Origin of the sequence: Bradyrhizobium monzae, from assembly GCF_021458635.1 — a bacterium.
GTDB lineage: Bacteria > Pseudomonadota > Alphaproteobacteria > Rhizobiales > Xanthobacteraceae > Bradyrhizobium.
In genome coordinates this window covers 55,410-284,120 of record NZ_JAIRDQ010000002.1, presented here as the reverse complement: position 1 = coordinate 284,120, position 228,711 = coordinate 55,410, and the positions used below count along the sequence as shown (strand labels likewise).

The window sequence follows — 228,711 nt, the reverse complement described above, 5'->3', positions numbered from 1 at the left end:
CGAAGACATCAGGCATGGAGCACATGGCGCTGCGCGCGCGCAGCCAGCAGGCGCTGGAGCGCCGCGTCACCGCGCTGAAGGGCTCGGGCTTCGACATCGGCTGGATCGACGGCGACATGGGGCAGGGGCCGACCTTCCGCTGCAGGGATCCCGATGGCCACATCGTCGAGCTCTATTACGAGACCGAATGGTATCAAGCGCCGCCGGAGCTCAAGCCTGCACTCAAGAACCAGGCACAGCGTTTTCCCGCGCGCGGCGTCAATGTCCGCCGTCTCGACCATCTCAACTGTCTCGCCGTCGACATCAAGGCCAACCGCGAGTTCTTCGAGAATTACCTCGGCTGTCGCCTCACCGAGCAGATCGTGCTCAATGACGGTCGGGAAGCCGCGATGTGGCTGACCATGTCGAACAAGAGCTACGACTTCGCCTATTCGCTCGACCACTCCGGCACGCCCGGCCGCTTCCACCACGTCACCTACGCGCTCGACAGCCGCGAGGAGATTCTTCGCGCTGCAGATATCTTCCTGGAGAACGGGGTGCACATCGAGACCGGTCCGCACAAGCATGCGATCCAGCAGACCTTCTTCCTCTATGTCTACGAGCCCGGCGGCAACCGCGTCGAGGTCGCCAACGCCGGCGCCCGCCTCATCCTCGCGCCCGATTGGAAGCCGATCGTGTGGACTGAGGAGGAGCGCAAGAAGGGCCAGGCCTGGGGCTTGAAGACGATCGAGTCCTTCCACACGCACGGCACGCCGCCGGTTGAGATGAAGAAGCACGCGTGATCAGCGCCGCTCTCCGTTCCCTCCCCCCTTGTGGGTCCCACAAGGGGGGAGGGAACGCACCTTTGTCGCGGCGCGCTTCAGTGCACAGACGCCCGCACCCGCGCGATCGTCTCGCGCACTCCGGTCCAGGCCGGCTTCTCCGGCGCAAACTGCCCGCGCAGGAAGGTGACGAGTGCTTCGACCTGCGCGTCGCTCATGCTGTTCCTGAAGGCGGGCATGTAGCCGAGATCGCTGGAGACCGGCTCGGCGATGCCGTGCAGGATGACCTGCACGAGATTGTCCGACGTCGCACTGTGCAGATTGCTGTTGAGCGCGAGCGAGGGACGGCTGCCGAACAGCGGCAGACCACCGATTTCGTGACAGACGGCGCAGGCGCCCTGATAGAGCCGCGCGCCGGTGGACGAGGCGAGCGTGACCTGTGTCGCGCTCTCCAGCCTCGCTGCCAGTGCAGGCGCGTCGGCCGTGGTGTTGTTGAACGAGCCGAGATAGACCGCCATCGCGCGGATGTCGGGGTCGGGCAGGGCTTTCAGATCCTTGACGATCGGTGCCATCGGGCCGGCGGCGACGCCGTGGTAGCGCGAATGGCCGGTGCGCAAATAGGCGAACAGCTCATCCTCGCTCCACGGGATCGGTGCGTGTGAGAGCGACGTCAGCGGCGGCGCTTCCCACCCCTCGGCAAAGCCGCCGGCGAGATAGGCCTGACGCTGCTCGGCGCCGAGCGCATTGCGCGGCGAATGGCAGGCGCTGCAATGGCCAAGGCTCTCGACGAGGTAGGCGCCGCGATTCCACTGCTTGGATCTCGCGGGATCGGGCTTGAACTCCCTCGTCTGGTGAAACAGCGCGTTCCAGCCCGCAAGCAGCGGGCGAACGTTGAACGGGAAGGCCAGCTTGTTCGCCGGTGGCGTCGCGCGCACCGCGGGCCGGGCCATCAGATAGGCGTAGAGCGCCTGCATGTCGGCATCGTCAGTCTTCGAAAAGTGCGTGTAGGGGAAGGCGGGGTAGAGCTGCCGTCCGTCGCGATGCAACCCGTCGCGCATCGCGCGCTCGAAGGCGGGATAGGACCAGGCGCCGATTCCGGTCTCGATATCGGGCGTGATGTTGGTCGAATAGATCGTGCCGAACGGCGTCTCCAACGCACGACCGCCGGCGTTGTTCGCTCCGCCGATATTGGTGTGGCACTCCGCGCAATTGCCGAGGGCCGCAAGCTGCTCCCCCCGCGCGATCGTCGCGGCGGAATAGACGGAGGCATCGGGCCGCGCGATCGGCGCGATGGCGCGCCCGGGCAGAAGCGCCGCGCCAATGCCGATCGCGGCGGTGCAGGCGGCCGCAATCGTCGCAAATAGGCCGGCGCGCCTGGCAAAGGGATTTTCCCAGATGCGAGACGGCGGCGGCGCGGCGGGCGCGGGCAGGGCCTGCGGCGTGGGTGCTGTGTCGCCGTGCAATCCCCTCAGGATGCGCTCCGGCGTGAACGGCGGCTCGCGAAAGCGCACGCCGGTGGCATCGAAAATCGCATTCGCAATCGCCGCTGCGCTCGGCACCGACGCGGACTCGCCGACCCCGAGTGGCGGCTGGTCCGGCCGCGGCAGCATCAAGACGTCGATCTTGGGTACGTCGGGGAACGCGATGATCGGATAGGCGCCCCATTCCCGCGCCGCCACCGCGCCGCGCTCGAACGAGACCTCCTCCATCAGCGCGCGGCTGGTGGATTGGATGACGTTGCCGTGGATCTGGTGGCGCACGCCGTCCGGGTTGATCATCAGGCCGGAATCCTGCCCGGCGACGACGCGGGTGACGCTGACGTCGCCGGTGGCCTTGTTCACCGCGACGTCGGCGACCCAGGCTGACCATGCGGCGCCATAACCGGGAAACTTGCTGTGGACATAGAGCGCGTAGGCAAAGCCGCGTCCGTGCACGACCTCGCCAGCTTTCTCTTCGCGGACCCGCCGCGGCGTCCAGCCTGCGCGCTCGGCGACCGCATTGACGAGGTCGGCCGCGCGCTGGTCTTTCAGGTAGCGCAGGCGATATTCGATGGGATCGATTCCGGCCTCGGTCGCGGCCTCGTCGATGTAGGATTCATGCGCAAAGGTGTTCGGCAGCGCCGAGACGCCGCGAAACCAGGACGCGCGCACGATCGGCGCCATGTCATGCGCGACGACGCGCATGTTGTCGTAATCATAGGGCGGGATCGCGGTGCGGTCGCCCATCTGGAGCACGGCAGGTTCGGGCGAGATACGGCCGGTCAGCAGCAGCGCCAGCGTCGGCGCGGCATTCGACGGATAGCGCGTGGCGAGATCGTAACCGGCGATGCCGCCATCGGCATTGAGGCCGCCATTGACGTCGATGAGCTGCGCGGTGCCCTTCGGCTCCCAGGCGTGCTCCTGCTCGCGCGTCAGCTGCACGCGAACGGGCCGGCCGACCGCGCGCGACAGCAGTAGCGCATCCGCAGTGACGTCATCGGCGCAGTTGCGGCCGTAGCAGCCGGCGGCCTCGAGCCGGATCACCTCGACCTCGCTCTCGGGACGCTCGATCAGCAGCGCGAGATCGCTGCGCAGGACGTGCGGGTTCTGCGTGCCGGACCAGACGCGGACATTGCCCTCCCTAAAATCGGCGACCGCGCAGGACGGGCCGATCGAGGCGTGCATCTGGTACGGCCAGACGTAAGTGCGCTGCATCGGCTTGGCCGCGCCTGAGATCGCCGCATCGACGTCGCCCTTGTCGATCAGCGTGCGCGGTGTCGACGGATGGGCGCGCAGCGCGGTCTCGACATCGGCGAGATTGGCGAGCTCAGGCGTCGGCTTCCAGCTCACGGCGAGCTGCTCCGCCGCGCGAACTGCATTCTCCTCGCGCTCGGCGACCACGCCGACGAAATCGCCGATGCTGACGACGGCCACGAGGCCGGGAATGTCGCGCACCGAGGACTCGTCGACCGCGATCAGGCTGGTGCCGACGAAGGGGCCGGCATCGACGCCGGAGTAGGGCGGACGCACCACGCGGCCGTGCAGCATGCCTGATAGCCGGATGTCGTGCACGAAGGTGAGCTCGCCCGTGGCCTTGGCCGGAAGATCGACGCGCGGCATAGACTGGCCGACGATGGCGTAGTCGCCGACGGCCTTGACCTGAACATCATCGGCAAGCTCGAGGCGAATGGTCTCGCCGCCGATCAATTCGCCATAGCTGACGCTGCGATTGTGCCCTCGGACAAGCCCGTCTTCGATCATCAGCCCTTCGGCCGGCATCTCCAGCCGCTCTGCCGCGCGCGCGATCAAAAAGTGGCGCGCCTGGGCTGCGGCCTTGCGCAGGGGGACAGCGGTGATCTGGATGGTCTCGCTCGCTATCGTCGCGCCCTGGTTCGGCACGATGGCGGTGTCGCCGAGCACCACGACGACGCGGGCAAAGGAGACGTCGAGCTCTTCGGCGACGATCTGGCCGAGCGCGGTGCGGATGCCGGTACCGAGATCGACATGGCCGTTATAGGCCGCGACCGATCCATCCGCGGTGATGCGGACGAAGGTTTCGGACGTAAGTTCGTCCACGGTGCGGACGACGACGAGCGAGCCGCGCTCTGCTCCGTTCGGATGCGGAGAGGCCATCAATCACGGACCCCGGCGAGCTGGCCCGATGCGCGCATCACGGCGCGCAGGATTTCGACATGCGTGCCGCAGCGGCAGAGATTGTAGCGCAACGCCGCGAGCGCTTCCTGCTCGGTTGGTTGCGGGTTGATCGCAAGCAGCGCCCTGGTGGTCATGATCATGCCGTTGAGGCAGTAGCCGCATTGCGCGGCCTGCTCGTCAATGAAGGCCTGCTGCACCACATCAGGCCTGTCGCTTGTGCCGAGGCCTTCGAGCGTCGCGATGTCGCGTCCGGCGCAGCCGCTGATTGGAATCACGCAAGAGCGTGCGGCGGTGCCGTCGATCAGGACAGTGCAGGTGCCGCATTCACCCAAGCCGCAACCGTATTTCGGGCCGTTGAGTCCGAGATCATTGCGCAGCACATAAAGCAGCGGCGTCTGGCGCTCTGCCGTGACGTCGTGGATCCTGCCGTTCACGGTCAGGCGGATCGGTGCCTGCGTCATCCTCGTTCCCAAACCCTGCGATCGCAAAATTCCAGATCACTTGAAATCTACGACGCGACGATACCGTTTGTACACAAACGTGCAAGCGGTCATGCCGCAGTGCAGCGCAACTGCCCGCTTTGTGGACAAAGCCGGGAGGCAAATGAGGTTTTATTCGGCAGGCGCGCCTTTTCGCGCGCGGCGCCGCTTGACAGCTATCGGGACCGCGCGCACCATCGTTCGTATACGAATGATAACCGCAATGTCTGCTGGCTTTGACATGGTGATGGAAACGACGAGCGCTGCCATCGACAAGATCCGCTGCGATGCCTGTCCGGTGATGTGCTACATCAAGCCGGGCGCGGCGGGCGCTTGCGATCGTTACGCGAACCACGACGGCAAGCTCGTCCGCGTCGATCCGCACATCATTCTCGAACGCACGGTGTCGCAGGGTGGCAAGCTCGTGCCGTTCAGCCGAACCGAAGACTGGGACGGCAAGATCGTCCACGAGCCCTCGACCTTCGTCACCGCGATCGGTGCGGGTACGACTTATCCGGATTACAAGCCGGCGCCGTTCATCGTCTCCTCCGAGGTCGATGGCGTCGACATGGTGACCGTGGTCACCGAAGGCATCTTCTCCTACTGCGGCATCAAGGTGAAGATCGACACCGACCGCTATCTCGGCCCGGAAACCGCGACCGTGCGCGCGCAGGGCGAGGCGGTTGGCCACGTCACCACCAGCGAATACGGCTCGCAGATGCTGTCGCTCGGCGGCGTGCATCATCTGACCGGCGGCTCCAAGAAGGAGGGCCGCGTCACCTGCGACACGCTGATGGATCTCGCCAATTGTAAGGCGGTGGAGCTCACCATCGACGGCGGCGCGAGTGTGGTGGTGCAGGCCGGCCAGCCCCCGATCGTCAATGGCGTGAAAGAAGAGCGCATGCGCGTCGGCTGCGGCTCGGCGACGATCGGCATGTTCGCCAAGCAATGGCACGGCAAGGTCGACGAGGTCGTCGTGGTCGACGACCACATCACCGGCGTGCTCAGCGAGCACCAGGCCGGCAAACTGCTCGACATCGCCGACACCGGCATCAAGATGAAGGGTCGGCGCTCGACGCCAGGCCGCTATTTCCAGGTCGCCGATCCCGGCACGGGGTGGGGTGGCACTGACATCTCCGATCCGCTGGCCATCCTCGGGCCGTTCGATACCAAGGAGGCCAGGCCCGGCCTCTCGATGCTGATGGTCTCCACCACCGGCGAGCATTCGTCCTATTACGTGCTCGACGAGGCCTTGAAGCCGGTCGAGACCGAAATGCCGGCCGACCTGAAATTCTCGGTCGAGCGCATCCAGGAAAATTGCGAGCCGGCACTGTGCACGGTGCTGTTCATGGCCGGCGCAGGCGGTTCGTTGCGTGCGGGCGTTACCGACAATCCGGTGCGGCTGACGCGTTCGGTGAAGGATGCGCTGACGCGCGTCACCAGCGGCGGCGCTGCCGTCTATGTCTGGCCGGGCGGCGGCATCACCTACATGGTGGACGTGACGCAGATGCCTGCCGGTGCGTTCGGCTATGTGCCGACGCCGGCGCTGGTGGCGCCGATCGAATTCACGATGAGACTCACTGACTATGCCGCGCTCGGCGGACATATGGACTATGTGAAGCCGCTGTCCGAGGTCAGGGGCGGCGATGATATCCGTCAGTTGCCCTGGCAGAACTCGATCCCGGGACCGCGGCAATGACACGGCTCCCGCAAATCGCATTGCTGTCTGATGGCCGGCGGCTGCATTTGCAGGATGGACCGATTGACCTGATCATTGAGGCGAGGGGACGCGAGCATGAGGTGCGCGCGGCCTATGAGGCCGCAGCGCGCCGATTCACCGGGCTGCTCGACGAGCTCTGTGCGGAACTTGGGGAATTGCGGACGGCCGCCGAGAAGCTGACTTCGATGAAGGGCGCGGTCGCGCGCCGGATGCACGCCGCTGTGGCGCCTTATGCCGCCGCTGGTTTCATCACGCCAATGGCCGCCGTCGCCGGCAGCGTGGCGGAGGAGATTCTCGGCGCGATGCTGAATGCTGCGTCGCTCGATCGGGTCTACGTCAACAATGGCGGCGATATCGCGCTGCATCTCGGACGGGGCGAGCATTTTTCGGTGGGGCTGATGGATCGGCCGGACCGCGACGGCGTGATGCACGCCATGCGGGTCAATGCTGATGATCCCGTGCGCGGCATCGCGACCAGCGGACGCCATGGCCGCAGCTTTTCGCTCGGCATTGCGGATGCGGTGACCGTGCTGGCTGCGACGGCATCGCAGGCCGACGCGGCGGCGACGATCATCGCTAATGCCGTCGATCTGCCCGGGCATCCCGCCATCATCCGGCAACCCGCAAACGAGCTGCAGCCCGACAGCGATCTCGGTGCGCGTCTCGTCACCCGCGCGGTCGGTGAATTGTCGCAGAATGAGATCGCCAATGCGCTGGAATCTGGCGCGGAATGTGCACGGCAATTACTTGATCGCCGACTGATCGAGGGTGCCGTGCTGCGGCTTTGTGGTGATATGCTTGTCATCGGAACCAGGGATATAGAAGAGCAACGACCGCGCCCGCTTGTGCTGGAGAATGCGGTTCATGCCTGAACAGGGAAGCGAAACATGAGCGCGATCATCCGCAAGATCGTCACCGTCGTCGAAGAGACGCAGATGGAGATGGGCCGCCAGGTCTCGCCGCCAACCCGGCGCGCTGCCGCGATCGCCGTGATCGAAAATCCTTTTGCCGGAAAATATGTCGAGGACCTGTCGCCGCTGATCGCGATCGGCGAGGAACTCGGTGAACTCCTGTCGAAGCGCGCGGTCGCCGCACTCGGCATCGATGGTGCGAAGGCGCAGAGCTACGGCAAGGCCGCGGCCGTCGGCGAGAATGGCGAGCTGGAGCACGCCGCCGCGATTCTCCATCCCAAGATGGGCGCGCCGGTGCGCAAAGTCCTGACCAAGGGCGCGGCGCTGATTCCGTCGTCGAAGAAGCGCAGCGGCCCCGGCACGACGCTCGACATTCCGCTCGGCCACAAGGATGCGGCCTTCGTGCGCAGTCATTTCGACGGCATGGAAGTGCAGATCAACGACGCGCCGCGCGCCAACGAGATCATGGTCGCGGTCGCCGTCACCGACAGCGGCCGTCCGCTGCCGCGCGTCGGCGGGCTGACGGTTGCGGAGATCAAGGGCGAAGACGGTTTGAAATAAGGGACGGTTCGGAGAGGCGGGCACAGCTTCTCCGGCATGATCGTGGTCGAGAGACAGAGTTCAAAACTGGAGGTTGGGATGCGAGCAAGAAGCTATTTTGTCGGCGCGGCCTTTGCGCTTCTGGCGGGCGGCATCGGCCATTCGGCCGTGGCTGAGGACATCAAGATCGGCGAGATCAACAGCTACTCGCTGCTGCCGTCCTTCACCGAGCCCTATCGCAAGGGCTGGCAGCTCGCGGTCGAAGAGATCAACGCGGCCGGCGGTATCAACGGCAAGAAGCTCGTCGTCATCTCCAAGGACGACGGCGGCAAGCCGGCGGATGCGCAGACGGCAGCCAACGAGCTCGTCTCCAGCGAGGGCGTCGCGATGCTGACGGGCACGTTCCTGTCCAACATCGGCCTCGCCGTCAGCGACTTCGCCAACCAGAAGAAGGTGTTCTTCCTCGCGGCCGAGCCGCTGACGGACGCGGTGACCTGGGCAAAGGGCAACAAGTACACCTTCCGCCTGCGTCCCTCCAACTACATGCAGGCCGCAATGCTGGTGGAAGCCGCCAGCAAGCTGCCGGCCAAGCGCTGGGCGACAATTGCGCCGAATTATGAATACGGCCAGTCGGCGGTCGCGGTGTTCAAGAAGCTGATGTCGGAGAAGCGCCCCGACATCCAGTGGGTCGACGAGCAGTGGCCGCCGCAGGGCAAGATCGATGCGGGCCCGGTGGTGCAGGCGGTGGCGCAGGCCAATCCGGAAGCCATCCTCAACGTCACCTTCGGCCCCGACCTCGTCAAGCTCGTGCGCGAAGGCAATACCCGCGGCCTGTTCAAGGGACGCGAGGTCGTGTCGTTCCTGACCGGCGAGCCCGAATATCTCGATCCGCTCAAGGACGAGACGCCCGAAGGCTGGATCGTCACCGGCTATCCCTGGTATTCGCTCAAGACGCCCGAGCATGACGCGTTCCTGAAGGCCTATCAGGCCAAGTACAACGACTATCCGCGCCTCGGCTCGATCGTCGGCTACCAGACCATCAAGGCGGCTGCCGCCATCCTGGCCAAGGCCGGCTCGACCGATACCGACAAGATGATCGCAGCCGCTGAAGGTCTCTCGATGCCGTCTCCGTTTGGCGAGATCACGTTCCGCAAGATCGACCACCAGTCGACCCTCGGTGCCTTCGTCGGCAAGACCGCGCAGAAGGACGGCAAGGGCGTGATGGTCGACTTCGCCTACAAGAAGGGCTCGGACTATCTGCCGAGCGATGCCGAAGTCGAGAAGCTGCGGCCGAAAGACTGATGTAAGAGACCCGGGCCTTCATGGTTCGAGACGCGCGGCGTCGCCGCGCTCCTCACCATGAGGGTCCAGACCTCATCCTGAGGAGGCGCGCAGCGCCGTCTCGAAGGATGACGCCAAGGATTGAGACTTAACTAACCCGGACCGCCGATGGCCTTTTACGTCGTACAGTTTCTGACCGGTCTCGCCAGCGCAGCGTCGCTGTTCCTGGTGGCCTCGGGCCTGTCGATCATCTTTGGCGTGACGCGGATCGTGAATTTCGCGCACGGCGCCTTCTACATGATCGGCGCCTACATCGCCTTCACGCTGACGGAGCGATTCTCCGGCGCGTTCGGCTTCTGGGGCGGCGTCGTTGTCGCCGCGCTTGCGGTGGCGCTGATCGGCGTGCTTGTCGAGATGGTGCTGCTCCGGCGCATCTATCACGCGCCCGAACTGTTCCAGCTGCTCGGTACCTTTGGCTTGACCCTGATGGTCGAGGATCTTGTGGTGCTGATCTGGGGACCCGACGATCTCGTCGGCCGCCGCGCGCCGGGCTTCAAGGGCGCGGTCGATTTCTTCGGCCAGAACATCCCGAGCTATGATCTGTTCCTGATCGCGCTGGGCCCGGTCGTGCTCGGCATACTCTGGCTGCTGTTCCAGCGCACGCGCTGGGGCGTGCTGGTGCGCGCGGCGACGCAGGATCGCGACATGGTCGCAGCGCTCGGCGTCAATCAGAAATGGCTGTTCACCTCCGTATTCGCGGTCGGCGTCTTCCTCGCGGCGCTTGGCGGCGCGCTCCAGATCCCGCGCGATGCCGTGCATCACGCGATGGATTTACGCATCATCGTCGAGGTCTTCGTCGTGGTCGTGATCGGCGGCCTTGGCAGCATCGTCGGCGCGTTCGTCGCGGCCGTGCTGGTGTCCGAGCTGAATGCCTTCGGCATCCTTATCTTCCCGAAGATCTCGATCATCCTGGTCTTCCTGGTGATGGCGGTGGTGCTGATCGTCCGTCCGTGGGGCCTGTTCGGCAAGCCGGAGGCGGCCGCGCGCAAGACGCCGGGCCTCACCGTCAATCCCTGGCGGCCGCTGACATCGAACGAACGCTTGGCGGCGCTCGCAGCCCTCGTCATCGCGGCGATGCTGCCGCTGTTCGCCGGCAATTACGCGCTGACCGTCGGCTCGGAGATCGCGATCTTCGTGATCTTCGCCGTCAGCCTGCACTTCCTGATGTCGGTCGGCGGGCTCGCGTCGTTCGGTCATGCCGCTTATTTCGGCCTCGGCGCCTATGGCGTTGCCTTCCTCGCCAAGATGGCGGGGCTGCCGATGATCGTCTGCCTTTTGCTCGGACCGCTGCTCGGCTGCATGGGGGCCGCCGTGTTCGGCTTCTTCGCCGTGCAGCTCTCCGGCGTCTACTTCGCGATGCTGACGCTCGCCTTCGCGCAGATCGTGTGGTCGATCGCGTTTCAGTGGGTGAGCGTCACCGGCGGCGACAACGGAGTCCTGGGCGTCTGGCCCGCGAGCTGGGCGGCGAGCCCGTCGCATTTCTACTGGCTGGCACTCGGTGTTGCGGCGCTCGTGACGGTCGCGCTGCGGGTCATGGTGTTCTCGCCATTCGGCTACGCGCTCCGTGCCACCCGAGACTCGCTGCTGCGCAGCGAGGCGGTGGGCATCAACGCCAAGCGGATCCAGTGGACCGCCTTCGTGATCGCGGGAACGACGGCCGGCATTGGCGGCGCGCTGTTCGCTTACCTCAAGGGCAGCGTCTTCCCGGATAATCTCGGCATCTCGCTCTCGGTCGATGCACTGGTCATGGTGCTGCTCGGTGGCGTCGAGACGGTGTCGGGCGGGGTGATCGGCGCGATCGTCTACAAGGCGCTGAACATCTGGCTGGTGAGCCAGACCGATCTGTCAAAGCTCGTGCTCGGCGGCTTCATCGTGCTGATCGTCGTCGTCTTCCCCAAGGGCATCGTCGGCATGCTGGAGATGCTGGCGCAGCGCCACAGGAAGTCTTCGCCGCCGGGATCTTCCCTGCTGGCCAAGCCGATCGAGTCTGCCGAATGAGCGTCGCACCCCCACTTCTCGCGGTCGAAGGCCTGACCAAATCCTACGGTGGCATCCACGCCGTGCGCGGCGTCTCGTTCTCGCTGCGCGCCGGCGAGATTTTGGCGCTGATCGGTCCGAATGGCGCCGGCAAGAGCACCTGCTTTGACATGCTTAACGGCCAGAACAAGCCTGATACCGGCCATGTTCGCCTGCTTGGCGAGGAGACCACCGGCAAGAAGCCGCGCGAGATATGGCGGCTCGGCGTCGGACGCACCTTCCAGATCACCGCGACCTTCGCCACCATGACCGTGCGCGAGAACGTCCAGGTCGCGCTGATCTCGCACGGCAAGCAATTGTTCAATCTCTGGGGCTCGGCGCCGAATGTCGACCGCGGCGAGGCAGGCCGGCTGCTCGAGCTCGTCGGCATGGGCGGCTACGCCGATCGCCCCTGCGGCGAGCTTGCCTATGGTGACCTCAAGCGGCTCGAGCTTGCCGTCGCGCTCGCCAATGATCCGAAGCTTCTGCTGATGGACGAGCCGACCGCCGGCATGGCGCCGCGCGAGCGCGTTGAGCTGATGCGGCTCACCGCGCAAATCGCACGAGAGAAGTCGATTGGCGTGCTTTTCACCGAGCACGATATGGACGTCGTGTTCGAGCATGCCGACCGCATCATCGTGTTGAATCGGGGAGCGCTGATCGCCGAGGGCTCGCCGGCCGAGGTCCGCGGCAATCCGCAGGTGCAGGCGATCTATCTCGGTGAAGGCCTGCTTTACGAGGCCGGGCATCGCGAGGGAACCTCGGCATGAAGCTCACGGTGCAGGACCTCAACAGCCATTACGGCCCGGCGCATATCCTGTTCGACATCGGCTTCGAGGTCGGCGAGGGCGAGGTGGTGGCGCTGCTCGGGCGCAACGGCGCCGGCAAGTCGACGACATTTCGCTCGATCGTCGGCCTCGTCGCGCAACGGACCGGCCGCATCATGTTCGAGGGCAAGGACGTCTCCGCACGCCCGACGCATGAGATCGTACGCGAGGGCCTCGGCTATGTGCCGGAAGAGCGGCGCATCTTCACCGATCTGACGGTGGAAGAGAATCTCGAAGTCGGCCGCCAGCCGAAGCGTCCGAACGCGCCATACTGGACCCGCGAAAAGTTGTTCTCGCTGTTTCCGAATCTCGGCGAGATGAAGGGGCGTCCGGGCGGCCGCATGAGCGGCGGCGAGCAGCAGATGCTGACGATCGCGCGCACGCTGATGGGCAACCCGTCACTGGTGCTGCTGGACGAGCCCTCGGAAGGCCTGTCGCCCAAAATCGTGGAGCAGATGGTCGATGCCATCCTGACCATGAAGAAGGAGGGCGTCAGTATCGTCGTCTCCGAGCAGAATTTGCACTTTGCGCGGCTGATTTCCGATCGCGCCTACATCATCGAGCGTGGCCGCATCTGCTTCGGCGGGACCATGGCCGAGCTCGACGCGCGTCCGGATATCCGCGACGCGCATCTGTCGTTGTGAGAGCAAAGAGAAGGGCAGCGAGCGGATGGCGAGAAGTGTCACGGCGAAGAAGAGCGTGAAGCAGGGCAAGCCGCCTTACGTGCTCGACGAGCAGGTCGGCTTCATCCTGCGTCAGGTCTGGCAGCGCCACAGCTCGATCTTCTCGCGCGATATCGGCACCAATCTGACGCCGACGCAGTGGGCGGCGGTCTCGAAGCTCGCCGAGACCGGGCCCTGCTCGCAGAACCAGCTCGGACGTCTCACGGCAATGGATGTCGCGACCATCAAGGGCGTGATCGACCGCCTGACGGCACGTGGCTTGACCGAGACCAGCCAGGATCCCGAGGACGGACGGCGCCTCTTGGTGAGCCTGACGCGTGCCGGTCAGCAGCTTGCGGAAAAGCTCGCGCCGAATGCGATTGCGATCACCCGCGAGACGCTGGCGCCGCTCGACGCGAAAGAGCGCGAGCTGCTGATGGCGTTGTTGAACAAGCTGCGGTGAACTACAATCCATCACCGTCACCCTGAGGTGGCCGCCTCTTCAGCGGCCCTCGAAGGGCGACGGCCCGGCTGCATCTCGGCCGTGCATCCTTCGAGGCTCGCCTTGCTTCGCAAGACGAGCACCTCAGGATGACGGGTTTGGCTCTTGCGCCGGCGACTACTTCGCCACTACTTCCGGCACCCGGCCGGCCGGCGGCGTGTTGCGGCTGCGCTGGGTGCGCACGATGCCGTCGATGATGGTCATGCCGATGCCGGGGAGGTCGCCGAGCTGGACGCTCTCCAGGATGGTCTTGCCGGGCGAATGCTGCGCCTTGTCCATGATGACGAAATCGGCGGAGCGGCCGAGCTCGATCAGGCCGCAGTCGAGCTGACGCATCCGCGCGGTGTTGCCGGTGGCCAGGCAGAACGCGATCTCGGCCGGCAGATCGCCGAGCGAGGATAGCATCGAGACCATGCGCAGAATGCCGAGCGGCTGCACGCCGGAGCCGGCGGGAGCGTCGGTGCCGAGGATGACGCGATGCAGGTCGCCCATCTCGCGCGCGATGCGCAGCGTGAACAGGGCCGAGCGCTCATTGCCGTTGTGCACGAGCTCGAGGCCGCGCTTGCAGCCCTCGCAGATGCAACGGATCTGATCGTCCGGGAGCGCGGTGTGGCCGCCGTTGATATGGCCGACCACATCGGTGTCGGCCTCCAGCACCACGTCCTTGTCGATCAGGCCGGAGCCGGGGATCGAGGGGCCGCCGGTGTGGATGGTGCTCTGGATGCCGTATTTGCGGGCCCAGCCGACCATCTTGCGGGCTGTCGGGCCGTCCTTGACGCCGCCAAGACCGACTTCGCCGAGCAGCTTGACGCCGGCCGCGGCCAGCTCCTTGAAATCCTCCTCGACCATCTCGCATTCGATCACGGGCGCACCGGCGTGAACCTTCACGCCGCCGGGACGCAAATTCCAGAAGGCGCGCTGGGCGAAGATGGCCATCGCTTTCAGCCCGACGACATCGCGCGGGCGGCCGGGCATGTGAACCTCGCCGGCGGAAATCATCGTGGTGACGCCGCCATGGAGGTTGCTGTCGATCCAGCCGATCTGGTTCTGCCGCGGCGTCCAGTCGCCGGCCACAGGGTGGACGTGGCTGTCGATCAGGCCCGGCGCCACCGTGGTGCCGTTGGCTTCGACGATCGTGGTGGCATCTTCCGTGTTGACGTCCTTGAAGCGGCCGATCGCGGTGATCTTGCCGTTCTCGGCGACGATGGTGTCTCCGTCCAGGATCGGCTTTTCCATCGCGCCGGACAGGATCAGGCCAATATTGCGGATCACGAGCTTCGAGGGTCCGGCGGCCTGGGGTGCGTCATGCGCCATGGAAGGGGTCCTTATTCCTAACTGCAACGCTTTCGATCTTGGGCAGCCTTGACCGCGGGATCAAGCAGGATTATTCATTAGTATACGAATGATCGTGTACAAACGACGCATAGCTGCCCGCCTCGAGACCGCATAGACGCGACACGGATAGGTGAGATGAGCAATTTCAATCAGGAAAGCGTTTTGAGCGTCCACCACTGGACCGACACGCTGTTCTCCTTCAAGACCACCCGCAGCCCGACCTTCCGTTTTCGCAACGGCGAGTTCACCATGATCGGGCTCAAGGTCGGCGAGAAGCCGCTGCTGCGGGCCTACAGCGTCGCGAGCGCCAATTACGAGGACACCCTCGAATTCTTCTCGATCAAGGTGCCGGACGGCCCGCTGACCTCGCGGCTCCAGCATCTGAAGCAAGGCGACGAGATCATCGTCAGCCGCAAGGCTACCGGCACACTCGTCATCGACAATCTGGAAGACGGCCGCAACCTCTACCTCATCGGCACCGGCACGGGGCTGGCGCCGTTCCTGAGCGTGATCAAGGACCCCGAGACCTACGAGCGGTTCGAGAAGGTCGTGCTGCTGCACGGCTGCCGGCATGTGAAGGAACTCGCCTATGGCGAGATGATCACCGAGCACCTGCCGAAGGACGAGATGCTCGGCGAGTACATCCAGAACCAGCTGATCTACTACCCGACCGTGACCCGCGATCCCTTCCGCAACCGCGGCCGCATCACCGACCTCATCACCTCGGGCAAGCTGTTCGCGGATATCGGTCTGCCGGCGATCGAGGCGGCCCATGACCGTGTCATGATCTGCGGCAGCCCGGCGCTGGTAGCTGATACCCGCGTGCTCCTGGGCGAGCGCGGTTTTGTCGAAGGCAACCACGGCGAACCGGCCCAGTTCGTAGTCGAAAAGGCGTTTGCCGAGCGCTAAGCCGGGAATACCCGCACAATAACACCGTATTTTCGCCTTCGGCCGGGCGTTGCCCTGCCGATTCGGCGCTTGATACACTGTGGGAACGAATCAGCGGAGTTCCCACATGGTTGCGGACAGCGACAGCAACATCGCCTGGCACCGGGTTCAGTTGAAGAAGAACCGCGCCGAGTTGAAGGCGCTCGAGACCGCGCGCTTCACGATGGGCGAGATCGCGTCCTCGAAGCGCGAGGGCCAGACCCAGAAGACGATTGCGGACCTCAAGCGCAAGATCTTGCAGTCCGAGCGTGCGATCGCCGACCACGACAAGCGCACGCGCCGTCCGCTCGGCACCGATGTGCAAAGCCTGAGCAATGGCAGCTGGAGCCATTGGGATGCCTATACCAACCAGCAGCAGCGCAAGGCCGGTCCGCGCTCGCCGGGGCGTGGTTAGCCCCGTTGCGTGAAGCCTGGTTCCAGCCCTTGCGCCCACGGCGCCGCACACCATCTGGTTGAGGCGCCACCAACCAGTTCGGTGATCCGATGGCACCGCGGCTCGATTTCACCAGCGAGGCCTTCTTTCGCGATCCGCCTAAGGCCATCGAGGCCTTGCGGGCGTCCGGCCCTGTCGTCGCGACGCGCTTTCCGCTTGTCGGCGACGTCTGGATCACCACAACCCACGATGCGACCGCGCAGGTTCTGAAGGACAGCACGATCTTCACGCTGCGCAAGGAAGACGGCGAAGTTGCCGGTCTGCGCTGGTGGATGCCGAGGCTGGTCAGGACCATCGCCAACAACATGCTGACGATGGACGAGCCGGATCACACCAGGCTGCGCAGCATCGTGGACGAAGCCTTTCGCCGCCGCGCCATCGTCGCGATGGAGCCGCGCGTCCATGCCATTGCGGATGGTCTGGCCGACGAGCTGTTTGCGAAGGGCAGCCCGGCCGATCTCGTCCAGAGCTATGCGCGCATCCTGCCGCTCTCGGTGATCTCCGAGCTTCTTGGCCTGCCCTTGGCCGATCGGCCGCGCTTCATCGCCTGGGCCAATGCGATGTCCTCGCTGACGAACGTCGTCAGCTTCTTTCGTCTGTTGCTCGCGTTCCGCAAGATGCGCTCTTATCTCGAACAGCAATTGCAGATCGCGCGCGAGCGGGGCGGCGAGGGCCTGATTGCCGAGCTGGTCCAGGTCGAGCGCGAGCGCGGTGAAATCACGCCGGACGAAATGGTCTCGATGGTGTTCCTGCTGCTTGCGGCGGGCTCGGAGACCACCACGCATCTCATAAGCGGCTCGGTTTACGAACTGCTCAGGAATCCGGAACTGCGTGACTGGTTGGAAGAGGACTGGAGCCGTGCCGGGCTGGCGGTGGAAGAGTTTTTGCGCTTCGTCTCTCCGGTGCAGTTCTCGAAGCCGCGTTACTTGCGGCGCGATGTCGATCTCGATGGCGTGCGCCTCAAGAAGGGCGACCGCGTCATGGTCATGCTCGCGGCGGCGAACATGGACCCGGCGGTGCATGACGAGCCCGAGCGGCTCGATCTCGAACGCAAGCCGAACCGCCACATCTCCTTCGGCACGGGAATCCATTTCTGCCTCGGACATCAACTGGCGCGGATCGAAGGCGCGTGCGCGCTCCAGGCGCTGTTTACCCGCTGGCCGCGGCTCGGTCTCGCGGTCGATCCGTCGCAGATTCATTGGCGCAAGCGGCCGGGTATCCGCGCGATTGCGACACTGCCGGTGATCGCGTCCGATCGTCAGCCCGTCGATTTGCGCGATGCGACGACATCGCGTTCCCAGCCGAACACGGAGCGGCCGTCGAGGTCAGGAGAGGCTGCACGTTCGCCCGCGATGTAGGTCTCGACCGACGGCCCGCTTGCGGTTCGTTCCAGTCGCCGCGCCTGGTCGTCGAGGCGCCTGATCGCCTGCATCTCTTCTTCGCGCCCGAGCTTTGCGTTCTGGATCGCGCCCTTCAGCACGCGGATGGTCTCGTCATAGACCTTGATCGGGACAGGGTAGGGATGCCGATCCTTGCCGCCATGGGCGAGCGAGAAGCGCGCCGGGTCGTTGAAGCGATAAGGTGCGCCGTGTACGACTTCGGCAACCATCGCGAGCGACCGCACGGTGCGCGCACCGACGCCCGGGGTCAGCAAGAGCTCGGGGAAGTCGACCGGGCCGCGCTCGGCGGCGGCCGCGAGCGTACCGTGCAGGCGGCGAGCGAACACGTCCTTCGGTCGGACATCGTGATGCGCGGGCATGATCAGATGCGGCAGCATCGCCTGCGCGGGCTCGGGCGGAGTCCCGCTGAGCCGCTCGAATTCGGTGAGGATGCGATCGGGGCCGAGGTCGGTCAGCAGTTCGAGCTGCGCATTGCGCGAAACGTCGGCGCGATGGTCGGTGAGATTGACGATCTCGCCTTGCTGCGGACCGTCGATCGCGCTGTGGGGCGCGTCGACAAAACTCTTCAGCGCTTCCGAGTGCCAGTGATACCGGCGAGCCTGGCGCTTGTCGCCGTTCATGCCCTGCTGCACGACCGTCCACTTCGCATCGGCGGTGACGAAGAAGCCGTGCAGATAGAGATCAAAGCCGTCCTGGACGGCGGCGCTGTCGACCTTCGCCACCAGCCGGCTGGCGCGCGTGAGACCCGCGCCGTCGAAGCCGACGCGGTCGCCGAGCTGCAGCAACTCGTCCGGTGTCCTGCGCGAATGCTGGCCGCGGCCGCCGCAGACATAGATGCCGAGCTCGTCCTGAAGCGGGCCAAGCCCACGCTTCAGCGCGCCGATCACGGAGGTCGTTATCCCTGAGGAGTGCCAGTCCATCCCCATCACGGCGCCGAACGACTGGAACCAGAAGGGATGCGACAGACGCTGCATGAACGCATCGCGGCCGTAATGATGCACGATCGCCTGCGTGACGATTGCGCCCAGCGAGGCCATGCGGTTCGCCAGCCAAGGCGGAACCCGTCCGGTGTGGAGAGGAAGATCGGCGCTGCCGGTTCGTCTGGTCATGATGAATTGATAGCCCAACCCGGCGTCGATTACATCGCTATCCGTCGAATTGCGCTACGCGAAGCGCGGCGCAGGAGAATCTACTCCCGCGTCGCCTTGGTCGCGCCGCGCAGGCCCGCCTGCTGCTGGATCGTGTCCAGCGCACCGGACGACTGCTCCTCTGTGACGAAGCTGTTGAGCAGAGGAAGCGCGGCCTCGCGTCCCCTGGGGATTGCGATGGCCATGTGCTCGGCGCCCCAATTGCTGTCGAGGATTTTCGCGCCCGGCAGCTGGTCGGACATTTCGAACAGTGTCGGCTTGTTGGTGGCGTAGAGATCGATCTCGCCACGGCCGAACATGGCGATGGCAACCTTGACGCTCTCGGCGGGCACGATGGTCGCGTTCTTGAATTTTGCCGGCAGCGTACGCTCGGAGGTCGAGCCTTTGGTCACGCCAATCTTCACGCCGGGTTTGTCGATATCCTCGATCCCGGAGATCGGCGAGTTCGCGGGAACGAGAAAGCCGAGCTCGATCGCCAGCACAGGCTGGCTGAAGCTGACCTCATTGGCGCGGGCCGGGGTGGCGTTGGTCACGGTGAAGTCGACCTGGCCGTCGTGGATCGCGGTGACGATGTCGGCGACACGCTGAAACCGGACATAGTCGACTGCGACGCCGAGTCGTTTGGCCAGCTCGCCGCCGAGATCGTAGGCGAGGCCGTGCGGTTTGCCGGCTGCATCCGTGACCATCGAGGTCGGGCTGCCCGGATAGATGCCGACGCGCAAGGCGCCGCTCGGCGCCAGCAGCTTTGCTTCTCCGTCGGCGTGCGCGGGCGGGCCGACCAGGCTGACGACGGCGAAGGCGAGCAGGGCCGTATGCGCAACATGCTCAAATGTGGTCCTCATGTGAAGGGCCTCACTGCGCGCGGATGTCGGCAGCCTTCAGCACCGGCTCCCATTTGGTCGCCTCGGCGTGCATGTAGGCGTCAAAGTCCTTGGCCGAGGAGCCGACCGGGGCCGCGCCGATCTTGCCGAGCGTGGAGAGCACGTTCGCATCCTGCAACGCCGCCTTCAGGTCGGTCTCGAGTTTTGCGACGATCTCCGGCGGCATTTTTGCAGGTCCAAGCACGCCCCACCAGACCGAGACGTCGTAGCCGGGGACGCCGGACTCGGCGATGGTCGGGACATCGGGCAGCGCCTTGGAACGTTCGGCCGAGGTCACCGCGAGCGCGCGCACCGGGCCGCCTTCGAGCTGGCCAATGGCTTCCGCGAGCGGATTGATGCTGAGCGGGATTTCGCCCGCGATCACGGCGGTGAGCGCCGGCGCGCCGCCCTTGTAGGGGATCGCGACGATCTTGGTGCCGGACATGTGTTTCAGAAGCTCGCCGGCGAGATGCGCCGAGGTGCCGTTGCCGGACATGCCATAGGAGAGCTTGTCAGGCTCCTTCTTTGCCGCGGCCAGGAGATCGCCGAGCGTCTTGTAGGGACTGTCCTTCGCCACGACGATCGCGAGCGGCGAGGACGCGACTTCACTGATCGCGGTAAAATCCTTGAACGTGTCGTAGGGCACGCTCGGATAGATGAACTGGTTCAGCGGATGGCCGCTGGCCACCAGGATCAGCGTGTAGCCATCGGGCGCCGCCTGCGTCAGCGCCTGCGAGGCGACAATGCCGCCGGCGCCTGGCCGGTTCTCGACCACGGGCTGCTGGCCCCAGGTTTTTGCGAGCGCCTGGCCGAGCGTCCGCGCCAGCACGTCGACCGCGCCGCCGGCCGCATAGGGCACGAGGATGTGGACCGGCTTGCTCGGATAATTGTCGGCGGCCTGCGCGATGTTGCCCGCGAGCAGCAGGCCGGCGCCGAGCATCAAGGCGCCGATCTTCGTGTTCAAACCCAGCATACTTCAGCACTCCTTGGGGCATTCGCGCCGCGCGGTCGTCTTCCGAGCCGCTTTCGGACGTTGCCCGTGGTTTTTGTTGACGAGACCTGATCTTTTGTACGATAGTACAAATCACATGGTACGCAAGCCCACCAGCAAGGAAACGGCCCGCAAGCCGAACATGCGCGAGGCGATCCTCGCCGCGGCCGAGGAGCTGTTCGCCACCAACGGCTTCAATGCCGTCTCGGTGCGCGACATCGCGCAGGCCGCAGGGGCCAATCCCGGCAGCGTGACCTATCATTTCAAGACCAAGGACGGCCTGCTGCTGGAGATCTACCGGCGCCATTGCGGGCCGATGAACTTGCGCCGCTCGGAGTTGCTCGCCGCCGCCAAGCGCGTGCGCGATCTGCAGGACCGGCTCGAAGCGGTGGTGCGGGCCTATGTGGTGCCGGCCTTCACCTCGGGCAGCGATCTCGCGGGCGGCGGGGCACGCTTCACGCGGCTTCGCGCCGTGATGTCGGCCGAGGGCAACGAGGTCGCGCGAAAAATCATTGCGCAGACGTTTGACGACACCAGCCACGCCTTCATCGACGCGATCCACGACAGCCTGCCGCACATTCCGCGCACCGACATCGTCTGGCGCAGCCACTTCCTGCTCGGCGCACTCTATTACTCGCTGGTGACGCCGGACCGCGTCTCGCGCCTGTCGCGCGGCGAGACCGACGGCGGCGATCCCGCCAATGCCATTGAGCAATTGGTGCAGGCCACTGTTGCGGCGTTCCAGGCGCCGGCCCTGGATCAGGCCGCGCCGGCGCGGCGTCGGACTGTTGCAAGCAGCAAGACTTGAAAGAAACCGCCCGAGGGGGGCGCGTAGTGGCGCTTCCGCTCGCAAGCGGACATGTGATGGGGTGTTGAAGGACATGAACAGGCGGGAGTGCTTGCATCTCTTGACCGGATTGGCCGGCGCCGCGCTCGCGAGCGAAACGCGCGCGCAAGGGGCCGAACCAAAGACGATGCCGACGATCACGCCGCCGGACCCGAATCCCAAGACGCCGTCGTTCAAGCTGCCAGCAAAATCCTGCGACAGCCACACCCACGTCTTCGGGCCCGCGTCGCGCTATCCTTTCTCGGAAAAGCGGCCCTACAACACCGCTGATGCGCCGCTGGAGATGTTCCGCAGCGTTCATGAGAAGATCGGCGTCGAGCGCTGTGTGATCGTCAATGCGACCGTGCACGGCACCGACAACCGCATCGTCACCGATGCGATCGCGCAGAGCGAAGGTGCCTACAAGGGCATCGCCAATATCAGCGACGAGATGACCGAACAGGAGCTGGCGGCGCTCGACAAGGGCGGCATCTGCGGCTGCCGTTTCGCCTTCCTCAAGCGTCTCGGCGGCGTCGGCGACATGACCAAGTTCCAGCGGATCGTGCATCGCGTCGCCGCGCTCGGCTGGCACATCGACGTGTATTTCGAGCCCGGCACGATCGCCGAATTCGCGCCGATCCTCACCGCACTGCCGACGCCTTATGTGATCGACCACATGGGGACGGTTCAGGCTGCCAAGGGCCTCGACGATGCCGGCTTCACAGCGCTGCTCGATCTTCAGAAGAAGGACGATAAGTGCTGGGTCAAGATCACCGGCCTCGAACGCGCGTCGGCCGCCGGCAAGCCGTTCCATGACGCGGTGCCGTTCGCCAAGGCGCTGATCGACAATGCACCCGAGCGTGTCATCTGGGGGACCGACTGGCCACACCCCAACGTCAAGATCATGCCGAATGACGGCGATCTCGTTGATCTCATTCCCCTCTATGCGCCCGATGACAAGGTCCGGCAAAAGCTGCTCGTCGACAATCCCGCGCGCCTTTTCAAGTTCAGCTGATGAATATGATGTACACGCCGACCATTCCGCCGCCGGATCCGAACACGCGCACGCCGAAATTCAGGCTGCCGAAGCTGTCCTGCGATGCGCATTGCCACATCTTCGGGCCCGGCGCGAAATACCCTTACGCGCCTGACCGATCCTACACGCCGCCGGATGCGCCGCTTGAGGACTTCAAGGTCTTGCACGCCAAACTCGGCGTCGAGCGCGCGGTCATCGTCAATGCCAGCGTGCACGGTACCGACAACACGGTTGCGCTCGACGCCATCGCGCAGAGCAATGGCGCCTATCGCGCGGTTGCCAATATCGACGACAGCATTACCGATCGTGAGCTTCGTGTGCTGCACGAAGGCGGCTTCCGCGGCTGCCGGTTCAATTTCGTCCGCCATCTCGGCGGCGTCCCCGACAAGCGCGTGTTCAACCGCATCGTCGCCATGGTCGCGCCACTCGGCTGGCACATCGATCTGCATTTCGATGCGATCGACCTGCCTGAATATGCCGACATGCTGACAAGGCTGCCGCTGAGCTACACCATCGACCATATGGGCCGGGTGAAGGCGTCGGAAGGGCTCGACCAGTTGCCGTTCCGGATCCTGATCGAGCTGATGCAGCGCGACGAAAAGTGCTGGGTCAAGATCTGCGGTTCGGAACGAGTCTCCTCGGCCGGTCCGCCCTTCACGGACGCGGTGCCGTTCGCGCGAAAGATCGTCGAGACCGCGCCCGATCGCATCATCTGGGGCACCGATTGGCCGCATCCGAACGTCAAGGTGATGCCGAATGACGGCGACCTCGTCGATCTGATCCCGCTGTTCGCGCCGGAGCCGGCGTTTCAGCAGAAGATTCTGGTCGACAATCCCGCGCGCCTGTTTGGATTCGACGAATGACCGCGATGGCGATCGACAAGCCGCGCGGGCGGGTCTGGTGGAAGGAGCTCTGGATCCAGGTGCTCATTGCCATGGCGGCCGGCATCGCGCTTGGGATCGTCAGTCCCGAGGCGGGCGCAAAGATGCAGCCGCTCGGGGATGCCTTCATCAAGGCGATCCGGATGCTGATCGCGCCGATCATCTTCTGCACCGTCGTCCACGGCATCGCCCATATGGCCGACATGGCGCGGGTCGGACGCGTCGCGGTGAAGGCGATCGTCTATTTCGAGGTCATGACCACGATCGCGCTGATCATCGGTCTCATTGCGGTCAATGTGCTCAAGCCCGGCGCCGGCATGAACATCGATCCGGGCAGCATCAATGCCAGCGCGGTCGAGCCTTACGTCAAGCAGACCGCCGTGATCGGCTTCGTGCCGTTCCTGATGAACATCGTGCCCGCGACGTTCATCGGCGCGTTTGCCGAGGGCAATATCCTCCAGGTCCTGTTCATTTCGGTGCTGTGCGGCTTTGCGCTGGTGCAGCTCGGTGAGCGCGCCGCGCCGCTGGTCAATCTGATCGACATCGCCGCGAAGATGGTGTTCGCCGTGGTCGGCTTCGTGATGTGGGCAGCGCCAATCGGGGCGTTTGGTGCCATCGCGTTCACGGTCGGCAAGTTCGGCGTCGGCTCGCTGGCCTCGCTCGGCAAGTTGCTGGGTGGGTTCTATCTCACCTGCGTCATCTTCATTATCGTGGCGCTCGGCCCGGTGGCGAGGCTCTGCGGCTTCTCGCTGCTGAAGCTGATCCGTTACATCTGGGAAGAGCTGCTGATCTGCATCGCCACCACATCGTCCGAGACGGTGCTGCCGCGGATGCTGACCAAGCTGGAGAAGGCGGGTTGCGAGAAGAGCGTGGTCGGCCTCGTGATCCCGACCGGCTATTCCTTCAATCTCGACGGCACCTGTCTCTACCTCGCCGCCGCTTCAGTGTTCCTGGCGCAAGCCACCAACACACCGTTCGGGCTCACCGAGCAGATCGAGCTGCTGCTGATCCTGCTCGTGACCTCAAAGGGCGCGGCCGGCATCGCGGGCGCGGCCTTTGTCGTGCTGGCGGCGACGCTGTCCGCCACCGGCTCCATTCCGGTGACGAGCGTCGCGCTGGTGCTCGGCATCCATCGCCTGATGTCGCAGGGGCTGACGCCGACCAATCTGATCGGGAACGCGGTCGCGACCATCGCGATTGCCAAATGGGAAGGCGCGCTCGATCAGGAGCGCTTGAAGCGCGTCCTCGACGGCGAGGAACCCGTGGCCGCCGCGGCTTGATGATTTTGCTGCCGGCATGACGCTGGCAGCCTATGATGCTGACGAACGAAAGAGGGGAGTTCTCCCATGAAAACAGGTCTCGTGGTCACCGCCCATCCCGGCGATTTCGTCTGGCGTGCCGGTGGCGCCATCGCGCTGCATGCGAAGAAGGGCTATCGCATGAAGATCGTGTGCATGTCCTTTGGCGAGCGCGGCGAGAGCCAGTTCGCCTGGAAGGAAAAGGGCGCGACACTGGAATCGGTCAAGGCCGGCCGCAAGGATGAGGCAGAGCGGGCGGCAAAGCTGCTGGGTGCCGAGATCGAGTTCTTCGATTGCGGCGATTATCCTCTGAAGCTGACCGAGGCGCATTTCGACCGCATGGTCGATATCTACCGCGAGCTCAATCCGAGCTTCGTGCTAACCCACGCGCTGGAAGACCCCTACAATTTCGACCATCCGAACGCGGCGCATTTCGCGCAGGAGACCCGCGTGGTCGCGCAGGCCATGGGCCACAAGCCCGGCGCACAGTACCAATATTCGGCGCCGCCGGTGTTCCTGTTCGAGCCGCACCAGCCCGAACAGTGCAATTACAAGCCGGACGTGCTGCTCAAGATCGACGAAGTCTGGAAGGAGAAGTACGAGGCGTTCCAGATCCTCGCCGCGCAAAAGCATCTTTGGGGCTATTACGAACGCGTCGCGCTCAACCGCGGCATCCAGGGCAGTCGCAATACCGGCATTCCGATGACCTACGGCGAGGCCTATCAGCGCCTGTTCCCGACCGTTGCGGAGGTGCTGGCATGAAGCCCGTCGTCGTTCGCAACATCAAGCGTGCCGATCCCGCGGGGATGGCGGAATACGGCGTCTCGACCGTGCACGAGGCCTATGGTCGCCTCGGCCTGATGAAGCCGTACTTGCGGCCCGTCTGGGCCGGCGCATCGATCGCAGGTCCCGCCGTCACCGTACTGGCGCAGCCAGGCGACAACTGGATGATCCATGTCGCGGTCGAACAGTGCAGGAAGGGCGACATCCTCGTCGTCGGCTGCACCACCGACAATACCGATGGCATGTTCGGCGAGCTGCTGGCGACCTCGCTGCAAGCGCGTGGCGTGCAGGGGCTGATTATCGATGCCGGCTGCCGCGACGTCAAAGCGCTGCACGAGATGAATTTTCCGGTGTGGTCGCGCGCGGTCTCGGCCAAGGGCACGGTCAAGGCCACGCTCGGCTCGGTCAACGTCCCCGTGGTCTGCGCCGGCGTCAACGTCGATCCCGGCGACATCATCGTCGCAGATGACGACGGCGTCGTCGTGGTGCCGAAACGCTATGCCGCCGGGGTCGCCGAGAAGGCGAAGAAGCGCAACGCCGACGAAGGTGGCAAGCGCCAGCGCCTCGGCTCGGGCGAACTGGGCCTCGACATGTACAGCATGCGCGAGGCGCTGGCGAAGGCGGGGCTGGTCTACGTCGACAATCCCGAAGACGTCTGATCGGCGAGAGAGAAGCGGAGCGCGCAAATGGATCGTCTCAAGCTGAAGGCGGTGCTCGGCAGTCACCCCCATGTCAAGGCGGTGAAGAGCGGCGAGCTTCGCTCCGACCTCTTCGACCTCGACTTCATCGAGTACACGCCGACCAACGCGGCGTTCAAGCCGATGGTGCGCGAGCAGGCGTTCGACGTCTGCGAGATGGCGATCGTCACCTATCTGATGGCAAAGGCGCACGGCAAGCAGCTGGTGCTGCTGCCGGCGACCATGATGGGCCGCTTCCAGCATACCCATGCGTTGTATAATCCGGCGCAGGGAACGCTCGGGCCGTCCGATCTCGAAGGCAAGCGCGTCGGCATCCGCTCGTTCACGACGACAACGGGCGCCTGGATCAGGGGCATTCTCGCCAACGACTACGACGTCAATCTCGACAAGATCCGCTGGGTGACGTTCGAGGATCCGCATGTCGCCGAGTATGTCGACACCACCGAGCGCGCGCCGAAGGACAAGAAGGTCCTGCAGATGCTGCTCGACGGCGAGGTCGACGCCGTTCTCGGCGAGATCTCCGATAATCCCAAGCTGAAGTCGCTCTTCCCCGATCCGGCGGCTGAGGCCGCCAAATGGTATGCCCGCCGCGGCGTGGTGCCGGTCAATCATCTCGTGGTCGTGACCGAGCAGCTTGCAGAATCGCGCCCCGATGTGGTCGCGGGCGTCTATGATCTGCTCAAGCGGAACAAGGAACAGGCTGGACCTGCGGCGACGCCCGACTTCGTGCCGTTCGGGGTCGAGGCGAACCGAAAACCGCTGGAGCTGATCGTCGACTATGCATTCCAGCAGGCGCTGATCCCGCGCCGCTATGCGGTCGAGGAGCTGTTCGACGTGACGACGCGAGGGCTGAACTGATGGCAGATCCGAAGCGGTGGCAGATCGGGCTGGTTGGCTATGGCGAGGTCGGCCGGATCCTGGCCGAGGATTTGCGCGAGCAGGACAGCAAGGTCGCCGCTTATGACATCAAGCTCGGCGGCGAGCAGGGCGCGCCGCTGAAGAAGCATGCGGCGAAGTTCGGCGTGACGCTCGCGGCGTCTCACGCGGAGCTGACCGCAAAATCCGATTTCATCATCTCAGCCGTTACCGCGAGCCAGGCCGTCCCGGTCGCAAAGGCCTGCGCGTCGGCCATCAACCAGGGCACCTGGTTTCTCGACTTCAACTCGGCCTCGCCCGGCGCCAAGCGGCGCGCGGCGGCGCTGGTCGATGGCGCGGCCGGGCGCTATGTCGAGGGCGCCGTGATGACCTCGGTGCCGCCTTATCGGATCAAGGTGCCGCTGCTGCTCGGCGGTCCCGGCGCGAAGGAGCTCGAGCCGCTGCTGAACGCGATCGGCTTTGCAGCGAAAGTTGCGAGCGACAAGCTCGGTGTGTCCTCGGCCGTGAAGATGTGCCGGAGCATCATGATCAAGGGTCTCGAGGCCATGGTCATCGAGAGTTTTACGACCGCGCGCGCCTATGGCGTCGAGGATGCGGTGCTGGCGTCGCTCACGGAGACGTTTCCGGCGATCAATTGGGAGAAGCAGGGCGCTTATTGCTTCCAGCGCGTGATCGAGCACGGCCGCCGCCGCGCCGAGGAGGTGCGCGAGGTCGCCGAGACCGTGCGCGAGGCGGGGCTGACGCCGTGGTCGGCGCAGGGCACGGCCGAGCGTCAGGCCTGGGTCGCCGATCTCGCCGATGAAGGCCTGTTCGGCACGAAGGGTACGAAAGAGTTCGCGCGGAGCGCCGATTGGCGCACGGAAGCGGATCGCATTCTCGCCAAGGTCAAGCGCTAGCGCTGACCGCGAGCGTTCAGCTCAGGATCCTAACGCTGTCGCGATAGCCGGAGATTTCGTCGCGTGCAGCCTCAATCAAATCGATCAGGCTCTTGGCGTTGCGGGCAACGTCCTTGGTGCGCTCGGTCCTGAACTCGGTCAGGATCATGCGAATGCACTTGCCGGCTGTATCGAGCGTCCACAGCGCGTGGGCCATGTCGCCCTGCGAATGGATTGCCGAGATGTCGAGGCCCGACAAGACTTCGCCGATGCCGCTCAATCGCTTGACGGCCGTCTCGGCGGGCGTGCTGGCCCGGATGGACTGATAATCAATGCTGCTGAATGCGCTGAACATATCCATAACTTCCCCCACGAACGCAGACGGTCAGTGCGCGTCCCAGTATGGTTAGCGCTGCCTTTCTCGCAATGCGTTGGGCTACGGTCCGGGATTCTACCGGGCTCGGATTTGGCGGTAAGATCGTGTCGGAAAGGTACGATGATCAGCGAGTTTTCCCGACAATCGTACCGTTAGACGCGACGAGCATACCTGCCTTGTAGACGGCGCGGCCCTGCGGCACCGCGACGACGGCCTCTGGAACATGTTCTACGTCCAGCGTCACGAAATCCGCCTTGGCGCCGACGCGCAGGCCGTAGCCCTCGAGCCGCAGTGCCTTGGCGCCGGCCTCGGTGACGACATCGAATGCGACACGCAATTCCTCGTCGGTGTTGAAGCTCGAGCGATAGCCGAGCGTCGTCGCACGGCGCAGCATGTCGCCGTCGCCATAGGGCCACCAGGAGTCGCGGATGTTGTCATTGCCGCTGAACACGGTGACGCCGGCATTGCGTAGCGCCAGGATCGGCGGGAAGGCGCGAGCGCCCGGCGCATTCGTCATGATCGCGACGCCGGAGCGGGCGAGGGTGTCGGCGACTGTCTTGACCTGATCTGCGGAAATATCGCCAAGCCCGTAAGCGTGGCTGATGGCGACATGGCCCCCCATGCCCAGCGCCCGCGTGCGCGCTGCGATCTGCTCGATCTCGAAAGCGCCGAGCGTGCCCATGTCGTGCAGGTGAATGTCGACGTCGACGCCGTGCTTGTTGGCGACGCCAAACACCACGTCGAGATGCTTCTCGACATCGCGGTCGAAACTCGCGGGATCGAGTCCGCCGACGAGGTTCGCACCGAGCCCGATGGCTTCGTCGAGCAATTGCGGTGTGCCCGGGCGTGCCAAAATGCCGCTCTGAGGGAAAGCGACGAGCTGGATGTCGATCAGGCCGCGATAGTCCTCGCGCACGCGCAAAACCGTCTCCAGCGACTTCAGGCCGACCGAGCCGTCGACCATGACGTGGCTGCGCATCTGAGTGCTGCCGTGGCCGATGCAGAGATCGAGCTGGTTGCGCGCCCGCACGTCCATCGGCGCTGCCGCAGCCATGTTCTGGGCCTGGAAGGCCACGCGTTCGTGCACGTTGAATCCGTTGGTGCATGGCTTGTGCGGACGCCAGGCGTCACCATAGAAGCTGGTGTCGAGATGGATGTGGCCTTCGACGAAGCCGGGAACGACGAGGACGTTGCCGAGGTCGACCGTCTCCGCGCCGCCTGTAGGCGCGTCAGCCGGCAGCAGCGCGGCGATGCGCCCGTCCTTGACCGCGATGTGATGGCGAGCCCCGCCGTCGAGGCGGGCGTTCAGGAAGATCTTGTCGAAGGCCATCCGGTTGCTCCGTTGGTCGATTTTGGAATAGCGCGAGCGGTTCGGTTTCACGGCTTGCGCAGCGTCGCGCGCGGCCGCTCAAAGGTTTGCCGCCCGTTCTTGAAGCCCATCAAGATATCCGGCAACTCGGCGATGGCAAAGCGGCTGTCCTGGGTGTCGAGCACGACGAGATCGGCGGGCTTGCCGACCGCGATCCCGTAATCCCTGAGGTTCATCAGCCGCGCGGGCAATTCGGTGACGAGATCGAGGCAGGTGTCGAAGTCGCCGACGGCCGCGTGGGCGACATTGGCGTAAAAGTTCGCCATCCGCAGCAGCGAGGCATCGCCGAACGGCGTGAAGGGATTGAGCACGTTGTTGGTCGCGACGGAGCAGACGACGCCCTCGCCGGCGAGCTTGTGCGCGAGCGTCAGTCCGCGCGGCGCGTTGTGGGTAGCGTCGCGGCCCATCAGATAGAGATCGGTCGCCGGCAGCACGGTGACAGCGATGCCGGCGTTCGCCAATTGCGCGGTGGCCGTCTTCAGCCGTTCCGGCGGCAGGGCCGAGAGTTTCGTGGCATGGCCGACCGCGACGCGACCACCGTAGCGGCGCTGTTCGGTCTGCCGGCAGACCTCGTCGAGATGCGACCAGGAGGGATCGAGATCGAAGTCGAGATGGAGGTCAACGTCGAGGTCGAACTCCTGGGCGAGGTCGAAGATGCGCGCGAGATGCGCGTTCGGATCGGTGTCGGTATAGGGGCAGCCGCCGATCGACTCGGCGCCGTCGCGCAAAGCCTCGACCAGCAGTTCCTCAGTTCCGGGATCGTTGGTCAGGCCCTCCTGCGGGAAGACGCAAAGCGACAGATCAATCGCCCAGGCGTAGTCGCGCTTGAGCCGGTTGATCGCCTCGAAGCTGCGCAAGCCGATGCGCGGATCGATTTCAACATGGGTGCGCATCCGCGTCGTGCCTTGGACGATGGCGCGCTCGAGCACTTTTGCGCCGCGTGCATAGACATCGTCAGCGCTAAAATCCTGCTTCATGGCCGAGACGGCTCGGATGGCATCACCGAGCGTGCCGTGGATGTGCCCGCAGCGTTCGAGCAGGCAAGCCTTGTCGAGATGGATGTGAGTATCGACGAAGCCGGGCAGAGCCAGTCGTCCCCCGACCTCGACCTCGACCGCCTCGCAGGCCAGCCTGGATTCGATTGCGGCGATCCGTCCGCTCTTCACGCCGATATCGACGGGCCTAGGGGACGATCGCAACAGGGCGTTGCGGAAGATCAGGTCGAAAGCGGTCTGGGTGGTCATGGCGGGGAATCTGGCTGGAGAGCTGGCGGTCGGCACCGTTGCAGGTGGCTGGCAATGTAGCGGAGACGAAGGGCCAGCCGCCATATCGAATGCTGTGATAGCTGATAGACGCAGGCTGGTCTGGCGGCGGGCCGGCGCCTGGGCTATCAACCGTTCGATTGCGCCCGGCATGGAGGCGCAGCCCTGCTTTCAGGAGCCCCCGATGCGTCTACCCGCCGTTCTCTTGGCCGTCACTTGTCTCGCTGGCGCTGCGTCCGCCGAAGATCTGTCGGGCACGCTTCAGAAGGTCAAGGAGACCAGGAAGATCACGCTGGGCTATCAGGAAGCCTCCGTACCCTTCAGCTATCTCGATGGCAACCAGAAGCCGGTCGGATTTGCCATGGATATCTGCCTCAAGATCGTCGACGCCGTGAAGAAGCAGCTCGGCATGCCCGACATTGCCGTCGACTATGTCGCCGTGACCTCGTCGAACCGCATCCCCTTGATGGTGAACGGCACGCTCGACCTGCACTGCTCGGCGACCACCAACAACGCGGATCGCCAGAAGCAGGTGGCCTTCACCAACACGCACTTCCTCAGCGCGACGCGATTTGCCGCCAAGAAGGCCGCCAAGATCAACACCATCGACGATCTCAAGGGCAAGGCGGTGACCGCGGTGGCAGGCTCGGTCAATTTGAACCAGCTCGCCAAGGTCAATACCGAGCGCAACCTCGGCATCAAGATCATGCCGGCCGTGGATCAGGCCGAAGCGTTCCTGCTGCTCGAGACCGACCGTGCGCAGGCCTACGCGCTCGACGATGTTCAGCTCGCGGTCGCCATTGCGCGCTCGAAGGAGCCCGGCCTGTTCATGATCAGCGAGGAAACGTTTGCGAAGGCCGAGCCCTTCGGGATCATGCTGCGGCGGGAGGACGCGCCGTTCAAGGCGCTGGCCGATCGCGCCACGGCCGAGCTCTATGCCAGCCCGGAGATCGAGGTGCTCTACAAGAGGTGGCTGGAATCGCCGACGCCGCCGAATGGCATCAACTACAACGTCCCGATCTCGGCAGCCTTGCGAAATGCCTTCAAGAATCCGAGCTCGAGCGCCGATCCGGACGTGTATCTCGTGAAGTGAGGCGAGGGCGCTAGCGAGCGCGCGGTGTGTCGAGCAGCTGGCCGGCCAGCGCGGCGCCCACCGCCGCAATCGCGGCCATCGCAAGTGCCCACGGGACGAACAGCCGGTGACCAATCAGCGCGCCGCTCAGCAGCGGTGCGCTGATATTCGCGCCCGACATCAGCGACTGATTGAGGCCCATGATCATGCCCTGGCGGTTGATCGCGGTCGAGCGCGACAATTCCGCCGTCAGCGTGCTGCGGGCGAACATGGTGCCGACGATGATCAGCGTCAGATAGACCGCGAGCAGGCCGATATTGCTGCCGGCGGCGAGGCCGGCAAATCCAAGGCCCATGCAGGCGAACGCGGCCATCACGATGCTGCGGTCGGAGGCGGCGAGATTCGCCCGGGTGATCAGCAAACCCTGGACCACCATGTTGATGAATCCGGCATAGGCAAACATCCAGCCGAGCTCGCGTGCGCCGAAGGGCTGTCCATCCCAGGAGAACCGCGCCGAGAGGAACAGGCCGATCTGCGACAGGAACATCGAGTTGACGAAGAAGAACACGATCAGCAGGCCGAGCAGGCGCCAGGCGTAGCGCATGCCGAACAGGCTGCGCACCAGCGTCGGCTCGGGCACGCGATGCTGGTAGAGCGGTTCGGACGCGGGATGATCCGGCGGAAGCAGGGCGATCGTTGCGAGAATACTGATGAGCGAGAGCGCGGCCGCGGCCCACACCGGCGCGGTCTGGCCGTAATGGACGAGGAAACTTGACAGCGCGGGTCCCAGCAGCAGCCCGGTTCCGATCGCGCCGCTGGTCATGCCGAGCGCCTGCTTGCGGGTCGCCGGCGCGCTGTGCTCGGCGGCATAGGCATGCGCGACCGAGATGTTGCCCGATGTCAGGCCATCGATGATGCGCGCCAGGAACACCAGCGTCAGATTGCCGGCCAGCGCGAGCAGGACAAATCCGACGAGTGTCCCGATCTGGCTGACGATCAGCACTTTGCGCCGTCCGTAGCGATCGGAAAGGATGCCGACCACGGGACCGGCAATGAGCTGGCAGACGGCATAGACCGAGATCAAGGCACCGATCAGGAACGGCGTCGCGCCGAGCCGCTGCGAATAGAACGGCAGCAGCGGCAGGATGATGCCCATCCCCGTGGCGTCCACGGCGACGACGACAAAGGTCGGGACCAGCGACAGGGTGCTCTCATCCGCCATCGCCTGCCGTGCCTCCAAGGTGGAACCCGGGCCCATATCGCGTTGTCCTCGTTCGCTTTTGCGTGATCGATCCGAATATGCGGGGCTATATAGTTGTAGACTAATAGTTCGTGTCCTATCTAATTTGCATGGCACCCTCGCAAGGCTTCATCCACGGCGAAATCGGCCGGCTCATCAGCCGCCTGGCCCGCATCTGGCGGCGCGAGTCGGATCAGGCGCTGTCCGATCACGGCCTGTCCTATGCGACCGCGATCCCGCTGCTGGTGCTGTCGCGGCAGGGCGAGAACGTCCGTCAGGGCGTGCTTGCCGACGAGCTCGGCATCGAGGGGCCATCGCTGGTGCGGCTGATCGACCTGCTCCAGGCCGAGGGCCTGGTGGAGCGCCGCGAGGATCCGACCGACCGGCGTGCCAAAACGCTCCACCTGACGAAGGCGGGCGAAGCCAAGGTCGAGGAGACCAACCGGATCTTGCGGCGCGTCCGGGCGGGCCTGCTCAAGGATATCGCGCCAGAGGAACTTGCGATAACTTTCGAGACGCTCCAGCGCATCGAGCGGCGGGCCAGCCGCCTGCTCGAAGCAAAGGCGCTTCCAGAGGCGAAATAGTCATGCGCGCGGAAGAGCCGTTCCTGGTCCGCCATGCGGATCTCATTTTCGCTTTGAAGACGTTTGCCGCGTCGATGCTGGCGCTGGTCATTGCGCTCGCGATGGACCTGCCGCGGCCCTATTGGGCGATGGCAACCGTCTACATCACCTCGCAGCCGCTTGCCGGCGCGACCAGCTCGAAGGCCTTCTTCCGCGTCATGGGCACGCTGGTCGGTGCAACCATGACGGTGGCGCTGGTGCCGAATCTGATCAACGCCCCCGAATTGTTGTGCCTCGCCATCGCGCTCTGGGTCGGGCTGTGCCTGTATCTGTCGCTGCTCGACGGCACCCCGCGCAGCTACGTCTTCATGCTGGCCGGATACACCGTCGCGCTGATCGGCTTTCCCTCGGTGTCCGAGCCCGGTGCGATCTTCGACACCGCGGTGGCAAGGCTGGAGGAAATCTCGCTGGGCATCATCTGCGCCAGCCTGGTCTCCACCATCGTGTTTCCCCGCAGCGTCGCGCCGGCGGTCGCCGGCCGTGTCGGCAGCTGGCTCCTGGATGCGCGTCGTCTCAGTCAGGCCGTCCTGCTGCGTGAGGGTACCAACGAAACCCGCCGCGGCAAGCGCCTCAAGCTCGCGACCGATATCGTCGAGATCGACACGCTCTCCGCCCATCTCGCCTATGACCGGCTGACCGATCGCAATGCGGTGACCGGCCTCGGTGAGATCCGGCTGCGCATGCTGATGCTGCTGCCCGTGATCGCCTCCCTGGAGGACCGGCTGTCTGCGCTGGGGGAGGAGGCTCTGCGCCGGCAGCCGGAGCTGAAGCGATTGCTGGAGGATCTCGCGCAGTGGATCGTCAGCGACGTCGGCGCACGACAACCGGCCGAGCGGATTCGCGCGATGATTGCGGAACGGCAGGCGGTGCTCGATGACGGCGCATCCTGGGAGCGGATCATTGTCACGAGCCTGCTGTCGCGACTGCGCGAGCTCGTCGATCTCTCGCGCGACTGTCGCGAGCTGACCCAGGCGATCGCCGAGAACCACAATGTCTCGAGCCTCGATCTGGCCTTCCATTCCGAAGCCGGCGCCGCGCCCGTGCGCCACCGGGATCGCGGGCTCGCGCTGTGGTCGGCGGCCGGTGCGGCCGTGGCGATCCTGATCTGCTGCGCGTTCTGGATCGGCACGGGTTGGCCCGATGGCTCCTCGGCGCCGATGATGGCGGCGGTGGCCTGCTCGTTCTTCGCGGCCCAGGACGAACCCGCGCGCTTCATCCGCAGTTTTGGCCTGTGGTCGCTGGTCGCGATCGTGGTCGTTGCGATCTATCTGTTCGCGCTGGTTCCTGCGATCTCCCATATCGAGGTTCTGGTCGTCGCGCTGGCACCGACTTTCCTGCTCTATGGTTTCCTGATCGCGCGGCCGGCAACGGCGGGCACCGGCATGGCGCTCGCGGCCAACACCGCGACGCTGCTTGCGCTGCAATCGACCTACATCGCGGATTTCGCCTCCTACGCCAATTCCGCCGTCGCCTTCTTCGTCGGCGTCCTCATCGCCGAGGTGGTGACGCGGATCGCGCGCGGGGTGGGCGCGGAGTGGATCGCCAATCGCCTGGTGCTGTCGAGCTGGATCACGATCGCGGTTGCCGCCGAACGGCGGGGCAAGCGCGACCGCGCGGAGTTTGCCGGCCTCATGCTGCACCGTCTCGGGCTTCTGGTGCAGCGCATCGCCTTCCTGTCGGAGAGCGACCGGCGCGACGCCGACAGTCTCGTGCAGCTCCGCATCGGGATCAACATCATCGATCTGCGCCGTGCGCGCTATGGGCTTGCGGCGATGACCATCTCCGTGATCGACGACATGCTCGACCAGCTCGCCATCGCCTGCCGCAACTATGCGGGCGGCGGAATGCCGCGCGAACTCCTGACCAGCGTCGATCGGGCTTTGGCGCAGGCGGTGAAGGATCCCAACGACAGCGCGCGCGAAGATGCGCTGATCGGCCTGGTCGGCATCCGCCGCGGCCTGTTCCCGGACGCGCCGGCCTATCGGCCGCGCGCAGATGCGAGTGTGGCGGCATGAGATATGTGGTCGACATCTATGGTGTGCTCGTGCCGGCGCTTCTGCTCTGGGTCATCGTCGCCTATGTGCTGAGCGCGCTTCTGCGCCGGCTGATGCAGCGCTTCGACCTCTACCGACTGGTCTGGCACCGCGCATTGTTCGATTTCGCGATTTTCGTCTGCCTTCTCGGCGGCGTCGTCTATCTCTCGGAGTGTCTCTCATGAAAGGGAATTTTGCCTGGATCGGCCGGCTGGTGGTCACGGTCATCGTGGTCATCGCGGCGCTCGGCGTGGGTCGCGAATTGTGGGTCTATTACATGGAGTCGCCTTGGACTCGTGACGGCCGCGTGCGCGCCGACGTGGTGCAGGTCGCGCCGGACGTCTCCGGCTTCGTCACCGACGTGCTGGTCAAGGACAACCAGAAGGTCCATCGCGGCGATGTGCTGTTCAAGATCGATCGTGAGCGGTTCGCGCTGGCGTTGCGGCAGGCTGATGCGTCGGTGGCGGGTCATCAGGCCACGCTGGATCAGGCCAATGCCGATCTGAAGCGCTACAGCACGTTGACCACCGATGCCGTTTCGCAACAGAAGCAGGAGCAGGTGCTCGCGACCCAGCTCCAGGCCAAGGCGGCCTTCGATCAGGCAGTTGCCGACCGCGCAGTCGCCCAGCTCAATCTCGATCGCAGCGAGGTCCATGCCTCCGTGAACGGTGTGATCACCAACATGGATCTGCGACCCGGCGCCTACGTCACCGCCGGGAAGGGCGTGATGGCGCTGGTCGACAGCGACACGCTGCATGTGGAAGGCTATTTCGAGGAGACGAAACTCGCGCGTATCCGCATCGGCGACAAGGTGCAGGTTCGCCTGATGGGCGAGAAGGGCACGCTGTCGGGCCATGTCGAGAGTATCGCCGCCGGCATCGAGGACCGCGACCGCGCCGAGGGCGCAAACCTGCTCGCCAACGTCAACCCGACCTTCAGCTGGGTGCGGCTCGCCCAGCGCGTGCCCGTGCGCATCGCGCTGGATCCTGTGCCCGACGGAATGTCGCTGGTCGCCGGCCGCTCGGCGACGGTGGAGGTGTTGAACTAGTCGTCTCTACGCGTTCGAATATTTCTTCAGCTCGAACCGCGCGATCTGGTTTCGGTGCACCTCGTCCGGCCCGTCGGCGAGGCGAAGCAGGCGTGCGGTGGCGTAGGCCTGCGTCAGGCCAAAATCGTTCGAGGTGCCGCCGCCGCCATGGGCCTGGATCGCCCAGTCGATGACCTGGCAGGCCATGTTGGGAACGGCGACCTTGATCATCGCGATCTCGGCTTTCGCGACCTTGTTGCCGACGGTGTCCATCGCGTAGGCGGCGTTCAGCGTCAATAGCCGGGCCTGCTCGATCATGATGCGGGCTTCGGCAATGCGCTCCTGGGTCACCGTCTGCTCCGAGACCGGCTTGCCGAAGGCGACGCGGCTGCGAACGCGCCGGCACATCTTTTCCAGCGTGCGTTCGGCAAGTCCGATCAGCCGCATGCAATGATGGATGCGGCCGGGGCCGAGGCGGCCCTGTGCGATCTCGAAACCACGGCCTTCGCCGAGCAGCATGTTCCCCTTCGGGACCCGCACATTGGTGAAGATCACCTCCGAGGCGCGGTCGGGCACGCCGTAGAAGCCGAACACGGGCAGGGGCCGCTTGACCTCGATGCCGGGCGTGTCCATCGGCACGAGGATCATGGATTGCTGCTTGTGGCGGTCGGCATTGTCAGGATCGGTCTTGCCCATGAAGATGCAGATTTTGCAGCGCGGGTCGGTCGCGTTGGTCGTGTACCATTTGCGGCCGTTGACGACGTAATGGTCGCCGTCGCGTACGATCGAGCTCTCGATGTTGGTCGCGTCGGATGAGGCGACCGCAGGCTCGGTCATGGCGAAGCAGGAACGGATTTCGCCTGCGAGCAGCGGCTTCAGCCAGCGCTCCTTGTCCTCTTTCGTGCCGTAGCGCTCCAGCACCTCCATGTTGCCGGTGTCGGGCGCCGAGCAGTTGAACACCTCCGGCGCCAAGTGCGAGCGGCCCATCACCTCGCAGAGCGGAGCATATTCGAGATTGGTGAGGCCCGCGCCGTGGCTCGATTCCGGCAGGAACAGATTCCACAGGCCCTCCGCGCGTGCGAGCGGCTTCAGCTCCTCGACGACAGGATAGACCTTCCACGGACCAAGCTCTTCCGCCTCGCGATAAAATCGCTCCTCGTTGGGGTAGATGTGCCGGTCCATGAAGCTCTCGAGCTTGTGCTTGAGCTCGACGACCTTTGGCGACATCGGGTAGAGCATGGTGGACCTCCTCAGGCGTCGGGCTAGTCGATCTCGAGATATTCCGGGTCGGCCAGTTTGGGGAACGGCGCGGCCGGCAGCGTCTGGTACCAGAACGCCACGGACGCGATGTCGTCCTGTAGCGGGAGATATTTCGCCTCCTTGAGTCCCGTTCGCCAGCCCAAAGCCTGGATGGTGACGCGGAGGTCGCTCTGGAAGCGGATGGGGTCCGGGATGTGCCAGCGATACATGCCGAAGCGCTGCTGCGATTTGTAGACGCCGTCGGGACGGATCACCTGCGGCAGGCCGGCATAGGGCGTGGTGAATTCCTGGTAGCGCGATTGCTGCACGGCGCCGCGGCCGGAATGCGCCACATAGGGATCGAAATTGTACGCGCCGCAGAAATAATCCTCGGTGCCGGTGCCGCAGATGGTCGGGAATTCACCATCGCCGTCGATGAAGAACTTGATCTCGCCTTCGCCCCACCAGCCATTGTTGTTGACGCCCCAGGCCATGTAGGTGCCGATATACTGGCCGCGCCCGCTGACACTGTCGAGGATGGTGTAGACCTCCTTGTAGGGGAGCGGATTGGTGCGGCGAAACTGCGCATGAAAATACGCGCAGTCCTCGGGCACTTCGGTCAGGGTATAGTTGATCTGGTAGTAGACGGTGAGCGCTTCCTCGCTGCGGTTCTCCATCGTGAAGCGCGCGTGCTTGCGGAACGGCATTTCCCAATAGCAGTTGAAGGCGCGGCCCGGATTGACGCAAACTGCGAGCGACGACACTTGTGCAAACTCCTCCCATCCGCAGGCGAAGAAGTCGCCGGCCGGGCATTCCACGCTCGGATGCTCCTGGCCGTCCCAGTAGACCCGCAGGATCGAATGGCGCAGACGCCCGCGCGCCAGCGTCATCCAGATCTGCTGGATGGCGCCCTGGCCCTCAATGTCGGCGAGCGTGAACGTCGCGCCGGGCTCGATCACGACAAACGGCGAAACCTTCCAGCCTTGCCCAAGATCGCGGGCCTGAGGTGCCGCGGGCCCGTCGACGGACATGCCGCCCTTGCCCTTTTCGCCGGTGAAATTCTCAGGACTGATCGAACGCGTTTGCGCGTTCGACAAGCGCGACAGATTGCCGAGATGCAGACCCAATCCGGAAAACGCCATGACGACCTCGATCAGGGGTTAGCGATGCCTCGGATATATCGCCCCCGAATCTACCAAAAGATGAAGATGATCGCGTACCGAGAGGGCTGAGATTACCCGACGCGATACCCTCTGAACTTCTCGCGCAATGCCGATTTGAGCACCTTGCCGGTGCCCGTCATCGGGAATTCGTCGAGGAATTCGACCGCATCCGGCATCCACCAGCTCGCGATCCTGGGACGCATGTGGTTGAGCAGGGTCTTGCCGTCGATGGTCGCGCCCTTTTTGCGGACGACCAGGAGCAGGGGGCGCTCCTGCCATTTTTCGTGCGCGATGGCGACCACGGCGGCCTGCAGCACGTCGGGGTGGGACAGCGCGATGTCCTCGAGCTGGATCGAGGAGATCCATTCGCCGCCCGACTTGATGACGTCCTTGGAACGGTCGGTGAGCGTCACATGGCCGTGTTGGTCGATCACAGCCATGTCGCCCGTGATCAGCCAGCCGTCGCGATCGAGGCCTTCCTCCAATTTCATGTAGCCGGAGGCGACCCAGGGGCCGCGGGCGCGCAGATGGCCGACGGTCGTGCCGTCGCGCGGCAGCTCGCTGCCGCCGTCGTCGACGATGCGCAAGGTCGTGCCGAAGCAGGCCCGGCCCGAGACCTGGCGTCGGTCGAACTTTTCGGTTTCGCTGAGATGCTCCGAGCCGGGCCGCAACCCCGGCATGGAGCAGCCCAGCGCCTCCGTCATGCCCCAGGCCTGGATGTAGTCGACGTCGTAGTCGCGCTTGAGCTTCTCGACCATGGCGCGGGGCGGCGCAGAGCCCGACGACAGCGTCGCGCGCAGCGTCGAGAATGTCTTGCCGGTGCGGCCTAGCCAGTCGAGCAGGATCAGCCAGAAGCTCGGCACGCCCGCCGACAGCGTCACCTTCTCGCCCTCCAGCAGCTCATAGAGCTTGTCGGGCTCGTAATTGCGGCCGGGCAGCACCAGCTTCGAGCCGGTATACGGTGCGGTGAACGGCATGTTCCAGCCGTTGCCGTGAAACAGCGGCGCCATCGGCATCATCACCTCGCGCACCCCTTCGAGATGCCCGGGAATGAAGTCGAAGTTGCAGCACGTCATGGTCTGGAGGATCGCGGCCCGGTGCGAATAGATCACGCCTTTGGGATTCCCCGTCGTGCCCGATGTGTAGCAGATGGTGGAGGCGGATTTCTCGTCGAACTCTGGCCAGGCGAAGCCGGCGTCGCTCTCCTTGTCCAGCAGCTCCTCGTAGCAATGCACGTTCGCAAGCGTCGTCTCCGGCATGCGCTCGCGCGACGACATGATCACATAGGATTCGACCGTCGTCAGTTGCGGTGCGATGGCCTCGACAATCGGCAGCGTCGCGCGGTCGACGAAGAGGACGCGATCTTCGGCGTGGTTGATGATGTAGACGAGTTGTTCGGGGAACAGCCGCGGATTGACGGTGTGCAGCACATAGCCCATGCCGGGCGCCGCATAGAACATCTCGAAATGGCGATGTGTATTCCAGGCCAGGGTCCCGACGCGATCGCCTTGCTTCATGCCGAGCCGCTTGAGCGCCAGCGCCATGCGCTTGATGCGCGGGTGAGCCTCGGCATAGGTGTAGCGATGAATGTCGCCCTCGATCTCGCGCGCGACGATCTCCGCCTCGCCGTGATAGTCGGCAGCATACTGGATCAGGCCACTGATCAGCAGCGGCATGTCCATCATCAATCCCTGCATTGTCCCCTCCGAAAAAGCCACGTCGCTGCATGACGTCTCTGCGCTTGTATTCAAAGTAGCGGAAGGCCGTGCGGCGCACACGCAAAAAGCGGCCGGTGCGATTGCGTGTGTCACTTTTTCAGGGCTAACTGGCGCGCGCTGCAGGCCGAAGCCGCGCCCGCCGTGGAGGAGATCGATGTCAGCGGAAAGACACAAGACCGGCGCAGCCGGCGCACCTACGATCGATATTCAGGCTTTGCGTGCGCGTTATCGTGACGAGCGCGACCTCCGTCTGCGTTCCGAGGGCAAGGCGCAGTATGTCGAGATGGCCGCAGGCTTTGCCCGCTATCTCGACGATCCCTGGGCCGATGCAGGATTTGCGCGCGAGCCCGTCACCGAGGAGACCGAGGTCGTCATCGTCGGTGGCGGCTTCGGCGGCTTGCTGTGTGGTGCGCGTCTGAGCGCGGCCGGCATCACTGATTTCCGCATCGTGGAAAAGGCTGCCGATTTCGGCGGCACCTGGTACTGGAATCGCTATCCCGGTGCGGCCTGCGACACCGAAAGCTACATCTATCTGCCGCTGCTGGAAGAGACCGGCTACATGCCGGTGCGCAAATATGCACGCGCGCCGGAGATCTACGAACACTCGCGCCGCATCGGTCGTCACTTCGGCCTCTACGAACGCGCGCTGTTTCAGACCGTCATCTCGCGCATGGCGTGGCAGGAGAGCGAGGGACGCTGGCTCGTCGAGACCGACCGCGGCGATCGCATCCGCGCGCGCTTTGTGATCCTGGCCGGAGGTCCGTTGAGCCGGCCGAAGCTGCCTGGCATTCCCGGCATCGAAAGCTTCAAAGGCCACAGTTTCCATACCAGCCGGTGGGACTATTCCTACACCGGCGGCAGCGCCGAGGGCGATCTCGACGGTCTTGTCGACAAGCGGGTCGGCATCATCGGCACTGGTGCCACCGCCGTGCAATGCGTGCCACATCTCGGCCGCTCGGCGAAGGAGCTCTACGTGTTCCAGCGCACGCCCTCGGCGATCGGCGTGCGCGGCGATCGGCCGACGGATCAGTCCTGGGCTGATGGCCTGAAGCCCGGCTGGCAGCGCGAGCGGATGGACAATTTCACCGCTGTGATTTCGGGCGAGCCGTTCGAGCAGGATCTGGTGCAGGACGGCTGGACCGGCCTGCTCGGCGAGATTTTGCTGGCGCCGCGTCGTCAGCCACAGCCGGTGACCTCGATGGAAGAGGCGCTGAAGGTGATCGAGCAGGCCGACTATCGCAAGATGGAGGAGATCCGGGCCCGCGTCGACGCCGTGGTGAAGGACGAAGCGGCCGCAGCGGCGCTAAAGCCCTGGTACAAGGCGTTCTGCAAGCGGCCGTGCTTCCACGACGAATATCTCGATACGTTCAATCGCCCTAACGTTCATCTCGTCGACACCGGGGGCAGGGGCGTCGAGCGCCTCACCGAAAATGCGGTCGTCGTCGATGGCAAGGCCTACGAGCTCGACTGTCTGATCTATGCCAGCGGTTTCGAGGTCGGCACCGACTATGCGCGCCGCATGGGTTTTGAGGTCTATGGCCGCGACGGCGTCAGCCTGTCCGAGCGTTGGCGCGATGGCGTCAAGACGATGCACGGCTTCTACAGCCGCGGCTTTCCCAATTGCTTCCTGATCGTGACCGTGCAGGCCGGCCAGAGCGCCAACTTTCCGCACATCATCGACGAGCAATCGCGGCACATTGCTTATGTCATCGATCAGGCGCGCAAGCGCGGTGCAAGGACATTGGAGCCGACGGTCGCTGCCGAGAATGCCTGGGTCGACGAGGTCGTGAAGGCCGCGGTTGGCCGCCAGACCTATCTCGCCGAATGCACGCCCGGCTACTACAACAATGAAGGCGTGTTCGATCCGATCGCGGCGCGCAACAGCCAGTACTGGCGCGGGCCGATGGCGTTCCTCCGGCTGCTCGCCAAATGGCGGAAGGAGGGCAGTCTGGACGGATTGGAGTTGACCTCCGAGGTGTCGCCTTGAGCGGCATGATCCCGGCGCCGTCAGGTGCGACGCGGCTCTACGTCATCGTCGGCGATCCCATCGCCCAGGTACGTTCGCCTGCGGGGGTATCTGCTGAGTTCGCAGCGCGCGGCCATGACGGCATTCTCGTTCCGGTACAGGTTGCCACCGCCGATCTGCCGGACTTTCTCTCGGTGGCGAGCCGGTTGAAGAACCTCGACGGTATCGTGGTGACCATTCCGCACAAATTCGCCTGCTACCAGGCCTGCGCCAGCGCGACGGAACGTGCGCACTTCCTCCGTACCGTCAATTTGATGCGCCGGCGCGCCGATGGTTCGTGGCACGGCGACATGGTGGACGGTCTCGGCTTCGTCGGCGCCGCGCGGGCGAAGGGGATCGATCCCCGCGGCATGCGGGCGCTGCTGGTCGGCGCGGGTGGTGCCGGCTCGGCCATCGCGCTGGCATTGGTCGAGGCCCGTGTCAGGGAGCTCGCCGTTCACGACAGCGAGGCGGAGCGCCGTGACGCGCTGATCGGTCGGCTCAACGGGCTCGGCAAGGCGCCCGTGCGGGCAGGTACCATCGACCCCTCAGGTTTCGACTTCGTCGCCAATGCCACGCCGGCCGGAATGAAGGACGGCGATCCGCTGCCGGTCGATGTCACGCGGCTGGCGCCGTCGGCCTATTGCGGCTGCGTGATCACCAAGCCCGAAATCTCGCCGTTCATCGTCGAAGCCCGCACGCTCGGCTGCGTTACCGCGACCGGCACCGACATGTACCGGCAGCACCAAGGCATCACGTGGATTTCCTGCTCGGGACCGATGGCGGACGCTAAGCGTTTGATTCATGTCAAGCGCATTGCCTGCATTGATAGCGTCGGTCGGGGCTTGAGCGAGCGCGGCTGACGTAGGATTATGCGCCCGCGCGAGCCTGTCGCGCAAAAATCGAGAGAAGGGAACGCAGGAATGACCAAGGGCAGGACCGTTGCGACGGCCATGATTGGCGCGACTGCGCTGCTGCTTTCCCTGATGCCTACGGCCCGTGCCGCGCAATGCGGCAACGGACCCGGCGGCTTCGAGGCCTGGAAGCGTGAATTCAGCGCGGAGGCGCAGGGCAAGGGCATCGGTCAGGCCGCGATCTCGGCGTTGATGCAGACCAATTATGCCAGCGCGACCATTGGGGCCGACCGCAGCCAGCACAGCTTTTCGCTCTCGCTCGACCAGTTCCTGGCCAAGCGCGGCGCCACCACCATCGTGGCGCGCGGCCGGTCGCTGAAGCAGTCGCAGGCCGCGATGTTCGCCTCGATCGAGCAGCGCTACGGCGTGCCGCCGGGGCCGTTGATCGCGATCTGGGGCATGGAGACCGGTTTTGGCAGCCAGCGCGGCAACCAGAACATGCTCTCGTCGATCGCGACGCTGGCCTATGACTGCCGCCGTCCCGAATTCTTCACCGAGCAGCTCTATGCGGCGCTGAAGCTGGTCGACCGCGGCACGCTGTCGGGATCCACCCGCGGCTCCATGCATGGCGAGGTCGGCCAGACCCAGTTCATGCCCAAGAATATCCTGGCCTACGGCACCGGCAATCTCGAGGTCGCCGCCAACGCGTTGAGCTCGACCGCTAACTTCCTGAAAGCCAATGGCTGGCGTGCGGGAGCCGGTTACCAGCCGGGCGAGCCGAATTTCGCCGCCATCCAGGCCTGGAATGCGGCAGGCGTCTACCAGAAGGCCATCGCGCTGATGGGCCGGCAGATCGACGGGGGTAGCGGGACGGCGGCGCGCTGAGGTACTCCAGAAGGCGTGACCTGTTTGTCAGAGAAAGTTGTTGCTTTCAGGAACCGACGGCACGAGGTTTGCTTAGATCAAGTTCGGGGCTGGCATGAGGAGAACTCAACATGGCTACCCAGATCGTGATGGACCAGACCGGCGATACACGCCACGAGTTTGATCCTGAAAATGCCGAAGCTTTGGCGCGGGCCGAACAACGCTTTCGGGAGCTGACCGGCGCGGGCTTTACCGCCGCGTACCGGACCGGGCCCGGCGAAGTCACCCGTATCAAATCGTTCGACCCGACCGCGCACGAAACGCTGTTCTATCCCCGCCTGGTCGGCGGTTGATCTGAACGGCCCATGATCGCGGTCTTCAGGCTTCGCGCGCCCGCGCGAGCGCGTCTGCACGCGCTCCGCGAGCTCTACCGGCGCTTTTTCGGCGAGAACACGCCCGAGGCGCGCGGTCGCCGGCTTTTGTCCGAATGGCTGTCTGCAGAGCAGCGTGCGCAATTCGAGCAGCACCGGCATTTCGACGTCATCGGTTGCGACAGCGGCAAGCGCTATCGCATTCACTACGGCACCGCGGCCAACGTCCACGAAGTCGACGACGCGGGAAATGCAACGATGGGGTGGTGTTTCGTCCCGTCGGGCTTCCTGGTGCCGGGCGACGTGATGCTGGCGCAGAAGATCGCGCTCGAGACGGACGAGAAGGGCGCGCTGGCGCTCGCCAACCGATTTCCACCGGCAACGCATTCCGAGCATTTCTACCGGCGGCCGTTCTAGCGGCGCGGGCGCCGGTCAGTCGTGCGTGGTGCGATAAGCATCCACCGCATGGGCAGCGAAGACGCCGATGGCGCAAAGGGCAAGCAGGGCTGAGATCAGCTCGATCATCGCTCGTCCTCCCGAAGCGGCTGGGCGACGAGATGCTGGCAGCAGGCATATTCGCTGATCAGGTCGAGGAAGAATTGCATGACGCACGTCCCTGTACGATTTTGACAAGCAGTTAACCGGCCCTCTGTTTCAGGCGTGTTTCGTCGATTTGGGAAAGGGGTTTCGCGGGGAACCCCGGGGCTGGCCTGTGAGCGGGCAAATCGCTACATGCCACTACCGATCCATCCTTTTGGTCGTGCGTATCGCGCGCGTCGCATCACATTTCGAGGCAAATTCATGGCACAGGTCGCCTGGTTCGACGATCTCACCGTCGGCATGCGTTTCAAATCCCCGGAGGTCGAGGTCACCGAGGCCGACATCAAGCGGTTTGCTGCCGAGTTCGACCCGCAGCCGATGCATCTCGACCACGAGGCCGCCAAGGCGACCCTGTTCAACGGTCTGGCTGCGTCGGGATGGCACACCGCGGCGATCGCCATGAACCTCGCGATCCAGGCCCGTCCCTTCGGCCCGCATCCGCTGATTGGCGCGGGCGTCGACGGACTGCGCTGGACGATCCCGGTGCGGCCGAATGACCGCCTGCATCTGGTCGGCGAGGTCATGAGCCTGACGCCGTCGAAGTCGAAGCCGCAAGGCATCGCGCTGGTGAAATGGACGATGTTCAACCAGAACGGAGAGGAGGTTTACACCTTCACCCCGATCGCGATCGTGCCGCGCCGCGCCTAGGGCAGCCCGGTCGAGCTGAAGCTCTTGCGGCCTGGCGGGAGAGGTGGTCAGCTTGAGCCGGGGAAAATGCTGGAGGCTGACATGAAACGATTTTGTCTTGCCGCTGCGCTGCTGGCCGGCGCCTTGAGTGCCGGGCCTGCGGTCGCGCAACAGTCCAAGGTGGGTGACTGGACCATCGAGAAGCGCACCCAGGACACCCACTGCAACGCCAGCCGCGGCTACAAGGACAAGGATGACGAGAATCGCGACTACGTCATCGTCATCACCTATTCCGACAAGGCCATCGTGATCGTGATGATCTATGATGGCTGGGAGTGGGACAAGGTCGGAGAGATCCTGAAAGCCGACGTCGGCACCGACGACGCCGACATCATGTCGAAGGCGAAATGGGAAGTCATGGACAAGACCACCGTGCGCGGCATCTTCGAATACGATCAGTCCATCATGGAACGGCTGTCGAAAGCCAAGCGCCTCACGCTCGATTTCGAGGACGATGACGACGACAGCATCGAGATGCAGATCCCGCGCGCCGGCGAGGCGCTCGCCGCGCTGAAGTTCTGCGAGGAGAACCGGAAATAAAATGCCGCGCGCCTCAGGTGCGGGCGATTGAGCAAGCAGCGAGTGGGCGCGTGATGCACGGCACACAGCCCGTCCGCTGTTCGCATTTATCCTAGTCTTTGGCGAAAACGTCCAAGCCGCACCCTGCGGTTGACGTTACGCAGGGACGATGTTCGAGATTCCAGCATTTTTCTCCGACGTTTTCTCGCCGTCGACCACGACGATCGGCCGGTCTGTCCTCATCGTCAGCCTCCAGACCGCATTCCCCCGCCGATGACAATCCTCGAGGCGAACAGGTTCTCTTCGCTCGTCGGCGAGATCTACGATGCGGCGGTCGATCCCGCTCAGCGAAGCGCCGCGCTGGAGCAGGTCGCGGGTTTTGTCGGCGGCTCGGCCGTGACCATTCTCTCGCGCGACGCAGCCAGGCTCTCGATCGAAATCCACCAGCACTATGGAACGGAGTCCCGCTTCCGCGAGCTCTATCGGGATCGATATGTCGAGCTGGATCCATTGCTCGATCGCCACCTGGATCTGCCCGTTGAGCAGATCATCGGCGTGGCCGACGTCATGCCCTATTCGGACTTCGTGGCCACGAGCTTCTATCGCGAGTGGGTGGAACCGCAGGGCGCCGTCGACCTCGCGACCGTCACGCTCGAGCAATCGAATGCGCGCACGACGATTCTGCAGGTCATGCGCGGGCGGTCACGCGGAACCGTCGACGATTCGATGCGCGAGCGCATGCGGTTGCTCGCGCCTCATATCCAGCGCTCACGCATCATGGGCCGGCAGATCAGGGCGCGCTCCCACACCGTGGCCGACCTCGCGGAGGTCCTCGACGCCCTGAGCACGGCGATCTGCCTGTTCGACGCGGACGGGCGGGTCGTTCACGCCAACGCGTCGTGTCGGCAAATGCTCGCCGACGGCGATCTGCTTGCGATCGTCGGCGATCGCATTGTGGCGCGTAACACCCAGGCCGACAAAATATTCCGCCGCCTGTTCGATGTCGTTGCCGATGTCGGAACCAGTTCGGTCGTTCGGCGCAGGATCGAGCTGATGACGTCGGCCGACGGCCAGCACTATCTGGCCCACGCGTTTTCGCTGACGCGCCAACGCAGCCTGCAACGCGATGCCGCAGCCACGGTGATGTTCCTGCAAAAAGCCGCGATGGTGCCTCAGCTTGCAACGGACGCGATCGCCGCGGCATTCAGGCTGACGCCGTCTGAAATGCGCGTGCTGCTGGCCATCGTCGAGCTTGGTGGAGTTCCCGACATCGCGGCAAAGCTTGGAATTGCCGAGACGACGGTGAAGACCCATCTCGGCCGCCTGTTCGAGAAGACCGGCGCCGGCAGACAGGCCGACCTCGTGAAGATCGCGGCGGGCTTTGCTGCTCCGTTCGTGCAGGCGACCGGCCCAGACGACGCCGTGTGATCCAATTCACATCGTGTGCGACGAGATTGCGCGATTTCAATCCATTGTGAAGGCCAGACCGCATTCGTCCTCCAAACGTATGACGCTTGTCATTTGGTACTTTCGTATAGGCATTTTCTGACATGGGAGAGGCAATGCGCGGCAGCAGGACAATGCGCGGCATCGGATACAAGTATGGGGAAACAACAGCGCGTGGCCAGGCCTGCTCGTCGGTTGGAGGGATTGCAGTGACCGGCAAGGACGATGTTTCCATTCTGAAGATTTCGTCGAGCGACATTCCGGAAAGCGAGCGCGTTACCATGCTGCGCGACTTCTACTGCCGCGGCGTGCTCAAGGCCGAGCTCGACGTTCGGGATGGCGAGCCCATCGTGGCAAGCCTCACCGCGCATTCGCTGCCGGATGCACAATTGCTGCTCGGCACGCTGTTCGGCGCCAGGGTCGTTCGCTCCCGGCAGCTCGTCGTCGACGGCGACGACAGCCTTGCGCTGGTCTTCAACCGGTCCGGAACCGTCGGGGTCACGGGGCGGGGACGAGACCTGCTGCTCGGTCCCGGAGACGCCGTGCTGACCAGCGCGGAGGACGCCACGACCTTCGAACGGTTCGTGGCCGGAGATTGCTTCTCGCTGCGCGTACCGCGGCGGGTTCTCGCGCCGATCATCATGGACGTCGACGATTCGGTGATGCGCGTCATCCGGGACCGCCAGACCGAGATCAGGGTGCTCGTCGACTACGCAACGTCGCTGGTGCGGGAGAACGCGCTGGCAACGCCGGCGTTGCGTGAGCTCGGCGTCGGGCATTTGCACGATCTCCTGGCGCTCGTGCTCGGTCCAACCGATGAGGTCAGGGAGGGGGCCGGCCGGCGCGGCGCGAAGGCCGCCCGCTTGCGCAAGGCCAAATTCCTGATCGTCAACAATTGCTGGCGCCAGGACCTGTCAGTCGCCGGCGTTGCGCAGGAGCTCGGCGTCACGCCGCGCTATCTCCAGCGTCTGTTCGAGGCCGAAGGCAAGACATTTTCCTCGTTCCTGATCGAGCAACGCCTGAAACGCGCCCATCGCATGCTGCGGGAACCGGAATTCGCCGAACGTCCGGTCTCCTCGATCGCCTACGACGTCGGTTTCGGCGATCTCTCCTATTTCAACCGCTCTTTCCGGCGGGCCTATGGCGCCACGCCAAGCGACGTCCGGAGCGGCGCGGCGGAGTGATCGCATCCGACGAATTTGAGCGCGCGATCGATTTCGATCCCGAGCAGGGAATTTTTCACGTGATCCTTGATCGTGAAGTCATGACTGTCGCCAGCTTATTGAGCCGAAGTGCCGTTGTTGCGAGCGTGCTCTCAGGCGCGTCGGTGTTGGCGGGCACACCGGACGAGATCAGGGTTCCCGGAGAGATTCCGGGCACGGTGCTCCATGCCGAAGGCGCGCAGATCTACGAATGCCGGCGTGACGCTGCAAATCAGCTCATTTGGCAGGCGCGCGAGCCGACGGCGACGCTGATCGACCGCGGCAATTCCGTCGGGCGCCACTCCGCTGCGCTGCGTTGGGACACCGTCGATGCCGGCACGCTGATGTGGGAGCACAAGGACGGCAGCTCCGTGGTGGCAAAGATCGTTGCCCAAGCGGCGGCCCGGAGCGCCGACGATTTGCCGTGGCTCAAATTCGGCGTGATCACCCGGAGCGGCGACGGCCTGTTCTACGGCGTCAACCATGTCCAGCGGGTCAATACCCAAGGCGGCATGACCCGCGGCGCGTGCCAGCAGGCCGGCGCCTATCGCGGCGTGCCGTATTCGGCCGACTACGTGTTCTGGCGCGTGGAGTAGGCATGCGGCGTTTCTTCTTCGACCTCCTGGTCGGCAATGTCGTGAAGATCGATCCGGGCGGCATGGTGTTCGAGCATGCGAGCGCGACATTCGTGGTCGCCGACGAGATGGCCAAGCACCTCTTCGTCTGGCGCGATGATCTGCGCGATCGCGATGCCTGGATCCGCGTCAGGGACGCTGGCGGGCGCGAGATCTATCGCGCTGCGGTCTGGGCCGAGAGTGTCGAGAAGGCAGGCTGGGACCAGGCGTGACGGGTGGGGTAGTGTCGCAATTCTGCACCACTGCGGGTGAAAGGCTATCAGTTCGCTCTGAGCCGGCACCATCCTCCGATCGGAGGATGAGGGCGTACCCCGGTTGTGGTATTGTGCCCGGCATTGTTCATCCGAAGCCATTCAACACCATGCCGAGAGCGCGAAAGCTGCCTGATCTGGTCGAGTCCATCTACGATGCCGGTCTCGACCCCTCGCTCTGGAACGACGTCGTCGTGGGTATCCGCGATTTCGTCGGTGGCCAGGCCTGCGGGCTGTTTTCCAAGGATTCGATCAGCAAGTTCGGCGTCACGCACTATTATTGCGGGGCCGATCCGCACTACATCCAACTCTATTCGGAGACCCATTCCAAGTTTGATCCGCTGACGATCCTGCCGCCTCACGGCCAGATCGCAAGCATCCCCGATCTCGTCAATTTCGACGAATATCGCCGCGGGCGCTTCTATCAGGAATGGATGCGGCCGCAGGGCGCCAGCGATGCCGCCAATGTCGTGCTCGAGAAATCGAACGCGCACTGCCCGGTGATGATGACGGTGCTGTCGGGCCGGCGCATGGTTGACGCCGGGATGAAGCACCGGATGTCGCTGATCGTGCCGCACGCCAGCCGCGCGCTGCTCGTCAACCGCGCCATCAGCTCGAAGCTGACCTTGGCCACGGCGCTCGCAGATGTCCTCGACAATCTGTCATCCGGTATCTTCCTGCTCGATTCCTTCTGCCACGTGGTGCATGCCAATGCGAGCGGGTACGCGCTGCTCGAGGCTGACGACGTGGTCCGCGTCGTTGCCGGCCAGCTCGTGACCAGCGGCACCGAGGCCAATCAGACGTTGCGCGATGCCTTTGCGGCCCGCGGCGATGCTGCCTCGCTTCTCGCAGGCGGGCACGCGATTCCGCTACTTTCGCTCGAGGGCGAACGTTACGTGGCGCATATCCTGCCGCTGTCGTCGGTGCTGCGGAACGGCAGCGAACGGTCGTCCGACGCCGTTGGCGCGCTGCTGCTGCGTAAGGTCACGCTCGGCGGGCAGTCCTACGGCGAGCTGATTGCGCGGACCTTCGATCTGACGCCGGCGGAACTGCGCGTGTTCCTGTCGATCGTCGAGGTCGGCGGCGTTCCTGAGACGTCCATCGCGCTCGGAATCGCGGAGACGACGGTGAAGACGCATTTGCATCGCGTGTTCGCCAAGACGGGCGTCTCGCGCCAGGCGGACCTCGTCAAGCTCGCGGCTGGATTTTCCAATCCGCTTGTCAACTAATTGGTTAGTTGTCGCCGGAACCGTTGAACCTTTCGGTCGATTGGGAGACTCCATAGAAAAGCCTCAGGGCATCAACGTCTCAAATCCGCGCCGGACTATTGGCTCTTTCAATGCAGCTGACCGCAGAACGCTCCGAGTTGATCGAGAGCATCTATGATGCCGGGCTCAATCCCGAGTTGTGGTCGGATGTCGTCGTCATGCTCAACGGATTCTTCGGCAGCCGGGCCTGCGGCCTGATCTCAAAGAACAAGATCAGCAAGTCCGGATCGACGCATTATTATTGTGGGGTCGATCCGCACTTCATACGGCTCTATGCCGACGAATACGCCCAGCATGACCCGCTCGCCAGGCTGCCGCGCTACGGCGAGGTCCGCAACATTCCGGACCTCGTGAATTTCGACGAATATCGCCGCGGGCGCTTCTATCAGGAATGGCTGCGTCCCCAGGGATGTGCCGATGTCGCGAATGTGGTGCTGGAACAGGCGAGTTCGTCCTGCCCGATGCTGATGACCGTCATCCCGGGCAGAGAGATGCTGGACGCGAAGATGCGTGCGCGCATGCAGCTCGTCGTCCCCCATGCAAGCCGAGCGTTGATGATCAACCGGACCATCGAACGGAAGCAGCAGAAGGCAATCGCGCTTGCCGATGTCGTGGATCAATTGAGTGCCGGCGTGATCCTGCTCGATGCCGCCTGCAACATCGTCCACAGCAATCCGGCGGCCGAGGCGATCCTGGACGGGGGCGACGTCTTGAGGTCCGTCAATGGTCGCCTGCTGGCGAGATCGCCTGACGCGAACGCAGCGCTGCGCAACGTCTTTCGTGACGAAGCGGAGGTGGTCGCAGCTGCGGCCGCGGATCGCAACATTTTGCTGACATCAAGCGACGGGTCGTATCACGTCGCCCATGTGATCGCGCTGCCCTCGCTGCTGCGGGAGGGGAGTGCAGGGCGCGCCTGTGGCGCCATCGGCGCCCTGTTCGTCTGGAAGGCGAAGCTCGATGCGCGCTCTTGTGCCGGGCTGATCGACCGCACGTTCGAGCTGACGCCCGCGGAGCTCAGGGTTCTGCAGTCCATCGTCGAAATCGGCGGCGTGCCCGAGACGGCCGCCGCGCTAGGAATCGCAGAGACGACGGTGAAGACGCATCTGCATCGTGTGTTCGCCAAGACCGGTACGAGCCGCCAGGCCGACCTCGTCAAGCTCGCGGCAGGATTTTCCAACCCGCTGGTTCACTGAGGCATCGTCAGCGCCGCGCCCGCATTTCATCATCGGAATATTATCGCGCGTCATTCGTTTGGGTGACGCGAGTTGCTGCGTTCTCTCCTACGAGAACCCATACGACTTGTTGTTCGTCGCGTTCGAGTCTTGTGTGAAGCAACTCATAGCGACTGGAGGTGAGTTCAATCAATCTCGCTTTCAGGTTGAGAGGAGATCATCGTGCGAACAAGGGCACGGAGCCTGGTCGGGAAGTTCCACGACGTCGTCGATCGCATGGTCGCGACGCTGCATCAGCAGCGTGCGATCGAGGCGCGGCGCGTATTGCAACGCTATCGTGACCTGCTGGAAGAGCAGCACGACACGTTGCTTTTGAATGAAATCATTTCTGTCTGCAGTGACAGTGAAGAGGAACTTTGGAAAAATGCCGATCAACCCGATGCGTGCGAGCACGGAGCCAGCCACCCCAGTCTCGCGCGCGCGTAACGGCAACATTGTCGCGATAGCGCTTACCGCCGCGCTCGTCACCCTTCAGTTGGCGGGGCTCATCATGCTGGAACGATCGCACGCGCATGCGATGCAGGTGTCGTTTCCGCGCGAGCCTGCGAGTTGCGTAGAAAGCGCCGCCGCACCGGTCTCGCAGATTCCCTATGATTGAGTAGAGGGAAAACTGTGCCTGACATCACGACACTGCTGCTTCTCAGCGCCGCCGTATTCGCCGGGGCCTTCGTCTCGGGGCTCTCGGGCTTCGCATTTTCCGCCGTGGCGGGTGCGATCCTGCTGCGCGTGTTCCAGCCGCTGGAGGCCGTGCCGCTGATGATGGCGTGCAGCATCGGCGTGCAGGCGACCAATCTGTGGGCGCTCCGGCGCAGCATCCGCTGGGAGGGAAGCCTGTTCCTGATCATCGGTGGTTTGATCGGCGTTCCCATTGCAGTCTCGCTGTTGCAGAGCACGGACACGCATCTGCTTCGGCGCGGCTTTGGTGTCGTCGTTGCGCTCTATGCCGCCTATATGCTGCTGCGGCCGACGCTGGTGACTGCCGGTGAGGCCGTCGGCCGTCACTGGGTTGCGCTGATCGGATTCGGAGGAGGGCTCGTCGGCGGGCTCACCGCCATGCCCGGCGCGATTCCGACGATCTGGTGCGACATGCGCGGCATGCCCAAGAGCGAGCAGCGCGGCCTCGTGCAGCCATTCATTGCCGCGATGCAGGTCTTTGCGATTGCCCTGCTGCTCGGACATCAGGATCTGTCGCCAAGGGTCTTTGTCGACCTTGCGGTCAGCCTGCCGGCGCTGTTCGCGGGATCGGCGCTCGGTGTGATCGCCTTTCACCGGGTCAACGAGACGGTCTTTCGCAAGACCGTGCTCGTTCTGTTGCTGCTATCGGGGCTCTCGCTGTACTAGTGCCCGGCCCCCTGAACCGGTGCTGCGCTGACGTCGCTGCCGTGATGCACCAGGGGCTTCATGCCGGTGACGGTCCGCAGCAGCACATAGAACACCGGCGTCAGGAACAGGCCGAACACGGTGACGCCGATCATGCCGGAGAACACGGCGACGCCCATGGCCCGCCGCATCTCCGAGCCGGCGCCAGTCGAGAGCACCAGAGGCAGCACGCCCATGATGAAGGCCATCGACGTCATCAGGATCGGGCGTAGCCGCAGCCGGCTCGCCTCGATCGCGGCCCGGATCGGCGTGCGACCGGCGAATTCGAGCTCGCGCGCGAATTCGACGATCAGGATCGCATTCTTGGCGGAGAGGCCGACGAGCACGATCAGGCCGATCTGGGTGAAGACGTTATTGTCGCCCTTGGAGATCCAGACGCCGAACATCGCCGCCAGCAGACCCATCGGCACGATCATGATGATCGAGAGCGGCAAGGTCAGGCTCTCGTAAAGCGCCGCCAGCACCAGGAACACCAGCAGGATCGCCAGCGGGAACACCCAGAGGCCGGAATTGCCGGCGATGAACTCCTGGTAGGTCAGGTCGGTCCATTCGAAAGCAAAGCCCGGCGGCAACGTCTCCGCCGCGATCCGCGTCGCGACCTCCTGCGCCTGGCCCGAGGAAAAGCCGGGGGCAGCGGCCGCGTTGATGTCGGATGACAGGAAACCGTTGTAGCGAATTGCCCGCTCAGGCCCCGCGCTTTGGCGGATCGTCAGCAGCGCCGACAACGGCACCATGTCGCCCGAGGACGAACGCACCTTCAACTGCCGGATGTCGTCGGCACGCGCGCGGAACGGCGCGTCGGCCTGGACATAGACGGAGTAGGTGCGGCCAAACTTGTTGAAGTCGTTGACGTAGTAGGAGCCCAGGTAGATCTGGAGCGTGTTGAACACCTCGGTCACGGGCACGCCGAGCTGCAGCGCCTTGGTGCGATCGATATCGGCGAACAGCTGGGGCACGTTGACCTGGAAGCTCGAGAACACGCCGGCAATCTCCGGTGCCTTCTGCATGGCCGCCATGAAGGCCTTGGTCGCGTCGTTCAGCGCCTCGTAGCCGAGACCGGCACGGTCCTCGATCTGCAGCTTGAAGCCGCCGATAGTGCCGAGACCGTTGACCGGTGGTGGCGGGAACATGGCGATGAAGGCTTCCTGGATGCCCGCGTATTTCTTGTTGAGATCGGCCGCGATGGCATTGCCGCTCAGTGCCGGGCCCTTGCGCTCGTCAAAAGGCTTTAGCGTCGAGAACACGATGCCGGCGTTGGACGAGTTGGTGAAACCCGAGATCGACAGGCCGGGGAAGGCGACCGAGCTTTCGACGCCAGGCTGGGTCAGCGCGACGTCGCTCATCTTGCGGATCACCTCTTCGGTACGGTCGAGGGTGGCCCCGTCGGGCAGCCGCGAGAAGCCGACCAGATATTGCTTGTCCTGGCCCGGCACGAAGCCGCTCGGTACCTGCTGGAACAGTAAGGCGGTGATGCCGACCAGCACCACATAGAGGCCCATCACCGCGGCCTTGCCCGAGATCACCTTGGTGACAGTGCCGCTGTAGTTCTCCGAGGAGCGCGTAAACGCCTTGTTGAAGCCGCGGAAGAACCAGCCGAGCGCCTTTTCGAGGATCAGCGTCAGCCGGTCCTTCGGCTCGTTGTGGCCCTTGAGCAGCAGGGCCGACAGGGCCGGTGACAGCGTCAGCGAGTTGACGGCCGAGATCACGGTCGAAATCGCGATCGTCAGCGCGAACTGCTTGTAGAATTGCCCGGTGAGCCCGGAGATGAAGGCCAGCGGCACGAACACCGCGATCAGCACCATCGCGATCGCGATGATCGGGCCGGAGACTTCGCGCATGGCCTGATAGGTGGCATCGCGCGGCGACAGCCCGCCCTCGATGTTGCGCTCGACGTTCTCGACCACGACGATGGCGTCGTCAACGACGATGCCGATCGCGAGCACCAGGCCGAACAGGCTGAGCGCGTTGATGGAGAAGCCGAACACGTGCATGACCGCAAACGTGCCGACGATCGAGACCGGCACCGCGAGCAGCGGGATGATCGAGGCGCGCCAGGTCTGCAGGAACAGGATCACGACCAGCACGACCAGCGCGATCGCCTCCAGTAGCGTGTGGATCACCGCCTCGATCGAGGAGCGCACGAACTGAGTGGGGTCGTAGACGATCTGGTAGGACACGCCCTCCGGCATGTTCTTCTTGATTTCGGCCATGGTGGCGCGGACGTGATCGGAAATCTCCAGCGCGTTCGACCCCGGCGCCTGGAAGATCGGGATTGCAACCGCCTGCTTGTTGTCGAGCAGCGAACGCAGGCCGTATTCCGAAGCGCCCAATTCGATGCGGGCGACGTCGCGCAAGCGCACGACTTCGCCACGCGTGCCGGTCTTGACCACGATGTCGCCGAATTGTTCTTCGTTGGCGAGCCGCCCCTCCGCATTGACGGAGAGCTGCAGGTCGATGCCCTTGACGTTGGGGGAGGAGCCGACCACGCCGGCGGCGGCCTCGACGTTCTGCGCCTGGATCGCCTTGACGATGTCGCTCGCGGTCAGGCCGTGCTCGGCCGCCTTCTGCGGATCGACCCAGACTCGCATCGAATAATCGCCGGCGCCATAGAGCTGGACGTCGCCGACACCGTCGATTCGCGCCAGACGGTCCTTGACGTTGAGGACCGCGTAGTTGCGCAAATACGTCATGTCGTAGCGGTTGTTCGGCGACAACAGATGCACGACCATGGTGAGGTCGGGCGACGACTTCTTGGTGATGATGCCGAGCTGGCGCACCACGGCCGGCAGGCGTGGTTCGGCCTGCTGTACGCGGTTCTGCACCAGCTGCGTCGCCTTGTCGGGATCGGTGCCGAGCCGGAACGTCACCGTCAGCGTCATCGCGCCGTCGGTGGTGGCCTGGCTCGACATGTACAGCATGCCTTCGACGCCGTTGATCTGCTCCTCGATCGGCGTTGCCACCGTTTCCGCGATCACCTTGGGATTGGCGCCGGGATAGGTCGCGCGCACCAGCACCGATGGCGGCACGACGTCCGGATATTCCGAGATCGGCATCGCGAACAACGAGATCAGGCCTGCGAGGAAAATCAGGACCGACAGCACGCCGGCGAAAATCGGACGATCAATGAAGAACTTCGAGAGATTCATGGCTTTGCCCCTGCGCGAGAGACAGCTCTCCCGTACTCCGGGACGCGGGCGAACACCCACGAAGGCCGGAATCGAGATGCGATGTCTTGGTCGTTATGACGTCGTCATTCCGGGCGCGCGGCTCCGCCTACGCTCTTGGAGCTTCGGCGCGACACGCCGCGCGTCCCGGACATGTAACTAGCGTTGCACCACGTCCTGGTTGCTGTGGTTGGAGGCCTGCTGCCCGCGCGCACCCATCGCTGCCACCTCGGTCTTGAGGAGAGCGCCGGGACGCACGCGCTGCAGGCCGTTGACGACGATGCGATCACCGGTTTTCAGGCCCGCTGTCACGATGCGCAGTCCGTCGACCGAGCCGCCGAGCGTGATCGGCCGGTAGACGGCACGGCTGTCGTCGCCGACTGCCATCACGAACTTCTTGTCCTGGTCGGTGCCGATCGCACGCTCGTCGATCATCACCAGCGTCTGCTGCTTCGGCTGGCCCATGCGCACGCGGGCGAACTGGCCGGGGATGAGACGCCCGTCCTCATTCTGGAAAACCGCGCGGACACGGATGGTGCCGCTCTGTCCATTGACCTGGTTGTCGATGAGCTGGATGTGGCCCTTGGCCGAGAGGCCGCCGGAAGTCGCCATCTCCACGGGGATCTGATCGAGATTGCCACGCTTGCCTGAGGCATCCGCGATCGAGTTCAACGCGCGCAGCACGACCTCTTCATCCGCATCGAACGAGGCGTAGATCGGATTGACCGAGACCAGCGATGTCAGGACCGGCGAGGCGGTGCCGGCGGCGACGAGGTTACCGACAGTAATCTCGAACTTGCCGACGCGGCCGTCCACGGGCGCACGCACCTCGGTGTAGTCGAGATTGAGCTTTGCGGTCTGGAGCGTCGCTTCCGCCGCCTTCACGTTGGCAATGGCCTCGCGATTGGCGTTGTCGCGCTGGTCGTAGTCACGCCGCGTGACGACGGCATTGCCGACAAGCTGCGCCCCGCGTTCGAGCTCGCTCTGGGTGAACACCACGCGCGCCTTCGCAGCCTCGAGCTGTGCGTTGGCTTTGTCGACCTCGGCCTCGTAAGGCGCCGGATCGATCTTGAACAGGACATCACCGGCCTTCACCAGTGCGCCTTCGGTAAAATTGGTCGACAGGATCGCGCCTGCCACGCGCGGGCGAAGCTCGACGCGGTTGATGGCCTCGAGCCGGCCCGAGAAATCGTCCCACAGCACGGTCTGCTTTGGCTCGATCATCGCGACCGTCACGGAGACGGCTTGCTCAGCCGCGGCCGCCGTTGCGGTCGCTTGCGCGGCACGGAAATAGTGGCCGGTCGCGATCGAGCCAGTTACGGCGAGGGCGCCCACAACAGCAACACCGCCGAGAAGGCGACGGATACGGCCGGGACGAGAGGGATTTTGGGACGGGGGCATTTGCGCGCTCCAGAAATGTAGTGTTCACTACAGATGTGGAGCTGGATATCGCAGCGCAAGATACTTATGTACCGTTCGCTAAGAAAATTGTAGCCGCTTACCGCAAGAATGGGAAGGCGGAATAGAAAAGAAAGACAGAACAAATAGATAGGATCAGGCGTTAGTCCGAGGGGCGACGCTGATTCCTGAGGAGACAGGCATATGGGCATGGGACGCCCCCGCGAATTCGACGCCGAAGTGGCGTTGGATCAGGCGATGGAAGTGTTTTGGCGCCATGGCTATGAGGGCGCCACAATTGCCCAGCTCACCGAGGCCATGGGTATCAACCCGCCGAGCCTCTATGCCTGCTTCGGCAACAAGGAAGGCCTGCTCAAGGCCGCGCTCGATCGCTACAGTAAATTGCGCGGCGCCTGGATGGACGTGGTGGTCGCCGCACCGACCGCCCGCGATGTCGCCGAGCGGATGCTGATCGGCATCGCCGAAAAGCAGACCGATCCGGCCAATCCGCCCGGCTGCCTGCTCGTCCAAGGCGGTATCGCCTGCGGCACCGGCTCCGAGAATGTCCCCTTCGAGCTCGCCGCCCGCCGCGCGCAAAACGAAGACCAGCTGCGCGACCGTTTTGTGCGCGCCAAGGCCGACGGTGATCTCAAGCCGACGTCGGATCCTGCGGCCCTCGCGCGTTATGTGTCGGCCGTCTCGGTCGGCATGGGCGTGATGGCATCTTCCGGCTCCGACCGCGAAGCACTGCGGCAAGTCGCGACCGTGGCGGTGCAGGCGGTCGAGGCGCAGTCGGCCGATCGAACGTAACAGCTCGGTTAGCTCGCGGACTGATTTGCAGACAGCACCGGCGGCAGCACAAAGCCGCCGAATTCGCGTTCGATCAGCCCGGCCAGCGCAATCGTCGTGCGGTCCTCCAGATACGGCCCGATGATCTGGACGCCGATGGGCTGAGGAGGCGGCGCGACGGGAACCATATCTGCCTGCGTGTGGGGGCGCGGGCGGTCCGCGCTCGGCTATAAGGGCGGATCAGCCCTTTCGACCTTGCACAAGAGTCAACAATGTTCGCCCTGACATTTCTTGGGACCTCGGCCAGCGTTCCATCCGCAGAGCGCAACCATCCCGCGCTTCTTCTGGAGGTCGCGGGCCAGCGCATGCTGATCGATTGCGGCGAGGGCACGCAGCGCCAGCTGCTGCGAAGCGGCGCCGGCTTTCGGCGGCTCGATCGCATTCTTCTGACGCACGGGCATCTCGACCACGTGCTCGGCATCCCCGGCCTGTTCTCGACATTGGGGCTGCGGCAGACCTCCGATGTCATGACGATCCATGGCGGGCCACGCACGCTCGATATCGTCATCCGCATGCTTACGGGCCTGTGGGGCGAGGGGCGGGCGCCGATTGCGGTGCAATTCGCCCCCCTTTCTGAAGAGCAGGTCGCCGACGCCGGCGACTTCGTCGTCGGCTGTTTTCCGGTCCGTCATCGTGACACCGACAGCTTTGGCTTCTCGTTCCAAAGCCCCGCGCGCCGCCATCTCTTGTCCGATCGTCTCTCTGCCCTCGGTGTGCCCGATGGTCCCATGCGCGGCGAGCTTGCCGCAGGTCGGCCGGTCACGATTGACGGTGGCCGGACGATCGATCCGGAGGATGTCCTGGGTCCGCCGAGCGGGGCCAAGAAGCTGGTCGTGATCGGCGACACCGAGACCACCGATGGGTTATCGAAACATGTTGCGGATGCGGACCTGCTGGTGATCGAGGCGACGTTCCTGGATCGGGATGCGCCGACCGCGCGGGATTACGGTCATCTCACCGCGGCCGAGGCGGCTCAGTTCGCGGCCACGAATAACGTCCGGCAGCTCGTGCTGACCCATCTGTCGGGTCGCTATGAGGAGGGAGAGATCCTGGCCGAGGCGGCAAAGATCTTTCCGGACGTCCGGATCGCCGCAGACTTCGATCGCATCACTGTTTAGGCAGTGCGTTGCACGGCCATTAATCTTATCTGTCAAGGTTTACGCGACTTCATTCCCGCAGCCGCGCGCCGGCGCGATATTTTCGCGAGATTAGAAATCAGATTGTATCGAGAGTATCATGTCGCGTTCCGTTGAATTGATCGTTGAGGGTTATGTGCGGCTGAACGATCGCGATGCCCTGGAAGATATTTTGGCGCATCGCCAGGACCTGCTGCGGCAGCTGGTGGCCGTGACCGGCGTCGACCCGCAGCACTCCATCGCGCAGGTGAGCGAGGAAATCACCATTATCGAAGCCGGACTTGCGACACTCGTCCCGGAATAGCCGTCTTGGGAGATCGCGCTTCCGCCAACGGCGCGCTCAGCTCAACAGGCCCGACTTGATCGTGAGCCGGTCAGCCGCATCAGCTTCGGCAGCGCCTGATCGCGAAAGGTCGGCATGCCCATGCGCATCGCATCCACGGTGACGCTCAGTCCGGCGATCACACAACCTTGCGCGTCCAGGATCGGCATCGCCAGTGTGCGCAGGCCGTAGGCGTTCTCGCCGCCGGAGACGGCGTGGCCCTTCTTCTTCACCTGATCGAGCCGGGCGAGCAGGGCGTCGAGACCGGTCAGCGTGCGCTCAGACAGCTTGACGCGGGGCCGTGATTCCAGCCGCTCGATCTGCTCGTTGCGCGCAAGATGCGCCAGCATGGCATGGCCGAGTGCGGCGCTGTAGGCGGGGATGCGCGTGCCGGGCCGGCGATCCATCTTGTAGCGGTCGAGGCCCGCGCTGGCGCGCGCGAGATAGAACACATCGCCGCCATCGAGGATGCCGAGCGACCTTGACGCCACGGCAGCCCGATCCTACCAACGGATCAGGTTGGAACAAATGTTCGCATTCCGAACAACATCGATCGGTTAATCGGAGGAAGCTTTGTCGACATCATCGCTACACCCCCAGTCCTTGCACCCACATGGCGTGTTCTCCGCCGCGTTGACGCCGCTCGACGGCGAGCTTGCCCCGGATCATGCGCGCTTTGTCGCGCATTGCCGCTATTTGCTGAATGAAGGCTGTGATGCCATTGCGATGCTTGGCACGACGGGGGAGGCGAACTCATTCTCGGTCTCCGAGCGTACCGCGCTGCTGGAGGCCGTGATCGCCGGAGGCATCAAGCCGAACCAATTGCTGCCGGGCACCGGCGTCGCCGCGTTCACCGACACCATCGCGTTGACGCGCCATGCGCTGTCGGTTGGCGTCGATACCGTGGTGATGCTGCCGCCGTTCTACTACAAGAATGTCAGCGACGACGGCGTCTATGCCGCCTATAGCGAGATCATCCAGCGCATCGGCGACAAGCGCCTCAAGATCGTGCTCTATCATATCCCGCAAATGTCGATGCAGCCGATCTCGCACGCGCTGATCGAGCGGTTGCGCGCGGCCTATCCGTCGACCATCGTCGGCATCAAGGATTCCTCGGGCGACTTCGCCAACATGACCGCGATGGTCGAGCGGTTCCCGGGCTTTTCGGTGCTGACCGGCGCCGACCCGCTGCTGCTGCCGCTGCTGCGCAAGGGCGGCGCGGGCTGCATCACCGCGACTTCGAACCTCGTCGCGCGCGATCTCGCCTATGTCTTCAAGCATTTCCGGGACAGCGACGACGACGCAAACCTCGCAGCTGCGCAGGCGCGCATCGTCAAGGCGCGCGAACTGGTGTCGCGCTTCGCGCAGATGCCCTCCCTGAAGGCGCTGATGGCCGAGCGCACCGGTCATGCCGAGTGGCAGCGCCTGCGGCCGCCGCTGGAGACCTTGCCGGCTGCTCAATTGAAAGAGCTGCTCGCGAATGCGGCGGCATTCGCGAAAGCCGCTTAGGGCTGAAGCGGGAGCCGCATCACGATGACGCGCGTTCGCCTGCTTGCTGACGATCTTACCGGTGCACTCGACACCGCGGCGGAGTTTGTCGGCCTGTGCGGACCGTTCGACGTCATCTGGGCGGACACGCCCGCGGGGTCAGGCTTCCCAAGTCTGGCGATCGACAGCGGCACCCGCGAGCGTTCAAAGGCCGAAAGCGTCGCGATCGCCGGGCGGCTGGCGCCGCTGCTGTGCGATGGGACGATCGCCTACAAGAAGGTGGACAGCCTGCTACGTGGCGCTTGGGCGGCCGAGCTCGGCGCCTGCATGAGCACCGGCCACTGGGCGTCATGCGTGGTCGCGCCTGCCTTCGACTATCAGGGACGCCGCACCGTCGATGCCCAACAATATGCGCGCAACGTGGAAGGCGACTGGCATCGCGTCGGCGACAATCTGCTGGACCAGTTGAGACGGGATGGCGTCGAGGCGCAGCGCGGCAGCGCCGACACGCTGGCGCAAGGCGGCGTTCAGGTCTTCGATGCCGAGAGCGACCTCGATCTCGATCGCGTTGTCGAGATGGCGCGGCGGATGCCGGGGCCGGTGCTGTGGTGCGGCAGCGGCGGTTTGGCCGGCGCACTTGCGCGTGGCCACCGCGCAGATGCGCCTTCGAAATTGAAGCGCCCGGTGCTCGGCCTGTTTGGCTCGGACCAGGCCGCCACCGCCTCGCAGCTGGATGCGTGTGGCGACGCCACTCTTGCGCTCGCCGAGGGTGAGGGCAGCGCGGTCGTTCAACGCAAGCTGGCCGACGACGGCGTGGCGCTGGTGAAGTTCTCGCTTGCCGAAGGACTGTCGCGCACTGATGCCGCGCAACGGATCGCGCGCGAGCTGATGGCGCTGATCGCGGCGCTCGATCCGCCGGGAACCCTGATCGTTGCTGGCGGAGAGACGCTGAAGGCCGTATGCCTTGCACTCGGCGCGCACGCGCTGCAGGTGACGGGGCGTATCGTGCCGGGCCTGCCGCGCTCGACGCTGCAAGGCGGCCGCTGGGCCGGCGTCGATGTCATCTCGAAATCCGGAGCGTTCGGCGCGCGCGATCTCTGGCGCGATCTGCTTCGGGACAATCATTTGCTCAATCTGGGGAGTTCGACATGACCTCGCGTCATCTTGCCATCACCATGGGCGATCCCGCCGGGATCGGACCCGAGATCATCGTCAAGGCCTGCGTCGGATTGAAGGAGCGGATCGCGAGTGGCGATCTGCGCCTGCTGATCATCGGCAGCGGCGCTGCGCTGGACGGCGCGAAGGCCGCGCTCGGCAGCGACGTTGCGATCCCGCAAGTCAAGGCCGACGATCGCGAATGGCCCAACCTCTGCTACCTGCAAGCCGACGTCGAGGGCGACCCGATCAAGCCCGGCGTGCTCAGCGCCGACGGCGGCCGCTTTGCCTACAAGGCGATCGAGCAGGGCGTGCGACTGACGCAGGCCGGCCGAACCGGAGCCATCGTCACGGCGCCCCTGAACAAGGAAGCTCTCAACAAGGCCGGTTATCACTTTCCCGGGCACACCGAGATGCTGGCGCATCTCACTGGCGTGCGCGGCTCGGTGATGCTGCTTGCCCACGGCAACATGCGCGTCAGTCATGTCTCGACCCACGTCGCGCTGGAGGACGTGCCAAAACGCCTGACGCCCGAGCGGCTGCGCATGGTGATCGATCTCACCAACGATGCGCTGCTGCGGCTCGGCATCGCCAAGCCGAAGATCGCGATCGCGGCGCTCAACCCGCATGCGGGCGAGGGCGGTCTGTTCGGCCGGCAGGATATCGACGTCTCCGCGCCGACGATCGCGAAGGCGGTCGCCGACGGGCTCGACGTCGTCGGTCCCGTGCCCGGCGACACCATCTTCGTCAAGCTGCGCGCCGGCCAGTATGATGCCGCGGTCGCGATGTATCACGACCAGGGGCACATCCCCGTCAAGCTGCTTGGCTTCCAGGTCGATCCCGCCACCGGCCGCTGGCAGGAGCTCTCCGGCGTCAACATCACGCTGGGCCTGCCGATCACCCGCACCTCCGTCGATCACGGCACTGCCTTCGACATCGCCGGCAAGGGCATCGCCAACGAGCACAGCCTGATCGAGGCCATCGACTATGCCGAGCGGCTGTCCACAGGCAGCACCGCGTCCAAGTCCTGAGATCGAGTCCACGATGACCAACGACTTCACGCCCATCGAAATCCTCCGTCCCACCATCCTGGAGTTCGGCGTCGACCCTGATCTCACCATGACTGTGCCGAAGGAAATCACGGCCGCCACCGGCGTCGAGGAAACATCGATGAGATCGATGTGGCTTGGCGTTGCGTCGGCAATCCTGCCGGCGAACGCGCAGGATGAGAGTACGCCGAAGTAGGTGACGGTGATTGTGCCCTTCGCCGGCGCACCTTGATCCGTCCACCGCAACGCTTGCCAGCCCATAGCCGAGCAGGTAGAAGGCTTCACGCCTGAGCCGTGATTTGCGCCAAACGCGCTTCCGGCCACAGCCGGACAGATCAGTAAGATATTGAATTTGTTCGGCTATTCCGTTGGGGAATGGTGTAACGGTAGCACAACAGACTCTGACTCTGTTTGTCTAGGTTCGAATCCTAGTTCCCCAGCCATATCGATATTTCGTCAATGAAATCAGACACTTAGGCGGATATCGGTGACCTAAAAACGGTGCCACTCGTAACCGCTTTTCGGCACCGCAGAGCGTAACCGCGACTCACTTCCGCCACAATTGGCGCGCATCATATTCTTGCGTCATCGGATTAGTTTCCGAAACAAAATTGCACACAGAGAACCCGTTCTTCGCTCGCCTGACCAGCGGGCCAACGTCTCTTGTGTGCCCTTTTGTCGATCGCTTCCCGCTTCAAATCCCTTCTCGGTATCGAGACCAAGGCCAGCCTCGCTGAGCCCGACGACTTTCTGCTGTCCCTGTTCGGTGCCGCCCAGACCATCGCTGGCGCCTCCGTAACCCCGGCCAGCGCCATGTCGTGCGCGCCGGTTGCGTGCGCCGTCCGTTCGATCTCCGAGGCGGTCGGCCAGCTTCCCTTGCGCGTCTACAAGCGGCTGCCCGACGGCGGCAAAGAGCCCGCTACCGACCATCCCCTGTTCTCGCTTCTCGGTGATGCACCGAATGCTTGGACGCCGGCCTCGGTGTTCCGTTCCCAGGTCACCGCCGACGCGCTGTTGCAGCCCTACGGTGGGTTCGCCCAGATCGTGCGCGTGGACGGCAAGCCGTATGAACTGATCCGGCTCGACCCGCAGCTTTCCTCGATCGTCGTCGACTACTCGAATTTTGAGCCGGCCTACGCAATCAAAGCGGACGGCAAAAACCCCGCGCGCGAAATTCCCGCCGCCGACATCATCCACATTCACAGTCCGGCCTACCGCCCGACGCGCGGCCTGGTCGGCGAGGGTCGCGAAGCCATCGCTCTGTGCATGGTCCTGGAGCAACACGCCGCTCGACTCTTTGGTAACGGCGCCCGCCCGTCCGGTGTTTTGAGCTTGAAGGGCAACCTTACGGCCGACGCGCTCGGCAAGGCCAAAACCGCGTGGCAGGCCGCGCACAGCGGGACCAGCTCCGGCGGCACCGCAGTATTGCCAAGCGACGCCTCCTGGCAGGCGATGACATTTTCCAGCGTGGACGCCCAATTCCTGGAGCTACGCAAATTCGCAATCGCGGAGATCGCCCGCCTTTTCCGTGTGCCGCTGCACATGCTGATGGAAGCCGACCGCGCAATGCCGCGTAGCATCGAGGCGCTGGGCCAAGAATTCGTCACCATGACCTTGCTGCCCTGGCTGAAGCGCTGGGAGCAGGCTCTTGAGTTGAAGTTGCTCGCGAAAGAAGAGCGCGGCCAGTTCTGCATCGAGTTCAACCTCGACGCCTTCGCCCGCGCTGATCTGCTCGCTCGCGCGCAGGCCCTTTCCGTTGCCGTTGCGGCCCGGATCCTCAATCCGAATGAAGCGCGCTCGATTGGCTTTGGCCTGCCTGCTTATGAGGGCGGCGACACCTTTGAGAACCCCAATACGTCGTCCGCACATGCTGGCGGCGCCCTCAGCGCCAACGACAACACCGACAACAACAAAGAGGCCGCCTGATGCTTCGAACCATCCATCTGCACGGCCGGCTCGGCAAAGACTTCGGTTCGTCACATCGTTTCGACGTGATGACGGCCGGCGAGGCGCTGCGCGCGCTCAACTGCGCTTTCCCTGGTCGTTTCGTCAAAACGATTCAGCAAGGGTATTACAGGATCGTTCGCGGCGACAAGCGCTCCGGCATGCAGCTTGATCTCGATCTCGTCAATCAGTTCAATCTGGGCGCTGCGGACCTGCATATCTATCCGGTGATCCGAGGCGCGAAATCCAGCACCGCGAAGGGCACCACCAAGATCGTTCTCGGTGCGGCCCTGGTCGGCGGTGCAATCTTTCTGTCTGGCGGCATGCTGGCGACGCCCATCGGCGCGCTCAGTGGCGTTCCGCTGGTCGGCGGCATGAGTTACGGCACCGTGGCAGCGATCGGCCTGGGTCTCGCGCTGTCCGGCGCCTCAACGCTCCTCACAAAGCCCGCCAGTCCGTCACCGCAGGCCTCCAATGGCCTCACCGTAAACGGCGGCAACATCGGCAATTCAGGCAAGCAAGGCGACGCGGTCCCGCTGATCTACGGCGAGGTCATGGTCGGATCGACGCCAGTGGAAGCGTGGTCCGACGTGGAAGACATCAGCGTCTATGCCGACAGCGCCGGTTCAATCGAGACGGCTTTCGGGCAGTGACCATGACCTCATACACAACCTTTTTCGGCGACGGCGAGCACGCCTTCCATCTTACCAAGCCCCTGATTCAGGAGCTTGAAAAGCAGTGTGGTCCCATCGGCGCGCTCAGCAATCGACTTTTTGCGCGCAACTTCGCCCAGGCCGACATCAACGAAACCATTCGCCTTGCGCTGATCGGCGGCGGCACCGCCCCGAAACGCGCCTATGAGCTGATCGTCGCCTATGTCGACGGTCGGCCACTGATCGAAACCTACGAATTAGCCACGAAAATCATCGAGCGGACGCTCTTCGGCAACCCCAACGAAAAGGAAACATCTAAGTGAGCTTCGCCACCGGCACCCCCATCGCCGACAACAATCCTCTACCGATCATTGTGACCGGTGATGGCTCGCGCATCGACTACAATGCGCCAGCGACCATTCTGAGCGGCCAAAATCTTTCAGCGCCAATCGATCTGGCTAACCACGCGCTGGCGGGTATCGAGATGCCGAGCGCTTGGACCTCCGCCGTGATTACATTCCAAGTGAGCAGCGACGGTGTGACCTATCGCGACTTCTGGGACGAAAATGGCGAAGTCTCATTTCAGGCCGCAGCCAATCGCGCCATTCGCATTGCGTCATGGAGCTGGTTTGCCATTCGCTACCTGAAAATCCGCAGCGGCACTTCAGCGACGCCAGTCGCGCAAGCCGCCGATCGCGTCATCAATCTCTACAGCGCCTATCGGAACAACTGATGGACCGCCTAGAGATCAAAGCGACGCTGAGCGTGGACGCCGAAGGGACGATCGTCGGCACCGCTTGGCCGTTCAATGCCGGCCCGGACAGCGTCGGCGACACGATCACCAAGGGCGCCTTCAACGTCGCCGCCGACTTGCCGATGCTATTCTCGCACGATCCCTCTGACCTTGTCGGCAGTTGGTCCGAAGTTTCGGAGACCAATGACGGCCTGATCGTTAAAGGCGCGATCCATAAAGACCAGCCTCGCGCACGCTCCATTCTTTCAATGGTGAAGTCCGGTCTGGTCTCCGGTTTGTCGATCGGCTTCCGCACGCGCGAGGCAAAGCAGCAAGGCCGCAACCGCGTCATCAGCGCGCTCGACCTGGTCGAAGTCTCTCTTGTCCGCAATCCAGCGCACCCGAGGGCGCGCGTTACATCCGCCAAAAGCTACGACGAGGCGCAAGCCTTGGCCGCAATCATTCGACGCTTCACGGCGGCGTCATCCTCCAAGTGAACCCACCCCTCTGAAAGGCAAGTCCTCTACCATGAAGCATGTTTCTCCCCTCGAACTGAAAGACACCGGCGCCGGTAACGACGATCCGGCCGCGATCGTGACCAAGGCCCTTGAGGGCTTCCAGGGCTCGTTCGAAGATCGTATCAAGGCGATCGAGACCAAGTCGGCCGAACGCCTCGACCGCCTGGAAGCCAAGTTGAACCGGCAGGGCCACGGCGCTGTCACCGACGACATCGAACGAAAGTCTTTCGAGAGGTTCCTTCGCACCGGTCCCGACACCCTCAGCGAGATCGAAAAGAAGTCACTCGCCGCCGCCGGCAACACTGTGCTGACGCCGCCGGAATTCGGCGCCGAAGTTCTGAAGCTTCTCCGCCAGTTCTCGCCGATCCGCCAGTATGCGCGCGTCGTGACCGTCGGCGCCGCACAGGTTCAGTATCCGAGCCGCACCGGCAGCACGGCGGCCACCTGGGTCGCCGACACTGCCGACCGCACCCCGAGTGATCCGTCTTACGCAGGCGTGACCATCACGCCCTACGAAGCCGCGACCTACACGGACGTTAGCAATCAGCTCTTGGAAGATCAGGCCTATAATCTGGAAGGCGAGCTGGCCTCCGATACGGCGGAGTCGTTCGCTATTGCTGAAGGCACCGCCTTTGTGAAGGGCAACGGGACCACCCAGCCGGCCGGCCTGATGACCGCCAGCGGCATCGCCCAGGTCATCACCGGTGCCGCGGCCAACTTCCCGACCTCGACGCCGGCAGACGTGCTGATCGGCATGTTCCACGCCATCCCGACGCTCTGGGCTCAGCGCGGTGCATGGTTGATGAACCGCAACACGATCTCGGCCATCCGCCAGTTCAAAGACGGCATGGGCCGCTACCTCTTGATCGACGATCTCAACAACGGCGCCGCGCCGACGCTGCTCGGCCGTCCGATCGTCGAAGCCATCGATATGGACGATATCGGCGCGAACAAGTTCCCGATCTTGTTCGGTGACCTGTCCGGCTACCGCATTGTCGATCGCATCTCGTTCCAGGTGCTTCGTGACCCTTACAGCATGGCGACCAAGGGCCAGACCCGCTTCCACTCGCGCAAGCGCGTGGGCGGCTCGATCACCAACCCTGACCGGTTCGTGAAGCTCAAGGTCTCGGCGACCTAATTATGAACATGCAGCACGCAACATTTGCCCTCCAGGTCGGAAGCAAGGTCATCACCTTGCGTCCAACGTTGCGTGCTGCATTCCACCTCCATCAGAAGTATAGTTTCCAGGGGCTCTATCAGGCCATCCTAGACGGCGACTACACCGCCAGCATGGATCTGATCACGGCAACATGCGCAGACGTGCCGCCGGCCTCGATTCGCAGCATCCTTGACGCGCGCGATCAGCTTCTCGAATTCATCCTGATCCTGCGCGGCGGCGATACTTCAAACGACAAGCCGCAGTCGGGCGAGTTCATCTCTTTCGAAGAGCATGTCACCTATCTTTACAAGATCGGTGCCGGCCAATTGGGCTGGGCGCCGGACGTTGTGTGGGATGCGACGCCGGCCGAAATCCTCGCTGCGCGCGAAGGCCGTATGGAGTTGCTGAAGGATATTCTCGCGGCTGTTTTCGGCAGCAAGGAACAGTCCGCCGACGCTAGCAATGTATCCGGCATCAAGGATGACCTCAACGCCATCGGCGATCTCACCAACCACGTGAGGCCGCGCTAATGCCCTACAAATGTGGTCGTGTCTGCGCTTGCGGTCGGATCGTCACCGGCGATGCTCGCTGTGTCTGCCAAAGCCAGCGCCGCAAGGAAGACGACAAGCGCAGGCTGAACGCCAACGATCGCGGCTATGACAGCAAGTGGCGCCGCGAGAGCAAAGCTTTCTTGGCGCTGCCAGAGAACCGCTTCTGTGCATGCGGCTGTGGCCGGCACGCCGACTGCGTCGATCACAAGATACCCCATCGCGGCGACAAGAAGCTCTTCTGGTCGCGCTCCAATTGGCAGCCGCTTGCAAGCTCGCCCTGCCATGCCAGCCGCAAACAATCCCTCGAAAGGTCAATTTAGTCCCATGCGCCCGATCCAATTCAATGGTGTATCTCGCCCGCTCGCTGATTGGGCACGTCTTGCCGGTATCAGCTCGGACACTCTCACCAAGCGGCTCGATGCGGGCTGGTCGGTGGAAGATGCACTGACCAAGCCGGTAGGCAAGCAGGGCCGCAAGGCCATGTCGCTACCTTCATCGTCGCTCGTCCATGCCTTGCCCGCTCTTCGCGACTGGCAGCGCGACATGCATGCAGCACATCGGCGGATGACGCGCCTCGCTCGTTCTCTCATCCGCCAGATGGACGAACAGATGGCTGAGCTACGCCACAGCCTGGACCAGCACATGGCCGCGAATACCCCGGGGGTGGGTCAACACCTCTCAGAAAACGCGAACGACCGGTCCATTCCCTCGATGCAAGACAGAGTCTAATTGGAGTTTTTTCGACCATGCCCGGGATCACCCTCGACCAAGCCAAGGCCCATCTAAACGTCACGATCGATGCCGACGATACCCTGCTTACCGACAAGCTGGCGGCGGCGAAGGCCTGGATTGGCGCCTATACGGCCTCTGATCCCGACGTAAATGGCACGCCGGCGCCGGTGAATGAGGCCGTGCTGCAATTGACCGCGCACCTTTACGAAAACCGCGAAGCCAGCCTTGTCGGGCTGACGGCCAGCGCTCTCCCCTTTGGCTTCCTCGATTTACTCGCGCCTTATCGCGCATTTGCGTTCTAAAATGACCGTTTCCGACCCCTCCCTGGACCTTCAGAAGGCCATTCGGCAACGTCTATTGGCGAGTGCTGAGCTGACTGCGCTGGTCGATCCCGGTGCCATCATCGACGCCAACGGCCGACCTGAGCGCATGCCTTGCGTCCAGATCGGCGAAGGACAGACCATTTTCCGGCGCTGGAATGCGACGACACACGCCACGCTGCACGTCTGGTTTCAAGAGCCGGGCTTGGTCCAATGCAAGCAGGCTGTTTCGGCGATCGTCGAGGCATTGCGCGTGGATGCCCAGGTCAGCGGCGTCCTGGTCCTGGATCACTTCACCTGCCACGACCTCATGGTGACCCAGACCCGGTTTATGCGCGACCCACACGGGTCCTATAGCCATGGCATCGTCACGGTCACCGGCATCATGACCGCGAGGGCAGCATGAGGGCCGGCAACCTCGACCGCGTCATTGAAATCCAGCGCCGCACCACCGGCCTAGACCTCTACGGCACACCCGTAGAGACCTGGACGCTGGTTGCGACCATGCGCGCCCAGCTCCTGAAGAACGCGACCGACAATCAGGAAGGCCAGCGCGGGGAGACCACCAATGCCTTGCTGACGTTCCGCACGCGCTTCCTGGACGGCGTTACGCTTGAGAACCGCGTCACGTATCAGGGGCAGCAATTCGAGATCATCGGCGTCAGCGAGATCGGCCGCCGCGTTGGCCTGGACCTCAATTGTCGGAGGGGCGGATGAACAGGCCTTTCTTAGAATACGCGATGCTCCAGGTCGGCCAGCATCGCAGACGTTCGGTCGGCGCTGACGTCGACGGCATCGTGCAGCAAGTGACCAAGGTCCTTCACATGCTTGCTCAGTTTCTGCCAGTGAACGGCGTTGCTTCTGAACGCAGCGATCCGTTGCGGATGAGCTGGGGGATTCAGACGATTGATGTTCATGATATTCGTCGCAGCATCCAATGCCGCATCCAAAAAAACGCGCTTCGTCTTCTGAACCGCTACCGTTCCCCAAATGATTCCGGCGCTAGCTCTGAGATCGTCGACAGCTTCTTCAAACCGGTCGATGCTCACAACAAGTTCACCCGTCTCCGGTATGAGCGAATTTGCCAACAAGTTCTTAAGGTGCGTGTCGATCATCACCACACCGGTGATGATTCGATGAATCAAGATGCGCTCATTGTTGAGGTCCAACGATCGTTTGCTCAACACTCCGAGACTGCCAACGTCGTTTTGCCGCGCCAACTCCAGAAGTTGGTCGTAAACAGGTCGGGCCGCGAACGTGGCGCCATAAATGGCCGCGCCCGCAGCAATGAGCGTCATCAGCCCCGCCCCAAAGTTGCCAGCGAAGCCGATCCAGTCGGCAGGCTTCCCTTCTTGAACAGCGGAAATCAATGGTCCCGCCCAGAAGGGAATCAGGAAGAGTGTAGCGGCCATTCCAGAGAAGAAAGCAACGATAGCAACAGTAAGCCTAACTCCAATTTCCTTCATTACGCCCAAAGTCCCTCATCAGCCCGATGTCTCACTCAGAGATTGTCACAGTGAGAGGCAGAAAGCCAGAGTTGGCGCCAAGCTCGCACGCTCTCGATGCCTCGACCCGGCCGCCGTCCTGGTTGAGCAAGCACGCGAAGGCCGAATGGCGCCGCGTCATGCCCGAGCTTGCCAAACGCCGCATCCTGACCATTGCGGACCTGGGCTCATTGGAGAGCTACTGCGTCGCCATGGGTAGGGTCCGTCAGTTGGAAGCGCTCTTGCGCACCGAGATCGACCTGAAGCTGCTCCGCGCCCAGGACAAGAGCATGATGACCGCTCGCCAGCTCGCCGCTGAGCTGGGGCTAACCCCGGTTTCGCGTTCGCGGCCGGCCGTGCGCGAGAATGACAACGAAGGCGACGATGACAATCCGCTCGCCCTCTAAGGACACCTATCCGCACTGGATTTTCGACGACTCGCCAATTCCCGACCCGTTCGGCTATGGCGAGCGAGCGGTCGAATTCCTCCGGCGGCTTAAGCATCCAAAATCGACGCTGCCCCGAAAGCAATTCCAACTTGATCCCTGGCAAGAGCGTATCGTCCGCGCGATCTATGGACCGCGCGACGACGCCGGCAACCGGATCATCTCGCGCGTCGTCATTCTCATCGCAAAAGGCAATCGCAAGACCAGCCTATCCGCGGCATTGGCGCTGCTTCACACGATCGGCCCCGAGCGCGTGGCCGGCGGCGAAGTGATCTTTGCTGCCAGCGATCGTAAGCAGGCGGGTATCGCATTCAAAGAGGCGCGCGGGATCATCAAGGCAGATCCGAAGCACCTTGTCCCGGCGACAAAAATCTATGACGCCTTCAACAGCGCCAAAAAGATCAGCTATCCCGACGACAGCACCGAGTTGGAAGTGATCTCGTCCGACGCGCCGTCCCAGGACGGGCGGACCCCTTCATTCGTGCTGGCAGACGAGATCCATGTCTGGCGGGGCACTGCGCTTTGGACTGTTCTCGCCAATGGCCTGGACAAGATCGACAATAGCTTGCTTGTCGTTGCGACGACGGCCGGTCGCGGACAGGACAACATCGCCTATGAGGTAATCGAGCGCGCCCGCAAGATCGCACGCGGCGATATCGTTGACCCGACGTGGCTGCCGGTGTTGCTCGAATCCCCATCAGATGTTGATTACACTAGCGAGGAAGCATGGCGCCGCGTGAACCCCGGCAGCGTCCATGGATATCCGTCGATCGCGGGCTTTCGGCGACACGTGGCAACGGCAAAGGACAGCCCGACCGAACGCAACAGCCTGTTGCAATACAAGCTCAATGTTTGGCTCGACCACTCGACCTCACCCTTTGTCGATATGGCGACTTATGACAAGGGCGCCCACCCGATCGACTATGAGGCGTTGCGCGGTGCGCCCTGCTGGGTTGGCGTCGATATGTCCAAGACCACCGACCTTTCGTCGGTCGTCGCGTGCTTCAAAGACGGCGAGACCTACACCGTGCTGTCGCACTTCTTTTGCCCCGAGGCCGATATCCGCAAGCGCGGCGACCTCGACGGCGTCGACTACGTGACCTGGGCTAAGCAAGGCTTCATTACAGCCACGCCCGGCAACGTCATCGATAACGCTGCGGTGGCGGACTACATCCGATCGCTCGCGGAGCGTTTCCAGGTCCAAGAGATCGGCTTTGACGTGGCCTATGCCCAGGCCGTGATAGCTCCGTTGACGCAGGAGGGTTTCCCAGTCGTCACCATCCCGCAGTATTGGAAGTTTCAATCGCCTGCGCTCAACACTCTTGAGGCAGCTATCATCAGCGGCAAATTCCAGCATGGCGGCCATCCGGTATTACGCTGGAACTTCGCCAACGTCGCCATCCGCACCGACGCAAACGACAACCGCACAATTCACAAGGACAAGAGCACCGATCGCGTTGACGGCGTCGCGGCGACCTGGATGGCCGTGTCGCGCGCCGCTGCCGGTGACACCAATCTTTCCCTTTACAGCAACCCCGCCGTGACGGCGGACCTGCTTTCGTGGTGACACATGGCTGATGATCTCGAAACCTACCTCACATCTCTGCCCGACAAGCTCACCGAGCAGCTATCGGACGTTCTCCGCGAACAAGCCTTCCGTCTTTCGGATTCCCAGCGCGAAGCATTGCGCGCGCTTGAGCAGTCGCCGGAGTCGGGCGCCTTGGAAGCGTCGTGCTCCGTCGCCCCCGGCGCCAACGATCTCGAATACATCGTGCAGGCCGGCGGCGACATGACAACCAAGGAAGTGCGAGAGGGCAGCGGAGAGCCATACGATTACGCCGAGGCGTTCGAATACGGGACCTCGCACCAAACCGCGCAGCCGTTCTTTTGGCCAACCTACCGTGCGCTCAAACCCGAGATCCAGGAAGCAATCAATGATGCAGTTAGTGAGGTTCTGAAGTGAGTGAAATCGACCCGTGCGCCCGAACGATCACCTGGGGCGAGGAAACCTATGGCTTGAACCTCAACCATCCCTGGGTTCGCCGCGTGCTGAGCTATCGCGGCATCAACAGCAAGCCGGCGGCATCGCTCTTGCTCGGTTTTGAGACCGGCGCCTATTCGATCGACGATATCGAACGCATTTTGGAGCTTGGTTTGGTCGGCTCCGGTATGCCGGAACGTGACGCCGACAAGCTTCTAGATCAGCACGTTCGGGGCAAGCCCGTCGCCGCCAATGCTGCCGCTGCCGCCGATCTCCTCATGGCCCTTTACGTAGGAAAGCCCGATGACGCCCGCGCTTAATATCCCCATCAAAGTCACCGGCCTCGATACCTTCAAGAGCCAGATGAACGAAACCTCCGTGCTCGCGGCGAATGCAGCGCGCGCGGTCACCGCGACTACCATCAAAATGTCGGCCGGCTTCCTGGCGTCCCAGGGCACGGCTGGCGCCGCAACGCTTGCGTTTGGGCGGCTGCTTACGGCCCTCCGGCCGATCGCCCTGGGCGTCACCGCCGTCGTCGATACGTTCGCTTTCCTAAAGAAGAGCGTTGAGCTTGCCGGCCAGCAGATCGAAGCGTTCAACGCGATCGCAGCGAAGGCCGGCTCGAGCGGCGTCGGAACTGACTTCTTTCAGCGCTTCACCAAGAGCGCGCCTAGTGCCGCGCTGTCCATCGATCAGGTCACCGAGGCGCTACAGCACTTCAATCAGGCGTCAACCGAACAGCTTGGCGGAAGCGAGCTCCAACAGCGGATCGACGCGCTCGTGAAGGCCGAAAACTTCGCCGGCAATGCCGGGGTTGGCCAGTTTGCGCGATCGACGAACACCGAGACCAGGCTTCGCGCGATCGTCGCGCTGATTGACCAGGCGATGCAGAAAGGCGAGCGGGTCGCCGCCCTCGACATTGCCGGCAAGGCTTTCGGCGAGCCCGTCGCCGCGGCGTTGCGCGCCGATAACGGCTATCTGGATCAGATGCTCCAGAAGGCCGACGCCATGTCCAAGGCTGAGATCGTCAGCCAAGACGACATCGGCCGGGCAATCCAGCTGCGCGACCGCATGGACGAAGCCCAGAAGATCCTCGCCGACAAATGGAAGCCGATCCAACAGGACATGGCCCAGCTCGGTATCAACTTCAAAGACAACTGGGTCTCGGTTGTCGAGACCTTCGCCGAATTGGTCGGGTTGGCGGACAAGCTTTACGGCCTGCTTAAGCAGATTCCCGACGCCTTCGCGGCCCTGGGTAGCTCGTCGATCTGGACCCGCATGACCGAGATGACCGGCGCGCTGGGTCTGAATTCCGACCCGGCTTCGCTCGGCATCGAGACTGGTCTCGATGCGCGGCGCCTTGATGGCGTGAACAGGTTGCGGGCGGGCATGATGAACCCGGCCAATCAGCAGCGCGCCATGCAAGAGGCGACGAACATTCAGTCGGGCGTTCGCCGCGATACGTCCAAGGCCCCAGGCGCACCGACGACCAACCAGGACGACAAGGTTGATACGGCGATCAACTCGCTGCGCCGGCATACCCAGCAAATGGAGGCCGACACTAAGGCGGTAGGCCTGGGTGAAGCGGCACTGGCCCGCTTCCGCGCGGAGGCTCAGGAAACGGCTGCCGTGCAGGCGAACGGCGGCAAAGAGACTGCCGACCAAGCGGCCAAGTTTAAGGAGCTACAGAGCCGCGCAAGCGATGCGGCGGATGCACTGGCAAAGGCCAAGGTTCAGTCCCAGATCGATTTCAGCCGCCAGACCGCGCTTATGTCGCCGGAGGACGTGCAAATCGCCCAGGAACTTCGCGGCATCTATGGGAACGACGTTCCGCGCGCGCTCGCTTCCACCGAGGCGGCGGCTATCCGGGTTAACAATGCCCTGAAGGGGCTCGGTGACTCGTTCTCCAGCAGCTTGAACGGCCCGCTCACCGATTTCGAGATGGGCACGAAGACCGCGACACAGTCGCTGCAATCCTTCGCGGCGAGCTTTGGACGCTCGCTGTTGCAGATGGCAAACCAGGCCTTGATCATTAAACCGCTGCTCAACGGCATCGGCGGCGTGTTCGGCCTGGGCTCGGGAGCGGCGCCGGCCATGTCGTCGGGCCTTGGGGCGGGCACCGGCGGCTTGAGCTTCCCGATGTTCGCCGACGGCGGCGAAGTGACCGGCCCAGGTGGCCCGCGCGATGACCGGGTTTTGGCGCGCTTGTCGCACGGTGAATTCGTGGTCAACGCGGCTGCGACCGCGCAGCACCGCGCGACCCTTGAGGCGATCAACAGCGACCGCATTCCCAGGTTCGCCGATGGCGGCTTGGTCGGCGGCGCTGGCGGCACGGCAGCGCCCATGATCGGACCGCAGCATGTTATCGCGCCGCAGATTGCCGTAACCGTCCAGGGCAGCCCCGGCCAATCGACACAGGATCATGAACGCATGGGCAAGACGGTCGCGGAGTCGGCCCGCCATCACATCATGACGCTGATCGCCCAGGAGCTAAGGACGCAGCGGCGTCCTGGAGGCATCCTCCGGTAAGAGAAAAGCCCCCGGTGGAGTTGCACACCGGAGGCTTTCCCTGATGAGACACACGGCGTCGGTGTCGAGATCATTATAGCAATCACACTGCCGGTCACGCGCTGTTTTTTCAACTCAGCCTCGAAGAAAAGTGCGCGTGATCCGAGTGCAGATCGCTATATGCGTAAGTTGATGAGACCCTGTTGCGCCCTGCGCAGCAGTATAGCGGCCCAATTGAACGGTGTGGCGGAACATGACGCCACCTATGAGCCAGCCGCAGGCGAACGGGATATCGGGCCAAGCGCTCCCCTGTGAAGAGCAGGACGCCTTGGCTAGGTTACACCGGACGATCTATGATCGTCGAACGCGCCAAAAAGATGAAGGCCCTGCCTTGCGGCATCCTTCTCCACCCCACTGTTGATGGACATCTGGCAGAGGGTTGGGCATCCGGCTACGGCCAGATAACCGCGTGATTGCTTGCAATCGAGATGCGGAGCTTAGGGCGAGGTCAATGGACGCCACCTCGCTGCGTTTGTCATCACGAACGCTACGCTCCAGATTAACCTTCGATGGAATGAACCTCGAAACCTCTCTCCCTTCGGGACAAGCACTAGAGCTGTTGCTCTCTGCTTGTCTCTGGAGGGAGAATCCGCTTACCCTGGGTGAGATCGGCCGGCACCACGATCGGATCAGACGGCGCACCGGCCCAGGTGCCAGCATCGCGCTCGGCGGCCCGCTGTAGGATCTCGACCTGGGCGCGTTGCAAACGCTGGCACAGATCGCGATAGGCCGGCGAGCCCTTCACGATCAGCAGCCGCTCGCTCTGGATCACCTCGTCGGCTTTCCATTCGATCAGGGCTGTCTCGCCGGCGGCGAGGTGCTTCCGGAGCTCCGCGAGCTGGATAGCGCGACGCTCGCGGTCCATCTTCGCGGCGTCCTTCATGACGACCAGATCGATGGTTGCGTTGAGTTGCACCAACGGGTCCGCAGACCAGGGGATGCGGCCGGCCTGGATATCGGCCGCGAGATTGTCGGTCGCCTCTCGCACCATGGCGTCCGTGGGGAGCGCCGCGCGCGCCCGGCCGTCCTGGTCCAGCTCGGTCTCATAGTGCGTCCACACGGCTGCCTGAAGGTCCGCAGGGGAGGGCTCCCGGCGCTGCTCAAGGTCGGCGAACTGCGCGCGGTAGGAAGCGATCACTGGCGCGGCTCTATCGCGCGCCTGCCGTGGATCCGTGGTCTTGAGGGATTGCCAGATCTCTTTGCGCTTGAGGACCGGCTGGAGCTTCAGCGGCACCCCGACGCGGACATAGTAGGACGTGCGACCAGGACGTTTTTGGATGTTCGTGGCGATCGACATTCGAGTCCTCGTAACCGTGACTCGTAACCACTACTCGTAACCGCTCAGCCTGAAAAGGTGTTTTAAATCATGCGGTTGTTGAAATCGTTGAATTTTTGCTGGGGGTCCCCAGGGTCCTAGTTCCCCAGCCAATTCAAGGCGCCTCCCACAGGTCTGAATTGCCTCTGCCCCGGCCGCCCGCCGGGTCGCGGTTCGCGACGGTTTGCCTCATCCCGACATTGCCGTCGCCGGTCGGATCGGCGCGCATTCGATCGTCCTTGGGAGGTACAACCCAGGGAGATCCGTGATGCCCTATGTCGATGGTTTCGTGCTGGCCGTGGCGAAGGACAAGATCGAGGCCTACAAGGCGCTGGCCCGAACGGCTTGCGCGGTGTGGATGGAGCATGGTGCGCTCGACTACGTCGAATGCATCGGCGATGACGTGCCCTATGGCGAGCTCACATCCTTTCCGCGCGCGGTGATGGCGACGGAGGATGAGGTCGTGGTGTTCTCGTGGATCGTCTACCGCGATCGAGCGAGCCGTGATGCCGTCAACGCCAAGGTGATGGCCGATCCGCGTCTCAAGGGCTCCGACATGCCGTTCGACGGCAAGCGCATGATCTATGGCGGCTTCACGACGCTGCTTCAGGCGCGTGATGTGCGGGCTTCGGAGGTGAGTTAGCCTTGCCTGTACCAAGCGCGGTCCGCAGGGCAATCCTCCCTGCGTAGATTCGAATCCGGGTTCCCAAGCCAATTTTGGCAAAGCTCTCGTCACCGAACGAGAGCAATGCCTTGTGGGGCGAATGACAAATTGACCGACGCGCCAGCTGCCGGAATCCGATCGGTTTGCCTGCTGATGACAAAGAGCTCGCCAATCGCCGTCGCTACGATCATCTCGACGTGGTCGCCTAGGTAAGAGGATTTTCTGACGATTCCCGGAAAGCCATCCCCGAGCAAGATGTCGTGGGGCCGGATGGCAGCTTGCGCTGGTCCCGGGGTGAGCCCGCGCGCCGGCAGCGTCAGGCAGATTGGCCCTACCATGACCCGCGCCTGCCCGTCCTCGACCGCATCGATCGTCACCTCGACAAGATTGGCATCGCCGATGAAATCGGCGACGAAGCTGTTGGCCGGGGCCTCGTAGAGCTCGCGCGGTGATCCTTGCTGCGCGATCCTCGCATTCGACATCACGATGATGCGGTCGGAGACGGCGAGCGCCTCCTCCTGATCATGCGTGACATAGGCGACGGTGAGGTTCAGCGACTGTTGGAGTTCGCGGATTTCCTGCCGCACCTTGCGCCTGAGCTTGGCATCGAGATTGGACAGCGGCTCGTCAAAGAGCAGCACCTGCGGCTCCAGCACGAGGGCGCGTGCCACGGCGACGCGCTGTTGCTGGCCGCCGGACAGCTCGGCCGGGTAGCGCTTCTCGAAACCTTTGAGCCCGACCAGAGCTAGCTTCTCCAGCGCCATTGCCTCGGCCTGGGCCTTGCCGAGCCCCTTCACCGTCGGCCCAAAGGATGCGTTCTCCAGCACACTCATATGCGGGAACAGCGCGTATGACTGGAACACCATGCTGACGTCGCGGTCCGCCGCCGAGAGCCGGGTTACATTCTGGCCGCCGATCAGGATCTCTCCTTCGCTGGCGATCTCGAGCCCCGCGATCATGCGCAAGGTCGTCGTCTTGCCGCAGCCGGACGGGCCGAGCAGCGTCACGAGCTCGCCGGCATGGATCGTGAAGCTGACATCGTGCACTGCCGTCACGGTGCCGTAGCGCATGGTGACATGTCTGAACTCGACGGAGGCGGGGCCGGATTTGGGCATGGCAGATCCTATCTGGCGGGCTCGGCGGCCGAGGCCGCGAGCGCGACGGGCCTGCGGCCGAGCTTGCGCTCGCCGACGCCGAACTGGATAAGCGCGATGCCCGCGGCCATGACGGCGATCAGCACCGAGGAATAGGCGATGGCGAGGCCGAACTCGCCGGCCTCGACCCGTCCGACGATGTAGGCGGTGGAAAGGTTGTACTCGGCCGACACAAGAAAGATCACCGCGCTGACCGAGGTGATGCTGCGCACGAAGCTGTAGATCAATGCCGCGACGAGTGCCGGCTTGAGCAACGGCAGCACCACACGGCGTAGAGTCGTGAAGCTGTGCGCCCCGAGGGTCGCCGAGGCCTCGTCGAGGCTCTTGTCGATCTGTGCCAGCGCCGCAATGCCCGAGCGCACGCCGACCGGCATGTTGCGGAAGACGAAGGCGAGAACGAGGATCAGTCCGGTCCCGGTAATCTCGACCGGCGGGACGTTGAAGGCGAGGATATAGGCGACGCCGAGCACGGTGCCGGGAATGGCGAAGCTCAGCATGGTCGTGAATTCGAGCAGACGCCGGCCAGCGAAGCGCTGTCGGGTCAGCAGATAGGCGGTGAGCAGGCCGATCAGCGCCGTCAGTGGTGCCGAGATCGCCGCGACCTTGAGCGTCGTGAACAAGGAGGGCCAGGCCGCGCCCTCGAAGAACAAGCCGTGGCTGAAATCGATGGCGAAGCCGGTGCGGTAATGCTCCAGCGTCGGCGTGTGGTCGCGACCCATCGTCTTGACGAAGCCGCCGATCAGGATGACTGCGTAGATCACCGCCGTCAGCAGCACCCAGGGCCCGATCACCGCGGCGGAGAGTACGGTGGCGGAGGTCGGCAGCTTCGCCGAAACGCCGGCATCGCCCTTGCCGAAGACGGTGGTGTAGCTCTTGCCGCCGAGCCAGCCCTGCTGCAGCCAGAAAGCGCCGAGCGTGAAGACGAGCAGCACGATGGCCAGCACCGCCGCCATGCCCTGATTGTGCGCGGCGCCGACCACGGCAAAGAAGATCTTGGTCGAGAGCACCTCGAAATTGCCGCCGAGCACGAGCGGATTGCCGAAGTCGGCCATGCTTTCGACGAAGCCGAGCAAAAACGCGTTGGCGAGTCCCGGCCGCAGCAGTGGCCAGGTGACGGTGCGGAACGTCGTCCAATGTCTGGCGCCAAGCGTCTGTGCGGCCTCTTCGAGGCTCGGTGCGATGCCTTGGACCACCCCCATCAGGACGAGGAAGGCGATCGGCGCAAAGGCCAGCACTTGCGCCAGCAGCACGCCTGGCAGGCCGTAGATCCATCGCGAGCGCGGGATGCCGAACCATTCGAACATGAGGCCGGTCACGACGCCCGACCGGCCGAACAGCAGGATGAGTGCAAGGCCGATGACGAAGGGTGGCGTGATGATCGGCAGCACCGTCATCGCGCGCATCAGCCGCTTGCCCGGCATCGCCGTGCGCAGGACGAGCAGGGCACAGGCAAGGCCGAGCAGCGTGGTGATGATCCCGGTCAGCACGCCGAGGATCAGCGTATTCCAGGCAACGCCGCAGGCGATGCCGCCACCGAGGCAGCCCAGTCCCCAGATCGTCGAGGAGAGCAGGCGGTCGGTGAACTCGCCCAGCGCCCAGCTGCCATTGCTGTCGACCAGTGCACTGCGCAGGATCGTTGCGACCGGCAGGAAGATGAAGACGCCGATCAGCAGCACCACGACACCCACGGTGGATGTGGTGAAAAGGTCGCCCCGACAAAAGCCGCGATAAGCCAGGCCGTGGCAGAGCAGCAGGAGCAGCGAGAACAGCGTCAGCAGCGCGCCGAAACCCATGCCTGGTTGCGCGGCGCCTCCGCCACCGAGCAACACAGCGAGCCGCGGAATGCCCTGGTCAGGCAGCGTGATCGCAAAGCCTTGAACGAAAAACAGGACGAGACCAAAAAACCCGACGGCGATCAGTGCCCGGCCACCGAAAGCGGTCTCGGCACGAGACGCGAGGAGCGTCGCCGCGAGAAGCGCGAGTCCGATTGGGCAGAGCCACGGCGCCGCGCCTGTTATCACAAATGCCAGGGCAGTGCCGGCCCGCTCGAACGGATAGCCGGAAAGATTCCACCCCTCCGGCAGGTACCAAGGCACGAGCGTGTAACCAAACCAGCCGAGTAACAGAGCAAGCCGAGTCGAAGGGCGCATCGGGTCTCTCCGTAACCGGCGGCTATTTCGGCAGCGCCTTGACCTCCTTGTCCCATTTTGTCAGCAGCCGCGTGCGCTCGGTTGACGATCCGTATTTGACGAAATCGTAATCGATCAGCTTCATCTCGTTCATCTTCGGCGCCTGCGTCGGCACTGGCGCATTCTTGTTGGATGGTACCTGATACGACTTCGCGGCGGCGCCAAGGGCCTGCGCGGCGGGCGTCAGCGCCCAATCGTAGAATTTCTTGGCGTTCTCCAGATTGCGGGCGCCCTTGATGATCGACATCGAGCCGATTTCGTAGCCCGTACCCTCGCATGGAGCGACGGCCTTGATCGGATCACCCTGCACCGCGAAGACAACGGCGTCATGGATGAAAACGATGCCGACGGCGGTTTCGCCGAGGCTTGTCGCCTTGGCCGGTGCCGCGCCGGACTTTGTATACTGGCTGACGTTCTTGTGCAGGGCCTTGAGATAGTCGAAGCCCTTGTCTTCGCCCATCAGCTGCACGACCGTGGCAAGCAGGTTATAGGCAGTGCCGGATGAGTTCGGGTCGGCGACCTGCACGTCATCCCTGAGCTTGGGATTGAGGAGATCGGCCCAGCATTTCGGCTCCGGGATACCCTTGGCCTTGATCTGCTCCGTGTTGTAACCGAAGCCGAGCGCGCCGGCATAGATGCCGATCGAGCCCTGCTTCGCCGCCTTCCACTGGTTCAGCGCCCAGTCGTGCAGATCCTTGTTGGCGGGAGATTCGTATTCGAGCGTCAGGCCCTCTTCGGCGGCCTGAAGATGCGGGTCGCCGGTGCCGCCCCACCAGATATCGCCGCGCGGGTTCGAGGCTTCGGCCCTGAGCTGCGCATAGACCTCGCCAGCGGATTTCCGCGTCATCGCGACCTTGATGCCGGTCTCCTTTTCGAAGGCGGTCGACATGGCGCGGCACCATTCCTCCTGCACGCCGCAATACACGACGAGCGAACCCTGCGCCGTCGCGGGCGCAGAGGCTGCGCCCGCGACGAGGATGCCGGCGCCGAACAGAACTCTGAAGGTCAGAGATCTCAAAATCATGGTCACCTCCCCGGAACGAGAACTTTGCGTTCTTCGCGATTGGCTGCGACGGTGGTGTCTCCACCGCACCACAGCAATAAGTGTCACGCCGGCTAGGAAATCCCCGTGATTTCGCAGAGCTGCGCCGCCAGCGCCGGCGTGCAGCACAGAATCGGATTGCCCTTGCTGATACCGTCACCGGCGAAGAAGTCGCTGACCCAGCCACCGGCCTCGCCGACGATCACAATACCGGCGGCGACGTCCCAGGCGTTGATGTGCAGCTCGGCATAGGCGTCGGTGCGCCCGTTCGCGACATGACAGAGGCCCAGCGTGCCCGAGCTCCCGCGCTTGATCGAGCAGCCGGCGGAATAGCCGCGGTCGATCATGTCGAGATAGCGCCGCGAGGGTATACGGGCCGACCAACCCAGCTCGACATAAGCGCGGCGGATGTCGTCGGCGCCCGAGACGACGATCGGCCGCCCGTTCAGCGTCGCGCCTTGGTCACGTTGCGCGACATAGAGCTCGTCCAGCGCCGGTGCGGCGACGATGCCGATCGTCGGCTCGCGGTCCAGCAGGAAGCCCATGGAGATGCACCAGTTGCGATCGCCACGCGCGAAGTTCGACGTGCCGTCGATCGGATCAAGGATCCAGACCGCATCGCTGGCCTCGCCGCCGCCTTCTTCGCCGATCACCGTGTCGCCCGGGAAAAGCTCTGTCAGCCGCTCACGCAAAAAGTCCTCGACGGCGCCGTCGGCGACGGTGAGCCAATCCTGCGTCCCCTTCATCGTGACGCCGAGGGTTTCCTTGCGGCCGAAATAGCCGAGCGCCATGCGTCCCGCCTCGGCAACGAGGCCCTGGGCCGCGTAGCGCCGCAGCATGAGCTCGGCGGGCGTCATGATCGGGCGGCCTTGATGGCGACAGGGCGACCAGTGCGGGCCGATTCAGTGGCAGCATCGGCGAGCATCTGAGCACGCAGCCCGTCGAGACCGCTTGGGGAAGGGGGCGCTTTTCCGGCGCAGGCGGCGATGAAGGCAGCAAGCTCGGCGCGATAAGCGGCCGCATAGCGTTCGAGGAAGAAGTTTTGCACCGGATCGGCGCGGAAGCCCGCACCGGTGGCGATCTCAACGGTTGTCTCGTGGATGTTGCCGGCCCTCAGCATTCCCTTTGCGCCATGTACTTCCACGCGCTGGTCGTAGCCGTAAGTCGCACGGCGCGAATTCGAGATCTGCGCGATGCGTCCGCTCGCCGTCTTCATCAGCACCGCGGCGGTATCGACGTCGCCGGCCTGACCAATGGCCTTGTCCACCAGTGCCGAGCCGAGCGCGAAGACCTCGACCGGCTCTTCCGCCAGCAGGAAGCGCGCCATGTCGAAATCATGGATCATCATGTCGCGGAAGAGCCCGCCCGAGCGTTTCACGTAGTCGAGCGGCGGCGGCCCTGGATCGCGCGAGATGATGTTGACGATCTCGATCTCGCCGGCCTCGCCCTGGCGCAGCCGCTGCTCCAATGCGGCAAAGTTCGGATCGAAGCGGCGGTTGAAGCCGATCATCAGCGGCTTGCCCGTCTTCTCGACCGTGGCCAGGCAGCGGCGGATCCGGTCTGAATCGAGATCGACCGGCTTCTCGCAGAACACCGCCTTGCCGGCCGAGACGGCGGCTTCGATCAGGTCGGCATGCGTGTCGGTCGGCGTGCAGATCAGGATGGCATCGATGCCGGCATCGCCCAAAATCGCATTCGCATCGGCCACTTTCGCATCGGCGGCCTGCGCCAGCGAGGATGCCGCCTCGGCCGAGGCGTCGGCCACCGCGACGAGCCTTGCATCGCCGCGCGCCGCGACATTGAGCCCGTGAATGCGCCCGATCCTTCCGGCGCCGAGAAGTCCAAACCGCATTGCCATCATCATTGCTTGACTATTGGAATAAGCATTCCATTCTCTGCGCCGCCTAGTCAAGGTCGGAGCGCGCCCTTCTCGATGTCCCCCACCGCGTCACAGCATCGTCTCAGATTGGACGACGACGCATTCGCGACTCAGTTGCGCGAGCGCGCGCTCGGTCAGCGCAATGATGGAACATTTCGGCGGGCTCGTCCAAACCGGGCGGCGCGATTGAACGGGAGCGAATGATGGCGACGATCAGGCTCACCATGGCGCAGGCGCTCGTCGCCGCGATGGCTGCGCAGAGGACGGTGGTCGACGGGCAGGAGCTGCCGCTCTTCGCCGGGGTCTGGGCGATCTTCGGGCATGGCAATGTGGCGGGCCTCGGCGAGGCGCTGTATGCCGCGCGCGACCGTCTGCCGACCTTGCGCGCCCATAACGAGCAGGCGATGGCACATGCCGCGATTGCCTTCGCCAAGGCCTCGCGCCGCCGGCGCATGATGGCGGTGACGAGCTCGATCGGGCCAGGCGCGACCAATATGGTGACGGCCGCTGCCGTCGCGCACGTCAATCGCCTGCCGGTGTTGCTGCTGCCGGGCGACGTCTTTGCCGGTCGCCGCCCTGACCCGGTGCTGCAGCAGGTCGAGGATTTCGGCGACGGGACCGTTTCCGCCAATGACTGCTTCCGACCCATCTCACGTTATTTCGATCGCATCACCCGGCCCGAGCAGATCATGCCGGCCTTCGAGCGCGCGATGCAGGTGCTGACCGATACGGCGGAATGTGGGCCCGTGACGCTCGCGCTGTGTCAGGACGTGCAGACGGAAGCTTTCGACTATCCCGACTGGTTCTTTGCCGAGCGCGTCTGGCAGGCGCGCCGGCCGCGGGCCGACGAGACGCAGCTGGCACAAGCCACAGCCCTGATCAAGGCGGCCAAGCGTCCGCTCGTGGTCGCCGGCGGCGGCGTCCTCTACAGTGAGGCGGAAGGCGATCTCGCAGCCTTTTGCACGGCGCACGGCATCCCGGTCGCGGAAACGCAAGCGGGCAAGAGCGCGCTGCCTCACCACCATCCACTCAATCTCGGCGCGATCGGCGTGACCGGCACGGGCGCGGCCAACGATGCGGCGCGGCAGGCCGATCTCGTTCTTGCGATCGGCACCCGGCTGCAAGATTTCACCACTGGCTCGCGCTCGCTCTTCGCCGATCCCGCGTGCAGCATCGTCGGCCTCAACACGCAGGCCTTCGATGCCGGCAAGCATCGTGCGCATCCGCTCGTCGCCGATGCCAAGGCCGCGCTGGCGGAGCTTGGCGCCGCACTTCAGGGTTGGGCAGCACCTGCCAGTTGGACCGGCCAGGCCAGAAGTGGCCGCACCGCTTGGCTCGAAACGGCAGCACGCTACACCGTGGCCGGCAACGAGACCTTGCCGAGCGACGCGCAGGTCATCGGCGCCGTTCAGCGCCGCAGCCGGCCGAGCGACGTCGTGCTGTGCGCCGCCGGCGGCTTGCCCGGCGAGCTGCACAAGCTCTGGCAGCCCGGCGCGCCCGGCGGCTACCACATGGAATACGGCTATTCCTGCATGGGCTACGAGATCGCCGGCGGGCTTGGCGTCAAGCTCGCCGATCCCACACGCGAAGTCGTCGTGATGGTCGGTGACGGTTCCTATTTGATGATGAATTCCGAGATCGCCACGTCGGTGATGCTTGGTGCTAAGCTCATCATCGTCGTGCTCGACAACCGCGGCTTCGGCTGCATCAACCGGCTCCAGAACGCGACAGGCGGCGCCTCGTTCAACAACCTCCTGCGCGACACCCGTCACGAGACCTTGCCTGCGGTCGACTTCGCAGCCCACGCCACCGCGATGGGGGCGATCGCGCGCAAGGTCGCTGATATCACCGAACTGGAAGCCGCGCTCGACGAGGCACGACGGCACGATCGAACCAGCGTGGTCGTAATCGATACCGATCCGCTGCGCTCGACCGATGCCGGCGGCCATTGGTGGGATGTCGCGGTGCCCGAGGTCTCGGATCGCGCCGAGGTCGAGGACGCAAGGAACAATTACGTCGAGGCGCTCGCGCGCCGCAATATTTGATCGAACGAGGACGACATGCCAATCCGTATCGGCGCCAACCCCATCGGCTGGTCGAACGACGATCTGCAGGAGATTGGCGGCAAGACGCCGCTCGAGACCTGCCTGGCTGAAGCGCGCGAGGCGGGCTTCGAGGGCATGGAGCTTGGCCACAAATTTCCGCGCGAGCCGCAAGCGCTGAAGGCTGCGCTCGCGCCGTTCGATATGGCCTGCATCTCCGGCTGGTATTCGGCGGAGCTTTTGAGGCGCGACGCCGATGAGGAGATGCGGCGTCTGCGTCCGCATCTCGATCTGTTGAAGGCGATGGGATCGACCGTGCTGGTCTTTGCCGAGACCTCGAATGCGATCCATGGCGATCGCAGCAAGCCGCTGTCGCAGCGGCCGGTCATGAAGGCGGACGACTGGGCGGAGTTCGGCCGCCGCATCACAGAGGTGGCGGAGCGCACGCTCGCCGAGGGCGTCAGGCTGGTCTACCATCATCACATCGGCACCATCGTGGAGAGCGCTGATGATATCGACGCCTTCATGGCGGCGACCGGCGAGGCGGCTCATCTCCTGCTCGACACCGGCCACGCCACTTGGGGCGGTGCCGATCCCGCTGCGCTGGCCCGGCGCTACCGCGCCCGCATCAGCCATGTCCACGCCAAGGATGTGCGTCAGGCGGTGATGGAGCAGGCGCGCCGCGAGGATTGGAGCTTCCTCGATGCCGTGTTGGGGCAGGGCAGCGATCTCGGTGTCTACACCGTGCCCGGTGACGGCATGGTCGATTATCCCTCGGTCTTCCGCGCGCTGCCGGGCTATTCAGGTTGGGTTGTCGTCGAGGCGGAGCAGGATCCGCAGAAGGCGCATCCGCTGACCTATGCCAAGAAGGGGATCGCCCATCTGCGCAAGAGCTTGAAGGACGCCGGGCTTACCTGAGCCAAGAGTCGCCTGCCGGCGCGCCGCAGCAGTTGTTTCGCTTGCAATAAACGACGACAGATAGAACGCGTGCCGCGCCCACGTTGCGCAATTGGTGCTTCCTTGTGCGGCATCGTCGCAATCCGTTTCACCTTGCCGGTGTCCCGCTGGCATGCCATCCTCTCTTCGCCAGGCATAATCAAACGGAAGCGGGCGTTCGCCCAAGCTTTCCAAAAAATCCTGGTTGGGGAAACCCTTTGGGAGGTCTGATTTCATGACATTGAAGCACGTCACGGGGCTGCTTTGCGCGGCCGCGATGTCCCTTGTGCTCGCCGCCGGCGCGCGTGCCGAGGACAAGGTGGTCAAGATCGGCGTCATCATGCCGATGTCGGGTGGCACCGCCTCGATCGGCGCGCATGCCAAGGCGGCCATCGAAGTCGCCATGGACATCATCAACAACCCACATCCCGAGCTCGGCAATCTGCCGTCGGCCAAGAACGCAGGCCTTGCCGGCCTCGGCGGCGCCAAGATCGAGGCGGTGTTCGCCGACAACCAGGGCAACCCGGCGACGGGACAGAACCAGGCGCTGCGGCTGATCACGGAGGACAAGGTCGCGGCCGTGTTCGGCTCGTATCAATCCGGCGTGACGCTGACCTCGAGCGCGATCGCCGAGAAATACGGCATTCCCTTCCTGAATTCGGAATCGGTCGCTGCCAATCTCACCGAGCGGGGCTTCAAATGGTTCTTCCGCACCACGCCGATCGCGACGGATTTCGCCAGGATCTACGTTGATTTCCTCGCCGACATGAAGGCGACCGGCGCCAAGACCGACGCGATCGCGCTGGTCCATGACAACACCGAATACGGCACCTCGGTCGCCAACACGATCAGCGCCGCCTTCAAGGAGAAGGGGCAGCCGGTCGCGCTCGACGTCGCCTATCCCGTCAATGCCACCGACGTGCAGGGCCAGGTGCTCCAGCTCAAGGACAAGAAGCCCGACGTGATCATCATGATCAGCTACACGTCGGATGCGATCCTGTTCGCCAAGACCATGCAGTCGCTCGACTACAAGCCGGCGATCCTGCTTGCCGACGATGCCGGCTATTCCGACCCGTCCTTCATCAAGGCGGTCGGCAAGATTTCGCAGGGCGTCTTCAACCGCTCGTCCTGGGTCGTCGGCCCGCCGGGCTCGGCGTCGGCCGTCATCGCCGACATGTACAAGAAGAAGAGCGGCGAGGAGATGGACGACACGGTCGCTCGCCAGATGCAGGGCTTCTTCGTGCTGGCCGACGCCATCGACCGCGCTGGCTCGACCGATCCGGCAAAAGTCCAGGCCGCATTGAAGGCGACGGACCTGAAGGCCGACCAGCTCATGATCGGCTACAAGGGCGTGAAGTTCGACGACAAGGGCCAGAACATCCTGGCGTCCGGCGCGATCATTCAGCTTCAGGACGGCGAGAACTACGTCTCGGTGTGGCCAAAGGCGAATGCCGAAAAGCCGCCGGCGCTGCCCTACAAGGGCTGGTGAGATTTTTTGAAGGCGGGACCGCGCGCCCCGCCTGTCCCCAAATGATTTGATCAGAGCAGCGCGGCTCATGTCCTTTGTCCTCGTACAGGTGATCGTCGGCGGGCTTCTGCTTGGCGCCGTCTACGCCCTGTTTTCCTCCGGCCTCACGCTGGTGTGGGGCATGATGAACATCGTCAATTTCGCGCATGGCGATTTCGTCATGCTCGGCATGTATGTCGCCTATGTCGTCTACACCCTGATGGGAGGCGGGCCGATCCTCGGCGCGCCGCTCGCAACGCTGGTGCTCGCAACCGTCGGCGTCGTCGTCTATTTCGCCCTGATCCGCGACATCATGAAGGGGCCGATGCTGGCGCAGATCCTCGGCACCTTCGGGCTCGCGCTCTTGCTACGTTATTCCGTGTTCTGGTGGTTCGGCGCCAATTTCCTGTCGATGCCGCAGGATATCGTCGGCGGCACCTATGCGTTTGCGGGCTTGCGCATCGAAGCCTCGCGGCTGCTGGCCGGCGTCGTCGCGTTGCTGGTGACGCTCGGCCTGCATCTGTTGCTGACGCGTACCTCGCTCGGCTCGAAGATGCTGGCGGTGGCGGAGGACCAGACTGCGGCGCAGCTGATGGGGATCAGGCCCGACACCATGCAGGCGATCGCCTGGGCGATCGCAGCCGGCGCCACGGGGCTTGCCGGTGCGCTGGTCGCGAACTTCTTCTACATCGTGCCGACGGTCGGCGAGACGCTCAGCATCGTCGCCTTCGTCACGGTATCGCTCGGCGGCTTTGGCAGTGTGCCCGGCGCGCTGGTCGCGGGCCTTCTGATCGGCGTGATCGAGTCGCTGTCCGGCTATCTCATCGGTGCGGTCTACAAGGACATTGTCGTCTATGTCCTGTTCCTGTTCTTCCTCTGGTTTCGGCCACAGGGCCTGATGGGGAAGATGTGATGCGGCGCCTGATCTGGCTTTCGGTCGTCGTGGCCGTTGCGATTGCTTACCCGTTGCTCCTGTCCTCGCCGTTCCAGCAGCGCCTTGGCGCGCTGGTGCTGCTCTACGCGATCGCGGCGTCGGCCTGGAACATCGTCGGCGGCTATGCCGGCCAGGTCTCGGTCGGCCATGTCGTGTTCTTCGGCTGCGGTGCCTATGCCGCCATGGGGTCCTACGCCAAGTTCGGACTGTCGCCGCTGCTGGGCATTCCCGGCGGCATCGTGATCGCGGTGGGGCTCGCCGCGATCATCGGCGTGCCGACGCTGCGGCTGTCGGGCCATTATTTCAGCATGGCGACGATCGCAGTCGCCGAGACGATGCGGTTGATCGTCACCAACACCGACTGGCTGGGCGCGGCGGTCGGCCTCTCGGGCCCGACCGTTCCGCGCAACATCTTCGATCTCTCGTTCCTGTCGTCGCTGCCGTACTACTATCTCTTCCTCGTCATCCTCGCGATCACGCTGTTCATCACCTGGTGGATGACCAACAGCCGGATGGGCTTTTACCTGCGTGCGATCAAGGATTCCGAGCGCGCCGCGCGCTCGCTCGGCGCACCCGCGAGCCGCACCAAGCTTTACGCCTATATGCTGAGCGCGGCATTCACCAGCGTCTCCGGCGCGCTCTATGCGATGATGTTCGGCTTTGTCGATCCCGAATCAGGCTTCGGCATCCTGATCTCGGTGAAAATCCTGATCATGGCGGCGCTTGGCGGGGCGGGGCTTCTGTTCGGGCCGCTGGTGGGCGCGGCGATCCTCGTGCCATTGGAAGAAATCTCCAACAGCTGGCTCGGCGGCAAGGGCGCAGGCCTCACCTTCGTGCTTTATGGCGCGATCATCGTGCTGATCGCGCGCTTCCAGCCCGGTGGCCTGCTCAGCCTGTTCACGCGGCGCAGGAAACCGACATCCGACACGGGAGCTGGCCATGCTCCTTGAAGCCCGCGGGATTACCAAGGCGTTCGGCAGCTTCAAGGCGGTGGACGATGCTTCCGTGACGCTGGAGCAGGGTGACATTCTCGGCCTGATCGGCCCGAACGGCGCGGGCAAGTCGACCTTCTTCAATTGCCTGACCGGCGATCTCAAGACTACCTCCGGCCGCGTCCTGTTCGAAGGACGCGACATTACCGATTTCGCGCCGGAACTGCGCGCCGGGCTCGGGCTTGCCCGCACCTTCCAGGTGCCGCAGACGTTCGAGGGCATGACAGTGCTGGAAAACGTCATGATCGGTGCGTTCCTGCGGGCTTCGCATCGCAAGGAAGCCGAGACCAAGGCGCGCGCCGTGCTGGAGCGCGTGGGCATGAGCCGGCTTGCGGACGCACCGGCGCGCTCGCTCGGCACGCCCGGACGCAAGCGGCTGGAGATCGCTCGTGCGCTCGCGACCGAGCCGAAGGTGCTGCTGCTTGACGAGGCCATGGCCGGGCTCAACGCGCATGAGGTGAAGCTCGCGATCGATCTCGTTCGCGACATCCATCGTTCCGGCATCACGCTCGTCATCGTCGAGCACATCATGGAAGTGATCATGTCGCTCGCGAGCCGGGTGATGGTGTTTCACCAGGGCAAGGAGATCGCCCGCGGCTCGCCGCGCGAGGTCACGTCCAACCCGGCTGTGATCGAAGCCTATCTCGGCAAACGTGCCGCGAAGGCGGCCGCCGGCCACACACCGGTCGAGCTGATGGGCGGGCCGGACCTATGAGCGGAGCATTGCTCAGGATCGAGCATCTCGAGGTGCGCTACGGCGACCTCATCGGCGTCTCAGACGTCTCGCTGGAGGTGCCCGAGGGCAGCGTCGTCGCGCTGCTCGGCTCCAATGGCGGCGGCAAGACCACGACGCTGAATGCGATCGCCGGCCTCATCCCCGTACATTCAGGAACGATCACCTTTCGCGGCGAGGACATCGCCGGCCAAAAGGCCTTTGCGATCGTGCGCAAGGGACTGGCGCTGTCGCCGGAGGGCTGGCGGCTGTTCGTGCAGCAGAGCGTCGAGAACAACCTCATGCTCGGCGCGACGCCGCTGCACGACAAATCGTGCCAGGCCGCGCTGCTCGAGCGCGTCTACGAGATTTTTCCGCGGCTGAAGGAACGCCGCAACCAGCGTGCCGGCACCATGTCCGGCGGTGAGCGGCAGATGCTCGCGGTCGGTCGCGCGCTGATGAGTGACCCAAAACTCCTGATGCTGGACGAGCCCTCGCTCGGCCTCGCGCCGGCGGTGGTCGAGTCCATGTACGAAACGTTTGATCGCCTGCATCGCGAAGGCCTGACCATCCTGCTGGCCGAGCAATCGATCGAGTTGGCACTGGAAGTCTCGGACTTCGCCACCGTGCTTCAGGTCGGCAAGAGCGTGCTGTCGGGTACGGCTGCCGCGCTGGCCGAGGATCCGCAGGTGCAGAAGGCGTATCTGGGAGTGGGGTGACTAAGCGCGGCAGTAAGGGGCAACCGCGCCTTACTTGATCTTGTCGTAGGCCGCGGCGAAATCGTTCAGCGGCATCGGGATCGCGATCGTCTCCTTGGCCATGTTCTGGAAAGAGACCTTCAACTGCTTGCCCGACTTCAGGCTCGCAAGCAGGTCCGGCGCGATCGGCGTCGAAGCGTAGCAGCCGCGGTTTTCGCAGGTCTGGATCTGGAGATCGACCGTCTTGCCCTCGTCGACCTGAAGCTTGGCACCCACCGGCAGGTTGAGGCCGAGCGGAAGCTGGAGCAGGGCAATCGGCGTGCGGGTGTCGGGGGCGATGCGGATATTGATCAACACGATGGTCTGGCCGGTTTTGGTCAGGACCGCGTTCTGCTCGATCGCGCATTCGAGCGGCGCGTCGCGGCTCGCGCTGGTGCAGCGCGCGATCCAGCCGGGCTGCGCCGGAGCGCCTTCGCCGGCCTGTGGCTGGGTCGGCGCGGGCGCGGGTTGTGCGGCGGCCGGGGCAGGGGAAGCTGCGTTCTTCTTGGCGCTCTGCTGGGCATAGGTGGCGCCCGTCGACAACAGGACAGCGGCGGCGAGAGCGGCAAGTCTGGATTGCATGGGCATGGCGAGACCGCGTTGGCGTGAACCGAGGGCCTCGCTGTAGCGTCGCAGAAGCCGCGGCGCAAGCTTACTCGGCGGCTTCCTTGACGGTGCCGTGCCCGGTCGCCTCGTGCCCTTCGTCCTCGGCCGAGTGGCTCTTGAACAGGTTCGAGAACTTGTCGAGATAGAGATAGACCACCGGCGTGGTGAACAGCGTCAGCGCCTGGCTGACGATCAGGCCGCCGACCATGGCATAGCCGAGCGGCTGGCGGATTTCGGCGCCGGTGCCGTGGCCGAGCATCAGCGGCACGCCGCCGAGCAGCGCGGCCATCGTGGTCATCATGATCGGGCGGAAGCGGAGCAGCGCGGCCTGCCGGATCGATTCCTCCGGCGTCTTGCCTTCGCGTTCGGCGGCGATGGCGAAGTCGACCATCATGATGCCGTTCTTCTTCACGATGCCGATCAGCAGAATGACTCCGATCAAGGCAATGAGGCTGAATTCGAAGCCGGCCGCCATCAGGATCGCGAGCGCGCCGACGCCGGCCGAGGGCAGGGTCGACAGAATCGTGATCGGATGAATGTAGCTCTCGTAGAGGATGCCGAGGATCAGATAGACCACGACGAGCGCTGCGAGGATCAGGAGCGGCACGGTGCCGAGCGACTGCTGGAACGCCTGCGCGGTGCCCTGGAAGCTCGAGTTCAGCGTCGCGGGCGCGCCGAGATCGGCCATCGCCTTCTGCACAGCCTCGGTGGCCTGGCCGAGCGCGACGCCCTGCGCAAGGTTGAAGCTGATCGTGATCGCCGGGAATTGGCCCTGATGGCTGATCGAGAGCGAGCGGACCGGATCAGTGGACCAGGTCGCGAAGGTCGACAGCGGCACCTGGTCGCCGGTCAGCGGTGATTTCAGGTAGAGCTTGTTCAGCGAATCCAGGTTGCCCTGCATCTCCGGCAGGATTTCCAGGATCACGTGATAGCTGTTGAGCTGCGTGAAGTACTGGGCGACCTGGCGCTGGCCGAACGCGTCATAGAGCGTGTCGTCGATCAGTTGCGGCTGGATGCCGTAGCGCGAGGCGGTGTCGCGGTTGATCTTGAGCTGGACCGTGGTGCCCTGGGTCTGCTGGTCGGTCGCGACGTCGCGCAGTTCCGGCAGCGTCTGCATCTTGGCGAGAATCTTCGGCGCCCACGTATTGAGCTCGCCGAGATCGGCGTCCTGCAGGGTGAACTCGAACTGCGTGCGGGTCGGACGGCCACCGAGGCGAACGTCCTGGGCCGCCTGCATATAGAGGCGGGCGCCGGCGACCTTCTCGAGCTTGGGACGCAGCCGCGTGATGATCTGCTGCGCTGACGCGCTGCGCTCGTTGCGTGGCTTCAGCGTGATGAACATGTTGCCGTTATTGCCGGCGCGGCCGCTGCCGCCGATGTTCATCGCGGACGAGGCGATATCGGGATCCTCCATCACGATCTTGCCGAGCTCGACCTGACGGCGCTGCATCTCGGCGAAGGAGATGTCCTGGGAGGCTTCCGAGGTCGCGGTGATCAGGCCGACGTCCTGCTGCGGAAAGAAGCCCTTCGGGATCAGGATGAAGAGATAGACCGACAAAGCGAGCGTGGCGAAGAAGATCACGAGCGTGGTGCGCCGCCAGGCCATGGCGTGGTCGAGTATGTATTCATACCCGCGCAGCATCGCGTCGAACGCGCGCTCGCTCCACTGGTAGAACTTGCCGTGGGTCACTTCGCTGTGCGAGCGCAGGAAGCGCGAAGCCATCATCGGCGTCAGGGTCAGCGACACGAACATCGAGACGAAGATCGTCATCGCCAGCACGACCGCAAATTCGCGGAACAGGCGACCGATGATGCCGCCCATCAGCAGCAGCGGGATCAGCACCGCGACCAGCGAGATGGAGATCGACACGATGGTGAAGCCGATTTCCTTGGAGCCTCTGAAGGCGGCGGCGAGCGGCTTGTCGCCTTCCTCGATATAGCGCGTGATGTTCTCCAGCATCACGATGGCGTCGTCGACGACGAATCCGACCGCGATCGTGAGCGCCATCAGCGACAGATTGTCGAGCGAATAGCCGAACACCCACATCAGGGCACACGCGCCCAATAGCGCCAGCGGAACCGTGATGGTGGGAATAACCGTCGCCCAGAAGCTGCGCAGGAAGACGAAGATGACCATGACCACCAGCGCGATGGTCAGGAGCAGCGTGAATTGCACGTCCTCGACCGCGGCGCGGATGGTGGTGGTGCGGTCGCTGATGACCTCGATCTTGACCGCGGGCGGGATCGCCGCGACGAGGCGGGGCAGGGTCGCCTTGATCCGGTCGACGGTCTCGATGACGTTCGCGCCCGGCTGTTTGAACACGACCAGGAACACGCCGCGCTTGCCATTGGCCCAGGCCGCCTGCTTGGCGTCCTCGGGACCGGTGACCGCCTGGCCGATGTCCTTGATCCGCAAGGGGCCGCCGTTGCGGTAGGCGATGATGACGTCGTTCCAGTCCTTGGACTGCAACAATTGGTCATTAGCGTAGATCGTGTAGGCTCGCTTGTCGCCGTCGATATTGCCCTTGGGGCTGTCGACCGTGGTGATGGCGATCGCGCTGCGTACGTCTTCCAGCGACAGGCCCTTGGCGACGAGCTTGCCCGGATCGATCTGGACACGGACGGACGGCTTCTGCTGGCCGCCGATGAACACCTGCGCAACGCCGGAGATCTGGCTGATCTGCTGCGCGAGCTGGGCATCGATCGAGTCGCTTACGGTGGTCAGCGGCAGCGTGTCCGACGTCGCCGACAGCAGCAGGATCGGCGAGTCCGCCGGGTTCACCTTGCGATAGGTCGGTGGTGAGGGCAGGTTTTTCGGCAACTGGCCGCTGGCGGCGTTGATGGCGCCCTGCACGTCGTTGGCGGCGCCGTCGATGCTGCGGTTGAGGTCGAACTGGATGGTGATCGAGGCCGTGCCCAGATAGCTCGTCGAGGTCATCTGCGCGATGCCGGGAATCTGGGCGAACTGGCGCTCCAGCGGCTGCGCGACCGACGAGGCCATCGTCTCCGGGCTGCCGCCCGGCAAATTGGCCGTGATCTGGATGGTCGGGAAGTCCACCTGCGGCAGCGGGGCGACCGGCAGCAGGGGATAGGCGACGAGACCGACAAAAAGAATGCCGGCCATCAGCAGCGATGTGCCGATGGGATAACGGATGAAAGGTGCCGAAATCCCGCCTTCGGTCATTCCTACTGAACCTTGTTTTTCTGAACCGGATCCGTGCTCGCCACGGCCGTCGAAACGAGGCTGCCGGGCTGGACCTTGTATTGACCGCCGGTGATCACCTGCTGGCCGGGGGTCAGCCCTCCATCGATGACCGAACGTCCGTCGATGGAGTAGTTGACCTTGATCTTGCGAACCTCGGCCTTGTTGTCCTGACTGACGGTATAGGCGTAGAGGCCGTCGGTCGAATGCAGCACCGCGTCATCGGGGACGATGGTCGCATCCTTCAAGGTCCGCACCAACAGGCGGGTCGACACCGATTGCCCCGGCCACAGCGTGTGTTCCTTGTTGGCGAACACCGCCTTGAGCCGAATAGTCCCGCTGGTCGTATCTACCTGGTTGTTGATGACGGCGAGCTTACCCTCCGCCAGCGTCTTCTTGCCGTCGGTGGTGAACGCGATCACCTTGAGCTCACCGGACTTCTGGCCCTCGCTGATATAGGGCAGCTGGTCTTCCGGCGCGGTGAAGATCACCGTGATCGGCTCGACTTGCGCGATGGTGACGACGCCGGTCTGGCTCGAGGCGTTGACGATGTTGCCGATGTCGACCTGGCGCAGGCCGGCAACGCCGGTGATCGGCGATTTGACCTGGGTGTAGTCGAGCTGGGTCTGGGCGTTGGCGATCGCGGCTTCGTCGGCGGCGATCTGGGCGGTGAGCTGGGCAACGGTGGAGCGCTGCGTATCGGTCTGCTGCCGCGTCGCGAATTCACCGAGCTTGGTGTAGCGCTGCAGATCGAGATTGGCGTTGGCGAGATTGGCTTCGTCCTGCGACTTTTTGGCCTTGGCCTGATCGAGGGCGGCCTGGAACGGGCGCGGATCGATCTCGACCAGCAAATCGCCTTGGTTGACCATTTGGCCTTCGGTGAAGGCGACCTTGTCGATCTGGCCGTCCACCCGGGTCCGGACTTGTACGGTGTTGAAGCCCTGCACGGTGCCGAGGCCGGTCAGGAAGACCGGGAAGTCGGCCTTCTGGACCGGCGCGATGCTCACGGGCACGGCGGCGACCCGCGGCGCCGCCTTCTGCGCGGCCTGGGCCTTCGCGGCCTCAGATGCCGAGAATCGCTGCCAGCCGTAATAGCCGCCTCCGGCCACAGCTGCGATGATGACAATCCACAGGATCGGCCGTGACTTTTTCATAGCTATTCGTATCGGCTTGTATGCCCAAAGGAACGAAGTGCAGCGCCAGCAAACAAGTTCCCGGCGCCGTTGTATAATACACGCCAAGTTCCAGTGTAAACAGCACTATCGGCTGAGAATCCTAAACAATTGGAAAGCTTTGCATCCCGTAGGCAACCTGGTGATGCCTCGGTGTGCAGTGCTGCATTTTCCCGATTCAGGCCGACAAAGTGCAAAAGCTGGACAGTGCTCGCGGACCGCGTGAACGCTCAGCATACGCGCCGGCGGGCAAGTGGGAGCGGGCGCATATCCGGGGCGTCGGATTGATCGCACTTAGGACGGTTCTAAACCGGTCGCATGCCGTTTCGGTTGTCAGGAAAATCAGCGTCGTTCATATGGCCCGCCACAAATGGAGCACATGATGGACGAGCTGAACGGCAAGCTGATCGCGTGTCAGATTCTGATCACGGGGTTGATCGCGCGCGTCGCCAACGAACAGCGCGATCCCCTGCGCTTTCTCACCGACTTCCGCGACGAGATCAAAGCCGTCGTCAACGGCGTCAACATCGCCGGCATGGACAACAGCGATCGCGTGCGCGCGACCGCGCAGCGCACCGTCGATGAATTGTTCTCGCTGATGAAGCCGCCGAGCAGCGACTGACGGCTGCGCAAATGATGCGCGAAGACCAGCGCTGTTGGGTTTGACTGCTTCAATGTGTCGCGCGACATTTCGGCAATTTCAAATTCGCAATATTAGAATCGATTTGAACTAGAGCGATTCAAGTGGTCGCGCAGGCCTCCTCGCATTGACCTGATTTTTCGCGATCGATAGCACCGCATCATCGTTCGTCGCGCATGTTGCGCAATCGACGATCCATAAATGGGGTGCGTTGGAATGGGGCTGGCGGTAGCTCCGCGATCGTTGCGTGCGATCGCGGCAAGAAATTCATTTGAACTCGATGGCAATTCCGGCAAGGCGGTGTCGGCCGTCGCCGGGTTGATTGCGGTGGCGTCGGTGTCGAGCGGCGCGCAAGCGCAGCAATCGAGCCTGCCGCCGGTGAATGTCGATGCGCCCGTCGAGCGTTCGCGTCCGGCGGCCTCGAAGCCAACGCCGGAGCAGGTCCGTGCCCGCAATGCGCTTCGCCGCGCCGCGCAGCGCCAGCAGGCGCAGCAGCAGGCTGCCGCCGCCGCACCGGCGCCGGCCGGCGCCGTCGATCGCGATCCCTATGCCGATCCGGCCGCGCCCTACAAGATTGATCACGTCCAGGCTTCCGGCAAGTTTCCCGAGCCGATGCTGAACACGCCGAAGACGATCACGGTGCTCAGCAAGGAAGTGCTCGAGGACAAGAACGCGACGACCCTGAAGGAGGTCGGGCGCTCGACCGCCGGCGTGACGCTGGGATCGGGCGAGGGCGGCAACGCTTTCGGTGACCGCTTCTTCATCCGCGGCTTCGATGCGCGCAACGACGTCTTCATCGACGGCATCCGCGATCCCGCGGTGTCGATCCGCGAGAACTTCTTCACCGAGCAGATCGAGATTTTGCGCGGACCGGCATCGTCCTATGCCGGCCGCGGCACCGCCGGCGGCGCCATCAACATCGTCACCAAGCAGGCCGGCGACGTCAACTTCAAGCGGATGGACACCGAGTTCGGCACCGACAGGACCAAGCGCGTTACGCTCGACGTCAACCAGGTGATCGACCCGACCTTCGTGGTGCGCACCGGCGGCCTGTTCCAGGACGCCAATGTCGCCGGCCGCAACTACGTGACCGACGATCGCTGGGGCACGTTCCTGTCGACCAAGTACACGCCCACCAACGACATCAAGATCACGACGAACTACGTCCACACCGATCTCAGCGGTCTGCCCGATTTCGGCGTGCCCTATTACAAGCAGGGCAACGTCCCGGTGACGTCGGCCGGCATTCCGCGCGGGACCTGGTACGGCTTCCTCAACCGCGACTTCCAGACCGCGCGGCAGGATTTCGGCACGGCCACCGCGGAGTACAAGGTCAACGAGGCCGTTACGCTCAGCAGCAAGGTGCGCGGCGAGCATTCGCTGCTCAACTATATCGGCACGCTGCCGCAGAACCCGGTGACGACCAACATCAATCCGCTGCTCTGGACCACGACGGCGAGCGCGCAGAGCCGCTACCAGACCGTCGACGTGTGGGCCAATCAGAACGAGGCCACGTTCAAGCTCGACACCGGCGGGGTCAAGCACACCGCGGTGTTCGGCGTCGAATACACCAACGAGAACGTCTCGATCGACCGTTACTCGGGTCTCGCTTCGGAGCTGGCCGGCTCCGGCTTCACGAGCAACGGGGCTCGCTCGGGGATCAATCTCTACGCTCCTCAGTCCACTTATGTCGGTGGCTTCGGCACGCCGTCGCTGACGGGTAACCCGACCCGCTATGGCGTCAACACCAGCAGCGTCTATGTCATGGACACCGCGAACTGGCAGGACACCATCATCGTCAACGGTGGCATCCGCTACGACGGCTACAACATGAGCTCGTCGACCAACGCGGCCTATCTGAAATTGAACTCCGATCTGGTCAATTACAATTTCGGCCTGGTCTACAAGCCGATGTCGATCGGCAGCATCTACGCCGCCTATGCGACCTCGGCCAATCCGTTCGGATCGGAGCTTGACGCGACCGGCACCGATTACGGTGGCGTTCCCGCCAACACGACCGTTCTGCTTGGGCCCGAGCGTAACAAGGCAGCCGAACTCGGCACCAAGTGGGAGCTCGCCGATCGTCATTTGCTGGTCACTGCGGCGCTGTTCCAGACCACGAAGGACAATGCGCGCGAGACCAACGCTGCGGGGATCCTCACCTCGGGCGCGGCCTACAAGATCCAGGGCATCGACATCGAGGCCGAGGGCAAGATCACCGATCGCTGGAGCATCTTCGGCGGCCTGGTGTTGATGCAGTCCAAGGTCACGCAGAGCAACATCGCCTCCAATCTCGGCCTGCAGCTTGCCAACGTCGCGCATCAGTCGTTCAGCATGCTGACCAAGTACAAGTTCGACGACGGCTGGGAGCTGGGTGGGCAGGCAGTGTACCGCTCCAAGGTCTATGGCGGCACGTTTGCGGCGAACACCGGCAACGAGCTGCCGAGCTACTGGCGCTTCGATGCGTTCGTCGAGAAGAAGATCGACAAGAACTGGACCATGAAGTTCTACGCGCAGAACCTCACCAACAAGCTCTACTACGATACGCTCTATCGCAGCGCCGTGCCGTTCGTCGCGGTCGCGCCGGGGCGGGCGTTCTACCTGATCACGACGGCCAAGTTCTGATGAAGTTCTGATTGCGCCGATCCAAACCCGGGATGCCTGCCACGGCAGGTGTCCCACTGCGTCTGCCGCCGATTGCGATGTGCAAGACCCCGGCATCGCAAGGACAAACATCGGGACCCAGTTTAGAACGCTTACAAACTCGAACTTAGAACGATTTCAAACTCGAGTTTAGAATCGTTTTGATCTGGACCGATTCAAAGTGGCTATTGCCGTGACTGCGTTGACCCCCTTTGCCCCGCTCGATACGACCACCGTGTCGCATTGTCGCAATGCGACACGGTACAGAAATGGAATGGGGCGTAGGATGGGAATGGCGAGGACTCCGCGGTCGTTGCGTTCGACCGCGGCACGGACTTCATTGGGCAGCAGTTTCGATGTCACAACCGGCAAGACGGTTTCCACTGTTGCAGGCTTGATCGCCGTTGCGTCCGTCTCAAGCGGAGCGCAGGCCCAGCAAACCAATCTGCCCCCGGTGAACGTCGATGCGCCGAAAGAGCGGCCGCGCTCCGCCGCAGCGAAACCGACACCCGATCAGGTCCGCGCCCGCAACGCGCTGCGCCGTGCCGCGCAGCGTCAGCAGGCTGCAGCCGCGCCAGCGGCCAACCCGAGCCCTGGTGCTCCCGACCGCGATCCCTATGCGGATCCCGCCGCGCCTTACAAGGTCGATCACATGCAGGCCTCCGGGAAATTTCCGGAGAAGCTGGTCGATACGGCGCGCTCGGTGACGGTGCTGTCGAAGGAGGTGCTGGAAGACAAGGGCGCCACGTCGTTGAAGCAGGCGATCCTGAGCACCGCGGGCGTCACGCTCGGCACCGGCGAGGGCGGTAATGCCTTCGGTGATCGTTTCTTCATTCGCGGCTTCGATGCGCGTAACGACATCTTCATCGACGGCATGCGGGACGCTGGCGTCAGCGTTCGCGAAAACTTCTTCACCGAGCAGGTCGAGATCCTGCGCGGGCCGGCGTCGTCTTTCGCCGGCCGCGGCACGGCAGGCGGCGCGATCAACATCGTCACCAAGCAGGCCACGACGGAGGGGAGCTTCTACAACGCGGACACCACGTTTGGCACCGATCAGACCAAACGTGTCACGCTGGACGTCAACCAGGTCGTCGATCCGACATTCGCAATTCGCGCAGTCGGCCTGTTTCAGGATGCCAAGGTCGCCGGACGGGACAGGGTTACCGACAACCGCGACGGTGCGTTCGTGGCGACCACCTGGAAGCCGACCGATGCGATCAAGATCACGAGCAACTACATCCACACCGAATTGACCGGTATTCCGGATTTTGGCGTACCGTACTATCGGCCGAGCGCTACGTCGACCTCCGGTGGTCCGTTCCCGGACTTTGGCGTCAACCGCAACAATTTCTACGGTTTCGTTAATCGCGACTTCTATAGAACCGGCCAGGACATCGGCACAGTCAACGCCGAGGTCCAGATCACGCCCGACCTGATGCTCAGCAACAAGATTCGGGAGTCGCAGTCGACACAGAATTATATCGGCACGCTCCCGGAGTCGCCGAAGCTCGCCCCGGGAGATCCGTTTACGGCCTATACGCTCTCTGCCAACCCGCAAAGTCGCTACCAGGCGACCGACGTGTTCGCCAACCAGACCGAAGCGACCTACAAGTTCAATGATGTCGCCGGCTTCAAGCACACCCTGCTTGGCGGCATCGAATATGACAGAGAACGATCGTCGATTGATAGCTACACGGGCCTTGGCTCCGAGATCACGACGGGGACGACGCCTTTCACCGGCACCGGATCGACGTCCGGCGTCAGCGTGTTTTACCCGCAAGCCACAGACAATCCGTTCCCGATCCCGGCTGGCCTCACAGGCAGGCCGACCAAGATCGGCATCGACACCACGAGCGGATACGTCGTTGATACCGCCAATTACCGCGATCTGCTGATCCTCAACGGCGGTTTTCGCTACGACAACTACAGCCTCAAGACATCTGGATACTCGACGGCTGGCGCCTTCGGTCAGCAGTCCGCGGAGTTCCTGATCCCGAGCTTCAATCTCGGGCTCACGTTGAAGCCTTTGCCGAACGGCAGCGTCTACGTGGCCTATGCCACGTCTTCGAATCCTGTCGGCGCCGAATTCGACGGCACCAGCACGGCCTATGGTGGCATCAATCCGACTTTGGCAGGCGGCAACACCCAGATCTTCGGGCCGGAGAAGAACAAGGCGATCGAGCTCGGAACGAAGTGGGAGCTGTTCGATCGTCATCTGTTGGTAACGGCGGCGCTGTTCCAGACCGAGAAGGAAAACGCGCGCGAGGCGCAGAACATCGGTAGTGCGGCTACCGCAGCGCCACTTGGCTGCATCTACGCTCCCGTGGCTCCCGCGACCACCGTATCCTGCATCACTGCCGGCGCCGCCTACCGCATTCGCGGTATCGATCTCGGCGTGAGCGGCAACATCACCGACAAATGGAGCCTTTTCGGCGGCCTCGTGTTGATGCAATCGGAAGTGACCAAGTCGCTGGCGCCGTCGCCCAACCTTGCGCTTTATCCGACGAATGTCGGCCGGCCGCTCGCCAACATCGCGCATCAGTCGTTCAGCTTGCTCTCGAAGTACCAGTTCAACGATATTTGGGAACTGGGCGGCCAGGCCGTGTACCGCTCGCAAATCTATGGCGGCACCTTGCTTGCGGCCAACCAGGGCACGTCGATCCCGAGCTACTGGCGATTTGACGCGTTCGCAGAGGCGAATATCAACAAGAACTGGCGGTTGAAGTTGGCCGTGAACAACATCTTCGACAAGCGCTACTATGACGCGCTGTACCAGAGCGCTGCGCCCTTCGTGCTGGAAGCACCTGGACGTGCCGCTTATCTGACGATCTCCGCGCGCTACTGATGGAGAGATGACGAGGTGCGATGCTGACATGCATAGAAGGCGTCCTGAGCAAGGATAATGTGGCGGAGTTCCGCCGCATCATTGACGCCAGCGATTGGGAGGACGGCCGTTCCACCGCGGGCGCGCAGTCAGCAATGGTCAAGCGCAACGAACAGTTGCCGCCGGATAGCGAGATCGCGCGCAAGCTCGGCCATCGCATCATCTCGGCGTTGACAGCGAACCCGCGATTTCTGGCGGCCGCCATCCCGCTCCAGATCTTTCCGCCGCTGTTCAACCGCTATGCGGCCGACAGCGGCCATCATTTCGGCCTGCATGTCGATAACGCGATCCGCGGCGACCGGCTGACCGGCCTTCGCATCCGTACGGATCTTTCGGTCACGCTGTTCCTCAGCGAGCCCGAGGATTACGACGGTGGCGAACTTGTGATCGAGGACGCCTACGGTTCGCACGAAGTCAAGTTGCCAGCCGGGGACTGCGTGCTCTATCCCTCGTCCAGCCTGCATCTGGTCACTCCGGTGACCAGGGGGGCGAGGGTTGCGTCTTTCTTCTGGCTCCAGAGCATGATACGGGACAATCAAGCCCGCAGCATGATCTTTGACCTCGACACCGCCATTCAGGCGCTGATGGCACGACTCGGGCGTGACGATCCCGAAACGGTCAAATTGACGGGTATCTATCACAACCTCATTCGCACCTGGGCCGAAGTATGAAGATCACATCTTTCCAAGCAAGCCTCGCTGCAGCCGTGCTGCTGACGGCCACCTGGCTCGCAGCCCCTGTTTCTGCCCAGACACAAGCCCAGCCGGGGGCGCCGGCACGGCCCGTTGCGGCGCCGGCACCTGTGGCGGCTCAGCAGGCCCCGGCGGCTCCCGCAGTCGCGGCACAGCCAAGTGCGATTGCCGCGGCCGCGCCGTCGACGGCCGCCCCCGTGGCGGCATCGCCTGCGGCCGCCGCGCCCAGCGCCACCGAAGCTGCCGTGGTCCCGGCTTCTGAAGCGGGTGGCGCTGCGCAGAAGGCCGGCATCGCGCCGGCCATGAAGGAATTGTCGCCCTGGGTGATGTTCATGTCGGCGGACATCATCGTGAAGGCGGTGATGATCGGGCTCGCCTTCGCATCGCTCGTGACCTGGACGGTCCTCATCGCCAAGTCGATCGAACTGTCGGTCGCTTCCGCCAAGCTTCGTTCGGCGCTCAAGAAGACCGCGGAGGCGCGGTCGCTCGCGGAAGCGCAGATGGCGCTCGGCACGAAGCAGGGCATGTTGCCATCCTTCATCGCCGCAGCTCTGCGCGAGGCGCGGATGTCGGCTGGAATTTCCAGCGATACCGGTATCAAGGAGCGTGCGGCATCGAGCTTTGCCGAGATCGTGCGCGCCGAGGCGCGGCGCATCCGCATCGGCATGGGCATCCTCGCGACCATCGGCTCGACGTCGCCCTTCGTCGGCCTGTTCGGCACCGTGTGGGGTATCATGAACAGCTTCATCGGCATCTCGAAGTCGCAGACCACCAACCTCGCGGTGGTCGCGCCCGGCATCGCCGAGGCGCTGCTCGCCACCGCCATCGGCCTGGTCGCGGCGATCCCCGCGGTCATCATCTACAATCACTTCTCGCGCGTGACGAAGAGCTATCTCGAACTCGTCAGCCGCGCCTCGGGTGCGGCCGCCCGGCTGTTGTCGCGCGATCTCGATCGCAGCCATGGCAGCACGCACTCTCGCGCGGCGGAGTAGGCCATGGCTGTTTCGCTCACCGACAACGATGACGACGACGACTTCTCGGAAACGCATGACATCAACGTCACGCCATTCATCGACGTTATCCTGGTGCTGCTGATCATCTTCATGGTCGCGGCTCCGCTGTCGACGGTCGATCTGCCGATCGATTTGCCGACCTCGAGTGCGACGCCGCAGAAGAAGCCGGACAAGCCGACCTATGTCAGCATCAAGCCCGATCTGACGCTGGCGATCGGCGAGAACACCGTCAAGCGGACCGACCTGGTCAGCTCGCTCGACGGGATCGCGGACATGAGCAAGGACAAATACGTGTTCCTGCGCGCCGACAAGGCCGTGCCTTACGGCGAGTTGATGGGCGTCATGGAAATCCTGCGGTCCGGCGGCTATTCTCGGATCAAGCTGGTGGCGCTCGAAGCACCTCCTGCGGCGGCTGGGCCGACGCAAGGGGCGGTCCAACCCTGACGGCAGCGCGATGTCCGACCCTGTGATCGACACAAAACCATCCCGGCGGCTGTGGATCCTGGCCGCTATTGCCGCGATCGGCCTGCATCTTGGCGGGGCCGCGCTGGCGCTCGCCAATTTGCGTGCGGACGACGGCAACGATGGCCTCGGCGCCAACGGCGCGGAATACGCCGTCGAGATGACCTCGCCAAAACTCCCCGAGACGGATCTGCCGCCGGGCCCGGACAGCGAAGCCTCCCAGTTCCAGCCGCAGCAGATGCAGCAGCAGGCCGAGGTCCACGAGACCGATCTGCCGAAGGAAATCCCTCAGGAAGCCGAAGACCCGGACCGCCTCGTCACCGAGAACGACTCCAAGAAGCCGGTCGAGGACACCACGAAGGTGGCCAAGGTCGAGACCCAGGCGGTCGAGGAGATGCCGAACGCCCAGGAATCGGCGAGGCAGGCCTTGAACGAAGACGCGCGGGAGGACGAGAAGGCGGCTGCGCCCAACCAGGGCATCGGCAAGGACCTCCGCAAGCTGACGGCCGAATGGGGCAAGCGGATCAGTGCCTATTTCGAGCTGCACAAGCGCTATCCGAAGGACAAGAGCAAAACGACGACGGTCAAGCTCAGCCTGGTCCTGAACCGCCGCGGCAATGTCGTGTCCGTTGACGTGGCGGAGTCCTCGGGCGATCCGGCCTTCGACAGCGAGGCCATCTCCATGGTCCGCCGCTCGGATCCCGTGCCGGTACCGCCGGCGGAACTCACGGACGATCAGTTCGCCTTCAGTCTGCCGGTGAATTTCAAGAAGCCGTCAAAATAGGCCGTGTGGCCGTCAGCGCCAGTAGAACCACGACAAGGCAGGCGAAGATCAGCGCCACCGGGAGGCGGCGCAGAGATCATCTCCGAAGGTCGGAAAGCATCGCCCCCCAATTTCGGACGGCGATGCTTTTGCCATTCGGCGGTCGGGCTCGGTCCCGGACGTGTCAGCTCAACCTTCGTCCTGCCGTCTCCGTCGTTGCGAGCACGCAGCCGGCCGTAATCGCACAGCCCGTCATGAGGAATATCGAGATCGGCCAGGAAGCGCCGTTGGCCTGCGCCACGAGGAACGTAGCGATCATCGGCGTCAATCCGCCAATGATATTGGCAAGTTGGAAGCCGAGCGAAATGCCCGTGTAGCGGACGCCGGTGGAGAAGCTTTCCGAGAAGAACGCCGGCTGCACCGCGAACATCGCTGCCAGCGCCACGGCATAGCCGAACACGATGGCCATGAAGAACAGCACCGGATTGGCGGTATTGATCATCCAGAACAGCGGGAAGGCGAATACCGCGGCGAGGCAGGCACCGAAGAGATAGACAGGACGCCGGCCGATCCTGTCCGAGAGCGCACCGAACATCGGTACGGTTACGATGCCGAGGCCGCTGGCCGCGAGCAACGCGATCAGCACGTGCTGGGAGGTGAGGCCGACCGTGCGCGTGGCATAGGACAGCAGGAAGCCGATGACGAGCCAGCCGAGGATGATTTCGCCGGTGCGCATGCCCATGGCGATCAGCACCGGCTTCTTGCCGTTGCGCAAGATCTCCATGATCGGCGCGCGCCGCGCTGCTTGCGGTTTTTGCGCCGCAGCCTCGAACACCGGGCTCTCATCGACCTTGCTGCGAATGAAGGAGCCGACCGCCAGCAGCAGGATGCTGATCAGGAATGGCACCCGCCAGCCGTCGCCGCTAAGGCTGTCCTGCGGCAGGAGGGCAAACACCAGCGTCGATGTAAAGAGGCCGATGACGTTGCCAAGCTGGACGAATGTTCCGAAGAAGCCGCGCCGGTTGGCAGGGGCATATTCCACGATCATCGTGGCGGCACCGCCCCATTCGCCGCCGATGGCGAAGCCCTGTAGGAGGCGCAGCAGAATGATGATGGCCGGAGCGAATAGCCCGATGCTGTCGTAGCTCGGCACCAGCCCGATCGCGAAGGTCGACAGGCCCATGATCGCGAGCGAGGTGACCAACGTCGCCTTCCGGCCGAAGCGATCGCCGAAATGTCCGAACACGACGGCGCCGAGCGGGCGTGTCAGGAACGGGATTGCGAGCGTCGCATAGGCCGCCATGATGCCGGCATAGGGTGACAGCGTCGGAAAGAACACCCGCGGAAATACCAGTGCGGCTGCCGTCCCGTAGATGAAGAAGTCGTAGAATTCGATCGTGGTGCCGACGAGGCTCGATCCCACGACGGTCGCAAGCTTCGAGCGGCCGCGCGCAGGTATGTCGATCGCTCCATCCGCGACGAGATTTTGTTCACTCATGTTTTCCTCCCCTGATGTCTTGCTTGTTTCAATGCACGGGCGGCTAGCCCGATCGCTTCGTTTCGATCGGACAGCCGCTCTCGTCTGCCCGCGAGGGGCAGTCGAGGCGATGTTCGATTTTGGCGTCGGGTCGAAGCGAGCCGCGCGCAATGCGCGCTAATCTAGATGTCGAGGCTCTTGAGGGCCTGGTCAATCACCTTCTTCTGCTCGTCGCTCACGTCATCCATCGGTGCGCGCGGATAGAACAGGCCGAGCCCCTGGCGATGCTGGATGTACTTCACGCAGGCCGGCAGATTGTCGTGTCGCAGCACATTCCAGAGCTTGTTGAGTTTGTTGTGAATGTCGAGCGCGGTGTCGTGATCCTTGGCCTGCACGGCCTTCCATAGCTTGACGCATGTGGCGGGCAGCGCGGCAGTCAGTGCGCTGATCGCACCATGAGCGCCGAGAGCGAACGAAGGATAGAGCAGGGCGTCGATGCCGCTCAGCACGACGTTGCCGGGCGCGACGCTGCCCATGAGATCGGAGACCGATTTGAGATCGCCGGAGCTCTGCTTCATGCCGACGACACCCGGCACCTCGCGCATCACGCGAAGCATCAGCTCGACGCTGAGATAGTTCCAGGGGATGACGTTGTAGATCAAGATCGGAATGCCGGTTTCCTCGTAGATCGCGCGGAAATGCTCGACCGTGTTCTCGGCGCTCGGCTTGAACAGATAGTGCACCGGCGTGATCTGCAGAGCGCCGATGTTGAGATCGCGTAGCGCCCGCATGCGCTCGATCGCTTCCCGGGTGCTGTTGACGATCAGCCCGACGATGAGGGGCTTGCGGCCGCCGAGGGCGTCGTGGCTCGCATGCATGACCCTGGTGAATTCGTCGGCGCCGAGCGTGTGGCCTTCGCCAGTGCTGCCGCCGACCACGATTCCGTTCACGCCTTTCTCGATCGCGAAATTCACCTGCTCCTTGATCGCGGAGAACACGATCTCGCCGTGCCGGTCAAACGGCATGGTGAAGGGCGGCAGGATGCCGGTCAGAACGTCGCGGAGATTGGTGGTTTTGGGCTTCTCAAGTACGGCTGTGGACACAGTGCGCTCCTTTGATCGCGGATCGGGTCAGACCTGGAAGTGAGCGCTCTTGCCGTTCTGATCGCGGGTCGCCCCGGATCGGGAGAGGGCGGTGGTCGAGCGCTTCCTCCAGAACGGTTTGTCCGTCCGGTTTTGACTTCTTGAATGCGCCCAGTGTTGGCGGGGTGATCATCTGTGTCAACCGATATTCGGAATAGAATCCCGGTATACGGGACAATTTAGAATATTTCGCTGTTGTATCCCGTATATGATGATAATATCCCGTATTCCGGAACAGGTGATCATCTTGAACCGCATCGATCGACCCCCGACCACCACGCGCCCGGACGAAGGCCTGAAATCCCTCGTCAAGGTGGTGCGCGTCCTCCACGTGTTCTCGCGCACCGCACGTGCGCTCTCGCTTGCCGAGATATGCCAGCGCACCGGCTATCCCCGCAGTACGACCCATCGGCTGTTGTCGTCGATGCGCGAGGCCGGACTGCTCGATCAAGATCGCAATCGCGACCGCTATCGCCTGGGTCTGAAGCTGTACGAACTTGGCAACACGGTGCTCGCCAACATGGACCTGCACCGCGAGGCGCGGCCTTATGTCGAGGCGCTCGGCCGCCTGACCGGGCAGGTTGTTCATCTCGCGGTGTTCGACGGACGCCATGCGGTGGTCATCGGCAAATCGGAGTCGCAGATCGACGCGACCTCAGGTGCGTTCCTGGAATCCGCGCCGGCCCACTGCACCAGCGTCGGCAAGGCGATCCTCGCGTATCAACCCGACGCCGTGCTCGACACGTTTCTTGCCGAAGGGCTCGCCCGCTTCACCGACACCACCATCACTGATCCCGCCGTGCTGCGACAGGAATTGGAGTTGACGCGCAGCCGCGGCTACTCGATCGACCAGGCCGAGCATCAGCCGGGCTTGAATTGCGTAGCGGCTCCGATCCGCGACTTGTCCGGACGCGTATTCGCCGCCGTCAGCGTCAGTGGCGCGGCGTGGAAGACACCGCCGAGTGATGTGGGGCGGGTTGCGAAGATCGTGATCCACCACGCCGACGCCATCAGCCGCGCCCTCGGTCACGGCGCGTAAAGCCCTGCAGCGGGTGAGTGCGGCGTCCAGTCTAGCGCCAGTAGAACTTGATCGAGACGTAGACCACGACAAGGCAGGCGAAGATCAGCGCCACCGGGAGGGGGCGCTTCTCGGTTCCACCAAACATCGCCGCCCCGAACAAGGCGGCCTTTTTCTGCTTGGGGGCCGGGCGCCGGAAGGCGGTAACATTGTCCGCCACCGGCTCGGCCGGCCGCGTGCGGACGTCGGGCGGGTTCCCGGCGCCGCCCATCTCCAGATAGTAGGATTTGTAGACCTCGGCGATGGTGGCTTCGGCTGCCTCGCCCTCGCTCATCCGCTCCAGCAGCTTCTTGTAGCCGTCGAGGAAGCCCTGTGCGTCCGCAGGCAGCGCCGACAACCCATTCAGCTTGGCCATCATCTTCCACGTGGCGAAATCGGCGCGGGCACGGGTGTCGGCGCGTCGCGCGATCAGCATATCGGCAGCTTTGACCAAGTTGGCCTCTAGCCCTTCGGCTTTGTCTTCAAGTGCAGGATATTCAGGGATCTTCAAGTGCGAGGTCTTGAAGGGAACGCCTTCAACTACGCATTGCCGGTAGCCAAGAGAACAGCTTGAATCACATAACCGGTCAACGTTCGCAGTATTGCTGAAATAACATCAAGATTTAGACCGAACTGGGAACCCGCCAGCGGCAGCAGGATCAGAAGCGCGATCAGGATCATCATGCCGAACGGCTCGAGCCGTGACAGCGGCAAGGCGAGTGTCCGGGGCAACAGTCCGACCGCGACCCGCCCGCCGTCGAGCGGCGGGATCGGCATCATGTTGAAGACCGCCAATACGGCGTTGATCAACAGCGCATTCTTGAGGTTGTCGAAGATCCATTGCGCCGAACTGGCGGGTACCCAGGGCAGCGCATGGAGGGCGAGGCCCGCCGCGAGCGCCAGCAGGATGTTGGTGACGGGGCCGGCCAGCGCGACCCAGACCATGTCCAGCTTTGGATTGTTGAGATTGCGAAAATTCACCGGCACCGGCTTGGCGTAGCCGAACAGGAACGGCGAATGCGCAAACAACAGCATCGCCGGCAGGATCAGCGTGCCGAACGGATCGATGTGGCGGAGCGGATTGAAGCTGACCCGGCCAAGCTGCCAGGCGGTGTTGTCGCCGAGACGATGCGCGACGAAGCCATGCGCGGCCTCATGGAAGGTGATGGCGAGCACCAGCGGCAGCACCCACACCGAGAGGTCATAATAGGAAATGTTCACGTTGCATCTCGCTCGGTTTTGCCTGTCGCCTTGCAGACGACCTGGCCAAACCGGCGGTGCAGCAACGCTTCAGCTCAACATAGGGTGGCCGGTTCCGAAATGCCACGCTGCAAATGATCGGCGAGCAGCACCGCCGGGCGCGATAGGTGCCGTGCGCGGTGGAGACGGATGTCCGCCATGGGCAGCGGCGGCAGGCCATCGCGTGCACCGAGAGGGCGCAGGCGCGACGGCAACGTGCCGGCCTTGACCACGGTGACCGCAAGTCCCTGCGCGGCGATCGATTCCACCGCCGCGAGCGTCCGGCTGACAAAGGCGAGCCGCCATGACCGGCCAGCGCGATCGAGTGCCTCCGCGGCCCATTGGCGGAACAGGCAGCCGGGCGGATAGAGCGCGACGGGCATGGTGTCCTCTGCCGTGGCTCGACACGCGGCGGCAGCTGCCCAGACGGCCTGCTCGCGCCGCAACAGCTCCCCATCGCCACGTCCTTGCGGATGCATGGCGATGACGAGGTCGTAGGTCTCGCCGAGCCGGGCCGGCATCGTCGCGGTCAGCCCGGTCTCGATCTCGACCCTGACGGTCGGACGCTCACTGGCAAAGCTCGCCAGCAGGGGCGGAATGACGATCGTGCCATAATCGTCCATCACGCCGAGGCGGATGACGGCCTCCGGTTTGCGCGCGCGCAACGCGCCGACTGCTTCTGCATGGAGAGCAAGAATGCGCTGCGCATAGGCACGCAGGTCATGGCCTGCGGCGGTCGGCACGACGCCGGCCCGGTTGCGCTGAAACAGCTTTGTCTCGAGCCGTTCTTCGAGGCGCCTGATCTGCACGCTCACCGCCGACTGGGTCCGGTTGAGCTGACTGGCCGCGCGCGTGAACGAGCGATGCTCGGCGACGGCGAGAAAGGCCTTGAGCAGATCGGGATCGAGATCGGGCGCGGTCATGACAAAACGTTATCCCAGCATGACGGAAATTCCATTCCCAGTTTCGGCACCCCCCGTATGCTGTTCCTCAATGCGCTCGACGGGAGGGCTTGTGGGCGAGATTTTCGGCGTTCTGGCTGCGGTGCTGTCGAGTGCGCTGGGTGGCACCTCGATTGGTGCCACCCGCTATCTTGTGACCAGCATCGATCCGCTGGCGATCGGCTCGTTCCGGTTCGGGATCGGCTTTCTCCTGCTGCTGCCGTTGACCTGGTTGCGCGGCGATCGCTGGCCGGAGCGAGGCGACTGGGCCGTTGCCACCGGGCTCGGCATTCTGTTTTTTGCGCTGTTTCCGATCCTGTTCAACGCATCGCTGATCTTCACGACAGCCGCGCGCGGCGCGCTCGCGCTGTCAACGCTGCCGCTGTTGACGCTCGTGATTGGCGCCGCGCTCGGCAGCGAGGCTCTGAGCTGGCGCAAATCGATCGGAGTCGTGGTGGCAACGCTTGGCGTTGCGGTCGCGCTCCTCACCGATCTCAGTTCGGCGCCAGCGGGCGCCTGGCGTGGCGATCTCCTGATGATGGCGGCCGCGCTGTGCATGGCGCTGTACGGCATCTGGTCGAAACCGCTGATCCGGCGCTCCAGCCCAATCGCCTTCACCACCATGAGCATGGCAGCGGGTGCTGCCTGCCTCATCCTGCTCTCGTGTTTCCGCGGCAGCTTCGCGCCCGTCGCTAACTTTGGCACGCCGCAATGGCTCGCGGCGCTTTATCTCGGCGGCTTCGGCGCGGCGCTGACCTTCTATCTCTGGGCTTTCGCGCTGGAGCGGACCACGCCGACCCGCGTGGCGATCTCGGTGACGGTCAATCCGATCACGGCATCGCTGGTCGGCGCCTGGCTGCTGAACGAGCCGCTGCGATGGAATCTCGCGGCCGGCATCGTCGCGGTGTTCGCCGGGATCTGGTTGGCCACGACGAGGGGACGGCGCGTTCGGGCCGCCAGCCTGTCTGCTTCAAGCCGGCCGTGAGCTCACGCCGGGATCGTCCCCGGATATTGCACCAGGCCATCGTCGAGCTTCAGCCAGGCGAGCTTTTCCGAGACCCAGATGTGCTCGGTCGGGGTGAAGGCATTGCGGTCGTCGAAGGTCGTTAGCGCCACGCCGGCCAGCGTGCCGTTGCGCCGCCAGGAGAACAGACGTGTGCCGCAATTCTTGCAGAACACCCGATCGATATTCTCGGATGATGCATAGCGGCCGATGTCACCCTCGACGGTCAGCGCTTTCTGATCGAACTGGGCGCGGGCGAAGTAGGGCGAGCCCATCGCCTTCTGGCACATGCGGCAGTGACAGATGCGCACGTTGAGCGGCTCGCCTTCCGCCTTGAACCGCACCGCGCCGCACAGGCACCCGCCTTCTCTAATCATGCCACCCGCCATTCGCCGACCTGGCGCGCCATGTTCCAGTTGAGCTCATCGAGTTCGCCATCCATGTTGGTATTCGGACGGCTCGCATTGGTGAAGGCGGCCCAGCAGAAGCCGCCATGGGTTCTGACCGCAATGGTGCTGGTGCCGGGCAGGCTGCCATTGTGCCACCAATTGTTTGACTTGTTGATGCAAAAGCCCTTGGCATAGTCCGGGCTGTAGCTGGGCGCTGTGGTCATGACCTCGATGGTGCGCGGCCGCAGGATGTTGGCGGGCCGCGCATAGCCGTCGACATGCATCAGGAACTGCACGAGGTCCGTCGGCGTCGCGATCCAGCCACCATGGGAATCCATCCGCCGGACGTTCATCCCGTAGGGACTTTCGACCTTGCAGTAATAGGCGACTTCGCCGGGCTGACGCTGATCGCTTGTGTTGCCGGCGATCGTCATGTCGGTGACGCCGCAACGGCCCAGAACCTCGGCGCGCACGTGCTCGGCGTAGCGCTGGCCGGTGAGCTTCTCGATGACGCGGCCCAGCACGCAATAGCCGAAATTGGAGTAGGCGTAGTGCTGGCCCGGCGCACGGTCGAGTGGCCGGTTGGCCAGCGTCCACGTGATCAGCTGCGCGTGGTCCATGTGCGGATGCGTGAACATGGGATCGCGATTGTCGTTGGTCCAGCCGCCGCCGGTATGGGTCAGCAGATGCTCGAGCGTGATCTGGTCGATGCCGGGCGAATAGGGCGGCGCGCCGTAATCGGTGCCGAGCAGCGCGCCGGGGCCGAACACGCGGTCGGTGAGCTTGAGGCGGTTCTCTTCGATCAGCCGAAACAGCGTGACCGAGGTGATCATCTTGCTGACGCTGGCGATGCGGAACAGATGCTGCGGCGTTGCGGCTTCATTCCGCTCGCGATCGGCAACGCCAAAGGCGGCCTGATGGACGATCGCACCCGCATAGCCGATCGCAAAGGAGAGCGCCGGCACCTCGAATTTGTCCATGAAGGTCTGCGCCAACCGGCCCATCGTCGTGCGCTCGGCCGGCGTGGGCGGGCGGATGCTCGGCGGGTTGGGCACGAGCTGCGCCCGCACTCGTTGCGAAAGCAACGGCAGCGCGCCTGCGCCGGCTGCGAGCTTCACAAAATCGCGACGTCCGAGGGTCATATGGCCGTCTCCTCGGGCGGCCAATGCCTCAGTAGGTCGCCCGTCCCCCCGAGATATCAAAGACCGCGCCGGTGGAGAAGGCGCAATCTTCGGATGCAAGCCAGGCAGCCATCGCGGCGAGCTCTTCCACCAGCACGAAGCGCGCCTTGGGGATTTTCGACAGCATGAAATCGATATGCTGCTGCGTCATCTGGTCGAAGATCGCCGTCTTCGCCGCCGCCGGCGTCACTGCATTCACGAGAATGTCATGGGCAGCGAGCTCCTTGCCGAGCGACTTCGTCAGCGCGATCAGGCCGGCCTTGGACGCCGAATAGTGCGACGCGTTCGGATTGCCTTCCTTGCCGGCGATCGAGGCGATGTTCACGATCCGCCCGTATTTCTGCTTGAGCATCACGGGCACGATGGCCTTGCAGACGATGAAGGGGCCGTCGAGGTTGATACGCAGCACCTTGCGCCATTCCTCGAGATCGGTCTCCCAGACCGGCTTGTTGACGCCGGCGATGCCGGCGTTGTTGACGAGGATGTCGATTCTGCCGAAGGCTGCAAGCGTCGCATCGCGCGCCTGCTCGACGCCGGCGGTGTCGGTGACGTCGACCTTGAAGACGCGGACGTTGTCGCCGATTTCCTTCGCCGTCTTCTCGGCCAGCGCGGCGTCGAAATCCCAGATCGCGACCTTGGCGCCGGAGGCGACGAGGCGTTCGGTGATGGCGCGGCCAAAACCCTGCGCGCCACCGGTCACGATTGCGACGCGACCCTGGAGATCAATCTTGTTCATGCCGGGCCTTTGGCGTCAGAGCATGTAGCCGCCGTCGACGACGAGGTCGACGCCGGTGGTGAAGGCGCTCTCGTCGCTGCCGAGATAGATCGCCATGTTGGCGATTTCGTCGGCGGTGCCGAGCCGGCCCATCTTCTGGCGGGAGACGAACATCTCCTTGCCCTGCGGCCCCTGGGCTGCGGCGCGATCGAGCATCGAGGGTGTTTCGACCGTGCCGGGGCAGATCGAGTTGCAGCGGATGCCCTTGGTGATGAAGTCGAGCGCGACGGCGCGGGTCAGCAGCGACACCGCGGCCTTCGACGAGCTGTAGACGTAGCGGTTCGCCGGCGGCCGCAGCGCCGCGCAGGACGAGATGTTGACGATGCTGCCGCCGCCGCCGGCGAGCATGTCGGGCAGGAACGCCCTGATGGTCCGGTGCATCGACTTGACGTTGAGGTCGAACGAGAAATCAAAATCCTCTTCCGAGCACTCCAGAATGGTGCCGTGATGCACGAAGCCGGCTGCGTTGAGCAGGATGTCGATCTTGCCGACTCGTTTTGCAAAAGCGTTGACGTCGGCGGTGTTGCGCACGTCGAGCTTTGCGGTCTCGGCGATGCCTTCCTTGGTCAGGCCCGCGATGCCGGCCTCGTTGATGTCGGTGGCGATGACGGTTGCGCCTTCACGCGCAAATGCGAGGGCGCATGCGCGCCCGATGCCTGCCGCTGCAGCCGTGATGACGGCGCGCTTACCCTTGAGGCGGTCTGCCATGTTGTTGTTCTCCTCACCTTGAATTCGATTGCTGTCGTCATTGCGAGCGAAGCGAAGCAATCCAGAATCTCACCGCGGAGACAGTCTGGATTGCTTCGTCGCTACGCTCCTCGCAATGACGGTGTCGCCGTTAGTGATTATCCCGCGCCACACCAAAGGTGCCGGCGACATTCTGGTAGCGCGTGGCGAGCTCCATGCAGGCGCCGGTCGATTGCTGGCCGACGGTGTTGCGGTAGAGCTCCTGCCACGGCGTCTGGTTCGGCGGATGCTTGAAGCCGCCATTGGCCATGAGCTCGGCATGGCGCTTCTTCACTTCGTCGTCCGAGATCAGGATGTTGGCGCTGCCCTTGTTGAGGTCGATGCGGACCTTGTCGCCGGTCTTGAGGATCGCGAGCCCGCCATTGGCGGCGGCTTCCGGCGAGGCATTGAGGATCGAGGGCGAGCCCGATGTGCCGGACTGGCGTCCGTCGCCGATGCAGGGCAGGGCGAGGATGCCGCGCTTGATCAGCGCCGCGGGCGGCTGCATGTTCACGACCTCGGCGCCGCCGGGATACCCGATCGGCCCGGTGCCGCGGATGAACAGCACGCAGTGCTCGTCGATGTCGAGCGAGGCATCGTCGATCCGCGCGTGATAGTCCTCCGGGCCCTCGAACACGATGGCGCGGCCTTCGAAGGCATTGAGGTCCTTCGGGTTGGTCAAGTAACGGTCGCGGAATTCCTTGGAGATCACCGAGGTTTTCATGATCGCGGAATCGAACAGATTGCCCTTCAGCACCAGGAAGCCGGCGTCCTTCACCAGCGGCTTGTCGTAAGCCCAGATCACGTCGTTGTCGGGCTTGGGCGCTTCCTTGCAGTTCTCGCCGATGCCGCGGCCGTTCACCGTGACCGCGTCCTCGTGGATGCGCTTGTGCTTCATCAGCTCGCGCACCACGGCCGGCACGCCGCCGGCACGGTGGAATTCCTCGCCGAGATAGAAGCCGGCCGGCTGCATGTTGACCAGCAGCGGCACGTCGTGGCCGAATTTCTGCCAATCGTCGATCGACAGCTCCACGCCGATATGGCGGGCCAGCGCGTTGATGTGGATCGGCGCGTTGGTCGAGCCGCCGATCGCCGAATTGATGACGATGCAGTTCTCGAACGCCTTGCGGGTCAGGATGTCCGAGGGCTTGAGGTCTTCCCAGACCATCTCGACGGCGCGCTTGCCGGTCTCGTAGGCGATCTGGCCGCGTTCGCGGTAGGGGGCCGGAATCGCCGCGCAGCCCGGCAGGGAGAAGCCGAGCGCTTCGGCGAGCCCGTTCATGGTCGAGGCCGTGCCCATGGTGTTGCAATGGCCGACCGAGGGTGCCGAGGACGCCACGATCTCCATGAACTCTTCATAGTCGATCTCGCCGGCGGCAAGCCGCTCGCGCGACTTCCAGACGATGGTGCCGGAGCCGGTGCGCTCGCCGGCATGCCAGCCGTTGAGCATCGGGCCGCCCGACAGCACGATCGCGGGCAGGTTCACGGTCGCCGCTGCCATCATGCAGGCCGGCGTGGTCTTGTCGCAGCCGGTGGTCAGCACCACGCCGTCGAGCGGATAGCCGTAGAGGATCTCGACCAGGCCGAGATAGGCGAGGTTGCGGTCGAGTGCCGCGGTCGGACGCTTGCCGGTCTCCTGGATCGGGTGGGTCGGGAATTCCATCGCAATGCCGCCGGCCTCGCGGATGCCTTCGCGGACACGATGGGCCAGCTCGATATGATGCCGGTTGCAGGGGGAGAGGTCGTTGCCGGTCTGGGCAATCCCGATGATCGGCTTGCCGGACTGCAGCTCCGCACGCGTGAGGCCGTAGTTCAGATAGCGCTCCATGTAGAGCGCGGTCATCCCCGGATTATGCGGGTTGTTGAACCATTCCTGCGAGCGAAGGTGGCGGCGGGTGCCGTTACCGGCGGGCGCATGCCCATTGGTTGGCTTTTTTGTCATTGGATTCTCCTTCAATGCAAACGCACGGGCCGACGTCCGGGATGCCGATCGGTGCGATGCCCGGCAGCGCGAGCATGTAACAACGGCCCGCCTGCTGGCGAACGTTCCCTCATGGCAGCGATACTAATCATGGGTCGTTGGTAACGCTATCATTTTGTACGGCTGGCGCCCATTCCGGCGTGCGCGGGCCGGCTGCCGGCCGCTGCGTCTGCGAACTCTGTCGCTCGATCACTGTAAATCCGAGATCGAGCACGGGCTCCTCGGGACGCTTGCCTTCGATCGCCTCGATCAGCATCGCTGCAGCAGCGCTGCCCATTTCGTAACGGTTGGTCCGCACGCTCGTCAGCGTCGGCACCGACGAGGCCATGAATTCAAGGTCGTTGAAGCCGACGATCGCGATCTGCTCGGGGACCGCGATGTCCCGGCGCCGGCATTCGAACAGTACGCCGAGCGCGAGGTCGTCATTGGCGCAGAATACCGAATCGATGCCGGGCTCGCGCGCGAGCAGATCGGCGAACAGCGCGCCGCCGAGCGTCACCGAGGTCGGCGTCGCCGTCGTCACGATCAGTCTTTGGTCGAACAGGCCGGCGTCCTTCATGGCCGCGACATAGCCGTCGAGCCGGCGCTGCACCCGCGGATCCATGCGCGCGCCGATGAAGCCGATCCTGCGGTGGCCCTGCGCGAACAAATGAGCAATCGCCGCGCGCGCCGCATCAAAATGGGAAAAGCCGATCATCATGTCGACCGGATTGGGCCCGATCTCCATGATCTGCACGATCGGGCAGTCGGCCGCCTCCAGCATCGCGCGCGATTCCGTGGTCTGGTCGATGCCTGTGACGATCAGTCCCGCCGGCTTCTGCGCCAGAAACAGGCGCAACAGTTTCTCCTCCTGAAGAATACTGTAGCGTGTGTTGGACAATTGAATCGAGTAACGGCTGTTTTCAGAGGCGTCATAGATGCCGCGCAGCACGTCGGAGAACACGTTGTTCGTCAGTGACGGAATCAAGACACCGATCACTTCGGTGCGCTGCGAGGCCAGCGCGCGTGCCGCAAGGTTGGGCACATAGCCGAGCTCCCGGGCCGCGCTTTCGACCCGCGTCCGCTTGGCGACCGATAACGCCTCGGGATTGCGGAAGAAGCGGGAGGCGGTAATCGGGCTGACGCCGGCGAGCTCGGCGACTTCCGCCAACCGAATCTTGCCGGACTTGGTGCGCTTTCGACCCATTTGTTGCTCTTAACACAGCCACTCCTGCAAACAAAGGATCGTTGACAGCGCTACCAGCAACGACTAACCAAAGACAAATTGCCAAAGCCGCACAAACTGCCGACAATGTTGCCTGTTAAGAGGGGCTTCGGGTCGGCGAAGTTCAGAAAAAACAAGACGGTGGCGGCGCCACAGTTGCGTCGTCTAAGTCGGAGGAGGGAGCTAGATGTCGTCTGTGCAAATCCGCGACGTGCGGAAATCGTTCGGCAATTTTGAAGTCCTGCACGGCGTCTCGATTCCGATCGAGGACGGCCAGTTCGTCGTCCTGGTTGGTCCTTCCGGCTGCGGCAAGTCGACGCTTCTGCGCATGCTCGCAGGCCTCGAGAACATCACCTCCGGCACGATCTCGATCGGCGACCGCGTCGTCAACAATGTCCAGCCCAAGGAGCGGGACATTGCGATGGTGTTCCAGAACTACGCGCTTTATCCGCACATGACGGTCGGCGAAAACATGGGCTTCTCGCTGAAGCTGCGCAACGCCGGCTCCGACGAGATCAACAAGCGCGTCAAGCGCGCCGCCGAAATTCTCGCGCTGACGCCGTTGCTCGAGCGCTACCCGCGCCAGCTCTCCGGCGGCCAGCGCCAGCGCGTCGCCATGGGCCGCGCCATCGTGCGCGATCCCCAGGTGTTCCTGTTCGACGAGCCCTTGTCGAACCTCGACGCCAAGCTGCGCGTCGCCATGCGCACCGAGATCAAGGAGCTGCACCAGCGGCTCAAGACGACCACCGTCTACGTCACCCACGACCAGATCGAGGCCATGACCATGGCCGACAAGATCGTCGTGATGCATGACGGCATCGTCGAGCAGATGGGCACGCCGCTCGAGCTCTATGACAAGCCGGAAAACCAGTTCGTCGCCGGCTTCATCGGCTCGCCGGCCATGAATTTCCTGAAGGGGCATGTCCGCGTCAACGGCGTTGCGACCTTCGAGGGGCCGAACGGCGTCAAGCTGCCGCTCAGGAACGCGCCAGCTAACTCGGACGGCAAGCCTGTGGTCTATGGCGTCCGTCCCGAGCATTTCACGATCGCCGACGACGGTGCCGACGCAGAGATCGTCGTGGTCGAGCCGACCGGCTCGGAGACGCAGGTGTTTGCGAAGGTCGGCGGCGAGCAGGTCGTTGCGGTCTTCCGTGAGCGTCACCAGTTCAATCCGGGCGACAAGGTCAAGCTGAAGCCCGACCCGGCGCTGGTGCATCTGTTCGATGAGGCGACCGGTAAACGCATGTAGCGATATTACGCGACGTAAGACGACCAAATACAAAATAGAAAATTCAGGGAGAGAACGATGAGCCATTTCGACAGGCGTAGTGTGCTTAAAGCCAGCCTGGGCGGCGCAGCTTTGCTCGCGGGCCCGGGGATCGTCCCGGTGCGTGCTGCGGAGTGGACCAACACGCCGGAGCCGAATGCTTCCATCCGCGTGTTGCGCTGGAAGCAGTTCATCCAGGCCGAGTTCGACAAGTTCGCCGAGCAGACCAAGAAGTTCTCCGAGAAGACCGGCATCAAGGTGAAGCTCGAGGCCGAGAGCTGGGAGGACATCCGCCCCAAAGCCGCGGTTGCCGCCAATGTCGGCGCCGGTCCGGACCTGATCATCGGCACGCTCGACGATCCCTTCAAATTCCCCGAGAAGCTGATCGACGTCACCGACGTCGCCGACTATCTCGGCAAGCAGTATGGCGGCTGGTATCCCGTCGCCGAGCGCTACGGCAAGAAGGGCAACAACTGGATCGCCATTCCGCAGGGTGCGACCGGCGGCTGCCTGAACTACCGCATCAGTCACGTGAAGGCCGCGGGCTTCGACGAGTTCCCCAAGGACACCGACGGCTTCCTCAAGCTGTGCCAAGCCCTGAAGAAGAACAACACGCCGGCCGGCTTCGCGCTCGGCCATGCCACGGGCGACGCCAACGGCTGGTGCCAATGGGCGCTGTGGGCGTTCGGCGGCAAGGTCGTCAACGACAAGAACGAGGTGGTGATCGATTCTCCGGAGACGATCGCCGCACTCGAATACGTCAAGCAGCTCTACGCGACCTTCATTCCGGGCGTGCTGTCGTGGAACGACTCGAACAACAACAAGGCGTTCCTCAACGGCGAACTCAGCCTGACCCTGAACGGCATCTCGATCTGGACCGTCGGCAGGAACTCCACCGATCCCAAGCAGCAGGAGATCGCCAAGGACATGAACCACGCGCCGATGCCGATCGGGCCCGTGGGCGTGTCGACGGAGCAGCAGAACGTCCTGGTCTACTACGGCTACAAGCACTCGAAGTATCCGAAGGCGGTCAAGGAATACATCAAGTTCATGATGGACAAGGAGAATTACGACGCGTGGGAGGTTGCCTCCAACGGCTACGTCTCGCCGCCGCTCCCGGCCTATAACGACAACCCGGTCTGGACCTCCGATCCCAAGATCACGCCGTATCGCGACTGCCTGAAGCGCTGCCGCGACAACGGCTATGCCGGCGATCTCGGCTACGCCTCGGCCGCCGTCATGGGCGACTTCGTCGTGGTCGACATGTTCGCGGAGGCGGCCTCCGGGCAGGCCACGCCGAAGGAAGCTGCGGCGCGAGCCGCAGAGCGCGCCAAGCGTTACTATCAGGTCTGATCAGCCACAGGCGGCGGCGTCCGGGTTGCTGGACGCCGCCGTCGTCGTTCTCTAAGGGGTGTCCGACATGGCAGTTATCGCCGAGCCCGTCGCTGCAGACGTCAAGCGCGGCAGCTTGTGGAGCAGGGCGTTCGAAAGCCGACATTTTCTCGGCGCCATGTTCATGGTGCCGGCGATCGCCATCCTGATCCTGTTTCTGGCTTATCCGCTCGCGCTCGGATTCTGGCTCGGCATGACCGACACCAAGATCGGCGGCGTCGGGCGTTACATCGGCTTCGCAAACTTCGTCTCACTGTCCAAGGACAGCGTGTTCTGGCTGTCGGTGTTCAACACCATTTTCTACACGGTGTTCGCGAGCATCGTGAAATTCGCGATCGGACTTTACCTGGCCTTGCTGCTCAACGAGCGGCTGCCGTTCAAGTCGATGGTCCGCGCCATCGTGCTCTTGCCCTTCGTGGTGCCGACCGTGCTGTCGGCGATCGCCTTCTGGTGGATCTATGACAGCCAGTTCTCGATCATCTCCTGGGTGCTGATCAAGGCGGGCCTGCTGACCCACTACATCGATTTCCTCGGCGATCCCTGGAATGCGCGCTGGTCGGTGGTGCTCGCCAACATCTGGCGCGGCGTCCCCTTTGTCGCCATCACGCTGCTGGCGGGACTGCAGACCATCTCGCCGTCGCTCTACGAGGCCGCCAATCTCGATGGCGCCACCAATCTGCAGCGCTTCCGCCACATCACGCTGCCGATGCTGTCGCCGATCATCGCGGTGGTGATGACGTTCTCGGTGCTGATGACGTTCACCGACTTCCAGCTGATCTACACCATCACGCGCGGCGGCCCGATCAACGCGACGCATCTGATGGCGACGCTGTCGTTCCAGCGCGCCATCACCGGCGGCAATCTCGGCGAGGGCGCGGCGATCTCGAACGCGATGATCCCGTTCCTGGTCGCGGCAATCCTGTTGAGCTTCTTCGGGCTTCAGCGCTCCCGCTGGCAGCAGGGCGGGAGGGACTGACCATGACCACCGTGGACGACCAAAGCGTCGGAATGGACTACCTGGAAAGTTTCCCGCGGAAGTTCCTCCGCGTCTACCTTCCGCTCGGCCTGATCATCTTCTTCCTGCTGTTCCCGTTCTACTGGATGGCGGTGACGACGTTCAAGCCGGACGCGGAGATGTACGACTATGAGAAGTACAATCCGTTCCTGATCGCGCATCCGACGCTCGAGCACATCACGAAGCTGTTCTTCGACACCGACTATCCGCTGTGGATGTGGAACACCGTCATCGTCTCGGTGTCCTCGACCTTCATCTCGCTGTTCGCCAGCGTCTGCGCCGCCTATGCGATCGAGCGTCTGCGCTACAAGGGCTCGCGCTATGTCGGCCTTGCGATCTTCCTCGGCTATCTCGTCCCGCCCTCGATTCTGTTCATTCCGCTGGCGGCGATCGTGTTCCAGCTCGGCCTGTTCGACGGCAATCTGGCGCTGATCCTGACCTATCCGACCTTCCTGATCCCGTTCTGCACCTGGCTCCTGATGGGCTATTTCCGCACCATTCCTTACGAGCTCGAGGAATGCGCGTTGATCGACGGGGCGACGCGGCTCCAGATCCTGACCAAGATCACGCTGCCGCTGTCGCTGCCGGGGGTGATCTCGGCCGGCATCTTCGCCTTCACGTTGTCCTGGAACGAGTTCATCTACGCGCTGACCTTCATCTCCTCGTCGGAAAACAAGACGATTCCGGTCGGCGCCATCACCGAGCTCGTCAATGGCGACGTCTACCATTGGGGCGCCCTGATGGCGGCGGCCCTGACCGGCTCGGTCCCCGTAGTTATCCTTTATTCCTTCTTCGTAGAGTACTATGTGTCGGCGATGACCGGCGCCGTGAAGGAATGATAGCGGGGCCTGCCTGAGAACGGGCCAAGAACGCCTTAAGAAGGCCTTTCAAGAGCGGCGCGTCCCAGCCAATAAAAAGGAGTAGGCTCTTGCACATTCTGGTTCTGGGCGCTGCCGGCATGGTCGGCCGCAAATTGTGTGAACGTCTCTTGCGCGACGGCCGGCTCGGCAAGAGCGACATCACCAAGCTGACCATGCACGACGTGGTCGAGCCCAAGAAGCCGGAGAAGGCCGGTTTCCCCGTCGAGACCGTCTCGGGCGATTTCGCCGTCCCGGGTGCTGCCGAAAAACTGATCGCCGGCCGCCCCGACGTGATCTTCCATCTCGCCGCGATCGTCTCGGGCGAGGCCGAACTCGATTTCGACAAGGGCTACCGCATCAATCTCGACGGCACGCGGATGCTGCTTGACGCTGTCAGGCTCGTCGGCGGCGGCTACAAGCCGCGGGTGGTGTTCACGTCCTCGATCGCGGTGTTCGGCGCGCCGTTCCCGGATGCGATCGGCGACGAGTTCTTCCACACGCCGCTGCTCAGCTACGGCACCCAGAAGGCGATCGGCGAGCTCCTGCTGGCGGATTATTCGCGCCGCGGCTTCCTCGACGGCATCGGCATCCGGCTGCCGACCATCTGCATCCGCCCCGGCCTGCCCAACAAAGCGGCCTCGGGTTTCTTCTCCAATATCCTGCGCGAGCCGCTCGCCGGCAAGGAAGCGGTCCTCCCGGTCTCGGAGGACGTCCGCCACTGGCACGCCACGCCGCGCTCGGCCGTCGGCTTCCTGCTCCATGCCGGCACCATGGACCTCGCCAAGGTCGGTCCGCGCCGCAACCTGACCATGCCGGGCTTCTCGGCCACGGTCGGCGAGCAGATTGCCGCGCTCAGGCGGGTGGCCGGCGACAAGGTCGCCGCGCGCATCAAGCATGAGCTCGATCCGTTCATCGTCGGCATCGTCGGCGGCTGGCCGCGCAATTTCGAGGCGAAGCGGGCGCGCGAGCTCGGCTTCACCACCGAAGAGAAGACCTTCGACGATATCATTCGCATTCACATCGACGACGAGCTCGGCGGCAATTTCGTCGCCTGATCGTTAGAACAGCGTGGATATGACGATGGCGAGCGTTGCTTGCATCGGTGAATGCATGGTCGAGCTCCGGCAGGCCCAAGGTGGACATTCCACCGGCCAGTCTGCCGGGCAGGGCGGTGGCCTGTTCTCGCGCGGCTTCGGCGGCGACACCCTCAACACGGCGGTGTATCTGGCGCGGCTCGAGGTCAAGGTCGACTATCTCACCGCGCTCGGCGACGACGGCATGAGCGCGGAGATGATTGCGGCCTGGAATGCCGAGGGCGTCGGCACGCGGCGCGTGGTGCGGCTGCCGGGCAAGCTGCCCGGCCTCTACATGATTCAGCTCGATGCCAATGGTGAGCGCCAGTTTTTCCACTGGCGCGATAGCGCGGCGGCGCGCCAGCTGATGAGCCTGCCGGAGACGGACGAGCTGCTCAATTCGCTGATGAGCTACGACATCGTCTATCTCTCCGCGATCACGCTCTCGATCTACGACGCGGCCGGACGCGATCGCCTGTTCGCGGCGATCAAGCGCGCCCGGCTGCTCGGCACCCGGTTCGTGTTCGACACCAATTTTCGTACACGCGGCTGGCCGGACCGCGACGTCGCGCGCGAGGTGTTTGCCGCAGCCTTCGCGGCGGCCGACATCGTGCTGACTTCGACGGAAGACCTGCTCGCGCTCTATCCCGGCGAAAGCCCCGAGCAACTGATGGCGCGCATCCCCGCGCCCGAACTGGTGTTCCGGCTGGCCGAGCCCGTCAGCCTGCTGCGCTTTCCCGGCGGGACCAGCGAGGTCCGCGCCGAACCGATGACCAAGCCGGTCGTTGACACCACGGCGGCCGGAGACAGCTTTGCCGCGGCCTATATCGCGGCCCGGCTCGGCGGTTCGGATCCGGTCGAGGCGGCCCAGGCCGGGCATCGTCTCGCCAGCCTGGTGATCTGCTATCCCGGCGCCATCATTCCGGGCTATGCCATGCCGCCGAAGAAGCGGCACCGGCCGGCGACTACGCGTCAAGCGACCAAGTGAAAAGCGACCAAGTGAAACGAAAGCCAAGATGACCACGACTGCTCAACAGAACCACCTGGTCGCGCTGTTCAAGGCGGCGACCGTCATTCCGGTCCTCACCATCGAGCGGATCCAGGATGCCGTGCCGCTGGCGCGTGCGCTGGTTGCCGGTGGCGTCCGCACGCTGGAGGTGACCATGCGCACCCCGGTTGCGATCGAGGCAGCGAGGGCGATGATGGCCGAAGTCCCCGAGGCGGTCGTCGGCATCGGCACGATTCTCGATCCCGCCGACTTTACCCGTGTCGAGAAGCTGGGCGTCGCGTTTGGCATCAGCCCGGGCCTGACCCCCGATCTCCTCAAGGCAGCCGCGCACAGCTCCTTGCCGTTTGCGCCGGGCATTGCCACGGCGTCCGAGCTGATGCTGGCGCTGTCCCACGGCTTCGACGTCGCAAAATTCTTCCCGGCCGAGCAGGCCGGCGGCATCAAGGGCCTGCGCGCGCTGGGCGGGCCGTTCCCGAACGTGCGGTTCTGCCCGACCGGCGGGGTCGGCGAGGCCAATGCGGCGACCTGGCTTGCCGAGCCCAACGTGGTCGCGGTCGGCGGTTCCTGGCTATGCCCGATGGCGGAGATCAAGGCCGGGAACTGGGCCGGCATAACTGCCATCTGCCAGCGCACCCTCCAGGCCCTTAAACCTGCGTGAAGTCTTGCCATCACTGGGCTAAGACTTAGGTCAGCAAGAGACCGCCAGGGAGAAAAGACCATGACCGCCAGCATCGTCGGATGGGCGCATACGCCGTTCGGCAAGTTCGACACCGAAACCGTCGAGAGCCTCGTCACGCGCGTCGCCAATGAGGCGATGGCTGATGCCGGCATTTCGGCCTCCGACGTCGACGAGATCGTGCTCGGCCATTTCAACGCCGGCTTCTCGGCGCAGGATTTTACCGCCTCGCTGGTGCTTCAGGCCGACCCGAAGCTGCGCTTCAAGCCGGCGACCCGCGTCGAGAACGCCTGCGCGACGGGATCGGCCGCCGTGCACCAGGGCCTGCGCGCGATCGCCGCGGGTGCGGCCAGGATCGTGCTGGTCGTCGGCGTCGAGCAGATGACCCGCACCCCGGGGCCCGAGATTGGCAAGAACCTGCTCAAGGCGTCCTACCTGCCTGAGGACGGCGACACCGTCGGCGGCTTCGCCGGCGTGTTCGGCAAGATCGCCAGCTCCTATTTCCAGAAATACGGCGACCAGTCCGATGCGCTGGCGCTGATCGCGGCCAAGAACCACAAGAACGGCGTCGCCAATCCCTTCGCCCAGATGCGCAAGGATTTTGGCTTCGACTTCTGCCGCGCCGAGAGCGAGAAGAACCCGTATGTCGCGGGCCCCTTGAAGCGCACCGACTGCTCGCTGGTCTCCGACGGCGCGGCGGCTCTGGTGCTGGCTGATGCGGAAACCGCGAAGGGCATGGGCAAGTCGATCGGCTTCCGCGCCACCGCGCACGCGCAGGACTTCCTGCCGATGTCCAAGCGCGACATCCTTCAGTTCGAGGGCTGCACCATCGCCTGGCAGCGCGCGCTGGAGCAGGCGGGCGTGCTGCTTTCCGATCTCTCCTTCGTCGAGACCCATGACTGCTTCACCGTCGCCGAACTGATCGAGTACGAAGCGATGGGCCTGACGCCGAAGGGGCAGGGCGCCCGTGCCATCAAGGAAGGCTGGACGCTCAAGGACGGCAAGCTGCCGGTCAATCCGTCCGGCGGTCTGAAGGCCAAGGGCCACCCGATCGGTGCCACCGGCGTCTCCATGCACGTGATGACCGCGATGCAGCTCGCGGGACAAGCGCCCGAGGGCATGCAGCTCAAGAACGCCAAGCTGGGCGGCATCTTCAACATGGGTGGCGCGGCCGTTGCCAATTACGTGTCGGTGCTGGAGCCGCTGAAGTAAGCTCAGTCCTGTAGGGTGGGCAAAGGCGCGCGAGCGTCGTGCCCACCATCTTTGCGCTAGATCATGGTGGGCACGCTACGCTTTGCCCACCCTACGGCTCCTGATCGATTTGCGAGACCTATATCATGAGCAATAATTACGAATCGTCACTGTCACTGGACGCCCTCAACGATCGCATCGCGATCCTCGAGGACAATATCCGCCAGCTGATCGAGCAGGCCGCGGCCGCCTCGGGCGAGCAGAACGAGTCGCGGATTGCCGACCGCATCAACCAGCAGAACGACGAGCTCGATCGTCTCCTCAAGGTCCGCGAATCCCGCCAGAAGAAATAGCGGCCGCATCGCGCATGCGGCCATACCCCGGCCGCCCTTGCGCGTGCGGTGCTGCTGCCCTTAGCTGGACCGAAATCGCGGGGCCGCATCGAGAGCCCGCGCAATCGGGAGCGAACGAATGGGGCCGCTGAAGGGCATCAAGGTCGTCGACATGACCACCGTGCTGATGGGGCCTTATGCGACCCAGATGCTCGGCGACTACGGTGCCGACGTGATCAAGGTGGAATCGCTCGACGGCGACGTCACCCGCCTCATCGGCCCGATGCGGCATACGGGCATGGGTCCGGTGTTCCTCAACACCAACCGCAGCAAGCGCTCGATCTGTCTCGACCTGAAGAATCCGTCGGGCCGAGAGGCCGTGCTTCGGCTGCTGAAGGACGCCGACGTCCTCGTTTACAACGTCCGTCCGCAGGCGATGGCGCGGCTTCAGCTCGGCTATGACGTCGTCTCGGCAGTCAACCCGCGCCTCGTCTATGCCGGCGTGTTCGGCTTTGGTCAGGACGGGCCCTATGCGGCAAAACCCGCCTATGATGATCTGATCCAGGGCGCGACCGCGCTCCCCGCCTTGATGGCGCAGACCGGCGACGGCGTGCCGCGCTACGTGCCGAACGCGCTGGTCGATCGTATCGTTGGCCTCACGGCGGTCGGCGCGATCTGCGCCAGCCTCGTGCACCGCGACCGCACCGGCCGCGGCCAGCGCGTCGACATCCCGATGTTCGAGACCATGGCCGGCTTCGTCATGGGCGACCACATGGGCGGGCTCACCTACGAGCCGCCGCTCGACAAGGGCGGCTATGCCCGCCATCTCTCGCGCGACCGCAGGCCGTACAAGACCTCGGACGGCTATCTCAGCGTCATCGTCTACAACGACAAGCAGTGGGAGAACTTCTTCAAGGCGACAGGCCGCGACGATCTGCGCGCCGATCCCAAATTCGCGACCTTTGCCGGTCGCGCCGCCAATATCGACGTCGTCTATGCCGAACTCGCGCGCATCTTCGAGACACGCACCACGGCCGCGTGGATCGACTTGCTGACCAAGGCCGACGTGCCCGTGATGCCGATGCACGACCTTGCGTCGATCCTGCACGACGAGCATCTGGAGGCGACAGGCTTCTTCCCGGTCGTCAACCATCCGACCGAGGGCCCGATCCGCAGCATGAAGGTCACGGCGAGCTGGTCGGAAACCGAGGCTGAGCCGGTCCGACTGGCGCCACGCCTCAACGAGCACGGCGCGGAGATTTTGCGCGAGATCGGCTACTCCACCGATGAGATCGCCGCCATGGTCCGCGATGGCGTCACACGCCCGGCGCCGGAGTAGGGAGGGCATCATGAGCTTCATCACCGGCGTCGGCCTCACGTCTTACGGCAAGCACGAAGGCTCATCCTCGCTCGACCTGATGAGCAAGGCCGCGCAAGCCGCGCTCGACGATGCCGGGCTGAAGCGGGCCGACATCGACGGCATCCTCTGCGGCTACTCGACCGTCTCGCCGCACATCATGCTGGCGACCGTGTTCGCCGAACATTTTGGCATCCGCCCGTCTTATGCCCACGCCGTCCAGGTCGGCGGCGCCACCGGCCTTGCGATGACCATGCTCGCGCACCACCTCGTCATATCCGGCGTGTGCCGCAACGTGCTCGTGGTCGCCGGCGAGAATCGCCTGACCGGGCAGAGCCGCGACGCCTCGATCCAGGCGCTGGCGCAGGTCGGGCATCCCGACTACGAGGTGCCGCTGGGTCCAACCATTCCCGCCTATTACGGTCTCGTCGCCACGCGCTACATGCACGAATACGGCGTGACCGAGGAGGATCTCGCCGAATTCGCCGTGCTGATGCGCGCGCATGCCTGCACCCATCCCGGCGCGCAATTCCACGATCCCATCACGGTCTCCGACGTCATGGCCTCGAAGCCGGTGGCGCTGCCGCTCAAGCTGCTCGACTGCTGCCCGGTGTCCGATGGCGGCGCCGCCCTCGTCATCAGCCGCGAGCGGACTGGCGATGCCGGTGTGCGCATCCGCGGCTGCGCGCAGACGCATACCCATCAGCACGTCACGGCCGCGCCCGGCTTGAGCGAACTCGGTGCTGAGATATCGATCGCGCGCGCCAAGGATGCCACGGGCTTGGCGATCTCCGACGTGCGCAACGCCGCGATCTACGACAGCTTTACCATCACGCTCGCCATGCTGCTGGAAGACCTCGGCCTTGCCGGCCGCGGCGAGGCGGCGGCGCGCGTGCGCTCAGGCCATTTTGGCCGCGACGGCGCGATGCCGCTCAACACCCATGGCGGCCTGCTCAGTTACGGCCATTGCGGCGTCGGCGGCGCCATGGCGCATCTGGTCGAAGCGCATTTGCAGATGACGGGGCGGGCGGCCAATCGCCAGGTGCGCGAGGCGTCCATCGCGCTGCTGCACGGCGACGGCGGCGTGCTGTCGTCCCACGTCAGCATGTTTCTGGAGCGGGTGCGATGAGCGAACGTCTGGCGGACTGGACCAAGGGCGAGCAGGCGATCACGTACCAGACCTGTGCGGCATGCGGCCATGTGCAGTATTTCCACCGCGCCTTCTGCGCGGCGTGCGGAACCGCCGACCCGCGCGAGGCGCGGGCCAGCGGCAAGGGCAGGGTCTATGCGACCTCGCTGGTCTGCCGCGCGGCTACGCCGGAGACGCGTGCGCACGTACCGTACAACATCCTGCTGGTCGATTGTGCCGAGGGGTTTCGCATGATGGCCCATGGCGACAACGGGCTTGCCATCGGCGATGCGGTCACGGCTGGCTTCAAGCCGTTTGCCGGGAAGCTCGTGCCGTTCTTCACGAAGGAAGCGTAACGGGATTCCGTCATTCGGGGGCGGTCCAAGGGACCGAGCCTGGAACGGGTATTCTGGGCCTGGCCTGTGCGAGAGCCACCCCGGAATGACGAAAACTCTGGAAACTCTGAAACTCTACTCAACGCCCGTAGAATAATATGCTGGCGATGACGAGCATCGCCATCACCGCCAGCATATGCGCGAGCGCTTCCGAGGCCGCCCCCTTGGTGGCTTCCTTCATTCCGTTTTCTCCCTAGACTTGGGCGTGACTCATCGTTGCGTGGTGAGCGCAAGACGGCCAATTATTTTACTCGGAACACCCCACTTCGAGTATTCGCCGCGATCAAGTCCCCACGCGGCGAATATCGACTGTACCAAGGTCGATCAGCAATGCGGCGGCATTTTGACTCGATAATGTTGCTCCTGCGTCACTGCAAGAATAGAGTTTTTTGGGAACTTGTTCCGGTACCGACAAAAAGAATCAAAAGCCTCAGGAAAAACTCCAAGAAAACTCAAGGTAAATCATGGCCCGCATCGACTACAGCGATCCGTCCAAGGCATCCGACCGCACCCGCGAAATTCTCGACAAGAACCGCAACGCCAACATCTTCCGCATGATGTCGCATTCGCCGAGTTATTTCGAACAGTACTGCCGCCTCGGCGGCGCCATCCGCCACAAGGGCGAGCTCGATCCTGTTGTCCGCGAGCTCGCGATTACGCGCACCGGCATTCTGTGCGAGGCGCCGTACGAGATCGTCGCGCACAGGCGCATCGGCAAGAACGTCGGCGTCACCGACGCGCAGAACGAGGCGCTGGAAAACTGGCAGGCTGCGACCTGTTTCGACGAGACCCAGCGTGCCGCGCTCGCCTTCACCGACGAGATCGTGAAGCTGAAGAAGCCGACGGATGCGACCTTCAAGGCGATTGCCGCCAAATTGACGCCGGCGGCACTGGTCGAGCTGCAGCTCTCGGTCGGCTTCTACGTCATGACGTCAAAGTTCCTGGAGACGTTCGAGATCGATCTCCAGCCTGTCACGGAAGTGGTAGACTGATCCAAAGCCCGGCTTGCGAGGGAAGATCATGACGATCGATGAATATGCGGCCTGGGCCGCAACCGTTGCGAAAGTCGATGAGCATCCCTCGAACGAGCGGCTGTCCTATCTCGGGCTCGGTCTCGCCGGTGAATCCGGCGAGGTCGCCGATCACATCAAGAAGCTGCTGCGCGACGACTGGCTCGACAAGGCGGGCCTCGTCGACGAGCTTGGCGATGTCATCTACTACTGGGCCTGCCTGTGCGCCGCGACGGGCCAGCAGCCGTCCGAATTGCTCAAGGCAAGCGCCGCCAAGATCAAGCGGCGGCTCAGCGAGGCGGCGAGCCGGTAAGCTCAGCTTACGTCGACGTCAGGATATCGACCTTGGTGTTGGCCACGATCAGGCGATCGGCCAGGAGCTGCGCCAGGTTGCGCATGATGCGCTCGGAGGCGCGCGGATGCTGCCTGCGAAAACGCTCGAAATCCCTGAGCGGCACTTCGAATGCGGTCGCCGCCATGTCCGCGAACACGTCGGCGGAGCGGGCGGTCTCGATCAGCGCCATCTCGCCAAAGGCCATGCCGGCGGTGAGCGTCGCCAGCCTGACGCCGTCGGGCAGGGTGACGTGCACGGCGCCGCTGCGCAGGAAGAACAGCGCGTCCGCAGCATCGCCTGTCGTGAGGATCTTCGCGCCCGACTGATAGGTTTTGATCGTGCAGATCGAGGCGAGATCCGTCAGCTCCTCAGTGCTCAGCCCGTCGAGCAGCGGCTGTTCCGACAGCTCGGTCGTCTCGTGAAAATCGATCGAGCCGCCATAGCGGTAGACGATCTGGTCTTCCGCCCATTCGATCGCGGTATCGAGCAAGTAGAAGTCGCGGACGTTCTTCAGCTCCGCGGTCCATTCCCGCAAAGTATTCCATTCCTTGGATGCGCGCCTGACGCCGGAGATCACCACCGTGACGTTGAGTGCGGCGAGGTCCTCGAAAGACTCCGCGATCAGCCGGGCGCCGGCTCGCGTCGTGGAAGTTACACGGTGCAAGTCGAAAATCACGAATTGCGGCCGCGGCCGCTCCGCCAGTCGGCGCGAGACATAGTCGACCGCCGAGAGCGACAGTGTGCCGACCAACTCGATGACCCGCACCTCCTCTTCGTGCGCAGCGAGGATGTCGCGTTCCTGCTGACGCCGGACGCGGCGTGACGGGCTCTTGCCGATGTCGTAGTCGGCGATCACCGCATTGCGGGCGTCGTCGCTGCGGTTGAGCATGTGCAGGTCGTAATGCGACGAGAGCGCCTCGCAGACCTTGATGCCGCGCACGCTGTTGCCGTGCTTGTCGAGCTTTGGCGAATAGCTGCCGAGCCCGAGGCGGGCGGGAAGCGCCGCCAGAATGCCGCCGCCGACGCCGCTCTTGGCGGGGATGCCGATGCGGTAAATCCACTCGCCGGCATAGTCGTACATGCCTGACGATGTCATGACCGAGAGCGTGCGCGAGATCGCATACGGCGTCAGCACCTGTTCGCCCGTGACCGGATTGACGCCGCGATTGGCGAGCGTCGCCGCCATGATCGCGATGTCGCGCGCGGTGACCAGCACGGCGCACTGCCGGAAATAGACGTCGAGCACGCCGGCGACGTTGTCCGAGATCACCGCATTGGTCTTGAGCAGATAGCCGATGGCGCGGTTGCGGTCGCCGGTCTGACTTTCGGACGCGTAGACCGCTTCGTCGACGGCGAGGTCGCGCCCGGCAAAGCGGCTGAGCGCGAGCCGGATCTGCTCGAAGGCGTCGGCGCCCTTGCTCGCATGGATCAGCCCGGTGCACGCGATCGCGCCGGCATTGACCATCGGATTGAACGGATGGTTTTCGGAGTTGAGCCGGATCGAGTTGAAGGGATCGCCCGACGGCTCGACGCCGATCGCGCTCTCGACCGTGCCCGCACCCAAAAGATCCAGCGCCAGCGCGAACACGAACGGCTTCGACATCGACTGGATCGTGAAGGGCACCCGGCTGTCGCCGACCTCGTAGACATGGCCGTCGAGCGTCGCGAGGCTGATGCCAAAATAGGCAGGATCGGCTTTGCTCAATTCGGGAATATAGTCCGCGACCTCGCCCGAGGTCTCCGCGGAGAATTCATTCAGGCATGTGTCGAGAAACCGCAGCAGCGGCGGCTTCGAGCGGGTCCAGGCGGAGGCGGGCGACGGTTGCGCTATCATCGCCTCCCTTGTGCATTGCAATCCGGGCATGCGCAACCCGTTCGGCCCTGTTGTAACGCCCGAACGCAAGACGCCGCGCGCGATTGCATCGTTATCTGTTTCAGATTGTCGCGGATCCGAAGCCGCGGAGAAACGGCCAAAGAAACTGCAGCGGCGGCTGCTCAGCTCGCGACGATCGCGATCGTCTGACCTTCGGCAACGAGGTCATCGATCTTCACGAGCAGTGATGTGAGCGTACCTGCAGCAGGCGAGGGCACTGGTATCTCCATCTTCATGGCTTCGACGAGCACAACGTCGTCACCATCTGCAACGGTTCCTCCAACTTGCACGGGCGTTGCGCAGATGCGTCCCGCAACTTCAGTGACGATCTTTATTTCTGGCATGCCATCGCCTTTTTGTTGTGGTGGCAAAATGCCTGAGGTAGCGTCGTCTGCAAGTGGAATTTAATTCCGCAGAGCGGAACAAACGGTAGGGATCATGGGACGACGTTCGGAGCGGTTGAGTAGGCAAGGTGCGCTCGCTGGCGATGCCGGCGAAGGTGATGTCATCCAAGTGGTGTCGCGCGCGTTCGACGTGTTGCGATGTTTCGAGGGCCACGATAGCAGGCTCGGCAATCTCGAGATTTCAAATCGCTGCGGCTTGCCTCGCTCGACGGTGTCGCGGCTCACGCACACGCTGACGCGCATGGGGCAGTTGGTTTACCTGCCGCGTGACCAGAAGTATCGGATCGGTCCGAGCGCGGTGGCGATGAGCGCCTCGATGATGAAGGGCGCGCAGCTGCGCAGCATGATCCGCCAGCGGCTGCAGGAAGTCGCCGAGCAATTGCCCGGCACCGTCGGCTTCGTCGTGCCCGATCGCTTCCATCTCGTCTATCTCCAGTTCGCGCGCTCGGCGTCTGCGCTCGGTCTGCACGAGGGCACCGGCAGCCGCATCTCGATGGCCTCGACCGCGGCGGGCGCGGCCTACACCGCGGCCCTGTCGCCGGAAGTCGGCGATGCCTGCATCGCCGAGATGGAGCGCGAAGCGCCCGAGGCTGCAAAAATCCTGCGGCCTCGCATCGAGGCCAACCGGCAATCGCTGCACGAGCGCGGCTATGTCACGGCCTGCGGCCTGTGGAGCCCGCACATCAATGGCCTGGCGGTGCCGATCTGGTCGCCGCAGTACCAGACCTTCGTCGTCGTCACGATCGGCCTTCTCTCGGCGATGTATGACGAGCAGCGTCTGCATGCCGAAGTCGCGCCGGTGATGGTCGCGCTCGGCCGTTCGCTCGGCAGCCTGATGGAGGGCGCGGAAGGCGACGCCTTCAACAACCGCATCTCGCGCAAACCGGTCGCAATGGCCGTGCACAACAATAACAAGCCGATCAATTCGGAGGGAGTGAATGAACTGGAAGCCGGAACTCGACGAGCTCGCCCGGCGCGAAGCCTTCGCGCGGGAGATGGGCGGCGTTGACAAGGTCAAGCGACAGCATGACCAGGGCCGGCTGACTGTTCGGGAACGTATCGACAAGCTGATCGACAAGGGTAGCTTCCACGAGATCGGTGCCGTCTCCGGCATCGGTGAGTACGATCCCAAAGGCGAGCTGAAAACCGTGACGCCGGCGAACTGCGTGTTCGGCCGCGCGCGCGTCGATGGCCGCACGGTCGTCGTGGTCGGTGATGATTTCACCGTGCGCGGCGGCTCGGCGGATGCGTCGATCTCGGCAAAGCCCTTGATGGCGGAGGAGATGGCTCACGACTTCCGTCTGCCCATCGTCCGCATCATCGAGGGCTCCGGCGGCGGCGGCTCGGTCAAGACCATCGAGACCAAGGGTGCGGCGAATTTGCCCGGCGGCATCGGCGGCACGCGCTGGTATCGCTTCACGACGGAAAATCTCTCGCGCGTGCCTGTGGTCGCGCTCGGCCTCGGCTCAGTCGCAGGCCTCGGCGCGGCGCGCCTGGCCGCCAGCCACTATTCCATCATGACGCGGAAGTCTGCGATGTTCGTCGCCGGCCCGCCGGTGGTGAAGGCGCTGGGCCAAGATCTCTCGAAGGAGGAACTCGGCGGCGCCGACATTCAGACCAAGGCCGGCGCGGTCGATCATGCCGTCGACACCGAGGAGGAGGCTTTTGCCTGTGCGCGGCGCTTCCTGTCCTATCTGCCGTCATCGGTTTACGAGCTGCCGCCGACCTTGCCTTGCGTCGACAATCCGGAACGCAGCGAAGAGGCGCTGATGAATGCGGTGCCGCGCAACCGCAAGCAGGTCTACAAGATTCGGCCGATCATCGAGCAGGTCGTCGACAAGGGCTCGTTCTTCGAAGTCGCGTCCAATTTCGGCAAGCCGATCATCGTTGGCCTCGCACGGCTCGAGGGCAGGGCGGTGATGCTGCTCGCGAGCGACAGCTTCCACTATGGTGGCTCCTGGACGGCGGATGCCTGCCAGAAGGTGGTGCGCTGGGTCGATTTCGCCGAGACCTTCCATCTGCCGATCGTCTATCTCATGGATTGCCCGGGCTTCATGATCGGCCTCGATGCCGAGAAGGCGGCCACCATCCGCCACGGCGTGCGCGTCATGGCCGCGGTCAACCAGACTACCGTGCCCTGGTGCACCGTGATCCTGCGCAATGCGTTCGGTGTCGCCGGCGTCGTGCATCAGCCGGCCGACCGCTTCTCGATCCGCTACGCCTGGCCGTCGGCTTATTGGGGCTCGCTGCCGCTCGAAGGCGGCATCGAGGCCGCCTATCGCGCCGACATCGACGCAGCCGAAGACAAGGCCGCCAAGCTCAACGAGATCCAGGAGCGTCTCAACAAGCTGCGCTCGCCGTTCCGTTCCGCCGAAAAATTCTGGGTCGAGGAGATCATCGACCCGCGCAAGACGCGCTCGCTGCTCTGCGAGTTCGCGCGGCTGGCCGAGCCGCTGCGAAAAGCGGGGCCGCCGGAGAACATGACGATCCGGCCGTAACACCGCGCAGTCATTGCCGGCGACTTGTCCGCCGAAGCTCAGAGAGCGAAGGCGGAAGCGGCGCAATTGTGCGTTTCACCGCGAACACGGTCTGGATTGACTTGTCCCAATCGGAACACATTCGAAGCAAGCGCGCCCAAATCCCGCCATTTTTCGCCGCTCTTCAGGCCAATTTCGGTCAAACCGATATTGGTAGCTCGTCGCCGGGGCAGGCCCTCCAGACGGAGTCCTGCAATGATCAAGCCAGTAATTTCCGCGTGTTTCTTAATTGCCATTAGTTCAGTTGCCTCCGAAGCGCGACCCTCTCGCAATCTTCAAGCGCCTGGGTGCAACGTCACCATGCCCTGCGACTTCTCGTATTCGCAGACGCAACGCGAGCGGGCTCCCAGGCGTTCCCTGCAAGCCTATCGCGCAACGCAAATGAAGGTGACCGACACGGGGTACACCGCCACGACAATCAGCGTGTCCGGTGGTGATCGCATCATTGGCGGCCGTCCGGCCGGTTGTCCCTCCTCCTTCTGCGGCTGTGGCGCGGCGCTGCGCGTGTTCGGCCATCACGTGCCGGAATTGAACCTCGCGGCCAACTGGCTGCGTTTCCCTCGGACGTCGCCGGCGCCGGGAATGGTTGCGGCGCGCCGCGGGCACGTCTTCGTTCTGGAACGGCCCCTCGGCGGCGACATGTGGATGGCCTATGACGCCAATTCGGGCGGCCACGCCACCCGCATGCACGCGCGTTCGCTGCGAGGCTACTCCATCGTCAACCCGCGCGGCTGAGACGACGGGGAGGGTGCTCGGTCTTCATCACACCCGCAGCACCTTCCCCGGATTCATGATGTTCTGCGGGTCGAGCGCGCGCTTGATGGTGCGCATGATGTCGAGCTCGATCTTCGAGCGGTAATGGCTGAGCTCGTCGAGCTTCTCGATGCCGATGCCGTGCTCGGCCGAGATCGAGCCGCCCATCGAGGTGATGATGTCGTTCACGGCGCGTGTGATCGCGGCGGTATATTGGTTCAGCGTCTGCTGATCCATACCCTTCGGCCCCATGAACGAAAAGTGCAGATTGCCGTCGCCGATATGCCCCAAAGGATAGGGGCGAATGCTCGGGAGAATATCGAGCACGGCCTTGAGCCCCTTGTCGATGAACTCCGGAATCTTGGAGATCGCCACCGACATGTCGTAGCTGATTCCCGGACCCTCGGCGCGCGAGGCCTCGGCCATGGCTTCCCGGATGCGCCACATGTTGCGCGACTGGCTGACGGTCTGCGCGACGACCGCGTCGAGCACGCGACCAGCCTCGAGCTGGTCGGCGAGAAATTGCTCCAGCTTCTCCGACATGCCAGCGGCCCCGTCCTGTCGTGGGCGCGAGGACGACCATTCGAGCAGCAGGTACCACGGCGTATCTGCCTTGAGCGGATCCTGGACGCCGGGAATGTGGCGCATCACCAGGTCGACGGCCGCGCGGCTCAGCAGCTCGCAGGACCCGACATTGTCCTCGGAGGCCGCATGGGCTTCGGAGAGGATCTCCAGCGCCGCGCGCGGATCGCGAACAGCCAGCCATGCCGTGCAGACGTCCTTCGGTGCCGGCCATAGCTTCAGGACGGCCTTTGTGATGATGCCGAGCGTGCCCTCGGCGCCCATGAAGAGGTGCTTGAGATCGTAGCCGGTGTTGTCCTTCTTGAGCGCACGCAATCCGTCCCAGACGTCGCCGTTGGGCAGGACGACCTCGAGCCCGAACACGAGGTTGCGCGCGTTGCCGTAGCGCAGCACCTGCACGCCGCCGGCATTGGTCGAGAGATTGCCGCCGATCATGCAGGAGCCCTCGGCGCCAAGGCTCAACGGCAGGAACCTGTCGTGCTTGGCTGCGGTCTCCTGCAGCGTCTGCAAGACGCAGCCGGCCTCGACCGTCATCGCATAGCCGACGGGATCGACGTTCAGCACGCGGTTCATGCGGCCGAGCGACAGCACGATGCCGGTATGCGCAGGCCAGGGCGTGGCGGCGCCCATCAGCCCGGTGTTGCCACCCTGCGGCACGATCGCGATGCCGTGGTCATGGCAAAGCCGGACCACTTTCGAGACCTCCTCGGTGCTGCCGGGACGTATGACGGCCGCGGCGCCGCCAACCAGCAGCCCCCGCCAGTCCGTGACGAACGGCTGCTTGCCATGCTCGTCCTCGATGAATCCCTTCTCGCCCACGATCGCGCGCAACGCGTCGCGTAGCTGGGCGGTCACAGGCGCGGTCGGAATGGCGGGTACGGGCGACGGGAAGGCAGTCGGCATTTTGTTTCCCCTGGCGCATCTTGGTGTGCACTGCGCGCGCGAAGCGCGTGGGCCGTATTGTCCACGTTTGGGCCGCGAAGTCTACGGCCCCCGTGAGAAGGTCCGGCCGATCGCTGAACCGCCGCCCGTCGGGCAAAACACCTGTCAATCCCTCGCTGCAAAGACATTCTTATTTACCGAAGTTCGGAAATGGCGCATATTGCGCCGATCCCGCCCGCCACAAGGGGCGTTTCGCGATCGTCACGAGACGCGGGTCGGGAGGCGGTGGCCGCGACGGCGTCGGCGCGCATTTCAGGCTGTAGGGCGGAGCTCCTTGTTTGGTGCTCCGTGAGCAGTGCGAGCGTGGCACGACACGGCGCTGACAGCGTCCTCGTTCGGCCGCGATGGTGAGCGCACGCCAGCCATTGGGGACAACGTCGGGGATGTGCGCGGACGGCAAAATCGTGTGGTCCTGACGCCCGGAGTCTGTGCGTCAAGTCTTGTGGTGATGTGCGCCGTCCAACCGGACCCGCACCTCAGCCATCCGCAAGGCGACGGGGGCAATAGTGCATCGCTCCCCGGGGAGAGCGCGACATAAGCCGTAAAGCCATTCGCGCAGGGAAGGCCGGGCGTTCCGGCGTCACCTGTTGTCCAACCCGTGCGCGTCTTTTCCGCACACGGGACGCGGGTGCCAGCCGGCGCCCGGCCTTCCCTGCGCCCTTTCTTTTGGAGGGCGCGAAGAGAATAGCAAAGCTCGGGCGAAACAAGCCGCGAGAACGCGGAAGTGTGTCTGTGGAAAAAGTACGCCTGCAAATAGGATGTAAATCGGAGAATGCGACGACGCCCCTTGCTCCGTCATTGCGAGCGCAGCGAAGCAATCCAGGCTGTGTCCGCGGAGGGATACTGGACTGCTTCGCTGCGCTCGCAATGACGAGGAGGATCGAGCTACGCGCTCTCCGTTTCCCGATGCACGTCGTGCACGACGAGCCCCATGCCTTCGTCGGGCATCTTGATCCAGTCGCGGCGCTTCAGCGTGCGCTTGGTGTCTTCGTAGCCAGAAGTCCAGTGCTCGCGCATCGAGGTGCCCGAGAATTCGTGGTCCTTGGCGTCACCCTCATAGGCCTTCTGCTGGTAGATCAGATGCAGGATCGCGATCTCCGGCATGCGGCGCAGGCTCGCCTTCAGGCTGCGGTCCTCGTCGGAGAGCTGCTCGTCCGGAATCTTCGCCAGCGCCTTGTAGAGCAGCACCTTGAGATTATGGGTGCGACGATACACGTCGGTGTTGTGGCGGGTGCGCGAGGAATACATGATATCCTTGTGGCGGGCCATCACGTCCTGGATCGAGCGCGGCAGCACGCCACGCGCGCTGAACAGGTCGACCTGGAACACCAGCGAATTGATTGCGTCCTCCTGGTCGAGCAGATGCTGCAGCGGCGTGTTGGAGACGATGCCGCCGTCCCAGAAATGATCGGTGCCGATCCGCACCATCGGCAGCGCCGGGGGCAGGGCGCCGGAGGCCATGATGTGCTCCGGCTCGATCTCGTCATGGGCGTTGTCGAAATAGATGAAGTTGCCTGAGAGCACGTTGACCGCGCCGACCGCGAAGCGGGTCCGCTTCTCGTTGATGAGGTCGAAGTCGGCGAGCTCGAGCAATGTCGCCTTGAGCGCAGCCGTGTCGTAATAGCTCGTCGCCGTCCTGGCGCCGACCGGGCTGAGCCAGGGATTGACCTGATGCGGGGTGAAGAAGCCCGGCTGGCCCATCGCCGACGTCATCCAGGAGCTGTAGAGATTGCGCCATTGGCGGAAGACGTCGCCGTCCGGCGTGTAGTGCCAGATCTTGCGGTTGGTGATGCGCTCCCAGAAAATGCGCAAGGCGTCGAGCCGCTTCTCCGGCTTGTTGCCGGCGATGATGGCCGAGTTGATCGCGCCGATCGAGACGCCGGTGACCCAGTCGGGCTCGATGCCGGCCTCGTGCAGCGCCTGGTAGACGCCGGCCTGGTAGGCGCCGAGCGCGCCGCCGCCCTGCAGGACCAGCGCGACGCGGTCGCATCGCTCGGGCCGCCAGCCCCGCGCGGATGGCTGATGGGTCTGATGTGTCGGTTGCGACGTGCGGGCGTCCATGGTGGTGCCTCCTGCCTTCATCAGACGATTGCGGCCCGCGATGACGGCGTGATGACAAAGGCGGCGCCGATACATCCTTTGCATGCAGGTCAACCGCAACGGGAATGGCACCCAGTCGTGCGGCTGACGGAAATCGGTCACATCGCAGTCAATGACGGCGGCTAGCAATTTGCGTAAAGTCGGAACTTGCCGGACATCACCAGAGGAGACAGCGATGCGCAGGGAAGACGTGCTGAGGCTTCCGTCCATGCCGGCCGCCGGGCCGAGCTATCCGGCCGGACCATACCGCTTCGTCAATCGCGAATTCCTCGTCATCACCTACGAGACTGATCCGGACCTGATCCGCGCCGGCCTGCCCGAGCCGCTGGAGCCGATCGACCAGCCAATCGTGCATTACGAATGGATCAAGATGCCTGATTCCTCCGGCTTCGGCAGCTACACCGAGTCCGGCCTCGTGATCCCCGCGCGGCTGCATGGCGAGGAGGTCAACTTCGTCTCGCAGATGTATCTCGACGATGATCCGCCGATCGCAGCGGGTCGCGAGATCTGGGGCTTTCCGAAGAAGTACGCCCATCCAAAGCTCGAGATCGTCAAGGACACGCTGACGGGCACGCTGGAATATGCCGGCCAGCTCGTCGCCATGGGCACGATGGGCTACAAGCATGAGAGCATGGCCGGCAATGGCGATCTCACCCGCGCCACGCTGTCGAAGACTCAAGTCAATCTGAAGATGATCCCGGGCGTCGACGGCCATCTCGAGGTCTGCCAGCTTGTTGCCATCAACCTGATCGACATCGTGCCGAAGGGCTCCTGGATGGGTCCCGGCCGGCTGCATCTGGTGCCGCACGTCAATGCGCCGGTTGCGGATTTCCCGGTCCGCCGCTGCATCGGCGCGCATCACTACATCGCCGACCTGACGCTGCCGTTCGGCCGTGTCGTGCACGACTACATCAAGGAGGCCCAGGCTGCGACGGGGCTGGCCGCGGAGTAGGGCGGCGCACCATCATCAAACTGTAACACTGGCGTAATTGACTGCACGGAGGACCCGGAGGAGGCCAAGAGCGGCCCCCGGGATTGGGCTGCAATGATGTGGGGTCAGCATGGCTGAGCCGGCAATGCTTGTCAGTGCGACAGCGGATGTCGCGCCTGTCATTCCGGGACTGGTGTGGGCGTTTCGTTTGCACGGCGACGGCAGCGCCGAGGCGCTGCCGATCGACCAGCCGATCGAGTTCAGCCATGATGGCCGGCTCTGGCTCCATTTCAATTTGACAGATGGTCGCGTGCGGTCGTGGATCGCGGCATCAACGTTGCCGCCACTCGCGCGCGATCTCCTGCTGTCGAGCGACACGTTCCAGCAGCTTCACGTCATCGACCATTGCGTCTACGGCGTGTTCTCCGATCTCGTCCGCGACATCGATGCTGCTACGGAGGAGACCGCATTCCTGCGCTTCGCCATGACCGAGCATTTGCTGGTCTCCGGTCGCCACCAGGCGCTGTGCTCGGCGGACGCGACCCGGCGCGTGCTCGAAGGCGGCTATCGCGTCGACAATGTCGCCCACCTCCTGGAGAAGATCGTCGATGAGGTCGCCGACACGCTCGATCGGATGGCCGACAAGCTCGGCCAGGAAATCGACGGCATCGAGGAGCGAATTCTGGCCGACGATGCGAAGCCGGAGATGCGCCGCACGCTCGGAAGGTTGCGCCGGACCTGTGTGCGACTGCATCGCCAGCTCACCGGCCTGCGCGTGCTGTTTCATCGGCTCGACCAGAAGAACACCGATCATTTGTCGCCGGGCTTGCGCATCCAGGCCGGCAAGCTCGCCCAGCGACTGGACGGGCTCGATCACGACATCGTCGAGCTGCGCGAGCGCAGCCGCCTGCTCGAGGAGGAGCTGCGCTTCAAGAACGAGGAGGAGAGCAACCGCCACCTCCACACGCTCTCGATCGTGACGACGCTGTTGCTGCCGCCGACGCTGATTACCGGCATCTTCGGCATGAACACCAAGGGCCTGCCGCTCACCGACGTGGACGAGGGCTTTATTTATGCCGCCGTGCTGATGGCGTCGTCGATCGGCGCGGCCTATCTGTTCATGCGGCGCACCGGCATCTTCAAAAAGTAGCGCATACGAGCCGGTATCGACCGTGAGTGCGATTGCCCTGAGATTTGTCTTGCGACGATCGGTCGTGATCGCGGCGATGTTGTTCGCGAGCACCAGCGCCTTCGCCGGCGCCAAGGATGAGAGCGCCGCCGACTGGCTGTTCCCGAAATGGTTCAACGATTGGCATGACGGTCTTGCCAACAAGGGGCTGAATTTCGGCGCGACCTACATCGCCGACAATATCGGCAATGTCTCGGGCGGAGTCTCGCGCGGCGCCATCCATTTCGGCCGGCTCGATCTTTCAGTCGACGCCGATCTCGACAAGCTGGTCGGCTGGACCGGCGGCCGTTTCTACGCCAACGGCTACATCATCTACGGCCGCGGGCTCAGCCGGAACTACATCTACAATCTCGCCACCATCAGCGAGATCGAGGCGCTGCCCGACCAGCGGCTCTATAACGCCTATTTCGAGCAGAGCTTCTTCAACGACCGCCTCAACATCCGGGCAGGCCAGCAGGCCGCCGACGTCGAGTTCTTCGACAGCCAGACCGACGACCTCTTCATCAACGGCACCTTCGGCTGGCCCGCCATCAAGGCCACCAATCTGCCGGCCGGAGGACCTGCGCCGCCGATCGCTGTGCCCGGCATTCGCGTCAAGGCCCAGGTTGCCGACAACGTCACTGTCTTCGGTGCCGTGTTCAACGGCAGCGCGGCCGCGCCCGGCGAGGGCGATCCGCAGACGCGCGACAATCATGGTCTCGCCTTTCGCGTCAACGATCCGGCCTGGGTCATCGGGCAGGTCCATTTCGACTATCATGTCGACATCGGCGGAAGCACGCTCGCCGGCAACTTCACGCCCGGTGGCTGGTATCATTTTGGCGACTTCGACAGTCAGCGCTTCACCGTGGAAGGTCTCTCGCTCGCGGATCCTACCGGATCGGGCATTCCGGCGAAGCTCAACGGTAATTACGGAATCTACGCCGTCGTCGAGCAGGCCCTCTGGCGGCCGGCGGGGACGGAAACCGAAAAGACCGTGTCGGCTTCGATCCCGGGGATCACCGCTTTCGGCCGCATTGCCTACAGCCCGCCGGATCGCAATCTGATCGACCTCTATCTCGATGGCGGCGTCGGCTTTGTCGGGTTTACGCCGGGGCGTCCGCTCGATCGCTTCGGGATCGGGATGGCCTATATGCGGATCTCGAACACGGCGCGCAGTCTCGATCTCGACACCAATTTCTATACCGGCGTCCCAGGGCCGGTGCGCAGCAACGAAACGCTGATCGAGATGATCTACGAGGCGCACATCAAGCCGGGCTGGCTGATCGCGCCTTACTTCCAATATGTGTTCAGGCCGTCGGGCGGCATCGCGAACCCGAACGATCCGATCGGCGTGTCGCGGATCGGTGACGCCGCGGTATTCGGCGTCACCACCACGATCAGGTACTAGGCCATCGCGGGCTTGGCTTGCGGCTTTGGCTGCCGCGATAGCGCCAGCACGATCAGCGAGGCAAACACGCAGAGTGCGCCAGCCACGAAGAAAGCGGGCAGGTAGCTTTGCAGCAGCGTCCGCGACAGGCCCGCGCCGAAGGCGGCCGTGCCGGCGCCGAGCTGGTGGCCCGCAAAGATCCAGCCGAACACCAGATTGGCGCGCTCGGGTCCGAATTTCTGCGCGGTCAGCCGCACCGTCGGCGGCACGGTCGCGATCCAGTCGAGGCCGTAGAACATCGCGAAGATCGACAGGCCATAGAACGAGAAATCGCTGAACGGCAGGAAGATCAACGAGAGCCCGCGCAGGCCGTAGTACCAGAACAGCAGGAAGCGGTTGTCATACCGGTCCGACAGCCAGCCCGACATGATGGTGCCGAAGAAGTCGAAGATTCCCATCGCCGCCAGCAGGCTCGCCGCCTGCACCTGCGGGATGCCGAAATCGAGGCACATCGGGATCAGGTGCACCTGCACGAGGCCGTTGGTCGAGGCGCCGCAGACGAAGAACGTCGCAAACAGGATCCAGAACGCGCTCGACTTCGAGGCGTCGCGCAGCGTGCCGAGCGCCACGCCCGTGATCGAGCCGTGGTTCACGGGCGGTGCGGGCAGGGGCTCGGTGCCTTCGTCGCCGAACGGGCGCAGGCCCAGATCGCTCGGGCGATCGCGCATGACGAGCAGCACTGCCAGTGCAGAAACGCCGAGCATGATGCAGACGAAGCCGAGTGCCAGGCGCCAGCCATAGCGTTCGGTCAGGCTTGCCAGCAGCGGCAGGAACACGAGCTGGCCGGTGGCGACGCTCGCAGTCAGGATGCCGACGACGAGGCCGCGCCGCGCAGCAAACCAGCGCGTGGAGATGGTGGCGCCCAGTACCAGCGCGGTCATGCCGGTGCCGATGCCGATCACCACGCCCCACAGCGCCACGAGCTGCCAGATCTCGGTCATGCCGAGCGAAAGCACCAGCGCCGAGACGACGATGAGCTGCGCGGTCAGCGTGACGTTGCGCAGGCCGTAGCGGTTGAGGAGAGCAGCCGCGAACGGCGCCATCAGCCCGAACAGGATGAAGCGGATCGAGAGCGCCGAGGAGATTTCGGCCGTGCTCCAGCCAAACTCCTTCTGGAGCGGAACGATGAACACGCCGGGTGCGCCCACCGTGCCGGCGCTGATCAGCGCGGCGAAGAAGGTCACGCCGACCATCACCCAGCCGTAATGAATGTTGCGACGGCCGAGCGCAGCCGAAAGCCAGTTCGAAATCATTGCCCCTCAATCCGGTTGGCGGGTTTTGGGAGACCCGCGTCGTTATTGCACTCTGGCACGAAAACGGGAAGTCTGAAATGACAGACTTCCCTCAATTCAGGACATCGCGACCGCTACTGCGCGAGACGCTCCACCGCGATCGCGGTGGCCTCGCCGCCGCCGATGCACAGCGCCGCGACGCCGCGCTTGACGTTGTTGGCCTCGAGCGCATGCAGCAGTGTCACGATCAGCCGCGCACCGGTGGCGCCGATGGGATGACCGAGCGCGCAGGCGCCGCCATTGATGTTCAGCTTTTCGCGGGGAATGCCGAGATCGCGCTGCGCTGCCATCGCGACGACAGCGAACGCTTCGTTGATCTCAAAGAGATCGACATCGCCTGCGCTCCAGCCGACCTTGTCGAGCAGCTTGCGGATCGCCGGGATCGGCGCCGTGGTGAACCATTGCGGCTCCTGGCTGTGGGTGGCGTGGCCCCTGATCACCGCCAATGCCGGCAGGCCGTTGCGATCGGCGAGCGACCGTTTCGTCAGCACCAGCGCGGCGGCGCCGTCCGCGTTGGCGGAGGAGGCCGCGGGCGTGATGGTGCCGCTGGCGCGGAACGCCGGCTTCAATCCGGGAATCTTTGCGGGATCGACCTTCAGCGGGTGCTCGTCATTGGCAATCACGCGCGGCCCGGCCTTCTCGGTCAGCGTGATCGGCGCGATCTCAGCCTTGAACGCGCCGCCCTCGACCGCCTTGCGTGCGCGGCCCAGCGTTTCCATCGCGTAGGCGTCCTGGTCCTTGCGGGTGAACTGATAGGCTTCGGCCGTGGCTTCGCCGAAATCGCCCATGGAGCGGCCGGTCTCGTAAGCGTCCTCGAGACCGTCCATCATCATGTGGTCGATGATGCGGTCGTGCCCGGCGCGATAGCCGCCGCGTGCCTTCGCCAGCAGATACGGCGCGTTGCTCATGCTCTCCATGCCGCCGGAGACGACGATCTCGGCCGAGCCGGCGCGGATGATGTCGTGCGCCAGCATGGTCGCCTTCATGCCGGAGCCGCAGACCTTGTTGACTGTGGTCGCCCCGGTGGCGTCTGGGAGACCAGCGCTACGCGCCGCCTGCCGGGCCGGCGCCTGGCCCTGGCCGGCCGGCAGCACGCAGCCCATGAAGACTTCGTCTATCTTCTCAGGAGCAAGCTTGGCGCGTTCCAGCGCCGCATTGATCACATGCGATCCGAGCTTGTGCGCGGCGAGCGGCGACAGCTCGCCCATGAAGCGGCCGAGCGGGGTGCGGGCGGCGGAGACGATGACGACGGGATCGGTGGCTTCGGCCATGACAAGACTCCCTGGCGATGACAATTGAGATTATGGTCATCATATGATGCGGCGCAAAAAATGCAACCGCGCCCGGCATGAGAAATTGTCGTGGCTCGGATGAGAATTGATCGTCCGATCGGAGGAGCGGCTAGTTACCGCTTCCTGTTCACAAACGCCTGCATCAGCCGCGTCGGCTCGTCGGTCAGAAACGATTCGCCGAACACCTTGACACTGAGGTTCACCGACTCCGTCAGCGGCAGTTCCTCCCATTGCCGCAGCAGCGCCTTCTGCGAGCGCAGCGCCTCGGGGCCGCATTCGAGCAGCGCCGTTACGAGGTGCTCGATCTCGGCATCCAGTCCGTCGGCCGGCGCGATCTTGTCGATCAGGCCCCAGGCCAGCGCCGTCGGCGCGTCGATATTCTCCGCGGTCATCACCAGCCAGCGCGCGCGGGCCCAGCCGATCAGCCGCGGCAACAGCGCGGCGTGGATCACCGAGGGGATGCCGACGCGCACCTCGGGCATGCCGAAATGCGCATCATGCGCGGCGATGCGGAAGTCGCAGGCCGCCGCGACCTCGAGGCCGCCACCGAGGCACCAGCCGGGCATGCGCGCAATCACGGGGGCAGGGAACTGGCGCACGGCTTCGCAGAGATCGCGCAGGCGGCTGATGAACGCTTCGGCCGATTTCTGGTCGAGCTTCGCCATCTCCTTGATGTCGGCGCCCCCGATCATGCTCTTCTCGCTCTGGCCGCGCAGCACGACGATTCGAATGCTGCGGTCAGACGAGAGCCGCTGCAGGCCTTCGCGCACTGCATCGGTCACGGGCGAGCCCAGAATATTCAGCGAGCCGGCATTGCAGATCGCGACATGAACGATGCCGCGCGCATCGCGCGTCACGCCGCAGTGGTTGTTGAGCATTTCCATCGTGGGATCTCGAAGGTTTGGTGGACAGGCGCGAGGCGCGCGCGTCGGGATGACTTCGGAGCCGAAATGCCTCCCTTGTCAAGCGGTTGGGGCGGAGTTGCCAGCGCGAAGTCCGCGGCATAGTATGATGCAAATCATACAAAGAGACAGCCCATGACCGAACCCGCTCAACTCGATCTGTTTTCGCCCGCGCTGCGGCGCGAGCGGGTGGTGGACTGGCAGGTGCCTGCGCCGGTTGCAAAGGTGGCGATGGGCTTATCCGGCATCGACGCCATGCTGGGCATCCGTGACGGCCGGCTGCCGCCGCCGCCCTTCGCAAAGCTGATCGGTTTCATCTTGGCCGTGGTCGAGCCGGGTCGGATCGTGATGGAACTGGAGCCGCGCGAGGACCTCGAAAATACCATCGGCCTTCTGCATGGGGCGACCGCCGCTGCGCTCCTCGACACCGCCATGGGCTGCGCGATTTCGACGCGGCTGGAGGCCGGGCAGGGATCGGTTACCCTCGATCTGAAGATGACCTTCCTGCGCCCGCTGTCGGTTCGTTCCGGACTGATCTCGGCCGAAGGCAAGATCATCAAATTGGGGCGCCAGACCAGCTACACCGAAGGCTTCGTGCGCGACGGCAAGGGCGCCCTCGCAGTCCATGCGACTGCAACCTTTTCCATGATTGGCAACAATTTTACCGGGAATTAATGCGCCGCCGGACCGATATACGTGTTATGAGATGACCTCCGACATCCAATGAGAGCCGCATGCGCTATTCTCGGGAACACAAGCAGGAAACCCACGACCGCATCGTGAAGAAGGCGTCCGTGCGGCTGCGCGAAAAGGGAGCCCACGGTATCGGCGTCGCCGACCTCATGAAGGAAGCGGGCCTGACCCATGGCGGCTTCTACGCGCATTTCGATTCCCGCGAGGCGCTGGTGATCGAGGCATTCGCCTACGCCATGGACCGCTCGATGGAGCACTGGCGCAAGCAGTCCGATCAGGTCGCGCCCGAGAAGCAGCTCGCCCAGATCGTCGATACTTATCTTTCGGCGCTCCATCGCGACAATCCCGGCCATGGCTGCTCGATCCCGGCGCTCGGCGCCGAGATCGCCCGCGAGAGCCCGAAGACGCGAAAAGCCTTCGCCGGCAAGCTCGACGAGATGGTCGAGATGATGACCGACTTCATCCCCAATTTGCCGCGCAAGGCCGCGCGCAAGCAGGCGATTGCCACGCTGGCCACGATGGCCGGCACCATGCTGCTGGCACGCATCGCGGGTTCGAGCGAGCTGTCGGACGAGGTGCTGAAGGCGGGCAAGGACAGTGCGCTGGAGGGCGCAAAGCGCGAGCCTGCGAAGCTTGCGCCGGCCAAGAAGAAGCAGAACTAGGCGAGACGCCGTAGGTGGGCAAAGCGAAGCGTGCCCACCTACGAGACCGTCTTTTCACCGCCCCGCAAACAACGCTCGCTCACGCTCCACGATCTCGCCGATATAATCGGCCACCGCCCGGATACGCGCGAGATCCTTGCTGTCGGCGTGCATCAGCATCCAGAACGTCCGCGTGATCGAAACTTCCTCGGGCAGCACCGCGACGAGCTGCGGATAGTCGCTCGCCATGAAGTGCGGCAGCACCGCGATGCCGAAGCCGGCAAGAGTGGCGTTGAGCTGCGCGATCAGATTGGCACTGCGCAAGCGTGCCGAGATCCGCGGTGACACCTGCGGCAGATAGTCCAGCTCGGGTGTGAACAGGAGCTCCTCGATGTAGCCGACGAAGCGGTGCTGTGGCAGCACTTCGCGCGAAACGATCTTCGGGAAGCGGTCGAGATAGCTGGGCGCGGCATAGAGCCCAAGGCGGTAGTCGAGCAGCTTGCGCCCGACGATGCGGCCTTCCTTCGGCATGGTCAGGCTGATCGCGATATCGGCCTCGCGCTTGGAGAGACTGAACAGCCGCGCGGTGGCTACAAGTTGCAGATCGAGGTCGGGATAGCGGTCGGCGAAGGGCGCCAGCCGCGGCGCCAGGAAAGCGGTACCGAACCCGTCGGGCGCGCCGATCCGCACCGTGCCGGTCAGCCGCGCCACGGAGCCGCCGACCTGCTCCTGGTTGGCGACGATGGTCGATTCCATCGCCTCGGCGCTGTCGGCGACGCGCTGGCCGGCCTCGGTGAGGAGATAGCCGGTCTTGCGCCGGTCAAACAGCTTGGCCGAGAGGTGCTTCTCCAGCCGGTCGACGCGGCGGATCACCGTGGCATGGTCGACGCCAAGCTGTTTTGCCGCAGCCGACACCGAGCCGCCCCGCACGATGGCCAGCACGAAGCGGAAGTCGTCCCAGTCGATGTGACCTTGATCCAGCATTTTCGCACATCTATGGTGCATTATCTCAGACTTGAATCCTATAAAATGCAGGTCGATAGGATTTGTCAAAGCGATCAAGCTCGGACTTAGGGAGTTCATTCCATGCGCGCAGTCGGACATTTCATCGGTGGCAAGGAGGTCAAGGGCACCTCGGGGCGCACGGCCGACGTTTTCGAGCCGATGACGGGCGACGTCCAGGCCAAGGTCGCGCTGGCGTCCAAGGCTGAAGTCCGCGCCGCCGTGGAAAACGCCCGTGCCGCGCAGCCGGAATGGGCCGCGACCAATCCGCAGCGGCGCGCCCGCATCATGACGAAATTCGTCGAGCTGGTGCAGCGCGATTACGACAAGCTCGCCGAGCTGCTCGCGCGCGAGCACGGCAAGACCGTGCCCGACGCCAAGGGCGACATCCAGCGCGGCCTCGAAGTGGCCGAGTTCGCCTGCGGCATCCCGCATCTGATGAAGGGCGAATACACCGAAGGCGCCGGCCCCGGCATCGACATCTATTCGCTGCGCCAGCCGCTCGGCGTCGTCGCCGGCATCACGCCGTTCAATTTTCCGGCGATGATCCCGATGTGGAAATTCGCTCCCGCGATCGCCTGCGGCAACGCCTTCATCCTCAAGCCGTCCGAGCGTGATCCCGGCGTGCCGATGATGCTCGCCGCGCTGATGATCGAGGCGGGCCTGCCGGCCGGCATCCTCAACGTCGTCAACGGCGACAAGGAAGCGGTCGACGCTATCCTCGACGATCCCGATATCAAAGCCGTGGGCTTTGTCGGCTCCACGCCGATTGCGCAGTACATCTATGAGCGCGCCGCACAGACCGGCAAGCGCTGCCAGTGCTTCGGCGGTGCCAAGAACCACGCCATCATCATGCCGGACGCCGACATGGACCAGGCGGTCGACGCGTTGATCGGCGCGGGTTACGGCTCGGCCGGCGAACGCTGCATGGCGGTTTCGGTCGCCGTACCCGTCGGCAAGACCACCGCGGACCGCCTCATGGAAAAGCTGATCCCGCGCGTCGAGTCGCTCAAGATCGGCACCTCGATCGATCCGTCCGCCGATTACGGTCCGCTGGTGACCCGCGAGGCGGTCGAGAAGGTCAAGGGCTACATCGACATCGGCCTCAAGGAGGGCGCGACGCTCGCCGTCGACGGCCGCGGCTTCAAGATGCAGGGCTACGAGAACGGCTTCTATCTCGGCGGCTCGCTGTTCGACAACGTCACCAAGGACATGCGGATCTACAAGGAAGAGATCTTTGGTCCCGTGCTCTCGGTCGTGCGCGCGCACGACTACAAGGAAGCGCTGGCGCTGCCGTCCGACCATGATTACGGCAACGGCGTTGCCATCTTCACCCGCGACGGTGACGCTGCGCGCGACTTCGCGGCCAAGGTCAATGTCGGAATGGTCGGCATCAACGTGCCGATCCCGGTGCCGATCGCCTATTACACCTTCGGCGGCTGGAAGAAGTCGGGCTTCGGCGATCTCAACCAGCACGGTCCGGACTCGATCCGCTTCTACACCAAGACCAAGACGGTGACCTCGCGCTGGCCGTCCGGCGTCAAGGAAGGTGCGGAGTTCTCGATCCCGACGATGAAGTAATCTCCTCGACCGTCATTGCGAGGAGCGTAGCGACGAAGCAATCCAGCATCTTTCCGCGGGGGCAGTCTGGATTGCTTCGCTTCGCTCGCAATGACGAGAGAAAAATGAGCAGCCTACTATGCAGTTCGCTCTGAACGAGGATCAAGTCGCGGTTCGCGACATGGCGTTGGCGTTCGCTGCGGAGAAGATCGCGCCGCACGCGCTGCGCTGGGACGAGGAGAAGCATTTCCCCGTCGACGTGATGCGCGAGGCCGCCACGCTCGGCATGGGCGGCATCTACATCCGCGAGGATGTCGGCGGCTCCGCCATGACCCGTTTCGACGCGGCGCTGATTTTTGAGGCGCTGGCGACGGGCTGTCCTACCACCTCGGCCTTCATCTCCATCCACAACATGGCGTCCTGGATGATCGATGCCTTCGGCAGCGACACCCAGCGCCACACATGGTTGCCAAAGCTCTGCACCATGGAGCTGATCGCAAGCTATTGCCTGACCGAGCCGGGAGCAGGCTCCGATGCGGCCGCACTGCGCACCCGCGCGGTGCGCGACGGCGATCACTATGTTCTCAACGGCCAGAAACAATTCATCTCCGGCGCCGGCGGCACCGATCTCCTGGTCGCGATGGTCAGGACCGGCGGCGATGGCCCCGGCGGCATCTCGACCCTCGTCATCGACGGCAAGACGCCGGGCGTGTCCTTCGGTGCCAATGAGCGCAAGATGGGCTGGAACGCGCAGCCGACCCGCGCCGTGATCTTCGAGAACGCGCGCGTGCCGGTCGCCAATCGCCTGAGCGAAGAGGGCGTTGGCTTCAAGATCGCGATGGCCGGCCTCGACGGCGGCCGTCTCAACATCACGGCGTGTTCTCTTGGTGGGGCCCAAACTGCGCTCGACAAGGCGCGCTCTTACATGAAAGAGCGCAAGGCGTTCGGAAAGCGGCTCGACGAATTCCAGGCGCTGCAATTCAAGCTCGCTGACATGGCGACCGAGCTCGAGGCCGCACGCACGTTCCTGTGGCGAGCCGCCGCCGCGCTGGACCGGAAAGATCCTGACGCCACCATGCTCTGCGCGATGGCAAAACGCTTCGGGACCGATGTCGGTTTCGAGGTCGCCAACCATGCGCTGCAGCTTCACGGCGGCTACGGCTATCTCAGCGAATACGGCATCGAGAAGATCGTTCGCGATTTGCGCGTGCACCAGATCCTCGAAGGCACCAACGAAATCATGCGGCTCATCGTGGCGCGCAAACTGATCGAGGGCGCGCGATGAGTTCGGTGGAAGAGGGCGATCTCATCGTTCGCCGCGAGGGCGCGGCGGGCGTGATCCGGCTCAACCGTCCGAAGGCGATCAACGCCATGACGCTGGAGATGTCGGAAGGCATCGACGCAGCGCTGGATCGCTTCGAGAAGGATCCCGAAATCGCTCTGATCATTCTAGAGGGGGCCGGCGAGCGTGGTCTCTGCGCCGGCGGCGACATCCGCGGACTCTGGGAGAGCTCGCGCGAAGGCGGTGATCTCGGTGCCCGGTTCTGGCGCCAGGAATACGTCATGAATGCGCGGATCGCGAAGTATCCGAAGCCGTACGTGGCGTTCATGGATGGTCTTGTGATGGGCGGCGGTGTCGGCCTGTCCGGCCACGCCAGCCATCGAATCGTCACTGATCGCACCAAGCTCGCGATGCCCGAGGTTGGGCTTGGTTTTTTTCCTGATGTCGGCGGCACCTGGTTGCTGTCGCGCTCGCCCGGCGAGATCGGCACTTATTTCGGCCTCACCGGCCAGACCATGAATGGTCCTGACGCGATCCATGCAAAATTTGCGGACGCTGTGGTGCCGGCGGCCAAGTGGCCGGAGCTGCGCGAGGCGCTGACCAGGGTTCGCCAGGATGTGACCGCGGCCGACGTCAGCAAGCTGATCAACAGTTTTGCGACCGGCGATGCCGCGGGTCCGGTGGCCGCGAAAGAGCCGATCATCGATGCATTGTTCGGCTTTGACCGCATGGAAGACATCTTCAATGCACTGAGGCGCGACGGTTCCGAGTTCGCCCTGGCCACGCTGAAGACGCTCAACGAAAAATCGCCGCGCGGCATGGTGGTGACGCTGAAGCTGCTGCGGCTGGCGCGTGGCGCGTCGAGCCTGGAAGAATGCCTGGTGCGCGAATATCGCGCGGCGTGCGAAGTGTTCCGCAGTGATGACTTCCGCGAGGGCGTGCGCGCCGCCGTGATTGACAAGGACCGCAATCCGACCTGGTCGCCGCCTCGGATCGAGGATGTGACGCCACAGATGCTGGCGCCGTATCTCGCCGAGATCGGCGCCGACGAGCTGAAGTTCAACTAACAACGCTACAAGCGGAGGAAACGACAATGGCCACGATCGCATTCATCGGTCTCGGCAACATGGGTGGCCCGATGGCCGCCAATCTGGTCAAGGCCGGCCACAAGGTGGTGGCGTTCGATCTCGCCGAGGCGTCGCGCAATCAGGCCAAGATCGATGGCGCCGGCATCGCTGACAGTGCGGCGGGCGCAGTGAAGGGCGCCGACGTGGTCGTCACCATGCTCCCCGCAGGCAAGCACGTGCTCGGCGTCTGGAACGAGGTCGTTCCCGCCATGGCCAAGGGCGCGCTGATCATCGACAGCTCCACCATCGACGTCGAAAGCGCGCGTCAGGCGCATGCGCTGGCGGCCAAGCACGGCGTGCTTTCGGTCGACGCGCCGGTGTCGGGTGGCACCGGCGGAGCCAGGGGCGCGACGCTCACCTTCATGTGTGGTGGCGAAGAGGGCGCGTTCGCGGCGGCCAAGCCCGTGCTTGAGAAGATGGGCAAAAAGATCGTGCATTGCGGCGGCGCCGGCGCGGGCCAGGCGGCAAAGATCTGCAACAACATGATCCTCGGCATTTCCATGATCGCGGTGAGCGAGGCCTTTGCGCTCGGCGAAAAGCTCGGCCTCTCGCACCAGGCGCTGTTCGACGTCGCCTCGACCTCGTCGGGCCAGTGCTGGTCGCTCACGACCTATTGCCCGGTTCCGGGCCCGGTGCCGACCTCGCCGGCCAACAACGACTACAAGCCGGGCTTTGCCTCGGCGTTGATGGTGAAGGACCTGACCCTGGCACAGGATGCCGCGAGGGCCGCGGGCGCCGCAACGCCGCTCGGCCAGCATGCGCAGGAGATTTACCAGGCCTTCGACAAGGCGGGTCAGGGCGGGGTGGATTTTTCCGGAATTATCAAGCACGTTAGGGAGCTAGCCGGGAAAGCTTGATGACGACATTTCAGGAAGCGCGCGCGTTTCTGCTGCACAACCGCACGGATTACGAGACAGCGGTCAGGGATTTCCGCTGGCCCGATCCGGTTCCCTTCAACTGGGCGCTCGACTGGTTCGACGAGCTGGCGAAAGATGCGGAAGCCAGGGACCGTCCCGCGCTCTGGATTGTCGATGCGGCGCAGGACAAGCAGACAAAACTGTCCTTCGCGACGCTCTCGAAGCGCTCCAACCAGGTCGCAAATTTCCTCCGCGCACAAGGCCTGAAACGCGGCGATCATCTCCTGCTGCTGCTCGGCAATGTGGTGCCGCTGTGGGAGACGATGCTGGCGGCGATGAAGCTCGGGGTCGTCGTGATCCCCGCGACCACGCTGCTCACGGCCGAGGAGCTGCGCGACCGGCTCGATCGAGGCAAGGCGAAGGCGGTGGTGGCGGCCGAAGATCAGGTCGCGAAATTCGCAAGCCTTGGTGCGGAGAACATCGTGCGTATCGTGGTCGGTGAAGCCTCCGACGGCTGGCTTGCCTATGACGGGGCGGCGAAAGCCTCTGAAGGCTTTGCCGCCGACGGCCCGACCAAGGCCGACGATCCGATGCTGCTCTATTTCACCTCGGGCACGACGGCAAAACCAAAGCTCGTGCTGCACAGCCAGCGGAGTTACCCGGTCGGCCATCTCTCGACCATGTACTGGATCGGACTGAAGCCCGGCGACGTCCATCTCAACATCTCGTCGCCCGGCTGGGCCAAGCACGCCTGGAGCTGCCTCTTCGCGCCGTGGAATGCGGGAGCGACCGTGTTCGTGGTCAATCAGCCGCGCTTCGATGCCAAGGCTCTGCTCGCCACCATCGGCCGTTGCGGCGTCACCACGCTGTGTGCGCCGCCGACGGTGTGGCGGCTGTTCATTCAGGAGAACCTTTCGGCCTTCAAGGTCGCCTTGCGCGAAGTCTGCGGCGCTGGTGAGCCGCTCAATCCGGAGGTGATCGACCAGGTGCAAGCCGCCTGGGGCCTCACCATCCGCGACGGCTACGGCCAGACCGAGACCACGGCGCTCGCCGGCAACTCGCCGGGGCAAAAGATCAAGGTCGGCTCGATGGGCCGCCCGCTGCCGGGCTATCGCGTCCAGGTCAGCGATGCCGATGGCCATCCGGCCAAGGAGGGCGAAGTGGCGCTGCTGCTGGGTGCCGATCGTCCGGCCGGATTGATGCAGGGCTATCAGGGCGACGACGGCAAGCTCTCCGGCGCCGAAGGCCAGCTCTATCGCAGCGGCGACGTCGTATTCGCTGACGACGACGGCTATCTCACCTTCGTCGGCCGATCCGACGACGTGTTCAAATCCTCCGACTATCGCATCAGTCCGTTCGAGCTGGAGAGCGTGCTGCTCGAGCACGAGCTCGTTGCGGAAGCCGCGGTGGTGCCGAGCCCCGATCCGATCCGGCTCGCGATCCCCAAGGCCTTCGTGCTGCTCACCTCGGGAGCGGAGGGAACGCCGGAGACGGCGCTCTCCATCTTCAGGCACCTGCACGCGCGGCTTGCGCCGTTCAAGCGCATCCGCCGCCTCGAAATCGTCACCGAACTGCCGAAGACGATCTCTGGCAAAATCCGCCGCGTGCAGCTACGACGGCTCGAACGCGACGATGATCGCAACGATCCGCTGCGCGGCCGGGAATTCCGCGAGGAGGATTTTCCGGAGCTGCCGAAAACAAGAAGTGAGACCTGAAGCGAAATGAACGAAATCTGGAAGAAGCCGCCGATCACGCTGGAGGCCTATCAGGCCATGGTCGGCAAGGAGATCGGCGTATCGTCCTGGCACCTGATCGATCAGCCCCGCATCGACAGCTATGCCGACGTGACCGAGGATCATCAGTTCATCCATGTCGACCCCGATAGGGCGAAGAAGGAGACGGCGTTCGGCACCACGATCGCGCACGGCTTCCTGACCATGTCGATGATGTCGGTGATGTCCTACGAAGTGATGCCGGCGATTGCGGGCACCACGATGGGCGTCAATTACGGTTTCGACAAGCTGCGCTTCATCTCGCCGGTGCGCTCGGGCAAACGCGTCCGAGGCCGTTTTGTGCTGGTGGAGGCCAAGCTGCGCAAGCCGAACGAATTGCAGACCCGCACCAACGTGACGGTGGAGATCGAAGGCGAGGATAAGCCCGCGCTGGTCGCCGACTGGCTCGGCCTGATCTATTTCGCCTGAGCCGGGCCGCCATGGCCGGGCTTGACCCGGCCATTCATCGCTGCTCAAAAGCTGTCGAATCTGGCTCGGTGCACCCTCTCCCCTTGCGGGAGAGGGTGTCGAAATCGAGCGGAGCGAGATGAAGCCGGGTGAGGGGTATCTCTCCACACGTTCATCTGCCGAGAGATACCCCTCATCCGGCGCTTCGCGCCACCTTCTCCCGCAAGGGGAGAAGGGAAGAAAGGAAACGCAATGGCAATCAGGTTCGACGGACGCGTCGCCATCGTCACCGGCGCGGGCAATGGTCTCGGAAAGGCGCACGCGCTAGGCCTCGCGAGCCGCGGCGCGAAAGTCGTCGTCAACGATTTCGGCGGCGCGCGTGACGGCACGGGCGCCTCGCTCTCTCCGGCGGAGGCCGTGGTCGAGGAGATCCGCAAAGCCGGCGGTACCGCAATGGCCGACGGTGCCGACGTTTCCAATTTCGAGCAGGTCACGGCCATGGTCGAGCGCGCCACCAAGGAATGGGGCAGCGTCGATTTGATGTGCGCCAATGCCGGCATCCTGCGCGACAAGTCGTTCGGCAAGATGGAAGCCGCCGATTTCCAGAAGGTGCTCGACGTGCACCTCGTCGGCACCTTCTATTGCTGCAAGGCGGTCTGGGCCGGCATGCGCGACCGCAATTACGGCCGCATCGTGCTGACGACCTCGTCCTCCGGCCTCTACGGCAATTTCGGCCAGGCCAATTATGGCGCGGCAAAGTCCGGCATGGTTGGTCTGATGAATGTGCTGGCCGAGGAAGGCCGCAAGACCAACATCCGCGTCAACATCATCTCGCCAACGGCGGCGACCCGCATGACCGAAGAGCTGCTGCCGCCGCAGGCGCTGCAGCTGATGAAGCCGAATGCGATCACGCCTGCGGTCGAGTACATGCTCAGCGAGGACGCGCCGACCCGCACCATCATGGGCGCGGGTGCCGGCTCCTTCGCCGTGATCAAGATTCTGGAGAGCGAAGGCATCAACCTGCCGGAGTCCGACTGGACCCCCGATGCGGTCGCCGCGCATTTCGCTGAGATCAGCGACATGTCGAAGGCCAGGGCGCTCACCGGCGCGTTCGAGCAGACGCAGAAGTATGTGGCGCAGGCCGCGGCACGGGCGGGGATCAAGCTCTGACTGACGTCGCCGTCATCGGTGCCGGTCCCGCCGGGCTGATGGCGGCGGAGGTGCTCGCGCAGAGCGGCGCCCGCGTCACCATCTACGACGCCATGCCGTCCGCAGGCCGCAAATTCCTGATGGCCGGCCGTGGCGGGCTCAATCTCACCCACAGCGAGCCGCTGCCGGATTTCCTCGCACGCTACCGGGAGGCGATGCCGCATTTACGCGCCGCGGTCGAGGCGTTTCCGCCCGACGCGCTGCGCGACTGGAGCGCCGCGCTTGGGCAGCTCACCTTTGTCGGCAGCAGCGGACGGGTGTTTCCAAAAGCCTTCAAGGCCTCGCCCTTGCTGCGCGCCTGGCTGCGGCGGCTCGATGCCGCCGGCGTGCAATTTGCGTTTCGACATCGCTGGACCGGCTGGGACGCGGAGGGCCGGCTCCAATTTCAGACATCCGATGGCGCGCTTGCCATCGATGCCAGCGCAACGGTGCTCGCGCTCGGTGGCGCGAGCTGGCCGCGGCTCGGCTCGGACGGCGCGTGGGTCGATTGTCTCGCTGCGAAGGGCGTTTCCGTCTCAAAGCTCAGGCCGGCCAATTCCGGCTTCGCGGTCGCATGGTCCGACGTGTTTCGCGACCGGTTCGAAGGCCAGCCGCTCAAGGGCGTGGCGCTGACGATCGGGGCGCACACGGTGCGCGGCGAAGCCATGATCACCCGCAGCGGCATCGAGGGCGGCGCGATTTACGCACTGTCGGCCGAGTTGCGCGAGGCGGTGCTGGGGATCGGGCAGGCCACACTGACGATCGCCTTGCGGCCCGATCTCAACGCCGACGCGCTGACCACGCGCCTCTCGGGCACGCGTGGCAAGCAATCCCTCGCGAACTTCCTGCGCAAGGCGGCGCAAGTGTCGCCGGTCGGCATTGGGTTGATGCAGGAAACAGCCATTGCATCCGGTCGGCCGCTGGCAACGCTGTCGCCTGCTGAACTAGCGCATCTGGTGAACGCGATTCCCGTCCAGCTCACTGGAGTGGCCCCGATCGATCGCGCCATCTCGACCGCGGGCGGGATCGCCTTCGATGAGCTCGACGACCATTTCATGCTGTGCAAATTGCCCGGCGTTTTCGCCGCCGGCGAGATGCTGGACTGGGAGGCCCCGACCGGCGGCTATCTGCTGCAGGCGTCGTTTGCGACGGGGGCTGCGGCGGGAACAGGTGTGCTGCGTTGGCTCGCTTGAGCCCGCTAACCACCGTCATTGCGAGCGCAGCGAAGCAATCCAGAATCCCTCCGCCGAGGTAGTCTGGATTGCTTCGTCGCAAGAGCTCCTCGCAATGACGGTCGAGGGAGCAGTGCGCCCTTACCGCAGCTTCCCCCGCGCGGCCACCGGCAGCGTGCCGATGATCTCGTCGCCGCGGACCATCACCACCTCGTCCATCATGTTGACGACGACGCAGACGTGGTTCGGCACGATGCGCACGACGTCGCCGACGTTCGGCCGGGTGTTGCTGCGGGAGAGGTCGAGGAAGCCGTGCTCCTCGGCGAGGCGTGCGATCTTGGCTTCGGGGTGTTCGAGGATCAGGCCGTGGCCGTCGAGCCCGCCGGTATCTGATGTCAGCGTCTTCGAGCCGGCATCGAGAATGCCGCGTTCGGGTGCGGCGCGGCTCACCACCGTCGAATAGATGTGCAGGGCGCAATCGTCCCAGGTGGCGGAGCCGGCTGCGACCTGCATGCGGTCGTTGTAGATGTAGGTGCCGAAGCGGTGCTCGGTGCCGCCCTTGAGCTTGCCGATGTTGACGAGGTTCGGCGTGCCGCCGGTCGAGACGATCTTGGCATCGAGCCCGTGCGCGCGCACGCCGGCCAGCGCCTCGTCGAAGAACTTCTGCGCATCGCCCCAGCCGGTCTCGGTCGGGTAGAGCATGAAGCCGGCAAACTCCAGTCCCTTGGACGCGGCGATCTCGCGCGCCAGCGCAATCGCCTCCGCCGGCGTCTCGACGCCCGCGCGCTTGCGGCCGGTATCGCACTCGACGACGACCGAGAGCGGACGGCCCGAGGCCGCGGCCGCCTTCGGCAGTCCCGCAACGACGGTCGAATTGTCGGCGGCGACCGTCATGTTGGTCTTGGCATTCAGCGCGCCGAGCCGCGCCATCTTTTCCTCGCCCAGCAGATTGTAGCTGATCAGGATGTCGTCGATGCCGGCATTGGCCATGATCTCGGCCTCGCCGATCTTCTGGCAGGTGATGCCTTTGGCGCCGGCCGCGACCTGCATCTTCGCGATGGTCGGGTTCTTGTGCGTCTTGATATGCGGCCGGTTGGCGACGCCGGCGCCGTCGCAGACCTTCTGGATTCGCGCGATGTTGCGCTCGACCTTGTCCATGTCGATGACGGCGCAGGGCGTGCCGTATTCACGGGCGATCTTGGCGGCGAGGGGAGTGGTCATGGGTTAAGCCTGCTCTATTTCTTCGCGAAGCATCTCAAGTTCGAGCCAGCGCTCTTCGGAGGCGGACAGTTCCTCATGCGCCCTGGCGATGGCGGCGGACGTGTCGTCAAACCTCTTACGGTCCTTGGCGTAGAGGTTGGGATCATCCAGCACGCGCTGCAGCTTGGCAATATCGGCGTGCAACGTTTCCATCTTCTTCGGCAGCGTCTCCAGCGCATGCTTCTCGTTGAAGCTCAGCTTCCGCTTGGACGCGGACGAGGGAGCGGCTTGCCGCTCCTCTTTCTTCTCCACGGGCGCTTGTACCTTCGCGGTCTCGCGCTTCAGGTCGGCGCCGCGTTGCGTGAGCATGTCGCTGTAGCCGCCGGCATATTCGGTCCATTTGCCGTTGCCTTCGGGCGCAATCACCGAGGTGACGATGCGATCGAGGAAGTCGCGATCATGGCTGATCAGGATGACGGTGCCCTCGTAGTCGCCGAGCATGTCTTCGAGCACGTCCAGCGTTTCGAGATCGAGATCGTTGGTCGGCTCGTCCAGCACCAAAAGGTTCGAAGGCTTGGCCAGCGCGCGGGCCAGCATCAGCCGGCCTCGCTCACCGCCGGAGAGCACTTCCACGGGCGTGCCGCGCTGCTCCTGGGCGAACAGGAAGTCCTTCATGTAGCCGACCACGTGCTTCGGCTTGCCGCCGACCATGATCTGGTCACCACGGCCGCCGGTCAGCGCCTCGGCCAGCGTCGACTTGGGATCGAGGCTTTCGCGGTGCTGGTCGAGCGTCGCCGTCTCCAGATTGGCGCCCAGCCGCAGGGTGCCCGAATCCGGTTCCGCACCGCCCGTCAGCAGATTGACCAGCGTCGTCTTGCCAGCGCCGTTGGGACCGATGATGCCGAGCCGGTCGCCGCGCTGGATGCGGGTCGAGAAACCATCGACGATGATACGGTCGCCAAAGGCCTTGGTGACGCCCTTGGCCTCGATCACCAGCTTGCCGGATTGCTCGGCTTCAGCGGCGGCGAGACTGGCGGTGCCCGCGGTGCCGCGATAGTTGCGGCGCTGGTCGCGTAGCGCATGCAGATTGCCGAGCCGCTTGACGTTGCGCTTGCGCCGGCCGGAGACGCCGTGCCGCAGCCAGTGCTCCTCGTCGACGATCTTGCGGTCGAGCTTGTGCTGGTCGCGCTCTTCTTCCGCCAGCACCTCGTCGCGCCAGCTCTCGAACGAGGCGAAGCCGCGGTCGATCTGCTTGATCTTGCCACGATCGAGCCAGGCGGTGGAGCGCGAGAGATTGGTGAGGAAGCGGCGGTCGTGGCTGATGATCACCAGCGCGCCGCGGCGGCTGTCGAGCTCCTTTTCCAGCCATTCGATCGTGGAGAGATCGAGATGGTTGGTCGGCTCGTCCAGCAGCAAGATGTCGGGCGAGGGCGCCAGCACGCGTGCGAGCGCCGCGCGGCGGGCCTCGCCGCCGGAGACGTTGGCCGGGTTCTCGTTGCCGGTGAGTCCAAGCTGCTCGACCAGGTAACGTGCCTGGTACGGATCGTCACCCGGTGCGAGCCCCGCTTCGACATAAGCGAGCGTGGTCTTGTGGTTGCCGAAATCAGGCTCCTGCGGCAAATAGCGAACCGTCGCGCCGGGCTGCACGAAGCGCGTGCCGCCGTCGGGCTCGACGATGCCGGCCGCGATCTTCAGCAGCGTCGACTTGCCGGAGCCATTGCGGCCGATCAGGCAGACGCGCTCGGATGGTGCGACATTGAGCTCGACGCCGCTCAAAAGCGGCGTGCCGCCAAAGGTCAGCTTGATGTCTTTGAGTTGGATCAGCGGCGGCGCCATGACTAACCCTGGCTTGTTGCGGCCTGATCGGCGCGGCGGCGCTGGATCCGGCGCAGCGTCTGGTCGAGCGCCGAGAGGAAGGTGGAACGGTCGCGTGGGGCGAACGAGCGTGGGCCGCCGGTGACTTCGCCGGCCGAGCGCAGATCCGTCATCAGATTGCGCACCGCCAGCGTCATTCCGATCGACTCCTCCGTGAAGGGTTTGCCGTTCGGCGCGATCACGTCGGCGCCGGCTTTCACGCAGCGGCTCGCCAGCGGAATGTCCGAGGTGATGACGACGTCGCCGAGCCTGGCCCGCTCCGCGATCCAGTCGTCGGCCGCGTCCATGCCGTTACCTGCGGCGATGCGCTCGATCAGGGGATCGTGGGGCACGCGAATAAAATTGCCGGCGACCACGCTCACGGGCACGCCGTGACGGAGCGCGACGCGGTAGATTTCGTCCTTCACCGGGCAGGCGTCGGCGTCGACATAGATGCGGGTAGGGGTGTTAGTCATTCGCCGCGTGGTACCCCATTCGGGCCGCAAAGGCGAGGGGATTGACCGGTGTTCCCGCGGGCCTACGATCAGCCCTGAAACAACAAAAACACAGGGAAGGCCCGTCATGCCGAACCGGCTCGAAACCTACCGCGTCGAGGCCTACAACACCGCAAAGCAGTCCGAAAACAAGATGCACGACGACACGGTGGCGCGCCGCTTCGGCTTTTCCGGTGGCCTCGTCCCGGGCGTCGATGTGTTCGCCTACATGATGCACGTGCCGGTGGCGCGCTGGGGCCGCGATTTCCTGTCGCGCGGGCTGGTCGAGGCACGCTTCATCAAGCCGGTCTATGACGGCGAGACCGCCGATGTCGATGCGACCGAGCACAATGGCCTGCTCACGATCGAGGTCTTCAGCCGCACCGAGCTTTGCGCGACCGGAACGGCGTCGCTGCCTGCGGCAGCGCCAGTGCTGTCACCGGGCGACTATGTCGAAGTGCCCGCGGTGGCCGAGCGCAAGCCGGTCAGCCCTGATATCTTCGAGGTCGGCAAATGGCTCGGCACGACGCCGCGTCGCTGGGCCGGGCAGGATGCGACCGGCTATCTCGCCGACGTCAGAGAGACCGATCCGATTTTCGCGCGCGAGGGGCTCGGCCATCCCGGCCTGATCCAGCGCGTCATGAACCGCGTGCTGGTGGACAATACGATTCTGGGCCCGTGGATCCATGTCGGCAGCCGCATGCAGCTCTTGTCGCCCGCGCGCACCGGCGACGAGATCGTCGCGCGGGCAAAGGTGACCGCGAACTACGTGAAGAAGGGCCACCGCTTCGTCGAGTTCGACGCGCTCGTCGTGGCCAATGGCACGACGCCGCTGGCGCATTGCCGGCACACCGCGATCTACCAGCCGCGCGAGCAGGCGGCGGCGTAACTCTTACGCCGCGCCCTTCGCGTCCTGGATCGCGCGCCACACGCGCTCGGGCGTCAGCGGCATGTCGATGTGCTTGATGCCGTAGTCCGACAGCGCATCGACCACCGCGTTCACCACGGTCGAGAGGCTGCCGGCGCAGCCGGCCTCGCCGCAGCCCTTGGTGCCCAGCGGATTGCTCTTGGCCGGCACCGGATGGTCGCCGACCTCCATGAACGGCACGTCCTCGGCGCGGGGCAGCGCGTAGTCCATCAGCGAGCCCGTGATCGGCTGGCCGCTCTCGTCGTAACGAACGTGCTCCATCAGCGCCTGGCCGATGCCCTGGACCACGCCGCCGTGAAGCTGGCCCGCGACCAGCATCGGGTTGATCACGGTGCCAAAGTCGTTCGCGGCGCTGTAGCGCACGATCTGCACCACGCCGGTGTCGGGATCGACTTCGACCTCGGCGACATGGCAACCGTTCGGGAAGGCCGACGGCACCGGCTCGCTGGTGTGGTCGACGTCGAGACTGTCGGGAACGCCGTCCGGCACCTTGCCGTCATGCAGTTTCTTGGCAAGCTCCATGATGTCGATGCTGCGATCGGTGCCGGCGATGGTGAAGGCACCGTCGGCGAACTCGATGTCGGCTTCCGACGCCTCCAGCATGTGCGCGGCGGCGCGCTTGCCCTTTTCGATGACGAGGCGCGAGGACTCCACGATGGCTTGCCCGGTCGCGGTGATCGAGCGCGAGCCGCCGGTGCCGTTGCCGGTATGGACGATGTCGCTGTCGCCCTGCACGAGCTTCACGTTCTCGAAGGGCACCCCGAGCTGCGCGCACAGGACCTGCGCGAACGGGGTGGCGTGGCCCTGACCGTAGTCGAGCGTACCGGTGATCAGCTGCACGCTGCCATCGGGATCGAACACGATCTTGCCGAGCTCGGGGCTCGGCGGCGCGGTGACCTCGAGATAGGAGCCGACGGCGATGCCGCGGAGCTTGCCGGCCTTCTTGCTCTCCTTCTTGCGCTTGGCGAAATTCTCGTGGTCGGAGATTTCGAGCGCCTTGGTGAACACCGCCTGGAAGTCGCCGCTGTCATAGGTGACGCCGGAGGAGGCGGGGAAGGGCATCTGGTTCGACTTGATGAAGTTGCGCTTGCGCATCGTCAGCCGGTTGATGCCCATCTCGTCGGCGGCGCGGTCGATCAGCCGCTCCATGTAGTAGTTCGCCTCGGGGCGGCCGGCGCCGCGATAGGCGCCCATCAGCGTGGTGTTGGTCAGCACTGTCTTGATGTCGATGCCCATCAGCGGCGTGCGGTAGACGCTCGAAAAGTTCTTGCCGGTGTTGAGCGAGAGCGGGCCGGGCGCAACGCCGGTGATGTAGGCGCCGAGGTTGCCGTAACCGGAGAGCTTTGCCGCGAGGAAATGCCCCTCGGCATCGAGTGCGAGCTCGGCATGGATCTTTTGCGCACGGCCATGACTGTCGGAGAGGAAGCTCGTGGAGCGCTCGTCGAGCCACTTCACCGGACGCCCCAGCGCCTTCGCCGCGTACAGGATGCACATGTATTCGGGGTAGTTGACGTTCTTCATGCCGAAGGAGCCGCCGACATTGGCGGTGAGGATGCGCACCTTCTCGTTCGGCACCTTCAGGTTCTTGGCGAGGTTGGCACGGTTGCCAGCGACGCCCTGCGTCGGCATCTGGATGGTGTAGCGCTCGGTAGTCTTGTCGTAGGAGGCGAGCCCGACGCGCGGCTCCATCGAGACCACGGCGACGCGGGTGTTCTCGATGTCGACCTTGGTAACATGGGCGGCGCTGGCGAAAGCGGCGTTCACCTTGTCCATGTCGCCATAATGGTAGTCGAGCGCGACGTTGTTCGGGATGTGGTCGTAAAGCTGCGGCGCGCCGGGCTTGGTGGCTTCCTCGGGGTCGGTCACCGCCGGCAGCGGCTCGATATCGAGCTCGACCGCCTCGGCTGCGTCGCGCGCCTGGGCCAGCGTGTCGGCGACCACGAAGGCGACGGGGTCGCCAACGAAGCGGACCTTGTCGGTCGCGAGCGGCTGGCGGTTGGTCTGGCGCAGGGGTGAGCCGTCACGGTTCTTCAGCGGCAGGCCGCAGGTGAAGGGGCCATAGCCGGCCGCGTCGAGGTCCCTGCCGGTCCATACGCCGAGCACGCCCGGCATTGCCCTGGCGGCGTCGGTACCAATACCGCGGAGGATGCCGTGAGCATGGGTCGAGCGGACGACCACGCAATGGGCCTGGCCGGGCAGGTTGAAATCGTCGGTGTAGCGGCCCTTGCCGCGCACCAGCGTGTCGTCTTCCTTGCGGCGGACCGGCTGCCCGACGCCGTATTTTTGCAGTGCAATAGCGTTTTCGAGCGTCGAGGATTTCGTGTGTTCTTGCATGGGAATGACCTGAAAAGCCGGCAATTGCGCGTTTTGTGGGCGCCTGGGGGGACCGGACCTCATTGAAATAACCCACCGACCCGTTCACGACAACGCACGAATGGGCATGGTCCTATGTGATGCGTTGTTGCGCATACCCGCCGCGCTGCTAATGTTTCGGGCGAAAAATCAATTCCAGACCGGCCCGACCGGCCGCGGAAAGACAGTTTGTATGAATGACCACACGCGGCTCCGCGACGGCCATGGGCCGCACGGTGAGCTGGAGGGGTCGATGGCGGCGGTGGCGCTGGCCCCCGAACCGGCTGTTCCCGGGCAAGGGGGAACCAGCGTCTACGCGGCGCTGGACCTCGGTACCAACAATTGCCGGCTCCTGATCGCCTGTCCGACCAGCGATGGCTTTCGCGTGGTCGATTCCTTCTCGCGCATCATCCGGCTCGGCGAGGGCGTCTCGGCGACCGGCTCGATCAGCGAGGCCGCGATCGATCGCGCCATCGCCGCGCTGAGCATCTGCCGGGACAAGATCAATTTGCGCAAAGCCAGGCGGCTGCGGCTGATCGCGACTGAAGCCTGCCGCGCGGCCTCCAATGCGGAGGGCTTTCGCAGCCGCGTCGCGGCCGAGACCGGCATCGAGCTCGAGGTGATCGACCGCGAGACCGAGGCCTCGCTCGCCATGCTCGGCTGCTCGCCGCTGGTCGACCCGAAGGGGCGTGGCGCCATCCTGTTCGATATCGGCGGCGGCTCGACCGAGCTGGTGCGGATCGAGCGCGACGCACAAAATCCGGAGCCGCGCATCAAAGCCTGGATGTCGATTCCGCTTGGCGTCGTGACACTGGCCGAGCAGTTCGGCGGTCGCGACGTGACGCCGGAGATTTATGCTGCGATGGAGCAGGAGGTCGCCAACCATGTCGCGCCGTTCGCGGAAGCGCACGGCCGCGATCTCACCGATATGCATCTGCTCGGCACGTCGGGCACGGTGACCACGCTCGCCGGCATCCATCTCAATCTCGCGCGCTACGACCGCCGCCGCATCGACAGCATCTGGATGAACGACACCGACATCACCGCGACCGTCAACAAGCTGCTCGGCATGAGCTACGAGGACCGCGCCAACAACAGCTGCATCAGCGTCGAGCGCGCCGATCTCGTGCTGGCCGGCTGCGCCATCCTCGATGCGATCCGCCGCGCTTTCCCGCTGCCGCGCCTGCGCGTCGCCGACCGTGGCCTGCGCGAGGGCATGCTGGTCGAGATGATGCGCGAGGACGGCGCGCTCAGGGGCTGGTGAGATGGCGAAAGACACCACCGGCCGCTTGCACGTCCAGGTCAAGACCGGCGGCAAGCGCAAATTGTCGTCAAAACTCTGGCTGGAGCGGCAGCTCAACGATCCCTATGTCGTCAAGGCCAAGGCGGCGGGCTATCGCTCGCGCGCCGCGTTCAAGCTGCTCGAGATTGACGACAAATACCGGTTTCTGAAGCCCGGCATGGCCGTGGCCGATCTCGGCGCGGCCCCGGGCGGCTGGAGCCAGATCGCCGCCAAGCGCGTCGGTTCGGTCGACGGCAAGGGCAAGGTCGTCGCGATCGACCTGCTGGAGATGCCGGAGATCCCCGGCGTCGATTTCGCGCAGCTCGACTTCATGGACAATGACGCGCCCGACAAGCTTACCGCGATGCTCGGCGGTGGCGCCGACGTCGTGATGTCCGACATGGCCGCCAATACCACCGGCCACCGCAAGACCGATCAGCTCCGCATCGTCGGCCTGGTCGAGACGGCGGCTGCGTTTGCCTGCGACGTGCTCAAGCCCGGCGGCACGTTCCTGGCCAAGACGTTCCAGAGCGGCGCCGACGCCGATCTGCTCGCCCAGCTCAAGCGCGACTTTGCGACCGTGCGTCACGTCAAGCCGGCGGCGAGCCGGCAGGATTCCTCGGAACGATACGTGCTGGCGACGGGTTTTCGCGGCGTCGCGAAGGCGTAACCAGATGTCGCGACGGGCCAAAACGAGACCCTTGCGAACTTGCCGCCGATCCGGATCTCGATTGCTTTTTGGCGAAGCGACGGTTCAGCGCTGAAATACAATTTTGCCGCCAACCAGCGTCAGGTCCGCCTTAATGTCCTTGATCTGATCGTCCGGCACGGCCATGTAATCCGCGGAGAGCACCACGAAGTCGGCAAGCTTTCCGGGCTCAATCGTCCCTTTCCGCGCTTCATCGAAGGTGTAGCGCGAAGCGGCGCTGGTGTAGAGGCGCAGAGCCTGCTCGCGCGTAATGGCTTCCGCCGCGCCGTATGCGTTTCCGTTCGGGTCCTTCCTCGTCACCATGACGTACATGTTGAGGAAGGGGTTCATCGGGTTGACGGGGAAATCCGTTCCGGCGCCGAGACTGTCGAGCCCCATTTTCGCAATCAACGTCCTGGTCGGCACCGCACGGTCTGCCGTCGCCCGCCCGAGAAACCGCTCGACGGTTGCGGCCTTGTCCCACATGAAGACGTTCTGGAAATCAACGCGGACTCCGAGCTTTTGGGCACGCTCCATCTGCTCCGGCCTGATCAGACTGGCGTGGATAAGGACGAAACGGCGATCTCGTATCGATCTTTCCTTGTCGGCCGACTCGAACGCGTCGAGCACTTGGTCGATGCCGAGGTCGCCTACGACGTGCACGCCGACACGCCAGCCGTTACGATTGCAGATCGAAACAAGTTGCTTGAGCCGCTCGGGCGTCTGCTGCGAAGTGCCATGGTAGTCGTCATGTGAATCTGGATAGACGTCGCGCATCAGTGCCGTCTTCAACGTCATGCCACCATCGTAAAAAATCTTGATGCCGGCGAATTTGAGCCAATCGTCGCCGAAACCCGACGAGGCCCCGTTGCCCGACATGATTGCTTCCCACGCTGTCAGATCGGCAGGCGGCTCAGGCCGAAACATCACGCCCGTGCGCAAGGTCGCGCGTCCGGATGCTGCAAGCTGCTGCAGCGTGCGGATATCGCGGGCTTCCGTTGCGCCTTCGACCGCGCTGGTGATTCCAAAGCTGTTCAGCACGCTTTCGGCAATTGTGAACTGCCGTATCTCATCGTCTTCCGTCCAGGGTGGCACGGCCTTTTCGACCTGATCGATCGCTGTCTCGACAAGCACACCAGTCAATTCGCCCGTAGCGTCGCGCTCGAAGGATCCACCGCGCGGATCCGCAGTGGTCTTGTCGATTCCTACCTTTTGCAGTGCCATGGTGTTTGCCATGGAGAAATGCCCAACGGTGCGCAGGTAGACCGGATTGTTCGGGGCGACGCTGTCGATCTCTTGCCTCGTCAGATAGCGTTTCTCGGCGAGTTGCGACGGCGGATGCCATGCGCCGCCCACGATCCATTCGCCCGGCTTCTTCTTGGCCGCGAATGCCTTGATCGCCTCCAGCGCTTCCGCGACAGTCTTCGCCCGGCCCATAATGACGACATAGTCGCTCAGCCCAGCGGCCTTGAAATGAGTGTGAGTATCGATCAAACCGGGAATGACGGTCTTGCCGGACACATCGATCACTCGCGTCTCAGCGCCGGCAAGCGCCTTGATCGATGCGCTGCTTCCGGTCGCGAGAATCTTTCCGTCTCTGATGGCGACGGCCTCCGTCACGGTGGATCGTTCGTCCAGCGTCAGGACTTTTCCGTTGATGAGGACGAGGTCAGGGGCGTTGAAGTCTCCCTGCTGGGCTGCCGCAGGTCCCGGGCTTGCGAACCACATTCCTGCTCCGAAAACCGCGAGCGCCGCCAACCTGGACACCATTCGACCAACCCTCCATCGTGTTCAATACGCGAACATTTGTTCTGACGTTGATGGTAGGTCCAATCTCGACGCGGTTCAAACGCTTCTTTGCTAAGCCCTCGGCGCAGCAATGACGAATGAGGACTATCCCAGCCGTTGATCCCGCATGTCCTGCGTGTCTTCCGTCGCCACCTTGACGGCGGCGGTTGCCGCGCTCTTGGCGGCGCCCTTGCGGCTTGCGATCTCCACCGCCTTGCGGCCGGAGATCTCGTGGCCGGCATCCGCGGGCATCTGCCAGAAGAACCAGCTCGACGCCGCGGAGGTCAGCGCCACCACGACGAAGGCCGGCGCGAACACGGTGGCATTGAGCTCGCTGACATGGCTGAGCCACATCGTGGTCTCGACCGAGGCGGCGCCGACCGCAACGCCGGCGGAGACCGCGAGCTGCTGGTTGACGCTGACCAGCGTCGTGGCGCGGCTCATCTGCGCACTCTCGACGTCGGCATAGGCGACCGTGTTGATCGCGGTGAACTCGAGCGAACGGAAGAAGCCGCCGACCACCAGGATGATCATGATGATCAGCAGCGGCGTCGTCACCGTGAACAGCGCGCAGGCGGCGAGGAAGACCGCGCTGACGATCGCGTTAACCGTCATCAGATTGCGAAAGCCGAAAGTGCGGATGAGCCGCGCGGCCAGCGCCTTCATGCCCATGGCACCGAGCGAGGAGCCGAACGTGACGAGACCGGACTTGAATGGGGACAGGCCAAAGCCGATCTGCATCAGCAGCGGCAGCAGGAATGGCAGCGCGCCGATGCCGAGCCGGAACATGAAGCCGCCGAAAATGGCCGCGCGCAGCGTCGGCAGGCTCAGCAGCGAAAAATCCAGCACCGGCGATCCCGTGCGCCTGGCGTGGAGGACATACAGCGTCATCGAGATCGATCCGCCGACCACGAGGGCAGCGATCGTGCTCCACGGCAGCAAATTGAGGCCGGCCACCGACAGGCCAAAGGCAATGCCGGCAAGCCCGATGCCGGCGAGCACCATGCCGTAGAGATCGAACGGCTCGGGGTTTTCGCTCTTGATGGGATCGATGAACTTCAGCGCCATGAAGATGCCGAGCAGCCCGATCGGAATGTTGATCAGGAAGATCCAGTGCCATGAGGCGTAGGTGGTGATGAAGCCGCCGAGCGGCGGGCCGATCACGGGACCGATCAGCGCAGGGACGGTCACCCAGGCCATGGCGTTGACCAGCGCGCTCTTGTCGACCGAGCGCAGCAGCACGAGGCGCCCGACCGGCGTCATCATCGCGCCGCCCATGCCCTGGAGGATGCGCGCGAACACGAAGTCGGTGACCGATGTCGAGAGCGCGCAGCCGACCGAGCCGACCATGAACACGCCGACCGCGATCGCGAACACCATGCGCGCGCCGAACCTGTCGGCGGTCCAGCCGCTCGCCGGGATGAACACCGCGAGCGACAGCAGGTAGGACGTGATCGCGAGCTTCAGCGTCAGCGGGCTGGTGCCGATGTCGGCCGCGATCGCCGGCAGCGAGGTGGCGATCACCGTGGAGTCCATGTTCTCCATGAAGAGAGCGGTGGCCACGATCAGCGGAATGATGCGTTGCTTGTCGACCATGACGGATCGGTAATGGAAATCAGAAGGACAGGCGGACTTGCGGCTTATCACCACGACTCGGCCGGGACCATTGCGGATCAACGCATAGCACCTAAATCCTGCGCTCGTTCCTTCGTCGGACCGGGCTCGCACCTTCGTTGCGCCCGGCACGACGGTGGGTGAGCCGCCGCCGGGCTATCCCGCCGAATTTACCTAAAAAAGCCTGTGCATGGCTGGCCAGCGGCCTGATTTGCTTTGATTCGTCGCGCGGCCGTGCTATCGACCCGCGTCAACCCCACCGATGGGCTCCTATTCTCCGGCGAGGCCGCAAGGCACGCCGAGGGCGGCGCTCATCCATACTCATTTGCGGCAGGGCCGCAGGAAGGAGTTGGCATATGGCCACGGTGCAACTTCAAGGCATCCGCGAAGCCTTTACGTTCGACGACGTTCTGTTGAAGCCGGGCCTGTCGGACGTCATGCCGGGCGAAGTCGACATCCGCTCCCGCGTCACCCGCGCCATTCCGCTCAACATTCCGATCATGGCCTCCGCCATGGACACCGTGACCGAGGCCCGCATGGCGATCGCCATGGCGCAGGCCGGCGGTCTCGGCGTCATCCACCGCAATTTCGATCCCGAAGGGCAGGCTGCCCAGGTGCGGCAGGTCAAGCGCTACGAGTCGGGCATGGTGGTGAACCCGCTCACCATCAGCCCCGAGGCGACGCTCGATGATGCGCTCAAGCTGATGAGCGATCACGGCATCTCCGGCATTCCCGTCGTCACCGGCGCCGGCAAGAATACACCCGGCAAGCTGGTTGGCATCCTCACCAATCGCGATGTCCGATTTGCCACCGACCGCCGGCAAAAAGTCTCCGAGCTGATGACGCATGAGAAACTCGTCACGGTGCGCGAGAACGTCAGCCAGGACGAAGCACGGCGGATGCTGCACCAGCACCGCATCGAGAAGCTGCTCGTGGTCGATGAGCAATATCGCTGCGTCGGCCTGATCACCGTGAAGGACATGGAGAAGGCGGTCGCCCATCCGCTCGCCTGCAAGGACGCGCAGGGGCGCCTTCGCGTTGCCGCGGCCACCACCGTCGGTGACACCGGCTTCGAGCGCACCGAACGGCTGATCGATGCCGGCGTCGACCTCGTCGTCGTCGACACCGCGCACGGCCATTCCCGCCACGTGCTTCACGCCGTCAACCGCATCAAGCGTCTCTCCAACTCCGTGCAGGTCGTCGCCGGCAACGTCGCGACCTCGGACGGCGCGCAGGCGCTGATCGATGCGGGAGCGGACTGCATCAAGGTCGGCATCGGCCCGGGCTCGATCTGCACCACGCGTATCGTCGCCGGTGTCGGCGTGCCCCAGCTCACCGCGATCATGGATGCGGTGGAAGCGGCGAAGAAGTCGGACATTCCCGTCATCGCCGATGGCGGCATCAAGTTCTCCGGCGATCTCGCCAAGGCGCTCGCCGCCGGTGCTGACATCGCGATGGTCGGCTCGCTGCTCGCCGGCACCGACGAGACGCCCGGCGAAGTGTTTCTGTGGCAGGGCCGTTCCTACAAGGCTTATCGCGGCATGGGCTCGGTGGGCGCGATGGCGCGCGGATCTGCCGACCGCTACTTCCAGCAGGACATCAAGGACGCGCTCAAGCTCGTCCCTGAGGGCATCGAGGGCCAGGTGCCCTACAAGGGCCCGGTCGGCAATGTCATGCACCAGCTCGCCGGTGGCCTCCGTGCCGCAATGGGCTATGTCGGCGCAAAGGACATGAAGGAGCTGCACGAGAAAGCGAACTTCGTCCGCATCACCGGCGCGGGCCTGCGCGAAAGCCACGTCCACGACGTGACCATCACGCGCGAAGCCCCGAACTATCCGGGCGGGGGTTAGTCGCTAGCTCTCTTCGCTCCGCTCTCTCCTTCGTCATGGCCGGGCTTGACCCGGCCATCTACGTCTTGGGTCTTGCACCGTGCTTCGTGGATGCCCGGGACAAGCCCGGGCATGACGGCGGAGAACGAGGCGCGCTTCGTCTGTTTCGTCATTGCGAGGAGCACTTGCGACGAAGCAATCCAGTCCTTTTCTGTTGACGCGACTGGATTGCTTCGCTTCGCTCGCAATGACAGAAAAGTGGAGGAAGCCATCATGTCCCAAAGTAAATCCCAGCAAGCCAAGCGCATCGTTCTCGCCGCGCGTCCCGTCGGCGAGCCCAAGCCGACCGATTTCCGCATCGAGGAATTCGCAGTCCCAACGCCCGGCGCGGGCGAGGTCCTGCTGCGCACGATCTGGCTGTCGCTCGATCCCTATATGCGCGGGCGCATGAGCGACGGACCGTCCTACGCCGCACCTGTGCCGGTCGGTGGCGTGATGGAAGGCGAGGCGGTGAGCGAGGTCGCGGCGTCCAACAATCCCGACTTCGCGGTAGGCAACATCGTGCGAGCCCGTACCGGATGGCAGACGCACGCGATCTCGAACGGCAAGGGCCTCATCAAGGTCGATCCCAAGCTCGGGCCGATCTCGACCTCGATCGGTGTGCTCGGCATGCCCGGCATGACCGCGTATACGGGCTTGCTCGACATCGGCAAGCCGCAAGAAGGCGAGACTGTCGTCGTCGCTGGTGCCTCCGGCGCGGTTGGCTCGGCCGTTGGGCAGATCGCGAAGATCAAGGCCGCGCGCGCCATCGGTATCGCCGGCGGCAAGGACAAGTGCGACTACGTGGTGAAGGAGCTCGGCTTCGATGCCTGTGTCGACCATCGCGATCCCGATCTCGCCGCGAAGCTGAAGGACGCCTGCCCGAAAGGCATCGACGTCTATTTCGAGAATGTCGGCGGCGCCGTGTTCGAGGCGGTGTTCCCGCTGCTCAATCCGTTCGCGCGCGTGCCGGTCTGCGGCCTGATCGCGCATTACAACGACACCGAGGCCAAGCCGCCGAAATGGGCCGCATCCATGATGCGCGCGACGCTGACCAAGCGGCTGACCTTCCGCGGCTTCATCGTCTCCGACTTCGCCTCACGCCATGGCGACTTCCTGCGCGACATGTCGGGTTGGGTCCGCGACGGCAAGGTCAAGTACAAGGAGTTCGTCACCGAAGGCTTGGAGAGCGCTCCGGGCGCCTTCATCGGGCTGCTGAAGGGCGCCAATTTCGGCAAGCAGCTGGTCCGGGTCGGGCCGGACAAGGCTTAAACTCCAGGGTCTGAAGCGTCTGCTGGAGGGCTGGACCGACGAGCAGTTGCACCGGTGTCACACCCCGGACACCGGTGGTTAACAAAGAGTTACCGATCTGCAACACCTGCCCGTAAAAACCCGTCGGTGTGACCGAGGGTTCATTGACGTTCGGGCGAAGGCATTGAATCATCGCGCATATTTAGGGTGTTGCGATGTTAGAGATCGGTATTTTTTGCGTAATCCTTCTGGCCGCCGGCTATTGGGCGACCATGTTCGTCATGGGTCGCCGCGATGACGTCATCCACGGCAAGTTCGTGCACAGCGAACACGAGGGCGCATTCACGCAAGCCGCGATGCCGGCGCCGCGTTTTCCCGATCGTCCGGTGAAGACGGCCGAGCCCGTCAGAATTGTGCCTGCCCATGATGCGGCGGCCGAACCGGTGACCAGCGACGCGCTGCAATCCTTGCTCGCAGCGATTCAGCAGGACCTCAAGAGCGTCGCTTGAGAGGCGAAGCGCGCGCCTAGTGCGCGCCGCCCATCTGGGCGAACAGCTCTTCGATATCGATATCGACCTGACCGGCCGCGCGGACGTGGCGGACTTCAAAACTGTCGGGAGCGAAGCGGTACTCGACGAGGCCGGTCTCCTTGATCGCGATCCGGTCCTGGCGTGTGTCGTTGATCTTGAAGCCGGCCGAGGGCGCCCAGACGTGCCGGGTGTGGCCGAACGTGAAATCGCGACGCTGGTGCACGTGACCGCTGGCGATCAGCCGCAGATCGATCTGCGCAAACATCTCGATCAGCCGCGCCCGCGCCGGCTGCGGCACGTAGCGGATCGAGGTCTCCGGGGTTTCGGCATCGTCCGGCAAATGGAGAAACACCGGCTTGTGCAGGAACAGCGCGACCGGCCCGCCGTTGACCTTCGCGATTTCGGAGGCCAGCCAGTCGAACTGCTCGGCCTCGAAGGCGAGCCCTGAATTCATCACCAGCGAGTTGAGACCGATGAAGCGCCAGCCGGCGGCTTCGAACGACCAATGGTCCTCGCCGATGATGTCGCGGAATTGCTGGCGGTGCGCTTCCGCGATCGGCGGCTTTGGCGCAGGGCCGATCGCGGTCGGATTGTCGCCGATGTCGTGATTGCCCGGCAGATAGCGACAGTCGACCGGCAGCCCGTCGTGCAATCCCTTTGCAAACTGCACATCGTCGCGGCTCGTCGGACCGTCAAAGGACACGTCGCCGGTGTTGATGACGAGATCGGGCCTGTCAGCGTCGATGTGCTCGCTGACCGCCTGGAAGTTCGCGATCAGGCCGGGAAAGCGCCGGCCGAGATGTGTGTCGGAAATCTGGGTGAGGCGAAATTCTGACATGGGCGAAGTATCCATGGGCGAAGTATCGCCCGCGCAAACGTCGGAACGATGACGCGCGCGCAAAACCCGCGATGAAACAAAGTTTAAAGCACGCGATTCACCGATTGTCAGCGCTGGAAGTCGCGGCTAATGACGGTCTGCGGCTTGCCGCCTTACGGGAAAGTTCCGATGTCCGTCCAAATGGTCTTGTTGCCTGTCTTCGTGCAGGTCGGTCTCACCTTCGCGCTCCTGCTCGGCATGGTGTTCGGGCGCCGGAATGCGCTGGTCTCGGGCGAGACCAAGGTCCGCGACATTGCGCTCGGCGAGCCGAACTGGCCGAAGGGCGCCACCCAAATCGCCAATTGCTACCGCAACCAGTTCGAGTTGCCGGTGCTGTTCTATGCCCTGATCGCGCTGGCACTGCCGCTCCGCCATGCCGATCTCTTCATCGTGCTGATGTCCTGGGTGTTCGTGGTGACGCGCTTTGTCCATGCCGGCGTGTTCGTGACCTCGAACGATCTCGGCCGGCGCTCGTCGGTCTGGCTCGCGGGCGTGCTGGTGCTGCTGGCGATGTGGATCTACTTCGCACTGAAGATTTTGCTGCTGATCTAGGCGGTTGTTCGCCAATCCTGATCTGAAAGATTCAAATGACTCCCGCTGCCCGGCTGTCCGCAGCCATCGAACTGATCGACACCATCGAACGCGACCGCGTGCCTGCGGCGAAAGCGCTGAAGGAGTGGGGCACCGCGCACCGCTTTGCCGGCTCCGGCGACCGGGCCGCCATTGCCGGCCTGGTCTGGGACGTGCTGCGCCGCTACGCCTCGAGCGCATTCCTGATGGATTCCGATACCGCGCGGGCGCGCTTGATCGGCATGCTGCGCCTCGAGCGCAACATGGACACCGCGACCATGGCCGCTTTGTTCGACGGCAGCCGGTTTGCACCCGAGCCGCTGACGGAGGCCGAGGAGGCGGCGCTCAGCCATCGGTCGCTGAAAGATGCGCCGGCCGCGATCGCGGGCGACTACCCCGAGTGGCTGGATTCCCATCTGGCAAAAGTGTTCGGCGAGGACCGCGCCGCGGAAGCCGTCGCGATGGCGAGCCGGGCGCCGCTCGACCTGCGCGTCAACACGCTAAAATCCAATCGCGACAAGGTGCTGAAGGCGCTTGCTCATCTTCATGCGAAACCGACGCCATGGTCGCCAAACGGCCTGCGCATCGCGCTTTCGGCCGATGCGCGCAATCCTGGAATCCAGGCCGAAGAGGATTTCATCAAGGGCGCCGTTGAAGTGCAGGACGAAGGATCGCAGCTTGCGGCCCTTCTCACCGCGGCAAAACCGGGCGAGCAGGTGATCGATCTCTGCGCCGGCGCCGGCGGCAAGACGCTGGCGCTGGCGGCGATGATGCAGGGCAAGGGCCGGCTGATCGCGACCGACAGCGACAAGCGGCAGCTTGCGCCCATCCATGAGCGGCTGTCGCGCGCCGGGGTCCACAATGCCGATGTGCGCACGCCCAAGGGCGAGGCCGATACGCTGGCCGAGATCAGCGGCACGGCCGACCTCGTCGTGATCGACGCGCCCTGCACGGGAACCGGTACCTGGCGCCGCAATCCCGACGCCAAATGGCGCATGCGTCCGGGCGCGCTGGAGATCCGCCTCAAGGACCAGGCCGAGGTGCTGGAGCGTGCCGTGCCGCTGGTGAAGGCGGGCGGCCGCATCGCCTACATCACCTGCTCGGTCTTGCCTGAAGAGAACGGCGAACAGGTGAGGGCCTTCGTCGGCCGCCATCCGGAGTTTGCGGTGGTGCCGCCGGAGCAGACCGCGAGCGTGCTCTGGGACAAGGCCGAGGAATTCGGGCAAGCCGCGCTGCAGTCCGACGAAGGCTGGCTGATGACCCCGCGCCGCACCGGCACGGACGGGTTTTTCGTCTCGATTCTGAAGAAGGCGGGCTGAACTCGTTCCGCTGTCATTCCACATTGCGCAATTGCGCAATGGGGGCGCCCGAAGGGCGAGCCCGGAATCCATCGGGCGGCGCGTTCTGCGGATCAATAGATTCCGGGTTCTCGCTTCGCGAACCCCGGAATGACCACCCCAAACAAAAACCCCGCGAACCGGAATCCCGGTCGCGGGGTCTCTGAACTCACCGATCTGCCGGTACGTCCGTGGTCAGATCGCGAATTGCGCGGTCAACTAGCCGGCGCGGAGGTTGTCGGCCGAGGACTTGCCGCTGCGGCGGTCCGCAACGATGTCGAAGGAAACCTTCTGGCCCTCGTTGAGGGTGCTCAGACCAGCGCGCTCAACGGCGCTGATGTGAACGAAGACGTCCTTTGCGCCGTCATCCGGCTGGATGAAGCCAAAGCCCTTTTGGTTGTTGAACCACTTCACGGTGCCCATTGCCATAGTCATTTCCTTTCAATTGACGATGCACTCAGGGGGACAAATGCACATTGCTGCGCCCATCATCCCGGTTGGTCGATTTTGGAGAAATACCTGAAACGTGCTCGCCCATTGAAATGAGACGGAGCGGCCCAGTCGTTCGGCCAAGGATCGATCTTCACAATCTAGCGATTTTTTGGGGCAACTTCAAGGCGGCACGCGCTCGTGGCGAGCCGCGAGAACTTTGCTATTTTGCGCTGCACACCGCGCGGTTCCGTCAGTCCACGATGAAGAGAGTAGCGCCCACCGCAGTCGATGAGCGATGCGCGGCGTCGCCGAAATCCGAGACCTGGTAGCTCATTCCCGCCGTGAGCTTGAACTTGCGCCCGTCGCGCAGCTCGCTGTCGAGCTCGCCCGCGAGCACGTACAGGACGTGGCCGCGATCGCACCAATGGTCGGCGAGGTAACCCGGCGAATACTCCACCATCCGCACCCGGAGATCGCCGATGTTGAGCGTGCGCCACAGCGCCTGCCCGGTCTCGCCGGGATGCGTGGTGGCCTCGACCTTGCTCCAGTCGGTGACGGTGAAGGGTGAGGTGGGGAGCTTCATGGGGAGGGTCCTGTTACGATGCCGGCGGCCGACCTGTTAGCGCTTGCTTCCGCCCCAGTCGTGCCCTTTTCATGGGCGGTCAGGGCGTCGACGCGCAGCCGGCTGGTGCCTCGATCCTGCTCGCCGTGATGACCCACACCAGCAGCGCGCTGGCGCTGAGTCCAGCGCCTAGGATGCAGACGCCGGTCCAGCCGGCGGCGGCATACGTCATGGTCGAGGCTAGTCCGCCAACCGCGCTGCCGATCGAGTAGAACACCATGTAGCCCCCGACCATCCGGCTCGCAGCGTCGGGACGCGCGGCGACGATCAGGCTCTGGCTGGTCACATGCACGGCCTGGAGTCCGAGATCCAGCATGATCACGCCGGCCACGACGAACCAGAGCGAGGTATGCAGGCAGGCGATCGCGGCCCAGGCGGCGAGCATCAGCACCAGCGACAGACCAGTGGTGCGCTGGGCCCACCCAAGATCGGCAAGACGCCCGGCATTGCGCGCTCCGAGCGCGCCTGCGAACCCGGCAACCCCGAGCAGTCCGATCGTCGTGTGCGACAGCGACAAAGGGGGCGCCGAAAGCGGCAGCACGATCGACGTCCAGAACACATTGAGGTCGGCGAAGATCAGGAACGCAAATAGCGCGCGCTCGCGCAGGATCGGTTCCTCGACGAACAGCGCCGCCGTCGAGCGCAACAGCGCAAGATACGACGAGCCGGCCATCGCGGTTTTCGGCCCGCGCGGCAGGACGCGCAGCAGCAACACGGCCATGGCGAGCATGAGGCCGGCCGATACCAGATAGACCGTTCGCCAGCCGCCGAGATCGGCCAGCGCGCCCGCGGCGAATCGCGCGAGCAGAATTCCGCCGACGACCCCGCTGGTGACGATTCCAATGGCGCGGCCGCGGCCCTCGGACGTTGCCAGCGTCGCAGCATACGCGACGAGCACCTGGACGACGACGGCGAGCACCCCGACCAGCGTCAGGCCTGCGAGCAGCACGGCAGCGTGCGATGCCGTGCCGACAATCACGAGGCCGACCGCCGACAGCGCGATCTGGCCGGCGATCAGGCGGCGGCGGTCCCGGAGATCGCCGAGCGGCACGATCAGGACCAGGCCGAAGGCGTAGCCGATCTGCGTGAAAGTCACGACCAGGCCGATCGCGGCAGGGGCGATGCCAAGGTCGTCCGCCATCGCGTCGAGCAGCGGCTGCGCGAAATAGACGTTGGCAACGCTCAGGCCACAGGCGAGAGCGAACAGCAGCGCCATCGGCGGCGACAGCCCGCGCCCGGACATGGTTTCGGCGGTCTTCGGCTCGGCGGCAGTGACGTCGTGGCAGGTCATCGTGATCTCCGGCGATCATGTGGTCTTATAATGAGACCAGTTGCATGTGGCGTTGTCTAGTCTTATTTTAGAACCGGATTGGAGGGAGAGGATGAAGCGGACCGGTTTTGCCGAGGCTGACTGCCCGGTGGCACGCGCGCTGGATGCGATCGGGGATTTGTGGTCGCTGCTGATCGTGCGCGACGCCTTCGACGGGTTGCGCCGGTTCGGTGATTTCCAGAAGAACCTCGGCATCGCCAAGGGCATGCTCAGCACGCGCCTGCACAAGCTGGTGGAGCTCGACGTGCTCGAGCTGGTGCCAGCCTCGGATGGCAGCGCGTATCAGGAATATGCGTTGACGAAGCGGGGACTCGATCTGTTTCCCGTCGTCGTCGGCCTGCGCCAATGGGGCGAGGCGCATCTTTATGCGCGCGGCGAGGCGCACTCCAATCTGGTCGACCAGTCGGGCCAGCCGGTCGGGCAGCTCGTGCTGCCGTCGCGGACCGGCCGCCCGCTGACATGGTCCGAGACCAGGGTGCGGAAAGCCGGTGCGCGCAAGCGCTGATCAATGCGGCAGGTGATTAGCCGATCCCTGCACGATCAGCCCCGCATCGTTCACCCGCAGATACTCGCAGATCTTCTTGCCCCGCTCGTTCTCGTAATACACCACCACGCTGTCAGGACTGACGAACACGTCGATCAGCGAAAAGTGCAGCTCCGGCAGCAGCCCGAGCGCCTTGCCCCAATAGGCGCGCAACGCGTCCTTGCCGCGCACGGTGCCGCTGGCGTCGAATCCCATCGCCGGGATCCGGTCGGAGGTCATCACGGCCGCGTCGTCGTAGAGCGTGAGCACGCGCTCGAGATCGCGGGCATTCCAGGCCTCGACCCAGGTGCGGCCGAGCGCGGCAAGCGCTGATGGCTGATGATATTGTGACACGAGCGTTCTCCCTGATTGGCCCCGGTTCGGGATGGGGCAAATTAGGTCAATAATACTTACCTATATTGATTTGTCCATGCCAAAGAAGAATGTGGGCGCGCAGTCCGCCCGGTTGCGGGCAGGGGCGTGGTCGCGTATCTGCTTGCCATGACAGCAGCACAGAACGACCGCTCCGCGTCGACGTCCTCCGTGGCCTCGGCGCACGACAAGATTCTCATCGTCGACTTCGGCAGCCAGGTGACGCAGCTGATTGCGCGTCGCGTGCGCGAGGACGGCGTCTATTGCGAGATCGTCCCGTTCAACAAGGCCGAGCAGGCCTTTTTAGAGATGAAGCCGAAAGCGGTGATTCTCTCCGGCGGGCCGGAGTCGGTGCACGAGGCCGGCTCACCCCGCGCGCCGCAAGCGATCTTCGCCTCCGGCGTGCCCGTGATGGGCATCTGCTACGGCCAGATGACCATGGCGGAGCAGCTCGGCGGCACCGTCGAGGGCGGCCATCACCGCGAGTTCGGCCGCGCCGACGTTGAGGTCAAGACCGAGAGCAAGCTGTTCGAGGGCGTCTGGTCATCAGGCAGCAAGAACCAGGTCTGGATGAGCCATGGCGATCGCATCACCAAGATGCCGCCAGGCTTCTCCGTCGCCGGCACCTCGCCGAACGCGCCCTTTGCCATCATCCAGGACGAGACGCGCAACTATTACGGCCTGATGTTCCACCCCGAAGTGGTACACACGCCCGACGGCGCAAAATTGATCCGCAATTTCGTGCGCAAGATCGCCGGGCTCACCGGCGACTGGACCATGCGCGCCTTCCGCGAGGAGGAGATCGCGAAGATCCGCGCCCAGGTCGGCAAGGGCAAGGTGATCTGCGGCCTTTCCGGTGGCGTCGATTCCGCGGTCGCTGCCGTGCTGATCCACGAAGCCATCGGCGGCCAGCTCACCTGCGTGTTCGTCGATCACGGTATGCTCCGCCTCGACGAGGCCAAGACCGTGGTGGACTTGTTCCGTCACCACTACAACATCCCGCTCGTGCACGTGGATGCGTCGAAACAATTCCTGGGCGAGCTCGAAGGCGTCACCGACCCCGAAAAGAAGCGCAAGACCATCGGCCGCCTCTTCGTCGAGGTGTTCGAGCAGGAGGCCAAGAAGCTCGGCGGCGCCGACTTCCTGGCGCAGGGCACGCTCTATCCCGACGTGATCGAGAGCGTCTCCTTCACCGGCGGCCCCTCGGTGACGATCAAGTCGCACCACAATGTCGGCGGTCTGCCCGAGCGCATGAACATGAAGCTCGTCGAGCCCCTGCGCGAGCTGTTCAAGGACGAGGTGCGCAAGCTCGGCCGCGAGCTCGGCCTGCCCGAAATCTTCGTCGGTCGCCACCCGTTCCCGGGCCCCGGCCTCGCCATCCGCTGCCCCGGCGACATCACAAGCGACAAGCTCGACATCCTGCGCCAGGCCGATGCCGTCTATATCGACCAGATCCGCAAGCACGGCCTCTATGACGATATCTGGCAGGCCTTCGCCGTGCTGCTCCCCGTCAAGACCGTCGGCGTCATGGGCGACGGCCGCACCTACGACTACGTCGTGGGCCTGCGCGCCGTCACCTCAACCGACGGCATGACAGCGGACTTCTACCAGTTCGACATGAAATTCCTCGGCGAGACCGCCACGCGCATCATCAACGAGGTGAAGGGTGTGAACCGGGTCGTGTACGACGTGACGAGCAAGCCGCCTGGGACGATTGAGTGGGAGTGAGGGGGATTGTGCCTTTTCGATCTCTAACGTCCCGAAGAGGCGGCGCGGCTTAGATCATGGGATTTGGGGTATTCATCCATCGATCGGACTCGATCTACGATGACAGCCCAGCTGAGCGGTATCAGTTTCCCAGCCAGTATCTCCGCCGGGTCGAATCCTGTATCGGCGATTGGATCATCTATTACGAACCGAGCAAGGTTACCGAGACGCGCGGCTACTTTGCAATTGCTCGGGTTCAGCAGGTTATTCCCGATCCCGGTACTTCGGGAATGTATCTCGCTCTGATCGAGCCGGGAAGTTATCTCGATTTTGCCAATCCAGTCGCGTTCAACGGGACGACAGGTCCTGTGGAGCGTGGCGTTCTGAATGAGCAGGGGCGAATTTCAGGACGTGCTCAGTCGGCAGTCCGCCCAATCTCTCCCGACGATTTCAATAGAATATGCGAACTTGGTTTGGCTGAGAATGCTCCGCTGCTGCCACGGCGCGATGATGATATCCGCCCGCTCGATCTCAATGAGACGCAGATGCCGTTCAGCTTCGAACAGCAACGCGACCGTGTTAGCCTGATGGTGTCTAGAGTTCTGCGCGATCGAGTTTTCCGCCGTATCGTGCTCCGAGCATATGATGAGCGTTGCGCTGTTACGGGGTTAAAGCTCATCAATGGAATGGGGCGCGCAGAAGTCGCTGCTGCTCATATACGGCCAGTCGAAGCCAACGGGCCAGACATCATTAGCAATGGCATCGCTCTTTCTGGTACCGCGCACTGGATGTTCGATCGCGGTCTGATTAGTTTGGCGGACAATTTGGAGATTCTAATCTCGCGCCAGACAAACGATCTGGATGGAGTGCGGTCGATGATCAATAGGACGGGCCGCGCAAATTCACCGCAGCGGATATCGGATCGCCCGCATCCACATTTCCTGAAGTGGCATCGCGAGCATTGCTTCAAGCAATAGGCGATAGATCATAATGCTACGCGCGTCTGCTGCTGGTCCGTCCGGCACAAACGCTGGATGTCCGTCCAACCGCTCCCGTGATACGAATCCGCATCGTTGCCTCTGGAGCCCGTGTTTATGTCCGCCGCGCCCGCACCTAGCCAGCCCTCCGCAACCCCCACCTCCGCGACCCCGAAACCCTCGGCTATATGCGCGGCTTCCCGCCGGCGCCGGACCGCACCATCACCTTCCAGGACGGCTCGTTCCGCAGCTTTCCAGAGTTGCGCTGGGCCTGGAGCAACATCCGGCAGCTGGTGCCGACGGTGAACGTCTGGCGCGGGGCAGGGCCTGCGTCGGCGCTGCCGCGCGCGGATCAGGACATCGGCGCGGTCGCCTCGACCACGATGGACGGGCGGCCCATGACCTTCGCGCGGATGCTGGAGGAGACCTACACCGACGGCATCGCGGTGCTGCATCGGGGCAAGCTTATCTATGAGCGCTATTTTGGCGCGCTGAAGCCGCACAAGCCGCATATCGCGATGTCGGTGACGAAGTCGTTCACCGGCACGCTCGCCGGCATCTTGATCGCGGAGGGCAAGATCGATCCGCAGGCGCCGGTCACCGACTATGTGCCGGAGCTGAAGGCCAGCGCATTTGGCGACGCGCGCGTGCACGAGGCCATGGATATGACCACGGGTCTCGCATACACCGAAGTCTACACCGACGAGAATTCCGCCGTGTGGGGCCTGCGGCGCGCCAACGGCATGGCGCCGATCCCGCCTGATTATGAGGGTGCGACCAACATCTTCGATTTCCTCGTCGCGCAGGCCAAACAGGGCGAGCACGGCAAGGCGTTTGCCTACAAGACCGTCAATTCCGACGTGCTCGCCTGGATCATCAGGCGCGCCAGCGGTGTGACGCTGTCCGATCTTCTCTCCGAGCGGATCTGGCAGCCAATGGGCGCGGAGGAGGACGCGCATTATCACGTCGATCGCATCGGCACCGAGAGTGGCGGCGGCGGTCTTTCCACGACGCTGCGCGATCTCGCCCGCTTCGGCGAGACCATCCGCAATCACGGCCGCTTCAACGGCCACCAGATCGTGCCGTCGTCGGTCGTCGAGGACATCGCGCGCGGCGGCGATCCCGAAAAGTTCAAGCCGGCCGGCTACACCACGCTGCCCGGTGCGTCCTACCGCAATCAATGGTGGGTCACGCACAACACGCACGGCGCCTACATGGCGCGCGGCGTTCACGGCCAGGGCATCTACATCGATCCCAAAGCCGAGATGGTGATCGCGCGCTACGCCTCACACCCCGTCGCGGGCAACGCCGCCAACGATCCCGTGACGCTGCCGGCGTATATGGCGCTGGCGAAGGAGCTGATGGCGGGCGGGCAGGGCGACTTGTAAGATGGGTAGAGCGAAGCGAAACCCATCATCGCTCTCCAAAAGAAGCCGATGGGTTTCGCTGCGCTCTACCCATCCTACGCGCTGGTTCAATTGATGATTGAGTGGGAGTGAGGGGGGCGTAGAAGCGGCCAACGTGGAGGATGATCGGCGACTTTGTTCTGGCGACGGTCGTCGATAGATAAGATAAGCTACAGGCGTGAAGAAAATCTCTCGGGGCATTCCGGAACCGCCTTGTTCCATCGCGATCAGGAGGTCCACGCAGCCATCGTGGCCTGCGCACATTCGTTCATCACTGTCAGCGCCCGCACTGTCGCCTCAGTCCCGATAACGAAGGGATTGCGAGCGGCCGAGCTCATTTTCTCCAGCTTCTGTACGGCCTCGTCAAAGACGTTATGGTTGGAGATGAAGACGTCGACCTGCTGCTGGCGCGCAATATCCTGAGCCCGCGATGTCGAGTCGAGATAGGCCTGCAGTCGCTGAATTCGATCTGGCTGCTGCCCGAAGTTGAACGCAGTTCCGCCCCATAGCATCGTGCGATGATCCTGGCCGTTCTGCCGGACAGTGAATAGTAGGGAGATGGTACCCTTCGTGTGACCAGGCGTCAGCAGCACATCGACCGTTGTGTCGCCTAGCGTGATCTGCTGGCCATCGGTTACGGAAATCTCGCGCCGCGGCGGCCGGCCCCAGTCAGGACGATCGAATTCGAGCTTTGTCTCCATCATCGTCCAGTCCGCGTCGCTCATGAGAACCTTCGGCGACGCGATGCGCTTGAAGAACCCGACGCCGCCATAGTGATCGCCGTGGCCATGCGTTACGAGAATGATCTTGATATCCGCGGGATCGAGCCCGAGCTTCCGCATGCCGGCGGCGACGATATGCTCGGCCTCATTATCATTGTCCATGGTATCGATGAGTATGATGCCTTCCGAAGTTCGGATGGCCCAAGCGCTGACCCATTTGCTGCCAATAAAGGATAGATTGTCGAACGGCTGACCGGGCGGCGGCGCCGGGAGGCGCATCAGGTCATCGGGCGAGAGCTGCGGTGCGCCAGGCGTCGGCGCGGCCACTTCTCCCAACTGCAGATAGGCTCCAAGATCCTGGCCGGCGGCTTGGCGTGCGAGTTACAGATGTCGTTTTACGACTGCGGGCCGCGCACTCGCCGAGATAGCCGGCAGGCCCGCAGCGACACAACAGGCACAACCGATGATCATGAACCGGCGACGAGACTGCGAGCGAAGATAACGGCGTTCGTCGCTCAACTTCATATTGGCGCCTCGATCTTGCTGCCAAGCCGATTTAACCGCCGCGCGAGCTTCCAGTCAACCACTCCAGCAAGCGGCAAGTAGCTGCCATCGTCGGCTCCAATTTCCCGAGCGTTCATCTCTAGGATGAGATCGGTCTGTTTCGGATCGAGTCTAGCCGTGTTAGCAGCCAAGTTTCGCGTCCCATCCGGGTCTTCACCAACGATCGAATCGATCAGCAATGGGCTCGCTACTGAAGGCAAGTCACTCGCCTGTCGACTCAGGCCGCAAGCTGATCACGTGACCTTGCGGTGACGGCCAGCACCGTCAGTTTGAGTTGCTGCGCGTGACGGTATCGGCACCGCGGCGCCAATCCAATACGGTGACCTACGAGACGGCTGACGGCCTTTTTGCATCGAGAACCTGATCGCACCGTTTGAGCGGAGACATCGAAAATCGTCCAATAGGTGCGGATAGTCGCTGAAAAATTGCGTGATAAATCAGCGTCGTATCATCGGTCAGACCTATCGAGTGGGAGTAGTGGTGCAGGCCACTGTCGCGTAGCCCAGCGTATTCTTGGGAGTGTCTCTCGCCTTCCAGATGCTCTGACCGAATACTTAGATTGGGTTAGCCCATCGGAAATCGGCTATCCACGGCCATCTGGAGAACAGAGCGCGGCAGCGTGGTGAAGCGCGCACAAGGGACAGTGTGGTTCGACGGTGGTGCGGAACACGTTCGGTTACGACTTCGGAGCCCAGTCAAATTTGGGCGCGCCGCACATCCGGTGTCCGGCGCGAACACAAATTGCCTCAGTTCCCTTGGCGTTTAGGCTATCGTCTTCAAATAGAGGCTTGGATCAAAGTATTTGCTTGCTGGCGTGAAGTCCTTGATGCCTGCGTTGGCCATGAAGAAATCTGTCGATTGCTGCAGCCAGTTGGTGACCGTTCCATCCGAGTACATACGTTTCCAGTCCTTGGCCGTGAACATCTTCTGAGCCTTGAATGACTCGTTGATGTCGGCCATCGGCGTCTGGCTATAGTGACCCTTCTGTAACTTCTCCATCGCTTCTGCACTATTGGCCACAATGTAGTCGTTCGCCTCGGCCCAGCCCTTGGTGAGCTTTGCCAGCGTTTCTTTGTTTGGCTCGTAGTAATCGTTAGCAGCTGCCCAACCGCCGATGATCGCTGCCTTTGGATAATAGGCTGACGCATCTGCGAGCTTGACTGCGCCGGGTACCTTGTCGCGAACTGTCACGTTGAAGGGTACCCAGAGCGCGACTGCAGGAACTGCACCGGAAATGAAGGCAGTTACAGCGGCTGGCATGGTCTGGTTGATGAGCTCGACCTCCTTGGGATCGACCTTGTTGGCACGGAGCGCGGTATCCAGGAAGACATGCGCGGTTGTGCCGGTCGCGGTCGCGATGCGCTTGCCCTTCAGATCCTCGAACGATTTGATGCCCTGATCGCCGCGAACCCATAGTTGAGCTGTCGCGACCTCGATGTCGTTGATGAGGAAGACTTTGCCTTGGCCGCGGGCCGGGAAGTTCGAGAGCACGGCGCCGGTTGCAAGCACGTCGAGGCTGCCGCCGATCAGCGCCTGGAAGATTTCCAGGCCGGTGTTGAACTGTCGCAGCTCTAGATCGAGCCCCTGCTTCTCGAAGGAGCCGCGATCCATCCCGGTCCAGATCTGGCCGTCGACGGCAACAGTGTGGAGATAGCCAACCCGAACTTTTGTTTTCGCTTGGGCGATGGCTGGTGCTGCGGCGGCGAAGCTGCCGAGCGCAAGGCCCGCCGTCGAGGTCAGAAAGTGCCGCCGATCCATGGTGTGTCCTCCGTTTTGCCTGTTATTCCGAGAATGAGACGGGACGCATCTGCGCCTGCTGGGCGCGATATTCGTCCATCACGAGCTGCCTGATATGGCTTCGCAGCTCGGCGAATTCCGGACGCTCTTGAATCGACTCGTCGCGCGGGTAGGCAAAGGGAACGTCGATGATCTTCTTGATCCGCGCTGGCCGCGCTGTCACTACCACGATGCGGGACGCGAGGTAGATCGCCTCCTCTACGGAGTGAGTGATCAGCATGACGGTCTTGCCTTCGGTCTCAAGCACCTTGAGCAGCAAGTTCTGCATGTTGGAGCGGGTCTGGGCGTCGAGTGCCCCGAACGGCTCGTCCATCAGGAGGAATTGCGGCTTTACTGCATAGGCCCGAGCGATCGCGAGCCGTTGCCGCATGCCTCCGGACAGGTGTTTGGGATAGGAATTGGCGAAGTCGGACAGGCCCATAAGACCAAGATAGTGGTCGCAGATCGCGTCGCGCTCGGCGGTCGTGACATGGTTGGCGTTGAGCGTCAGACCGAAGGCGATGTTCTGCTTCACTGTCAACCAGGGGAATACGCCATATTCTTGGAAGATGACGCCGCGTTCGGGGCCGGGGCCTGCAACGGGACGTCCGTCGAACAGGACCTTGCCGGTGGTCGGCTTCTGGAAGCCGGCGAGCATACTCATCATCGTTGTCTTGCCGCAGCCGGACGGGCCGATCACCGCAATGAAGTCGCCGTCATTGATGTCGTAGGTGACATCCTCAACGACGTTAAGGCGGCCCTTCGGCGTATCGAAGGCCAGCGAAACCTTGTCGAACTGTGCGCGCTTGTTCATACGATGGCCCGATCCTGCCAGACCAGCAACCGGGCTGTGATCTTGCGCAGGATCAAATCCATGATCAGCGCGATCAGGCCGATGCAGATGATGCCGACATAGATGACATCGAGCAGGAAGTAGGTCGAAGCATTCTGAATCATGGCGCCGAGCCCGCGCTGTGCCGCGATCAGCTCGGATGCGACCAGCGTCGCCCAGGCCACGCCCAACGCCACGCGTAACGCTGTGAGGATATGCGGGACGGTGAGGGGAATGATGACCTTGCGAAAGATTTCGGCTTGGTTGGCTCCGAGCGTTTGTGCGACGCGGATGTAGAGTGGCGTGATCTGCGACACGCCCTCATACATCACGATGACGCCGGAGAAGAACGAGGCGTAGAACAGGATGACGAGCTTGGCGAGCTCGTCGACGCCGAAATAGACGATCACCAGCGGGATCAGTGCGATCGGCGGCAGCGCGCGGAAGAAGTTGATCATGGGGTCGGCGAAGGTGCGGGCGGGGCGATACCACCCCAGCAGGAATCCGACCGGAACCGCCGCGAGGATGCCGAGTGCGACGCCGAGAAAGACGCGACGGGTCGAGACGAAGATGTCGATCAGCAACCCTTCCTTGGTCAGGAGCTCGAAGGATTTTGCAGCGACCTGGTGCGGTGCAGGGATCAGCGAGACGTTGACGAACCCGCTCCAGCGCACGGCATACCAGAGCAGGATCGCACCGATCCACGGTAACAATCCGAGACCAAAGCGTCTCAGGCCAGCTCCGTTCATTCGACGCGTCCACCCAGATTGCGATTGATGTTTTTATAGGTCATATTATAAATAGGATGACCATACAAGTGGCGCCTTTGGTCGTAGACGTCCCAGGCTTTCCCGCATGACATCGCCGCCCTTCACCATCCGCAGCGTCCAGGCCTTTGGGTATCGCTACCCGCTGACGACGCCTGTCATCACGTCCTTCGGGCAGATGAAGGATCGGCCCGCAGTCTTTGTCCGTATTGAAGACACCGACGGAAACATTGGCTGGGGCGAAGTGTGGTGCAATTTCCCGGCACCGGGCGCCGAGCATCGTGTTCGGCTCGTCAACGAGGTGCTCGCGCCGGCTCTCGTCGGATTCAACGCGCCTGAGCCGTCTGCCGCGTTCGAGCGTCTGACGCAGGGAACTTCCGTGCTCGCGCTACAATCCGGAGAAGCCGGTCCGTTTGCGCAGTCGATCGCCGGCATCGATCTGGCCGTCTGGGATCTTTACGCGCGCCGACAGAACGTCGCGCTATGGAGGCTGCTCGGCGGGGCCAGACGCACGATCAAGGTTTACGCCAGCGGCATCAATCCGGTTGGGTCCGAGCGGACGGCAGAAGCGGCCCTAGGGCGCGGTTATCGCGCGCTGAAGCTGAAGATCGGCTTCGATCCGGCAGGCGACCGCGCCAATCTCTCAGCTCTGCGCCGTCTCGTGGGCGAAGGCCTGCTTGCTGCCGACGTCAACCAGGGCTGGGCCATTGCGCAGGCGCTGGAGCTTGCACCGCAGCTCGAGCGCTTCGGTCTTGCCTGGCTCGAGGAGCCGATCCGTGCGGATCGCCCTCGGCGGGAATGGAAGCAGTTGCGCGAGGCGGTCCGCTTCCCGCTCGCAGCCGGCGAGAACATCGCGAGCGACGCCGGCTTTGCCGACGTGCTGCGTGAGCCGGTTCTCGGCGTCGTCCAGCCCGACATCGCCAAATGGGGCGGGCTGTCGGCCTGCGGAAGCATTGCACGCGATATCCTGACGTCGGGAAAGATGTTCTGTCCGCACTATCTCGGAGCCGGCATCGGCCTTCTGGCATCGGCGCATCTTCTCGCCGGTGTCGGCGGCGACGGGCTGCTCGAGATCGACTGCAATGAAAACCCGCTGCGCGATCGCTTCTGCGGTCCCGTGCTTGATGTCCGAGACGGCATCATCGAGCTTGGCGAAGAGGCAGGCCTCGGCATCACGCCCGATCTTGCCTCCATCGAACAATACCGGACGGTCTGATGTCAGCACGCGGTTATGACTACATCATCGTCGGCGCGGGCTCGGCCGGCTGTGTCGTTGCGAACCGGTTGTCGGCTGATCCGTCCTGTCGCGTGCTATTGCTGGAGGCCGGGGGATCGGATCGGAATTTCTGGCTGAAACTTCCGGTCGGTTATTATCGGACAATCTATAACGAACGCTTCTCGCGCCTGTTCAGGACCGAGCCCTCGGAAGGGAGTGGCGGACGTGCCATCGTCTGGCCGCGGGGCCGCGTGCTCGGCGGCTCCTCGTCGATCAACGGGCTGATTTTCATCCGAGGTCAGCACGAGGGCTTTGACGATTGGGAACGCCTTGGCGCCGATGGCTGGAGCTATCGCGAACTCCTGCCATATTTTCGGCGCTACGAACGCTATCGCGGCGGCGAGAGCCAGTTTCACGGCGGGCTCGGGGAGTTCGACGTCTCCGATCTCCGCAACGACAATCCGGCATCGAAGGCCTGGGTCGAGGCGGGTGTGCAGTTCGGCCTGCCGGACAACCTCGACTTTAACGGTGCCACGACGTTCGGCGTCGGCACCTACCAGCTTGGCATCGGACGGCACTGGCGGACCAGTTCGGCCTCTGCGTTTCTGCACCCCATCGCCGGTCGTCCAAACCTGACTATCATGACCCACGCGCAGGTCAGCAGGGTCATCTTCAATGGTCGCGTCGCGACCGGCGTCGAGTGGATCAGCGAGGGACAGGTCCACAGCGCGACGGCGAATTGTGAGATCATCTTGTCCGGTGGCGCACTGCAGTCGCCGCAGCTCCTCCAGTTGTCCGGCGTTGGTCCAGCCGATCTGCTGCGCAAGCTCGGCATTCCCGTCGTTGTCGATTCTCCGGAAGTCGGCGCCAATCTCCAGGATCATTATCAGGCCCGGCTGATCGTCCGCCTGAAGGAGCGAATTTCGCTCAACGATCAGGTCCGCAATCCCGTCGAACTGGCTAAGATGGGCTTGCAGTGGATGCTGACCGGCAGCGGCCCGCTGACGGTCGGCGCAGGGCAGGTGGGTGGCGCAGCCTGCACGGAACACGCCGTCGGCGGTCGGCCGGACGTGCAGTTCAACGTGATGCCGCTCTCGGTCGACAAGCCTGGCGAGCCTCTGCACAGCTATTCCGGCTTCACCGCCTCGGTCTGGCAGTGCCACGGAAAGTCGCGCGGACAGCTTGCGATCAGCTCGACCGATCCATTCGAGCAGCCGCGTATCGCACCAAACTATTTCGCCGAGGAGATCGACCGCAAAACCATTGTTGCAGGTCTGAAGATTCTGCGCGAGATCTATCAGCAGAAGCCCTTTCGTCCGCTGTGGGATATCGAGATGGTGCCGGGCGAGGCGGCAAGGGATGATGCCGGGCTGTGGAATTTTGCGCGAAACACGGGTGGTACTGTGTTTCACTGTGTCGGGACCTGCCGCATGGGGCGGGACGCGCAGGCCGTGCTAGATCCGCAGCTGCGGGTGCGCGGCGTCGACCGGCTGCGCGTGATCGACGCCTCGGTCATGCCGCAGATCACCTCGGCCAACACGAATGCGACCAGCCTGATGATCGGCGAACGGGGTGCCGCGCTGGTCATGGCGTGATCGCTGGCCTGAATTCCGGAGAGCGAGATGGAGTTGAGTTCCAACAGTCACGTCCCGAAATACGCGCAGATTGCCGATATCTTCCGGCAGCGGATCGCGCGTGGCGTCTGGACCCAGGGATTTCGCCTGCCGGCCAACGAGGAGCTGGCGGCCGAGTTCAGTGTGTCCCGCGTCACGATCAGGCAGGCGGTGGAGCTGCTTGCCCGTGACGGCGTGATCGAGGCGCAGCAGGGCCGCGGCACCTTCGTCACGGGGACCGTGCGGCAGGATCGCTGGCTCAAGGTCGAGACGACGCTGTCCGATCTCGCCGACATGTACCGCGACACCTCTCCCGAGATCATCAACATTTCGGAAAGCCGCAGTGATGCGCCGCTGCTCCCCGGGGACGGTAGGCCGGCCGACAAATACGTCTTTATGCGCCGGCTTCATTCGCGGGAGAAGCAGCCATACTGCGTCATTTCCATCTATCTCGACGAGAAGATCTTCCGCAGGTCGCCGAAGCGATTCCGCAACGAGACCGTGATCCCGATTCTCCACGATCTCAGGGACCCTGCCATCGCAAGCGCGCGCCAGACCCTGACGATCGGCGCCGCGGATATCGAGGCGGCGCGGCTGCTGCGCGTGCCGCTGAATTCGCCGGTGGCTGAAGTCCGCCGCATCTTCACGACCGCCGACCGCACCGTGATCTATCTCGGCGAAGTCACCTATCGTGGCGACTTCGTGCGGATCGATATGGATCTGCGACCCTAGCGCCCCTCATCGCGAAAACAGCTCCTGGTTCCGACGCTCGAGCTCTTCCCCGTAAGTACGCAAGACATGGGCTTCGCTCAAGGTGCCGATCGTTGCGCGATGGTCGGCACGGTCGACAACCGCGAGCACATCGGCCTCACTGCGTTCGAACGCCTTCAGGATCTCGCGAACCGGCGTGGTCGGGAGCAGACATTCATCCTGTTGCTGTGCCAGCGATCCGAGCAGTTTGTCGTCCTGATTGGCAAAGGAATGCAGCGTCGCGGCGGGTACAATGCCGGCATAGATGCCGTTGGGATCACGCAGCACGATCTGCCGAACTTGCGCCGGTGAGAACAGCTTTTGCGCTTCGCCGATGGGCGTCGTCGTCAGCGCATTCTCGAAATCAGTGCGCATCAGGGATGCCGCGCTCATCTGCCGGACCCAGCCGACGTCCTGCGGGCCCCGGATCACTTCGCCGCGCAGATGAAAGCGCCATGTCGCGAAGCTGTAGCCGAACAGCTCGCGAACGATCAGCGCGCAGACCGACGATGCGACCACAGCTCCAACGGTGACGGAGAAATCGCCGGTGATCTCGAGCGCGAGACAGACCATGCTGAACGGCGCTCCGAGGACGCCGGTCCCGAGCGCGGCGAGCGCCGCAATGGCTGCGGTTCCGGGGTGAAGCGCCAGCGTGGGAAGAGGACCCGTCAGCACTATGCTATAGAGCTGCCCGATCAGGGCGCCGAGCAAGAGCGAGGCGAAGAAGAGGCCGCCGCGAAAGCCGGAGCCGAGTGAAATGGCGGAGGCAAGGATCTTGAACACGATCGTGGTTGTGAGCAGGAGCCAGGTTGGATTGCTGACCAGCAGGATCTGCATGGCGCCATGACCGGCGCCGAGTACGGTCGGCGTCAGCAGGGCGAGACCGCCGAGGAGAAAGCCGCCGATAATGGGCCGCAGGAAGCCCTTGAACACGACGATGCGCTGAAAGCAGCGCTCGGAGAATGCGACCGCGAGCATAACGAGGATGCTGACAAATGCGCAGATGATGCCGATCAACACCGTCTGCCCGATCATCTCGACGGAAACCGGTGAAGGGAATCCAGGCACCATCAGGAAGGACTGGTGCGTCAATTGCCGCGCGACGAGCCACGCAGTGACGGCGCTGGCAATGACTGGCACGAGTCCGGCGGACGTATAGGCACCCAACACGACCTCGAAGGCATAGAAGGCGCCGGCCAGCGGTGCAGAAAATGCGGCGCTGATTGCTCCCGCGGCGCCACAGGCCACCAGGAGTCGCATGTCGTTACGGCGGGCGGCCAGCCGTTGGCCGACGTGAGAACCAAACATCGAGCAGATCTGGGTGTATCCGGCCTCCAGCCCCACCGATCCGCCAAACCCGTTGGATAGCAATGTCTGGATCGAGATCAGCAAGCTGCCGCGAAAGGACACTCGGCCGCCATAGAGCGCATTGGCCTCGATCGCGTCGGCGAGCTGCTGTCCTTTCACGCGCCGGGCGAAGTACAGCGCGATAAGCGCAAGCACTAGGCCGCCGAGCATCGGGATGAGCAACGTGCGCTGCCAGGAGATAACGCCGGTGGCGCTGAGGTGTGCATCCAAAGGAATGTCGAACAGCAGTGCGTGAGAGACCTGGCTGAGGTTCGAGATCGCGACTACGAGCACGCCGCTGAGTAGTCCGACTACGATGGCGACCAGTACGAGGCCAGTCTCGCGATTGCGCACGAAATTGCGCAGGAACAACGGCAGTAGACGGATGCCTGGAGTAGCGGCCGGCTTCGCAGGATGTGGTGCTCGCTCCATCCTATGCCGGATCGCGCAGCGGCTCGGTGCGCACGACGCGGAAGCCGATATTGCTCGACGACGAGTCGGGCGTATTGGAGCTTCGCGCCGCAACGCGGTAGCGATTGCAGTAGGATTCGTGGCAGAGGAAGGATCCGCCACGCATCGATCGGTTGGGAGCAGGCTCGCAGTTCAAAGGGTCTCGTGCTGGTGTAAGGCGGTGATAGCTCGGCGAAAAATAGTCTTCGCACCATTCCCAGACATTTCCGGCGACATTGTGCAGGCCGTGTCCGTTCGGCGCGAAGTCGTGAACAGGTGCCGTACCGAAATAACCGTCATCCATGGTGTTGCGGCCCGGAAAATCGCCCTGCCAGATGTTGCAGCGATGCTCGCCGCCGGGCTGCAGCACGTTCCCCCAGGGGTAAGTGGCTTGGTCCAATCCACCGCGCGCGGCCATCTCCCATTCCGCTTCGGTCGGCAGCCGTGTACCGGACCATTCGCAGTAAGCCTGTGCGTCATTCCATGAGACGTGGACGACGGGATGGTCGAGCCGATCGAGGATGCTGCTCGTCGGCCCCTCCGGCTGCGCCCAATAGGCACGCAGCATCGGGACCCACCATGGCGTCTCCGAAACGCGGATCGCGCGCGTGGCACGCGTCTTCTCAGGCAGCAAGCCTTCGAAGACAAAACTCCAGCCGTAGTGTTCGGCCTCGGTCGTATAACCGGTGGCGCGGACGAAGTCGCCGAACTGCAGATTGCTCACGGTAAGACACGCGATGGCAAAGGGCGATAGGGCGACCGGCCGCACCGGGCCCTCGCCATCTTCGACAAAGCCCCTGTCGCCAGATCCCATCTGGAAGGCGCCGCCGATCAACGCGCTCCAGCGGCGCGGAATCACCGCTGGACTGCGAGGGATCGCCGCTTGCGCAGCCTCGGACGTTGTTGGCTCCTTGCCGACGGCGCCTTGGCTGCAACAATGTGAGCGATCCCCGGCCATGTCCTACTTCTGCTTCTCTTCCTCCCAGAAGGCCGTTCCGCCTTCGGCCTTCATCAGCTCGAGAATCTTCTCGCGCGGGATCACGCCGCAACGATTGGCCCATTGCTGATATTGCGTCGTCATCTCGCGGACGCGGTCTGGATGTTGTGTAGCCAGGTCGTTCATCTCGGTGCGGTCGGTCTCCATATCGTAGAGCTCCCAGGGGCCGGGATATTTCCGCACCAGCTTCCACTTGCCGACGCGCACGGCCGCGTTGCCCTCGTGCTCCCAGAACAGCGGGCCGCGATCGCCATAGGCCGAGGCGAATGACGGCACCAGGCTCTCGCCCTCGCAGGGCAGGATGGCGTTGCCGTTGTATTCCTTCGGATAGGTGGCGCCGGTAACGTCGAGGATGGTCGCCATCACGTCGGTGAGCTGGCTCGGATTGTGCCGCAGACCGCCCCGCTCGGAGATGCCGCGCGGCCAGTGCACGATGAACGGAGTTGCGATGCCGCCCTCGTGGATCCAGTGCTTGTAGAGCCGGAACGGCGTGTTGGAGAGGTTGGCCCAGGCGGTGCCGTAGCTCTGATAGGTGTCCTCGGCGCCGGGCATCAGGGTCGGATCGTTACCGAAGCGCACCGGCTTGCCGTCGCGGGTCTTCGCCTGTGCGATCATGAGCTGGTCCACCAGTTCCTTCGCAGTGACGCCTTCCGGAATGTCCTCGGCACAGGCGCCGTTGTCGGACAGGAAGATGATCAGCGTGTTGTCCATCTGGCCGGTTTCTTCCAGCGCATTCAGGATACGGCCGATGCCCTGGTCCATGCGATCGATCTGGGCCGCATAGACCTCCATGCAGCGCAGTGTCCATTCGCGTTGCTCTGCGTCGGTCCACGGCGGCTGGGTCGGATCGCGATCGGTCAGGCGCCAGTTCGGGTGGATGATGCCGTCGTCGACGAGCCGCTTGAGGCGCTCCTCGCGCAGCTTGTCCCAGCCGGCGTCGAAACGGCCTTTGTACTTGGCAATATCCTCGTCATGGGCGTGAAGAGGCCAGTGCGGCGCCGTATAGGCGACATACTGGAAGAACGGCGCATTTGGCTTCTCGGCCTTGTGCAGGCGGATGAAGGCCGCGGCCTGGTCGCTGATCGCGTCCGTATAGAAGAACGACGGATCCTTGACGGCCTCGTGCTCGATATTGTCATTGCCGCGCGTCAGCGTGTTCGGATGATAGAAGCTGCCGGCGCCGATGATGGTGCCGTAGAAATGGTCGAAGCCGCGCTGCATCGGCCACGCGTCGGTCGGCGAGGTCAGACTGCTGGCGATGTGCCATTTGCCGCTGAGATAGGACGTGTAGCTCTTGCTCTTCAGCGCTTCGGCGATCGTGACGCAGCTCTTGTTCAGATTGCCGGCATAGCCTTCCGGGCCGTTGCTATAGGTGAGGATGCCGATGCCGGTCTGGTGCGGATGCAGGCCAGTCAGGAGCGAGGCGCGCGAAGGGCTGCAACGCGCGGTGTTGTAGAACTGCGAATAGCGCAAGCCGTTGGCCGCGAGCCGATCGAGATTCGGCGTCTGGATCTCGCCGCCGTAACAGCTGATGTCCGAAAAGCCCATGTCATCGTTGAGGATGAGCAGGATGTTGGGGCTATCGGGGGTCTTTGCGCCATTCGGCATGTTTTTGTCCTCGTGATTGACGTGTGGCGGTTTTAGTGGCGGCGCGTCAGGCTGATGCTGAGGCGGAAATATTTCGGCAGATAGACGGCTCGCAAAAGCTCCAGCGCGCGTCCGTCCTTGCCGAAGGTGACACGCTCGATGGCGAGCAGGGGCGAGCCGACCTTCACGCCGAGCAGCTTGGCGCTGTCGGCATCGGCGAGATCGGCGCTGATGGTCTGCTGCGCGTCCTTGATGGTGAGGCCAAGCTCGTCCTCGAAGACGCGATACATCAGGATGGAGACCAGGTCGCGCTTCTCGAGCTCGAGACCGATATCCGGCGGATAGAAGGCGTGCTCGATTGCGATCGGCGTTTGGTCCGCGAGCCGGAGGCGCCGAAGCTGCCAGACGGCGCGCTCGCGCAGCTGCTCGCGCACGGCGGCGTCGTGGCGGTTCGTCATGCCCTGCTGCAAGATCTTCGCGCCGGCCTGGTAGCCTGCGTCGCGGATGGTTTCCGAAAACCCCATGAGGTGGCCGACCCAGTTTTCAGGCTGGTTCGAGCGTAAGAAGGTGCCGCGGCCGCGCGAGCGGTCGAACATGCCTTCGGTCACCAGGGGCGCGATGGCGTTGCGGATGGTGATGCGGCTGACGCCAAAATGCCGGCCTAGCTCGGCTTCGGTCATCAGGCGGCCAGTCGCATCGATCAGCTTGCCGTCACGCACCTGGCTGCGGATGGATTCGCGGATCTGGATATGCAGGGGCGTCGATCCCTCCGCGACGACATCGCTTCCGAGCGGCGTCGGCTTCTTCTTGCGTGTTTGAACAGCCATGGTGTCAGAGCCGCATGCGTGTCGCTGGGTCGAACAAATGAACGTCCTGGGGACGGGCCGTGATCGAGATGGTGTCGCCTTCGCCGGGAATGTTGCCGTCGGCGACACGCATGCGGATCATGGTGCCGGCGCAGTCGAGGTCGAGCACGGCGGTATCGCCGAGGTCCTCGATCAGGTCGACACGCGCACCGAGGCCGCCCTCGGACATGCGCAGCGCGCCGGGGCGAAGGCCGACCACCACGTCGCGCTCACCCGCTGTCGTGGTCGTCGTCTTCAGGCGATGGCCGGCGACGATCACGTCGCCGTCCACATAGCGGGCGGGTACGAGGTTCATCGGGGGATTGCCGATGAAGCCGGCGATGTCGATCGAGTTCGGACGTGCAAACACCTCTGCAGGCGTACCGACCTGCTGGATCTCGCCGGACATGAACACCGCCATGCGGTCGGCGAGCGTCATGGCTTCTTCCTGGTCGTGGGTGACGTAGACCGCGGTGACGCCGAGCGAGCGCTGCAGCTTCTTCAGCTCGGCGCGGGTCTCGAGCCGCAGCTTCGCGTCGAGGTTCGACAGCGGCTCGTCGAGCAGGAACAGACGCGCCTTGCGCACGATGGCGCGGGCCAGCGCGCAGCGCTGCTGCTGGCCGCCCGAAAGCTGGCCCGGCTTGCGGTCGAGCAGATGATCGATCTTCACTTTTCGTGCGGCATCTTTTACGGCAGGAGCGATCTCGGACTTCGGCAGCTTGGCCATCTCCAGCGGGAAGGCGATATTCTCGGCTACCGTCATGTGCGGGTAGAGCGCGTAACTCTGGAACACCATGGCGATGTCGCGATCGCGTGCGTCGGTCGAGGTGACGTCCTTGTCGTCGATCAGCACGCGGCCGGCGGTCGGCGTATCCAGGCCGGCGAGGATGCGCAGCGTCGTGCTCTTGCCCGAGCCGGAGGGGCCGAGCAGGGCGAAGAACTCGCCCGGCTTGATGTCGAAATTGACGCCCTTCAGCGCGGCGAACTCGCCGTGCATCTTGACGATGTTACGAAAACTCACCTGACCCTGGCCGCTCATCGGCGCCCTCCGCCCTTGACTGCACCGACCGTCAGGCCCTTCACGATATGCTTCTGCGCGACCACGCCGAGGACGACGACAGGCAGCATGGCGAGGACCGAGACTGCTGCAAGCTTGGCCCACAGCGTCTGCTCGACGGAAACGAAATTGAACATGGCAACCGTGACCGGACGCACGGTGTTACCGCTGAGCACGACGGCGAACAGGAATTCGTTCCACGCATTGAGGAACACGAACACGACCGTCACCGCGATGCCGCCGCGGACCTGCGGAATGATGATGCGCCACAATGTCTTCAGTCGGCTCGCGCCGTCGAGATAGGCCGCTTCCTCCATCTCGAAGGGAATGTCCTCGAAGTAGGACACCAGCAGCCAGATCGCGAAAGGCAAGGAGAACGACAGGTAGATCAGGATGATGCCCTGGTAGGTGTCGATCCAGCCGATGTTCCGCAGCACCAAGAAGTAGGGGATGATGATGCCGACCGGTGGCAGCATCTGCGTTGCCAGCACGTAGAAGCCTGCGAACTTCTTGCCGCGAAAGCGCAGGCGCGCCAGCGCATAAGCCGCCGGCACCGCCATCAGCATGGTGACGATGGTGGTGCCGACCGAGATGATGACGCTTGAGAGAAGGTTCGGCAGGATCGATCCCGAACCGAACAGCACGTCGCGGTAGGCTTCCCATGTCGGCGTGAACACCAGTTTGGGCGGATAGGCCAGCACGTCGGAATCGGTCTTGAGCGAATTCATGACGCTCCAGATGATCGGGAACGCCCAAGCCAGCAGGAAGACCATGGAGATCGCGAGCAGGGCGATACCGCGAAGGCGTTTTGCGGTCATTTCGCCCTCCGCATCGCAAACAGGATGCCGGAGATGATGATGGTCACGATCAACAGCGCGACGGCGAGCGCAGAGCCGTAGCCGATCGACAGCTCGGTGAAGGATTTTCGGTAGGCATAGAGATTGAGGATCTCGGTCGCTGTGCCGGGACCGCCGGCGGTGACGGTGAAGATCGCCGCGAACGCAGTCAGCGCCACCATGGTCCGCATGATGATGACCATGACGATCGCCGGGCGCAGCAGGGGCAGGGTGATGCGGCGGAAGCGCTGCCAGGCCGAGGCGCGGTCGAGCCGCGCGGCCTCGTAGATGTCTTCCGGGAGCGAGGCCAGCGAGGCCAGCAGCACCATGAACGCGAATGGCGTCCACTGCCAGGTATGGATCGAGATCACCGAGACCATCGCAAGCGTGGGATCGCCGAGCCAGTTCTTGCTGCCGAGCCCTGCATTGATCGCGAGGAAGTCGATGATGCCGAATTCCGGCGCCAGCATGAAGGTGCGCCAGATCATGCCGACCACGGCCGGCGACAGCACGACGGGCAGGATGGCAATGACCCGGAACCAACCCTGGCCGCGCTTCATCTCCATGACCAAGAGCGCCAGCGCCAGACCGATCACGACCTGAAGCGCAACCGTCGAGCCGGTATAGACGAGGCTGACCAGCAGCGAGGTCCAGAAGCGATCGTCCGAGAGCAGCACCTGGTAGTTCTCGAACCCGACGAAGCCGTTGGTGAACGGCATCGCCAGATCCATCCGGAACGCGCTGGTATAGACCAGGAACAGCAGCGGGAACGTCGTCGTGGCGAGCAGCGCAAGAAACGCCGGTGCAAGCAGGGCTGCTGCAAACCGGCGCTCGCGCTGCGCCAGGACGCGGCCGAAATCGCTGCGAGGCGCCTCGCTCGCAATCTCGACCGATGTCACCGCTGTCGTCGTCATGGCTCAGCCGCGCATCATCGGCTCGATGCGGCGCTGCGCATCGTCGAGTGCGGCCTTGATCGTGGCCTGGCCGGAGAGGGCCGACTGGATCGCGGTCGCCATGGTGTCGCCGATTGCAGGCCATTGCGGCACGCGCGGACGCCAGTCGACATCGGTGTCGTCCTGCAGTGCGCCCATTGTGGCCTCGACGAAATTGTCACCGAAGCCACTCATCAGCTTGATATAATCGGGATCCTTCCAGATCGAGGTGCGGTTGACGCCCGAGCGCTTGGTGGGACCTGCGAACTTATGCGCTGTGCGCGCCTGGGTCTCGGCGCTCGCCGCCCACTGGATGAACAGCCAAGTCGCCTTGCGCTTCTTCTCCGGCAGCGCGGAATTGATCGGAAAGCCCCAGTTCCAGATCGAGGTGGTGCGCTTGCCCGAGGGACCCTTGGGCCAGCGGGCATAGGCGACCTTGCCGATCACCTTGGACTTTTCCGGATTGTTGACGACCGAGGCCGACGAATGCGCGTCGATGTAGCTGGCGACAGTGCCTTGCGAGAAGGCGTCGGCGATGTCGGGCCAGTTCCAGTTCGCGGCTGCCGTCGGCGCGTACTTCTTCATGATGTCGACGTACCAGGCGAGCGCCCCCTCGGCCTCTGGGCCGTTGACGGAGAGTTTGCCGCCCTTCATCCAGTCACCGCCGAACTCGCGGAAGAGCGACGGATAGATGTACATGTTCTGGCCGGCGCCGGCGACGCCGCGAAGTGCTGCGCCCCAAACGCGATCATTCGGCGTGTTCAGTGCCGCAGCGTTCGCCATATAGGCTTCGAGCGTGTCGGCCGGCTTCAGGCCCTTCGCGTCGTAGAGGTCCTTGCGATAGACTTGGATCGTGACTTCGCCGTCATAGGGCATGCCGTAGAGCTTGCCGTCGATGCCGTTGGCGCTGCGCCAAGCCGGGATGATGTCGTCCAGCTTGAACCAGGCCTGATCGGTCAGCGCCTTGTCGTTGAGATAGGTGTCGAGCGGCTCGACCCATTTGTTCGCGGCGTAGAGCGCATAATACATGGGGTCCGCGGCGTGGGTCGCGTAGGTGCCGGTCTTCGAGGTCAGGTCGATGACGCTCTTCTGCCGGATCTGTGCCGGCGGAATCTTTTCGAAGCGGACGTCGATGCCGGTGAGCGCCTTGAACTGCGGCGCCAGCGTGATCAGGTTTTCGAAATAGCTAGCCGGGATGACCGCGACCGTGATGGTCTCGCCGGAGACCTGTTGCCAGTCGATTTGCGCGGATTTGTAGGGCGCGAGGTCGGCGTCCTGTGCGGACGCGTGCCGCAGGATGCCAGGCCCAAACGTCGCCAGAGCCGCAGCCGCGGTTCCGGTTTTGAGTAGCGTTCGTCGCGTCGGCTTGAATGGCGTCATGCTGTCCTCCCGAAAATCCGGATTTTAGGCTCCGGTTAGTTAGGACATTTGCTCAAATGTTATAACAAGTCAATCTCTGTGGATTTGATGGCGCGGAAGATGATGGAGGTCGCTTGTGCGGCCCGCGTCACCTGGAATCCCGGTGCGTGAGATCGAGACCACGGAGGCAGCATCTCGAAGCCCCGACCTGTAATATGGTCGAGCTCCGAAGCTGCCAGGCGAGCAGGGAGGTGGATGGATCCGATACCGCGATGATCCGTCATGAACTGTCTAAGTTCCGGGACGGCCTTGCAGGCTGCGTCAACGCTGAGCGGACCTAGTCCGGGCGTGCATCATTTGGCGCACGGATGCGGTCGCCATACTTCGCGGCGATGGTCGCAAACGCTGCCGGTAACGGACCGTCAGTGAACAGGTGGTGACAGTCGTCGAGATGGCCGCCTCGCACGGTCGCGTTGCGGCCGAACTTCGTGGTGTCGGCGACCAGCACTGCGGTGCGCGAATTGGCGACGATTGATTGCCTGGCCTGAACTTCAGCGGCGTGGAAATCCAGCAGCGTGCCATCCTGGTCGACGCCACCGACGCCGAAGATGCCAAAGTCGGCGCGAAATCCCGAGAAGAAGCGTGCGGCCGCTTCGCCGACGACATCCCGGTCGAGCGGACGGAGTGTGCCGCCCGCGATCGATATCTCCACGTCGGGATTCTGCGCGAATGCGGCCGCAACATTCAAGCTATTGGTGATGATGCGAAGATCCTGACGATGAGATAGCGCCTGCGCCACATATTCGGGCGTGGTGCCGAGCCCGATCATGAGTGACGCTCCGTCAGGAATGAACCGTGCGGTCTCGCGCGCAATGCGCTGCTTGGCGTCGGCGTTCAGTCCCTGCCTGCTGCCATAGGCGAGGTTCTGGTTCTGGACAGGTAGGCTGACGCCCCCATGGATCCGGCGCAGCAGTCCCTGATCGCAGAGCGCGTTGACGACGCGGCGGATGGTTTGCTGCGTGACGTCGAACCGCGTCGCAAGTTGCTCGATCGAAGCGAAACCTTCGCCGCGCACAATCTCAAGAATGTTGGCCTGACGTTCGGTGGGCGTGCTGAGCATGGGCTCTCCGTACCACCTAAAGTATCATTCGAACATCGGCGGGGCAAATTTCTATTTCATATGCTGTCATACTATGTTCATATGAACACAATAATCGCTACGCCGATGAATGTTGCGTAGTCATGGGGAGAGACACGGATGGAGCGGTCTGCGTGTCGTGACCGACCTTGCGCTGCTCGGCGCGAGCAGGACGCAACGCGTTTGCGCGACATCTCTTTGCGCGACATCTCTTTGCGTACGTCACGGCAATCGAAAGCGAGCCGGTCATGTCGGCGATCACGCTGAACCGCGTCTCGAAGTTCTGGGGCGCGATGCGCGCCGTCGACGACGTCAGCCTGACGGCGGACGAAGGCTCGCTGCTGGTGCTGCTGGGACCGTCCGGATGCGGCAAGTCCACCACCCTCCGTCTGATCGCTGGTCTTGAAGAGGCCGATGCCGGCACGATCAGCATTGGCGGCGCCGATGTCACCCATCTCACGCCTGCGCAGCGGAAGATCTCCATGGTCTTCCAGTCCTACGCGCTGTTTCCGCATTTAAGCGTGGCCGAGAATATCGTGTTCGGTCTGCGTGTGCGGCGGGTTTCGCGGGCCGAGCGCGATGGGCGGCTCAAGCGCGTCGCCGATATCGTCGGTCTAAGTCATCTTCTTGAACGCAAGCCGTCGCAATTGTCAGGCGGTCAGCGCCAGCGTGTCGCGCTGGGGCGGGCGATCATCGCGGAAGCTCGCATCTGCCTGATGGACGAGCCGCTCTCCAATCTCGATGCCAAGCTGCGTCATGAGATGCGGACCGAGATCCGGACGCTGCAGCAGCGCCTTGGTATGACGATGGTCTATGTGACTCACGATCAGACGGAGGCCATGACGATGGCCGACCGCGTCGTGCTGATGCGAGACGGTCGCATCGAGCAGAACGGCTCGCCGGAAGAGCTCTACAATCGCCCCGCAACGGCGTTTACCGCACGGTTCATCGGCTCGCCGCCTATGAATCTCGTGCGCCAGGGCGATCGCCTCATCGGCGTGCGGCCGGAGCACGTCCAGATCGTCGCCGACGGCGACCGTGCCGCACGCGTCAAGGCCGTGGAGCATCTCGGCGCCGACAGCATCGTTCTCTGCGAGATCGATGGGCAGCCGATCTCAGTACGGCTGGAGGGGTTCAGCAAGGTTCAGTCTGGCGAGGATGTCAGGCTCGCCTGGGACGCTGCGCATGAACACCGTTTCGATTCGACATCGGAAGTCAGGCTCGACGACATCGCCAACGAAGACCGGCTGGCCGCATCCGCTCGATGAGAGGCGCTGCGCCAAAGCGGTCGGACAATACAACGAAGGAGATTAGAATGTTTGCTCGACGAACACTGTTGATGGCCGCGGCGTTCACGGCCCTGTCGCTTGGTACGGCCTATCCGGCGGCTGCGGTGGATTTGACCATGTATTATCCGGTCGCGGTGGGAGGTCCCGTCACCAAGATCGTCGACGATATGGTCGCGCGCTTCGAGAAGGAAAATTCCGATATCGAGGTGACGGCTGTTTATGCCGGCAACTACACCGATACGATGACCAAGGCGATGACGGCGATGAAGGGCGGCCAGCCGCCGCAGCTGTCGGTGCTGCTGTCGACCGACGTGTTCACGCTGATGGACGAGAATGCCATCGTTCCGTTCGACGACCTCGTCAGCGACAAGGCCTGGTTCAAGGAATTCTACCCGGCGTTCATGGCCAACGGTCAGATCGACGGCAAGACCTGGAGCATTCCGTTCCAGCGCTCGACCATCGTGCTGTACTGGAACAAGGATGCCTTCAAGGAGGCCGGGCTCGATCCGGAGAAGGCGCCGGCGTCTTGGGATGAAATGACCGAGATGTCGAAGAAGCTGATCAAGAAGGACGGCTCCGGCAATACCACACGCTGGGGCGTCGAGATCCCCACGACCGGTTATGGCTACTGGATGCTGCAGGCGCTCGCCATCGAAAACGGCCAGAAGATGATGAACGAGGCCGGCACCGAGGTCCACCTGAGCGCACCGAAGACGGTTGCCGCGCTCGATTATTGGGTCGATCTGTCCCGCAAGCACAATGTCATGCCTGCAGGCAGCATCGACTGGGCCACGCTGCGCACCGACTTCCTCGAAGGCAAGACCGCGATGATGTGGCACACGACCGGCAACCTCACGGCCGTCAAGGACGCCGCTAAATTCCCGTTCGGAGTGGCCATGCTTCCGGCAAAAGAGCGGAGGGGCTCACCGACCGGCGGCGGCAGCTTCTACATCTTCAAGAGCGCATCACCCGAGCAGCAGAAGGCCGCCGTCAAGTTCATACAGTGGATGACGGCGCCTGAACGCGCGGCGGAATGGAGCATGAAGACCGGCTATGTCGCCGTGTCGCCGGCCGCTTACAAGACCAAGGCGATGGAAGAGTACGCTAGGAGCTTCCCGCAGGCGACCGTCGCGCGCGATCAGCTTGAGCACGCGGTGCCGGAGCTCTCGGTTCACGAGAACGGCCGGATCTACAAGTTCGTCAATGACGCGGTGCAAGCAGCTGTCACCGGGTCTCAGAAGCCGCAAGAGGCGCTGGCCGCTGCGCAGGCGCAGTCCGACCGTGTGCTGCGCGCTTCCAAGTAAGGAGCGCTGCGGGATGGCGGTTCACCGCCATCCCGCGATCTCAGCATGACTGACACCACCGCATCGTCAATTCCCGAACGCCGCGCGCCGTCGCAGGCGTGGTGGAATGCCGTGAACGCGTGGCTGCTGCTGTTGCCGGCAGCGGTGCTGCTGGTCGCCTTTACCCATTATCCGATCCTGGCGACGATCCGGCATTCCCTGTTCATCACCAAGCGCAACGGCACCGAAGTCTTCGTGGGCCTCGACAGCTACCAGGCGATGGAGGCCGATCCGATCTTCTGGAAGGCGCTGATCAACAATTTCTGGTTCGCGCTCGGCACCGTTCCGACATCGATCGCGCTCGCGCTGGTCATGGCGATCTGGGTCAATCGCAACATGCGCGGGCGGGGTTTTCTGCGCCTCGCCTATTTCACGCCGACCGTGCTGCCCATGATCGCCGTCGCCAACATCTGGCTGTTCTTTTATACGCCGGATTACGGCCTGCTCGATCAGCTGCGCGGATTGTTCGGTCTCGGCGGCTGGAACTGGCTCGGCGATCCCTCTACGGTGATGGGCTGTCTGATCGTGATGGTGATCTGGAAGGAGGCCGGATTCTTCATGATCTTCTATCTCGCCGCGCTCCAGCAGCTCTCGCCGGATCTCGAGGAGGCCGCCTCGATCGAAGGCGCGAGCCGCTGGTACACGTTCCGCCGGATCACGTTCCCGCTATTGATGCCGACCACGCTGTTTGTGGCGATCAACGCTGTCATCAACTCGTTCAAGCTCGTCGACCATCTCGTCATCATGACCAAGGGCGGCCCGAACAACGCCAGTACGCTGCTGCTCTATTACATCTATGAGGTCGCCTTCACGTTCCAGGATTCGTCCTATGCGGCAACGCTGACGGTGGTGCTGCTTTTGCTGCTGAGCGCGGTGGCGCTGGTCAAGTTCGGCTATCTCGATCGCAGGATCCATTACCAATGAGAGGGCGAACGCACCCCGTCGAAGCGATCGCCGCGTGGCTGCTGGCGTTGGTCTGGCTCGCGCCGCTGGCCTATGCCTTCTGGAGCGCGCTACATCCGGCGGCCTATGCGACGTCCTTCAGCCTCTCGGCGCCATGGACTCTGGAGAATTTTGGACGGGCCTGGAAGCAGGCACCGTTCGCCCGCTACTATCTCAACACGATCGTTCTGGTGACGCTGGTGCTGGTCGGACAGCTCATCCTGTCGACGCTCGCGGCTTACGCTTTTGCGCGCTTCAAATTCCGGGGCAGCGGCATCGCCTTTGCGCTGGTGCTGCTACAGTTGATGATCATGCCCGACGTGCTGATCGTCGAGAATTACCGGGCAGTCGCCAAGCTCGGGCTACTGGACACGATCCCCGCGATCGCGCTGCCTTATCTCGCCAGCGCCTTCGGCATCTTCCTTCTGCGGCAAACCTTCAAGAGCGTACCGCAGGAACTGGTCGAGGCAGCGCGCGTCGAAGGGGCGGGGCCGCTCGGGATTCTCTGGCGGGTCTATGTGCCGCTGGCGCGGCCGACTTATGTGGCGTTCGGCCTCGTCTCCGTCAGTTATCACTGGAACAATTTCCTCTGGCCGCTGATCGTCACCAATTCGGTGGAGGCGCGGCCGCTCACCGTGGGCCTTGCGGTGTTCGGCGCCCCGGAGACCGGGGTGGACTGGTCGGTCATAACGGCGGCAACGGTGATGACCATGGCACCGCTGCTGATTGCGTTTCTGCTGTTTCAGCGCCAATTCGTTCAATCGTTCATGCGGGCAGGTATCCGATAATGAGGCTCCTCACCTGGAACATACAGTGCGGCAAGGGCTGCGACGGCGTAACCGATCTGCCAAGGATCGTTGCGGTCGCACGGCAGACGCTCGACGCGGACGTATTCTGCTTCCAGGAGGTGAGCGCCAATTTCTCGAGGTTCGGCGATGGAGTTGACCAGAGCGCGCAGCTGGCGGCCGTGCTGCCCGGCTACTCCGCAATATTCCGACCGGCAATCGAAACGATGGATCGAGAGGGCACCCTCCATCGTTTCGGCAACATGACGCTGTCGCGTTTGCCGGTGTTGCAGATCGCCAATCACCTGTTGCCGTGGCCACGCGCAGCCAAGGTGCGCAGCATGCGCCGTCACGCCCTGGAGGTGACGGTTCAGGCCTCGTTCGGCGCGATCCGCATCGTCAACACACATCTCGAATTTCATTCGACCGAACAGCGCGAGGCGCAGATCACGCGACTGCTGGACTTGCAGGAGGACGCATCAATGAGCCCAAGACAGGCCGGCTCCCGGCACGATGAGCCGTATGAGAGCCAGACGGTCGCTGTGTCTAGCCTGATGTGTGGCGATTTCAATTTCGACGTTGCCGATCCCCAGCACGCCCTGATCGACCGCGCCAGCCGGCCCGGTCTCAACTATCGGGATGCGTGGACCGCCAATCGTCCCGGCCGCCCGCGGGCGCCAACGTGCGGAATCTACGACCGCGTGCAATGGGCCAAGGGGCCGGACTGTCGCGACTTCATTTTCGTGACGGAGGACTTGGTCAGTCGCGTGCGCAGTATCGAGGTCAACGAAGCAACCGATGCTTCCGATCACCAACCCCTCGCGCTCGAGCTGGCGGACTAGAGCGTGGCGAAGTCATCAAAGCTTGTCGTCGCAAGGAAGGGCAGAGTGCTCCTGGTCAGGCGGCGGCGCGACAAGCGCTGGATGTTTCCGGGAGGTCGCAGGCGGGCGGAATCGTGGGTATCGGGGCGGTGGAACGAACGCTGGGCACCGTTTGGGCGCGCGCGGGTCACGAGGTGTCTTTGGCTCCCGCGATCCAGTCCGGGCTGCAGAGGCGACCGCGGGTATCTCTCGCGCGCGCACAGCGACGCAGGAAGAGGCCGTGGCATTCGGTGATGTCGTGCTGTGGACGCCGCGCGGCAGAATGCCCGTCGACCCAGACGCGCTTGCGGGCAGGCGATGGTCCGAACCTCAGATTGATATTTTGAGGACAGGCGCTCTCGGCGTGTTGACACTATACGCCGCGGTTTCGAGTGTCCGCAGCTCGCTCGAGATCCCACGCCCGCTGCAGGCGCTCTGTGCTAGTTGACTTCAATACGCGGGTCCAAGCGTTGCCAAGCGCCTTGATGCCTTCGTGGAGACTGGAAGCGTTTCCGACCGACCAATCGGGCAAGCCCATGGGGATGCTGATCGACCAGCGCCAATTGTCTCCGGAACGATGCAAGCTGCCGATTGCATGCTCTTCGTAGATAACGAGGTAATGGTCCTTGACGTCCGGCCACCGAAGCTTCGCCTTGAGTGAAATGGTTTTCATGAAAGGCGGCGTGTGAGTGTGAGGGGGCCGACGACTAATTCACCCGATGCAAAGACTATCCAGTACGGAGGCGACCAGGACATCTGACAGAGCTCAGGCTCCGGGCGATTCGATTTCGCGTTCCGACGTGCCGCAGGTCAGGTCCTTGCCTTTGCGTCGAAAGCCGCTACCGACGTCTTTGCGCGTTACGAGTGGAGGACTCGCCAGCATGCCTGGCGCTTCCAAGCTTGATAAGCTTGTGTCGATTTGGCACTATGCCGACATATTGGGAGAAAGTCATGTACAAGCCATTCCTTGTTGCGATTGCCGCCGCCGTCTGCATATGTGCATCGCCGGCCAGCGCTCAGGGCGGTCCGTATCCATTTGGCGACGAACCGTATCGGCTGAACTGGTATTCTGATCCCGAGATCGCGACCGGCTGCTGGAAGTGGAATTGGCAGCAATACCAGTGGGACAACTACTGTCCGGTTTATGTACGCCCCAAGGCTTACATGTACCCGCGCGCGCGGGCGGTTGTCGTTCGCACCAAAGGCTAGCGCGGTATGGTTACGCAGCGCCTTGCAGGCGCTGCTCGGGCTCGCCAATCAGTAGTTCTCGATCGTGCAGGCGATCTGGCTGTGCTTGCCGAAATTGAGCAAGGCATTGCCGCGGAAGCCGTCGACCCAGACACCGGGACCGGCATAGCGATATCCGACTCCCATCGGGACCAGGCGCACGTGCACGCCGCCGGAATGGCCGGTTTGCAGCGACGCCGTCACAACCTCACCAGCCACCGACACGGCGATCGGGCAAAGAGGATATTGCCTGCCGTTCTCGCAGGTGAAGACGAGTTCCGAGCAATTCCCGATAGCGGTTGGCCGCGCCATCAGGCCGAGATCAGCGGCGGCCGCCGGGTGCACGCTTGCGGCAAGGCTGGAGCCCAGCACCACCACCGCCGCCGCAATAAGCTTGCCTGGTCGATTGCGCATTGTTGCTCCTAAATAAAATCAAAAACCAATCAGAACCGAAGGAAGCAAGAAACGGCTCAAACGTCAAACCGTTGCAGCCCCGTTGATCGCAAAGATAATTCGGCCGTTGCCGTTCTGCATCAAGTCGCCGTGGGGAAGGATGTGCGCCGCACAGGGCCCTGCCGATTTGTCGCACAGGGCCGGAGTACACGCTTATCCGGATACAGTTGTGCGCCTGGATTACGCCTTCGGGTAAGTAGCAAGGACAGCTTCCTTCCGGAATACCTAACGGGCGGTTTCGCGCCCGCCTCACGTTCGGCAGGCACCAGATCTCTTGCTGTTCTCAAGCCGATGACGGCCGCATGCAGTCGCAGACGAACGTGTTGATTGGATGAATTGAATTGCATTTGCTGCCCGCGGCACGCTCTCAGCATCGCATCGCATCGCACCAAATCCTCGGACGCCATGTGATCCAGCGCGGAGATAAGATTCTGGACATCGTGCCGGAGCAGGATTCGCTGACCATCGAAGCGCAGATCGCGGTCGAAGACGTCAGCGACGTCCACCCGAACATGCGTGCTGAAGTTCACCTGACCGCATACAAGCAGCGCATCGTGCCGATGATCCACGGCGAAGTGATCCAAATTTCGGCCGACCGCGTGACCGATCCGAAAACCAACAATCCCTACGATACCGTGTTCGTTCGGGTTGATCAGGATGAACTGGCCGCAATACCGAACCGACCGGCTTGAGTACGACCAAGGCACGCCGACGGCCGGTTTCGTCCAACCCCGCGTAGGAAGCGTTGCTCCTGAAAAGAAGAAACCGCTAGATCTTCTGCTGGGCCCCGGGGCCAGCAACGTTGACCGTGATTTTCTGAATTTCCGTCCGACCACCGGCATACTTGACCTCGATCGTCACGAGGTCATCGCCGATGAAATCCGGCTGCGATCTGTAGAATGCGACGTAGGCCGGTACTTCCAGTGCGAGACAAGCCTTGTAGTTGGTTGCTTTCACTTTCGCCGGCTTGACGGTCACCTTCCCGGATGCAGGCGCATTGACCAGGCGGATCGTCGGCAGTGGCCCCGACGTGCAGTCGGGCAGCACGTTGATGAAGACGCCGATCCGGGTGTCCTTGTTGGCAAGGCTCTTGATCGTCCGCTCTACCGGAGGTGTCGCGTCCTCCGCCCCTGCGGGTGCACCGAATCCCACCAGCATCACGACGAAAGAGGACGATAATACCCTCAGCGGTCCCGCCAGGCATGCCATGTTTTCCCAGTCGACCGGCTGCAAGATGCTCATTTCAATGCCTTTTTCCGTGGGCTCTGCGGCGCAGACACCAATTTACCACGCGTGAGCAAATAGTCGTCGTTAACTAGTTGATTTCGTTGACCCCGGATGCAGTTAACAATAGCTTAATAGGGAAATTTTTCGACTTACTTTCCGCAGACTTGATTTTTAGCTGCACAATGTTTTGGCAGGGGTAGATTATGAACGCTCAATTTCAGGTAGCGCAGGCTACCGGCACGGCTACTCCGACCAACGCAACTCCAGTTCGAACTTTCACTCTGGCGAAGCCGCTGACGGACCAGGCGGTAGTCGTACACCTCGGATATGACCAGAAGGTCAAGCTCGATTTCTCGTCGATCGCCAACGAGAAGATCACGCTCGTCCACGTCGGCGAGAAGCTGATCATTCTGTTCGACAACAAGTCGACGATCACAGTCGATCCGGTGTTCGACTCCCGCCATGACGGCCAGGACCTGCTGTCCATCGAGCTCGCGCCGGGGCGCGACGTCAACGTTCAGGAGTTCGCGAGCCTCTTTCCCATCACGACCGATCAATCCGTTCTGCCTGCCGCAGGTGACGGCAACGGCAACGCCCAAGGAAGCGGTGCCAGCTTCTCCAATGCAGCGGTGGATACGTTAAACGCCGGCAATCCGCTGGACCTGCTCGGACAGGAAGAGCTCGGAAATTTCGCCCTCAATCCCGAGACATTCGCAGGAGTGCCCGATACGACGATTGCCCCAGTTGCAGGCTTCACGCTCTCGGGCACGATCGTCATCCATGACGAAACCACTGATGTGCAAATTCTGAACGGCGCGAATGATCTAGCCAATGCTGTTTTGCCTGCGGTCTTCTCTCCTGTCGGATTGATCGGCTGGGCCGAGAGTGTCGTGCCGGAAATTGCGTCATCGAGCGCAAGCTTCGGAAGCGGCGGCACCGGAACGACCGCCTATGCGCTGACCACCTCCAGCGGCGCGGCCTTCGCCGGCATCGATTCCGGCCTGCAGGCGACGGTCACCGGCAATGAAATCTTCCTGTTCACCGAAGGCAATCTTGTCGTCGGCCGGGAAGGCTCCGGTGGCGTGGCCGATCCGAACGGTGCGGTCGCCTTCCAGCTTTATCTCGATCCTGCAACCCTGAAGCTTGACGTGGCTCAGTATGAAGCCATTAAGCACGGCGCCGCGTCCGATCCTGACACGAGCGAAGGCGCGCAGCTCGCCGACGTGGTGTTCGTGCAGCAGACCGTGACCGACGCGGTCAGCAATACGGCGACTGCGGTTTCGAACGGCTCACTCGGCGTGTCCTTTCTCGACGACGGTCCCGCGGTCACGCGCGGCGAGGGCAGCGAGCTGCCGTCCATCGGCCTGCTGAATTTGGACGAGACGATTGGCCATGAAGAGAGCCCGCTGATCGATCGTTACAATACCGGCGAAACCGAATCGGACGGCGTCGCGCCGAACGGCACTCTGGACGACACCGGAGTGACGACCGTCACCGTGTCCACCGCGCCGACGCAGGCCCAGGCGATCGGGGAGTTGTCGACGCCGGCGGGCGGACTCATCAATCTCTTTCCAGCGGCGCTGGTCGATTTCGGAACGGATGGCCCCGGCCCGGACGGTGGCGTCAGCAACGTTCTCACGCTGGTGCTGTCGAGCGCGACGGTCGGCACGAATCTGACGGCGACGGCGCTCGCCGGGACTCCGCTCGCAAGCCTCGACGCGGCCGCGCGCTCCATCGTGCTGGTCCAGGTCAACGACACCACGATCGAGGGTCGGATTGTCGGCGATGGCGTTGCCAACAACGGCGACGAGTACGTCGCCTTCCGCATCTCGCTGGAAAACGCCAGCGATCCTGCGACTGCGCATGTCACGGTCGACCAGTTCCTGGCGATCGATCACGGCGGTTCGGAAGACCCGTCGGTGTTCGACGAACAGATTCTGCTCCACCTCACTGGTGCTGATACGCTCGGCCTGCAACTCACGACGACGGTCACCGACGGTGATGGCGACCACGACAGCTCGACGGCCCAGGTCAATCTGATCGGCAGCGAGAATTCGTTCATCGCGTTCGACGACGACGGCCCGACGATCACGCGGGACGAGGGCGAACATCCGACGAACGTCGGACTGCTCGACCTCGACGAGACCATTGCCCACGGCGACAGCCCGCAGCCCGATACCTACAACGCGGGCGAATCCGAATCGGGGTTCGGACCGCCGAACGGCACCGCTGATGATAAGGCCATCGCCGTTACCGTCGCGACCCATCCGACCCAGGGGCAGGCGATCGGCGAACTGTCGACCACCGCGGGTGACCTTGCGGAGCTGTTTGACACAGCCATTGTCGACTTTGGAACGGACGGTCCGGGCGCCGAGGGCGGCATCAGCAACATCCTCAAGCTGGTGCTTTCCGGCGAGACGGTCGACACGAACCTGACTGCGACCGCGCTGGTCGGCACGCCGCTCGAGAACCTCACCGCGGCGCAGCGTGCCATCGTGCTGGTTCAGGTCGACGACAATACGCTCGAAGGGCGGATCGTCGGTGACGGTACTGCCGAGCACGAATACGTTGCCTTCCGCATAACGCTGGAAAATGCCAGCGATCCGTCCACGGCGAAGATTACAGTCGATCAGTTCCTGCCGATCGATCACGGCGGCACCGAGAATCCGTCGCAGTTCGATGAGCAGGCGATTTTGCACCTGGTCGGGAACGGGACGCTTAATCTCGAGCTCACCACGACTGCCACCGACGGCGACGGCGATCAGACCACCTCGTCGGCTCAGGTCAGCCTGATCGGTAACGAGAGATCGTTCATCGCCTTCGACGATGATGGCCCGGCGGTGACGGTGTCGGTGACGGCAGGCTTTGCCGTCGTTCATGACGAGACCCTGCTGTTGCAGAGCCCGCCGTTCGGCGACGACAATGACATTCTGTTCACGCCCGTTTTCAACGGCGTCAGCAATCCCGGGCACGACCCGCAGGTTCTGTTCGGTCTTCCCATCGGGTACGCGCGGAGCAATGTCGCGGCGCTCACCATCGACAATGTCGACTTCGGCACTGACGGCGCGGCCAAGACGGGCGCCCAGGTCTTCTCGCTGACGCTGGCCGACGCGCAGGGCCACAGCACGACCGGTCCGATCGATTCCAACCTCACCACGACGGAAGGGAAAGAGATATTCCTCTTCGTCGAGAACGGCCTCATCGTCGGTCGTTACGATGGGTCCGATCAAGACGATGTCGTGACCGGCACCAACGATCCGGCCGCATTTGCGATCGCGATCGACCCGGTGAGCGGCAAGGTCTCCGTCGTCCAGTATGTTTCGCTTCACCATGACAGCGCCGATATCGGTGGCGATATCGATGAGGCGGCCTCGCTGGCGAACGCCCTCGGCCAGGTCAAGGCGACCTTGACGGTCACCGACGGCGACGGCGATCACGCTTCGGCGTCCGCCGAGATCTCCGGCAGCATTCAGTTCGAGGACGACGGCCCGTCGGTGGCGGCGACGGTGTCTCGCAGTTTCGGGGTGACGGCGGACGAGACACCGGGCAACCAGGCGAACGACGTTACCGGCCCGCTCCAGATCTTTGTGGGCGTGCAGAATCCCGGCGTTGATCCGGATGAGCCCGGATCGCCGCTCGCCTATGCGACAAGCAGTGGAGCGGCGTTGTCGATCCTGCCGTACTTCGGCGTCGACGGACCCGATTCGGCTGCGGCGATCACCTATTCGCTCGATCTGAAATCGTCCAATTCCGGCGTGACGTTGACGGACGGAACGCCGATTACGCTGTCGCTGGACAGCGCGGGCCGGGTGATCGGCACCGTGGGCACGGATAATTTGCATCCCGAACTGAGCGGCACCACCGCCTTTGCCGTGGCGATTGATCCGGTCACTGGCAAGGTCTCCGTAGTCGAATATCTCTCGCTCCATCACTCCGATACGTCCAATCCGAACGATCAGATTTCGCTGGCCGCGGGCTCGATCTCGGCGGTCGTCACGATCAAGGATGGCGATGGCGACACGGCGTCCGCTTCGGCGGATATTTCGAGCAAGATCCACTTCAACGACGACGGCCCGACGCTGACGATCGGCACCGACGTGACCACGCCGGAATTCGTCGCGATTTCGCTCAATCTGGACGAGACAATTGGCCATGAGGGGTCGCCGCCGGATCAGTACAACATCGGCGAGAGCGAGTCGGGCGGCGGAACGCCGAACGGACTCGCGGACGACACTGGCAACACCACCGTGACGTTCACGACGGACGCGGCCTCGACGGCTCAGATCGGTGAGCTGATGACGGGCGCGGGGCTGCTGGCTCCGCTGTTCACGAATGCGGTGATAGATTACGGGGCTGATGGTGCCGCCTTGGTCCACCCCGTCACGTCCGCGCTCAGCCTCGTCCTGACGGGCGCGCCCGAACTTGGCGGAATCAAGACCAACCTTGTCGCTACCGCGTTGGCGGGCAGCCTGCTCGATGGCACCTCACAGGACCACCGGACCGTCTGGTTGACGCTCGAGGGCGACCAGATCGTCGGCCGCGTCGGTCACGATACGCAGTCGACGGGCGACGATTTCGTCGTCCTGCGCATCTCGTTGAGTTCGACGGATCCGGCCACGGCACAACTCGTGGTCGATCAATTCCTGCCGATTGATCACGATGCCTCGGAACCCGCCGGATCGCAGCTGCCCGAGAATCCCTCGCTGTTTGACGAGTCGGTTTCGCTGCTGGCGGCTGTGGCCGGTCAAAGCGTCGGCGTGAAGCTGACCGTGACGGTGACGGACGGCGACGGTGACCATCTCACGCAATCCGCCACGGCGACTCTCATCGGCAACAGCAGTTCCATCGTTTCCATCGACGATTCCGGCCCGACCATCGCCGCTTCGGAGGATTGCGTCGATACGCCGCTCACCTATGTCGGCATCAAGGCGGGCAACGTCGACGAGCGCGGTCTCGATGGTCCGAGCGAGCAGGACGTGCTCCTGTCCGCCATCGGTCAGGGCAATGGGCCGAACCCGAACACGATCAATACGACAGGAAGCGACATCGGCGTCGGCAACCAGTCGATCGAGGGCCATGAGGTCCACGGAGGCAACGACCAGCCTGCGGAGATTCTGCGGCTCGACTTCGTCAACAATCTCACGTTCCCGGCCAATACCTTCGCCTATAATGGTCATTACGAGGTGGATGCGGCTTCGTTCACCGTCCAACAGATCCAGGGCAGTGCGAGCAACACGGCGACGGTTTTCGTCCAGGTCTTCAACGCCAACGACAACAGCGACTTCACCGATGACGGCAATCCGCTGCCGATCACGCTGAACGACGTCACCGTCACCGGGGATGCCAGCTACACCAAAATTCCGGTGTATGACGGCAATACACTGGTCGGCGTCGTCATCGTCGGTCTGAACGAAGGGGCGACCGTCACGGTCAATACGACGGACGACTTCAATCGTCTCGTCATTTCCAACTACGACAATGTCGCCTTCTCGAGCACTCCGAACGGTGCGCCGACTCTTCCAACCGACCCGGCTGATCCGCAGGAGCTCAATGTCGGTCATCCGTTCTCGGTCAGCGGCATTTCGTCGGTCGTTTGCGCTCCGGCCACGCTCAGCGTCACGCATGACGAGAGCGCGGGATTTGCGCCGCAGTCCGGCCCGAACCCGGAGAACGACGTCGATCCCGTGACGGCCCCGAGCGTGCTGATGGCCGCGATTGCCGGCGCCCCGATCGTCACGGTTCTCGGTTACGCCGAATCGAGCGGTGCCGCGACCAGTCTGTTCACGACGCCCGATTTCGGCACGGATGGACCCGGCCCGGCCGGAGGTGTGACCTATCAACTGACGAACTCCGCCGGTGGTGGGTTCACCGGCCAGGATTCCGGGCTGAACGCGACGGTCGGGAACCACGACATCTTCCTGTTCACGGATTCCACCAACCCGAACATCGTCTGGGGCGTCGACAGCAACAACTTCCAGACCGGCGAGAAGGTGTTCGCGCTCTATGTCGACACCGACGGGCATCTGTGGGTCGCACAGTTCGCGGCGATCGCGCACAATGTTGATGGCTCGACGCCTGCTGCCTATGACGACGAGGTCTCGATCACGAACGGCCTCGTGTACATCTCGGCCACCGCGACCGACGGTGACGGCGACACCGCCCATGCGGTTTCGCCGGCCGGGCTTCACATCAATTTCCAGGACGATGGTCCGCATGCTGTCGCGGAGGCGTCGCAGGACGTCCTCGAAGGGTCTGCTCCGGTCATTGGTCAGCTCGATTTCGATCCGGGCGCCGATGGCGCGACCGTCACGCAAATCAACGGCGTGACCCTGTCGTTCGGGCCGGACGGGTATTCTCAGGCCGTCTCGGTCACCCATGGCAGCCTTCAGGTCACCGCCGAGGGTGCCTACAAGTTCGTTGCTCAGGCCGATGACGTCTACAATACCGGCGGGCCAGCGAACTTCACGTACACCGTGACAGATGGCGACGGCGATACCTCGACATCGACGGTATCTTTCGTGGTCGCCGACGACAGCGATCCGACCGCGGTGACGTTGAACGACGTAACGGTGAACGAGGGCGTCGGCACGGCGACGATCTCGGCCAGCGTGGATCATGCGCCGCAGGGCAGCGACCTCGTGCTGACTCTGAGCAACGGCGCGACGATCACGATCCTTGCCGGTCAGACCACGGGTGTCTCGACGCCGTTCCCGGTGCAGGGCGACGATCCCTATGTCGATCACGAGAGCTACAGCGTTTCGGTCACCGACGCGACCGGCGGCAATTATGAAGCGCTGAACACGACCGACACGGCAACGGTGACGGTCAACGACACGATCGATCCGACCACGGTGAACCTGAGCGCCTCGACGGTGCTGGAGGGCGGGATCGCGAACTACGTGTTCACTGCGACGCTCACCAATGCCTCGCACGGCAATACGGTGATCACGACCGACCAGGGCGTGATCACGGTCACCGATGGCAACACCACTGGAACGCTGACGATCGCGTCGGGCAATGGCGAGGATCCCTACCTGGACGCCAGCCAGTTGACGGCGAACATCACCAATGCGGCCGGGGGCAACTTCGAGAGCCTGGTGGTCGGAACGGCTGCGGCGACAGCGCATGTCAACGACACGATCACCACGAACTTCGTAACCCTGGACGATGTCGTGGTCCTGGAGAACCAGACGTTTGTCTATACGGCGCACATGGATTATGCGTCGCTTACGCCGTTCACAGTGAAGTTGGACAATGGGGTGGATATCACGTTTGCCCCTGGCCAGCTCACAGCGATGTCTGCGCCGCAGCCGGCACAGGGCGACGATGTGTATCTGGATGGCGGGACGACTCCGGTCTCGATTGCCAGCACCTCGGGCGGCAACTTCGAGGCGGTCAACATCACGACCTTTGGCAGCGCCACGGTTACAGTTACCGATACCGTTGATCCGACGACGGTGAGCCTGACGGCGACGCCGAGCATCACCGAGGCGGGGACCAGCATCACCTACACGGCGACGCTGGATCATCCGGCGCAGGCCGGCAGCCCGGTGACGGTGAACCTGTCGAACGGAGAGGTCATCACGATCGCGGGCGGCGCCAGCAGCGGCTTCGTGGTGCACGCGGTGGTGCCGAACGAGGACGTCTACATCGATCCGACCTCGGTGAGCGCGACGATCACCACGGCGAGCGGAGGCAACTTCGAGCACCTGGTCGTCGACGGCACGGCGGCGGTGACGCAGATCACCGACACGATCAACGACACGACGGTGAGCCTGACGGCGACGCCGAGCATCACCGAGGCGGGGACCAGCATCACCTACACGGCGACGCTGGATCATCCGGCGCAGGCCGGCAGCCCGGTGACGGTGAACCTGTCGAACGGAGAGGTCATCACGATCGCGGGCGGCGCCAGCAGCGGCTTCGTGGTGCACGCGGTGGTGCCGAACGAGGACGTCTACATCGATCCGACCTCGGTGAGCGCGACGATCACCACGGCGAGCGGAGGCAACTTCGAGCACCTGGTCGTCGACGGCACGGCGGCGGTGACGCAGATCACCGACACGATCAACGACACGACGGTGAGCCTGACGGCGACGCCGAGCATCACCGAGGCGGGGACCAGCATCACCTACACGGCGACGCTGGATCATCCGGCGCAGGCCGGCAGCCCGGTGACGGTGAACCTGTCGAACGGAGAGGTCATCACGATCGCGGGCGGCGCCAGCAGCGGCTTCGTGGTGCACGCGGTGGTGCCGAACGAGGACGTCTACATCGATCCGACCTCGGTGAGCGCGACGATCACCACGGCGAGCGGAGGCAACTTCGAGCACCTGGTCGTCGACGGCACGGCGGCGGTGACGCAGATCACCGACACGATCAATCCAGTGACGGCGACGCTGACGACGTCGACCACCGGCGTCTCCGAGTCCGGCGGCTCGATCATTTATACTGTGACGCTGACGAGCGGACTGACGCCATTCACGCCAAAAACTGATCTGGTGTTGACTTTGGCCAATGGCGAGCAGGTCACGATCCTGGCCGGACAGCCCAGTGGTTCGGTGACCACCAGCTATTCCGACGCGCAGATTACCAACCAGGCCTCGATCGACAACTCGGTTACCGGCGTGTTCAGCGGCGGGACGGAATTCGAGCATCTGCTCACTGCGGGGACGACGACGGTTCCGGTCGCGTACAATCCCGTTGGGAATACGCTTGCCGCGGTCGTCGACGATGAAGGGCTTGCGGCCGGCATCGTGGGTGGAACTAGTGATGATACCACCACCAATGCGGCCAACTTTGTCGGCACCTTGACCGGCTCGGGAGGCAACGGAGCGCTCACCTTCGGCTTTGCCAATTTGAACGGCGGCACCGGTACAGTCGGCCTGGAAAACGTCGGCTATGGCTGGTCGGGCAATATCCTTACGGCGACCATTACGTCGGGTGCGCGAGCCGGATTGGTCCTGTTTACAATCGACGTTACCCCGTCGACCGGCGCCTACACGCTCAGCCTCAATTTGCCGGTCAAGCATGCAGCAGGAAGCAACGAAAACGACGCATCCCTTGCGCTGCAGTACCGGGTGACAGACAGCGCCAACAACAACGGCTCCGGAACGATCAACGTAACGTTCGACGACGACGCACCAAACAACTTCGTCGCGCAATCGATGGTTATTGAGAACGGCGCCAATTCAATTGGCAGCGGCGCTCTCAATTTCTACCAGAACATCGGTGCGGATGGTGGCAGTGTGGTGTTCACCGGCACCAACAACTCGCTTCTTCAGACGACCAGTGCCGTGACCGTGAAATCCGGTGGACTTGACGTTCATCTCTTCGGGTTCGGCACCGGGACTCTCACAGGAAAGATCGGCGCCGACGCGCTCGGTAACGGTGGCACCACCGTTTTCACGGTGACGCTGTCGCCGAGCACGACGGATCACAATCAGGACGTCTATACTGTTCAGTTCTTCCGCGCCCTGGACGATGGCTCGGGCGGCAGCATTACGCCGACCAATTTCACGAGTACGTCGTCTGCGGCCTTCAAGCTGGTGGACGACACGACGGCGACGAACCACGACATTCTTGTTTCCGCCAGTGGAGGGACGGGCCGCGTCAATGGAAGCAATGGCGGCTCAGTCACCAGTCTCGGCGTAGGCGGTGGTGTCGATATTGGGTCGGGTGAGACGCTGAGATTCGATTTTGCTACGGGTGTCACGCTCGATGGCAATAGTGGCAACAATAACGTCACATCAGCAAGCCTGGTTCATTACGGCGTGCAAGGGTTCACAGCGACCATCAAGAATGGTGGCTCGACTTCGGCCGTTCGAATTGTTGCTTTCGATGCGGATAGCGATCTTGTCTTGACCGGTGATGCTGGCGATGTGGCGGACCAGATAACGGCCGTCTATCTGAATGGTGTCCTTGTGCCGTTGGCATCGCTTACGGCTGCTGGCGCGGGTTATATTATCAATGCCACCAACAACGACCAGATCTCGGTATTCACCACTGACGGCTATAGCAGGGTCGAGGTTTCGTATTCCAGCGGCCAGGATTTTTCGGTCGCCAACGTTGGCTATCTGACGCTTGATGCGGGTTCATCTCTGCCGTTGTCGTTCCATGTCACGGCCACCGATGGCGATGGAGACCAGTCCACCGGTTCGATAGCGATCACCACCAATCCGGTGACCAGCACAATCAACGGAACGGCTTCCGACGACCTCCTGATTGGGGGCAATAGTGGTGAGACGGTCAATGGGTTGGCCGGCAACGACACCATCGTCGGTGGAATAGGCGCCGATATTCTGGACGGCGGGACTCACACCGTCGGCGGTGGAGACACGGTCAGCTATCAGAACTCGTCGGCTGGCGTGACCGTTGACCTCACACTCGTCGGCGTCGCTCAGACGTCAGGGGGGGATGCCAGCGGCGACAAGCTCAGCAATTTCGAGAATGTCATCGGATCCAATTTCGCTGATACGATTACAGGCGATGCCAATGCCAACGTCCTGATTGGACTCGGCGGAAACGACACATTGAATGGTGGCGGTGGCGACGACATCCTGATTGGCGGCGCCGGCGCCGACACCCTCAATGGCGGGACGCATGGAAGCGGCGGCGACACGGCCAGCTATTTGGGATCGTCAGTCGGGATAACGGTCAACCTGACCCTGGGTGGGGCGCAAACGTCGGCTGGAGATGCAAGCGGCGACATTCTCATCAATATCGAGAACCTGACTGGCTCTGATTTCTCCGACATACTCATCGGCGACAACAACGCCAACACTCTGACGGGTGGCGCCGGTGCCGATCATCTTACGGGCGGCGGAGGAGCGGATCGCTTCCACTACAACTCACCCGCTGAGGGAATCGATCGTCTCACCGACTTCAATATCCTCGAAGGCGACGTGATCGAGATCTCTGCGTCCGCCTTTGGCGGAGGGCTCATCGCTGGGGGCGATGCAACTGGTAAATTCAGTTCTAGCGCCGACAATACCTTCGGAGCATCGGATCGCTTCCACCTCAACACGGCGACACATACCCTGCTTTATGATGCGGATGGCAGCGGGGGCGCGTCGGCAGCAATTGCGTTGGCCGTGCTTGAAAACGGTGCGACCATCGATGCCGCGCACATCAAGCTCGTCGCCTGAGGGTGACCGACGGGGAGCCGCCGGGAGTAATCCCGGCGGTTTTCCTTTTGTGCAGCCGAGCGCCCTGCCAGTTGTTTAGATGCTGGTCCCGTCACATCAGCAGCGGGAGCGCGCCCGACCAAGAGCCGCCCGCGGCGATGTCGGTGTTGCCCCATTCGGCCCCTTCATTGCTGGCTGCCGGCGCGGCCTCGGCGGGGGCGGCGTATTGGCGCTGGGCGTATGGCGCGGCGAACAGGTGTACGCCGGCGTGGTCGATGGCGAACAACGGGGCCAGGTTCGTCGCCCTTGAATCCTCGATCAGCTCGGAGCGGCGGTTGTCAAGCACGAGCCACTGTCCGTCGAGCCGCGCGGCGAGCACGGCGTGGTCCTGCCGCACGGCGCGGTCGCGGACCAGCACGAGCCGCAGATCTTCGCGCGGAAATCCGGCCTCGCGCAGTGCGACGTATTTCGCGATCGCGTAATCTTCGCAATCACCCTTTGACGTCGCGAAGGTCTCCAGCGGCGAGCTCCACCGATCGGCCTCGCCGTGCTGCGCGTAGTCGCTGACGTAGCGGACGACCATGTTGACGGCGCGATTGGCCTCATCGAGCCTCGCGCGACCCGATTTCGATTTGACGGCGCCGATCAAGCGCAGGAACTGGGCGGCGTTTGAAGGGCAATCGCCGGCGTCGGCCTGGCACCGCTTCAGCGTTTCTGCGTCCCGGTTCAGCTTGGTCTCGAGGCTCCGCCATTTCTGCCACAAGAGGCCTTCGGGCGCGCGGAAGGTGAAGAGGCCAAACGGCTCGTCGCCTTTCGCCGGCATGGGCCTGGGCTCGCGGGCGGCGTCGGTCGCGATATTGGAAGGGGTCAGCGCCGCGAGACGGACTGCATTCGGCCCACGGCCGCGCATGGCATCGAGCTTCGCCAGCACGTCGTTGATGCGGAAGAACGTGGCGGGCGCACGCGCTGCCGCGTCAATGCCGGGTGCGAGAGTATCCTGGGCGTCTTGAGCCAACCCGTTCTGAACCAACCCGTCCTGGGTCAAGCCGTCATCGGCCCGGGCAGGCGACGTCACGCCGGCAACGATCAATGTAACCAATCCCACGCCAAGCGCGCACAGGCGTTTCCGCTGCAATTCCCAATGCGGTGTCATAGACGACGTCCCCTGCGCCGGGAGCGTCGTCAACGTCTATCGCGTCGATCCACGCCCCGATCCTGTTGTCGGATCGAGACTGAGGTCTGCGACGCTTAGACGAGGTTAAAGCGGGGGAGAGGGAAGGAGCCTTGTCGCAAAGGCGGTCAATTCCGCGCTTCGGGGGACCGGCCAATTGTCGCCGCGACCTTTGCGCTCCGTTAACCTTGCCGAGGGCTCAACGCTCGCGCAGGGCTTCGTCGCGCAGCGTGCGGGCCGGCCTCACCAGATAATCGAGGACCGATTTCTCGCCGGTCAGCACCTCGACCGTCGCGACCATGCCGGGAATGATCGGGAGCGGCTTTTGCTCCGTACCCAGGTGGTTCTTCTCTGTCCGCACCATGACGCGGTAGAAGCTCTCCTGGCGTTCCGGCGTCTTCTCGGCCTTGTCGTCGACGATCGTATCGGCACTGATACGCTCGACTTTGCCCTTCAGCGAGCCATAGACGGACGAATCGTAGGCCGAAACCTTCACCACTGCGTCCTGGCCGGGCCGAATGAAGGCGATGTCCTGCGGGCGGATACGGCCTTCGACCAGCAGCGTGTCGTCGAGGGGGACGATGTCCATCACGTTGGCCCCGGGCTGCACGACGGCCCCCACGGTGGTCACGTTCAACTTGTTGACGATCCCGTGCACGGGTGCCTTGAGGTCGGTTCGCCGGACCCGGTCCTGCGCTGATTTGATGTTTTCATCGAGCACGGCCAGATCGCCCTTGGACTTCGCAAGATCTTCGTCCGCCTGGGAGCGGAAGGAAGAGACCGTGCTTGCGATCTTGGATTGGGCCTCCGCGAGTTGTCCTCTCATCTCGGTCGCCTGGCGGTCGAGCCGCAACATCTCGATTTCCGGCACCACCTTTTGATCGTACAGCTTGCGGGTCAACGCCAGCTCTCGATCCAGCAGTTTGAGTGTGCCGCCGAGCCGGGTGACCTGCTGGTTCAGGACGTCGACATCCTGCGCCAGTTTCTGCGCGCGCATCTTGAACACACTGCTTTCCGTGGCCACGGCCGACGGCACCACCTGGTCAAGCTGATCGGGAAAAATAAGCTCGCCCTTGCCTCTGGCTTCGGCCTCAAGCCTCGTGACACGGGCTGCCATCGCTGCCCGCCGTTCCCTGATCTCGCCGAATTCGGAGGCGAATTTCGTGTCGTCAATGCGCATCAGGGATTGGCCCTGCTGGACGATCGCTCCCTCCTGGATGAGGATATCGCCGACGATCCCGCCTTCGAGTGACTGCACCACCTGCATCTGCCGTGCGGGCACAACGCGGCCATTGCCTCGCTTGACCTCGTCCAGCACGGCGAAATGAGCCCAGGTCAGGAACGCGGTGAGCATGGCAAGGGATGCTACAAGC

The 228,711-nt window shown here is 63.8% G+C and carries 207 protein-coding genes, 1 tRNA gene and 3 pseudogenes (2 of these 211 running past the window's edge); 135 read left to right on the top strand and 76 right to left on the bottom strand.

Annotated elements, in window-relative coordinates:
* On the top strand, positions 1-782 hold the 3' portion of the coding sequence (locus K3F49_RS10555) for a catechol 2,3-dioxygenase (protein ID WP_234680861.1). The gene continues 187 nt to the left of window position 1, outside the view; only the last 782 of its 969 coding nucleotides appear in the window; its start codon lies beyond the left edge, outside the window; it ends in the stop codon at positions 780-782.
* A gap of 77 nt (positions 783-859) precedes the next feature.
* Here K3F49_RS10555 and K3F49_RS10550 read toward each other — a convergent pair whose 3' ends face one another.
* Entirely contained in the window at positions 860-4,372 is a 3,513-nt protein-coding gene (locus K3F49_RS10550) for a molybdopterin cofactor-binding domain-containing protein (RefSeq protein ID WP_234680860.1), read from the bottom strand.
* Positions 4,372-4,854, bottom strand: coding sequence for a (2Fe-2S)-binding protein (locus K3F49_RS10545; RefSeq protein WP_234680859.1), 483 nt, complete (start codon positions 4,852-4,854; stop codon positions 4,372-4,374). The genes K3F49_RS10550 and K3F49_RS10545 overlap by 1 nt, the downstream gene beginning before the upstream one ends.
* Before the next feature lie 259 nt (positions 4,855-5,113).
* Here K3F49_RS10545 and K3F49_RS10540 point away from each other — a divergent pair, with 259 nt between their 5' ends.
* From K3F49_RS10540 to K3F49_RS10505, 8 genes are all read left to right on the top strand, one after another.
* Positions 5,114-6,571, top strand: a complete 1,458-nt coding sequence (locus K3F49_RS10540; protein WP_234681416.1) for a 6-hydroxynicotinate reductase — start codon at positions 5,114-5,116, stop codon at positions 6,569-6,571.
* Positions 6,568-7,464, top strand: a complete 897-nt coding sequence (locus tag K3F49_RS10535) for a UPF0280 family protein (RefSeq protein WP_234680858.1) — start codon at positions 6,568-6,570, stop codon at positions 7,462-7,464. The genes K3F49_RS10540 and K3F49_RS10535 overlap by 4 nt, the downstream gene beginning before the upstream one ends.
* 15 nt (positions 7,465-7,479) lie before the next feature.
* On the top strand, positions 7,480-8,064 hold the full coding sequence (locus K3F49_RS10530; protein ID WP_008137397.1) for an amino acid synthesis family protein: 585 nt from the start codon (positions 7,480-7,482) through the stop codon (positions 8,062-8,064).
* A gap of 78 nt (positions 8,065-8,142) precedes the next feature.
* Positions 8,143-9,345, top strand: coding sequence for an ABC transporter substrate-binding protein (locus K3F49_RS10525; RefSeq protein WP_234680857.1), 1,203 nt, complete (start codon positions 8,143-8,145; stop codon positions 9,343-9,345).
* Between the two features lie 147 nt (positions 9,346-9,492).
* On the top strand, positions 9,493-11,382 hold the full coding sequence (locus K3F49_RS10520) for an ABC transporter permease (protein ID WP_234680856.1): 1,890 nt from the start codon (positions 9,493-9,495) through the stop codon (positions 11,380-11,382).
* Positions 11,379-12,170, top strand: coding sequence for an ABC transporter ATP-binding protein (locus K3F49_RS10515; protein ID WP_234680855.1), 792 nt, complete (start codon positions 11,379-11,381; stop codon positions 12,168-12,170). Before K3F49_RS10520 ends, K3F49_RS10515 begins: the two co-directional genes overlap by 4 nt.
* On the top strand, positions 12,167-12,871 hold the full coding sequence (locus K3F49_RS10510) for an ABC transporter ATP-binding protein (RefSeq protein ID WP_234680854.1): 705 nt from the start codon (positions 12,167-12,169) through the stop codon (positions 12,869-12,871). Before K3F49_RS10515 ends, K3F49_RS10510 begins: the two co-directional genes overlap by 4 nt.
* Positions 12,872-12,896: 25 nt before the next feature.
* Entirely contained in the window at positions 12,897-13,352 is a 456-nt protein-coding gene (locus K3F49_RS10505; RefSeq protein ID WP_234680853.1) for a MarR family winged helix-turn-helix transcriptional regulator, read from the top strand.
* 156 nt (positions 13,353-13,508) lie between these two features.
* Here the strand turns inward: K3F49_RS10505 and K3F49_RS10500 are convergent, their stop codons facing one another.
* Entirely contained in the window at positions 13,509-14,705 is a 1,197-nt protein-coding gene (locus K3F49_RS10500; protein ID WP_234680852.1) for an amidohydrolase family protein, read from the bottom strand.
* A 156-nt stretch (positions 14,706-14,861) separates the two neighbouring features.
* Here K3F49_RS10500 and K3F49_RS10495 point away from each other — a divergent pair, with 156 nt between their 5' ends.
* From K3F49_RS10495 to K3F49_RS10485, 3 genes are all read left to right on the top strand, one after another.
* Positions 14,862-15,635: a ferredoxin--NADP reductase gene (locus K3F49_RS10495; protein WP_234680851.1), complete on the top strand. Its 774-nt coding sequence runs from the start codon at positions 14,862-14,864 to the stop codon at positions 15,633-15,635.
* 106 nt (positions 15,636-15,741) lie between these two features.
* On the top strand, positions 15,742-16,068 hold the full coding sequence (locus K3F49_RS10490) for a hypothetical protein (RefSeq protein ID WP_234680850.1): 327 nt from the start codon (positions 15,742-15,744) through the stop codon (positions 16,066-16,068).
* An 89-nt stretch (positions 16,069-16,157) separates the two neighbouring features.
* Positions 16,158-17,465, top strand: a complete 1,308-nt coding sequence (locus K3F49_RS10485) for a cytochrome P450 (protein ID WP_234680849.1) — start codon at positions 16,158-16,160, stop codon at positions 17,463-17,465.
* Here K3F49_RS10485 and K3F49_RS10480 read toward each other — a convergent pair.
* From K3F49_RS10480 to K3F49_RS10470, 3 genes are all read right to left on the bottom strand, one after another.
* Positions 17,366-18,616, bottom strand: a complete 1,251-nt coding sequence (locus tag K3F49_RS10480) for a DUF763 domain-containing protein (RefSeq protein ID WP_234680848.1) — start codon at positions 18,614-18,616, stop codon at positions 17,366-17,368. The two genes, K3F49_RS10485 and K3F49_RS10480, sit on opposite strands and share 100 nt — an antisense overlap.
* Before the next feature lie 80 nt (positions 18,617-18,696).
* Positions 18,697-19,497 carry an ABC transporter substrate-binding protein gene (locus K3F49_RS10475; protein ID WP_234680847.1) on the bottom strand — a complete coding sequence of 267 codons (801 nt, stop codon included), beginning with the start codon at positions 19,495-19,497 and terminating at the stop codon, positions 18,697-18,699.
* Between the two features lie 10 nt (positions 19,498-19,507).
* A complete protein-coding gene (locus K3F49_RS10470) occupies positions 19,508-20,488 on the bottom strand; it encodes a tripartite tricarboxylate transporter substrate binding protein (RefSeq protein WP_234680846.1) in 981 nt (326 codons plus the stop codon).
* Between the two features lie 115 nt (positions 20,489-20,603).
* Between K3F49_RS10470 and K3F49_RS10465 the strand changes: the two genes are divergently transcribed.
* The 8 genes from K3F49_RS10465 (at position 20,604) to K3F49_RS10430 (ending at position 27,800) form a co-directional block, all read left to right on the top strand.
* Positions 20,604-21,314 (top strand): TetR/AcrR family transcriptional regulator, encoded by a 711-nt coding sequence (locus K3F49_RS10465; protein ID WP_234680845.1) that lies wholly within the window; start codon positions 20,604-20,606, stop codon positions 21,312-21,314.
* Positions 21,315-21,387: 73 nt separating this feature from the next.
* Positions 21,388-22,347: an amidohydrolase family protein gene (locus K3F49_RS10460; protein WP_234680844.1), complete on the top strand. Its 960-nt coding sequence runs from the start codon at positions 21,388-21,390 to the stop codon at positions 22,345-22,347.
* Positions 22,347-23,231 carry an amidohydrolase family protein gene (locus K3F49_RS10455; RefSeq protein ID WP_234680843.1) on the top strand — a complete coding sequence of 295 codons (885 nt, stop codon included), beginning with the start codon at positions 22,347-22,349 and terminating at the stop codon, positions 23,229-23,231. Before K3F49_RS10460 ends, K3F49_RS10455 begins: the two co-directional genes overlap by 1 nt.
* A complete protein-coding gene (dctA, locus tag K3F49_RS10450; protein ID WP_234680842.1) occupies positions 23,228-24,529 on the top strand; it encodes a C4-dicarboxylate transporter DctA in 1,302 nt (433 codons plus the stop codon). Before K3F49_RS10455 ends, dctA begins: the two co-directional genes overlap by 4 nt.
* A 66-nt stretch (positions 24,530-24,595) precedes the next feature.
* On the top strand, positions 24,596-25,309 hold the full coding sequence (locus K3F49_RS10445; protein ID WP_148771400.1) for a PIG-L deacetylase family protein: 714 nt from the start codon (positions 24,596-24,598) through the stop codon (positions 25,307-25,309).
* Complete coding sequence (locus K3F49_RS10440) at positions 25,306-25,989, top strand: 4-carboxy-4-hydroxy-2-oxoadipate aldolase/oxaloacetate decarboxylase (protein ID WP_234680841.1); 684 nt, start codon at positions 25,306-25,308, stop codon at positions 25,987-25,989. Before K3F49_RS10445 ends, K3F49_RS10440 begins: the two co-directional genes overlap by 4 nt.
* A 27-nt stretch (positions 25,990-26,016) precedes the next feature.
* Positions 26,017-26,886 carry a substrate-binding domain-containing protein gene (locus K3F49_RS10435; protein WP_234680840.1) on the top strand — a complete coding sequence of 290 codons (870 nt, stop codon included), beginning with the start codon at positions 26,017-26,019 and terminating at the stop codon, positions 26,884-26,886.
* Complete coding sequence (locus K3F49_RS10430) at positions 26,886-27,800, top strand: DUF1932 domain-containing protein (protein WP_452100821.1); 915 nt, start codon at positions 26,886-26,888, stop codon at positions 27,798-27,800. The genes K3F49_RS10435 and K3F49_RS10430 overlap by 1 nt, the downstream gene beginning before the upstream one ends.
* Before the next feature lie 16 nt (positions 27,801-27,816).
* Here K3F49_RS10430 and K3F49_RS10425 read toward each other — a convergent pair whose 3' ends face one another.
* The 3 genes from K3F49_RS10425 to K3F49_RS10415 form a co-directional block, all read right to left on the bottom strand.
* Positions 27,817-28,134 (bottom strand): hypothetical protein, encoded by a 318-nt coding sequence (locus K3F49_RS10425; RefSeq protein ID WP_234680839.1) that lies wholly within the window; start codon positions 28,132-28,134, stop codon positions 27,817-27,819.
* A gap of 145 nt (positions 28,135-28,279) precedes the next feature.
* The gene (locus K3F49_RS10420) at positions 28,280-29,485 is read right to left on the bottom strand and encodes an amidohydrolase family protein (RefSeq protein WP_234680838.1); all 1,206 of its coding nucleotides are present in this window, start codon (positions 29,483-29,485) and stop codon (positions 28,280-28,282) included.
* 47 nt (positions 29,486-29,532) lie between these two features.
* Positions 29,533-30,768 carry an amidohydrolase family protein gene (locus tag K3F49_RS10415; RefSeq protein WP_234680837.1) on the bottom strand — a complete coding sequence of 412 codons (1,236 nt, stop codon included), beginning with the start codon at positions 30,766-30,768 and terminating at the stop codon, positions 29,533-29,535.
* 202 nt (positions 30,769-30,970) lie between these two features.
* Between K3F49_RS10415 and K3F49_RS10410 the strand changes: the two genes are divergently transcribed.
* Positions 30,971-31,879: an amino acid ABC transporter substrate-binding protein gene (locus tag K3F49_RS10410; RefSeq protein ID WP_234680836.1), complete on the top strand. Its 909-nt coding sequence runs from the start codon at positions 30,971-30,973 to the stop codon at positions 31,877-31,879.
* A gap of 10 nt (positions 31,880-31,889) precedes the next feature.
* On the opposite strand, the gene K3F49_RS10405 is transcribed toward K3F49_RS10410, so the two are convergent.
* Positions 31,890-33,215 (bottom strand): MFS transporter, encoded by a 1,326-nt coding sequence (locus tag K3F49_RS10405; RefSeq protein WP_346657311.1) that lies wholly within the window; start codon positions 33,213-33,215, stop codon positions 31,890-31,892.
* On the opposite strand from K3F49_RS10405, the gene K3F49_RS10400 reads away from it, so the two are divergent.
* The 4 genes from K3F49_RS10400 to K3F49_RS10385 are packed head-to-tail and all read left to right on the top strand — an operon-like array spanning position 33,209 to position 36,802.
* Entirely contained in the window at positions 33,209-33,682 is a 474-nt protein-coding gene (locus K3F49_RS10400; RefSeq protein ID WP_234681414.1) for a MarR family winged helix-turn-helix transcriptional regulator, read from the top strand. The two genes, K3F49_RS10405 and K3F49_RS10400, sit on opposite strands and share 7 nt — an antisense overlap.
* 2 nt (positions 33,683-33,684) lie before the next feature.
* On the top strand, positions 33,685-35,736 hold the full coding sequence (locus K3F49_RS10395; RefSeq protein ID WP_234680834.1) for an FUSC family protein: 2,052 nt from the start codon (positions 33,685-33,687) through the stop codon (positions 35,734-35,736).
* Positions 35,733-35,939: a DUF1656 domain-containing protein gene (locus tag K3F49_RS10390; RefSeq protein WP_234680833.1), complete on the top strand. Its 207-nt coding sequence runs from the start codon at positions 35,733-35,735 to the stop codon at positions 35,937-35,939. The genes K3F49_RS10395 and K3F49_RS10390 overlap by 4 nt, the downstream gene beginning before the upstream one ends.
* A complete protein-coding gene (locus tag K3F49_RS10385; protein ID WP_234680832.1) occupies positions 35,936-36,802 on the top strand; it encodes an efflux RND transporter periplasmic adaptor subunit in 867 nt (288 codons plus the stop codon). Before K3F49_RS10390 ends, K3F49_RS10385 begins: the two co-directional genes overlap by 4 nt.
* 6 nt (positions 36,803-36,808) lie before the next feature.
* On the opposite strand, the gene K3F49_RS10380 is transcribed toward K3F49_RS10385, so the two are convergent.
* The 3 genes from K3F49_RS10380 to K3F49_RS10370 all read right to left on the bottom strand — a co-directional run bounded on the left by K3F49_RS10380 (position 36,809) and on the right by K3F49_RS10370 (position 40,880).
* Positions 36,809-38,020, bottom strand: coding sequence for an acyl-CoA dehydrogenase family protein (locus tag K3F49_RS10380; RefSeq protein ID WP_234680831.1), 1,212 nt, complete (start codon positions 38,018-38,020; stop codon positions 36,809-36,811).
* Between the two features lie 23 nt (positions 38,021-38,043).
* Positions 38,044-39,162, bottom strand: coding sequence for a glycoside hydrolase family 172 protein (locus tag K3F49_RS10375; RefSeq protein ID WP_234680830.1), 1,119 nt, complete (start codon positions 39,160-39,162; stop codon positions 38,044-38,046).
* 92 nt (positions 39,163-39,254) lie between these two features.
* The gene (locus tag K3F49_RS10370) at positions 39,255-40,880 is read right to left on the bottom strand and encodes a long-chain fatty acid--CoA ligase (protein WP_234680829.1); all 1,626 of its coding nucleotides are present in this window, start codon (positions 40,878-40,880) and stop codon (positions 39,255-39,257) included.
* A 175-nt stretch (positions 40,881-41,055) separates the two neighbouring features.
* Here K3F49_RS10370 and K3F49_RS10365 point away from each other — a divergent pair, with 175 nt between their 5' ends.
* The 15 genes and pseudogenes from K3F49_RS10365 (at position 41,056) to K3F49_RS10295 (ending at position 54,176) form a co-directional block, all read left to right on the top strand.
* Positions 41,056-42,888: a flavin-containing monooxygenase gene (locus K3F49_RS10365; RefSeq protein ID WP_234680828.1), complete on the top strand. Its 1,833-nt coding sequence runs from the start codon at positions 41,056-41,058 to the stop codon at positions 42,886-42,888.
* A 5-nt stretch (positions 42,889-42,893) separates the two neighbouring features.
* Positions 42,894-43,699 (top strand): annotated as a pseudogene (locus K3F49_RS10360) (shikimate dehydrogenase family protein).
* Positions 43,700-43,829: 130 nt separating this feature from the next.
* On the top strand, positions 43,830-44,645 hold the full coding sequence (locus tag K3F49_RS10355; RefSeq protein WP_234680827.1) for a lytic murein transglycosylase: 816 nt from the start codon (positions 43,830-43,832) through the stop codon (positions 44,643-44,645).
* Positions 44,646-44,755: 110 nt separating this feature from the next.
* A complete protein-coding gene (locus K3F49_RS10350) occupies positions 44,756-44,977 on the top strand; it encodes a hypothetical protein (protein WP_194476437.1) in 222 nt (73 codons plus the stop codon).
* Positions 44,978-44,989: 12 nt separating this feature from the next.
* Positions 44,990-45,412, top strand: coding sequence for a hypothetical protein (locus K3F49_RS10345; protein ID WP_234680826.1), 423 nt, complete (start codon positions 44,990-44,992; stop codon positions 45,410-45,412).
* Between the two features lie 384 nt (positions 45,413-45,796).
* A complete protein-coding gene (locus tag K3F49_RS10340; RefSeq protein ID WP_234680825.1) occupies positions 45,797-46,243 on the top strand; it encodes a MaoC family dehydratase in 447 nt (148 codons plus the stop codon).
* An 81-nt stretch (positions 46,244-46,324) separates the two neighbouring features.
* On the top strand, positions 46,325-46,822 hold the full coding sequence (locus K3F49_RS10335) for a hypothetical protein (RefSeq protein WP_234680824.1): 498 nt from the start codon (positions 46,325-46,327) through the stop codon (positions 46,820-46,822).
* 252 nt (positions 46,823-47,074) lie between these two features.
* Positions 47,075-48,229 carry a helix-turn-helix transcriptional regulator gene (locus K3F49_RS10330; protein ID WP_234680823.1) on the top strand — a complete coding sequence of 385 codons (1,155 nt, stop codon included), beginning with the start codon at positions 47,075-47,077 and terminating at the stop codon, positions 48,227-48,229.
* A gap of 227 nt (positions 48,230-48,456) precedes the next feature.
* Positions 48,457-49,431, top strand: coding sequence for an AraC family transcriptional regulator (locus tag K3F49_RS10325; RefSeq protein ID WP_234680822.1), 975 nt, complete (start codon positions 48,457-48,459; stop codon positions 49,429-49,431).
* A complete protein-coding gene (locus K3F49_RS10320) occupies positions 49,428-50,045 on the top strand; it encodes a DUF3455 domain-containing protein (protein WP_234680821.1) in 618 nt (205 codons plus the stop codon). The genes K3F49_RS10325 and K3F49_RS10320 overlap by 4 nt, the downstream gene beginning before the upstream one ends.
* A gap of 2 nt (positions 50,046-50,047) precedes the next feature.
* Positions 50,048-50,296, top strand: coding sequence for a DUF6894 family protein (locus K3F49_RS10315; RefSeq protein ID WP_234680820.1), 249 nt, complete (start codon positions 50,048-50,050; stop codon positions 50,294-50,296).
* 149 nt (positions 50,297-50,445) lie between these two features.
* A complete protein-coding gene (locus K3F49_RS10310; RefSeq protein ID WP_234680819.1) occupies positions 50,446-51,564 on the top strand; it encodes a helix-turn-helix transcriptional regulator in 1,119 nt (372 codons plus the stop codon).
* A 110-nt stretch (positions 51,565-51,674) separates the two neighbouring features.
* The gene (locus tag K3F49_RS10305; protein WP_234680818.1) at positions 51,675-52,796 is read left to right on the top strand and encodes a helix-turn-helix transcriptional regulator; all 1,122 of its coding nucleotides are present in this window, start codon (positions 51,675-51,677) and stop codon (positions 52,794-52,796) included.
* A 201-nt stretch (positions 52,797-52,997) separates the two neighbouring features.
* A complete protein-coding gene (locus K3F49_RS10300; RefSeq protein ID WP_234680817.1) occupies positions 52,998-53,261 on the top strand; it encodes a hypothetical protein in 264 nt (87 codons plus the stop codon).
* Between the two features lie 186 nt (positions 53,262-53,447).
* A complete protein-coding gene (locus K3F49_RS10295; protein ID WP_234680816.1) occupies positions 53,448-54,176 on the top strand; it encodes a sulfite exporter TauE/SafE family protein in 729 nt (242 codons plus the stop codon).
* On the opposite strand, the gene K3F49_RS10290 is transcribed toward K3F49_RS10295, so the two are convergent.
* Together K3F49_RS10290 and K3F49_RS10285 are read right to left on the bottom strand one after the other, a co-directional pair.
* Positions 54,173-57,361 (bottom strand): efflux RND transporter permease subunit, encoded by a 3,189-nt coding sequence (locus K3F49_RS10290; protein WP_234680815.1) that lies wholly within the window; start codon positions 57,359-57,361, stop codon positions 54,173-54,175. The two genes, K3F49_RS10295 and K3F49_RS10290, sit on opposite strands and share 4 nt — an antisense overlap.
* A 177-nt stretch (positions 57,362-57,538) precedes the next feature.
* Positions 57,539-58,780, bottom strand: a complete 1,242-nt coding sequence (locus tag K3F49_RS10285) for an efflux RND transporter periplasmic adaptor subunit (protein ID WP_234680814.1) — start codon at positions 58,778-58,780, stop codon at positions 57,539-57,541.
* Positions 58,781-58,981: 201 nt separating this feature from the next.
* Between K3F49_RS10285 and K3F49_RS10280 the strand changes: the two genes are divergently transcribed.
* Positions 58,982-59,587 carry a TetR/AcrR family transcriptional regulator gene (locus tag K3F49_RS10280; RefSeq protein ID WP_234680813.1) on the top strand — a complete coding sequence of 202 codons (606 nt, stop codon included), beginning with the start codon at positions 58,982-58,984 and terminating at the stop codon, positions 59,585-59,587.
* An 8-nt stretch (positions 59,588-59,595) separates the two neighbouring features.
* Here K3F49_RS10280 and K3F49_RS10275 read toward each other — a convergent pair whose 3' ends face one another.
* The gene (locus tag K3F49_RS10275; RefSeq protein WP_234681444.1) at positions 59,596-59,754 is read right to left on the bottom strand and encodes a hypothetical protein; all 159 of its coding nucleotides are present in this window, start codon (positions 59,752-59,754) and stop codon (positions 59,596-59,598) included.
* Positions 59,755-59,838: 84 nt separating this feature from the next.
* Here K3F49_RS10275 and rnz point away from each other — a divergent pair, with 84 nt between their 5' ends.
* Complete coding sequence (rnz, locus tag K3F49_RS10270; protein WP_234680812.1) at positions 59,839-60,744, top strand: ribonuclease Z; 906 nt, start codon at positions 59,839-59,841, stop codon at positions 60,742-60,744.
* A 118-nt stretch (positions 60,745-60,862) separates the two neighbouring features.
* On the top strand, positions 60,863-61,066 hold the full coding sequence (locus K3F49_RS10265; RefSeq protein WP_148771434.1) for a hypothetical protein: 204 nt from the start codon (positions 60,863-60,865) through the stop codon (positions 61,064-61,066).
* Between the two features lie 41 nt (positions 61,067-61,107).
* On the opposite strand, the gene K3F49_RS10260 is transcribed toward K3F49_RS10265, so the two are convergent.
* Positions 61,108-61,575 carry an IclR family transcriptional regulator gene (locus K3F49_RS10260; RefSeq protein ID WP_234680811.1) on the bottom strand — a complete coding sequence of 156 codons (468 nt, stop codon included), beginning with the start codon at positions 61,573-61,575 and terminating at the stop codon, positions 61,108-61,110.
* 127 nt (positions 61,576-61,702) lie between these two features.
* Between K3F49_RS10260 and K3F49_RS10255 the strand changes: the two genes are divergently transcribed.
* The 16 genes from K3F49_RS10255 to K3F49_RS10175 all read left to right on the top strand — a co-directional run bounded on the left by K3F49_RS10255 (position 61,703) and on the right by K3F49_RS10175 (position 72,103).
* Positions 61,703-62,593 carry a dihydrodipicolinate synthase family protein gene (locus tag K3F49_RS10255; protein WP_234681413.1) on the top strand — a complete coding sequence of 297 codons (891 nt, stop codon included), beginning with the start codon at positions 61,703-61,705 and terminating at the stop codon, positions 62,591-62,593.
* Positions 62,594-62,617: 24 nt separating this feature from the next.
* The gene (locus K3F49_RS10250; RefSeq protein WP_234680810.1) at positions 62,618-63,724 is read left to right on the top strand and encodes a four-carbon acid sugar kinase family protein; all 1,107 of its coding nucleotides are present in this window, start codon (positions 62,618-62,620) and stop codon (positions 63,722-63,724) included.
* Positions 63,721-64,758, top strand: a complete 1,038-nt coding sequence (gene pdxA, locus K3F49_RS10245) for a 4-hydroxythreonine-4-phosphate dehydrogenase PdxA (protein WP_234680809.1) — start codon at positions 63,721-63,723, stop codon at positions 64,756-64,758. Before K3F49_RS10250 ends, pdxA begins: the two co-directional genes overlap by 4 nt.
* Positions 64,759-64,771: 13 nt before the next feature.
* Positions 64,772-64,972 (top strand): hypothetical protein, encoded by a 201-nt coding sequence (locus K3F49_RS10240; RefSeq protein WP_234680808.1) that lies wholly within the window; start codon positions 64,772-64,774, stop codon positions 64,970-64,972.
* A 173-nt stretch (positions 64,973-65,145) separates the two neighbouring features.
* Positions 65,146-65,219 (top strand) — tRNA-Gln (locus K3F49_RS10235).
* A gap of 232 nt (positions 65,220-65,451) precedes the next feature.
* Positions 65,452-66,702: a phage portal protein gene (locus K3F49_RS10230; protein ID WP_234680807.1), complete on the top strand. Its 1,251-nt coding sequence runs from the start codon at positions 65,452-65,454 to the stop codon at positions 66,700-66,702.
* Complete coding sequence (locus K3F49_RS10225) at positions 66,702-67,373, top strand: tail assembly protein (RefSeq protein ID WP_234680806.1); 672 nt, start codon at positions 66,702-66,704, stop codon at positions 67,371-67,373. Before K3F49_RS10230 ends, K3F49_RS10225 begins: the two co-directional genes overlap by 1 nt.
* Before the next feature lie 2 nt (positions 67,374-67,375).
* The gene (locus K3F49_RS10220) at positions 67,376-67,696 is read left to right on the top strand and encodes a gene transfer agent family protein (RefSeq protein WP_234680805.1); all 321 of its coding nucleotides are present in this window, start codon (positions 67,376-67,378) and stop codon (positions 67,694-67,696) included.
* Positions 67,693-68,106, top strand: coding sequence for a hypothetical protein (locus tag K3F49_RS10215; protein WP_234680804.1), 414 nt, complete (start codon positions 67,693-67,695; stop codon positions 68,104-68,106). Before K3F49_RS10220 ends, K3F49_RS10215 begins: the two co-directional genes overlap by 4 nt.
* Positions 67,992-68,603 carry an HK97 family phage prohead protease gene (locus K3F49_RS10210; RefSeq protein WP_346657310.1) on the top strand — a complete coding sequence of 204 codons (612 nt, stop codon included), beginning with the start codon at positions 67,992-67,994 and terminating at the stop codon, positions 68,601-68,603. The genes K3F49_RS10215 and K3F49_RS10210 overlap by 115 nt, the downstream gene beginning before the upstream one ends.
* A gap of 31 nt (positions 68,604-68,634) precedes the next feature.
* Entirely contained in the window at positions 68,635-69,762 is a 1,128-nt protein-coding gene (locus K3F49_RS10205; protein WP_234680803.1) for a phage major capsid protein, read from the top strand.
* A 2-nt stretch (positions 69,763-69,764) separates the two neighbouring features.
* Positions 69,765-70,313: a phage tail assembly chaperone gene (locus K3F49_RS10200; protein ID WP_234680802.1), complete on the top strand. Its 549-nt coding sequence runs from the start codon at positions 69,765-69,767 to the stop codon at positions 70,311-70,313.
* Positions 70,314-70,658: 345 nt separating this feature from the next.
* Complete coding sequence (locus K3F49_RS10190) at positions 70,659-71,063, top strand: hypothetical protein (RefSeq protein ID WP_234680800.1); 405 nt, start codon at positions 70,659-70,661, stop codon at positions 71,061-71,063.
* A gap of 17 nt (positions 71,064-71,080) precedes the next feature.
* Positions 71,081-71,368, top strand: a complete 288-nt coding sequence (locus tag K3F49_RS10185; protein WP_234680799.1) for a head-tail connector protein — start codon at positions 71,081-71,083, stop codon at positions 71,366-71,368.
* A 1-nt stretch (position 71,369) separates the two neighbouring features.
* Entirely contained in the window at positions 71,370-71,792 is a 423-nt protein-coding gene (locus K3F49_RS10180) for a DUF3168 domain-containing protein (RefSeq protein WP_234680798.1), read from the top strand.
* On the top strand, positions 71,789-72,103 hold the full coding sequence (locus K3F49_RS10175) for a phage head closure protein (protein ID WP_234680797.1): 315 nt from the start codon (positions 71,789-71,791) through the stop codon (positions 72,101-72,103). Before K3F49_RS10180 ends, K3F49_RS10175 begins: the two co-directional genes overlap by 4 nt.
* 11 nt (positions 72,104-72,114) lie before the next feature.
* Here K3F49_RS10175 and K3F49_RS10170 read toward each other — a convergent pair whose 3' ends face one another.
* A complete protein-coding gene (locus K3F49_RS10170) occupies positions 72,115-72,852 on the bottom strand; it encodes a hypothetical protein (RefSeq protein WP_234680796.1) in 738 nt (245 codons plus the stop codon).
* A 158-nt stretch (positions 72,853-73,010) separates the two neighbouring features.
* On the opposite strand from K3F49_RS10170, the gene K3F49_RS10165 reads away from it, so the two are divergent.
* From K3F49_RS10165 to K3F49_RS10145, 5 genes are read left to right on the top strand one after another with little or no spacing between them, the layout of a single operon-like run.
* On the top strand, positions 73,011-73,277 hold the full coding sequence (locus K3F49_RS10165) for a P27 family phage terminase small subunit (RefSeq protein ID WP_234680795.1): 267 nt from the start codon (positions 73,011-73,013) through the stop codon (positions 73,275-73,277).
* Complete coding sequence (locus K3F49_RS10160; protein WP_234680794.1) at positions 73,255-74,883, top strand: terminase large subunit; 1,629 nt, start codon at positions 73,255-73,257, stop codon at positions 74,881-74,883. Before K3F49_RS10165 ends, K3F49_RS10160 begins: the two co-directional genes overlap by 23 nt.
* Before the next feature lie 3 nt (positions 74,884-74,886).
* Positions 74,887-75,279 (top strand): HK97-gp10 family putative phage morphogenesis protein, encoded by a 393-nt coding sequence (locus K3F49_RS10155; RefSeq protein ID WP_234680793.1) that lies wholly within the window; start codon positions 74,887-74,889, stop codon positions 75,277-75,279.
* Positions 75,276-75,617 (top strand): GTA-gp10 family protein, encoded by a 342-nt coding sequence (locus K3F49_RS10150; protein ID WP_234680792.1) that lies wholly within the window; start codon positions 75,276-75,278, stop codon positions 75,615-75,617. The genes K3F49_RS10155 and K3F49_RS10150 overlap by 4 nt, the downstream gene beginning before the upstream one ends.
* On the top strand, positions 75,601-77,826 hold the full coding sequence (locus tag K3F49_RS10145) for a phage tail tape measure protein (RefSeq protein WP_234680791.1): 2,226 nt from the start codon (positions 75,601-75,603) through the stop codon (positions 77,824-77,826). Before K3F49_RS10150 ends, K3F49_RS10145 begins: the two co-directional genes overlap by 17 nt.
* A 589-nt stretch (positions 77,827-78,415) precedes the next feature.
* Here K3F49_RS10145 and K3F49_RS10140 read toward each other — a convergent pair.
* On the bottom strand, positions 78,416-79,162 hold the full coding sequence (locus K3F49_RS10140) for a DUF6538 domain-containing protein (RefSeq protein WP_234680790.1): 747 nt from the start codon (positions 79,160-79,162) through the stop codon (positions 78,416-78,418).
* Positions 79,163-79,448: 286 nt separating this feature from the next.
* On the opposite strand from K3F49_RS10140, the gene K3F49_RS10135 reads away from it, so the two are divergent.
* Positions 79,449-79,823 carry a DUF1428 domain-containing protein gene (locus tag K3F49_RS10135; protein ID WP_234680789.1) on the top strand — a complete coding sequence of 125 codons (375 nt, stop codon included), beginning with the start codon at positions 79,449-79,451 and terminating at the stop codon, positions 79,821-79,823.
* An 89-nt stretch (positions 79,824-79,912) separates the two neighbouring features.
* On the opposite strand, the gene K3F49_RS10130 is transcribed toward K3F49_RS10135, so the two are convergent.
* From K3F49_RS10130 to iolG, 5 genes are all read right to left on the bottom strand, one after another.
* Positions 79,913-80,959 (bottom strand): ABC transporter ATP-binding protein, encoded by a 1,047-nt coding sequence (locus K3F49_RS10130; protein ID WP_234680788.1) that lies wholly within the window; start codon positions 80,957-80,959, stop codon positions 79,913-79,915.
* Between the two features lie 8 nt (positions 80,960-80,967).
* Entirely contained in the window at positions 80,968-83,148 is a 2,181-nt protein-coding gene (locus tag K3F49_RS10125) for an ABC transporter permease (RefSeq protein WP_234680787.1), read from the bottom strand.
* A 22-nt stretch (positions 83,149-83,170) separates the two neighbouring features.
* Positions 83,171-84,211: an ABC transporter substrate-binding protein gene (locus K3F49_RS10120; RefSeq protein WP_234680786.1), complete on the bottom strand. Its 1,041-nt coding sequence runs from the start codon at positions 84,209-84,211 to the stop codon at positions 83,171-83,173.
* A 92-nt stretch (positions 84,212-84,303) separates the two neighbouring features.
* Positions 84,304-85,086: an inositol monophosphatase family protein gene (locus K3F49_RS10115; protein WP_234680785.1), complete on the bottom strand. Its 783-nt coding sequence runs from the start codon at positions 85,084-85,086 to the stop codon at positions 84,304-84,306.
* The gene (gene iolG / locus K3F49_RS10110; protein ID WP_234680784.1) at positions 85,083-86,081 is read right to left on the bottom strand and encodes an inositol 2-dehydrogenase; all 999 of its coding nucleotides are present in this window, start codon (positions 86,079-86,081) and stop codon (positions 85,083-85,085) included. The genes K3F49_RS10115 and iolG overlap by 4 nt, the downstream gene beginning before the upstream one ends.
* Before the next feature lie 227 nt (positions 86,082-86,308).
* On the opposite strand from iolG, the gene iolD reads away from it, so the two are divergent.
* The 7 genes from iolD to K3F49_RS10075 all read left to right on the top strand — a co-directional run bounded on the left by iolD (position 86,309) and on the right by K3F49_RS10075 (position 93,950).
* Complete coding sequence (gene iolD, locus K3F49_RS10105; protein ID WP_234680783.1) at positions 86,309-88,153, top strand: 3D-(3,5/4)-trihydroxycyclohexane-1,2-dione acylhydrolase (decyclizing); 1,845 nt, start codon at positions 86,309-86,311, stop codon at positions 88,151-88,153.
* A gap of 15 nt (positions 88,154-88,168) precedes the next feature.
* A complete protein-coding gene (gene iolE, locus K3F49_RS10100; RefSeq protein WP_234680782.1) occupies positions 88,169-89,068 on the top strand; it encodes a myo-inosose-2 dehydratase in 900 nt (299 codons plus the stop codon).
* A 253-nt stretch (positions 89,069-89,321) separates the two neighbouring features.
* The gene (locus K3F49_RS10095) at positions 89,322-90,575 is read left to right on the top strand and encodes an ABC transporter substrate-binding protein (RefSeq protein WP_234680781.1); all 1,254 of its coding nucleotides are present in this window, start codon (positions 89,322-89,324) and stop codon (positions 90,573-90,575) included.
* A gap of 67 nt (positions 90,576-90,642) precedes the next feature.
* The gene (locus tag K3F49_RS10090; RefSeq protein WP_234680780.1) at positions 90,643-91,506 is read left to right on the top strand and encodes a branched-chain amino acid ABC transporter permease; all 864 of its coding nucleotides are present in this window, start codon (positions 90,643-90,645) and stop codon (positions 91,504-91,506) included.
* Positions 91,506-92,477: a branched-chain amino acid ABC transporter permease gene (locus tag K3F49_RS10085; protein WP_234680779.1), complete on the top strand. Its 972-nt coding sequence runs from the start codon at positions 91,506-91,508 to the stop codon at positions 92,475-92,477. Before K3F49_RS10090 ends, K3F49_RS10085 begins: the two co-directional genes overlap by 1 nt.
* A complete protein-coding gene (locus K3F49_RS10080) occupies positions 92,467-93,234 on the top strand; it encodes an ABC transporter ATP-binding protein (RefSeq protein WP_234680778.1) in 768 nt (255 codons plus the stop codon). Before K3F49_RS10085 ends, K3F49_RS10080 begins: the two co-directional genes overlap by 11 nt.
* Positions 93,231-93,950, top strand: coding sequence for an ABC transporter ATP-binding protein (locus K3F49_RS10075; RefSeq protein ID WP_234680777.1), 720 nt, complete (start codon positions 93,231-93,233; stop codon positions 93,948-93,950). The genes K3F49_RS10080 and K3F49_RS10075 overlap by 4 nt, the downstream gene beginning before the upstream one ends.
* A gap of 30 nt (positions 93,951-93,980) precedes the next feature.
* Here the strand turns inward: K3F49_RS10075 and K3F49_RS10070 are convergent, their stop codons facing one another.
* The 3 genes from K3F49_RS10070 to K3F49_RS10060 all read right to left on the bottom strand — a co-directional run bounded on the left by K3F49_RS10070 (position 93,981) and on the right by K3F49_RS10060 (position 98,930).
* Entirely contained in the window at positions 93,981-94,556 is a 576-nt protein-coding gene (locus tag K3F49_RS10070) for an invasion associated locus B family protein (protein ID WP_234680776.1), read from the bottom strand.
* Positions 94,557-94,620: 64 nt separating this feature from the next.
* Complete coding sequence (locus K3F49_RS10065; protein ID WP_234680775.1) at positions 94,621-97,758, bottom strand: efflux RND transporter permease subunit; 3,138 nt, start codon at positions 97,756-97,758, stop codon at positions 94,621-94,623.
* A 2-nt stretch (positions 97,759-97,760) separates the two neighbouring features.
* Entirely contained in the window at positions 97,761-98,930 is a 1,170-nt protein-coding gene (locus tag K3F49_RS10060; RefSeq protein ID WP_234680774.1) for an efflux RND transporter periplasmic adaptor subunit, read from the bottom strand.
* 400 nt (positions 98,931-99,330) lie between these two features.
* Between K3F49_RS10060 and K3F49_RS10055 the strand changes: the two genes are divergently transcribed.
* The 7 genes from K3F49_RS10055 (at position 99,331) to K3F49_RS10025 (ending at position 108,066) form a co-directional block, all read left to right on the top strand.
* Positions 99,331-99,570 carry a hypothetical protein gene (locus tag K3F49_RS10055; protein WP_148771452.1) on the top strand — a complete coding sequence of 80 codons (240 nt, stop codon included), beginning with the start codon at positions 99,331-99,333 and terminating at the stop codon, positions 99,568-99,570.
* Positions 99,571-99,804: 234 nt separating this feature from the next.
* Entirely contained in the window at positions 99,805-102,213 is a 2,409-nt protein-coding gene (locus K3F49_RS10050) for a TonB-dependent receptor (protein ID WP_234680773.1), read from the top strand.
* A 304-nt stretch (positions 102,214-102,517) separates the two neighbouring features.
* Positions 102,518-105,076: a TonB-dependent receptor gene (locus tag K3F49_RS10045; protein WP_234680772.1), complete on the top strand. Its 2,559-nt coding sequence runs from the start codon at positions 102,518-102,520 to the stop codon at positions 105,074-105,076.
* Positions 105,077-105,096: 20 nt separating this feature from the next.
* On the top strand, positions 105,097-105,786 hold the full coding sequence (locus tag K3F49_RS10040; RefSeq protein ID WP_234680771.1) for a Fe2+-dependent dioxygenase: 690 nt from the start codon (positions 105,097-105,099) through the stop codon (positions 105,784-105,786).
* Positions 105,783-106,799: a tonB-system energizer ExbB gene (gene exbB, locus K3F49_RS10035; RefSeq protein ID WP_234680770.1), complete on the top strand. Its 1,017-nt coding sequence runs from the start codon at positions 105,783-105,785 to the stop codon at positions 106,797-106,799. Before K3F49_RS10040 ends, exbB begins: the two co-directional genes overlap by 4 nt.
* A gap of 3 nt (positions 106,800-106,802) precedes the next feature.
* Positions 106,803-107,264 carry a TonB system transport protein ExbD gene (gene exbD / locus K3F49_RS10030; protein WP_234680769.1) on the top strand — a complete coding sequence of 154 codons (462 nt, stop codon included), beginning with the start codon at positions 106,803-106,805 and terminating at the stop codon, positions 107,262-107,264.
* 10 nt (positions 107,265-107,274) lie between these two features.
* Positions 107,275-108,066, top strand: coding sequence for a cell envelope integrity protein TolA (locus tag K3F49_RS10025; protein ID WP_234680768.1), 792 nt, complete (start codon positions 107,275-107,277; stop codon positions 108,064-108,066).
* A gap of 163 nt (positions 108,067-108,229) precedes the next feature.
* On the opposite strand, the gene K3F49_RS10020 is transcribed toward K3F49_RS10025, so the two are convergent.
* A complete protein-coding gene (locus K3F49_RS10020) occupies positions 108,230-109,543 on the bottom strand; it encodes an MFS transporter (RefSeq protein ID WP_234680767.1) in 1,314 nt (437 codons plus the stop codon).
* A gap of 161 nt (positions 109,544-109,704) precedes the next feature.
* Positions 109,705-110,625 carry a dihydrodipicolinate synthase family protein gene (locus K3F49_RS10015; protein WP_234680766.1) on the bottom strand — a complete coding sequence of 307 codons (921 nt, stop codon included), beginning with the start codon at positions 110,623-110,625 and terminating at the stop codon, positions 109,705-109,707.
* Positions 110,626-110,911: 286 nt separating this feature from the next.
* Here K3F49_RS10015 and K3F49_RS10010 point away from each other — a divergent pair, with 286 nt between their 5' ends.
* Complete coding sequence (locus tag K3F49_RS10010; protein ID WP_234680765.1) at positions 110,912-111,703, top strand: IclR family transcriptional regulator; 792 nt, start codon at positions 110,912-110,914, stop codon at positions 111,701-111,703.
* A 31-nt stretch (positions 111,704-111,734) separates the two neighbouring features.
* Here the strand turns inward: K3F49_RS10010 and K3F49_RS10005 are convergent, their stop codons facing one another.
* The 3 genes from K3F49_RS10005 to K3F49_RS09995 form a co-directional block, all read right to left on the bottom strand.
* Entirely contained in the window at positions 111,735-112,157 is a 423-nt protein-coding gene (locus K3F49_RS10005; protein ID WP_234681411.1) for a hypothetical protein, read from the bottom strand.
* Between the two features lie 104 nt (positions 112,158-112,261).
* A complete protein-coding gene (locus tag K3F49_RS10000; protein ID WP_234680764.1) occupies positions 112,262-112,942 on the bottom strand; it encodes a site-2 protease family protein in 681 nt (226 codons plus the stop codon).
* Positions 112,943-113,016: 74 nt separating this feature from the next.
* Positions 113,017-113,883, bottom strand: a complete 867-nt coding sequence (locus K3F49_RS09995) for a LysR family transcriptional regulator (protein ID WP_234680763.1) — start codon at positions 113,881-113,883, stop codon at positions 113,017-113,019.
* 91 nt (positions 113,884-113,974) lie between these two features.
* Between K3F49_RS09995 and K3F49_RS09990 the strand changes: the two genes are divergently transcribed.
* Positions 113,975-114,886, top strand: coding sequence for a DMT family transporter (locus K3F49_RS09990; protein ID WP_234680762.1), 912 nt, complete (start codon positions 113,975-113,977; stop codon positions 114,884-114,886).
* A 2-nt stretch (positions 114,887-114,888) separates the two neighbouring features.
* On the opposite strand, the gene K3F49_RS09985 is transcribed toward K3F49_RS09990, so the two are convergent.
* From K3F49_RS09985 to K3F49_RS09960, 6 genes are all read right to left on the bottom strand, one after another.
* Positions 114,889-115,281 carry a GFA family protein gene (locus K3F49_RS09985; RefSeq protein ID WP_234680761.1) on the bottom strand — a complete coding sequence of 131 codons (393 nt, stop codon included), beginning with the start codon at positions 115,279-115,281 and terminating at the stop codon, positions 114,889-114,891.
* The gene (locus K3F49_RS09980; RefSeq protein ID WP_234680760.1) at positions 115,278-116,435 is read right to left on the bottom strand and encodes a serine hydrolase domain-containing protein; all 1,158 of its coding nucleotides are present in this window, start codon (positions 116,433-116,435) and stop codon (positions 115,278-115,280) included. Before K3F49_RS09980 ends, K3F49_RS09985 begins: the two co-directional genes overlap by 4 nt.
* A 28-nt stretch (positions 116,436-116,463) precedes the next feature.
* Positions 116,464-117,210: an SDR family NAD(P)-dependent oxidoreductase gene (locus tag K3F49_RS09975; protein ID WP_234680759.1), complete on the bottom strand. Its 747-nt coding sequence runs from the start codon at positions 117,208-117,210 to the stop codon at positions 116,464-116,466.
* A 15-nt stretch (positions 117,211-117,225) separates the two neighbouring features.
* Positions 117,226-117,957 carry an SDR family oxidoreductase gene (locus K3F49_RS09970; RefSeq protein WP_234680758.1) on the bottom strand — a complete coding sequence of 244 codons (732 nt, stop codon included), beginning with the start codon at positions 117,955-117,957 and terminating at the stop codon, positions 117,226-117,228.
* Positions 117,958-118,087: 130 nt separating this feature from the next.
* The gene (locus tag K3F49_RS09965) at positions 118,088-119,917 is read right to left on the bottom strand and encodes an IlvD/Edd family dehydratase (protein WP_234680757.1); all 1,830 of its coding nucleotides are present in this window, start codon (positions 119,915-119,917) and stop codon (positions 118,088-118,090) included.
* Positions 119,918-120,044: 127 nt separating this feature from the next.
* Positions 120,045-121,142, bottom strand: a complete 1,098-nt coding sequence (locus tag K3F49_RS09960; RefSeq protein ID WP_234680756.1) for an HTH-type transcriptional regulator GntR — start codon at positions 121,140-121,142, stop codon at positions 120,045-120,047.
* A gap of 205 nt (positions 121,143-121,347) precedes the next feature.
* Here K3F49_RS09960 and K3F49_RS09955 point away from each other — a divergent pair, with 205 nt between their 5' ends.
* From K3F49_RS09955 to K3F49_RS09890, 14 genes are all read left to right on the top strand, one after another.
* Entirely contained in the window at positions 121,348-122,409 is a 1,062-nt protein-coding gene (locus K3F49_RS09955; protein WP_234680755.1) for an ABC transporter ATP-binding protein, read from the top strand.
* 57 nt (positions 122,410-122,466) lie between these two features.
* Positions 122,467-123,780 (top strand): ABC transporter substrate-binding protein, encoded by a 1,314-nt coding sequence (locus K3F49_RS09950; RefSeq protein WP_234680754.1) that lies wholly within the window; start codon positions 122,467-122,469, stop codon positions 123,778-123,780.
* 67 nt (positions 123,781-123,847) lie between these two features.
* Positions 123,848-124,795, top strand: coding sequence for a carbohydrate ABC transporter permease (locus K3F49_RS09945; RefSeq protein WP_234680753.1), 948 nt, complete (start codon positions 123,848-123,850; stop codon positions 124,793-124,795).
* Between the two features lie 2 nt (positions 124,796-124,797).
* Positions 124,798-125,673, top strand: coding sequence for a carbohydrate ABC transporter permease (locus tag K3F49_RS09940; protein WP_234680752.1), 876 nt, complete (start codon positions 124,798-124,800; stop codon positions 125,671-125,673).
* 89 nt (positions 125,674-125,762) lie between these two features.
* Entirely contained in the window at positions 125,763-126,749 is a 987-nt protein-coding gene (gene denD, locus K3F49_RS09935; RefSeq protein ID WP_234680751.1) for a D-erythronate dehydrogenase, read from the top strand.
* A 25-nt stretch (positions 126,750-126,774) separates the two neighbouring features.
* A complete protein-coding gene (locus K3F49_RS09930) occupies positions 126,775-127,755 on the top strand; it encodes a sugar kinase (RefSeq protein WP_234680750.1) in 981 nt (326 codons plus the stop codon).
* Between the two features lie 28 nt (positions 127,756-127,783).
* Positions 127,784-128,434, top strand: a complete 651-nt coding sequence (eda, locus tag K3F49_RS09925; RefSeq protein WP_234680749.1) for a bifunctional 4-hydroxy-2-oxoglutarate aldolase/2-dehydro-3-deoxy-phosphogluconate aldolase — start codon at positions 127,784-127,786, stop codon at positions 128,432-128,434.
* 60 nt (positions 128,435-128,494) lie between these two features.
* On the top strand, positions 128,495-129,664 hold the full coding sequence (locus tag K3F49_RS09920) for an acetyl-CoA acetyltransferase (RefSeq protein ID WP_234680748.1): 1,170 nt from the start codon (positions 128,495-128,497) through the stop codon (positions 129,662-129,664).
* Positions 129,665-129,789: 125 nt separating this feature from the next.
* Complete coding sequence (locus tag K3F49_RS09915) at positions 129,790-129,996, top strand: hypothetical protein (RefSeq protein WP_234680747.1); 207 nt, start codon at positions 129,790-129,792, stop codon at positions 129,994-129,996.
* 118 nt (positions 129,997-130,114) lie between these two features.
* Entirely contained in the window at positions 130,115-131,314 is a 1,200-nt protein-coding gene (locus tag K3F49_RS09910; RefSeq protein ID WP_234680746.1) for a CaiB/BaiF CoA transferase family protein, read from the top strand.
* A gap of 10 nt (positions 131,315-131,324) precedes the next feature.
* Positions 131,325-132,461 carry a thiolase family protein gene (locus K3F49_RS09905; protein WP_234680745.1) on the top strand — a complete coding sequence of 379 codons (1,137 nt, stop codon included), beginning with the start codon at positions 131,325-131,327 and terminating at the stop codon, positions 132,459-132,461.
* Positions 132,458-132,817: a Zn-ribbon domain-containing OB-fold protein gene (locus tag K3F49_RS09900; RefSeq protein ID WP_234680744.1), complete on the top strand. Its 360-nt coding sequence runs from the start codon at positions 132,458-132,460 to the stop codon at positions 132,815-132,817. Before K3F49_RS09905 ends, K3F49_RS09900 begins: the two co-directional genes overlap by 4 nt.
* A gap of 503 nt (positions 132,818-133,320) precedes the next feature.
* Positions 133,321-133,848, top strand: a complete 528-nt coding sequence (locus tag K3F49_RS09895; protein ID WP_234680743.1) for a carboxymuconolactone decarboxylase family protein — start codon at positions 133,321-133,323, stop codon at positions 133,846-133,848.
* A 28-nt stretch (positions 133,849-133,876) separates the two neighbouring features.
* On the top strand, positions 133,877-134,179 hold the full coding sequence (locus K3F49_RS09890) for a nucleoside triphosphate pyrophosphohydrolase family protein (protein ID WP_234680742.1): 303 nt from the start codon (positions 133,877-133,879) through the stop codon (positions 134,177-134,179).
* Between the two features lie 7 nt (positions 134,180-134,186).
* On the opposite strand, the gene glsA is transcribed toward K3F49_RS09890, so the two are convergent.
* Together glsA and K3F49_RS09880 are read right to left on the bottom strand one after the other, a co-directional pair.
* Complete coding sequence (glsA, locus tag K3F49_RS09885) at positions 134,187-136,034, bottom strand: glutaminase A (protein WP_234680741.1); 1,848 nt, start codon at positions 136,032-136,034, stop codon at positions 134,187-134,189.
* A gap of 161 nt (positions 136,035-136,195) precedes the next feature.
* Positions 136,196-136,417: an acetyl-CoA carboxylase biotin carboxyl carrier protein subunit gene (locus K3F49_RS09880; protein ID WP_234680740.1), complete on the bottom strand. Its 222-nt coding sequence runs from the start codon at positions 136,415-136,417 to the stop codon at positions 136,196-136,198.
* A 94-nt stretch (positions 136,418-136,511) separates the two neighbouring features.
* On the opposite strand from K3F49_RS09880, the gene K3F49_RS09875 reads away from it, so the two are divergent.
* Together K3F49_RS09875 and K3F49_RS09870 are read left to right on the top strand one after the other, a co-directional pair.
* The gene (locus tag K3F49_RS09875) at positions 136,512-137,486 is read left to right on the top strand and encodes an IclR family transcriptional regulator (RefSeq protein WP_234680739.1); all 975 of its coding nucleotides are present in this window, start codon (positions 136,512-136,514) and stop codon (positions 137,484-137,486) included.
* A complete protein-coding gene (locus tag K3F49_RS09870) occupies positions 137,416-138,975 on the top strand; it encodes an acyl-CoA carboxylase subunit beta (RefSeq protein ID WP_234680738.1) in 1,560 nt (519 codons plus the stop codon). The genes K3F49_RS09875 and K3F49_RS09870 overlap by 71 nt, the downstream gene beginning before the upstream one ends.
* Before the next feature lie 38 nt (positions 138,976-139,013).
* On the opposite strand, the gene K3F49_RS09865 is transcribed toward K3F49_RS09870, so the two are convergent.
* Entirely contained in the window at positions 139,014-139,250 is a 237-nt protein-coding gene (locus K3F49_RS09865; RefSeq protein ID WP_234680737.1) for a hypothetical protein, read from the bottom strand.
* A 145-nt stretch (positions 139,251-139,395) separates the two neighbouring features.
* Here K3F49_RS09865 and K3F49_RS09860 point away from each other — a divergent pair, with 145 nt between their 5' ends.
* The gene (locus K3F49_RS09860) at positions 139,396-139,749 is read left to right on the top strand and encodes a hypothetical protein (protein WP_234680736.1); all 354 of its coding nucleotides are present in this window, start codon (positions 139,396-139,398) and stop codon (positions 139,747-139,749) included.
* 27 nt (positions 139,750-139,776) lie between these two features.
* Here K3F49_RS09860 and K3F49_RS09855 read toward each other — a convergent pair whose 3' ends face one another.
* Positions 139,777-141,252, bottom strand: coding sequence for an FAD-binding oxidoreductase (locus K3F49_RS09855; RefSeq protein WP_234680735.1), 1,476 nt, complete (start codon positions 141,250-141,252; stop codon positions 139,777-139,779).
* A 924-nt stretch (positions 141,253-142,176) separates the two neighbouring features.
* A complete protein-coding gene (locus K3F49_RS09850) occupies positions 142,177-143,352 on the bottom strand; it encodes a patatin-like phospholipase family protein (protein ID WP_234680734.1) in 1,176 nt (391 codons plus the stop codon).
* Positions 143,353-143,566: 214 nt separating this feature from the next.
* On the opposite strand from K3F49_RS09850, the gene K3F49_RS09845 reads away from it, so the two are divergent.
* From K3F49_RS09845 to K3F49_RS09835, 3 genes are all read left to right on the top strand, one after another.
* The gene (locus K3F49_RS09845; protein ID WP_234680733.1) at positions 143,567-144,343 is read left to right on the top strand and encodes an acetoacetate decarboxylase; all 777 of its coding nucleotides are present in this window, start codon (positions 143,567-143,569) and stop codon (positions 144,341-144,343) included.
* Between the two features lie 109 nt (positions 144,344-144,452).
* Positions 144,453-145,472 (top strand): transporter, encoded by a 1,020-nt coding sequence (locus K3F49_RS09840; RefSeq protein WP_234680732.1) that lies wholly within the window; start codon positions 144,453-144,455, stop codon positions 145,470-145,472.
* Positions 145,473-145,548: 76 nt separating this feature from the next.
* Positions 145,549-146,898: a carbohydrate porin gene (locus tag K3F49_RS09835; RefSeq protein ID WP_346657317.1), complete on the top strand. Its 1,350-nt coding sequence runs from the start codon at positions 145,549-145,551 to the stop codon at positions 146,896-146,898.
* Here the strand turns inward: K3F49_RS09835 and K3F49_RS09830 are convergent.
* The 3 genes from K3F49_RS09830 to K3F49_RS09820 all read right to left on the bottom strand — a co-directional run bounded on the left by K3F49_RS09830 (position 146,895) and on the right by K3F49_RS09820 (position 150,405).
* Complete coding sequence (locus K3F49_RS09830) at positions 146,895-148,190, bottom strand: MFS transporter (protein ID WP_234680730.1); 1,296 nt, start codon at positions 148,188-148,190, stop codon at positions 146,895-146,897. The two genes, K3F49_RS09835 and K3F49_RS09830, sit on opposite strands and share 4 nt — an antisense overlap.
* 113 nt (positions 148,191-148,303) lie before the next feature.
* On the bottom strand, positions 148,304-149,500 hold the full coding sequence (locus K3F49_RS09825) for an acetyl-CoA C-acyltransferase (protein WP_234680729.1): 1,197 nt from the start codon (positions 149,498-149,500) through the stop codon (positions 148,304-148,306).
* A 134-nt stretch (positions 149,501-149,634) separates the two neighbouring features.
* Entirely contained in the window at positions 149,635-150,405 is a 771-nt protein-coding gene (locus K3F49_RS09820; RefSeq protein WP_234680728.1) for an enoyl-CoA hydratase, read from the bottom strand.
* Between the two features lie 153 nt (positions 150,406-150,558).
* On the opposite strand from K3F49_RS09820, the gene K3F49_RS09815 reads away from it, so the two are divergent.
* Both K3F49_RS09815 and K3F49_RS09810 read left to right on the top strand, forming a co-directional pair.
* Complete coding sequence (locus tag K3F49_RS09815; RefSeq protein WP_234680727.1) at positions 150,559-151,098, top strand: PaaI family thioesterase; 540 nt, start codon at positions 150,559-150,561, stop codon at positions 151,096-151,098.
* Positions 151,099-151,157: 59 nt separating this feature from the next.
* Positions 151,158-151,778, top strand: a complete 621-nt coding sequence (locus K3F49_RS09810) for a TetR/AcrR family transcriptional regulator (protein ID WP_234680726.1) — start codon at positions 151,158-151,160, stop codon at positions 151,776-151,778.
* Positions 151,779-151,832: 54 nt separating this feature from the next.
* Here K3F49_RS09810 and K3F49_RS09805 read toward each other — a convergent pair whose 3' ends face one another.
* The gene (locus K3F49_RS09805; RefSeq protein WP_234680725.1) at positions 151,833-152,741 is read right to left on the bottom strand and encodes a LysR family transcriptional regulator; all 909 of its coding nucleotides are present in this window, start codon (positions 152,739-152,741) and stop codon (positions 151,833-151,835) included.
* Positions 152,742-152,843: 102 nt separating this feature from the next.
* Here K3F49_RS09805 and K3F49_RS09800 point away from each other — a divergent pair, with 102 nt between their 5' ends.
* The 8 genes from K3F49_RS09800 to K3F49_RS09765 all read left to right on the top strand — a co-directional run bounded on the left by K3F49_RS09800 (position 152,844) and on the right by K3F49_RS09765 (position 162,146).
* Positions 152,844-154,340: a CoA-acylating methylmalonate-semialdehyde dehydrogenase gene (locus K3F49_RS09800; RefSeq protein ID WP_234680724.1), complete on the top strand. Its 1,497-nt coding sequence runs from the start codon at positions 152,844-152,846 to the stop codon at positions 154,338-154,340.
* 118 nt (positions 154,341-154,458) lie between these two features.
* Positions 154,459-155,604, top strand: a complete 1,146-nt coding sequence (locus tag K3F49_RS09795) for an isobutyryl-CoA dehydrogenase (protein WP_234680723.1) — start codon at positions 154,459-154,461, stop codon at positions 155,602-155,604.
* Positions 155,601-156,668, top strand: a complete 1,068-nt coding sequence (locus tag K3F49_RS09790; RefSeq protein ID WP_234680722.1) for an enoyl-CoA hydratase/isomerase family protein — start codon at positions 155,601-155,603, stop codon at positions 156,666-156,668. The genes K3F49_RS09795 and K3F49_RS09790 overlap by 4 nt, the downstream gene beginning before the upstream one ends.
* Before the next feature lie 26 nt (positions 156,669-156,694).
* Positions 156,695-157,585, top strand: a complete 891-nt coding sequence (gene mmsB / locus K3F49_RS09785) for a 3-hydroxyisobutyrate dehydrogenase (RefSeq protein ID WP_234680721.1) — start codon at positions 156,695-156,697, stop codon at positions 157,583-157,585.
* Positions 157,585-159,300, top strand: a complete 1,716-nt coding sequence (locus K3F49_RS09780) for an AMP-binding protein (RefSeq protein WP_234680720.1) — start codon at positions 157,585-157,587, stop codon at positions 159,298-159,300. The genes mmsB and K3F49_RS09780 overlap by 1 nt, the downstream gene beginning before the upstream one ends.
* Positions 159,301-159,306: 6 nt before the next feature.
* Positions 159,307-159,786: a MaoC family dehydratase gene (locus K3F49_RS09775; RefSeq protein ID WP_234680719.1), complete on the top strand. Its 480-nt coding sequence runs from the start codon at positions 159,307-159,309 to the stop codon at positions 159,784-159,786.
* Between the two features lie 231 nt (positions 159,787-160,017).
* Positions 160,018-160,935, top strand: a complete 918-nt coding sequence (locus tag K3F49_RS09770; RefSeq protein ID WP_234680718.1) for an SDR family NAD(P)-dependent oxidoreductase — start codon at positions 160,018-160,020, stop codon at positions 160,933-160,935.
* The gene (locus K3F49_RS09765; RefSeq protein WP_276575372.1) at positions 160,932-162,146 is read left to right on the top strand and encodes a BaiN/RdsA family NAD(P)/FAD-dependent oxidoreductase; all 1,215 of its coding nucleotides are present in this window, start codon (positions 160,932-160,934) and stop codon (positions 162,144-162,146) included. The genes K3F49_RS09770 and K3F49_RS09765 overlap by 4 nt, the downstream gene beginning before the upstream one ends.
* Positions 162,147-162,266: 120 nt before the next feature.
* Here the strand turns inward: K3F49_RS09765 and K3F49_RS09760 are convergent, their stop codons facing one another.
* Genes K3F49_RS09760 through K3F49_RS09750 form a run of 3 tightly spaced genes read right to left on the bottom strand, consistent with a single transcriptional unit; the run spans position 162,267 to position 165,655 of the window.
* Entirely contained in the window at positions 162,267-163,346 is a 1,080-nt protein-coding gene (locus K3F49_RS09760) for a D-TA family PLP-dependent enzyme (RefSeq protein WP_234680716.1), read from the bottom strand.
* Between the two features lie 3 nt (positions 163,347-163,349).
* Positions 163,350-165,161, bottom strand: a complete 1,812-nt coding sequence (locus K3F49_RS09755; protein ID WP_234680715.1) for an ABC-F family ATP-binding cassette domain-containing protein — start codon at positions 165,159-165,161, stop codon at positions 163,350-163,352.
* A 2-nt stretch (positions 165,162-165,163) separates the two neighbouring features.
* Positions 165,164-165,655, bottom strand: coding sequence for a YaiI/YqxD family protein (locus K3F49_RS09750; RefSeq protein ID WP_234680714.1), 492 nt, complete (start codon positions 165,653-165,655; stop codon positions 165,164-165,166).
* 106 nt (positions 165,656-165,761) lie between these two features.
* Between K3F49_RS09750 and K3F49_RS09745 the strand changes: the two genes are divergently transcribed.
* Positions 165,762-166,562, top strand: a complete 801-nt coding sequence (locus tag K3F49_RS09745; RefSeq protein ID WP_234680713.1) for a hypothetical protein — start codon at positions 165,762-165,764, stop codon at positions 166,560-166,562.
* Positions 166,563-166,565: 3 nt separating this feature from the next.
* On the opposite strand, the gene K3F49_RS09740 is transcribed toward K3F49_RS09745, so the two are convergent.
* Complete coding sequence (locus K3F49_RS09740) at positions 166,566-168,935, bottom strand: xanthine dehydrogenase family protein molybdopterin-binding subunit (RefSeq protein WP_234680712.1); 2,370 nt, start codon at positions 168,933-168,935, stop codon at positions 166,566-166,568.
* A 211-nt stretch (positions 168,936-169,146) separates the two neighbouring features.
* Here K3F49_RS09740 and K3F49_RS09735 point away from each other — a divergent pair, with 211 nt between their 5' ends.
* Both K3F49_RS09735 and K3F49_RS09730 read left to right on the top strand, forming a co-directional pair.
* The gene (locus tag K3F49_RS09735) at positions 169,147-170,217 is read left to right on the top strand and encodes a Ppx/GppA phosphatase family protein (RefSeq protein ID WP_234680711.1); all 1,071 of its coding nucleotides are present in this window, start codon (positions 169,147-169,149) and stop codon (positions 170,215-170,217) included.
* A 1-nt stretch (position 170,218) separates the two neighbouring features.
* The gene (locus K3F49_RS09730) at positions 170,219-170,905 is read left to right on the top strand and encodes an RlmE family RNA methyltransferase (protein WP_234680710.1); all 687 of its coding nucleotides are present in this window, start codon (positions 170,219-170,221) and stop codon (positions 170,903-170,905) included.
* Positions 170,906-170,989: 84 nt separating this feature from the next.
* Here the strand turns inward: K3F49_RS09730 and K3F49_RS09725 are convergent, their stop codons facing one another.
* Both K3F49_RS09725 and K3F49_RS09720 read right to left on the bottom strand, forming a co-directional pair.
* Positions 170,990-172,651, bottom strand: a complete 1,662-nt coding sequence (locus K3F49_RS09725; protein ID WP_452101017.1) for an amidohydrolase — start codon at positions 172,649-172,651, stop codon at positions 170,990-170,992.
* Between the two features lie 165 nt (positions 172,652-172,816).
* A complete protein-coding gene (locus K3F49_RS09720) occupies positions 172,817-174,307 on the bottom strand; it encodes an MFS transporter (protein WP_234680708.1) in 1,491 nt (496 codons plus the stop codon).
* Positions 174,308-174,681: 374 nt separating this feature from the next.
* Between K3F49_RS09720 and guaB the strand changes: the two genes are divergently transcribed.
* The 3 genes from guaB (at position 174,682) to K3F49_RS09705 (ending at position 177,953) form a co-directional block, all read left to right on the top strand.
* Positions 174,682-176,175, top strand: a complete 1,494-nt coding sequence (gene guaB / locus K3F49_RS09715; RefSeq protein WP_234680707.1) for an IMP dehydrogenase — start codon at positions 174,682-174,684, stop codon at positions 176,173-176,175.
* A 252-nt stretch (positions 176,176-176,427) separates the two neighbouring features.
* Entirely contained in the window at positions 176,428-177,465 is a 1,038-nt protein-coding gene (locus K3F49_RS09710; protein ID WP_234680706.1) for an NADP-dependent oxidoreductase, read from the top strand.
* A 194-nt stretch (positions 177,466-177,659) separates the two neighbouring features.
* Positions 177,660-177,953, top strand: coding sequence for a hypothetical protein (locus K3F49_RS09705; protein ID WP_234680705.1), 294 nt, complete (start codon positions 177,660-177,662; stop codon positions 177,951-177,953).
* Positions 177,954-177,969: 16 nt separating this feature from the next.
* Here the strand turns inward: K3F49_RS09705 and K3F49_RS09700 are convergent, their stop codons facing one another.
* Positions 177,970-178,812, bottom strand: coding sequence for a metallophosphoesterase family protein (locus tag K3F49_RS09700; RefSeq protein WP_234680704.1), 843 nt, complete (start codon positions 178,810-178,812; stop codon positions 177,970-177,972).
* 168 nt (positions 178,813-178,980) lie between these two features.
* On the opposite strand from K3F49_RS09700, the gene K3F49_RS09695 reads away from it, so the two are divergent.
* Entirely contained in the window at positions 178,981-179,403 is a 423-nt protein-coding gene (locus tag K3F49_RS09695; protein WP_234680703.1) for an MAPEG family protein, read from the top strand.
* A gap of 35 nt (positions 179,404-179,438) precedes the next feature.
* Positions 179,439-180,740 (top strand): RsmB/NOP family class I SAM-dependent RNA methyltransferase, encoded by a 1,302-nt coding sequence (locus tag K3F49_RS09690; protein WP_234680702.1) that lies wholly within the window; start codon positions 179,439-179,441, stop codon positions 180,738-180,740.
* A 237-nt stretch (positions 180,741-180,977) separates the two neighbouring features.
* Here K3F49_RS09690 and K3F49_RS09685 read toward each other — a convergent pair whose 3' ends face one another.
* From K3F49_RS09685 to K3F49_RS09675, 3 genes are all read right to left on the bottom strand, one after another.
* Positions 180,978-181,187 (bottom strand): cold-shock protein, encoded by a 210-nt coding sequence (locus K3F49_RS09685; RefSeq protein ID WP_027532363.1) that lies wholly within the window; start codon positions 181,185-181,187, stop codon positions 180,978-180,980.
* A gap of 253 nt (positions 181,188-181,440) precedes the next feature.
* Positions 181,441-181,773 (bottom strand): DHCW motif cupin fold protein, encoded by a 333-nt coding sequence (locus tag K3F49_RS09680; RefSeq protein ID WP_234680701.1) that lies wholly within the window; start codon positions 181,771-181,773, stop codon positions 181,441-181,443.
* A gap of 79 nt (positions 181,774-181,852) precedes the next feature.
* On the bottom strand, positions 181,853-183,103 hold the full coding sequence (locus K3F49_RS09675) for an MFS transporter (protein ID WP_234680700.1): 1,251 nt from the start codon (positions 183,101-183,103) through the stop codon (positions 181,853-181,855).
* Between the two features lie 91 nt (positions 183,104-183,194).
* On the opposite strand from K3F49_RS09675, the gene K3F49_RS09670 reads away from it, so the two are divergent.
* Positions 183,195-183,647 carry a winged helix-turn-helix transcriptional regulator gene (locus K3F49_RS09670; RefSeq protein ID WP_234680699.1) on the top strand — a complete coding sequence of 151 codons (453 nt, stop codon included), beginning with the start codon at positions 183,195-183,197 and terminating at the stop codon, positions 183,645-183,647.
* Here the strand turns inward: K3F49_RS09670 and K3F49_RS09665 are convergent, their stop codons facing one another.
* Entirely contained in the window at positions 183,648-184,019 is a 372-nt protein-coding gene (locus tag K3F49_RS09665) for a nuclear transport factor 2 family protein (RefSeq protein WP_234680698.1), read from the bottom strand. It abuts the gene before it with no gap.
* A 147-nt stretch (positions 184,020-184,166) separates the two neighbouring features.
* Between K3F49_RS09665 and guaA the strand changes: the two genes are divergently transcribed.
* From guaA to K3F49_RS09650, 3 genes and pseudogenes are all read left to right on the top strand, one after another.
* A complete protein-coding gene (guaA, locus tag K3F49_RS09660) occupies positions 184,167-185,765 on the top strand; it encodes a glutamine-hydrolyzing GMP synthase (RefSeq protein ID WP_234681410.1) in 1,599 nt (532 codons plus the stop codon).
* A gap of 56 nt (positions 185,766-185,821) precedes the next feature.
* Positions 185,822-186,721 carry an HNH endonuclease gene (locus tag K3F49_RS09655; RefSeq protein ID WP_234680697.1) on the top strand — a complete coding sequence of 300 codons (900 nt, stop codon included), beginning with the start codon at positions 185,822-185,824 and terminating at the stop codon, positions 186,719-186,721.
* Between the two features lie 117 nt (positions 186,722-186,838).
* A pseudogene (locus K3F49_RS09650) lies at positions 186,839-188,109 on the top strand (serine hydrolase domain-containing protein).
* Positions 188,110-188,354: 245 nt separating this feature from the next.
* Here the strand turns inward: K3F49_RS09650 and K3F49_RS09645 are convergent.
* The 4 genes from K3F49_RS09645 to K3F49_RS09630 form a co-directional block, all read right to left on the bottom strand.
* A complete protein-coding gene (locus K3F49_RS09645; RefSeq protein ID WP_234680696.1) occupies positions 188,355-189,176 on the bottom strand; it encodes an MBL fold metallo-hydrolase in 822 nt (273 codons plus the stop codon).
* A gap of 999 nt (positions 189,177-190,175) precedes the next feature.
* The gene (locus K3F49_RS09640; protein WP_234680695.1) at positions 190,176-191,171 is read right to left on the bottom strand and encodes an ABC transporter substrate-binding protein; all 996 of its coding nucleotides are present in this window, start codon (positions 191,169-191,171) and stop codon (positions 190,176-190,178) included.
* Between the two features lie 22 nt (positions 191,172-191,193).
* On the bottom strand, positions 191,194-192,003 hold the full coding sequence (locus K3F49_RS09635; RefSeq protein ID WP_234680694.1) for an ABC transporter ATP-binding protein: 810 nt from the start codon (positions 192,001-192,003) through the stop codon (positions 191,194-191,196).
* On the bottom strand, positions 192,000-192,770 hold the full coding sequence (locus tag K3F49_RS09630) for an ABC transporter permease (protein WP_234680693.1): 771 nt from the start codon (positions 192,768-192,770) through the stop codon (positions 192,000-192,002). Before K3F49_RS09630 ends, K3F49_RS09635 begins: the two co-directional genes overlap by 4 nt.
* Positions 192,771-192,876: 106 nt before the next feature.
* Here K3F49_RS09630 and K3F49_RS09625 point away from each other — a divergent pair, with 106 nt between their 5' ends.
* The 3 genes from K3F49_RS09625 to K3F49_RS09615 are packed head-to-tail and all read left to right on the top strand — an operon-like array spanning position 192,877 to position 196,349.
* The gene (locus K3F49_RS09625) at positions 192,877-194,004 is read left to right on the top strand and encodes a mandelate racemase/muconate lactonizing enzyme family protein (RefSeq protein WP_234680692.1); all 1,128 of its coding nucleotides are present in this window, start codon (positions 192,877-192,879) and stop codon (positions 194,002-194,004) included.
* Positions 194,004-195,599, top strand: coding sequence for a GMC family oxidoreductase (locus K3F49_RS09620; protein ID WP_234680691.1), 1,596 nt, complete (start codon positions 194,004-194,006; stop codon positions 195,597-195,599). Before K3F49_RS09625 ends, K3F49_RS09620 begins: the two co-directional genes overlap by 1 nt.
* 27 nt (positions 195,600-195,626) lie before the next feature.
* Complete coding sequence (locus K3F49_RS09615) at positions 195,627-196,349, top strand: GntR family transcriptional regulator (RefSeq protein WP_234680690.1); 723 nt, start codon at positions 195,627-195,629, stop codon at positions 196,347-196,349.
* 6 nt (positions 196,350-196,355) lie between these two features.
* Here K3F49_RS09615 and K3F49_RS09610 read toward each other — a convergent pair whose 3' ends face one another.
* The 9 genes from K3F49_RS09610 to K3F49_RS09570 all read right to left on the bottom strand — a co-directional run bounded on the left by K3F49_RS09610 (position 196,356) and on the right by K3F49_RS09570 (position 206,897).
* A complete protein-coding gene (locus K3F49_RS09610) occupies positions 196,356-198,146 on the bottom strand; it encodes a chloride channel protein (RefSeq protein ID WP_234680689.1) in 1,791 nt (596 codons plus the stop codon).
* 1 nt (position 198,147) lies between these two features.
* Positions 198,148-199,023 (bottom strand): formylglycine-generating enzyme family protein, encoded by an 876-nt coding sequence (locus tag K3F49_RS09605; protein WP_234680688.1) that lies wholly within the window; start codon positions 199,021-199,023, stop codon positions 198,148-198,150.
* Between the two features lie 102 nt (positions 199,024-199,125).
* Entirely contained in the window at positions 199,126-200,769 is a 1,644-nt protein-coding gene (locus K3F49_RS09600; RefSeq protein ID WP_234680687.1) for an arylsulfatase, read from the bottom strand.
* A gap of 32 nt (positions 200,770-200,801) precedes the next feature.
* Positions 200,802-201,575 (bottom strand): GntR family transcriptional regulator, encoded by a 774-nt coding sequence (locus tag K3F49_RS09595; RefSeq protein ID WP_234680686.1) that lies wholly within the window; start codon positions 201,573-201,575, stop codon positions 200,802-200,804.
* Between the two features lie 4 nt (positions 201,576-201,579).
* The gene (locus K3F49_RS09590) at positions 201,580-202,632 is read right to left on the bottom strand and encodes an ABC transporter ATP-binding protein (protein ID WP_234680685.1); all 1,053 of its coding nucleotides are present in this window, start codon (positions 202,630-202,632) and stop codon (positions 201,580-201,582) included.
* Positions 202,629-203,468, bottom strand: a complete 840-nt coding sequence (locus tag K3F49_RS09585) for a carbohydrate ABC transporter permease (RefSeq protein WP_234680684.1) — start codon at positions 203,466-203,468, stop codon at positions 202,629-202,631. Before K3F49_RS09585 ends, K3F49_RS09590 begins: the two co-directional genes overlap by 4 nt.
* Positions 203,465-204,400 (bottom strand): carbohydrate ABC transporter permease, encoded by a 936-nt coding sequence (locus K3F49_RS09580; RefSeq protein ID WP_234680683.1) that lies wholly within the window; start codon positions 204,398-204,400, stop codon positions 203,465-203,467. The genes K3F49_RS09585 and K3F49_RS09580 overlap by 4 nt, the downstream gene beginning before the upstream one ends.
* Before the next feature lie 3 nt (positions 204,401-204,403).
* Complete coding sequence (locus tag K3F49_RS09575) at positions 204,404-205,798, bottom strand: ABC transporter substrate-binding protein (RefSeq protein WP_234680682.1); 1,395 nt, start codon at positions 205,796-205,798, stop codon at positions 204,404-204,406.
* Positions 205,799-206,114: 316 nt separating this feature from the next.
* Positions 206,115-206,897 (bottom strand): DeoR/GlpR family DNA-binding transcription regulator, encoded by a 783-nt coding sequence (locus K3F49_RS09570; protein ID WP_234680681.1) that lies wholly within the window; start codon positions 206,895-206,897, stop codon positions 206,115-206,117.
* 266 nt (positions 206,898-207,163) lie between these two features.
* On the opposite strand from K3F49_RS09570, the gene K3F49_RS09565 reads away from it, so the two are divergent.
* The 6 genes and pseudogenes from K3F49_RS09565 to K3F49_RS09540 form a co-directional block, all read left to right on the top strand.
* Positions 207,164-208,183 carry an ABC transporter ATP-binding protein gene (locus tag K3F49_RS09565; RefSeq protein ID WP_234680680.1) on the top strand — a complete coding sequence of 340 codons (1,020 nt, stop codon included), beginning with the start codon at positions 207,164-207,166 and terminating at the stop codon, positions 208,181-208,183.
* Between the two features lie 47 nt (positions 208,184-208,230).
* Positions 208,231-209,508, top strand: a complete 1,278-nt coding sequence (locus K3F49_RS09560) for an ABC transporter substrate-binding protein (RefSeq protein ID WP_234680679.1) — start codon at positions 208,231-208,233, stop codon at positions 209,506-209,508.
* Positions 209,509-209,553: 45 nt separating this feature from the next.
* Positions 209,554-210,471, top strand: coding sequence for a carbohydrate ABC transporter permease (locus K3F49_RS09555; RefSeq protein WP_234680678.1), 918 nt, complete (start codon positions 209,554-209,556; stop codon positions 210,469-210,471).
* On the top strand, positions 210,468-211,277 hold the full coding sequence (locus K3F49_RS09550; RefSeq protein WP_234680677.1) for a carbohydrate ABC transporter permease: 810 nt from the start codon (positions 210,468-210,470) through the stop codon (positions 211,275-211,277). Before K3F49_RS09555 ends, K3F49_RS09550 begins: the two co-directional genes overlap by 4 nt.
* Positions 211,277-212,116: an endonuclease/exonuclease/phosphatase family protein gene (locus K3F49_RS09545; protein ID WP_234680676.1), complete on the top strand. Its 840-nt coding sequence runs from the start codon at positions 211,277-211,279 to the stop codon at positions 212,114-212,116. The genes K3F49_RS09550 and K3F49_RS09545 overlap by 1 nt, the downstream gene beginning before the upstream one ends.
* Before the next feature lie 3 nt (positions 212,117-212,119).
* Positions 212,120-212,224 (top strand): annotated as a pseudogene (locus K3F49_RS09540) (NUDIX hydrolase); the annotation flags it as partial.
* 283 nt (positions 212,225-212,507) lie between these two features.
* On the opposite strand, the gene K3F49_RS09535 reads toward K3F49_RS09540, so the two are convergent.
* On the bottom strand, positions 212,508-212,807 hold the full coding sequence (locus K3F49_RS09535; protein WP_234680675.1) for a hypothetical protein: 300 nt from the start codon (positions 212,805-212,807) through the stop codon (positions 212,508-212,510).
* 278 nt (positions 212,808-213,085) lie between these two features.
* Here K3F49_RS09535 and K3F49_RS09530 point away from each other — a divergent pair, with 278 nt between their 5' ends.
* Entirely contained in the window at positions 213,086-213,343 is a 258-nt protein-coding gene (locus K3F49_RS09530) for a hypothetical protein (RefSeq protein WP_234680674.1), read from the top strand.
* A gap of 48 nt (positions 213,344-213,391) precedes the next feature.
* Here the strand turns inward: K3F49_RS09530 and K3F49_RS09525 are convergent, their stop codons facing one another.
* Positions 213,392-213,775 (bottom strand): hypothetical protein, encoded by a 384-nt coding sequence (locus tag K3F49_RS09525; RefSeq protein WP_234680673.1) that lies wholly within the window; start codon positions 213,773-213,775, stop codon positions 213,392-213,394.
* 380 nt (positions 213,776-214,155) lie between these two features.
* On the opposite strand from K3F49_RS09525, the gene K3F49_RS09520 reads away from it, so the two are divergent.
* A complete protein-coding gene (locus tag K3F49_RS09520) occupies positions 214,156-214,506 on the top strand; it encodes an HlyD family efflux transporter periplasmic adaptor subunit (protein ID WP_234680672.1) in 351 nt (116 codons plus the stop codon).
* 76 nt (positions 214,507-214,582) lie between these two features.
* Here K3F49_RS09520 and K3F49_RS09515 read toward each other — a convergent pair whose 3' ends face one another.
* Positions 214,583-215,056, bottom strand: coding sequence for a hypothetical protein (locus K3F49_RS09515; RefSeq protein WP_346657309.1), 474 nt, complete (start codon positions 215,054-215,056; stop codon positions 214,583-214,585).
* Positions 215,057-215,244: 188 nt separating this feature from the next.
* Between K3F49_RS09515 and K3F49_RS09510 the strand changes: the two genes are divergently transcribed.
* Complete coding sequence (locus K3F49_RS09510) at positions 215,245-226,188, top strand: immunoglobulin-like domain-containing protein (RefSeq protein ID WP_234680671.1); 10,944 nt, start codon at positions 215,245-215,247, stop codon at positions 226,186-226,188.
* A gap of 91 nt (positions 226,189-226,279) precedes the next feature.
* Here K3F49_RS09510 and K3F49_RS09505 read toward each other — a convergent pair whose 3' ends face one another.
* Together K3F49_RS09505 and K3F49_RS09500 are read right to left on the bottom strand one after the other, a co-directional pair.
* Positions 226,280-227,257 carry a transglutaminase-like cysteine peptidase gene (locus K3F49_RS09505; protein WP_234680670.1) on the bottom strand — a complete coding sequence of 326 codons (978 nt, stop codon included), beginning with the start codon at positions 227,255-227,257 and terminating at the stop codon, positions 226,280-226,282.
* Positions 227,258-227,537: 280 nt separating this feature from the next.
* Positions 227,538-228,711, bottom strand: the 3' portion of a protein-coding gene (locus tag K3F49_RS09500; RefSeq protein ID WP_234680669.1) for an HlyD family type I secretion periplasmic adaptor subunit. It continues 77 nt past the right edge of the window; the window shows 1,174 of its 1,251 coding nt (coding positions 78-1,251); its start codon lies beyond the right edge, outside the window — the gene reads right to left on this strand; its stop codon occupies positions 227,538-227,540.

Coding starts and splice junctions, on each gene's coding strand:
- K3F49_RS10550 (WP_234680860.1), bottom strand. CDS start 4,372: ATGGCCTCTCCGCATCCGAACGGAGCAGAGCGCGGCTCGCTCGTCGTC.
- K3F49_RS10545 (WP_234680859.1), bottom strand. CDS start 4,854: ATGACGCAGGCACCGATCCGCCTGACCGTGAACGGCAGGATCCACGAC.
- K3F49_RS10540 (WP_234681416.1), top strand. CDS start 5,114: ATGGTGATGGAAACGACGAGCGCTGCCATCGACAAGATCCGCTGCGAT.
- K3F49_RS10535 (WP_234680858.1), top strand. CDS start 6,568: ATGACACGGCTCCCGCAAATCGCATTGCTGTCTGATGGCCGGCGGCTG.
- K3F49_RS10530 (WP_008137397.1), top strand. CDS start 7,480: ATGAGCGCGATCATCCGCAAGATCGTCACCGTCGTCGAAGAGACGCAG.
- K3F49_RS10525 (WP_234680857.1), top strand. CDS start 8,143: ATGCGAGCAAGAAGCTATTTTGTCGGCGCGGCCTTTGCGCTTCTGGCG.
- K3F49_RS10520 (WP_234680856.1), top strand. CDS start 9,493: ATGGCCTTTTACGTCGTACAGTTTCTGACCGGTCTCGCCAGCGCAGCG.
- K3F49_RS10515 (WP_234680855.1), top strand. CDS start 11,379: ATGAGCGTCGCACCCCCACTTCTCGCGGTCGAAGGCCTGACCAAATCC.
- K3F49_RS10510 (WP_234680854.1), top strand. CDS start 12,167: ATGAAGCTCACGGTGCAGGACCTCAACAGCCATTACGGCCCGGCGCAT.
- K3F49_RS10505 (WP_234680853.1), top strand. CDS start 12,897: ATGGCGAGAAGTGTCACGGCGAAGAAGAGCGTGAAGCAGGGCAAGCCG.
- K3F49_RS10500 (WP_234680852.1), bottom strand. CDS start 14,705: ATGGCGCATGACGCACCCCAGGCCGCCGGACCCTCGAAGCTCGTGATC.
- K3F49_RS10495 (WP_234680851.1), top strand. CDS start 14,862: ATGAGCAATTTCAATCAGGAAAGCGTTTTGAGCGTCCACCACTGGACC.
- K3F49_RS10490 (WP_234680850.1), top strand. CDS start 15,742: ATGGTTGCGGACAGCGACAGCAACATCGCCTGGCACCGGGTTCAGTTG.
- K3F49_RS10485 (WP_234680849.1), top strand. CDS start 16,158: ATGGCACCGCGGCTCGATTTCACCAGCGAGGCCTTCTTTCGCGATCCG.
- K3F49_RS10480 (WP_234680848.1), bottom strand. CDS start 18,616: ATGACCAGACGAACCGGCAGCGCCGATCTTCCTCTCCACACCGGACGG.
- K3F49_RS10475 (WP_234680847.1), bottom strand. CDS start 19,497: ATGAGGACCACATTTGAGCATGTTGCGCATACGGCCCTGCTCGCCTTC.
- K3F49_RS10470 (WP_234680846.1), bottom strand. CDS start 20,488: ATGCTGGGTTTGAACACGAAGATCGGCGCCTTGATGCTCGGCGCCGGC.
- K3F49_RS10465 (WP_234680845.1), top strand. CDS start 20,604: ATGGTACGCAAGCCCACCAGCAAGGAAACGGCCCGCAAGCCGAACATG.
- K3F49_RS10460 (WP_234680844.1), top strand. CDS start 21,388: ATGAACAGGCGGGAGTGCTTGCATCTCTTGACCGGATTGGCCGGCGCC.
- K3F49_RS10455 (WP_234680843.1), top strand. CDS start 22,347: ATGAATATGATGTACACGCCGACCATTCCGCCGCCGGATCCGAACACG.
- dctA (WP_234680842.1), top strand. CDS start 23,228: ATGACCGCGATGGCGATCGACAAGCCGCGCGGGCGGGTCTGGTGGAAG.
- K3F49_RS10445 (WP_148771400.1), top strand. CDS start 24,596: ATGAAAACAGGTCTCGTGGTCACCGCCCATCCCGGCGATTTCGTCTGG.
- K3F49_RS10440 (WP_234680841.1), top strand. CDS start 25,306: ATGAAGCCCGTCGTCGTTCGCAACATCAAGCGTGCCGATCCCGCGGGG.
- K3F49_RS10435 (WP_234680840.1), top strand. CDS start 26,017: ATGGATCGTCTCAAGCTGAAGGCGGTGCTCGGCAGTCACCCCCATGTC.
- K3F49_RS10430 (WP_452100821.1), top strand. CDS start 26,886: ATGGCAGATCCGAAGCGGTGGCAGATCGGGCTGGTTGGCTATGGCGAG.
- K3F49_RS10425 (WP_234680839.1), bottom strand. CDS start 28,134: ATGTTCAGCGCATTCAGCAGCATTGATTATCAGTCCATCCGGGCCAGC.
- K3F49_RS10420 (WP_234680838.1), bottom strand. CDS start 29,485: ATGGCCTTCGACAAGATCTTCCTGAACGCCCGCCTCGACGGCGGGGCT.
- K3F49_RS10415 (WP_234680837.1), bottom strand. CDS start 30,768: ATGACCACCCAGACCGCTTTCGACCTGATCTTCCGCAACGCCCTGTTG.
- K3F49_RS10410 (WP_234680836.1), top strand. CDS start 30,971: ATGCGTCTACCCGCCGTTCTCTTGGCCGTCACTTGTCTCGCTGGCGCT.
- K3F49_RS10400 (WP_234681414.1), top strand. CDS start 33,209: ATGGCACCCTCGCAAGGCTTCATCCACGGCGAAATCGGCCGGCTCATC.
- K3F49_RS10395 (WP_234680834.1), top strand. CDS start 33,685: ATGCGCGCGGAAGAGCCGTTCCTGGTCCGCCATGCGGATCTCATTTTC.
- K3F49_RS10390 (WP_234680833.1), top strand. CDS start 35,733: ATGAGATATGTGGTCGACATCTATGGTGTGCTCGTGCCGGCGCTTCTG.
- K3F49_RS10385 (WP_234680832.1), top strand. CDS start 35,936: ATGAAAGGGAATTTTGCCTGGATCGGCCGGCTGGTGGTCACGGTCATC.
- K3F49_RS10380 (WP_234680831.1), bottom strand. CDS start 38,020: ATGCTCTACCCGATGTCGCCAAAGGTCGTCGAGCTCAAGCACAAGCTC.
- K3F49_RS10375 (WP_234680830.1), bottom strand. CDS start 39,162: ATGGCGTTTTCCGGATTGGGTCTGCATCTCGGCAATCTGTCGCGCTTG.
- K3F49_RS10370 (WP_234680829.1), bottom strand. CDS start 40,880: ATGCAGGGATTGATGATGGACATGCCGCTGCTGATCAGTGGCCTGATC.
- K3F49_RS10365 (WP_234680828.1), top strand. CDS start 41,056: ATGTCAGCGGAAAGACACAAGACCGGCGCAGCCGGCGCACCTACGATC.
- K3F49_RS10355 (WP_234680827.1), top strand. CDS start 43,830: ATGACCAAGGGCAGGACCGTTGCGACGGCCATGATTGGCGCGACTGCG.
- K3F49_RS10350 (WP_194476437.1), top strand. CDS start 44,756: ATGGCTACCCAGATCGTGATGGACCAGACCGGCGATACACGCCACGAG.
- K3F49_RS10345 (WP_234680826.1), top strand. CDS start 44,990: ATGATCGCGGTCTTCAGGCTTCGCGCGCCCGCGCGAGCGCGTCTGCAC.
- K3F49_RS10340 (WP_234680825.1), top strand. CDS start 45,797: ATGGCACAGGTCGCCTGGTTCGACGATCTCACCGTCGGCATGCGTTTC.
- K3F49_RS10335 (WP_234680824.1), top strand. CDS start 46,325: ATGAAACGATTTTGTCTTGCCGCTGCGCTGCTGGCCGGCGCCTTGAGT.
- K3F49_RS10330 (WP_234680823.1), top strand. CDS start 47,075: ATGACAATCCTCGAGGCGAACAGGTTCTCTTCGCTCGTCGGCGAGATC.
- K3F49_RS10315 (WP_234680820.1), top strand. CDS start 50,048: ATGCGGCGTTTCTTCTTCGACCTCCTGGTCGGCAATGTCGTGAAGATC.
- K3F49_RS10310 (WP_234680819.1), top strand. CDS start 50,446: ATGCCGAGAGCGCGAAAGCTGCCTGATCTGGTCGAGTCCATCTACGAT.
- K3F49_RS10305 (WP_234680818.1), top strand. CDS start 51,675: ATGCAGCTGACCGCAGAACGCTCCGAGTTGATCGAGAGCATCTATGAT.
- K3F49_RS10290 (WP_234680815.1), bottom strand. CDS start 57,361: ATGAATCTCTCGAAGTTCTTCATTGATCGTCCGATTTTCGCCGGCGTG.
- K3F49_RS10285 (WP_234680814.1), bottom strand. CDS start 58,780: ATGCCCCCGTCCCAAAATCCCTCTCGTCCCGGCCGTATCCGTCGCCTT.
- K3F49_RS10280 (WP_234680813.1), top strand. CDS start 58,982: ATGGGCATGGGACGCCCCCGCGAATTCGACGCCGAAGTGGCGTTGGAT.
- K3F49_RS10275 (WP_234681444.1), bottom strand. CDS start 59,754: ATGGTTCCCGTCGCGCCGCCTCCTCAGCCCATCGGCGTCCAGATCATC.
- rnz (WP_234680812.1), top strand. CDS start 59,839: ATGTTCGCCCTGACATTTCTTGGGACCTCGGCCAGCGTTCCATCCGCA.
- K3F49_RS10265 (WP_148771434.1), top strand. CDS start 60,863: ATGTCGCGTTCCGTTGAATTGATCGTTGAGGGTTATGTGCGGCTGAAC.
- K3F49_RS10250 (WP_234680810.1), top strand. CDS start 62,618: ATGACGCGCGTTCGCCTGCTTGCTGACGATCTTACCGGTGCACTCGAC.
- pdxA (WP_234680809.1), top strand. CDS start 63,721: ATGACCTCGCGTCATCTTGCCATCACCATGGGCGATCCCGCCGGGATC.
- K3F49_RS10240 (WP_234680808.1), top strand. CDS start 64,772: ATGACCAACGACTTCACGCCCATCGAAATCCTCCGTCCCACCATCCTG.
- K3F49_RS10225 (WP_234680806.1), top strand. CDS start 66,702: ATGCTTCGAACCATCCATCTGCACGGCCGGCTCGGCAAAGACTTCGGT.
- K3F49_RS10220 (WP_234680805.1), top strand. CDS start 67,376: ATGACCTCATACACAACCTTTTTCGGCGACGGCGAGCACGCCTTCCAT.
- K3F49_RS10210 (WP_346657310.1), top strand. CDS start 67,992: ATGGAGCTGGTTTGCCATTCGCTACCTGAAAATCCGCAGCGGCACTTC.
- K3F49_RS10205 (WP_234680803.1), top strand. CDS start 68,635: ATGAAGCATGTTTCTCCCCTCGAACTGAAAGACACCGGCGCCGGTAAC.
- K3F49_RS10200 (WP_234680802.1), top strand. CDS start 69,765: ATGAACATGCAGCACGCAACATTTGCCCTCCAGGTCGGAAGCAAGGTC.
- K3F49_RS10190 (WP_234680800.1), top strand. CDS start 70,659: ATGCGCCCGATCCAATTCAATGGTGTATCTCGCCCGCTCGCTGATTGG.
- K3F49_RS10185 (WP_234680799.1), top strand. CDS start 71,081: ATGCCCGGGATCACCCTCGACCAAGCCAAGGCCCATCTAAACGTCACG.
- K3F49_RS10180 (WP_234680798.1), top strand. CDS start 71,370: ATGACCGTTTCCGACCCCTCCCTGGACCTTCAGAAGGCCATTCGGCAA.
- K3F49_RS10175 (WP_234680797.1), top strand. CDS start 71,789: ATGAGGGCCGGCAACCTCGACCGCGTCATTGAAATCCAGCGCCGCACC.
- K3F49_RS10170 (WP_234680796.1), bottom strand. CDS start 72,852: ATGAAGGAAATTGGAGTTAGGCTTACTGTTGCTATCGTTGCTTTCTTC.
- K3F49_RS10165 (WP_234680795.1), top strand. CDS start 73,011: ATGCCCGAGCTTGCCAAACGCCGCATCCTGACCATTGCGGACCTGGGC.
- K3F49_RS10160 (WP_234680794.1), top strand. CDS start 73,255: ATGACAATCCGCTCGCCCTCTAAGGACACCTATCCGCACTGGATTTTC.
- K3F49_RS10155 (WP_234680793.1), top strand. CDS start 74,887: ATGGCTGATGATCTCGAAACCTACCTCACATCTCTGCCCGACAAGCTC.
- K3F49_RS10145 (WP_234680791.1), top strand. CDS start 75,601: ATGACGCCCGCGCTTAATATCCCCATCAAAGTCACCGGCCTCGATACC.
- K3F49_RS10140 (WP_234680790.1), bottom strand. CDS start 79,162: ATGTCGATCGCCACGAACATCCAAAAACGTCCTGGTCGCACGTCCTAC.
- K3F49_RS10135 (WP_234680789.1), top strand. CDS start 79,449: ATGCCCTATGTCGATGGTTTCGTGCTGGCCGTGGCGAAGGACAAGATC.
- K3F49_RS10130 (WP_234680788.1), bottom strand. CDS start 80,959: ATGCCCAAATCCGGCCCCGCCTCCGTCGAGTTCAGACATGTCACCATG.
- K3F49_RS10125 (WP_234680787.1), bottom strand. CDS start 83,148: ATGCGCCCTTCGACTCGGCTTGCTCTGTTACTCGGCTGGTTTGGTTAC.
- K3F49_RS10120 (WP_234680786.1), bottom strand. CDS start 84,211: ATGATTTTGAGATCTCTGACCTTCAGAGTTCTGTTCGGCGCCGGCATC.
- K3F49_RS10115 (WP_234680785.1), bottom strand. CDS start 85,086: ATGACGCCCGCCGAGCTCATGCTGCGGCGCTACGCGGCCCAGGGCCTC.
- iolG (WP_234680784.1), bottom strand. CDS start 86,081: ATGCGGTTTGGACTTCTCGGCGCCGGAAGGATCGGGCGCATTCACGGG.
- iolD (WP_234680783.1), top strand. CDS start 86,309: ATGATGGCGACGATCAGGCTCACCATGGCGCAGGCGCTCGTCGCCGCG.
- iolE (WP_234680782.1), top strand. CDS start 88,169: ATGCCAATCCGTATCGGCGCCAACCCCATCGGCTGGTCGAACGACGAT.
- K3F49_RS10095 (WP_234680781.1), top strand. CDS start 89,322: ATGACATTGAAGCACGTCACGGGGCTGCTTTGCGCGGCCGCGATGTCC.
- K3F49_RS10090 (WP_234680780.1), top strand. CDS start 90,643: ATGTCCTTTGTCCTCGTACAGGTGATCGTCGGCGGGCTTCTGCTTGGC.
- K3F49_RS10085 (WP_234680779.1), top strand. CDS start 91,506: ATGCGGCGCCTGATCTGGCTTTCGGTCGTCGTGGCCGTTGCGATTGCT.
- K3F49_RS10080 (WP_234680778.1), top strand. CDS start 92,467: ATGCTCCTTGAAGCCCGCGGGATTACCAAGGCGTTCGGCAGCTTCAAG.
- K3F49_RS10075 (WP_234680777.1), top strand. CDS start 93,231: ATGAGCGGAGCATTGCTCAGGATCGAGCATCTCGAGGTGCGCTACGGC.
- K3F49_RS10070 (WP_234680776.1), bottom strand. CDS start 94,556: ATGCCCATGCAATCCAGACTTGCCGCTCTCGCCGCCGCTGTCCTGTTG.
- K3F49_RS10065 (WP_234680775.1), bottom strand. CDS start 97,758: ATGACCGAAGGCGGGATTTCGGCACCTTTCATCCGTTATCCCATCGGC.
- K3F49_RS10060 (WP_234680774.1), bottom strand. CDS start 98,930: ATGAAAAAGTCACGGCCGATCCTGTGGATTGTCATCATCGCAGCTGTG.
- K3F49_RS10055 (WP_148771452.1), top strand. CDS start 99,331: ATGGACGAGCTGAACGGCAAGCTGATCGCGTGTCAGATTCTGATCACG.
- K3F49_RS10050 (WP_234680773.1), top strand. CDS start 99,805: ATGGGGCTGGCGGTAGCTCCGCGATCGTTGCGTGCGATCGCGGCAAGA.
- K3F49_RS10045 (WP_234680772.1), top strand. CDS start 102,518: ATGGGAATGGCGAGGACTCCGCGGTCGTTGCGTTCGACCGCGGCACGG.
- K3F49_RS10040 (WP_234680771.1), top strand. CDS start 105,097: ATGCTGACATGCATAGAAGGCGTCCTGAGCAAGGATAATGTGGCGGAG.
- exbB (WP_234680770.1), top strand. CDS start 105,783: ATGAAGATCACATCTTTCCAAGCAAGCCTCGCTGCAGCCGTGCTGCTG.
- exbD (WP_234680769.1), top strand. CDS start 106,803: ATGGCTGTTTCGCTCACCGACAACGATGACGACGACGACTTCTCGGAA.
- K3F49_RS10025 (WP_234680768.1), top strand. CDS start 107,275: ATGTCCGACCCTGTGATCGACACAAAACCATCCCGGCGGCTGTGGATC.
- K3F49_RS10020 (WP_234680767.1), bottom strand. CDS start 109,543: ATGAGTGAACAAAATCTCGTCGCGGATGGAGCGATCGACATACCTGCG.
- K3F49_RS10005 (WP_234681411.1), bottom strand. CDS start 112,157: ATGCTGATCGCGCGACGCGCCGACACCCGTGCCCGCGCCGATTTCGCC.
- K3F49_RS09995 (WP_234680763.1), bottom strand. CDS start 113,883: ATGACCGCGCCCGATCTCGATCCCGATCTGCTCAAGGCCTTTCTCGCC.
- K3F49_RS09985 (WP_234680761.1), bottom strand. CDS start 115,281: ATGATTAGAGAAGGCGGGTGCCTGTGCGGCGCGGTGCGGTTCAAGGCG.
- K3F49_RS09980 (WP_234680760.1), bottom strand. CDS start 116,435: ATGACCCTCGGACGTCGCGATTTTGTGAAGCTCGCAGCCGGCGCAGGC.
- K3F49_RS09975 (WP_234680759.1), bottom strand. CDS start 117,210: ATGAACAAGATTGATCTCCAGGGTCGCGTCGCAATCGTGACCGGTGGC.
- K3F49_RS09970 (WP_234680758.1), bottom strand. CDS start 117,957: ATGGCAGACCGCCTCAAGGGTAAGCGCGCCGTCATCACGGCTGCAGCG.
- K3F49_RS09965 (WP_234680757.1), bottom strand. CDS start 119,917: ATGACAAAAAAGCCAACCAATGGGCATGCGCCCGCCGGTAACGGCACC.
- K3F49_RS09960 (WP_234680756.1), bottom strand. CDS start 121,142: ATGGGTCGAAAGCGCACCAAGTCCGGCAAGATTCGGTTGGCGGAAGTC.
- K3F49_RS09955 (WP_234680755.1), top strand. CDS start 121,348: ATGTCGTCTGTGCAAATCCGCGACGTGCGGAAATCGTTCGGCAATTTT.
- K3F49_RS09950 (WP_234680754.1), top strand. CDS start 122,467: ATGAGCCATTTCGACAGGCGTAGTGTGCTTAAAGCCAGCCTGGGCGGC.
- K3F49_RS09945 (WP_234680753.1), top strand. CDS start 123,848: ATGGCAGTTATCGCCGAGCCCGTCGCTGCAGACGTCAAGCGCGGCAGC.
- K3F49_RS09940 (WP_234680752.1), top strand. CDS start 124,798: ATGACCACCGTGGACGACCAAAGCGTCGGAATGGACTACCTGGAAAGT.
- K3F49_RS09930 (WP_234680750.1), top strand. CDS start 126,775: ATGGCGAGCGTTGCTTGCATCGGTGAATGCATGGTCGAGCTCCGGCAG.
- eda (WP_234680749.1), top strand. CDS start 127,784: ATGACCACGACTGCTCAACAGAACCACCTGGTCGCGCTGTTCAAGGCG.
- K3F49_RS09920 (WP_234680748.1), top strand. CDS start 128,495: ATGACCGCCAGCATCGTCGGATGGGCGCATACGCCGTTCGGCAAGTTC.
- K3F49_RS09915 (WP_234680747.1), top strand. CDS start 129,790: ATGAGCAATAATTACGAATCGTCACTGTCACTGGACGCCCTCAACGAT.
- K3F49_RS09910 (WP_234680746.1), top strand. CDS start 130,115: ATGGGGCCGCTGAAGGGCATCAAGGTCGTCGACATGACCACCGTGCTG.
- K3F49_RS09905 (WP_234680745.1), top strand. CDS start 131,325: ATGAGCTTCATCACCGGCGTCGGCCTCACGTCTTACGGCAAGCACGAA.
- K3F49_RS09900 (WP_234680744.1), top strand. CDS start 132,458: ATGAGCGAACGTCTGGCGGACTGGACCAAGGGCGAGCAGGCGATCACG.
- K3F49_RS09895 (WP_234680743.1), top strand. CDS start 133,321: ATGGCCCGCATCGACTACAGCGATCCGTCCAAGGCATCCGACCGCACC.
- K3F49_RS09890 (WP_234680742.1), top strand. CDS start 133,877: ATGACGATCGATGAATATGCGGCCTGGGCCGCAACCGTTGCGAAAGTC.
- glsA (WP_234680741.1), bottom strand. CDS start 136,034: ATGATAGCGCAACCGTCGCCCGCCTCCGCCTGGACCCGCTCGAAGCCG.
- K3F49_RS09880 (WP_234680740.1), bottom strand. CDS start 136,417: ATGCCAGAAATAAAGATCGTCACTGAAGTTGCGGGACGCATCTGCGCA.
- K3F49_RS09875 (WP_234680739.1), top strand. CDS start 136,512: ATGGGACGACGTTCGGAGCGGTTGAGTAGGCAAGGTGCGCTCGCTGGC.
- K3F49_RS09870 (WP_234680738.1), top strand. CDS start 137,416: ATGAACTGGAAGCCGGAACTCGACGAGCTCGCCCGGCGCGAAGCCTTC.
- K3F49_RS09865 (WP_234680737.1), bottom strand. CDS start 139,250: ATGGCAATTAAGAAACACGCGGAAATTACTGGCTTGATCATTGCAGGA.
- K3F49_RS09860 (WP_234680736.1), top strand. CDS start 139,396: ATGAAGGTGACCGACACGGGGTACACCGCCACGACAATCAGCGTGTCC.
- K3F49_RS09855 (WP_234680735.1), bottom strand. CDS start 141,252: ATGCCGACTGCCTTCCCGTCGCCCGTACCCGCCATTCCGACCGCGCCT.
- K3F49_RS09850 (WP_234680734.1), bottom strand. CDS start 143,352: ATGGACGCCCGCACGTCGCAACCGACACATCAGACCCATCAGCCATCC.
- K3F49_RS09845 (WP_234680733.1), top strand. CDS start 143,567: ATGCGCAGGGAAGACGTGCTGAGGCTTCCGTCCATGCCGGCCGCCGGG.
- K3F49_RS09840 (WP_234680732.1), top strand. CDS start 144,453: ATGGCTGAGCCGGCAATGCTTGTCAGTGCGACAGCGGATGTCGCGCCT.
- K3F49_RS09835 (WP_346657317.1), top strand. CDS start 145,549: ATGTTGTTCGCGAGCACCAGCGCCTTCGCCGGCGCCAAGGATGAGAGC.
- K3F49_RS09830 (WP_234680730.1), bottom strand. CDS start 148,190: ATGATTTCGAACTGGCTTTCGGCTGCGCTCGGCCGTCGCAACATTCAT.
- K3F49_RS09825 (WP_234680729.1), bottom strand. CDS start 149,500: ATGGCCGAAGCCACCGATCCCGTCGTCATCGTCTCCGCCGCCCGCACC.
- K3F49_RS09820 (WP_234680728.1), bottom strand. CDS start 150,405: ATGGAAATGCTCAACAACCACTGCGGCGTGACGCGCGATGCGCGCGGC.
- K3F49_RS09815 (WP_234680727.1), top strand. CDS start 150,559: ATGACCGAACCCGCTCAACTCGATCTGTTTTCGCCCGCGCTGCGGCGC.
- K3F49_RS09810 (WP_234680726.1), top strand. CDS start 151,158: ATGCGCTATTCTCGGGAACACAAGCAGGAAACCCACGACCGCATCGTG.
- K3F49_RS09805 (WP_234680725.1), bottom strand. CDS start 152,741: ATGCTGGATCAAGGTCACATCGACTGGGACGACTTCCGCTTCGTGCTG.
- K3F49_RS09800 (WP_234680724.1), top strand. CDS start 152,844: ATGCGCGCAGTCGGACATTTCATCGGTGGCAAGGAGGTCAAGGGCACC.
- K3F49_RS09795 (WP_234680723.1), top strand. CDS start 154,459: ATGCAGTTCGCTCTGAACGAGGATCAAGTCGCGGTTCGCGACATGGCG.
- K3F49_RS09790 (WP_234680722.1), top strand. CDS start 155,601: ATGAGTTCGGTGGAAGAGGGCGATCTCATCGTTCGCCGCGAGGGCGCG.
- mmsB (WP_234680721.1), top strand. CDS start 156,695: ATGGCCACGATCGCATTCATCGGTCTCGGCAACATGGGTGGCCCGATG.
- K3F49_RS09780 (WP_234680720.1), top strand. CDS start 157,585: ATGACGACATTTCAGGAAGCGCGCGCGTTTCTGCTGCACAACCGCACG.
- K3F49_RS09775 (WP_234680719.1), top strand. CDS start 159,307: ATGAACGAAATCTGGAAGAAGCCGCCGATCACGCTGGAGGCCTATCAG.
- K3F49_RS09770 (WP_234680718.1), top strand. CDS start 160,018: ATGGCAATCAGGTTCGACGGACGCGTCGCCATCGTCACCGGCGCGGGC.
- K3F49_RS09760 (WP_234680716.1), bottom strand. CDS start 163,346: ATGACCACTCCCCTCGCCGCCAAGATCGCCCGTGAATACGGCACGCCC.
- K3F49_RS09755 (WP_234680715.1), bottom strand. CDS start 165,161: ATGGCGCCGCCGCTGATCCAACTCAAAGACATCAAGCTGACCTTTGGC.
- K3F49_RS09750 (WP_234680714.1), bottom strand. CDS start 165,655: ATGACTAACACCCCTACCCGCATCTATGTCGACGCCGACGCCTGCCCG.
- K3F49_RS09745 (WP_234680713.1), top strand. CDS start 165,762: ATGCCGAACCGGCTCGAAACCTACCGCGTCGAGGCCTACAACACCGCA.
- K3F49_RS09740 (WP_234680712.1), bottom strand. CDS start 168,935: ATGCAAGAACACACGAAATCCTCGACGCTCGAAAACGCTATTGCACTG.
- K3F49_RS09735 (WP_234680711.1), top strand. CDS start 169,147: ATGAATGACCACACGCGGCTCCGCGACGGCCATGGGCCGCACGGTGAG.
- K3F49_RS09730 (WP_234680710.1), top strand. CDS start 170,219: ATGGCGAAAGACACCACCGGCCGCTTGCACGTCCAGGTCAAGACCGGC.
- K3F49_RS09725 (WP_452101017.1), bottom strand. CDS start 172,651: ATGTGGTTCGCAAGCCCGGGACCTGCGGCAGCCCAGCAGGGAGACTTC.
- K3F49_RS09720 (WP_234680708.1), bottom strand. CDS start 174,307: ATGGTCGACAAGCAACGCATCATTCCGCTGATCGTGGCCACCGCTCTC.
- guaB (WP_234680707.1), top strand. CDS start 174,682: ATGGCCACGGTGCAACTTCAAGGCATCCGCGAAGCCTTTACGTTCGAC.
- K3F49_RS09710 (WP_234680706.1), top strand. CDS start 176,428: ATGTCCCAAAGTAAATCCCAGCAAGCCAAGCGCATCGTTCTCGCCGCG.
- K3F49_RS09705 (WP_234680705.1), top strand. CDS start 177,660: ATGTTAGAGATCGGTATTTTTTGCGTAATCCTTCTGGCCGCCGGCTAT.
- K3F49_RS09700 (WP_234680704.1), bottom strand. CDS start 178,812: ATGTCAGAATTTCGCCTCACCCAGATTTCCGACACACATCTCGGCCGG.
- K3F49_RS09695 (WP_234680703.1), top strand. CDS start 178,981: ATGTCCGTCCAAATGGTCTTGTTGCCTGTCTTCGTGCAGGTCGGTCTC.
- K3F49_RS09690 (WP_234680702.1), top strand. CDS start 179,439: ATGACTCCCGCTGCCCGGCTGTCCGCAGCCATCGAACTGATCGACACC.
- K3F49_RS09685 (WP_027532363.1), bottom strand. CDS start 181,187: ATGGCAATGGGCACCGTGAAGTGGTTCAACAACCAAAAGGGCTTTGGC.
- K3F49_RS09680 (WP_234680701.1), bottom strand. CDS start 181,773: ATGAAGCTCCCCACCTCACCCTTCACCGTCACCGACTGGAGCAAGGTC.
- K3F49_RS09675 (WP_234680700.1), bottom strand. CDS start 183,103: ATGACCTGCCACGACGTCACTGCCGCCGAGCCGAAGACCGCCGAAACC.
- K3F49_RS09670 (WP_234680699.1), top strand. CDS start 183,195: ATGAAGCGGACCGGTTTTGCCGAGGCTGACTGCCCGGTGGCACGCGCG.
- guaA (WP_234681410.1), top strand. CDS start 184,167: ATGACAGCAGCACAGAACGACCGCTCCGCGTCGACGTCCTCCGTGGCC.
- K3F49_RS09655 (WP_234680697.1), top strand. CDS start 185,822: ATGGGATTTGGGGTATTCATCCATCGATCGGACTCGATCTACGATGAC.
- K3F49_RS09640 (WP_234680695.1), bottom strand. CDS start 191,171: ATGGATCGGCGGCACTTTCTGACCTCGACGGCGGGCCTTGCGCTCGGC.
- K3F49_RS09635 (WP_234680694.1), bottom strand. CDS start 192,003: ATGAACAAGCGCGCACAGTTCGACAAGGTTTCGCTGGCCTTCGATACG.
- K3F49_RS09630 (WP_234680693.1), bottom strand. CDS start 192,770: ATGAACGGAGCTGGCCTGAGACGCTTTGGTCTCGGATTGTTACCGTGG.
- K3F49_RS09625 (WP_234680692.1), top strand. CDS start 192,877: ATGACATCGCCGCCCTTCACCATCCGCAGCGTCCAGGCCTTTGGGTAT.
- K3F49_RS09620 (WP_234680691.1), top strand. CDS start 194,004: ATGTCAGCACGCGGTTATGACTACATCATCGTCGGCGCGGGCTCGGCC.
- K3F49_RS09615 (WP_234680690.1), top strand. CDS start 195,627: ATGGAGTTGAGTTCCAACAGTCACGTCCCGAAATACGCGCAGATTGCC.
- K3F49_RS09610 (WP_234680689.1), bottom strand. CDS start 198,146: ATGGAGCGAGCACCACATCCTGCGAAGCCGGCCGCTACTCCAGGCATC.
- K3F49_RS09600 (WP_234680687.1), bottom strand. CDS start 200,769: ATGCCGAATGGCGCAAAGACCCCCGATAGCCCCAACATCCTGCTCATC.
- K3F49_RS09595 (WP_234680686.1), bottom strand. CDS start 201,575: ATGGCTGTTCAAACACGCAAGAAGAAGCCGACGCCGCTCGGAAGCGAT.
- K3F49_RS09590 (WP_234680685.1), bottom strand. CDS start 202,632: ATGAGCGGCCAGGGTCAGGTGAGTTTTCGTAACATCGTCAAGATGCAC.
- K3F49_RS09585 (WP_234680684.1), bottom strand. CDS start 203,468: ATGACCGCAAAACGCCTTCGCGGTATCGCCCTGCTCGCGATCTCCATG.
- K3F49_RS09580 (WP_234680683.1), bottom strand. CDS start 204,400: ATGACGACGACAGCGGTGACATCGGTCGAGATTGCGAGCGAGGCGCCT.
- K3F49_RS09575 (WP_234680682.1), bottom strand. CDS start 205,798: ATGACGCCATTCAAGCCGACGCGACGAACGCTACTCAAAACCGGAACC.
- K3F49_RS09570 (WP_234680681.1), bottom strand. CDS start 206,897: ATGCTCAGCACGCCCACCGAACGTCAGGCCAACATTCTTGAGATTGTG.
- K3F49_RS09565 (WP_234680680.1), top strand. CDS start 207,164: ATGTCGGCGATCACGCTGAACCGCGTCTCGAAGTTCTGGGGCGCGATG.
- K3F49_RS09560 (WP_234680679.1), top strand. CDS start 208,231: ATGTTTGCTCGACGAACACTGTTGATGGCCGCGGCGTTCACGGCCCTG.
- K3F49_RS09555 (WP_234680678.1), top strand. CDS start 209,554: ATGACTGACACCACCGCATCGTCAATTCCCGAACGCCGCGCGCCGTCG.
- K3F49_RS09550 (WP_234680677.1), top strand. CDS start 210,468: ATGAGAGGGCGAACGCACCCCGTCGAAGCGATCGCCGCGTGGCTGCTG.
- K3F49_RS09545 (WP_234680676.1), top strand. CDS start 211,277: ATGAGGCTCCTCACCTGGAACATACAGTGCGGCAAGGGCTGCGACGGC.
- K3F49_RS09535 (WP_234680675.1), bottom strand. CDS start 212,807: ATGAAAACCATTTCACTCAAGGCGAAGCTTCGGTGGCCGGACGTCAAG.
- K3F49_RS09530 (WP_234680674.1), top strand. CDS start 213,086: ATGTACAAGCCATTCCTTGTTGCGATTGCCGCCGCCGTCTGCATATGT.
- K3F49_RS09525 (WP_234680673.1), bottom strand. CDS start 213,775: ATGCGCAATCGACCAGGCAAGCTTATTGCGGCGGCGGTGGTGGTGCTG.
- K3F49_RS09515 (WP_346657309.1), bottom strand. CDS start 215,056: ATGAGCATCTTGCAGCCGGTCGACTGGGAAAACATGGCATGCCTGGCG.
- K3F49_RS09510 (WP_234680671.1), top strand. CDS start 215,245: ATGAACGCTCAATTTCAGGTAGCGCAGGCTACCGGCACGGCTACTCCG.